This window comes from Halobaculum sp. MBLA0143, assembly GCF_041361465.1.
In the GTDB taxonomy this organism is placed as follows: Archaea; Halobacteriota; Halobacteria; order Halobacteriales; family Haloferacaceae; genus JAHENP01.
In genome coordinates this window covers 345,364-576,049 of record NZ_JBGKAC010000002.1, presented here as the reverse complement: position 1 = coordinate 576,049, position 230,686 = coordinate 345,364, and the positions used below count along the sequence as shown (strand labels likewise).

Below are 230,686 nucleotides of genomic sequence, written 5' to 3'. Positions count from 1 at the left end.
TTGTACACCCGATCGCCGGCGCTCCGGTTCACCTTCTTCGTCTTCGTGGTTTCCGTCGGGCTTGATGTTGTACTCCTGTTCAACATGCCGCTGAACGGAACAGTCTGGTACCGCGGCTGGGTGTACTTCGCCGGAGGACTTGCGGCGGGTGCCGCCATCACGCTGTACGAGTTCGTCCGGCGCCTGACCGCCACTGCGACCCCCGAGGGGATGGTTAGGCTGTTCGAGCAGGATCTCGACACGGAGACGTACCTCGGCCAGGTCCAGGAATTCGACGCGGGTGACCGCGAGACGCACCCACTCCGACCACTCCACACGATGGCGATGGCAGCCGTCTCGGAACACGACACCGCAGCAGCCGAGACGGCGCTCTCGAAGGAACGAGAGCTTGCGATTCAGCATCACCGGTCACTTAGTGAGGAAGGACGGCTCGGTAATCTCGACCGCTCGGTGAAACGGAAGCAAATGAAGCCTGTCGTTGCCGACCACTTCCACAATTTCCTCTTCCACGCCGACGAGCGAGACGAGTACAGTCTGATGCGGCAGACAATCGAGGCACAGAGAGAGATCGGCGCGTACGGAATCGAGGTGGGTGACGAAGCGGTAGCTAGAACGGTGATCCAGGCCCTCCGAGGACAGGCTCGAAAAGCAGATCCGAGTGAGCAGACAGCCGTACAGAGAGTTATCTGGAATGAAGCCGGAGAACTCCTGAAAGAGGCTGCTGCACACAGCCAGACCGAGGCGGTGCGAGAAGCTACACGTGGGTTCAGGAACGCTCTCGCCGGACAAGTCTCCGGAAACATGACCGACGAGAGGCTCGACGACGTTACGAGAGAGGCTTTCAACAGTTTACAGACCAGTTTGTCTCTTCACCTCAAAGCGAACGGGCCCGTGATCGGTGATGCCGAGCGTGACTGGGCACGGACAGCAGTGGAAGACGGTAACGAGAGTATCGAGATAGCCCAGCACCTCCTCAGTGCGTATCGTGAGATTACGGGCGCAGTCGTCCGTGGACACAAAAACCACGACGAGAGTTCCATCGACCCTGCTCACGTTCTGGGACACTGGCGCGAACTGTGTACGAAAGCAGCCGAAGAAGCCGGTGGGGAGTTCACCACTGCGACGTGCAGGCTTCTGATCGAACTCGTCCTGATCTACGGGGAGGGAGAACGCTTTCTCGTCCGTGTTGCGAGTGAGACTCCCGAACACGTCGAATCGGCCTTCGACCAGATTCTCCAGTACGAACCGAGAGATCCAGACTCTGAAAAGCCAGACCCGTGGTTGTACAAAGTCGACGGAGAGTACTATCGGAGCGGGATCAACACGCAGCGACCACCTCTGAACGTCCGCGACGACTACCCCGAGTGTGTCGAGACTCTTCGTGAGACCGTGATGGAACAGGCAGAATACCAAGACGAGTCAACGGCAGAGTGACACCGTCGGCACCGACCACTGCGACGGGAGAATCACCCCCTCCGTCGACAGACGAACTGGAGCGTCGTAAACCGATAGCAGGCGTGACGGTGACCTCTACGGCGACTCTCCTGCTACTCTGCCGCCCCTTCGTCGCCGCCGTCGCCGACCGCCTCCTCTTGTTCGCCGAAGTCGGTCTCGGGTGCGGGGCCGTCGTAGCCGGACATGCGGTCGGCGCGTTCCTCGTAGACGACGGCCAGCGCGCCACAGACCAACGAGACGCTGCCGAACAGTGCTCGCCGTCGCTCCTCGGCGACGACCGCCAGTGCCGCGAACGCGCCCGTCAGCGCACCCAGTGTGTACGCCCGGGTTCGATCCTCGGAGAGGCTCACGCCACCCCCTTCTCTCCAGGGGGGTTTGACTTCTCGGGATTCTGTCGAGCGAGGGGACGGCCGCGAGGGGGTGTGTCGGCGCGTCAGTCGTTAGCCACGCAGCACCAGACACGGTAGCGTCGGGGAGACACACCGGGCGAGAGCGTACCCGACACCGGCGTAGCCGTCTCGGAGGGTAGGATCGACGACTCCGCTGGCGTCCGTCGGGAGCGTGTACCGACCGTCGCGGACGACTCGGGTGAGGAGTCGATCCGCGGTCTCGGCAGCGGCAGTTTCACGCCCTGCGGCGATCTGGAGAGTGATCCGGCCGGCCGTCCCGCCCCGGTACTCGTCTCCACGGCGTTCGCTGGTGGGGGAATCGAACGTGACACCGGGGAGCCTGGCGTCAAGTCCGACCTGGGTTGGTGCGTCCGGGGGCTGTTCCCACGACGCGACGGTCTCGGCTGCCGCCTCGCGGAACCGCTCACAGCCAGTCTCGGCCCATGCGTGTGCGAGGGCGTACACGACGCCGCCAGAGCCTCGATCGTACGTCGGGGGAGCACACTGCCACTCCTCACTCCGATCAAGCAGTCGGTCGCCGAAAGCGACCACCTGCGACCGAACACGCTCGTCGTCCGTCGCCCGGGCGACACCGGTCGCGGCAGCAACAGTTCCGGCAAGGCCACCGTCCATCACAGAGGAGGGCCCGGGATCGGCCGCCCGAGCAAACACTGTCCCGGTCGACAGTATCCGGTCGTCGTTCAGGAGAGAGCCGGCGACGACCAGTCCGTACCCGATGGTCGCCGGGTCGTCGAGAGCGTCCGCCGTCGCTGTCAGGACTGGGTCAAGGAGCGACCGCGTCCGGCTGTAGTACGCTCCGGTCCCGTCGAGAGCGGACAGTGCAGCACCGAGGATGGCGACGCCAGTTCGTCCGCGTTCGAGACCCAACCCGACGCCCGCGACGGTCGGTAGTCGTGTCGCTGTCGGGTCGAACCGACTCCACACGTACGACCGGCCGGCCGGTGTCTCTCCGGCGGCGACGGCGCGCTCGAACGACGCCTGCGCGGCAGTCGACGGTGTCGTCCAGTCGGCATCGCCGGAAGACGGAGGTATCGTCTCGTTCGTCTGATCGTGTGGGTCGTGAGCGGTCGTGTGCTCGCCGAGCGGCTGTCTGCCGTCCTCGCCCAGCGCCGCACGGACGACGGCAACCTCCTCGGCGAGTCGACGGTCGTCGCCACGGGTGACCCGTGCACGCGCTCTGTCCAGTCCCGACACGTCGGCGAGATCACACAGCGGGACACCGTCGTGTTCGACCACCGTCGCGTCCGACCGACTCGTGAATCGTGGGTGGTCGAGCCGCTTCAGCGCCGTCCGCTCGGCGTTGAGCACTGAGAGCGGGTGTCGGTCGGCCGTGCCGTCGAACGCAGGCACGGTGAGCCGGTCGAGGACGACTCCGAACCGGGCACCGTCGGCCAGCGTGGCTGGCTCACGCAGCCGGTCGAGTATCCGGCGGTACGATCCAGTCGGTCGGTAAACGAACCGGACGGGCAGCCCGCCGAGGTGATCGGTCAGCGGAGTGTCGCCGGAGAGACACTGGGCACGCACCGCACGGTGAGTGCGTTCGAACCCCGCGACGACGGCGTCGACGTACTCGGACGGGAGTGCTGGCTCACCGTCGACCACGGGCGCATCGGCGGCGACGCCGTCGAGGTCGCGGGTAACCGTCTCCAGACACATCGCGTCCGTGGCGACCGCTCGGACGACCGTCTCCGTCCTCGACTCCTCGGTGTCTGGCGTCGGTGCCGCAGATGGTCCGACGGGGTTCCGGTTCAGCGATCCCTCCTCTGTCCGAATCTGGTACGGCAGCATCGCCGTCGACAGCGGCGTCTCGTCGACGGCCCGTCCGAACCCCCAGTCGTACGGCCGTCGGTTCGGGTCGAGGTACGGGTGACAGATCGTCTCGGCGTCGACGAGTGCTGGACCGTCGTCGGTGGCGACGACGTTGTCGGTGTGACAGTCCGTCGTCTCGGTGAGTCGAGCGAGGCAACACCGAGCGCCGAACTGACGGTAGTAGCGCCGTGCCGCCGTCTCACCCGTCGGCGGATCGGTATCGAGCAGAGATGTCCACCCGTAGCCGTCGCGGACGAGGCACTGCGGCTGTCGGAGTCGCGGCAGGTCACCGTCGGCCGCCAGATCCGTGGTGAGTGCTGCAAGTGCAGCCTCTGGTCGAACCGTGCGCGGCTTGTAGACGACGGTGACGCCACACTTGAACTCGACCCGACGGGTGACACGGCCGTCACCGTGTCTGTCGCGGGTGAGAGGTCGAACGGCAGTGACGCGCCCGAGAGCGGAACGGTCCGCGAACTGCTCGGCCAACGCCGCACGGTCGTCGTTCAGCCGCTCGGCGAACGTCACAACTGCACTGCGCCACTGTCGCACCTGCGTCGACAGCAGGCGTCCGAACACGGGGTACGTCAGACACAACTCGACGAGTCCGTCGTCGAGGAGATACGCGAGGAACTTCTCGTACACGGCCGTCTCCGGCTCACTGTCGCCGCCGACCGACGCCCGGGCGTCCGGCGCGTGACGCCGTCTGGCTCGGTCAAACTGCTCGTACAGGAGTTGCAGAGAGTTTCGTTCGACCCGCGACTGCAACGCAGCCGCGAACGAGTCGACAGCCGACTCCGACAGCGACAGCGTCGGGAGGCCGTCTCTCGCCTCTGCCGCAATCGCGGCCGTCAGCGATCCGAACGGGCGCGGCGGGCCGTCGACGTGTGGTCGGTCGTCGTTGTCGTCGACGGTGTACGTGTCGACGGTGTCAGCACCGTCGACACGGAGGTCACGGGCCGTGACACCGGTCACCACCGTCTCCAACCGAGTGATCCACTCAGGCACCTCCGCGGCCTGATCGACTGCGGCGGCACGGCGACACTCCGCCCGTGTCGTCTCCAGCAACTGGAGCCGCTCGTCGAAGGCACCGCCGTACATGGCCGCCCAGTCGTCGACAGCCGGCGCGTCGGACGCGGGCTCGTCGGCGAGCAGTCCTGCCTCGAGACGCTCGGGAATGGTCGCCGCCTTGGCCGCGAGCCGTCGTCGTTGGGTGGGGGTGAATCCGCTCACTGCGACGCCTCACTGCTGTTGTCCGTCACCAGTCCGCCGTGCCGAGAGGCTCGTGTCGCTGCCATATCTGTAACTATTTGACATCTCGTATCAACTTTTTTCCTCTGCTCTGAACAATCACCAACACTGAGACGAAACCGACCCTGCCGGGTGCGGGTGGTCTCGCCTCGTCGTGACACAGCACCGTCGGGGACTCCCACCGGTGGAACAGAAGATTATAAAAATGAACGTAGAGTAGATGTGTCACTGTGGCCAACGACAAAAACGACAGCCGGGCGTTCGACCACCGAGAGGTAGAGACAGAGTGGCAACGAGCCTGGGAGACGGCATCAGCGTTCACTGTCCCGGACGACATCGACGATCCGGCGTACGTGTTGGCGATGTTCCCGTACACCTCCGGGAACCTCCACATGGGTCACGTCAGGAACTACACGATCACCGACTCGTACGCTCGGTTCGAGCGGCTGCGAGGGGAAGCAGTGCTCCACCCGATGGGGTGGGATGCGTTCGGACTCCCGGCGGAGAACGCGGCCGAAGAACGCGACACGGATCCACGGAGCTTCACCGAGTCGTGTATCGACTCGATGCGCGAACAGCTCCAGCGGATGGGGTTCGGCTACGACTGGGACCGCGAGGTGAAGACGTGTAACCCGGAGTACTACCGGTGGAACCAGTGGCTTTTCCGGCGGTTCTGGGACGCTGGGCTGGTCGAGCGTCAGGAGACGGAGCTGAACTGGTGTGACTCCTGTGAGACCGTCCTGGCGGACGAACAGGTAGAGGGCGACGACGAGCGGTGTTGGCGGTGTGATACGCCGATCCGACAGCGAGAGCTCGGACAGTGGTTCTTCACCATCACCGACTACGCCGACGAACTACTCGCGGAGTTGGATCGGCTGGACAACTGGCCGGCGAACGTCCGGGAGATGCAACGCAACTGGATCGGTCGACAGACGGGCCACATCCTCGGTCTCGACACCGAACACCCGGACGGGGAGACGACAGTAGACGTGTTTACGACGCGGCTGGACACGCTGTATGGCGCGACGTTCGTCGTCCTCTCGCCGGGCCACCCGTTGGCCGAGCGGCTGGGCGAGGCGGACGAGGCCGTCGCCGACTACTGCGACCGTGCGGCTGCGAGCGACGACGGGCTCGCACAGACCAGCGGGGTCGAGACCGACGCGCGGGCGATCAACCCCGCGACCGGTGAGGAGCTGCCCGTGTACGTCGCGGACTACGTCTTGGACGATGTCGGGACGGGTGCGATCTTCGCCGTCCCGGCGCACGACGAACGCGATCACGCCTTCGCCGAGGCCCACGATGTTCCGATCAGACGGGTCGTCGTGCCCGACAACGGCGAGAGGGACGACGCCGACGACGAGGTGTTCACCGACGACGGTGTGCTCGTCGACTCGGGAGAGTACGACGGGACGGACAGCGAGACGGCCCGCGAGCGGTTCGCGGAGGCGTTCGACGCCCGGGAACGGACGGAGTACGATCTCCGGGACTGGGCGATCTCCAGACAGCGCTACTGGGGGACACCGATCCCGTTGGTGGAGTGTGACGACTGTGGGACAGTGCCGCTGCCAGACGATCGACTCCCGGTCGAACTGCCGGAGTTCGTCCACACCGCCGGCAACCCGTTGGACGCGGCGACAGACTGGCAGGAGACGGCCTGTCCGGAGTGTGGCGGGCCAGCCGTTCGGGAGACGGACACGATGAACACGTTCGTGGACTCTTCGTGGTACTTCCTGCGGTACGTCTCCCCGGGGCTGGAGACGGCGCCGTTCGACCGCGAGCGGGCGAGCGACTGGCTGCCGGTCGACCGCTACGTTGGGGGATCGGAACACGCCGTGATGCACCTCCTGTACGCGCGGTTCTTCACGAAGGTCCTCGCGGATCTGGACCTGTTGGACGGCGTCCGCGAGCCGTTCGACCACCTCACGACCCAAGGGATGGTGTTGGGCGAGGACGGCGAGAAGATGTCGAAGAGCAAGGGGAACGGCGTCTCACCGACCGAACTCGTCGAGGAGTACGGCGCCGACACCGCCCGGACGTTCGTCAGTGAGGTGGCTCAGCCGGAGACGGAGTTCGCCTGGGACCCGGAAGGGGTCGAGAGCGCCAGGCAGTTCCTCGACGGGGTGTACAGTCTGGTGTCGTCGTTCGCCGACGGGGAGTTCGAGACGACGGACGCCGACCGGACAGTCGACGAGTCCGTCCGGCTGTCCGTGGACGCGACCGTCGAGGAGGCGGCGTCGAAGTACGAGGCGTTCAGGTTCAACCACGCCGTCCGGGCGGTCAGACAGCTCCTGTCGCTTCTCCGGCGCTACCGGGACGCGACGACGCCCGACCACGAGACGTTCGAGCACGGGCTGACCGCGGTGCTGACGGTTCTGTCGCCGGTGGCACCGCACGTCTGCGAGGAGGCGTGGGCCACCCTAGGCAACGACGCGCTGCTGGCGACCGGGGACTGGCCGGACACGGACGTTCCCGAGGGTTACGAGACGGAGCAGGCGCTCGTCGACGCCACCCGTGACGACGTTCACAACATTCTGGACACGGTCGGGATCGACAACCCCGAGCGGATCAATCTCACTGTCGCGCCGACGTGGCGTCACCGCGTCTACCGCCTCGCGCGCGAGGCGGACGACGACATCGTCGGAACGGTGATGGCCGACGAAGACCTCCGAGCAGTCGGATCGGCGGCAGCCGACTACGCCAAACAGCTCGCGCCGGAGGCAAATGCGCTTGAGCCACAGCTGTCGTCGGAACGGGAGCACGAGGCGTTGGAGCGCGCCCGGTGGCTGTTGGAAGACGAGTTCGACGCGACAGTGGCCGTGTCGACTCCGGACGATCCGACCGCGACGGACGCCGAGCCCGGCCGACCGGCAATTGACATCACGCCCGCAGACTCGTGACGGCCGTGGACGACGAGACCGACGGGAGTCTGTGGCGAAACGTCGGGTTCCGGCGGTTGTTCACCGGACGACTGGCGACGAACGCCGGCGACAGCGCGTACCTGATTGCCGCTCTGTGGCTCGTGTTCGACCTCACGGGGTCGTCACTGTACACCGGTGTCGCTGGCTTCCTGATTCGGGGGCCGCGGGTCCTGCGGGTTCTCGCTGGACCAGTCGTCGACCGGCGCCCCCCGCACCAGATCCTGGTGTGGGCCCAACTGCTCCAAGGTGCGTTGGTCGCCGTTCTGGCGGGAACGGCGTTGCTGGGTGAGCTGTCCGTGTGGCTGTTGTTGGCCGTGCTCCCGTTCGTGTCCGGGATCGAACAGTTCGTCTCCCCCGCGGAGAAGGCGGTGCTCCCGCGTCTCGTCGACGACGAGCGACTAGTTCGTGCGAACTCGCTGCTGTCGCTGGCCAAGAGTGGGACAGATGTCGCGTTCCAGGCGGGAAGTGGCGTCGTGCTCGCGGTGGTCGGAGCGGCGAGTCTGTTCGTCTTCGACGCCGCGACGTTCGTGCTGGCGGCGGTGCTGTTCGCCGGAGTGACGGTCACGTCGGACACGGACGACGACACCGATCCAGCGGAGACCGGCGACTCGTTGGGCGACGACGGCTCGTCGTACGGCGACCGGCTTCGAGCAGGCGTCGGCTACATCCGGGGCTCACGGCTCGTTCCGTTCCTGCTCGGAGCGGCAGCAGTCAACTTCGGATCGGGGGCGATGACAGCAGTGTTGCCGGAACTGGGGGCAGCGCTGGGGTCTGCGAGCGCCTTCGGAACCCTGATGGCCGCCCTCGCGGCCTCGACACTAGTGGGGTCGGTGTCTGCGACGGTGTTCGAGGACGTTCCTTACGGGACAGTTGGCGTCGCGGCGTTTCTCATCAGCGGGCTGTCACTCGCTGGCGCCGTCGCAGTGTCCGGACTCGTCGGGACTGCCGGGCTGTTGTTCCTCGCTTTCGTTCCCGTCGGCGTGTTCAACATCCTGTTCTTCTCCGTGATCCAGTCTGCGGCCGACACCGAGTTCGTCGGGCGCGTGTCGGCGACGGTGTCCAGTCTGACAGCAGCGACGTTCCCGCTCGGGAGTCTCGTCGGCGGCGCTGCCGCCGCCGTCGTTGGCGTCGACACGCTGCTTTACGGCTACGCAGGACTGTTGCTCCTGTTCGGGGTGGGCTGTCTGGTCGACAAGGGGATCCGGACGCTCCCGCCGGTCACAGAGGCAGACGCCGAGACGCTGGGGTTCGGCGGGTGATGCTGGAGTCGACGCAGCAACTACCGTCGTGTCGCCTACGGCGGGAACGTCGTCTCCTCGAAGAACCGGTGTGTCGGTGTTGACAGCGCCGTCGACCACGGGTGCTCGCTCGTGAGTCCACTCCTGGCGACGACCTCGTGTGCGAGAACGTAGCCTGCGCCGGGGACGAACACGTCGTTGTCGTCGAAGCTGCCGTACAGAACTCGCCGGTGGACCGCTGGATCTCGGCTCTCGATACGGTCCACGACTGCCTGGAGCAGTCGCTCGGCGTCGGCGACAGTCGCCCACTCCGTCTGTGGCGGCTGCTGATCCGTGATGGCAGCCTCGAAGCACTGTGCGAGCCCCTCGTCGACGAGCCGGTCGGCCAGCCGACTGGTACTGACGTGCCGGCGGGCGTGAGCGTACTCGTGTGCGACGGCGTTCGCCAGCGCCTCGCGGTGGCCGTCGACCGCCGTGTCGACGTAGATCCACACGCCGTCGTCGGTCGTCGCTCCACCGACACCCGACAGCCGTTCTCGAAACAGCGTCTGAATGCGCTGGCGTCGTGTCTCGCTCCCGACGACGTGGTCGTGATTGGCGAGCGCCGACAACGGAAAGAGCCTGACGACGGGTCTCTCCGCCGGTGGCGCGGTCTCGATACACGCCATCAGCGTCTGCCTGACGGTGTCCGTCAGTGACGCGAGCTCCGCTTCGGTCGCCACTTCGAGTTCGAATTCGTCTCCAGCCACGACAACTGTACGTCGTGTGCCCAAAGATAAAAGAGTGCGTGAGGGATTTTACAGACAGTGACGTGCGACGACAGCGGCGACAGTACAGCGCTCGACGACCCGACGGCCCGGCGGGTTGCCGGGCGCGCTCGGACACTCCACGACCGACTGACGGACACAACGACATCGGCCGTCGACGGCACCTGGACGGTTGGAGCCGAAGTCGTCGCCGACTGGGAGGCACAGTTCCGCACGGGTCGGGAGTTCGAGCGACGGCTCGACGCGCTCGGCCTCGACCGGTCCACCTGTGTCGAACTCGTCGCTCACGACCGGCTGTCGGCAGACGCGACGCTCCCGCCGTGGGTCGACCGGCTGCGAGCGATGCTGTCCGGTCTGACGGAGCCATCGAGAGTCGAGAGACGGACAGGACCGTTCACGGAACTCGCGGCGGCCGTCGCGGCCTATGCCGCCGATCAGCTAGATGACGACGACACGGCGGGACTGGCGTCCGGCGCGGTCGATCGGCTCCAGCGGTGGCTCCGGGAGCGGATTGAACGCTGGCTGTGGCAGCCGCCGTTGGCGTCGTTCCGTGAGAACGTGTCGGACGACGACGATCCGTCGACAGTGCGGCCGGCGTTCCTCTCTTTTCTGTTCGACGGCGGGTTCGCCCGGCTCTGCGTCGAGTACCCCGTCTACGCCAGGCTGCTCGTCGCACACGTCGACGACTGGCTGGCAACGGTGCGGCGGGTCGCCAGACGGGTCCGTACGGATCGCAATCGCCTCGCAGACACGTTCGGGACGGGGCCTCTGGAGACCGTGACGGCAGTTGAGCCACTAGACGACGCCGAGACTGGCAACGGCGGTGCGACACTTCGGGTGACGTTCGACGACCGACTCTCGGTCGCGTACAAGCCGCGTCCCGTCGACGCAGACGCGACGTTCTACCACACCGTCGATCGAGTGTTCGGGGCAGTCGGGTGGTCGGCCAGAACACCGGCCGTGCTCGACTGCGGGACACACGGCTGGGTGGAGTGGATCGACGCAGAGCCGTGTGCCGACCGGGCGGCCGTACGGCGGTACTACAGGCGTGTCGGTGGGCTGGCGTGTATCGCCTACCTACTTGGATCGCGTGACCTCACCGTCACGAACGTGGTTGCAGCCGGCGAACACCCGGTCGTGATCGACGCCGAAACTGCCGTCGCGCCGGCGGTCGAGCCGCGGCGTCGGCCGACGCCGACGGGGGTAACGGGGCTGTGTCACCGATCAGTGTTGTCGACGCTCCTGATTCCGTACTGCACTGGACACCCGTACGAGTCGGCGGACGACACGGTCGTCCAGACGGCTGGCGTACTGAGCGTGGAGACGACGGGGCGACTCAACGACACTCGGCCGACGTTCGATCGACTCGGCACGGGCGAAGTGATCGTCGGACGGACTCGGCGGTCGGTGTCGACGGCTCACGCGGCGCCAGTCGTCGACGGAGAGCCGCAGTCGGTGGAGCCGTACGTGTCGGCCGTCGTCGAGGGATTCCGCCGCGTTCACCGCGCTGTCGTCACCGACGATACGCTCGTGTCGCCAGCGGAGTTCGACGAGACGACGGTCAGATACGTCTACCGAGGGAACCAAGACCGGCTCCGCGACAGGCTCGGTCGACTCGACACGCTCGCAGACGGGGCCACCTACGGTCGAGTGGTGGACGAGCTCGCTGTTTCGCTGTCGGGTGACAGAGTCGCCGCCCCGCCGTGGGGGATCGTAGACGCAGAGCGACGGGCGATCGAACGGTTCCGGACGCCGCGGTTCGTCGCCGCCGGTGACGAGCGGGAGGTGAAGACACCGGACGGCGATTCCGTTCTCACGGCGGCTGTGAGCGGGGTCACGGCCGCACGGAGGCGAACCGAGGAGACGGACGCCGCCGACAGCCGGCGGCAGATAGAGCTGATCCGTGGCGGCGTAGGCCAGACACCCGCACCAGTCGGCCAACCCGCGGCCGATGTGGACGGAGCGGCGTCCGAGGCGGAGATCCGCTCGGCTGTCGCTCGTCAGGCCACAGTGTTGCGGACGACAGCAGTCGCCGACGGTCACGGGGGGTGGACGTGGGGCTGTCTCTCGCCTGCGTCGTCGGACGGTCGTCTCACTGTCGGGACTGTCGACGACTCGGTGGCAGTCGGACGGGCGGGTGTGGCGGCCTTCTTCGCTGCTGCTGGCTCGGTGCTCGATCGGGACACGACGACTGCGGTGCGGAAGACACTCGCTTTGTCGGTCTCGGAAACGGACGGGGCGGACAATCCAGCCGACGACGAGGCCACAGCTCGTCGGGTCGACTGCCACGACACGCTCGCAGTCGCTCGGATCGCTCGTGCGCTTGCGGTGACGGCCGACCTGATCGGTGACGGCGAGATACGCGAGGCGGCGGTCGAGTTGGCGACCACAGTCGACGCGACCGAGGTGGACACTGTCGGGGAGTCGGCTGGGGTCGCGGACGCGCTCGCAACGGTCGCCGATCTGACAGACACCGGCGGCGTTCGGGAGACAGCAGTCGAGTGTGCCGCCGAGTTAGAGACGCCGAGAACAGCGACACGACGGCGGCTGCCGCCGGTACCTGGTAGTCACGGCGTCGGAGTCGTAGCCGAGAGGTTCGGCTACTCCGGGGAGGTACCGACACCGGTCGCTGGGCCGGTGATCGATCGGACGAACACGGACGATCGCTGGACTGGCAACGCCGCCCGAGTCGCCCGAGCGCTCGCGGCCGGCGATCCGGCACTCGCCCGCCACCGAGCCGAACAGTTGGTGTCACTCCGCCGTCGAGGTGAGTTTCGGTCTGCCGCCCGAACCGAAGCGGTGCCCGACCCGACGTTCGCGTACGGCGGCGCTGGCATCGGGTACACCCTGTGTCGCACGCTGTCGTCCGACCCGCCCCCGAGATTGTTAGTGCTATAGAATAATGTGAAATGCTCCATAAGACATATAAGGTCTATGTTCTATGTACTACACGCGATGGACTTCGAAATCGAATCCGCGGACGAGACCCGGAGCGTCGACGAGGAAGAGACAACTGACCTGCTGTGCTGCTCGGTGACGTTCAGCAACTGAGGTGACGGCCGAGTCGTCGTAGTAGCCAGCAATAAATCGCACACCCCACACCACATTACTTTGAAAGAAGCAACACAGACAGACTCGACTGTAGTCGTACCGGGGGGCAACGTCGAGCGACACGACGGCGTGCTGTTTTTGAACACTGTCAGTGGCTCGTACAGGCTCGGGAATCTCCCCGATGGGTTCGACCTCGACGCCGTCGTCGAGCGACTCGCAGACGGCTGTCGGCCGACGGCGGTCGCCGAACTCGACGAGCGAGCGGCAGACCTGTTAGAACAGCTGTTGGAGAACGGCGCCGCGGTCGCCGTCGACAGACCACCGGGCGCAGTCGACACGAACGCCGTCAGGGAGCTGGCACGCTACCACCGACAGCCGGCGAGGGTGTACGAGACAGCCGTCGACACGGTGGTCGCTGTCGTCGGTGACTGCTCGTTGGAGCCGTTACTTCGCTCGTTCGGAGTCGCCGACGTGACCGACGAGCCCGAGGCGGCCAACGTGACGGTCGGTGTCGTCCCCGAGTTCAGCGACCAGTTCGCCGCGTCGCCAGCCACCCCGTTCGTCCCCGTGTTCGACGACGAGGGGGAGGTGTGTGTCGGACCAGTGATTTCGACCCAGACCGTCTGTGACGACTGTTATCGTCGCCGTCGCGCATCGACACGAGAGAGTCCAGCCGAGTTCGAGCGGAGTCGCGGGACTCCATCCACCCTCGGTGGCCTCACCGGCGCAGCCGCCGGCCTCGCCTCCATCGCCGTGATCTGTAGTCGTCGCCCGGACGGAGGGCCGCTCGCAACACGGCAGGTCACGGTCGATCCAGTCACGCTCGAGAGTGAGACACACGGTGTCTTTCCGGTTCCGGGGTGTGAGACCTGTGATTGATCGTCTACAGTCGGAGTCCGACCCAACAGCGGCCCACGGGCTGGCGATCAGTGACCGCACGGGTATCGTCACCCGGACGGTCGAGACTGACCTCTCTCACCTGTTCGACGGCTACCTCGTCGTGCGATCAGTCGTCTCCGATCTGACGGCATTGTTCGACACGAGCAAACAGTTGACCACGGGCGGTGCAGCAGTTGAGCACAGCCGACAGCAGGCGCGTGACCGAGCGGTTGGTGAGGCACTCGAACGGTACTCTATCGAACGTCCTCCCACTGAAACCGTCGTCGGTACGGCCGAGACGGTCGACGGAGCACTCTGGTGGGAGCCACACACGGACGCCCAGTACGACGACAGTGCACTGTTCAGTTGCCGGCCCACACCGAACGACGAGCGGGAGTGGATCGGCGTCACTCACATCCGAGACGGGACCACACGTCGGGTCCCTGCGAGCACTGTCTACCTCGGAGCCTCCGGGTACGGCCCACTGAAGGAGGCGACGAGCACCGGAGCGGCCTGCCACACGACGCTCCCGCGAGCAGTTCTCGGTGGACTTCTGGAGGCGATCGAACGTGACGCCGCGGCCATCTCGTTGCTCAACGGGCTCCCAAGACAGCGACTCTCGACCCGGGTCGTCGCCGACGCTGCCCCCGCCCGGTTCGCGGCGTTGTCGGACGCCGGATTGAACGTCACCGTCGTCGATGTCACTTCCGACCTCCCTGTGCCGTCGTACTTCGCGTTCGCAACCGACGGCACCTGGCTCAGTGTCGGCGGCAGCTGTCACCCGTTGGCCGAAACCGCCGTCTCGGAGGCGCTCGAAGAGGTGATGCACACCTACTACAGCCTGCGGGAGGTGTACGACGTCGAGCCGGACGACGTGGCCGACCCGACAGCACTCGAAAGATTGAATCACCACCTGATGTACTACCAGGGCGACCGCCGACGGATTCTCCTCGACCGCGTGCCCGACGAGACGGTGTCGCTCCGTTCTGACCTCTGTCACCGGGACGCCACGACACCAGAGTTGCTCGCAAGTGTCGTCGACTGCCTCGACGACGCGGGCATCGACACGTACTTCCACGAGACGACATCTGGAGACCTCCGTGAGATCGGGGTGAGGACTGCTGCCGTCGTCGCGCCGGAGTTGGTCGACATCAACGCTCGGTACAACGCCAGACAGCTCGGCTGCGATCGGCTGTACACCGTTCCAGAGCGGCTCAGCTACGAGGCGGGGCTCGTCGACGAGCCCCATCCGATACCGTGATCCGTTGTGCAGCAGATCACTCACTTCGCCGTGTCGTCGCCGGCGTCGACCACCGCGACGGAGTCGTCCGTGAGGGCAGTGTCACCGGTGTCGGTGCCTCTGAGGGCACCGTCGGCGTCGAAGCTGTCGGCGGCGTCGGCACGGGGGAGCGTCACCTCGAACACGGTGCCGTCCGGACCGGTCTCGACCAGTTCCACGCTGCCGCCAGTCTGCTCGCACAACACGTCGACGAGGTAGAGCCCGTAGCCGTGGTCGCCGGTGCCGCTCGCGGGGCGCTCGAACAGTCCCTCGCGGTCGTGGTCGGCGATTCCCGGACCGTCGTCCGCGACGCGGAGCCGAGCGTAGTCGCCGTCGACACTCCCGGACAGCCGGACGTGTGGCGCCTCTCCCCCGTGTCTCACCGCGTTCTCCAGGAGGTTCCCCACAATCGGGCCGATCGTGTTGTCGCCGTAGACGGTCGTCTCCTCGGGAACGTCGACCGTCACCGTCGCGTCCGGCACCAGATCCGCCGCCTTCGTCGCCTCCGTCCGGACGGCGTCTGCGAGGTCCGTCGCCTCTGGGGTGCCGTCGGCGTCCAGCGACTCTACGACGGTCCGGACTTCCCGTACGACGGTCTGGAGCTCCTCGCTTCGCCGGAGGATCGGATCGACGTGTCGGTCGGGAGCGTCGTCGCTCTCGGCCAACAGTTGGGCGTTGCCCTGGACGACGTTGACACCGTTGAGCACCTCGTGCCGGAGGAGACTGTTGACGTAGTCGACGAGGTCACGCTGTCGGGCGGCGTGCTCCGCCCGGAGCCGTGCCTGCTCGGCCGCGACCGCCTGCGTCACCGCCCGCGCCTCCATCACCCCGACGACGAGTCCCGTCCCGAAGCCGAACGCGACCGCCCCTCGAATCCACGCGATCACCACCCAAGTGCTCGTGAACCCCAAGACGGCCATCGTGAGGAGGTTGGCGACCGTCCACAGCCCCGAGGCCGCGACGCACCACCCCAGAATGCGGCGATTCCGCGCGGGGGGAAACGGCTCGTCGGCGAGGTACCACGCGCCGTACGCGATCGTCACGACGAACGGGAGTGTGATCCCGAAGCTGACGAGGTACGCCGGCGTCAACAGCATGCCACCCGTCCCCGAGGCAATCCGATTGACTGCCTCTACGACTGCGACGAGTGTCACCGCGGCGGCGACGCCCCCCAGGTACGCCGGTACTCGTTTTCCGTCGGCTGCGTGTCGAGTCCCCATCCCAATAGCCCGGTGTTGGGTTCTAACATTTCACATTTTGGGTATTTATCGGCGTGCGGTGGATGAGGCCGGGTGACGCGGGTACACAGGTAGTCACGGTGAGTGACGCGGCGACCGTCGAACTGGTCAAGACGACGCTGCTGTACGATGTACCCTCACCGACAGAGGAGAACACCCACTACGAGACTACGCCGCCGTGTAGTCACCCGGACTACGTCGCAGACCGGGAGACACGGACGATTCGGCCCGCCCAGAAACCCGGCGAGATGCCCGTCGACAGTCTCCTCCGTGACAATCACGCGATTGTCAACTTCGAGGAGGCATCGCCGCTCCCGTGGACGGACCTCGGCGGTGGACGAGCGATGTTCGCCGTGGCAGAACTGGGCGCTGGCGTCGAGCCGGCTGCCGCGTACGTGCTCGACGAGCCTATTCCCGTCCCTGAACTGTCGGCACGACTGTCGGGTGGTGAGGCAGTCGTCCGCGTTGATGATCGAGAGGTCACCGTCGGCAGAGTCTCGACAGCGCCACGCTTCCGGCACAGACGCTCCGGCTCTGGGAGACGATTGTGCTCGACAGAACCGTCGACGCGTCGGACGTTCCGGAACACCTCCGTGCCCGCCGGACGCGAGAACGAACCCGAGACCGATCCGTCCGCCCCGAGCTACACGTTCACCACCGTGGCAGATTCACCGTCGAGGGAGTCTGAGACGGCACACCGACGAGTTCGGCGACGGAGATCGATCACGGCTGCTGCCCCGAGACGACGCCGGGAAGTCAGCGCGGCGGGACGCCACCCGTGTCACCGCCGACGACACGCTGCCGCAGGATTTTTGACCGAAATCGCCGTACGTGGGCTCGAAATGTCGGAGTACCCGGAGCCGAGCACGGCCGAGACGCTCGTGTACGTTCTCGTTGCCTACTACCTCGTCGCCGCCGTCGCAAACACGCTCGGGTGGTCGCTGTCGCCGCTCGTTACGCTCGGACTGTCGATGGCGACGGTGTTCGCCGCCATCGCCGGCCGACTCCCGAGCCGCTGGGCAGCCGTGGAGCGAGAGATTCTGGGCGCGATCCGGGAGTGAATCACCGAGCGCGAGCGAGACTCGTCGAGAGTCTTTTTATTACGGGCGTGAGATTGCACACTGTGTCGGACGTATCGACTCGGCTGACCGAACTGTTCGAGTCGTCACCGTCGAAGCTGTGCGACTGGGAGCCGCCAGACCACCCCACCGAGTCGACGCTCGTGCGTGGCCTCGCACAGCGGCTCCGCGACCGCGAGGTGTGGGCGCGTCAGGAGGTGAACCTCTGGGAGCTCGTCAGGGTGTCGTACGGGCGGGCGCGTCCGGACGAGATAGCCGAGCAGTTCGGCCACTTGTTGCAGCCGGACGTCGACCTGTTGTACTGTGAGACGGCCGACGGGAGCCGTGAGAGCCCGCTCGCGGCAGCCGAGGTGAAGTACTTCTCGGCACAGACCGGTGACGGCGGTGTGATGCCGAAGCTCGCCGACGGCGACGGATTCTACGCCGGGCTCGGACAGGCGATGTCGTTGCTGTCGATGGGCGTCAGCTACGTCACGCTCGTCCACTTCGTCCACTTCCACCCGGAACTGTGGAGCGACCGAGACGACTCTGAACACCTGGCTGCACACCACGAGGTGACACAGACGTACGCCGACAACGTCTGTCAGCTGATCGACGCCTTCGACCTCCCGATCGGCTACGTCGCCGCCGGCGTCCGTCCGGCGACCGACTCCGTCGCCGCCTACCCCGTCGTCTGCGGCGCGCCGGACCGGAGCCCGTTCGTCGACACGGAGCGATCCCGACTGATTCGCGGGCTGTTCGCGGAGTCGTTCAACGTCGTCTGATCGGGTCCGTGGTGGTGGGTCCGGCCACTCCGGCGGGGGGTTCGCTCGACGCCACGACGCTCGGCTCGTGGTCGTGACTGGCCGACGTGTCAGTCATCAGCACGACGGCCGTGGCGGAGAGAGTGGTGGATGTGCGGCCGGGGAGTCTTCGCACTCCAGTAGTCGGTGGGTGTTGCGTAGTCTCTCCGTCGAGGTCTACACGGGAGTGTTACCTACCGAAGGAATCCACAACGAGAACCGGGCCAGAGTACTTCCCGGGCGGCCCCCGGCCCGAGAGCGACGGCGTTCTCGACCGCCTGTCAGAGCCGTCCGGTCCAGCAGCCCGAAGTCGAGAGCCCGCTCGCCAACCCACACACTGGATCGGGGTCGACGGCTGGGCACCGAGAACTCTGTCCGGGGTACGACGGCACAGTCACTCGAACTGACAGAGCACCGCCGCGAGCGCCGGGAGACACTCGCCGATCTCGTGTCGGTTCGCCTCGCGTACGAGTTTGTCGTCGGAACAGTCGAGGATCCCGTCGATCCGTTGCTTCAGGTCGTCACGGTCGTCGACACCGTCGTAGAGGCTCCTCTGGGAGATGTCGCGCCGACGCTGGAGCAACGCGGCGATTCCGTCCTCGAAGCAGTCGAACCGGTCGCCTACGACCGCAGCGTACACCGTCACCCGAGTCGAGCCGACGGACAGAGAGAACTCGTACGCGCCGTCGCCGAGTGTCGTCGTCGTCTCCACGTTCCAGTTGAGATCCCGGAACTTCGTCGTCAGCTCCGTCTTGGGGTTCTCGCGGAAGTGCTCGGCGTCTACGACGAATACCACATCGTCGTAGTGCTTGAGCCGCCCGCGGAGACCGTCGATCACCTTCGTTCCGGTCGCCCCCCCAGGGTCCGTCCCCCGTTTCTTGCTGCCAACTATCCGTAACGCACCCTGCTCGATCTCGCCCCCGTTCGACGACGGACAGAACAACACCTGATCGTCGTCGTACTTCGGCGCGACGGCAGCCAATCGTCGGCTTTCCGCCTGCCCGTCACCGGTCACGACGAGCCTGGAGAGGTCATCGGCTTCAGTGGCGTCTCGAACGAATCTCATCCGTCGACGGGGAGGTACCGCGGGTCGTGGCCCGCGTTCTCGATCGTTCGCCGGAGTTGTTCGCGGTCGAATTCGCGGACGCGGAGCCGTCCGTCGTCGGTCGCCACGCTGAGGAACTGCATCTCGTCGGCATCCGCCTGGAGCGCGGCGGTGACGACATCCAGACTGTGTGTCGACACGACCGCCTGTGTCGGGCTGTCGACGAGCCACTGGATCAGATTCTCCGTCAGCGTCGGGTGGAGAGACGACTCTAGGTCGTCCCACAGCGTCAACGTTGGTTCTAACAGTTCGACGGCCGTGTACACCGGGATGGTCTTCACCACACCGCGCCCCAGATCGTCTAGGTCCAGCATGAACGGTGTGCCGTCCGCGGGCGCCTTCCGGATCTCCCCGCGGTCGAACAACACCTCGGTGAACCGCTCGTCGACGCTCTCGCCGACGAACTCCGCGACCGCCGCGTGAATCCCCGCCGTCTGGATCTCTTCGAATCGCTCGGCCAGCGCGTCCGTGTGTCTGGCCTGTGGCGTCTCCGTGTCGAACAGGAGTGAGAAGGGCTCGCCGACAATACCGAACTGGTCGTCCGTCTCTGGCGTTATCCTGCGGTCGCGGCCGTCGATAGTCGATTCAATGCCGCCAGACTTGACGATTGCTTCCATCTCACTCTCGTCGACTGTCGCGTTTATTCTAGACTCCCCGGTGTACTGGTGGGCAAGGTGCCGGCCGTGTGCGCCAGCGATGCGGGTGTACCTCATTTCCTGCAACACCGGATCCGTGTCCCCAGCGAGGAGATAAAGCGCCTCCAACAGCGAGGTCTTGCCGGCGTTGTTTCGCCCGATCAGGATTGTCGGATCCCCGAGCGGAACGGGCTCGGCACACTCCGCAATCCCCCTGAAGTTCTCGACCGAGAGTTCCGTGACCGTGGGCACAGTACGAGTCGTGCGGTATTGGATAAAGTAGTTCGTGTTACGACTGGCTTCAGGGATCGTCGAAGTGGAACGAGGTTAACGGACCGTCGAGCGACTCTCCGCACGCGCACTCGAACGAGACCACGCCGTCGTCGTCAGTCACACGCACTGCTCCGTCACCACAGGCGGGACAGGTCCGTTCGTAGCTCGCGGGCGGGTACGCTTCCCGGGCATCGACCGTCACCCGCGGGAGCGCGTCGAGTCCGTCTGGGACGAACGACGCCGACGGGTCGAACCGCTCGCGGACGAGTCGACGCAGACGGTGTTCCACCGTCGGCGAAAGCGTCTCGTCGGCGGCGAGTGTCACGTTCGCCCCCGTGACGACGCGGTACTGACGGCGCGCGAAGTCGGCGATCGCTTCGGTCCGGTTCCGGATCTCCGGGGGACCCCACGCACGGCCGTCCGTCGACGCCGGCGACGGGAGGGCTCGCACGAGCGGCGACTTGTCGACTCCCTGGTAGTACCGGGAGTGTTTCAGGTCGTACGGGAGCGAGTCGGTCGGTGTCTCCGTGGCCGGGAAGAGAACGAAGTTGCCCAACTGGCGGCGTGTGGCGCGGTAGCGTTGTGCCTCGTCGACCGGAAGCTCGGCGGCGGTGCGCTCCCACACCTGATCGAGTTCGCGGTCGTCCGGCGACTCTCGACCGACGCGGTCGTCGTCGAGTTCGTGTCGCTCGTACGATGCCAACAGGGCGGCGAGGGTGTCGTCGTCGACGCCGAGCCAGCCGTCGGCGGCGCGTGTTCCCTCGCGCACGTTCTCACGGCTCAGCGCTTGCTCGAACGCGGCGTCGGGAGCGACGCGCCCGACGGCACTCTGGAGTCGCCACCAAGCTCGCTCGTAGCCCGCCACCGGCGAGTTGGGAATCTCGAACGGCGGGTCGCGGTCGGCGCTCCGGTACTCCTCTGCGCGGCCGGCCCAGACGAGTTCGAACGCCCCCCGGCGACGACGCGACTCGACGGCCTCGGGGACGGTACCGTCGCCGCGGACCCACTTCGCCCGGAGGAGCGTCGTCTGTAAGAGATCGAGGAGGTCGAGCACTCGGTCGCTAGCGTCGAACCTCACTGCCGCCGCAAGCGCGAGGGGCGACGTGGCGACGCGACGGTCGGTGACAAGACGCTGGAGTCGGTCGGCCTGGACGACGGCTGAGTCCGACAAAAAATCCACGAGCCGCACTTGTGCCTCGTCGGGTCGGGTCACGAGTTTGCCGTGTGCTTTCGTCACTGCTCGGAGCCCGTCGAGATAGGCGGTGATCCAGTCAGCCGTCGGGTCGTCAGCTCGCTCGTTCGCGGCGTACTGCTCGCCCTGCAAGACTCGTTCGCTCACACTCCCGTCGCTGTCGGGGTCCCAGTTCGGCTCCCAGTACAGTCGCCAGTGTGCTCGGAGGAGATCATCTGACTCGACAGGACCGCCAGAGGTCGCCTGGCGTAGTTCACCGCGGACGCCTGCGACCTCCTGGACAGTCAACGAGGCGTCTGTCCGTCGGCACCGCGCCGCGAGGCCGTTTGTAACCCGTTCAGCCTCCGTCGTCGCCGTCCCGGGCCGCGTGGCGGCTGCCCGCACCGCTGTCGCTTCGGCTCGACTGTCCACGCGGTGGATCGTGACAGTTACCCCATGCAGAAGTGTGTCTTCGATACCGTAGTGGCCCTGGTCGGGGGCGATCCAGCTCCAGACTGCCTCGTACGTGTCGTCCAGACGAGTCACCATCTCTCCCGATACCGCGTGCGTGAACCAGGAACCGCCCGACGACGAATCGACGCCCCCGTGTCGAGTGATCGACGTGATGAGTGTCTCCACCGGCGGATCGCCCGTCACTATATCGAGGACCACGGCAACGACGAGGAGTCGTGCGTACCCGTCGACGACCGCGAGCCCGTCGTCCGTCTCCCGAAGCACGACCGTGCCGAGGTGGTGTTTCGGTCCATCGACACCAGGGTCACGAAGATCCCCGTCGGCGGCCTGTCGTCGCTCGTGGAGTCGGCGGAAATCGGCGAGCAGGTCTCGAACGGTCGCGGGCGTCCAGTCGTAGCCGGAGTGGCCGTCGGCTGGCCGAAGCTCGTTACGGAACAGCTCCCGCAGCCGGACCACCTCCGTGTCAGGCACGCTCGCACGTTCCCGTGTCGGACACTTGAGGCTGACCCTGGCTCTGCGTCCCGATTCGGAACAACCATGCTGCGCTACCGGGTCGAGAGTCCCGTCACGCCGAGTCCGGGTCGTGGGCGACCGTGGGCGGCTGGCAGACACGAATCGGTCCGTGCTCGGCGAGGTGCGTGAGAACACCGGCGACGACCACGACGACGGGAGGTCGGCACCGAGTGATCGTGTCGGTCCCTACGACTCGCCGGTCTCCCGGCCGCCGTCGGTCGTCAACTCCGTATCGTAGTCGTCGTCGCCCGTCAGGAGGCTGTCGAACACGCCGGCGGTGTTGGTGGCGATCAGGACGAACCCGAGCTTCGCGGCCACGTCCATGTACGTGATGAGGACGCCCGTGGTCTGTCGAGTGAGCACCTGGAGCGCCGGGGGCGACAGCACCCAGACGACCGGGTACGCGAACCAGAGGAAGCCGACGAGGTTCCGCAGCTTCGCGTAGACGGCCCACTTGTCCGCGCCGCCGCGGTCACGGACGAGCCGGTCGAGCGGACCGAACAGGTAGTAGACGAGACAGAAGTACGCGATCGTCGACAGCCCCCCGAGAACGTACACGGCGACCCCAGTCTGGAGGACGGCGACGAACCCCAGGAGGACCATCAGGAGGTCTGCGACGATCACGCCGACGACCGTCCGGCGGTCCGCCTGAGCCGCGTACGCCATGTAGCCGACCAACAACGGGGTGGTCACCGCCCAGTCGACGTACCGCAGTGTCTGGATCTGGATCCCGTTCGTGGTGATTGCGAACGTGTCGAAGCGCATACCGACGTACGCCAGTGCCGCCAGCGCCGGGATGGCGATCAGCATCGCGTACCCCGCGTCGTCGTACGGCACCGTCTCCTGGTCGTCCAACCGCCACGCCACCAGCGCGACGATGGTCCCGACCGCCAGCCCGAACGCTCCGATACTGTAGGTGATGCTCTCTGCGATGATCGACGTGTGTGCGCTCATGTCGTGTCTCCGTGTTTCGATTTCGGTGTGTCGTCTGTCGCTCGGTCAGTTCGTTCAGTGCAGTACGGTTCAGTCGTCGTCTACGGTCACCGGAGAGCCGGCGCGGCCCGTGCGGCTCGTCGTCCCGTCCCCGTCGGAGACAGTGAGATCTGCCAGCGACGCCGTCAGATCGTCGGCGTCGTCGGCGACACTGTCGGACAGCTCCGCGACCGTGCGGATGATCTCCGTCTGCTCGCTCGCGGCCGCGGCGGACTCGTCGGCGTCCGCCGCGGTGCGTTCGCTGATCTCGCGCACGTCGCGGGCGACGCTGGAGGCGGTCTGTGTCGACTCCGCCTGTTCCTCGATGGCCCGGGCGATCTCGGAGACGCTGTCGTCCGTCTGTTCGACGCTGTCGCGGATATCGTCCAACCGTCCGAGGGCGGTCTGAATCGTCTCGGACGCCTCACTCACCGTCGCGTCCGCCTCGTCGGCCGACTCGACGGCCGTCGCCGTCTGCTCGCGGATCGCCTCCAACTGTGACTCGATCTCTGCGGCCGACTCCTTCGTCTCTTCTGCGAGGCTCTTGACCTCCTCGGCGACGACGGCGAACCCGTCGCCGCCGTTCCCGCTGCCGGCGTGGGCCGCCTCGATAGTCGCGTTGACTGCCAGCATGTCCGTCTCGTCGGCGATACCGGCGATGGTCTCGACGACGGCCGTCACCTGATCGACTCGGTCGGCCAGCTCGTCGATCGCACCGACCGTGTCGTTGATGGTGGCGACCGTCTCGTCCAGTTCGGACAGCGCCCGTTCGGCCGACGACGCCCCTTCGCGGGCCGCCTCCGCAGCCGTCTGCGACACCGTCTCCACCTCGGAAGCCGTCGCCGCCACCTCCTCTGCCGTCGCCGACAGCTGGTCGATCTCCGACTCCAGGCCGGCGATCTCGTCGCGCTGCTGGCTGGCGTCCGTCTGGATGTCACTCAACTGCTCGGACATCTCACTGGAGATCGCCGTCGCCTCCTCGGTGGCGTCCGTCATGTCGCGGCTCGCCGTCGCCACGTCGTCGGCGAACGCCGACACCTCGCGCACCCGCGACTCGTACTCCGCGAGGAGTGTGTTGACCGCCTCCCCGATCCGTCGCATATCCTGGATGGCGTCTGCGTCCGTGTCGTCCGCCGACCCGGTCACGTCCACCCGAACGGTGAGGTCACCGTCCGCGGCCCGCTCTAGTTCGCTCGCGTAGTCTTCGGCGATCTCTCCGACTGCCGTCGACAGCGTCTCTGCACGCTGTCGCTCCCGTTCGGCGTCCGTCTGTGCCGACTCTGCCGCTTCGATCTTCTCTATCAGTCCCTTCCGCATCTGGTCCATGCTGTCCCGGACGACACCGAACTCGTCTGCCCGCCGGGTCGGGAACTCCACGTCGAGTTCCCCGTCCGCGACGCGGCCCGCCCGGTGCTCCAGGTCCGACGTCTGGATCACCGTCGTCGACCCGACGGTGCTCCCGAACAGGAGGAGACTCACGAGCGCGAGCAACGCCACGCCGCCGATGGCGGAGACGGCGAGACTCCCCGTGCCCGTCTGTGTCGCGCCGGCCACGACGAGCGTCCACGGCGCGTCGCCGACCGACGCTGCCGCGACGAACTGGTCGCCGCTCGCGCCGCTCGTGTCGCCCGCAGCGCTCGCGTCGCCCGCGCCGCCCGCCGTGTCGTCCACGAGGATGTCGCCGGTGACGCGCTGGACCGTCGCCCCGTCGTGGTCGGCTGCGCCGCCGTCCGCACCGTTCGTGCCGCTCGTATCGAGGTCGACCCCGGACGCGAGCGTCGCGCCGGCGGCGTCGGCGCCGACGGCCCCGACGACGGTCGTGTCGTCGACGAGGAGGGTCCGCTGTGCGTCGCCGCCGGCCGCCGGCACGGCCCGCGTCGGGTCGACGACGGTCACGATCGTTCCGTCGCCGGCGGCGTGGGCGTAGCCGACGAGCCTACGGTCACTCTGCTGGAACGACTCCGTGTACCCCTGGCCCCCGGCGGCGGCGTCCGCGACCGCGGTCGGGAGTGTCACACCGTCCGTCGACGCGACCACGTCACCGTCCGCGAGGTAGACGACCCCGACGACGCCCGGCGACGTGTCTGTCCCGTACCGCGACAACACCGCCTCGATCTCCGCCGTCGACCCCTCGGTCACCGCCGGCCGCGTCGCCAGCCTGGCTGTCTCCGCCTCGATCCCAGCGGCCCACTGCTCGACTGCCGTCGCACGGTCCGTCGCCGTCGCAGACAGCCCCGCTCGGGCGTCGGACGCTGCTGTGTCGGACACCGCCTGTGCTGCCCCCAACGAGAACCCCCCGACGAGAACCGCGATCAGTGCGAATACGACGAGCAACTTTGCCGCGTACTGTCCCCTGATACGAGCGATCAACCCCTGCATCCGTTCTGACAACGTTAGTGTACCTAGTCACTTATGACCTGTGAATACCACTTGTGATATAAACCTGTGTGAGAGGCCGTTGGCGTCCGAAACACCGTATCCGTTCGTGTGTCGTCCACACTCACTCCGGCGCCCGGTGGTGATAACTGGCTGGCGCCACAGTTCGACACACGATGTCAGAGACGACGCCAATCGAGAGTCTGATGACGACCCCGGTCGTGACCGTCTCGCCGGACGCGACCGCGAGCCACGCCGCCGCGACGCTGTTGGAAGAAGAGATCGGCTCGCTGCTGGTCACCGACGACGACGAGCTCGTCGGGGTCGTGACAGCGACCGACTTCCTGTCGGACGTTGTCGCCGGGGAGACGGACCCCGACGCGCCCGTGACGGACTACGCCACGACGGACGTCGAGACGGTCGGAGTCGACACCCCGATTGCGAGCGCCGCCGGCCGGATGGCTGCCGCCGACGTACAACACCTCCCGGTCGTCGACGGCGGTGTCGTCGGGCTCGTCTCCGCGACCGACCTCACGGCGTACCTCGCGCACGACAGCGTCGACGCCGTGGAGTGAGGCGGTCGGGAGAACTCGCCGCTGTGCTGTCGCCGCTCGACCGTCACGTCGGCGACGGCTCGGTGGCAGCGACGGGGGCTGCGGCGGGCCGACACCGACGAGCGTGTCGCCTCGACTGCGACGACATCTAGTATTCTCACCTCAGTTGCTAGATAAGCTACGAGCGCTTAATCCAGAAGCCGTCGCTCTAGCGGTCGTGACGGCAAGACGAATCTCGGAGCTGATCGAGCCGTCCGACGAGATACGCGACGAGTCGGGCGGCATCACCACGGCCGACCTCCTAGACGAGGTGAACCTGTACAACGTCTACGACGACACGGCGTCGCCGGAACGGGACGCACGGCGGATTCTCGGGATCACGTACCCGACGCGGACGTTGGAGAGGATCGTCGAGAAGACGGCCGAGAAGTTCGACCCGAGCTCCAACGTCACCGACGGCGCACACGTCGTCGGGGGCGAGTACGGCAGCGGGAAGAGCCACGTCGAACTCGCGGTGTACCACCTGCTCGACGCGCCGGCGGCCGCCCGCGACTGGCTCGACGAACACGGAATCGACGCGACGCTGCCGAGCGACACCCGGACGGCGGCGCTCCAGATGCTGAATCTCGATACCGACTACGAACGGCTCGACACCACGGTCGCCGACTACCTGGGGCTCGACGAGTTGGACGTCGACGGCGACCCCCCGGGCGCACGGGAGATCCGCGACGCCGTCGGCGACCGGCCGACTGCGATCTTCGTCGACGAGTTCGAGCGCTGGTTCGGGATGAGCAGTCGAGTCGACTACACGGCGGACAACCTGGCGTTCCTCCAGAATCTGCTCGAAGCGGCCGGGCGCGAGGACACGCCACTCACGGTCTACGTCTCGTTGTTGTTCGAAGAACCCGAGGTCACGGACGTTCTCCCACGGACGAACCCCTTCCGACACGACCTCTCACAGAGTCGTGACGAGAAGATCCGGTTCATCCTCCACCGACTCGTCGGCGAGGTAACTGACCCGGAGGGACTCACGGCGCTCGCCGAGGAGTACACGGACGTCTACAGGAACAACAAACAGGTCGAACTGTCGGACTACCAGGAGATGGAGTCGCGGGTCGAGCGGTACTACCCCTTCCACCCGACCACGCTCGACACGCTGATGGACAAGTTCGCCGAACAACAGGGGAACCAGGACGCACGCGGTCTGCTCGAACTCCTGACGAAACTCCTGGCGGACTGTTACCACGAGACGGATCTGATCCTCACCGGAGACGTCGACGTCGTCGGGTTCTCCGGGTGGTTCCGGTTCGTCGACGGCGAACTCGTCGGGAAGTACCTCAACGACTACCACAGACTGGGGGAGCCGGCGGGCGACGGCGAGGACCGGACGTTCGACGAGTACGTGGAAGAGCTGTTGAACACGGTGTTGCTCCACAGTCTCGCGCGCGGCGGCGAGGAGGGCGCGAACAGACACCGGATGTTGATGGGGACGCTCCGGAAGGGGGGAAATGCACACAAGATAGTTCAGACGTTCAAGAACCGGGTGTACGGGCACGCCTGGCACGTCTTCCGGATCAACGGCGAGTACGCGTTCGACACGGACGAGAACCCCGCGGCGCGAATCGAGAAGAAGGCGGAAGACGTCCACAGGGACGACGCGATCCACCGAGTCGAACGGCTCGTCTCCGAGGAACTGTTCGACGGCCAGAACGACGTGTTCGTTCTCGACCCGGTCAACACGGAACAGGACGTTCCGGACACCAAGCGTCTGAAGCTGGTCGTCTCGCTGTCGGCACACCGGAGCTACGACGAGCAGTTCGAGGCACTGACGACGGGCCAGGAGCGAGAGTACAGCAACACTATCGTCCTGGTGACGCCGGAGAGCGGGGGGAGCGTCGACACCAACACTGGGATCCGGGAGCTCGCACGGAAGGTGGTCGCCGGAGAGGAACTGCTGCGGCAGGAACGACGAGCGCTCCCAGAGGGGTTCGAAGACGTCCACGAACAGAACCACCAGAACCTACTCGACCGGGTGTCGGACAAGTACGGCGAGGTACACGTTCCGACGGAGCGAGGGCTGTTCCCGCAGGAACTGTCGAGCGACGGCGACTACTACGAGGCCGTCCGGGAGGTGGTCGCTCCCGGCCGTTCGGAGCTAGAGGGCGCGGTGATCGAGAACGTCGAACACGAGCAGGGGGGTGTCCAGTACCGGTTCCTCCGCAACGACTTCTACCGCTCGGAGACGCTCCCGACGCTCACAGACGAGTCCGACCTCGAAGATGCGATCGACCGGCTCTGTCGAGAGGAGCGTATCAAGGTCGGGAACTACTTCGGCGAGTCGGTCGGGAGTCTCGGGAGCGAGACCACGATCGTCCACGAGCAGTACGTCGACGACCCGGACGACGGAGGCGGAGAGACGATCACGATCGACACGACGACCCCGAGCGAGTCCGGCGGCGGGTCGACGTCGACGGGCGGGGGGTCCGGCGGCACCGTCGGCGTCTCGGGTGGGTCGCCGGAGCAGACTGCCTTCGAGTGTCCACAGTGTGGCGACCGGCTCGACGGGACGACCTGTGCGTGTGGCTTCGAGTTCGACGTCACCGACCTCGAGGACGGCACCGTCGAGGTGGAAGACGGAGACGTGGACGAACTCCTCGACGGACTCGGTGGGGCCGACGGCACGGACGACGAGCAGACTCTCGAACGGGTTCCGGCGTACGGACGGTTGGAGGCGACCGACCTGCCGACGCTGATCGACACGCTGGAACGAGAGGTGAGTGTGTCCGCCGAGGTACACCGTGCGGAGGTCGGGTACTCGGGGACGCTCTCGGCGGCGGCGGTAGAGACGCGCGGACTCGGGACCGACGGCGTCGTCGACACGGTCGAGACCGACGAGACGCTCGACATCGAGTTCGGGGAGCCCGTCGCCAGGGATCGCCTGTTCAACGAGGTGTTGCTCGGGCTGTCGACCCCCGAGGACGCGACGTTCGAAGTGACGCTGGAGGTCGAGCGGTGACCGACGACGCACTGTTCGACGCGGACGGGGTGGCGTCGTTGATCCACTCCGAATCCGTGCTCGACGGCGTGTTCGACTGTCTCGGGCGGATTTGGCGGCCGGCGTCTGCGACGAGGGAACGCGAGTTGGGCGACTCGGAGTACCGGACACGACAGTTGGAGCACCTGCTCGCCGACCAGGGTGTCGACCTGTACGACACGCTCGAGGCGGCGGCGGGCGACCACCCGATCGGGAGTCTCGACCACGGCTGCGGCGTGGTGATGGACGGACTGAGTCTCCGCGAGGGGTTCGCGCTCGAACGCGACCTCCGGGCGGACCACGACTGGACGGTGTCGCTCGACTGGGCAGGTGTCGAACGGCTGCCCTCCGAGACGAAGTTCGTCTGTCGGGCGTGGTTCGACGCACGGAGCCCGTCTGCCGTCTCCCGGGACGACTTCCGGTACGTCGGGGACACGGACGTGCCACAGCTCCCCGGGACGGACCCGGCGTTCGTCTGGACCCGCCACCCCGACCGGCGGCTCGAAGCGTCGACGAAGGGGAACTACTCCGTCGAGCGCTTCGCCGACATCTACGCGGACACGAAGGGGTTGTTGGAGCGAGTCGTCACCGAGAGCGTCCACGAGGAGTTTCTCGTCAGCTCCGACCACGGCTACGTCAACTTCGTCGGCAGGAACCCGTTCCGACTGTCTGACGACGACGAGACGGCGCTCGCGGACGCCGTCGGCGGGCGGTACACGGACGTCGAGGCGGGGTACGCCTACGATCGACTGCGAGAGGCGAACGTGATCAGACGCACCGGCGGGCGCTACGTGGTCACCGGTCACTACAGACCGACGACCCGTGGCGCGTCGAAACGAGTCGCTCACGGCGGGTTGAGCATTCCGGAGGCGCTGACGCCCGTGCTCCGGATCGACACGAGGTGATCACGCGTGAACACGACAGACTCCTGGGACAAACTCCCCTTGCGGCTGATGGACGAACTGGCAGAGAAGGAGACGTACCGACGCGACGTGTATCGACCCGTCTACTCACTGCACAAGTGGTGGGCGCGTCGCCCGGGGTCGACGTTCCGGATGCTCGGGCTCGCGGCACTCACCGACGATACGGTCGACAGGACGGACATCCTCACCGAGCGGTCGAGCGGGAGCCACGACGGGCTGTACATCACGCCCGACGCGGACCGGATGGAGACGGACGCGACGGTGTTGGACCCGTTCGCCGGCGGCGGGACGACGCTCGTCGAGCTGAACCGACTCGGCGCGGACGTGATCGGCTACGAACTCAACCCGGTCGCGTGGTGGGTCGAGAAGAAGTCCACCGACGAGGTGGACCTGGACGTGCTCGAACGGGAGTTCGACCGCATCCTCGCGGAGACCCGCGAGGAACTGGACGAACTCTACACGACCGTCGACCCCGAGACTGGCCAGGAGTGTGAGGTGCTGTACTACTTCCAGTCACAGCGAATCCCCTGTCTGGAGTGTGGCGAGGACGTCCAACTGTTCCCTCGGTACCAACTCGCCAAGACGAAGAAGACGATGTCCGGCTACCTCTACTGTCCGAATCAGGACTGTGACGACCGGATAGTCGAACTCGAAGATCGCGGGAAGGGGCTGGACGCCGGGACGACGGTGACGGTCGACGGCGAGACGGTGACCGTCGAGGAAGACGGCAACGAGGTGTGTCCCAACTGCGGCCACCAGTTCGATCCGAACGACGGGACGTACGGCTACGGGAAGTACACCTGTTCGAACGGGCACAAACACGACGTGAAAGAGACGCTGCAACGCCACGACGAGAAGCCGACGTTCGAGCGGTTCGCGCTCCAGTACGTCGACCCGCATGGCACCAAGCAAATGAAGGAGTTCGACGACCGCGACGCCGAGCGGGTCGCGGAGGCACGTGAGCGACTCACGGCGGTGCGCGAGGAGTTGCCGATTCCCGAGCAGGAGATTCCGTCGGGTGACAAGACACAGGCGTTGTTGAACTACAACTACGATCGGTTCTCGGAGCTGTTCACCGAACGGCACCTCCTCACGTTCGGGACGTTGTTGCAGAAGGCGATCGCGGTGGCCGACCGCACGTTCGAGGACGCGGACGCACAGAACGTGTCGGAGTTTCTGGTGACGGGGGTGTCAAACTGTCTGGAGTACAACTCGAAGCTGACGAAGTGGCACTACCGTGATCTGAAGGGTATGAATACGTTCAACAGGCACGCATTCGTCCCTCGGGTTCAGCCGGTTGAACCGAATCCACTGAACCACGAGAGCAACTCTGTTGCGATCAGGAACTTCTTCGACAAACTCCACGACGGCAAACAGTTCTGCCAGGAGCCCTTCGAGAAGGTGAAGAACTACGAGACCGGCGACGTGGAGCAGTTTCACGTCTCCGACGAGTCCGTCTCGGAAGACCGGGTGGCGGGACTCCACTGCCAGACCGCCGAGCGACTCGAACAGCCGGACGAGTCCGTCGACTACGTGATCACGGACCCGCCGTACTACGACAACGTCCAGTACTCGGAGCTGTCGGACTACTTCTACGTCTGGCTGCGGGAGGCGTTGGCCGACGACTACGAGGAGTTCCGACCGGAGTTGGTGCCGAAGGCGCGGGAGATCGTCGCCAACAACAGCGCGAACAAAGACGAGTCGTTCTTCGTGGAGTCGTTGTCGAACGTATTCTCGGAGTGTCACCGGGTACTGAAGGACGACGGGGAGATGGTGTTCACCTACCACCACAACGAGAACGAGGCGTGGTCGGTGATCCTGGCGGCACTCGTCGACAGTGGGTTCACGATCACCGGCGCGTATCCCGTCCAGTCGGAGATGCCGAACAACCCTCACATCTCCGAGCTCGACAACGCGGAGTACGATATTCTCGTGTACGCCAACAAGGAACGCGTCGACGAACGGACGACCCTCTCGGAGCTACAGCGCGACCTGTTCTTCGAGCTCCAGGAGATGGCAGACGAAGAACAGGCGCGCCACGACGACCTCTCGAAGGCAGATCTGGGGGTGATCCTCCGCGGAAAGTGTCTGTACTACTACTCCCGCCACTACCCCGAGGTGTACGACGACGGCGAGCGGGCTGGGATCGACGACGCGTTGGCGACTGTCGACGGCGTCATCGAGCAGGTGCTGTCGGGGGCTGTCGACCTCCCGAGCAGTATCGACACGACGAGCGAGGCGTTCGCGGCGTTCGTCGACCGTGGCCCGGAGCCGTACGACGCCCTGAACAAACAGCTCCTGGCGAAGAACCTCAGTCTGGCCGACTTCGAGGACGAACGGCTCGTGAGAGACGTCGACGGACAGAAGGTGCCCGTTCCGGCCGACGAGCGCGTCGACCACGTCGAACGGAAGCTACACGCCGACGGCGACGATCTCGGCGCGGACAATCTCCTCGACGTGGACAAGGTCCACTACCTCCACCACCGCTACGTGACGGACCAGAACACCGTGGAGTTCCTCCGAGAGTGGCGATCGGACGATCTGGTAGCTCTCGCGGAGTTCCTGGCGGACGCGACCGGAGACGAACGGTACGAGAACGTGATGGCGATGAGCCTGGAGCAGTTCTGAGATGTCGCTCCGACCGGGCTACAACCTCGTGACGGACCCCATCGAGTCGACCGACGCAGAACTGGGCGCCCTGAGCTTCTTCCGCCGGGTCGCCCACGACCGACCGGTGGAGACTCGAGTGACGGTCACCGGGCTCGAGACGCTGCTGTACGCGGTCGCGGACTCGGAGCGAGAGACGGTAGTCGACGACCTCCACGAGACACTCCGGGAGACGGACTCGCTGGACGGGCCGCAGGTCGTCCAGTTCGTGTTCGACGGTCGACTCGTCGACGCCGACGTGCTCAGTGTCGACGTGGACGGCGACCGCGGAACGGCGTACCTCCCGGTCGGGAACCTGTTCGTCGAGTCGCCGAACCGAGTCGGTGCGGCCCACGCGTTCGCCAGGAAGTGACGCCGGGGGCGAGGATCCCTCTCGTCCGGTCTCCATCAGACGAGTCACGAGAGGACAGCGCGCCCGACCGACGGGAGCGGTCGGGCGACAGGCACGGGGCCGAGCGACCGAGGGCTTCGGTGTGGGGTAACGGGGTGCGGCCCCACGACTAACTGAACAGTCAGTCAGTAAGAGGGTTTCGCACAGTCTCGGAGGGTGAACGTTGGTGGAGGGTCGCCGCTCTCTGCGTATTAATCACCTCGTTGGTTGCGGTGAGCCCTGGGCGCCGCGAGAGGTCCGTGACCACCATCTCGTAGATGTGCGCATCCCATCGCCGGCGTCACGGAGGTGAGTGCTGCCGGGCGCGATTGGACTGTTAGCGCAAGTAATATGCTTAGTCGAGATCAGCACAGGGAACAACCACATAGCCGCTTTCGATGCCTCAAACCGACCGAGTGCCTGGAAATTTTTCCCCTCTATTTCGTCGGCTAATCAGACTGCAATCGAGAAAATTGCAGACCACAGCTACCATCTCTCAGGACAAAAGTAATACCAGAAGCGGTGGACCAAGCTAGCATGTCCGTCATCGACATCGAGACCTTCCGCGTCAAGAACTACAAGCCTATCAAGGACTCCGGTGACATGGAACTCGGAGACATGACGACGTTCATCGGGAAGAACGACGCCGGGAAGTCGTCGTTTCTTGAAGCACTGGAACTGTTTCTCGACTGTGGCAAACCCGACGACGAGCATTTTCACATGCAAGAGGCCGAGGAGATTTGCTTCGAGGCCGAGGTTCGACTTCCGGAGGAACTCTGTGGTCTGCTCCGGGAGGAGTACGTTCCGGAAGACAACGACACAGTAACCGTTCTTCGGGAGTTCAGCCGTCGGAGCGGAAGAACTCCAGGCTCAGAGACCTACCTGAACGGCGAGACGTTCTCGAAGGGTGCCATCAATGAGGATGACACCCGCCTCACGAAGGCTAAATCTCGTGATCGCGTCTGGGACTTCTTCCCAGAGCCAGTCCCCATCTTCGCGGAGCGAGACGTGAGCGAGGAGACGAAACTCAAGGGCGGCACCCACATGGACAAGCTGCTCTCCCCGATTCTAGAGTCTGGTGGATTCGACAATGAGGTCGCCAACAAGAAGGCCGAGCTTCGAGAGTCTCTAACCGAGACGACTGAAAAAGTCGGGAGTCATCTGACAAACTATCTTGAGACACATCTGGAGAGTATCGAGCAGGTGGAGATGTCTCCTGGCAACATCCGCGTCGACAAAGCAATTACACCGAGTATCGAACTCCACGACGAACACCTCTCTGAGAGCGTCGACGTTCGAGAGCGCGGGTCTGGTGTCGGGAGTCTTCTACAGTTGTCGATGATGCAGGCGTACGTCGACTTCGAGGTGAGTGAAGGGTACATCCTCTTGTTCGAGGAGCCAGGGAACTTCCTCCACCCGTCAGCCGAGCGGAAGATGCTCGATGCCCTCAGAGAGATTGCTGGCGGGGGCGGTCAAGTGGTCCTCACGACCCACTCACAGGTGTTCATCGACAACCGCGCCAACGCGGACATTTATGTCACGCGGCGCGAAGACGGTGCAACAGAGTTCGAACGGGTGGCCGACGAAGGGTTTGAGGCAGTCCGCGAGATTGGTGCTCGTAATAGTGATATTCTACAGAGCGATTTCGTCATTTACGTCGAAGGGCAGTCCGACGTGGAAATTCTCAAACGAATTGCAGAGGAGGTGATCGACGACTGGCACAATCGTGGGGTCACGATTCTTCCCCTGGGTGGAACGGGCAATATGCAGCACTGTGATCCGGCGAAGTTAAAGAAAATCAACCAAAACTTTGCAATTCTCCTTGACAGTGATCGAAAGGAGGGGGCCGAGGATCCCAAGCAAGAGTCCGTGGAGCTGCGTAACCGAGCCGCAAATGCCGACGTGCCGTGTCACATTCTGAAAAGGCGTGAGATTGAGAACTACTTCGACAGCGACGTGGTTGCGGACGTGGTGGACCTCCCGGCAGCTGCGTTGGAAATTGACGACTACTGTGATGTAGAAGAGCGCGTTGAGCGACGCGCGGCGGATCACAGAACACCAGATGGGCCTGAGCGGCTCAACTGCTACGACAAGCGTGATCACGGGCGACGGATCGTTGAAGAGATGTACCATCGCGGACGCTCTATTGACGAAGTTGAGCAGTTCCTGCAACGTCACGTCTGACCGACCACTCCGGCCTCGCACGGAACACCTTATTAACTCGGAATAGTTTATTTTTAAGAATAATTAAATTAATGTATTATACAACAAATCTACCGTCGGGGTTCAACTCTGACTCAATACTTCATTTAGTATCTAAAAATTATGGTAAAATAAAATTTCTAAATTATTTACTGTCAGGGTCTAGGTCAGGCTGTACGAGCCAGATGTCAGGTCAGAGGAGTTCGCTCAGTTTCTCAATGTAGTCGTTCTGCCGTACGCGACCTGACGCTGTACCAACGAAGACAGCATCTACCGTTCCTCCGACGATTTGTCACTCATAATCTCCGTGACCTCGTGGGCTGTCTAACGGTTTAAGTATCCTGGGGACGAAACCCCACTAGATGACGACAATCGAACCAGTATCCGCAGCAGTGCTACTCCAACAGGCGACACAGTCGGACGTGTTCTCACAGATCAGAGACGACGTGTTACTGAGTTCCTCGTTGTGGGTGAACATCGCTTTAGCGGGGCTGTCGATCCTCTTGTTCGTGTACATGGGTCGCAACATCACGGACGGCCGGACGAAGCTGATCTGGGGAGCGACGCTGATGATCCCGTTGGTGTCGATCTCCAGCTATCTCGGGCTCGCCTCCGGGCTGACGGTCGGACTGATCGAGATGCCGGCCGGTCACGCGCTGGCGGGCGAGGAGGTGCTCAGCCAGTGGGGTCGGTACCTCACCTGGGCGCTGTCGACGCCGATGATCCTGCTCGCGCTCGGTCTCCTGGCCGACGTCGACCGTGGGAGTCTGTTCACCGTGATCGCGGCCGACATCGGGATGTGTGTCACCGGCCTCGCGGCCGCGCTCGTCACGTCGTCGTACGCCGTCCGGTGGCTGTTCTACGCCGTGAGCTGTGCGTTCTTCGTGGTGGTCCTGTACGCCCTGCTGACCGAGTGGGCCGACTCCGCCGCCGCAGCGGGCACCGGCGAGATCTTCGACACGCTCCGGATCCTCACGGTCGTCCTCTGGCTGGGCTACCCGATCGTCTGGGCGCTCGGGATCGAGGGGCTGGCCGTGATCCAGTCCGTCGGCCTCACCTCGTGGGCCTACTCCGCGCTGGACGTGCTGGCGAAGTACGTCTTCGCGTTCCTGCTCCTCCGGTGGGTCGCCGACAACGAGCGGACGATCACGACCTCACAGCGCGAGGCGGGGTCCGGCACGCCCGCCGACGACTGAGGGAAGGCTCCGAGTCGCACCCGCTTCACAGACTTGTTTCTGGACAGTCCGCAAGTACCTTCGCAGGGCCGTACGGCAGTTCGGTCACCCGTCCAGCTCCACCTCGCCAACGCAGGGGAGTGACCGGAGTTCGGAGGAGACGGCGACGTAGACGGCGAACGACGCGAGTCCGACCGGAACGCACAGCATCGCCGTCGAGGGGGTGGTGAACCGGCCGACAGTGCCACCGAGTAACGACCCGGCAGGAAGCGCCAGAACCGACAACGAACCCAACACCGAGGTGACGCGACCGACAATCTCCTCTGGCGGTGCCGACTGGACCAACGCGACGACCTGAATGTTGAACGCGCCAACAGGGACGAACGCCAGCGCCAACAACGGTGCGGTGAGGGTCAGCGACCCGGCGAGTACGCCAGCAGCCCACAGCACAGCCGACAGCAGACCGGTGCCGACGGCGACGGCTCCGAACGGGATGTCGTCGATCAGGCCCGCTGTCACGGCGCCAGCGACGTTGCCGAGCGTGAAGGCCGCAATCAGGACGCCGTACGCACCGGCGCCGCCGAGGTCGACCACGGGTACCTGTGGCACCTGCATCGTCTCCGCGAACGACGGCATTGTCGCCAGCGCGACTCCGACTGCGAGGTTCGCCACGGCCGCGCCGGCCAGCAGTGACAACAGGAACGACTCCCGGATGTAGTCGAACCCGACCCGGAGTCGCTCTAGGTACGGTGTCTCTTCAGTCTCTGTCACAGTCTCTCCGTCGGCCTCGGGGACGGCGACTGTGGCGAACAACGCCGTGGTGACGAGAAAGGAGACGGCGTCAAACACGAACAACGACACGGCGCCGAAGGCGGCGATCGCCAGCCCGGACAACCCGTTGCCGACGAAGTCCGTCCCGTCAGACGCCAACGAGAACGCCGAGTTGGCGGCGACGAGCCGGTCTTCGTCGAGTAGTCGCGGCAGCGCGGCCGACATCGCGGGGTTGGCGAACTCGTTCATACTCGCCAACACCGGCATGACGATCAGGATCACCTCCACCCGGAGAACGCCGAAGTGAGCGCTGAGTGGAATCACGGAGACGACGACTGCCTGGAGCAACTGCGTGGCTACGAGCACGCGCCGCACGTCCCAGTCGTCGACGAGCGGACCGGCGACGAACTGGAAGGCACCGGGCAACAGCGTGAGGAACCCCGCCAGGCCGGTGAGAAACGGGTCGTTCGACAGTTCGTGGACGAACCACGTCGCCGCGACGAAATAGAGACTGTCGCCGAGGTTGGTGACAAGCCGACCGGCAAACAGCCTGCGGAACTTCGCGTTGGCGAACACCTCACGCATGGTCCGCCCGTTCGAGGGAGTCCTCGAGGTGAGTTATCGCCTGCTGGCACTTCGAGGCGATTGGCTCGACGAGTTCCGACTGGAACGCCGCTGCGTCTCCGTGTTCGAGCTCGAACAGCCGTTGTTCGTCCGGCCAGTAACCGAACCGATCGCCGCGTTCCTGTGCGCGGAAGAACTTCAAAACACGCTCTGTGAGACTGTCGAACCTCTGGAACCACTGTTCGTCGATTGCCACCGCCTGCTCGGCTGCTGCGCCGAGGTCGTAGTCGTGGAGCGCGTTCAGGAGGCTACCGTACGACGCGAGCGCGGCAAACGACTCCGGGTCTGTGTCGACCGTCGTGGTATCGTACTCGCCGAGGTCGACGCGGTCCAGAAGGTACCGTGACATGCACCCTGTGACGATATTGACGTGGTAGTGACGGAGCCAGGTCAACTGATCACCGGTCCACGTCGACGCCTCCGTGTCGTCCATCGGGACGGCGAAGCCCTCCCGGTCGGACTCGGTCATGTCCATGTCCGGTTGGAGTACTCGGCCAGGGACGCTTCGCTCGTCGACGAGCCACCGAACAGCGTGCTCGAACACGGTTGGGTGAAGTTGCTCCTGGATGGCCCCGATCCACAACAGTTCGACGACGATGTCGGAGTGACCGGCGGCGATCCCTCTGATCACGCCAGCCGTGATCGTCGTCTCCAGCTCGTACGGCAGTGGCGGGGCGAGGAGTCGGTCCCCACCCCAGCCGAAGTTAGTCGGCGCGAACACAGAGTGCGTTAGTGCGTAGTAGTCGCTGAACGTCGCCTCTACGGGGTCCGGCGGGTACGCGACCGCTGAGTGAGACACGATCTCTTCGATGTCGTACCCGTGGTCGTGGTACCCCCACAGCTCCGCTTCGAGCAGGAGATCCAACAAAGAGTTGGGTTGTCGTTCGACTCCCCAGACTGTGTCACCACGGAGAACACGGTCCACGGCGTTCTCGGTCCGTTGCTCCAAGTCACCCGTCTGGCGGAGGGAGACGGCCGGCAGCCCGTAGCTCCTGAACAACGTCGGGTACCGATCGAACAGTTCCGCGTACCGAGGGTCGTTCGTTCGCTCTACCAGATGTGCTCGCACTTCTGGTACCGACTCGCCCGCGAGACGACCCACGTACTCGAAGAGTCCCAGTTCGATGAAAGCCTTCCGTAGTGTCTCCGACTGTTGTCTCTCTGTCCACGCCAGTGGCTCGAAGAGATCGAGCGTGTCGGACAGATACGTCTCGGCTCGGTCGCTAATCTTCTGCACTTGTTCTTTCATTTTGTTTAAAACTTGGATTGAGGGCTGTCAGCTCCCTGTCGACTACTGTAGCTACTCAGTCGAAGGAGATGAGAGCCCAGGAACCGTCCTGTTCCGTCTGCTTGTTCTCGTCGACCGATTCTGTCAGATTGGGCATCTTCAGCCCCACGTCGGTGTCACTCATTCGAGATTCAGGAGTTTCCTCCTGCCAGCACATGAGTAACTCTGCAATGAAAACGTTTTTGGCCAAATAATTCTCACTATCTGGCAACCCGAATGAGAAACAACGTAAAATATAACCTGAGACGACTTTTCAGTGTACGGAACCTCAGGTCGGTCCACATCGGTGACGGTGCCGACACACTGACATACCTCACCGACGTAACCGGCGACTACGAGTTGTGGTGCATCGACGAGCCGGGAGCGCCACCCCGCCAGCTCACCTTTCGCGGTGGTGTCGCCCCTGGCTCGTTGCACACGGCGACGAATTGGCTGTCGTTCTCGGCAGCCGGAGCCGACAGCGGTCGTCAGTTGTTCGCCGTCGACCCGTCGTCGGGGGCGTCTCGGCGGCTCACCGACGAGCCGGGCGTCGTCCACCGGTGGGGACTGTGGCTTTCGGACGGCAGTGGCGTCGTCTGTGCCGCCAACGGTCGAGACCGGGCGACGTTCGACGTGGTCCGAGTCGCTGGCGACGACCGTACCCGACTGTACGAACACGGTGGAGACTCGCAGATCACGCCGGTCGGGTGGGGCCCGGACACCGGTCGGCTCCTCGTGCTCGAGACACGAGCCAACGGGGACGAGACACTCGCGGTGGTCGAGACGGGGAGCGGGACGCTCACCCGCGTCGGTACGGACGAGACCGACTCTCGACGGCTCAGATCACTCGCGCCCGCGCCAGGGGAGGACGCAGTGTACGCTGTAACAGAACACGACTCCGACCGTAGGGGAATCTACCGAATCGACCTCCAGAACGCCCAGACCACACCGGTCGTCACCACCGACGCGAACCTCAAGTCGCTGTCTGTCGACCCAGACAGTGGTCGGGTCGTCTACGAACGAGAACATGACGGGACAGCGCGCCTCCAGACCGGGATGTTGAAAGACACGACGACTGTCGAGTCACTCCCGGAGCCGGCGCTCGACTCCGGGTACTTCGGGCCGATCGCTCTCGGACCGGACGGTGAACGTGCGGCTGTCGTCTACTACCGAGGAGTCGCTCCGCCACAGGTGTACACCGTCGAGTTGGCGACCGGCGAGACGACACAGTGGACGTACCTGACGAACCCGTCGATGACTGACGATCCACCGGTGCCGTCGTCCGTCCGGTACGACTCCGACGGTGTCGACGTACACGGCTTCCACACGACACCGTCGACCGACGGCCCACGCCCGGCGATCGTTTACTTTCACCCCGGCCCGACACAGCAGGCACACCGGACGTTCAATCCGCTCCGGCGATACTTCGTCGGCGAAGGGTACGCCTACTTCGAGCCGAACTACCGCGGGTCGTCCGGCTACGGTCGACGGTTCCGCCGACTTGACCACGGCGAGGGACGGTTCGACGCCGTCGCCGACGCCCGGCGGGCCGTCGACTGGGTCGCCGACCGTCCGTCCGTCGACGACGATCGGGTGGTGTTGTTGGGCCACTCATACGGCGGCTTCCTGGCGCTCGCAGCAGCAACAACTGGTGCCGCCGTCGGCGCAACGGCCGCGCTCGCGCCCATCACCGACTTCGAGACGTTCCTCCAAGAGACCGAGCCGTGGCGGCGGGCAAACCGCGAGGCAGAGTACGGCTCGTTGGACGACGACCGGGATCTCCTCCGTCGTCTTAGCCCGACCGACGATCTCGGGAACGCCGCGTGTCCGCTCCTGTTCATCCACGGGACGGGGGACTCGACAGTGCCACCGACGCAGTCGAAGCGGGCCGTCGAGACGGCCGCGGAACACGACGTAGATGTCAACTACGAGTTCCTGGAGGGTGCCGACCACGGACTCACCGCGAACGACGACCGCGTCGCCGCGTTCGGCCGCGTGGCCGAGTTCTTCGACCGACACGTCGGCGAGGACTCCTGACGGTCGACTACTCGGAGACGGGCCTGACGGCGGGCTTCCCTGAGAGTACCACCTGACGGTCAGCTACCCGAGGGTAACCACCGTACACCCGGCAGTGTCGGATCGCGGCCGCGAGGCCGACGAGTCCGGCAACGGCGAACGCCAGTGGGACGATTCCGTCCGCCGCCGCGGTGACACCCGCGAAGTCGAAGAGCGGGACATCGTTCAACGGTCCGACGTACAGCACACCGGGATACAGCGTCTCGAACAACCGCTGGGAACCGGTCCACAGCTCGGCGACCATCGTCAACAACGACAGGAGACTTTCCAGCCGCCAGTCACGAGTCGCTACTTCCCGAGGCCTACAGCGGCCGAGCGTCCCGCGTGTCGCCCGTGTCACTCGCGTCGCCACCGTCCTCGACGACCCGGTCGCGCAGCTCGCGGTACACCGCGACGGAGAACGGCCAGAACACGGCCGTGACGACGGCGAGGAAGACGGCGCCGACGGCCTGGAGCGCCACCGCCTCCGTCGTGGAGAGCAACGGGTACCAGTCTAGCTGGGCGGCGGCGGCGTCGGCTCCCCCCGGTGTCGACGTGAACGTGCCGGGCGTGCCGTCCAACGACCCGACGATTCCGACGAGAAACCCGACGGTGCCGAACGCCATCAGGACCACGGTGTAGCCGAGTGTCGTGAGTAGACTCCCGCGAACCACCGCGACGCTGCGGCCGAAGGCGTCGCCGACTCCCAGGCCGTCCAGCGTGATGGCGTGCGCGAAGAAGTGGACGGCCACGAGCGGGACGGTCAGCAGTGTGACGAACAGGAGCGCGAAGGCCAAGAGGGCGAGACCCGCCGTCAGGCCGTCCGCGACCGCGAGCACCCCGACGCCGACGACGAACGAGAGGATCACGAACACGACAACTCCGACGACACCGACGACGGCCCCGACGGCGCCGAGGCCGAGGAACCCGACGAACACCCGGAGGACGTGCTCGCGGACGCCCGCCAGGAACGTTCCGAAGCCGCCGTCACCGTCCAGCGCCGCCGCCGACAGCGGAACGATGCCGGCGAGCAACAACGGCGTCGTGACGAAGCTGACGAGCGAAGTCGCCGTGGAGTACAACGGGAGGGCACTCGCGGGGACGAGCCCCTGTGCGGCGACGACTCCGATCTGGACCACCGTGAAGACGGCCGCGACGGCGAGCAACGCGGGGGACTTCCTGACGGCGCCGACTGCGGCCACGAGCGAACGACTGAGTGTCACAGCGGCCGTGGCTCGTTCTGGTACTTGAACGTTGGCGGGGCGTCTCACTACCCGTGGCGCGAGACAGTGAGCGTGCGGGTGGTAGTCACACGGCGGGAGTGTCGCCCCCGTCACCGCTGTCGTTGTTGCTGTCGGTGTCGTTGTTGCTGTCGGTGTCGCCGATGTCGCCGGTGTTGTCGGCGTCGCTGATATCGCCGGTGTTGTCGGCGTCGCCGATGTCGCCGGTGTTGTCGGCGTCGCTGATATCGCTGGTGTTGTCGGTGCCGTTGGCGCCACTCGCGTCGTCATCGCTCTCGACGACACGGTCGCGCATATCCCGGTACACCGCGACGGAGAACGGCCAGAGAGCGGTGCTGGCGAGGACCACGAAGAGGTAGCCGACGGCCTGGATCACGTACGCCTGTGTCGGCGTGAACACCGCGACCGACTCCGCCCGTTCGGCCACATCGGCCGCCGGCGGGACGGTGCCGTCCAACGACCCGGCGACGACGGTGAACAGCCCGACGACCCCCAGACACAACAGGACGAAGGCGTACCCCGTCGCAGTGCCGAGATTTCCGCGAACGACCGCGACGCTGCGCCGGAAGGCGTCACCGAGGCTCGACCCGTCCAGAACGACGGCGTGTGCGAAGAAGTGGAGTGCGACCAACGGGAGCGCCAACAGGAAGTACCACACCACCCACGCCACCACGACGGTGACGAAGGCCGCCGACCCGCCGGCGACGCCCCCGACCGTCAGTGCGACCAGCGCTCCGACGACGACGAACCCGAAGCCACCGCCGACGCCCAGGAGGGCCGCCAGGACCCCGAGCCCGAGGCAGCCAACGAACACCCGGAGGACGTGCTCGCGGACGCCGCGCAGGAACGTCCCGAGGTTGCCGTCACCGTCCAGCGCCGCCGCGGACAACGCCACGCCGCCGGAGAACATCACCGGCAGGGACAGGAACACGACGACCGAGGTCGCCGTAGAGTACGGCGACACGGCCCCGGACGGGACGTACTGCTGTGCGACGACGAGCGCGAACTGCCCGGCGGCGACCAGGAACCCGACGGCGAACAACGACGGCGTGGCCCGGAGCGCACCCAGCGCGGCGACGAGCGAACGACGGACTGTCACGGCGACGGTGGCACGCTCCGGCACTTGAACGTTGGCGGGGCGTCTCTGTGGGTGGGCCACGACTGGGTGTCACCCCCCCTTCTCACTCCGACAGGAAACTCACTAGATTCACCGCGAAGTGGACCAGACAGACGACGATCACGCTGTCGCAGGCGACGAACAGCGCCGTGAGAACGGCCGCGGGAACTCCGATGTAGAACGTCTGCTCGGCGTCGAACGTGTCGCCGATCCCGTGGACGAGCGTGAACGCCAGCCAGGAGACGACGGCCGCGAACGTGACGCTCCCCGAGAGTCCGGCGACGCGTGGGACGACGTACCCCTGGTACGCGAGTGACTCTACCACGCCAGCAGACAGTGCCGTAACCGTGTAGCCCGCGACGCCACGACTGGCCTGCTCGGAGACGAACCCCTCCGGCGTGTTCAGGTCGAGTCGCTCGTAGACGTTGTAGACGGCAGTCGTCACGACGAACAGACCGACGAACCCCGTCGCAGACCACGCGAGGGCGGTGACGGCGTCGCCGGTGACACCCCCGAGTCCGAACGTCGGGACGAACTCGCTCACGACCGGGAAGGCGACGGGTGGGCGGACGCCGACGGAGGCGAGCGAACGCCCCTCGACTCCGAGCACGAACGCGACGAGCGCGAGCCCCGCGACCCACTTCCGAACGTCACTCCGGAGCCAGTCGTCCATCTCGCCGACCGGGCCGAGTCGAGCGTCGATCTCCGAGGTCGTCTGGTAGCCGAGCGCCGCGATCCCGACGCCGGCGACCGTGGTGAGTGTCGACACGGGCGGGACCGCGACTGTCGGCCATACGAACGTTTCGAGTCCCATCACAGAACGCAGTAACAGGTACACTCCGGAGAGAGGAGGAAGCTATAGACTGTCCCACTCGTCTCTCGGCTGGCGAGTGCGACCACAGCGACTTCCCTGTCTACTGGTCGAAGCGCGGCAACACATGAACACATCTGATAGCAAGAAAAATAAAATAGTTGTGTCGTTCACCGTGGGGTGCTCAGCTACAGCAGTTCGTTTCAGTAGAATATTACGTGCTCTACAGCCATAGAAATGCTTATACCTGTAGGGTCGGACAGTGCAGTTGAGAGAAGCGGACTCCCAGACATGAAATCGCCGTACTATATCGATCGAGAAGCTAACGCTGCGGTCGCATCCACGAAGAAGGCGTTAGAGCATGCGCTTTACAAGGCCGGTGTTTCTCTCGATATCCCCGAGGAGTACACCGGCGTCACTGGCTTCTATGCGGACAACATCCGCGTCAACAAGCTCGCGTACGCGGTGATCGACAAGTACGATTTATCTGCGGTACGAACCTGGTACAAATACGGGCAGTATGAGCCGTACGAAGAACTGAGAGCAGGCAAACTCGAGGTTGGCCCGATCAACAACCTCGGGGAGTACGTGCATAGCAGGCAGAAACAGGATCTACAGGTCGGTGACCTGGTCAATGCACTCTTGGAGTTCAATCTCGCGGAACTATTCCAGATGGACACGTACGAGTTCCTCCGGACGAACTACCGGGGGTTCGCCCCAGATGGGGTAGAGCAGGTGTACTTGGCCAGCACCGAGATCATCAGGGTCCTACAAGAGGCGGCTGAGGCGGCTGAAGAAGAGATCCGTTCCCGAGTTCTCGAGTGGCGAGAGCAGATACAAGAGGCGGCACTCGACATCGAGTACGCCACCGGAGCTATCGACTACCTCCCAGCGTACGCAGCCGAGCGGCTCAACTGGTTCGTCGACACGCTGGCGGATCTATTGATCTCTATTGAGTGTTCTGGCGGCCCGCTCACTTCGGCCACCGACCACCTCGAACGGGCGAGAGACTACTATCATCAAACCTTCTGGCCGATTACCGCGATGTCAATCTCTATCGAAGAGGTCGAAGGTCCCGACGCCGAGCGTTACCGAAACAAAGGGCGAGGGATCCGTAGCCAACTCAAGTCAGATTCGGAGACGGAGAAGACGAACTGGGAGACCGACCTCACTGACGACAGGCTCACACCGACAGTCAGCGAACGCCAGTCGGTGGTGATGGAAGATGGAATGGGGAGCCAGATGTTCGACGCAAGCGTACGACTCAGTGATGGAGACTGACGAACACGGTGTGTATATCGACTTTCCGGTAGCAGTAGACTACTGTCGAGTGTACTCCGAAGCGTACAATTCAGCCAAAGTTTCCATCGACACTCTCCACAACGAGTGGAGGGCACGGCTCGAGATCAGCGAAAACGTCGAAGACGAACTGGACGAGAGGATATTCGCTCTCCAGGGAATGCTCGAGTTTCTCCGCGACTGTGCAAAAGATCTCGTCTACGAGGAAAACCACGACGATCCCGAAACCGAATTCTGTCAGTCTGTCCTAACGAGAGAGTCAATCGGTGACGGGATCGGAATGAACATCCCTGAATCGTTCGAGACAGATATCGAGGAGGCACGTAACTACGTGAGAGAACGGGGATTGAAGAAATACATCGTCTACCTCAATACGACGCTCGGAAACGTATCGACTCTCCACAGCAGACTCGACGGGATAACAGGGTCGTGTGAGACACCGTCAGCGAACCGGTTCTGGGCGAAGAACAACTTCGAGAGGTTCGCAGCCTCCGACACCCACTGTACTAGCCTCGTCGATGGGCACTACTGGTCGAAGTCGTCAGGAGACCTGATACTGATTCGCACAGGTGAACGTGGGGGATACGACTTCGATGCAGTTGCGTCTGAGCTGACGAACGGTGGGTCACACGACGTAGAGGTCGAGACACCAGAAGGAGTCAGGCGACGCCACGCGGGTGCCTCGAACTGATCATTCAACGCTAAGCTTTCGACAGTCGCTGTAAGAGCGGTTCTGGGTACACTTCTTCAACTTTGTCGGTGGTCCTTTTCGCCTCTTCTGCAAGTTCATTTTTAAACTCTGAGGTTCTTTTCGGGGCATCCATCTTCGCCTCTCTCGGGTAAGGTCTAGTGAGTCTCTCCAGTGCTTGCTCTACCTCAGTGTCGTCCAGCGAGACGGGCGTTGAGTACCGCTTCTGGCGAAGCTCCTCGATATCTGACAGTATCCGACCGATGGCTTCACTCTCGGCTTCGTCGGGTGATTTTGACCGGATATCTTGGCTGACCGGCTCCGTTGCGTCGAGCGCTTTCGCTCTCGATTCGACACGCTTCGCAAGAGCCTGTACCTCCCGGCACCACTTTCGTCTTCTGTCTCGCCTCGATCGCCGTGCTCCGAGAACGTGGGCAAGCGACTGTGTCACGAGCCCTCCTACGACCCCCCCTACGAGTGCCGTCAACAGTCCAGTGTTCACGCTCCAGCGTGTTCACTGGAAAAGGTAAAAACCTCAGGAGATTTGTGGCGATTCATGCTTCTACAGCACTTTAGAAATTTTTTAATTTTAATCATCCTAATATGCCACAGGCGCACACCCGTCACCCCGCACGTCCAGAGGCTGACAGGCCCTCAGTCCTCTGCGACGGTCACGACCGGCACGGGCGCCGACCGGACGGTCTGCTCGGCGACGCTGCCGAGCAGGATGCGGTCAGTGCCGGTGCGGCCGGTCGTCCCCATCCCCACTGCGTCGACCGCCTCCGACTCGACGTGCTCGACGATCGTCTCGACGGGGTCACCGTGTGCGACGTGGCGGACGGTGTCGACACCGTGGTCGGCGGCGGCGTCGACGACGCTGTCGACGGCCGCCTCGGCGGCCCGTTCGTTCTCGGCGCCGGCGTCACCCTCGCGGAGGTCCGGCGCGAGACCGGCGTCGTCGACGACGGACAGGACGTGGACGGTCGCGTCCATCGCCGCGGCGAGCGCCAGGACGTGGTCGGCGGCTCGCTCGGCGTCGTCGCTGCCGTCCGTCGGGACGAGCACCCGATCGTACGGGAACTGGAGCGACTCGTCGTCGGCCATCCGGACGCTCACCACGGGGACGGAGGCGAGCCGGACCACCTTCTCCGTCACGCTGCCGGCGAGGTACCGCGACACCCCCTCGCGGCCGTGCGTCGGCATCACGACGAGATCCATCCCGTAGCGGTCGGCGTAGTCGACGATGGTGGGCGCGGGGTTGCCCTGGACCACGTCCGTCTCGTAGTCCACGCCGAGGCTGTCGAGCGTCGCCGCCGCCTCGTCGAGCACGTCTTCGCCCTGTCGGACGAGCGCGTCGACCGTCTGTCCCTCGACGACTGTGACGCTGTCACGGGTGGTGTCGGCGACGTAGAGGATCCGGAGCTGTGCGTCGGCCCACAGCCCTACCGACGCCGCGTAGTGGAGGACCTCCGCCGCACCGTCGCTGCCGTCGTACGGAACGAGGATCTCGTCGTACATCTCACCCGCCGGCTACGGCTGTCGGACGGATAATACTTCCACTCCTCGGGGGATGTCCACCGCCGTGCACCCCGTTCACACCGACGCGAGGGGTGGGTCCGGACCACCCCGGGCCTCCGCGCGGTCGGACGCCGGTGATCGACGCGACCGACGAGAGGGGAGCGAACGGCCTCGGCGGGCTCGACTGTACTCCCGCCGGCTCCACACTCGGCTGGGTGGTCGTGACGGAGTCGGTGAACTCGGTGGCGGCGGTGGTGTGTACTCTCGGGTGAACGGTGCGACTGTCGCCCCGAGGACAGTCGGCTGCTGGTGACTGAATCCGTCGCTGGCCGTCGACGTGCACGAGCAGCCGACCACAGACGACTCTAGGTGACTGCTGTAGTGCCCGGCGGAGGGCTAACTCGTGTACTCAGGCGTTGCTAGCCCACTCGATGCCGTTTCGATCGAGCTGAAGTTGTCGACTTCCGCGGGAGCGTCCAGCTTGGCAGTGACTGCCATCGCTTTGATCCCGTCCGAGAGGTACGCGAACCGAGCGATGTCGGTCGCGGAGATCAACTCTGCCCACGAGCTCTCGATGTACGACTGCGTCTCCGCCGACAGCGACACTCCACTGACGTCCGTGACGACTCCTCTGTAGTCGTTCGTCTGTGCCAGCGAGAGGAACTGTTCTTCGTCCGCGCTGAGGTTCGAACTGTCCTCGACTGTCCCGTCCCACTCGGTGAGATCGACGATCAGTACTCCGCTCTCTTCTCTGAACTCGGCGTTACCTTCGGACTGCACAACGACAGCAGGTAACTCGTAGAGATAATAACCGTGTTACCCCACAGACAGTGAAACGGATCGAAGATTTTACTACCGGAAAAGATTGCCAGTTCTCGATCCAGTGTTTGTATAGTGAGACTCATTATTACGAGTTGTTGTCGAGACGTATCTAATGTGAACTGCTACTCTACGCTGGGATCACGGTCAGTCCGATCACGGACAGAGTCCAACGGTTCCTACGTCTCGTCGACCTCACTCCTCGTCTTCGGCCGTCTCGAGGTCCGTGGTGTCCTCGTCTATCTCGGTCGTCACCGGGTCGTCGTCCCCGCGATCGACTGTCACGCGCGCCTTCTTGATCCGGGTGTCTTCCACCCGCTCGGCGCGCAAGGTGACGTTCTCGTACTCGAACGACTCCCCCTGCTCGACCAGACGCCCGGCGCGGTTGAACACGAACCCCGCGATCGTCTCGAACTCCTCGCCTTCCGGCAGGACGATGTCGAGCTCCTGGTTGACGGCGTCGACGGTGACGGAGCCGTCCACGACCACGGTGTCGTCGTCGATCCACTCGATCGGTCGTTCCTCGTCGTCGTCTAAGATCTCTCCCAGGATCTCCTCGGAGACGTCCTCCAGGGTGGCGATCCCCTCCGTCGCGCCGAACTCGTCGACGACGATCGCCATCTGGAGGCGACGCTCCCGCATCTCCGACAGCAGTTCCGCGACGTCTTTCGACTCCGGGACGTGCAGCGCCTCGCCGGCCACGTCGCCGACCGTCCGGTCGGAGTCACGGTCCGCGGCCGACAGGTCCCGAACGTCGAACACGCCGACGACGTTGTCCAGCGAGTCGTCGACGGCCGGGAGGCGGGCGTGGCCGGCGTCGAGACACTTGTCGATGGCCGCCTCCACGCTCGTGTCCGTCGACACCGCGACCACGTCCAGCCGGGGTGTCATCACCTCCTTGACCGTCCGGTCGTTGAACGCCAGCGTCCGGTCCAGCATCTCCCGTTCCTCCTCGTCGAGGATGTCCTCGCGCTCGCCCGTCTTGATCATGTTCCGGATCTCCTCGCGCGTGACGTACGACGACTCGATGGCGGAGCTGCCGCCCGTCACCTTGTTGACGATCTTCGTGAGGTAGTAGAACACCGTGACGAGCGGCCACAGCAGCTTGCCGACGAGCTTCAGTGCCGGCGCGACCGTGCGTGCCCACGAGTCCGTGTTCTCGACGGCGTACGACTTCGGCGCGCTCTCGCCGAACAGGAGCACGAGCGACGTGATCCCCAGCGAGGAGACCAACACCGCCGCGCCCGCGTCGAAGTAGAAGCCGACGACGGTCGTCGAGATGGACGACATCGTGATGTTGACCAGGTTGTTGCCGACGAGAATCGTCACGAGCAACCGGTGCGGGTCGTCCTTCAACGACTGCACGAGCGCCGCGCCCCGCTTCCCCTGCTCGACCATCGCGTCGACCTGGTGGGCCGGCAGTGAGAACAGGGCGATCTCCGACGACGAGAAGAACCCCGAGCACATGATCAGAAACAGAATCGCCGTCACTCCCAGTGCCGTGAACGCCGGTCTCCCGAGTTCGACCCCGACGAACGGAACGGTGTACAACGGCACCACCGCCTCGACGGCCGTAGCGGGCATCATATCGGTCGGGCTTGCGGAGGTGGCGTTTTGAATGCTGTGGAGTGGCGTGATTGGGGGGTGGCTCGGTGGTGACCGAGACGCCTCGACGACGAGGGAGAGTGAGCGAGTGCGACGGCGGAGCGGCACGGCAACACAAGACTGACAGGCTGCGGTGTCGACGCAGGGTGCGTGTCCCCGTCTCTCCCCGCCGCTCGTGTGGTGACGCTGTGAGTGCTGCTCGTCCTCGCGGCCGTCGCCGGCGGCACGGCCGCGTCGCCCGTCGCGCCAGAAGCCAGCGCCGCGGGCTGTCCGGTAGAGAGCGACGCCGCCACCGTCGCCGATCCATCCCCGACGACACTCACCCCCGCCGTGGTGAACGAGACCCGCGACACGACCGTCACGGTGGGTGATCTCGCGGTCGTTCCGCTGGCGCTCCCGGCCGGCGAGAACGCGACGGTCACTGTGGCGGCACAGGCGAACGGCTCCGGAACGGACGACGGCTACCTCGCCCGGCTGCGGGTCCGCGACGACGGCGACGGCGCGACGACACTCCTCGTGAACACGCTCGTCGCCGGCGGTCGAGCGCCGACGACCGGCGAACGGGCGGACGGCGAGCGGGCGACTGCCGCTCGGCCGGAGACGTTCGCCGTCGACGCGGCCGACAAACTCGTGAACCGGAGTGTGACCGCCGGCACGCCGCCGGCGAACACGTCCCCGACGCTCGCCCCCGGGGAGTACGTGGTGACCGTCGCGAACGACGACGACGTGGTGGCGACCCGGACGGTAACCGTACAGCCGGCGGAGCCGGCGACCGTCACCCTCCGGCGCGGCCGGCCGACGGTGTTCGACGACGCGACGGCGGCGTCGCTCGCGGCCGGCGACGGGCTCGTCCCGCTGGCGGACGACGGCTACGGCTCCGCGGTCGTCGAGAGGGAGACGCTCGTCGTCCGGATCGACGCGCCGGGGCTGCTCGGTGCCGTCGCGGCACAGCCGGGCGAGACGGCGACCGCGCGTGTTCGGCACCTGTTCGATCGCCCGTCGAAGCCCGCGAGCGTCGAGATCTACGGCCCCTGCGGCGGGATCGGTCTCGCCAGGACCGCCGACGCCGGCGGGATCCGGGCGGTGACGGAGTACGACCGTGGCCGGGTGACGCTCCTGATCGACACCGACCGACTCGGAGGCTTCGAGAACGGCGGACAGACGGTCGACGTGGACGCCGACAGCCCGCGACTGGCGGGCGCTCTCGACGGCGCGAACGCCTCGTTCCACGTCGCGTCGCCGACCGTCGAGATCGAGCACACGCCGACGGGTCCGACCGCGGACGCGACGCTCGCCGGGTCGACGCCGCTGGTGCCCGGGAGCCGAGTGAACGTCTCGCTGTCCTCGCGGATCGACAGTGGGCTGGACCGGACCGCGACGGCGACTGTCGGACCGGACGGCCGCTTCGTCGCCCGGGTGAACCTCACCGGCGCGTCGACGCCGAACGTCTTCGTCGGGCGCGTCGCCGGTGACCGCGTGCGGGTCGACCTCGGCGACCCGCCCCGAGTCGGCTGGGAGTTGGACGTGCCGACGGCACCGCTCCGGCCGGGGTCGGAGATCCGGGTGCGGGATTCGACCGCCGACCTGCTCGTTCTCTACGAGTTCGACCCCACCAACGAGACGTACCGCGTCGTCGACACCACCGCCACCGACGACGAGTTCCACGTCGGCGTCGACGAGTCGCCGCGGTGGTACCTCGTCGTCGCCCACGAAGACGGCGACGGTGACGGCGAGTTCGACGGCCCGGCGACGGACCCGCCCGTCCGGGTCGCCGGCAGCGCCGTCGCCGACTGGCTCGCCTCTACGACCTCGCGTCTCGACGTGCCAGAGCGAGCGCCGCCGGCGCCGACCGACGACCGCGTCGTCCTCCCCGAGCGACTGCGCGAGTCGACGCCGACGTCCCCGACGCCTTCACCGAGTCCGACGCCAGCCGTGGCGACCGGCGCGACGACGCCGACCGACACCGCGACGGCGTCCTCGGACGGTCGGGCGGCCGTGTCGCCCTCGACCGAGACGGCCGCGTCCGGGTTCGGCACGGCCGTCGCCGTCGGTGCGGTGCTCGCGGCAGTCGTGGGGTCGGTGCTCGTGGCCCGACGGCGGCAGCGGTGGTGACGCGCTACAGCCGTTCGACGGCTCGCCGGAACGCCTCGATCTCCTGGCTCCCGACGTACACCGGATCGTCGCCGTGTCGGTAGAATCGAATTCCGTCGGAGCCTGCGACGACGTACTCGATGCCTTCGTCGCCGCTGCGGACGCCCCGGCCCATCGTCGCCGTCGGCTCTGCGACCTCGAATCGCTCGATGTCGCTCGGGCGGATTCGGCGCTCCGAGAGTTCCAGCGGGAAGAAACGGTAGTAGACGCCGTCCGTCCGCACCGTCAGCTCCAGTCTGGTGATCCACAGCCCCGCGAACGGAACGACGACGGTCAGGAGGACCAGCCCGGCGATCCAGACGGCTGCCTCGCGCAGGCTGTCGCTGTCGGCCGCGACGACCGCACCGACCGTGACCGTCGTGACGAACCCCGAGATCACGAGGAATCCCCACAGCCACGGCTGTCGCATCGGCTGAGTCTCTTCGTGGAGGACGGCGGCGTCGGTCTGTGACACGGCTCTCGGTCGTCTGTGTGGCGGTGAGAAACTGAATCCTGTGGCCGTGTGCGGCGGGTGTGACGCGGGAAGGTTCACCTGTGGTCACGCTGTCGCGCCCGTCTCCCGCCGCGTCACAGTCAGTTCACGGCCGTGTTTCGGTCGCGTCCGCCGCGTCCGCAGCGTCGTCCGTCACGCCCGCGTCGTCGTCCGCCGCCCTACCGACGGTCGGCGTCTCGACCACGGTGAACAACAGCTCGACCAGCGTCTCCGTGAGCGCGTCGCGCTCCGCGGGTGTGAGTCGGTACGCCGCGTCGCCGTCCGCGCCGGGAACGGCGTCGGCCAGCGTCCGCCCGTCCTCGGCGTCGCGGTCGATCTCGGCGGCCGTCACGTCGCCGACCGCCTCCGCGAGGACGGCGAGGAGCCGTTGGAGCGCCGCTCCCGGCACCGCGCCGTCCGCGTCGAGCCGGTCCCGGACCGTGTGAATCCGCGCCGCGAGGGCGTCGGCGCGGTACGTCGGGAGCGGCGCGTCCGCGAGGCTGTCCGCGTAGGCCGTGTAGTCGTTCGTGAGTGTGGTTACGTCCGGCGTGCCGCCACGTTTTTGTGGCGAAGAGGTGGATGTACTCATTGTCGTGGGCCGCCACGACACTGCGGTGGTAGGGTGGTGTGACACCCTGCCGTTTTTCGGCTCGCACCGCAGCGTCGTATTTCGGACTGAAGAGAGGCAGCGTGTTAAGGCTTGTGGGGGTTCAATTTGTAGCTATATTTGCGGACCATGTGAGTCGGACAGGGGTGAAGGAGGTTCGGGTGGACGTGGCGGGTGGCGTTGGCTGTGAAGGGGGTGGGTGTTGGGTGGGGGCAGTGGAGGTGTGGTAATCGCAGTGCAGTGGGAGGCAGAAATCGTCCGCGACTGTCCGCCGTGGCAGGCAGTCCGCGGGTGTTAGTTCGGGTCGTCTCCTGTGTTGGCGTCGTGCTCGCCGTCGCCGCTGGTCGCGTCAGTTTGGGTGTCTGTCGCCATCGCGTTTGAATCGTCGCTCACCTCGGCTTCACCATCCCGAACTACATCTGCGGAAGCATCGGACTCTGCTTCCCTCTCTGAGCCACCCGATTCCGTCACGTCCGTGTCGCTGTCGTCGTCGGGCGTTGTGTCGTTTGCCGTCTCGTCTTGATCTGGCTCTGTCGCGTCGTCTGCTGCCTCCGGCGCGTCGGTGGTACTCTCTGCGTCGCTGTCGCCGTCCTCGGAAGTGGCGTTGTCGTCGTCCGTGTCGTCGCTCTCGTTGTCCGCCATGTCCGCGTCCTCGTCGGCTTCTGTTGCGTCCGCGCCGTCCGTCGGGTGCCCGTCGGTCGCCGTGTCGGAGTCGGTTGTGTCTGCCTCCGACGCCTCAGCCTTCTCGTCGCTCGCGGTCTCGGTGTCGTCACCCTCGCCGTCACTATCGTCCTCGCTGTCGTCGGATTCCGTTGCCTCGGAGCTATCCGCGTCCGAGTCGTCGGGGCCGTCCACATTCATCCGTTCTTTGATTTTCTTGATCAGCTTGTCACCGAGGTCGTCGTTGAGGTAACCGTCACCGAGGTCGTCGATTCGCTCTGAGTCCACGTTGTCGGTGAAGTTTATCTCACCTCCCTCCTCACCGGCAATCTTGAGACTCTCGAAGTCACCTCGAACAGCCTCAGTAGTGAGGACATCCGCCATTTTATCGGAGTCAACACCGAGTACGTGAGAGAGCGCACTTCTTGCCGTGAGCGATTCGATATCGCTCCTCCCACTCGAAATTTGGAGAGTTGCCCGATAGTCTCCTGGCGTTGCTTCAGCTAACGAGTCAGTGACATCCAACTCATCAGCTTCACAGTTTCCTGGGTTCCGGACAAAGCTCATGGTTGCTTCGTCAAGGGACGTGTCCAGGACTTCTGTCACTCTCTTTCTATCGAATTGCCGATCCTTGTATTCCTGCCGGACGTTGTACTCTCCAGGCTCTTCCAGTCGTTGGGCGAGGTACGACACCAACTTCTGAATCTGCGGGATTCCTGGCCGGTGCTCAATGAGAACGTGAAGACATTTGTCTCCGTAATAGATCCCTATTCTGGCAGCCCGTACGGCTGGCGGAGAAACAGACCCCCCACTTCGATCTTCTTCGACGGCATCTTCCAATGGGAAGAGTTCCCCGTCGTCTTCGCCCTCCTGTTTGCTGACGGGTTCCTTCCGTTGGATCTTCCCATAGAAGGCTTCTGAAGTAGTTTCGTCCTCTGTGAACAGGCTCTTGAAAGCAACGACATACCGGTCTTCACCGTTGTCATCGCCTTCATCATCATCATCCTCGCTGTAGGTGATCACTCGGCCAAAATCACCGAAGGCGATATCATCGTCGCTGCTCACGTCGTCACTATCCTCACCGTCGCTGCTTACATCGTCACTATCCTCACCGTCGCTGCTTACATCGTCACCATCCTCACCGTCGCTGTCTGGCAGGAACGGCCTGTTCAGTGCATCCCGTGGGTCTTCCAAGTTAGAACCCTCGTCGGAGTCCTCTCTAACCTCAACCTTGTAGTGTCGGTACTTAGCTGCCATAACCGCTAGCTAGCCGACTGTATTTAAATGACTTGTGTGGCAACAACCCCCACAACACTCCGTCACCCTCGACAGCGTGGTCACTACTGATATACCGTTCACACGCATAACGACGCAGTGAAAACAATAACCCACGATAGAAACATTTTTAGTATCTTTCAATTGGTTTGTCATCAACGTGTCTAAACATGAGATGGTGTTGGACGTGCTTCTGTCAGCAGTGGTCCACCGGTGTGTGGTCGCGGTCGCGAAGGTGGGGAACGGCCCCACGGTCCTGTTCCACCCTCAGTCCAGCATCGAGACCACCCTCTCGCGGTCACGATCGACGAACAACGCCTCGCGGAAATCTTTGGAGAATCCACGGTCGGTGTCGATCTTTTTCCCGTCAGCGGGGTACCGACTCGGTTCGGGGTTCTCAACGAGCATCATCTGGAGTTCGTGATCGCAGAACTCGATGTTGAAGAAGTGTGGGGCGACGTTCCCGATTCCATCGGGGAAGCTGCCGTCGCTAGACGAGCCGACAGGTCGGAACGCCAGTCGCCCGGCCTCGGGACCCGGGTCCTCGCCCGATTCGTCTTCCTCCGGGACTCTGTAGTAGAGGTGGAGGTAGTCCTTTGGCTTGTCCGGTCCCGATGAGATGGCTCCGAGTGTCGTCGCGTGTGTCACGTCGTACTGCTGGCCGATAGCCGCAGGTCCGTGTCGACCGCCAACGAACACGTTCTGCGCGAACGATGGCCGTTGGATACCTCGCGTCCCGTCCTCGATCGAGTCCATCAGCGTCGTGAACTCGTCCCACGAGAGTACACGATGTTCCTCGTCCGGCTTTTGATCATCTACCGACACGAACTCTACCTCCAGCCCGCTGTCGTCCCGCACCACGATCCGTTTCTCGTAGCGATCGTTACCGTCGTCCTAGACATACTCGGCTACGTTGTTCGGTGGCACAACTGCATTCACAGGAAATCAGTATATATTTTTTCCTTAACCCGATCCCTCTCGTCGTCCTCGCACTCCAGAGGATACTCCCGCTCGTCCATCCCCTCACTCGTCTCACATTTTTTCCTAATACAAGACCACTCACAGTCATAAGGGCTATTTCACTGCAACCGAGATACCCAGTATGCGAATCGCGTTTCAAAGGGCGACGGCCGACCGACGCAACGAGTCGTTCCTGTTGCGTGTCGACGTGCTCGGCGAGCCGACGCAGTGTCTGTTGTTCGACGCCGGGCCGGGCGTCGACGTGGACGATCTCCTCGAAGAGGACGACGAGTTCTGTGGCACCTGTCTCACGCACGCTCACTCGGATCACTACACGTCACTCCAGTCCGTCCAGGCGAGCGCGCGCCAGCGCCGCGACGCCGAGGCGACGGTGTACACCGGGCCGGACACGGCCGCGGTGTTGGGCGACGTGTTAGACGTCGCCGCACGCCAGACGGAGGACGGTGAGGGGCCGACGGACACCACGGACCCACCAGGTGAGGGGACGGGTTCGGCCGGGGAGACGGACGACGACGCGCTCGAGGGTGCCACGAGCGGCACGGTCAGGAGTATCGACGACTGGACTGTGGTCTCGGAGGGGATCGAGATCCGGCCGGTGCCGGCGGGCCACGCCCCCGGCGCGGCGGGGTTCCTCGTCCGCGTCGCCGACGGCGACGACGAACGGATGTGTCTCGTGACGGGCGACTGGACGCTCCGGGACGCCGGCGGGACCCCCGGGCTGCCCGTCGACACGCTCCCGCAGGTGGACGTGTTGTTCCTCACGACCGCGACGGCGACGGGCGTCGAAGACACCCTGACGGACGTGGTCGCCACGACGCTTGAACGCGCCGTCGCCGGCGCGCCGACGCTCGTCACCGCCAACGGGCTGGCCGGCGCGCACCTCGCGCGACTCCTCGACACGGCCGGCCGTGGGTTCGACCTGGGCGTGCCCGTCCGGGTCGTCGGCCACACGGCGCGGCTGTACGACCAACTGTACGACGGCACGGCGGACGACGGCGGGACTCGCCGGCCGGCGACGGACGGCGGCAGCGAGGCGACCGCCAGCGGCACGCCGGCGGCGCCGTCCGCGCCCGACTCGGCGGTCGAGTGTCGACCGGTGTTCGACAGCCCCGGCGCGTGTCTCGATCCGGGTGTCGTGACCGTCGCCGGCCCGGACGTGCCGACGGAACAGTCCAGCGGGAAACTGTTCGACGCGCTGTCGGGGAACCCCAACGCCTGCGTCTACCAGGTGATCGGCTCCGGGCGGTCGCCCGTCGGGGACGCCGACTGTACGCTCTACTCCGAGGAACTCGCGAACCACCCCGAAGCAGACGCACTGGAGACGGTCGTCGACGCCGTCGACCCGCGCCACACCGTGGTCCTCCACGAACGCGACGCCAGCGGACGGTACAACTACCTCGACAGTATGGTGTGGGCTGGCGACAGCGACGAGATCCACGAGCTGTACGACGGCCACACCTGGCAGATGCCGCCGTGGACCCGACAGAGCTTCCTGTTCACCGACGACGACGAGGGGTACCAGGGGACCGTGCCCGACGATCTCCCGCGGGCTCGCACCCGGTCGGTCGACCTCGCGGGCGAGGGTATCGACGTGGACGGCGTGAGCGAACGACTCCACGCGCGGTACGACGACGACCGCGCCGCGGGCGTGGCGGCGGAGACGACGGAGACCACCACTACGGGCACGACGACACAGACCGACCCCGTCACGGCAACGGCAGAATCCACAGAGTCGACACCGACGGAGGCGGACACCGAGACGGAGTCGGAGACGACAGAGACCACTGGAGGGACGACAGAAGTGACAGAGACCACTGGAGGGACGACAGAAGCGACAGAGACCACTGAGGAGACGGAGACGACGACTGCGGCGGAGACGACGGACTCTGACGACGAGAGTGTGCGTCACGTCGCCGTCGGCCCGGTCGCGGCCGGGCTGGCCGCGCGGGTCGCCGCCGGGCGCGACGCGTCGGTCCAGACGGTCGTCGACGAGGCGGCGGCGTCGTACCTCCGGGCGTTGCTCGCGGGCGACGCCGACGGGACGCCAGCGGAGGCGGTCGGGCTCGACGCAACCGTCAGCGACGGGCTCCAGCGGGCGCTCACGGCCGTCGACAGCGAGGAGACGGCGTCGACGGTCGACGACCAGATCGCGACGGCGCTCGGGACGGCACTCGCTCCCGGCGACGTGGACGAACGGCTGCCGCTGTCGAGAGACAGCTTCGCTGCCGGCGGTGTCGACGCCGTCGTCGACAATCCCGAGTTCGAGCTCGACAGTCCCGCTGGGGTCGTCGAGGCAGCGCTGTGTCGGTTCGTCGGCGACGGAGGGTAGACTGTCGGCGGGCGGAGTGGTCGCGCGCGAGTCTGTCGACCGAGCGCGGTCGGTTCAGGGGTTCCGTTGGCAGCGTCGTGACCGACGACGGGCTCACCGGCGAAGAACGCGAGGGGTGTCTCGCAGCGAAGTGGAACGCTGGTCCCGACGGATCCAGCAGTACGTCTTCCGGGCAGGTCACATCGGCGATCCACTCCACCCACCCACCAACCCACGGCGTGAGGCCCGAGACACTCCGGAACGACTATACGCAGCCGTGGTCGCACGCTATCGGGATGGTCCGATCTCACAACGTCCTGACGGTGGCGACCACGGTCGTGGTCGTCGGCGCCACGTTCCAGCTCGGGGTTCCACCGATCCAGGCGGTTCTAACCGGATCGATCGGCGGCGCGTTCGTCGCCGTCTGTGGTCGCCCGGAGATCCGGCGCCGAACCTTCGGCGGCGTCGACGCCGACACCGGAGTTCGGTCGGGGGGCGCGTTCGCCGTCGTGCTCGTATCTCTGGCCGGGCTCACGACCACCTCCTCCGTTCCGTTCCACGTCGCGGTCGCCGGGGTCCTCGCAGTGTTCACCGCGTTCGGAGTCGGTGTCCGTACCGAGCAGCCTGTCGATGGAGGCGACTGACGCCAACCGGCAGCCACGACCACGGCGGTCGTGGCCCGTTCGTCGATGCGGGATGAGTTGCCGTCGGGCACGGCGTTGGTCGCGTCGCCCGTGTTCGTGCTCGGTCACCGCCTCGCAGGACGAGCGAATCGGTGACCCCCGACGGGAGTGGTTTCGCCGAGCGTACTCACCCTCACGATCGCTACGGCTTCTGACGCGGGCCAGCTGTCGGTTCGGATCGGCGCCGTGAGACCGCGTCGAGTCTCGGCTAGCGGGACGGTGAGGAGGGGTTCCGGTGACGCTGGGAGGGGGGCAGCTCTCGCGGCGGTGGGTTCGAGGTGCGGCGGTCGTCTTCTGGGACGTGGGCCGTGTGGGCGGTCGCGTCGTGGTCCAAACACTTTAGCCAACACTACTCTAGCTGGAACGTGTGTCGAGCGAGGACGAGGGAGCGCCCGTCAGAGGCTCGGCTGGGGTTCGTAAAGGGGCGTCACCGAAGAGTCGGGTTCGCTACCGGCTCGGTCACAGCCGCGTGTCGACGGCTCTCACGCGGGGGTCGCCGGTGAGGCCGTCGAGGAGCGTCGCCGGGCGACAGCTCAGCTCGTACTCGTAGTGGCGACCGCCGCCGCGGCCCCGGTTCACCTCTTGAGAGTCGACGATTCCGGCGACCATCAGGTCGTTGAGCGTGTTGTGGACCGTACGAGAAGTGACAGGACTGACATCGACCTGTTCGGCCGCCTGTTTGTACCAGGCGTAGACGGTGTCGATCTTCGCCGGCGTCGCCTCCCGCTCGCACAGCCGGAACACGGCGTACGCGACGAGCTTCCCGTGGACGGACAGCCCGTGTACCTCCTCGACGATGGCGCCCTGCTGGATGGACTCCTCGGCGGCCTCGACGTGTGCTTCCGTCACGGTGCCGTCGTCTGCCGTCCGCGCTTGGTCGGCCGCCTCGTACAGGAGGTCGAGCGCAGTCCGTGCGTAGCCGGATCGCTGGGCGGCGAGAGCGGCGGTCAGCGGGATCACGTCCGCAGAGAGCACGCCGTCGTGGAACGCCACGTCCGCCCGGTCGCGGAGAATCGTCCCGAGTTCGGTCGCGTCGTACGGCGGAAAGTGGATCTCTTGGTCACACAGCGTCGACTTCGCCCGCGGATCGAGCGTGTCACGGAACGTCCCGTCGTTGGTGATCCCGACGACGCCGACCTTGGTGGTCTCCGGGTCGACGTACCGCGCGCTGTCGTCGTTGTTGCACCGCGGGAGCTTGTACAGGATGTTGTCGTCGCTACCGACGGTGTCGATCTCGTCGAGCGCGACGAGAACGTGGGACGCGGCCGTGGCCCGGAGTTCGTCGAACAGGAGTCGGTAGATCTCCCCCTCGGGGTACCCCGTCGTGCTGACTCGCTCACGATCCGTCTCGGCCCGGAGGAGGTTCAGGAGGTGAGCGGCGACCTGGTAGGACGTGTTCAGGTCTTTGCACTCCAGGTGGACCGTTCTGAGACTGGGCTCGGAGAACCGGGACGCCCCGTAGTCGAACTGCTCGATGCTCCGTTCGAGGTTCCGGAAGACCGCCTTCGTCCCGATGGTCTTGCCGACCCCCGTGGGACCGTACAGGAAGACGTTCCGGGGGCGCTTGTTCCTGACGACCTCCTGAAACGTGCGTTGGTACTCGGCGAGCTTCTCGTCGCGTTCGAGAATCCTGCTCGGGAAGTGATCCCGGAGGGCGTCCTCGTCACGGAAGATCCCGTCGTCGGGCGTCAGACAGTCCATGATAGTCACAATAGTCTAGAAACGGATGAATCTGCACCCCAGCGCTTCACACGTTTCAATTGAAGAGCACAGACACCCCACTGCTTCATGTGTTCTCGGTGGTATGGGGGGAGGGGGTGGGGGGGCGTGTGAGTGGAGAGTGTGGTCGAGGAGGGCCACCCACTCGGGACAGACCCGGCGATAGTGGTGGCCCCGTTCTCTTCTCCTACCACCGCTCCATCACCACTCACGCCCTCATCGCCACCCTCACCGCGACCCCCACCCCACCCCCACCCCACTGTTTCATCTGTTCTCTGGGGTGGGGACTAGCGACACGAACCGTTCGACAGATAAATACACTCACAACAACCCAGCAAACGCTGTTGCGGTTCGTCTTGCGGGAATGTTGTGTTGCCACTAATATAGTCTTTTCCACTACAATAGTCTCGTCTCTCTTCTCCCACCCCCTCGCCCCACGAGAACACTTGAAGCAGTGGGGTGTGGGGGGTGGCTGTGTCACCGAGCTGTCGTGTGCTACCGCACACCGTCGTTCGAACGCGGTCCCGACGGTTGCTCGGGGCGTGACGTGGTCGCGTCGCGCCGCAAGCGCTTTACCTAACGCTCCGTTGGTCGCAACGTATGGCCGACGAGGACGAGGGAGCGCCGTGGTCGGCCGACGACTCCGATCCGCCGGCGCATCGGTGTGGGTTCGAGTTTCTGCCAGGGGGCGTAGGCCATTCAGAGCGGACCTTAGAGAGGTGGCGTACGTTCGGGAACACTGCCAGTTGCTGCCGCGAGGTGTGGGAAGACGGCCGGTGTCGGTGGCACGCCGACGCAGAGCCTGAGGTGCTCCGGGAGGCAGTCGCAGAGCGCGACGAGCGCGTCCGGAATCTCGACGGGGTCGTGCTGCGTGACGTGGAACTGGCCGACGGTGTCTCGTTCGCCAACTGTCGGCTGCAGGGTGCGACGTTCGAGAACGTGACTGCACACGGGGCGGACTTTGCCGATTGCAACCTCCGGGACGCCCAGTTCCCCGACGCCGGCCTCTACAAGGCCCAGTTCCCCGACGCCGATCTCCGGTACGCCCAGTTCCCCGACGCCGACCTCACAGAGGCCCAGTTCCCCGACGCCGCCCTCTGGCGTTCCCAGTTCCCCGGCGCCGACCTCACAGAGGCCCAGTTCCCCGACGCCGACCTACGGGACGCTCAGTTCCCCGACGCCGACCTCACAGAGGCCCAGTTCCCCGACGCTGACCTCCGGTGCGCCCGGTTCCCCGACGCCGACCTCCAAAGCGCCCAGTTCCCTGACACCAACCTCTCCCGCGCCCAGTTCCCCAACGCCTCCCTCCAACTCGCCCAGTTCCCCGACGCCGACCTCCAAAGCGCCCAGTTCCCCGACGCCTACCTCCGGTACGCCCGGTTCCCCGACGCCGACCTCACAGAGGCCCAGTTTCCTGACGCCGACCTCAAAAACGCCCGGTTCCCCGACGCCTACTTATACAAGACCCATTTTCCCGACGTCAACCTCAGAGAGGCCCAGTTTCCCGACGCCGGCCTCTGGTACGCACAGTTCCCCGACGCCGACCTCTACAAGGCCCAGTTCCCCGACGCCCACCTCTGGCTTGCCCAGTTCCCCGACGCCTACCTCCGGGGCGCTCAGTTCCCCGACGTCGACCTCGAAGACGCCCAGTTTCCCGACACCGACCTACGGGACGCTCAGTTCCCCGACGCCGACCTCCAAAACGCCCAGTTTCCCGACGCCGACCTCCGAGACACCACCTTCCACCGGTCGGAGATGTACCAAGCCGACCTCACCAGAGCCGACGCCCGCGACGCCGACTTCACGCCTAGCGACGGCACAGAACCGACCAACCTTGAAGACACGGTCCTCCGGGAGACAGACCTCCGGGGAGCGGACCTCTCGGGCGCTCGCCTCTACCAAGCGGACTTCACCGACGCCCGGATCAACCGCAAGACGACCTTCGACGACACGACGGTGTACGAGCGCAATCCAGAGCTATCGGGGTGGTTCCGCGAAACGACGGACGCCTACGGCGCCGCGGCGTGGGTCCACCGCCGGCTGGAACGCCTCCACGAGAGCGCCGCCGCCTCCGAGGAGGCTCGTCGGTACCACATCCGCAAGCAGGAGGCGGAACGCGCCGGGCACAAGCGCCGCGCGCTCCAGCGACTCCGCGAGGTGCTGCCCGGCGGCGACTCGGACACCGACGGCGACGGAGACGCCGACGACGAGGTAGACACCGAGAACGGCGCAAACCCCCCGACGACTCCCCTCGTCTCCGCGTACCGCTACCTCTCGCTGTCGCTGATGTACCACCTCTCGAAACACGGCGAGAGCCTCCAACGGATCGGCTGGCGCGCCACGCAGATCATCCTCGTCGCCGGCGTGCTCTACCCCCTCGCGGGCGGGATCGCCTCGGACTCGACCCACACGACCCACGAGTTCCCCGGCGGCGACGTGTTGGCGGCCGACTCCCTCTCGGCGGCGCTGTCGCTCGCGGTCGGCAGCCTCGGTGAGTTCGCCTGGGGGCTGTACTTCTCGGTCATCACGTTCACGACCATCGGCTACGGCGACCTCTACCCCGTCGGGACGGCCGCGAAGGTGCTCGTCGGCGTCGAGTCACTCTCCGGCGCGGTCTTAGTCGCGCTGTTCGTGTTCGTGCTGGGGCGTCGTGTCGCGCGGTGACGACCGGCGCGACCGAGTGTTTAGAACGCACCTCGCTCGCACCGCTCCGCACCGTCTCTCTGTCGAACCTCGCTGTCACCGGTTCGTTCCACACTCACCGCCATCTCCCCACACCGCACTCACCGCCTTCACAGCTGACGCCCCGCGCCACGTCCACCCGAACCTCCGACACCCCCTGTTCGAACCGCAATCTACCCACGAGTAGCTACAAATTGAACACCCACAAGTCTTAACAGTCTCCCTCTCCTCACGCCGAAATACGACGCTGCGGTGCGAGCCGAAAAACGGCAGGGTGTGCCTACCACCCTACCACCGCAGTGTCGTGCCCGCCGCACGACAATGAGTACATCCACCGTTTCGCCACAAAAACGTGGCGACGCGCCAGACGTAACGACCCTGACCGACGACTACACGAGCCACGCCGAGGCGATCGAAGCGGCTCCGCTGCCGACGTACCGCGCCGACGGGCTCGCGGGCCAGATCCGGGCCGTCCGCGACCGCCTGGACGCCGACGCCGCGGTCCCGGCGCCGACGCTCCAACGGCTCCTGGCCGTCGTCAGCGAGGCCGTCGGCGACGTGACGGCCGCCGAGATCGACCGTGGCGCCGACCGCGCCGCCGGCGACGACGCTGACCGCGACGCCGCCGCCGACCGCGACGACGACATCGACCGCGAGGTCAGCGACGACCGCGACGCCGACGACTCACGGACCCCCGACGGCGTCGTCCCGGGCGCGAGCGACGCCAGCGACGACGCGCCGTACCGACTCACACCCGCAGAGCGTGACGCGCTGTTGGAGACCCTGGTCGAACTGCTGTTCACCGTCGTCGAGACGCCGACGGAGCCGGCAGAGACGGACGACGCAACAGGCACGGACACGACGACCGACGATAGCGACGCGACGACCGACGAGCCGCCGGCGGAGTAGCGCCCCCGCGGTCGGTCTCGGTCTTCTCTTCCCTGGTCACGGGAACAGTTCTTCGAGCACGAGCTTCAACGCCTGCGGGAGCAACACGCCGAGGCCGATTCGGAGCGACGCGGCCGCGCCGAACGGGTAGGTGCGGGTGTTCTTCACGCGGTCGATCCGGCGCTGGAGCGTCGCCGACTCCTCGGGGCTCAGCTCCGGCTCCGTGTACGTGTCCCCCGACGACTCGACGCGACGACGGGCCGCCGCTTCGAGTTCGTCGAGCCGGTGTTCCTTATCCGCCTTCATGAACGTGTGAATCCGGTAGACGGAGTAACCGACGACGGCAGCGCCGACACCCCAGAGGACCGAGAACAGAAGCGTGAGTAGCGGGCCGGGCGGTGGGTACGGTGTCGGGATAGATGTGAATAAGAAGCGACTGTACAACACACCGACGTACGCCAGTAGTCCAACCGTGTACAGTAGGTACGATCGCCGCAGGACCGTACCGACGCTGCCGAGGCCACCCAGGTTCCGTGGGTCGTGGTAGAACAGGCTCGGGTCCGCACGGACGATTCGGCGCGGGAGGAAGAGACTGATCCCGAGGCACAAGACCGCGACATCAACGATTAGGGGAGTGTAGACGAGCGGGAATAATAAGAAGGTCCCAGTCAAAGCGACGGCCGAACCTTCGACGGTAACGATCTCTCCAAAGCGGATATAAAAGATGAGATTGTAATAGAACACGGCGAGGCCGAATCCGTACGCAGCGATCTTGTACCACATTGGCACGAGTGGGACAAACGACGTCGCATCGCTGCAGGACTCTCTTGATGGAGATCCCAGCCGCCGGCGAAACGACCGGACGCTCGTCGGGAATAGCCCGGTCTCTGTCGGCGTCCCCCGCGCGTCCGCGGGCACCTCTCCACCGTCACCCCGAGCGTCTTCACCCGGCCAGAGCCAGCGCCGCACCGTCCGAATCGGTGTGAACAGTTCGTCGCCGGCGTCTGGAGCGGCGTCGTCACGGCCCAATTCGACGAGGTCGTCGACTACATTACCGTAGGCCTCGCTCAGCCGTCTGACCCCGACGACTGCCATAATTATTCCGACACCGATCAGGAGCGTGCTCGGGTTACTCAGTGGTGTGGAATTCCCCGTGACGAAGTGGTTGTACACGTCAAGGACACCGTACTCCACGAACAGCCCGACCGCGACGAGGAGGTACGGCGGGTACGGGTCGCCCGGCAGCGCCGCGGCGAGACGGTCGAACCGCAGGCGCTCGGCCACCCACTCGATCAACAACGGCTCTGCGCGCTCGTGTCGATTGTCGGTCACACGGAGATCGTCAGGTAGCAACACACCTCAAACTTACCCTAGATGAGTACTTATGCCTAAATATTTTGTTTCTAACACAACGACCTCGTTCGGCTACAGGCATCGACGGTGACACCCAGTCTGGAAGTGCAGAACGCCGTCTTCCGGGTGTGTCTGTCTGCGCCGCCGCCACGCTCGGGGACCCGGCTGTCGTCGCAGTCGTTCCGGGTGACCTTCTCACCGGCGAGACGTGAGCGGCCGATCAGTTCAGACCGGATCGTCACGAACCCGCGTCACGTCCAGGGCGACCGAGAGATCGACGAACGCGGGGTCGGGGCCGACGAGGAGCGTCGCGTCGCGGTCGAGCGCGAGCGCGGCGGCGTAGGCGTCGCCCGACGAGATCCCGCCCGCCCCCTCGATCTCGGCAGCGGTGTTCCAGTCCGGCGTCTCGACACTCAGGCCGTACCCTCGGAGAGTACGCAGGTCGCGGCGGTCGCCTCGCCGCGCCCGACAGCCTGGAGCCGCTCGGTAACGGCGTCGGCTCCCGGTTCGTCGTAGCGGTACGCCACCAGCGGCTCGGTGTCGAAGACGAGTTCCGTCATCGGGTGCCGGCCGCGTCGTCGCGGTGACTCTCTTCGAGCCGCTCGTCTTCGGCCGCCATCTCCCGGAGGTGGTCGGTGACCGCACCCCGCTCGTACTGCCCGACGTGTCTCCTCTGCATCTCCCCGTCGGAGTCACCACGCACTTCCCGCCACGGCCCGACGCACCACCGGATGGCCGACGAGGAGCGTCACAGACAGGCTCGTCTGTTCACGACCGACGACGGGGAGTTCGACCGCGAGCGGGCGGAGTCGGAGGCGCTCCCGGTCGAAGACGGCGAAGTGGTCCACACGGACGACCTGGCGGACCACCAGCGCTACGTCGAGGGACGCGGGGTCTACGACGAGCGCAACGATCTGAACGACCTCACCGGGCGCGAGTGGAAGTACGCCACCAAGTCCGTGCTCGAACGACAGCACCCCCCGGACCTCCAACACGACCTCCGGAGCCAACACGGCGGCCAGAAACCCCCCAGGCTGTGTCGGGAGCTGATCGAGCGGTTCAGCCAGTCCGGCGAACGCGTGCTCGACCCCTTCGCCGGCGTCGGCGGCACGCTCTTGGGTGCCAGTCTCGCCGAACACGAGGGGACTGGCCTCCGGGACGCCGTCGGATTCGAGATCGGCGCGGAGTGGATCGACGTGTACGAGACCGTACTCGAACGCGAGAACACCGACCGCGCCGGCCGCGGCGCCGCCCCGCTGGCCGAACAGGAGTTTCGACACGGCGACTGTCTGGATCTCGTCGACGACGTGGCGGACGACGCCGTCGACCTCCTGCTGACGGACGTGCCGTACTGGAACATGGACCGGGTGGAACAGACCCGCAACGAGGCCGAGACCCGCGAGAGCAAACTCGGGGCGTTCGACGGTGACAGCCCCGTCCGCGACCGCGAGACCTGGCTGGCGGAGATGCGCGAGCGCTTCCGGGCGTTCCAGCGCGTGCTCGCCGACGGCCGCTACGCCGTCGTGTTCATCGGCGACATGTACCGCGAGGAACGATACCACACGCTGTCTGCTGATCTCGGGAACGCGCTGGAGGAGGTGGGCTACACGCTGAAGGCGAATCTGGTGTGGTACGACTCCTCGAAGGAACTCCACGTCTACGGCTACCCGTTCTCGTTCGTGCCGTCGATGGTCCACCAGAACGTGCTCGTGTTGAAGAACTGAGAGAGAGGGCGTTCACCACGCGAACGTTCTCGACCGGCGAGACGGCTCACGCAGACAGTGACTAGACAGAGCCACCGAGTGTCCAGGTCCGGAGACGCACAGTCTGTCGTGTCGACGACGCGCTCGCGGAACTCCCGCGCCACGACGGCGACCGGGGTGGGTACTACCTCCGACACGGCGGGGCTACCGTCGGGGTGGTGATGCTGTTCGAGACCTGATGGGTGTGAGGTAGACGGGCGGCGTCCCGGGTGCCGTCCCGTTCAGTCGTCGCTCGGAGCCGCGAGCGCGTCGCCCGCGTCGTCACCCACGGTAGGATCGTACCGGTGCCAGAGCGTCAGCAGGCTGGGCAGGACGAACACGGCGACCACGAACGAGGTGGTGAGCGCGAGCACGACGAGCGCCCCGAAGTTCTGGAAGAACGCGAACGGCGCGATCAGGAGCGCCGAGAACGACGCGACGGTGGTGAGCGTCGAGCCCAGCAGCGCCCCGCCGGTGCCGGTCGTCGCCGTCTCCAGGGCCGCCTGTCGGCCACGGCCACGCTCCAACTCCTGGGCGAACCGGTCGGAGACGTGGACGTTGTAGTCGATCCCCAGCCCGATCACGATACTGAGCAGGAGTGCGGTGTTGGCCGTCAGCGGCACGTCCAACAGCCACATCCCGCCGATCACGAGCGCGGTCACCAGGAGGATCGGGACCGCGGTGACGAGCCCCAGCGTCGCGCTGCCGGTCTCGATTCGGTAGACGACGGCCAACAACAGGCTGATCCCCGCCAGCCCGACGAGCATCGTCCGCACGAGCGAGGCGGCGATCACGTCGACGACGGTCGCGTTGATCGCACCGACCCCCGTCGCAGTGACGACGGTGCCGGAGGTCTCGGCGGTGTCTGCGAGCGCCTGGGTCGTGGCCCCCTGGTCGGCGGTCTCGACGCCGGCGTCGATCGGGACGTACGCCACGACCGAGCGGTAGTCGCCGTCGGGCGTGCGGTCGATCACGCGGCTCGCACGGTCCGGCGCCGTCTCGTACAGGGCGTCGTAGACGCCGGCGACGTTCCGCTCCGGCACGCCGTCGTCGTCCGTGTCGGCGGCCGCGAGCTGCTTTGCGAACCCTTCGTCGGTGGCGGCGACACGCTGCATCAGCGCCACCGGCGAGACCACCGGCGTCTCGCCGTCACGGGAGAACGTCGCCGCGCGGTCGGGTGCCCGGTCGTGGATCGTCTGGACGCTCTCCAACACCGCCGGCGTCGCCGCGTCGCCGCCGTCGGCTTCGACCAGGATGGGCGCTCGCGTCCGCTCGTCGGCGTCGGCCGCCCGGTACCGCTCGTCGACGAACTCCCAGTTGCGGAGGTACGCCGGCTCGGTGTAGCCGACCGGCTCCGGCAGTTCGGTCTTCCAGTCGGCCACGTCGCCGTCGTTGGTCTCGAACGTCTTCCGGTCGAGGTCCGTCCAGGCGACGGCGCCGGCGGCGCCGACGACCAAGCCGACGACGAGCACGAACGGCGCCGCCCGGCGGGCCAGTCTCGCGCCGGCGGTCAGGACGGGCGCGAGCAGTCGACTGTCACCCAGCGGCGTCTGTCGCCGTTCGAAGCCGAAGCGACCGAGCCCGGAGTCGATCGTCACCTTCAGCGCCGGCACGAGGGTGATAGACACCACGAACGTCCCGATCACGCCGAGCGAGATCCCCAGTGCCAGCCGACGGATCGACGCCAGACTCGTCGTCGCGTTGGCAGAGAAACCGATCACGGCGGTGAGAGTGACCACCACGAGCGCGGACGCGAGCGCGGCGGTCGACCGCGCCATCGGCGCTCGCACCCCCTCGGAGGCGCCGCGTTCCTCGCGGTAGCGCATGAACACGTGGAGGCCGTAGTCGACGCCCAAGCCGACGATCAACACGGGGGCGATCAACACCGAGAGGTAGGCGGAGACGCCCAACCAGCCGAGGGCGCCGAACATCCAGATCAGTGCGACGACGATCCCAGCGAAGCCGACGAGCACGTCCACGAGGTCTCGGTAGACGAACACGAGGACGACCAGGATCGCCGTCAGCGAGAACGGCACGACGAGGAACAACAGCTGGACGATCCTGCTCGGCGCGTCGGCAGCCGCGTGGTCGCCGATAGTGAACAGCGTCGGCGCTGCCGTGCCGTCTTCCGTCGCCTCGTACAACGCCCGGGTCGCCTCGCTGGTGGTCGCGTCGTCGCCAGTGAACCGGAACACCGTCCGGTGGGTGTCGGCCTGGGTCGTCCCCGGCTCGTAGTCGGCCGACAGGAACGACAGCGCCGGCGACTCGGCGGTGAGGCTCCGCCGGAGTGCCCGGTCGATCTCCTCGGGGCTCGCGGCGCGAACCGCCGCGAGCTGCTCGGCGAGAGTCGTACCCTCGCCGGCGAGGCGTTGCCCGACGAGGTTGGCGACGCCTGCCGGCCGTCGACCGTCCAGCGCCGCCACGACCGACTCGTTGTCTAACACTCTCTGTTGGTAAGTGAGTGTGGCGACGAGCGATTCCTCGGACAGTGCCGCACCGTCGTCGCGGAGGTAGACGACGGCGGTCGTCGGTTCTTCACTGCCGGCAGCGTTCTCGCCGCCCGTCGCGTTCAGGTAGGCGGACTGGACGTACTCCGCCTTCTGAACCGTCTGTGTGTCTTTGCCGATCTCGTCCCCGCCAACGCCGCTCCCGAACTCCATCTGTGGAATCCCCGCCCCCAGTCCCGCAGTGACGAGGACGACGAGCGCAACGACGACGAGGTTGTGCTCCGTGACGAATTCGAACAGTTGCTTTCGCATGGTGTGTATCGCCGGCCACCTGTGGAGGTGCGCCGGCCACTTCGTGGATACACCCCGACCCCCGTCTGTGTCGGTGCCCGCAACGCAGACGCCGGTCGGGTCAGCACACCGACCCGATCGGAGAAGGGGTCGTCTCGAATCGCAGAGTAGTGTCGTCGAGAGGTGTCTTCGCTTCGAGAGACGTCGGAGACGGAACGAGGCGGGGCGTCTTCACACTGGGTGTCTCGTCGGTCAGACCAGACGGACAGCCAGTATCGGATGTCTCGCCGGTCGAGGCCAGACGGACAGCCAGTACCGGGTGTCTCGTCGGTCGAGGCCAGACAGACAGCCAGTACCGGGTGTCTCGTTACCCGGAGAGTCGAAATCGGTCGCCGACGGACGCCTCGGTCGCCCCGCAACTCAGCTGTTGTGGGACGCCTCGGCAGTCTCGTCGGTTCCGCCGTCGGCCGCCCCACGTTGTCGTTCGCCGGTAGTGCCGTCGTCGTTGGCAGTCTCGGCGGCGGTAGTGTCGTCGGCCGCCGTCTCGTCGGGTTCGGTGTCGTCACCGTCGAGTGAGTCGTCGTCGGCGACGGACTCGACACCTTCGACCGTCTCCTGCGACTCGGGGACGACGACCGTCACCTCCGTGCCGCCGATATCGCTGTCGGCGAACGACAACGAGCCGTTCATGGCGCCGACTGCCCACCGGATACCCCAGAGGCTGACGCTCGTCGCGTGCGAGAGCGGGGTCTCCTCCCCGGCCTCGATGACTGCTCGCTCGGCCTCGGGGATGCCCGGCCCGTCGTCGGAGACGACGATCCGGACGCCCTCGTCGGTGAGACGGCCGCGGACGGAGACCCGAGGGGTCTCGCCGCCGTGTTCGACCGCGTTCTGGACGAGATTCCGGAGGACGTACTCACAGAGGTCGATGTCGACAGTGACGGTCTCGTCGGGCGCGACGACCGTCGTGTCGGCGACGACTCCGTCGGTGACGGTGCCGACGGTCTCCCTGAGAAACGACGCCAGTGGCGTGCGGCGGGTGCCCGACCCTTCGCGGTCGAGGAGTCGCTCGACGCGCCGAATCTCTCCGGCCAGTCGGTCGAGTCGGTCGACGCCCTCCACGGCCGGTTCGGCACCAGCCTCCTCGGCGTGGGCTCGAATCACGTCGAGTTGGTTGCGGACGTTGTGTCGGAGGACACGGTTCAACACGGAGATACGCTGGCGTCTGATCTCACGGGCGGTCACGTCGACGAACGTGACCGCATGCCCGAGGGTGGCACCGCCGTCCGTCTGGAGCGGGGTGACACGAGGGTCGAACTGCCGCCGCCCGTTGTCCGTCCAACAGCCGACGGTGTCGCGGCGAACGAGATCCGTGACGCCACAGTTCGTCACGTCCGACAGCGTCTCGGGGGCGTCGAAGGTCACCTTGGCGGACTGGTTCGTCCGCACGACTTTGCCGTCCGTGTCGAGGACGAACACCGGGGCAGCGGTGTCGCCGAACACCGCGCGTTCGCCCACGGTGTTCACGCCCGCCGGGTAGTCGACGAGATTGAACCGGGTTACCCCGACCGCGAGCGCGGCGACGACCCCGACGAACAGACTGACCGACATGACGGCGTTCACGTTCGGCGCCGACGGCCGAGTCACCTGTCCGACCGCGAGCGTGTGCGCCAACGGCCAGACGGCGACGAGCGCGCTCGGGACCGACAGCCGGCCGTGCCGGTACGTCGCCACTGCAACGAGGGCACTGGCGCCGATCCCCAACGTGATCAACGCCAGGACGAAGACGGACTGAACCAGCCCGAGGACTCTGAGCGTCGACATGGGAATGGTGCCGAACGGCTGGGTGACGATGAGGAGACTCGCCGTGAAGACGGCCGCCGAGAACGACGCTGCAGCGACGACTCGCCGTCGTGTGACGTACGTCCCGTAGCCGGCGTACCGGAGCGCGAAGATCGTCCAGGGGACGATCACGAGGTACAGCGTGACGATACTTCCGCGGTAGTCCGTCACGTCCAGCTGTGCGCTGACCGCCGCTGCCAACGCCGCAATCCCGAAGCAAGCGGTTACGACCGTGTACGGACGGGCGAGTTCGGCGTACGCGTCCGCCCGGCCGCGACGCCACACCCACGCTGCGACTGCGAACAGGGCTGCCGCTGTGACCACCAACACCGTCGTGAACGCGAGGCGCCCGATACTCGACAGCGTCAACAATTCGGAAACGAGAAGTCGACATACAAAAAGGCTGTCGCGGCGTCTCGAATCGCTCGGTCCCGACGCCCCGACCTCACGGCCTTGGTGGGAGTCGAGGAGCGCTCACCACGGGGTTGTCGCACCACCCCCGTCGTCGATCTGTAGCTCGTGGCAGCCGGGAGAGTGATCCCTCGTACTTCCGACGCCTCGACAACACCGTAGCTCTACTCTCGTGCCCGATTGACCGGCCTCCCTACCTATCGGACGAGTCTTCTACTCTCGCTGTGCCGGACCTCTGTCGAAGCCACTGATTCGTTCTGTCCCCGCGACAGCCCTGCACTCCCCCTGCCGACCGAGTAACCGACCACCGAAGCTCCGACACTCTACGCTACGAACCCCGACGACGAAGCGTACCCTCTCCGAAGATCTGACACTCTCTGACTCGTCGGTACTCGAATCGTCCGGGCCAGCCACGAGGTGGTCGACTGCGACGGTCTGGACGAGTTTGTACACCGCCTGGTCGAGGGTGTCGATAGGCTGGCAGTTGATGTCGACGATACCGAACGGTTCACCTTGTGACTCACACAGGTCGACGATCTGCTCGGTGACGCCACCGACGATCAGTGACTTCCTCGTCCCGGCGAGCCCGTACAAGAGCATATTCGGCGGTCGGTTTCCCCCCAACGCCGCCCGGAGGTACGACACCACGGACTCCAACTGTTGGTCCCGTCAACGATCCGTTCCTCGTCGGCGATCGTGTCCGGCCCGACCAGGTCTCGGTCGACGAACACCGACGCGGAGCCGTCGCTGTGGGCATCTCTTGGATCGACTGTTTCCCGCCTGCGTCGCTATCGCTCCCGTCGGCTCCGTTGCCGGTGCCTCGCCTCCGTCGGCCGCTCCGGACGATTCGCACCTCTGTGTCGGATCGTAGAGACGAGCACACGCCCCCATCGAGCAGTGCTGTACCTCCGCCGAGGTGTAGATTCCCCCGATAACTCCCGTCGGAACTGATTCTGCGACGTTCTCACTACCACTCTCCCACCGACACCGACGTACTCCAGGCGTCGCGTCCCGGCCGCGGCGTTCACGTCGGTCCGTCCGCGCTCACCGTTCGGTAGAGAGTAAACCACAGAGCGCTATACGAAACGACGGGAGCCACGGAGTGACGCCGCCTCCGGCTACCCGAGTTCGTCGAACCCTTCGGCACGCATCTGCTCGGCGACGAGTTCCGGGTGCTCCATCGCCGCGACGAGTGCGAACTCCCGTGCGTCCGTCTTCGACACCTCGTCTGTGCCGAGCAGTTCGGCCAGACGGGAGCGGAACGCCGCTTCGCGGTCGGCGACGTGCTCGCGGACGTGGATCTCCAGCCGCTTTCCCCGTTCGTCGCCCACGTTACTCCGCCGAACGAGGTACGGGTACTTACTCCCGACACCTCCGGTCGAGCCCGTCCCGTGGTCGTCGCCTCCTGGCGTCTCGGAGCCACTGTCTCGCTCTGTCTCGACTCCGGGCTCGTTGCCGACTCGCTCGGCGCCACCGCTACCACCTCCGACTGCCTCGCTTTCGACACTCGAACTGCCGACACCCGTGTCACCGGTGCTCGTCTCTTCACCGCTACCGACGCTCGAACTGTCGACGCCGGGGTTCTCGACGGCTGTGCTCTCGTCGACGGTCCCTTCGTCTACCGCCCCGGACACAGTTTCGGCTTCCTCGCTACTGTGCCCTGCGTCGTCACTCTCCGTCTCGTCTCCCTCGTCCCCGTCGTCGCGGCCGAAGTCGAGATCGCCGGAGCCGTCTTTCATGACGACACCTCCGCGGGCTCGGAGCCGTCGAGGTCGATCTCCCGCGTGTCCCGTCCCTCGATGTCCAGTTCCAGTGTCGACTCGACGGCGGCGTCGTAGGTGTCCGTCGCCACGTAGTTTGCGAGCTCGAACAGTCGTTGGAGCGTGTCGACCTCCCGGTCGCGCACTCGGCGGCGACCGGCCTCGCTCACCATCTCCCCGTCCTGCTCGAACGTCTTCCAGCGTTCTTCGACCACTTTGAACGCGGAGCCTCGGGCCTCCCACATGGCGTCCATCAGGCTCTCGCGGTCCCTGATCGTCACCGGGGTGGCGAAGGCGTCCGTGTCGTCGAACTGCTGTCGGTACTGCCGGTGGGCGTTCGTCTGTCCGACCCCGGACGGCACCACACAGGAGAGCCCCACCGCGATGTCGAGTCGTTCCTCCATGTTGCCGACGAGCTCTTCGAGTCCCGAGAGACTGAGGTTCCCCTTTCCAGCGGGCTTGACCGGGGCGACGAGCGTCCGGAGCGCGTAGATCGCGTTGTACAACAGGTCCTCCGCCCGCGCGTTGGGGTCGATGAGGATCGCGTCGTACTCCGACTGGAGCTGTTCGCGCTCCCACAGCAGTCGGTACAGGAGTTCGAACCGGGGGTACTCCTCTCGCGTCGTGTTCTGCATCCCCGTCTCGTAGGAGATCTTCTGCTCGAGGTTGGAGGTGAAGTCGCCGAGCATGTCGTGGCTCGGGACGATGTCGACGCCCTCGTCGGTCGTCTCGATCAGGTCCGCGAACGGCCCGTCTGGCATCTCCAGAACGTGTTTCACGAGGTTGTCCGCCTCGGGATCGCTCCGGTCCGTGCCGGTGTCGAACAGACTCGTGAGGTTCCCCTCCTGTGGATCGAGGTCGACGACGAGCGTGTCGAGCCCCATCCGTTCCAACGCCACCGCGAGGTTGGCCGTCATCGTCGTCTTGTACGTCCCACCCGACTCGGAGTAGACGACTGCTCTGATCACACGCCCCGTTCGTCGTCACTCCAGATAAGTCTGTGTCAGACATCTGTCCTGCACTTTTGTCCCGAACGTCTGTTACAGACTTCTGTTACAGATACCTGTTACAGACACACGCCGTAGTCGGTCGTTGCTGGTGTACACAGACTTGTCTGTGATAGCTGTCTGTAACGACTGTCTGTAACAGACGAGCTGTCCGGCCGAACGTGGCTACCCCCGGATCGATCGTCGTGGACTGTGCGTCACTCGACCCAGACACACGACCGAGACGAGAGGCGTTCCAGACGAGGGTAGCAGACAAGGACAACAGACAGACGTAACAGATGACTGTAACAGATTGCTGTAACAGATGCTTGTAATAGATATTTGTAACAGGTACCTGTAACAGACAAACGAGCGAGAAGTGACTGTAGCAGACGTAACAGATGAGAGTAACAGATGACCGACGATCAGGCAGGCGTGACAGCTGTCCGCTGTGAACTGTGACGACCCGTAGTACTAGATCTTCGGCACGAACGTCTGTAGCAGACTTCTGTAACAGGCCAAATTGATAGCCGTCTGTTACAGAAGTTCGTAACAGATAACTGTTACAGACGTAACAGTGGTCGACAGCGACACCGACGTTTCGAGAGTCGACGGCTACGAACAGCCGTTACAGAAGTCCGTTACTGACAAGTATTACAGACAAACGTCACAGACGATCGTCACGCAGACTGCCTCGACCGGCACACGGGCGCCTCACAGACAGCTGTCACGGATTGCCGATACAGCACACCGTCGAGAGCGACTGTTCTAGACAGTGCATACAGACAGATGTAACAGATTACCATCACAGACGGCTAGTACAGACAAGGTGCACACGGACTGGCACGACAACCACACAGTCGGAAGTGTCCGAGCCTGCGGCAGACGACGGTGACAGACATCGATGACAGTCACCTGTAACAGACAATGGTAACAGAAATACCGTACAGATGTCTGTAACAGGTAGGAAGAACAGAAATGCACCGCAGCTACCGACGACAGACGAGCGGGTACCCTACCCCACGTCACCGCGACGACTACTCTGTCTGTCTCGGCTGTGAGGAGCGCCGAAAAGAGAGGCTCCGGTTCAGGCGGTGGGCAGATACTCGCGGGTGAGTGGCCACAGTTCCTCCGGGTCGGCAGCCGCTAAGTCGCTGTCTGGATCCAGCACGAGACGCAGTCGTGGCCGCCCGATGTCGATGGGTTGTTTCTCGGTGAGGACCACCCCGGTGTCCTCCAGTTGCGACTTCCGGCGCGAGACGGTCGCCTTGCTCGCCAGCCCGACGTCTTCGCTCCACTGGCTGAGGTCGTACAGGAGCCCTTCGTTGCGGGCCGTGACGACGACTAACAGCGTGACGACCGCGTCCAACCCGGTGACGCGTTCTGCACCCTCCAGTGCGCGCTCGAACTCCGCGCTGACCGGCTCGCCGAGCTGTTCTTCCAACGTCTGGATCGTGTGCGACAGCGCCGGTCGCCGGAAGTCGAAGCTGTCGGCGTCCGCGAACTTCTCGCGGTAGGCCTCTCGCACACCGCCGACGAGCGGCTCCGCCTCGGACGCCAGCGCACCGACCGCCTTGCTGCCGTCGACGACGGCGTACACGGCCGACGACGTCGCGAGCAACGTCGTGTCCGCCCGCTCGTCGAACACCCGGATCCGGAGCCGGTCGGCCGCGATCCCCTCCGCGAGCCCGGCGGCGACCTGGAACTCCTCTCTGGCCGTCTTCAGTGCCTCGGCTTCCGCCAACACGTCCACCGCCGGCAGTTCCGCCGGTGACCCGATCACGAGGTCGGCGACGGCCCCCAGCAGTGTCGCCGACGGACCGATCAGGAGACACGACTCGTCCGTGTCGAGGAGCGTCGCTGTCAGCTCGCGACGCCCCCCGGCGAATTCGTTCGATACCACGTTATTTGCAAGACAAGAGTGTTAGCCGTTTGAGTTTTGGGGCCGACGAGAGGGTTCTGACTAGCCCCGTGTCGAGAGACGGGCCGCCGTCCGGTGGTCGGGGAGCGCGTCGGCGTCCATCCGGTCGCCGTCGAACAGGTCCACCCTGGCGGTCGTCCCGTCGTCGACGGCGAACGTGACGGCACCGCCGGAGGCGTCGACGAGCCACTTCGTCAGCCACAGTCCGACCCCGCTCCCGTGTTCCAACGAGGTCTCGACGGCTCGGTTGAGCACCATCCGTTCGTCGTCCGGGAGCCCGGGGCCGTCGTCGGTCACCCGCAGGCGGAGGAACTGACCGACCCGTTCTACGGAGACGACGACCGTCGGCTCCACCCCGGCGTGCTCGCAGGCGTTCTCGACCAACTCCCACACCGCGCGGTCGAACCCTTCGATCACCTCCGTCGCCGTCGCGTCCGTCGCCGACTCGGCCCGAACCGTCGCGTCGGGGAACTCCTCGCGAGCCCGGTCTACTGTTTCCTCGGCGACCGTCTGGAGGTCGACACGCTGCCAGTTCGGATCCTCCAGCAACGACTGGACCCGTCGGGCGTCGCCCGCGGTCGCCAGGAGGTCGTCCGCCGCCTCCCGTGCGGCCGCCAGCGTCTCGGCCACGTCTCCGTCACCCGCCCGACGGGCGTAGTCGACACGCGACCGGATCACGTCCAGGTCGTTGCGGAGGTTGTGCCGGAGGACGCGGTTGAGCACGGACAGTTGCTGTTGGCGACGGCGCCGTTGTGTCACGTCTCGGGCGACGAGCGTACGGGCCGTGTCGTACCCGCCGCCCCCGGCGTCGAACACCCGAACCTCGAACTCGCGGTGTCCGAACGGACCGGTGACGAGGTACTCCTCGTCGACCTCGAACTCGGGCGAGGGTCCCAACAACGCCGTGACCGGCTCGCCGAGCACGTCCGTGCGCGCCCGGTCGAACGCCTCCAGCGCGGCGTCGTTCACCTCGATCACGGTGTCGTCGGGGGCGAGTACGACGACACAGTCCCCGACGCCGAGCGCGACGGCCGCCCCGGCGCGCCCCGGCTCCGGTGTGTCCATCGTCGGTGTCAACTCTCCCGCGAGACTCGTGATCCCGCCGTCGCCGACGGTCACCTCCGTCAGAGACGCCGACGCCGTCGAGTCGTCGTCTGCCGGCCGCCACCGGACGACCGCCGTGTCGCCGTCGCGGACGACCCGTTCGACCTGGAGCCGGCGCCTGTGACGGTCGGACAGCCGGCCGAAGTAGTCGCGGAGCGCGTCGAGACTGTCGAACGCACGCCCGTCGACCGCTCGAATCGACACCCGCTCGGGGTCGGCGAACAGCTCCTCGACTGCTCCCGTCGCCCCGTCGCCCAGGAGCTCTGTCACGAACCGGCGTGCAGCGACTGCCGGGTCCGACGGCTCGCCGGACTGTCGCGTGTGGTCAGACGGCTCGCCGCCACGAGGGTCGCCGTCGTCTGTGCGTTCGGTCACCGTCAGCCCTGTCGAGCCCCAGCGACGTGTATCCTGGGTCCGTGTTTCGCGTGGCCGGCAGACGGGCGTCGAACGAGTCGTCACCAGCCAGGGGACCCGAACCCACCGCCGTCGACGGCGCAGCCGCCACTCGTGCCGGCAGACCCAGTAGATTGAAAGTCGTCGCTTCGTAGATGAAGGCGTGCGTCTCAGAGACGGTTCGGTGAGCACGACTCGCGGCGTCTCGAGTGTCGTCGCGGTCGTCCTGTTGGTCGCAGTCACCGTCGTCCTCGCCGGGACGGTGTTCGTCTTCGTCGACGGCGCGGCCCAGGGGTTACGCCAGCCGGCGCCACAGGTCGCACAGTCGAGTGTCGAGTTCCCGACCCAGTCCGGGTTCGCCGACGGGGTCGTCCGGGTCACACACCGAGGCGGCGACCCCGTCCCGGTTGCGAACGTCCGAGTCCAGGTCGACACGAGCGACGTGGCCGGCTGTGACACCGACAGCGCCGAGATCCTGAACCTCCCATCCACCCGGAGTGGGCTCGGTAACCTGGGCTACGGCGAGGAGAACTTCGCGGCGGGCGACGACAGTCCGATCGACGAGGGCGGCCCCGACGCGGAGTGGTCCGCCGGCGCGCTCCACGCCGACACCGGCCCGAACTTCGTCGTCGGTGACAGCTTCGCGTTCCGACTCACCCCCTCGGAGTGTCCGGTCGCGCCCGGCGAGACCGTCCGCGTCACTGTCGTCCACGAGCCCAGCAGGCAGGTTATCTTCACCGTCACCGCCACAGCACGCGACGGTGGGTGACTCCCTGGGTAGTGCGCCAGGTTACCCGCCGCACAGGCCGACGAGGATCGTCTCGGTCGCCAGACAGTTCGGACGACGGCCGTGTTCTCTCCTCGCGTAGTCGTCTCGTGGGCTCGGCAGACACGCAGTCCGTCCCCAAACTGGCCGGACTTCGGATCGAAACGACGGTGTACGTGCCGTGTGGGGTCGTCGGCTCGACGGCGTACACCGGAGACGCCTCCGGCTTCTGGGCGCTCGTGACGACGCCCGCCCTGGCGGCGTTCGCGGCGGCACGGCCGCTGTAGTCCCGCAGCGTCCCAGAAGATCCGTCTTCGAGCCGACTACAGGAGGGCGTCGTCGTTCTCGGCCGCGAACAGCGTCCGTCCGGCGACGTTGACGGCGTGGTCGCCGGCCCGCTCCAGGTCTCGCAGCGTGAGCAGGAGCCGCGACACCTCCGACAACAGTGTGTCGACGTCCGGGCCGCCGACACCGTCACCGACGACGAGCGAGCGGACGACCGACTCGCTGGCCGTCTCACACATCGCGTCCACCTCGTCGTCGGCCGCGGCCACGTCGAAACACTGCTCCGGGTCCTCGGCGGCGTAGGCGTCCGTCGCGGCACTGAGGTTCTCCAACACGGTCTCGCCGATCCGTTGGACGTCCACGTCCGGCGCCACCGTGTACTCCACGCCGGTCGCGTACTCCGCGAGGTTGACCGCGAGATCTCCGATCCGTTCCAGATCCGTGAGGATCTTGAACGAGGCGACGATCAGTCGCAGGTCACCCGCGACGGGTTGTTGGAGCGCGAGCAGGTCGACACAGTCGCTCTCCAGCTCCAAGAACAGGTCGTCCACGTCGTCGTCGGTCTGGACCACCCGCTGGGCCAACCTCTCGTCCCGGTCGACGAGCGCGTCCAGCGCGTCCCGCAGTTGGCCTTCGACCAACTCACCGAGGTACAACACGTTCTCGCGCAGTTCGTCCAGCATCTCTCTATAGCTCTCCCGTGACATATTGTATCACGGTGGTGACGCCGGGGCGATTTATCCGTTTCGAAGGATTCTGACGGAGGAGAACCCCCGACACGACCCGTTCGCGCCGCCCGGAGCGTCCGTGCCGCCTGTGGCCGACGTGGCCGACTCGCCGGCCGTCGGCGAGTAGTCCGACGCGTTCCCGGCGTCGCTCAGTCGCCGCCGAACGGTCTGGCGTCCGCGAGGTCGAACAGGTACTCGACGTCCGCCCGGGCGTAGTGGTCCAGCATCGCCCGCAGTTCGTCGGCGTCGACGGCGGGGGTATCACTTCCGTCGGCCGTGTCGCCGTCGGTGTCACTGTCGCTGACGGTGTCATCGCCGCCATCGGCGTCACCGTCACCGCCGCTGCCGCCCGCGACAGTTCCACCCGCGTCGACGGCGTCGAGGTAGATCTCGCCGAGCCGCGCGACATCTCTCGACTCCACGGGCTCGTCCGGCGTCGTCGGCCACGCCGCCCGCGGGACACCGTGGTCGAACCCCGTCGGGTCCGTCGCCGTGGGGTCGATCCCGACCGCCCGCAGCGTCCCCTCCAGCGAGGTGTAGTCACCGAACGCCGTCCACGCCGGCGGCTGGAGGTCGACGTGGTCGATCCGGTCGACGAGCGCCTCCGCCCGCTCGAACGGCTCGCGTCGCCCGGCGGCCGCGCCGGCGATCCGCGCCCGGCCGACGAGGTGGAGCATGTCGAACTCCGTGCCGTTGTACGTCACCACCGTCTCCACGTCGGCGAGGCTGTCGACGATCCACTCCGCGACCGCCAACTCGGCCGTCGACCCCCAGCCGTCCCGCCAGTGGACCGCCGTCTCCCGGCTGCCGTCGGGGTACTCGTACGCGACGGCGGCCGCGAGCAGTTCGAAGTGTTGGGAGTCGCGGAAGTCCGGCTGCTCGTCGTCGTCCAGTTGGGGCGATACCGTCTCGATGTCGAACGCCGCACGCACGGGTCTCGTCACACTCGCGCCGTCGCCCCCGAGACGGTTCGAGTTGTCGACACGCGGCCGACTACCCCAGCCGGACGGGGTCGTCGCCGGTCGTCGGCTCTGCGGGCGCCCGCCGGAGGAAAACCGGCACGAACCCGAGCCAGGCGGCGAAGAACACGACCGCGAGCGTCGGCCGCGTGATCGACAGCAGCGCGTCGACGGCGCCGACGGCCGTCGCGGCCAGTCCCAGTGCCAGCGGCGCTCGGTTGCTCACCCAGCCGTAGTAGGCGCCCAGTAGCGACCCGACAGCGTAACAGACAGTGTACCGGACGACCGCGGCGACGACGGCGTCGCCGACCACGATCGCCGTCGCGACCCGGGCGTCGATTCCGGTCACCTGGACGAGCAGCTCCCCGCCGTGGTACGGCGACCCGGCACCGAACGCCGCGACCGACACCGTCGCCACTCCCGTCGCGACGCCGACCGAGCGCCCGACACGGACGCCCGTCTGTGCGGGGTCGGCGCGCTCCATCGCTCACTCCAGCCGAACTGCGGTGCCGTAGGCGATCACCTCGCTGCCGCCGTTGGCGATGGCCGAACTCTCCATTCGGACGTTGACGATCGCGTCCGCGTCCATCGACTCGGCGTCCTCGACCATCCGCTCCAGCGCCTCGTCTCTGGCGTCCGACAGCAGCTCCGAGTACGCCTTCAGCTCCCCGCCGGTGATGTTGCGGATGCTCTGAGTGATGTCCCGCCCGACGTTGCGTGCTCTGACCGTGTTCCCGCGAACGACTCCGAGTGACGCCGCAATCTCCTCGCCCGGCACCGTCTCCGTACTGACAACCTCCATGCACGGATTGGACGGCGGCGACGACTTGAATCCGAGTGTCGGTGTTCAGACTGTGCACCGCTACTCGTACGAGGGGAGACAACTTCTGAAGAGTATATGGCTCGATATCAGCAGAAGTACTACCGCAGAAACGACTACCAGAACCTCCGAAATCACCTCGTCGCTGTCGAACAGTCCGATTAGTGACCAGATGCTCCAGAGAAGCATCGCTGCCCACACGATAGCTGCTCCTACCAGTAATATGCCCTCGTAGAGTTCTGCCTGTGTCGTATCCGCCTCCTCCTCTGACTCTTGATCAACATCGAGGTTTTCAAGGAGATTAAATAGCACCGTTGCAAGAACGACTGTCGAGCCAATCTGCACCCAAATCACGACACTTGGAGACTGCGACGCGACGAGAATGTACACCCAGTTCACTACTGGGAGGAACGCGAGCGCAGTGGTCTCGTCACCCAAGAGTGACAGAGAGTCGCCTAGAAGTGACATCTACAGCGTCTCCAGCCGCACGCGTTCAACGAGCTGATTTCCGTCCTCAATGGTCTCTGAGGCGAACCCAGGGTTGCGATCTCCGAAGACCTCCATTGTATCGCGGAGAACCGGTCTTGCCCAGTTCCCCTTTGCGTGGATATCGACGAACCCAGGGTGGTATTTGTAATTGTCTTTTCGGATCCACTCGTGGATCACTTCGTCGTAAATCGGCCTCGGTTCAGCGTCTGGAGTAACAAAAACGGCGAACGGACACTCTGAGATCGCGGTATAGAAGAAATCCTGGTAGTCCTCCTCACTCCACCTTTCTTCTTCGACCTTGTCTCTGTACAGACGCTCGAACAGCGCTCCCTCTGAGAAGTACCCGTCCCCACAGAGGCTACACAGCGTCTGAGCGTCCGCTGGGTCACCACCAGCCCTGTCGCGGTACGCGTCTGCAATGTCTCCTCGGAACTCTCGCACTGCCTCCCTCTGTATCTCCGTTCGCTCTGTCAGACGATTGAGCACGAGCGCCTCCTTCAGAACAGTACGGTACTCCTCTGGAATCTTGTCTCGAAAGAAGTCGAAGCGATCCTTACTCCCCCCACGGAGATTAGCGACAGATGCAACATCCCCGAATTCCTCCAGCGGGAACCCATCTTCCTCTTCGTACGACTGCCGGAATTGCGGGGCGAATCGCTCTAATGTTCCATCGGGGAGCTGCTCGGGGTCGAGGTACAGGATGTCTCTTCCCTCTTCACGATTGAGACGCGCCTCGGCACCATCGAGTCCAGTGATGTGGACCTGAGTCGGCTCGGAATGTTCGAACAGGCACCCGAACGAACCTTCGACGGGGAAGTCCTCCTCTGGGCGATTATCCAGCGGCTGACCACCGTCAGTTACCCAGTCCCACAGCTCCATCCGACGACTTCGCGGGAGCGACTCGTAGTCGAAGACGTACTTTACGAGCCACTCACCGTCTCCTGGCAGACGGTCGGAAACGGATGAAAGCGAACCCCGAAACCGGTCGGCAAGACCACTGTCTTCGTCTGGGTGTATCGATTCTCTAAGTTTAGTGCTCAAGGAGGATTCGAGCAGATTTTTATCTTTGAGTGAGGCAATGATGCGGTCTCTGGCAAGGATTGGAATGATATCCCAGCCATCGGCCGAATCGTCTCCCATTCTGACCGATTAGTCGTCCCACAGATTTTCGTCGCTCACACGAGAGACGACAGCAGAGAAATCTGCTTCCACAGGCTCTATAGAACCATGACCGAGGTACCCGATCTCGTCGATAGTCAATTCTTCACCGTCTTCTGACCTGACTACCTCACCGGTCTCCGTATCGACGAGATAACCGTCGTCGTTGACCTCCGCCCCGAGCAGAGGTAGTACGGAATCCAGACGATCACGGTGGACGACGAGTTCTGGTGGCATGAGCGATGTGCCTCTTTGTCTCACGAATGAGTGATGTCTCCCCGGGAATAAACTTACCGCATAGCGTTCTCAGACGTGACACTAGAACAACACAGCCAGACGACAACTCTCGAAGTCGCCTACTGACTGATGACTCTGAGATCCGCCAGACGATTTATACAGACGACGAACGAGGGTTCGACAGTGCCCGAATTCGTGTTGTACGGCGGTAAGGGTGGTGTCGGGAAGACTACGCTCGCGGCGGCGACGGGGCTCCAGGCGGCCGAGGCCGGCCGGCGGACGCTGATCGTGAGCACGGACCCCGCACACAGCGTCGGGGACGTGCTCGACTGCGAGGTGGGCGAACGGCCGACGAGCGTCCCGCCGACGCGGGACCTGTACGCGCTGGAGGTGGACCCGCGCGAGCGGTTCCGTCGGCGCTACGGCGAGACGTTCGACGAGCTGCTGGGTGACGCACAGTCGCTCGGGTTCGACGTCGACGAGTCGGACGTGCAGGACGTGTCCCGCCGCGGACTGGTCCCCGGCGCCGACGAGGTGGCGGTCGTCGACCTGTTCGCCGAGTACGACGCAGACGACGACTGGGAGGTGGTCGTGTTCGACACTGCGCCGACGGGCCACACGCTGCGACTACTGGAACTGCCGGACGTGCTCGACACGACCGTCGGCAAACTCCTGTCGGCCCGCGAACGAGTGCGGTCGGTCACCGACACCGTCGGCCGTCTCTTCGGCGGCTCCGACGACGACGACGGAGGGCGTTCGTACACCGACCGGGCGACGACGCTCCAGTCGACGGTCGACCGCGTCGGCGACCGGCTCCGGGAGGCCCACCACACGGAGTTCCGTGTCGTCGCTCTCCCGGAACGAGTCGCGCTGGCGGAGACCCGCCGACTCGTCGCGGAACTGGACGAGGCCGGCGTCCCCGCCGACACCGTCTTACTCAACCGGACGCTCCGCGAGCCCCCGGGTGACTGCCCGAACTGCGCGCCGCGGTACGAGCGCCAGCGAGCGGCCGTGAGCGACGCCACCGACGACATCGACCGGACGGTCGTGGAGGTGCCGCTCGTGTCCGACGCCGAGGGCCGCGACCGGGTCGCCCGCGTCGCAGACCACGTCCCCGCCGTGGAGTAACGGAACCGGACGACGACGCGCCGCGAGCCGACGCGCAGCCGTCTCCTCGCCGCTCGGCGTCGCCGCTGTCTCCGTCTCGCGCACGGTCGGACAGAAAGGCCCATGCGGCCGCCCGCCGAACGGAGTCCGTGCTCGGTTACGCCGCGATGAACCGGACGCTCCGCGAAGAGTCGCCGCCCGTCCGTTGCAACCGGAGTATGCAGGAGGCGACGTTCGAAGAGCGTGGGCTGTCGTACGTCTCGGAGCTAGCGCTCCAGAACGTCCGTGATCTCCTGTCGATCCTCCGGTGGAACGTTCGGCACGGAATCTTCTTCTACCGGTGTACGTCGAAGCTGCTCCCCTGGAACCTCCGGTACGAGGTCGAGGAGCTCCCGCAGTACGACGAGCTCGCGGACCGACTCGCCGAGGTCGGCGCGTTCGTCCGCGAGAACGGGATCAGGCTGACGTTCCACCCGAACTACTACTGCAAGCTGGCGAGCACGTCCGAAGACACCGCTCGGCGGTCGGCGCGGGACCTGGCGAACCACGGACGGTGGCTCGACCTGATGGAGCTGCCGCGGACGCCGTACCACGCGATCAACGTCCACGTCGGAGCGACGTACGGCGACCGAGAGGCGACGCTCGCGCGCTTCTGCGAGCGCGTCGACGACCTCCCGACGCGGGCTGCCGACCGACTCGTCGTCGAGAACGACGACGACGAGGGACTGTACGCCGTCGGCGAGCTCGCGGACGGCGTCACGAACGAGTGTGGCGTGCCGGTGACCTTCGACTACCACCACCACAAGTTCACCCACCGCGGAGCGACCTACCGCGAGGGGTTCGCCCGCGCCCGGGAGACGTGGGACGAGCGCCCGGTCGTGCACCTCTCGGAGGCGGAACGACTCCACACCGGCGACACGTCCGTCCGTCCACAGAGCCACGCGACGTACGTCGAGACCGTCCCGGACTGGCTCCGGGCCGCGGCGGACGTGATGCTGGAGGCGGACGCGAAGGAACGAGCCGTCCTGTACCACACACTCACGCGGTGACGCGCCGTCTCGCCCGCGTGCATCCGAGTCGGCGGCGTCGCTACCGAACGTCTCCGTCACGACCGTCGTTCACGCCCCTCCGCCACGCACGTCTGCCGCGGTCGTCTGGCTCGTTCTTCTGCTACGGCCGTCTGCCGCTCTTCTATTACAGTTGTCTGTTGTAGTTGTCTGTTGTAGTTGTTTGTTACGTTCGTCTGTTACATTTGTCTATTACAGCCGTCTGCTACAGCCACCTGTTACGCTTGTCTGTTACAGATAGCCAGAAACAACGCCCCGGCCACTCACACCCGCGCACTGCCCGCAACCCTCTTGACCCGCCGCGGGCACCGCTCCGTCGGTGCGCGACCTCACACACGAGATCGAGACGGGGATGCAGACGTACCCGGGCGACCCGGCGGTGTCGGTGACGCCCGCGGCGACGGTGGAGACGGACGGGTACGCCGTCCGCCGGGTCGAACTCGGGAGTCACGCCGGTACCCACGTCGACGCCCCGGCACACGTCCTCGCCGACGGCCGGACGCTGGCGTCGTTCGACCCGGAGACGTTCGTCTTCGACGCCGTTCGGGTGGACTGCCGGGACCTGGGCGCCCGCGAGGCGGTGCCGGCCGACCGGGTGCCGACGGACACCGACGCCGACTGTGTCGTGTTCGACACGGGCTGGGCCGACCACTGGGGGGCGGCACGCTACCGTGACCACCCGTACCTCGCGCCCGCCGCCGGCCGAGCGTGTGCCGAAGCGGGGCTGGCAGTCGCCACGGACACACTGAGCCCCGACCCGACCCCGCCCGCCGATCACGGTAGTGGCGGGGGTAGTGAGGGCGGGAGCCACCACGCGAACGGTGACGAGAACCGAGCGGACGAACCCGACGGTGTCCCGGTCCACGAGGCGGTCCTGGGGGCCGAACGGCCGATCGTCGAGAACCTGACCGGGCTCGCGGGACTGGATCGGTTCGAACTCCGGGCGCTCCCGTTGGCGCTCGACGGGGACGGAGCGCCGGTCCGAGCCGTCGCCGTCGAGTCGTCGTCGCCGACCGAGGCGTCACCGGAGTGATCACCTCGACGGGAGTGACGCCGAGGTGATCACCGTGGCGGACACGGCGCCAGATTCAATACCCCGACGAACACAGCAGCCGGTGTGCCGCGACGGCGACCGCTCACCACGTTCTCGCGCCGTCTGCTGGCCCTCGCGCGGGCCGGATAGCTGCAGCACTCGTCTCGTCTCCGACCGCCGCAGCCGTCCGCGCCCATGCCACGCACACACACGGCCCGAACGGGCCACAGCCGTCGCACCGCCACGGTCGCCGTCCGCGACCGCAGAAGCACCGCTCACCACGCCGCTCACCGTACCGCTCGTCGCTGCCGCCACCACGCCACGACAGACTCACGACGAACTCCCTACTACACCCCAACTGACACCCCACCGACGCCACACTGCACCGTCACCAGTCTCACGTCGACGCCACACTCCACCACACGCCAGAGGTGGTCGCCGTGATCGACCCGACGACCGACCGGGGCCACCTCCTCCGGCGGAACGCTCCGTTCCGGCGGTTTCTCGCCGGGGAGTTCGTCACCAACCTGGGCGACAGCCTCTACGCCGTCGCGGTGCTCTGGTTCGCCCTCCAGACCAGCGGCTCGCCGCTGGTCGTCTCGGTGGTCAACGCCGCGCTGCTGACGCCGTGGCTGTTGCAGTTCGCCGCCGGCGCCGTCGTCGACCGCGTCGACGTGGTCCGACTGCTCGTCGTCGTCCAACTGCTCCAGGGTGTCGGTGTCGCCGGACTCGCGGTCGCCGGCGCGACCGGCCGGCTCGCCGTCCCGTTGCTGACCGCCGTCGTCGCGGCACTGGCGGGGCTCGCGGTGACGCTCACGCCGGTCCAGGCCCGTCTCGTTCCGCGGCTCGTCGCCGACGAACGACTGTCGACCGGTAACGGGCTGCTCGCGACGGTCACGCTCGGACTCGACACCGTGTTCGAGGCCGTCGGCGGACTGTTGATCCCCGTCTTCGGCGTCGAGGCGCTGCTGGCGGCCGACGCCGCGACGTTCCTCGTCGCCGCCGTGTTGTTCGCTCGCGTCCGCCCGGGACTGACGGGTGGTGACGACGGAGCCGACACCGACGTCGACACCGCCACCGACGGCGGTGACACGGACTCCGGCGGTGACACGGGCTCCGGCGGTGACACGGGCTCCGGCGGTGACAGTCGACCCTCCGTCTCGGACGCAGTCACGGCGTACGTCGCCGACACCCGCGAGGGGATTGCGGCGCTCCGCGGGACGGTGTTCGTCGAGCTCGTCGGGGTGTCGGCCGTGTTCCACCTCGCACTCGGAGCGACGTTGACACTGCTCCCGGTGTACGCCGCGACCCGCGGCGGTGCCGGGACGTACGGACTCCTCTTGGGTGCGTTCGGCGTCGGTCGCGTCGTCGGGACGAACGTCGCCGACCGACTCACCGGGCTGCCGTACGGGTGGTTCCGGGCCGGCACGTCGCTGGCGGCCGCCGGCGCCTGGGTCGCGTCCGTCGCAACCACCTCCCGGCTCGCCGCCGTCGTTCTGTTCGGGCTGGCGTGGGTGCCGGCCGGCGCCAACGGTGTCTTCGTGTCGACGCTCAACCAACGGCTGTTCCCGTCGGAACTGCTCGGTCGCGTCTCCTCGCTGAAAGGGACCGCCTCGACGGCGACGCTGCCGGTCGGGTCGCTCCTGGGTGGCGTCGCCGCGACACTCCTGGACGCTCGAACGGCGATGGCGCTCGGCGCCACGGGGTTCGCGTTCGTTGGCCTCTGGTTCTGCCTCCGACCACGACTCCGCCGGCTCCCGTCCGTTCGAGCGGCCACGCCGGCCGCGTTCGACGTGACCGTCGGCGACGACCCGGAGTGATCCGCCGGGAGAACGAACGCCGACCTCACTAGTCGAACGCGCCCGGGATCGGGACGCCGTCGCGGAGGAGCCAGCCGGCGCGGCGGCGTGACGCCAGGAACGCCCCCTGTGGCCCGCGGTCGGCGGCCATCTGCGCCGTCACGAGGAACACGACGCTGCCGCCGTCGACGAACGGCGCCCGGAGGTTGAAGGGGACGCTCGACGGTGGCCTGAGCCGGTAGTCTCCCGGCGCGCGCTCGTACACCGTCGTGTCCGCGACGAGCTCGTAGGCGTCGCCTCGGACGGGCGTGTCCGACACGAGGAGTGAACCGTCGCCGTGACCGACGCTCCAGAACACCTGTTCGTCGCCCGTCGCCGGCCCGTCGAAGAACACCGGCCGCACGCGGTCTGGCACCGGAACCCGACGGTCCGCCCCTACCGTCCGTGCCGCGACTGCTCGCCACGTCACATTAGACGTTCGTGTCTCCTTCGTTAAGTAGTCTTCGAGACTCGAACCCTGAACTGAACTCGAGTTCGAGTGGACAGCCTCTGTCGCTTCGAGTAGACGAGAACGACCCCTCCGGCCGAGTCGGGCGACGAGTCAGCCACTGCCCCCGGATTCTCTATAGCGGCATACAGTTTACTCACGGGGGAGGCGACGCTCGCTACCACACGAACGGGATCAGCCGGTACGGCACCTTCCGGGTGTACGCGGCGTAGTCTTCGAGTTCCCGACGCAGCGTTCGTTCCTCCAGTCGGACGCGGTGGCCGTAGCCGACGATCGCTCCGCCGGTGGCGGCCACGACACTCACCCAGTTGCCGCAGGCTACCCCGACCCCGAGGTAGGTGACGACCGCGCCCGTGTACGACGGGTGTCGCACCCAGGCGTACGGCCCGGTGTCGACTACCTCCCGGTCCGCAACCACGACCCGGTGGCTGAACTGCTCGCCCAACGTGACGACTGCCGTCATTCGGACGGCGAAGCCGACGAGCATCACGACGACACCCAGCCAGAACGAACCGTTCGGGGCCGGCAGCGTCCCGACGCCGGCCAGCGGCGCGACCACCGCGACGGTCGTCCCGGCGGCCGTCGCGGCCCACAACACCCAGAACGACCCCGCTCCGTCCGCGGCCGGGCGGTCGCCCAGCCCGAGGTACTGCCGGACGATCAGTTCGCGGCTCCCCAGTAAGAGCCCGACTCCGAACAACACCCACAGCTCCGGCGGCGTGAGGTACACCGGCGTCGCCATCGCTCGTGGGATTCGTGTTGGGGAAATATCACGATGACGGTGTCCCCCGACGTGGTCTGTCGTCGGAGCGGCCGGCGCAGTCGGCGGTCGGTCACTCTCCGACGTCGACTTCGTCGAACCCGGCGAGGTACTCTCGGCAGGTCTCGACGCCACAGACGGTGTGGAAGGCGACGACACCGCCGGTCAGCTCGACGGCGCGCCAGGAGTCGGCAGCGGCGTGCATCCGGCAGGCCGGTGCCGGCTCCGGACTGTCCCCGTCCGGGCGGTGGAGTGCGTCGCCGCCGGCCGTCACGACCACCGGACGGTCGTGGTCGGTCAGCCACGCCGGGGGGCCGTCCGACAGCGCCTCTCCGTCTAAGTCCAGATCCACGAGGTACGACGCGCAGTCGTCGCGGCTACACGGCCGGTGGTTCGTCGGCACCTCCTCGGCCGGCAGCGTCTCCCACCGCGAGGCGACCGTCTCGCAGGCGACACCCGTCCCGTCGCGCGCCGGGCGGTGGACCGTCCGCCCGCCCGGTGCCACGGCGACGCGGCGGTGGCTGTGGTCGATCCCCTCTCCGTCCGGCGTGTCGTCGAGTCCGCGCAAGGCAACGTTTCCACGTCGTTGTGACACTTCGGTCCTGTGATCTCCGCGTGTCACCGGTCGTTCCGGAGGCGTTCCAACAGCCCGGCGAGGCGGTCGACCGAGGAACCGGTCAACAACCGGACGGCCCGTTCGCTCCGGTCGTACATCTGTCGGAGCTCCCGAACTCGTCGGAGGTCGCGTTCGATCCGGTCGTCGTCGGTGTCCCGGTCGGCGTCGCCCGCCCCGTCGGAGCCGTCGTCGGAAGGCGACGCTTCGGCGGCGGCCTCCAGCGTCTCTTCGGCGTCCGCGAGCGCACGACCCACGATGTCGATCTCGCGTCGGACCTCCCGACGGAGGAACTCTCTGACGACCGTCCAGAAGTCGCGTTCTGCCTCGTAGAACGCTCGTTTCCCCTCGCCCGGAACGGAGCGACGGTAGACCAGGTGGAGCCGCTCCATGTCTTTCAGCGTGGTGCTCACCGTCGACTTTGCGTAGCCGCTGGCCTCGACCAACTGGTCCAACGACGCCGGCCCGTCCGCGAAGTACAACAACCCGTACAGCCGGCCGTAGCTCCGACTCAACCCGTAGATCTCCGCGCTCCGTTCGAACGCCTCGATCACGCGTTCGCGGGCCTCCCCTGCCTGTCCGCCCGGCTGGAGCTCCGTCGCCGTCTCGGTCTCGGTCATCGAAGACTGGTACCCTCCGAAAGGACTAATACATTTCGTTCGGAATATTCGCTCGATGTCGAATATACAGAACGGAGCGGACGGTCGGCGGGCGCCGTCGTCCGGCGACCAGCCGCCCGGAGACGACCGCGGGACGGACGACGGCGTGGCCGACGCGGCCGAACCGGTGTTCACCGCCAGCGGCGTCGAGAAGACGTACCGTTCGCGGCTCCCGTTCGTCGGCCGGGAGGTTCCGGTGTTGACCGGTGCCGAGCTCGAGCTGTCCCCCGGGGAGATCGTCGGGATCGTCGGCGAGAACGGCTCGGGGAAGTCGACGCTGCTGCAGATCCTCGTCGGCGCGCTCGCGCCGGACGCCGGGACGGTCGACGACGACGCCGCGGTCGGGTGGTGTCCACAGGAGACGCTGTTGTACGACCGGCTGACCGTGGAGGAGACGTTCTCGTTGTTCGGCGAGGCGTACGGACTGTCCGCGGAGCGGGTCCGCGAGCGGCGCGACGAGCTGGCCGCACGGCTCGGCTTCGAGCAGTTCCTGTCGTACCGCGTCGACCACCTCTCGGGCGGAAACCGACAGAAGGTGAACCTCGCCGTCGCCGTGCTCCACGAGCCGGACGTGTTGTTCCTCGACGAGCCGTACACGGGGTTCGACTGGGACACGTACCTCGCGTTCTGGGAGCTGGCGGAGGACCTGGTCGCGGACGGCACCGCGATCGCGGTCGTCTCACACCTCGTCAGCGAGCGCGAGCGGTTCGACCGCGTGGTCGAGCTCCGGGACGGCCGGCTCCACGAACGGGACGAGCCACCCCAGCAGGCCCGGAGCGCGGCACACGACGGCAGCGCCGAGGAGGCGCAGACGGACACGACAGACAGTACCGCCACGGACGCGACGGACGACGCCAGCACCGCTACGGGGGTCGAAGAGCCGTGAGCACGCTCGGTACCGTGACGCGGCTCCGTCTCGCCGAACTGCTCCGGCGGCCTCGGACCCTGGTGGGGGTAGTCGTCCTCCCGCCGGTGGTCGTGGAGCTGTACGGCACCGCACTGGCGTCGTTCCCGCAACTGCCGGCGCTCGCGGCCGCTCCGGCGGCGGCCGGGCGGACGGCCGGCGCGTTGTTCGCGGTCGCGTTCCTCGCGGGCCTGGTCGGACTGTTCCAGCTGTTGAGCGCCCGTCGCGGCGACGAGCGCGCCGCGGTCGCGGGCCTGCCCCGACACACGACACTCGCGTCGCGGCTGGTCACCGTCTTGGCGATCGCCGTCTGTGGCGCGACCGTCGCGTTCGCGGCGCTCGCGTTCCGTGTCACCGTCGCCGCGCCGGCGCTCGCGTTCGCGTCGTTGGTCGCGGCCGGACTACTGTACGGACTGCTCGGCGTGCTCGTCGGCACGGTCGTCCCCCGAGAGCTGGAGGGGTCCGTCGTGCTCGTGTTCCTCGCCGACATCGACAACGCGCTCTCTTCGGGGCTGTTCCCGGTGGACTTCGCCGTGTCGCTGCCGGTCGCCGGTGAGCTCCAGGTGACCGACCTCGCGCCGCTGGCACACCCGCAGGCGTTGTTCACGGCCGCCGTCTTCGACGGGACGTACGCGGGCGGACACCTCGTGCCGACGCTGGCCTGGATCGGGCTGTCGACGGCCGCTGCACTGCTCGCGTACGGCCGGTCCACCGGCGGGACGTTCGGTGTCGCCGGTGCCGTCGTCGACCGCGTCACCGGCGTGGTGGGGTGGTCGGCGTGACCCGCGTCGGCACCGCGTTCCGAGCGGGCGCGTCGGAACTCCGCCGGACGCCGTTGTTGCTCGCGTTGCTCGTCGTCGCGCCGGCGTACGTGGTCGGGTTGTTCACGCTCGTCGCCCCCTCCGGTCCGGCCCGCGTCCACGTCGCCGACCGGGTAGTGGCGACCACGCTCCCGGAGGCGTTCCCGGCGTTCACGACCCCGATGACCGCCGCGTTGCTGGCCGGCGTCGCCGGTCTGTTCCTGATGCAGACGGCCGTCGAGGCGGACGCCCGGACCGTCGTCGCCGGCTACCGGCCCTGGGAGGTGGTCGTCGCCCGACTCGGACTCGTCGCCGCCGTCTCCGTGATCGCCACGACCGTCTCCGTCGCGGTGATGCTGACCGCGTTCGAGCCCGCGAGCCTCGCGGTGTTCCTCGTCGGTGTGCTGGCGACGGCGTTCGTCTACGGACTCGTCGGCGTGCTCGCGGGCGTCCTCCTCGACCGGCTCTCCGGCGTGTACGTGATCCTGTTCGGCGCGATGCTCGACCTGTTCGTCTTCCAGAACCCGCTGGCGACCGACACACCGGCCCTCGCTCGATTCCTCCCCGGTCACTTCCCCCTCCGAGTGGCGATGGCGGGCGGCTTCGACGCGCCCGTCACCACGAGCACAGCCCTCGGGACTGCCGCGGTCGTCGGCCTGCTGACGACCGCCGTCGTCGTCGTGTTCACCGTCGAGACGCACGTCGGCTGACGGCCGCGTCACCCCCGTCTCAGTACGGCCACCCGTCGAACCGTTCGACGGCGAGCCGGCGACGCGGGGTGGAGACGACGACCGGCGGCCGCTCCCGGGGGCCGTTCCGGAGGTCCCACGCGGCCGTCGTCTCGCGGTCGCCGGCGGTCACGGTCAGTCGGTAGCGCCCCCGACGGCGGGTCACGCCGTCGAAGACGACCAGGCGCCCGGGGACGAGTCGGTAGGACTCGCGGCCGACCGTCGCTCCGGTGTCGGCACGCGACACCTCGACGACCATCTCCCGGGTCTCTGGCGCGAGGTTGACGACCGCGTAGCGGGCGTCGTCGCCGGAACACTTCGCGGCGAAGTTGTCGGCGGGGTCGTCGGCCGCGGGCACCGTCGTGCAGTCTCGGAGCCGGTCGTCCTCCTCGCCGACGCGGACGACGTACCGCGGGGAGACGAAGTACAGCCGTGGGGCGCTGCCGAGGTCGGCGTGGACGCCGTCCGCGTAGTTCGCGTAGCCGCTCCGCCGGCCGAGGACGTAGTGCCCGCCCGGCTCGACCGAGCGGACGTGTTCTGCCGCGGGCTGGACGGAGATCGACTCCGCGTCCGGCTCGTGGAGGACGTTGTACCCCTGTGCGTGCTCGAACTGTCGGACGAACGCGACGGCCGCGCCCGGTCCGTCGCCGTCCGGGCGGTCGGGGTACGACTCCGGCCCCTCGGGTGGGTCGGCGAGTGTTCGCTCCGGGAGCGACGGGGCCGGCGAGGCCGTCTCGGTCGTCTCCGAGCCGTCCGTCGTCGGCGTCGACGTGTCGCTCGCCCCGCGGTCCGTCGTCTCGGTCCCGCCGGCGTCGGCTCGGCGACCGGGGCGTGCCGCACAGCCGGCCGAGAGCGCGGCGGCGACCCCGAGGAACCGACGCCGAGTCGTGTCGGTGAGCACACCGGGACTGCCGAGCGGCACGGAAAGTGCCTTGTGGGGAGTACGGCGGCGTCAGACTACTCGAGGGCGGTCGAACGGGTGTCTCCTCGCGGGAGTCCGTAGTTGTCCTCGAACAGGCCCACTCGCTCCCGCTACCCGTCCTCGAACCGGTCCACCCGGCCTCGCCGCCCGTCCTCCGTCACTCCACAGACGGGTATCGTCGGGCCTCGTCCGCCTCGGACCGCCGAGCCCTCACACCGGCGAGTCGCCGGCCACGTCGGGGCTCGTCGCGGCGACGATCTCGCGGATCGTCGTGGCGTCGAGCCTGGTCTCGTAGAACCGGGCGTCGACGATCCGGCCGTCGAACTCGGGCGCGTGGACCCCGGTGTCGCGGTCGCGGTAGATGTACCCCAGACAGACGCCGCGGGGGGCGATCTCGATCCGGTCGTCGTGAGTCGTCGTGTCGACCTCGCGGCCGTCGAGGTACAGCGTCGCGGCGGTGTCGTCACAGACGTACGCGACGTGGTGCCAGCGGTCGGCCCGGAGGTCGGCCGTCGGGAGGTCCGTCCGGGCGCGCTCGCGGTCCGTCTCCGGGTCGTACACGTGGGCGAAGAGGAGCCCGTGCCGGAGCCCGACGGCGAGGTAGTCCCACTTGACGAGCGTCTGCCAGCCGTCGTCGGGCGCCGCGGCCCGGAACCACAGCGCGACCGTGAACGTCCTCTCCGTACCGAACTGCGGCGTCCGGACTGGTCGGCCGTCGTAGCTGTAGCCCCCTGCGAGCAGCGACGCCTCCGCCCGGTTGCCGTCGGCCACCCCGGTGTCGGGCGACGGCGGTCGCGGTCGCCGCCGCCGACGGGACCGCCGGGGGTGTCGACCGGCGTCTCCGACGGCAACGCCCGGACGCGGTCGACGCGGTCCGTCGCCGTCTCGACGTAGCCGTCGAGACAGTCGTCGGCCCACGCCACGGCGTCGGCAGTGTCGTTGTAGACGACCGAGTGCGGGCGTCCGCCGTCGTACACGACGAGCCACGCGGCCGTCTGCTCGTTCGTCTCGACGACCGCGAGCTCCAGCGCCGGGAGGTCGGCCTGCGCGACTCTCGCGTCGCCGTCACAGACGAGCCCCCGGAGCCACCCGGGGTGACGGTCCAGCAGCGCCTCGAACAGCGTCTGTCCACAGACGAGCGTCACCGAACAGTCGCCGACGGCGCGGCCGTGGAGCCCCCGGAGGTGGGCCGTCCCGGGGAGCGCCGCGGCGGCGATCCGTACGTCTCGCGCCCGTTCCAGGCGGGTGGTCAGAGCCGACAACAGCTCGTCGACGGTCTCGCCGACCCCGACGGTCGCCTCGCGGAGGAGGTCGACCGACACCGGGGTCTCCTTCCACAGCGGCCACAGCGCCGGACGAGCCCGAGCCAGCGCCTCGGCGTCCCGGTCGAACTCGCGAGCCCGTTCCAGCGCGACCACGCCGACGAGCGTCGTCTCGTACCCCTCTGCCGTCCGCTCGACGAGCCCGTGCTCGTGGAGCGTCGACAGCGCCCGGTCGACCGTCGACCGCGAGGCGTCGACCCGTTCCGCGACCGCCCGCCGCGTCTCCGGGCCGTCGCGGAGGTAGTCCACGATCGCGTGTCTGTCCCGGGCCAACTCGACGACGTTCGCATCCAGACTCTGTCCCCGTCCGTCGCCACCCGGCGATCCCACCCGCCGCCCCGTCGGTCCCTCGTCCCCGTCGATCATGCTCCCCGTCGGGAGTTCTCCACCCCTGTGTATTGAATCTGTCTCGAACCCGTCACGTCGACCCACGCGGTGAGGTGACTGCTCACGGCGTGGGCTGAAGTTCGACAGGCCGCTGTGAACTGACGATGTCTAGTCACGAGGGGCGGGGCGGAGCGTCTGGGGACCGACAGGCGTCCGAGGGCGACGGCCGGACACGACGGAGCGTGCTCGGGTCGCTGGCGACGGTCGGCGTCGCCGGCACCGGGCTGTCGAGAACCACCGACCGGGCGGCGGCCTCCTCACACCGCACGACAGAGGACGGCGAGGACCTGGACGACTGGCGCGTGTTCGAGGACGGCTTCGGGCCGACGACGGCGTACGCCTACGAGGGGGAGCGGAGCCTCGGAATCCGAGCCGAGGGGATCGACCGGCGGATCGCGGCCTACGAGCCGGACGTGCTCGCCGGCGGCCGACGGATCGACAGCTTCGTCGGCAACTGGCTGGAGCTGTCCGGCAGCTACGGTGGCGGGCTCCGGCTGCTCGACGCCGACGGGAACGTGGTCTGTGGGTTCGCCACGGACAACCCGGAGTGGTACGTCGAACACACGGCCCCGGAGACGCTGGATCGGGTCGGCCTGACGGAGGCCGGCTACGAGACCTGGGTGGGGACGACCGTCGACTTCGACTGGGACGCGGGGACGTTCACGATCGAGTTCGACGAGTCGGGGGCGCCGGACAACCGCGTCACCCGGACGTTCGAGCTGGTGAACGCGACGAGCGTGGCGGCCGTCGAGGTGCAGAACTTCGCCAACACGGTCGGCGAGAAGTCCGGCTGGACCGGCGCGGACAGCTCCGACTACGACGACTTCAGCGTGGAGATGTTCTTCGACTCGCTGACGGTCGTCGACGGCGAGGGGGACGCGGCCGAGACAACGGAGACGGACGACGAGGAGGACGACGCACGGACGATCGTCCGGGTGAACGACGCGGGCGAGACGTTCCAACGCGGCCGGCTGACGGACCCCCCCGAGTCGCTCACTCCGGGCTCGGAGATCGGCATCGAGATCCAGGTGACGGCGCTCACCGACGGTGCACAGTCGAACGTCGTGTTCGCCGCGATCGGCAACAGCAACGGCGAGGTGTACGGCCTGAACGAGATGCAGAACACGGGCACCGGGGCGGTGACCGTGACCGCAGAGATCCCCGAGGACGCCCCCGAGCGGGTGTACTGGACCTGGGTGCCGGCCAGCTCCGCCCGGGGTGCCCTGGAGAAGGCCGAGCGGAGCCTCCTGAACCGGGTCGACGTCGGGCTCCCGGAGTCCGACAGCTTCTCGAACGACGGCCGGCTGGCGCTCCCGCTGGGGCCCGTCACCGAGGCCGAGCAGACGGACGACGCGGGCAACGACCAGACGATCGTCCGAGTGAACGACGCGGGCGAGGCGTTCCAACGCGGCCGGCTGACGAGCGCGCCGGAGTCGGTCACGGCGGGCTCGGAGGCCGGCGTCGAGATCCAGGTGACGGCACTCACCGACGACGCACAGGCGAACATCGTGTTCGCCGCGATCGGCGGCGGCGACGGCACGGTGTACGGACTCGCCGAGATGGACGAGGCTGGCTCCGGGACGGTGACGGTGACGGCGGAGATCCCCGAGACCGCGACTGGCGACGTGTACTGGACTTGGGTGCCGGCGGTGTCACGGGAGAGCGCGAGAGAGAAGGCCGAACGGAGTCTGGCGAACCAGACCGGCGACACGCTCCCGCCGTCGGACAGTTTCTCGAACGACGGCCGGATCGCGTACCCGATCGGTGCCGTCGGCGACGGCGAGGAGACCGAGGAGACCGACGACGGGGACGGCCCGCGACTGTGCGTCGAGAGCGTCTCCGTCGGCGTCGACGCCGAGACGACGGCGGGGGTGCGACTGACGGGGTTCGACCCCGGCTTCTCCGGCGCTGACCTCCGGCTCCGGTTCCCGTCGACCGTGACACCGACGGCCGCGACGGCCGCGGAGTCGTTCGGTACGGCGACGGCGGAGACGGACGGCCAGGTCGCCCGGCTGAAGGTCGCCGACCTCTCGGACCGGTTGGGTCCGGACGACGACGAGATCCGACTGGGCACCGTCCGGCTGACCGGGGCCGCGGCCGGCAGCGGCCGAGTGGAGATCGCCGACCAGACCGTCGACACGGACGCCGGCGAGTCCGTGACGGTCCGGCTCGCGGCCGACTGTGGCCGCGTCGCCGCGACGGAGCGGTCCTGTCCGACCGTCGACGGCACGGCGACGACGGACCCGGACGACGACGGAGACTGCGAGGACCTCAACGGCAACGGCCGCGCGGACTTCGACGACGTGACGGAGTTCTTCGAGAACGTCGGCTCCGACGACGTGGAGGGAGCCGACGCGTTCGACTTCAACGACAACGGGCGGATCGACTTCGACGACGTGCGGGCACTGTTCGAGGAGGTGTCGTGACCGTGTCGACACGGACCCGACCCGCGCTCGCGGTGTCGACGGAGGTGGCCGCGTGAGAGTCGCGGTCCTGGCGGTCGCGGCCCTGGCGGTCGTCGGGGTGGTGCTGGCCGCCGGCGGCGCGGGCGCCCAGACGACGCCCACGGTGACCGTCACCGACGCGACGGTCGCCCCCGGGGAGACGACCGTGGTCCAGGTGCGGCTGACCGCTGCGCCTGCGGGCGTCGCGGGCTACGACGCCACCGTCACCGTCGACGGCGCCGCGACCGTGGTCGACGCGAACGTCTCCGACCAGTTCGGGCTGACGAACGCGACCGTCGTCGACGACGCGACCGTCCGGCTCCGCGGTGCCGACACCGACGGGGCAGTCCAGAACCGCACGGATGCCGTCACTGTCGCGCGGCTCGTCGTCCGCGGCGACGACGCCGGCACCGCGACGGTCTCCGTCGACGGGCGGTTCGACGCCGACGACGGCAGCCGGATCGACCCGGCGACGGAGTCCGGGACCGTCCGCGTCGCGGCCGAGACGGGGACGGCGACCGGCACACAGACGACCGAGACCGCGGCCGACGGCGGGGGCGACGCGACCGAGTCGCCCGGCGACGACGGCGAGACCGCGGCCGGTGGGCCCGGGCTCGATGTGGTCGCGGCCCTACTGGCGCTCGTGGTCGCGGTCGCCGGCGTGGTCGTCCGGTGCCGCCGTCCGTGACCCCCGCTCACTTCGAGCCGTCGTAGTAGTCGAAGCCGCCGGCGGCCGCCAGATCGTCGACGGTGGCCTCCAACTCGTCGACAGTCGCCTCCAACTCGTCCAGTTACGACCGGAGGTCGTCGGTCCGCGATCGGTCGTACTGTGGGTCGCGACCGAACCGCGTGAACCGCACGCCGCGACAGCCGGCGACGCCCTCCATCCGGTCGATCACCGGGGAGACGTACTCCCGGGCGAGCCGTCTGTCTGCCTCGTGGCCCGCTGTCGGGGAGGAGGTGCGTTCCACAGGTACCGTGCCGGACCGACGGCCGCCACCGGATCGAACACCCCGGTCTGGGCTCTCACTGCGCGACCGCCACCGACCGCGGGCCACTCTGCCGCCCCGAGCGTCGGCACACGGACGAGTTGGTCTCGACGACTGCCAGACGTGGGAAAGCTTCGAGTGAGTAGGCCGCGAGTCGCCCCCGTGGCAGACGTCGTGTCGACCAGAGAGCGGGTGGAACCGGGCTGTGAGGATCGACTCCGCGAGTGGATGGCGGAGGTGAAGCGGCGCGAGTCGGAGGCGATGGAGACGCTCGCCCACGAGGGGATGGTCGCCGAGGCTGCCTTCCTGGACGAGCAGCCCGAGGCGACGTACCTGATGTACTACATGGAAGCCGAGGACCTCGACGAGGTGTACGAGGCGTTCAGGTCGTCGCCCTACGAGATCGACCGGGAACACGCGGCCGTCGTGGACGAGGTGTTGGCGGACGACCAACCGGACGAACAGCCGGAGCTGCTGTGCCACGCCGTCAACGGCGGGGCTGTCGACGAGCGGGACGGTGGGTTCTCGCCGGGCGGCGTCGAGTCGGATGGCGCTGGATCGGACGGCGTCGAGTCGAGTGGTGCCGAGTCGCGCGAGAGTGAAGACGGAGCAGACGACGAGTGAACCGCCTCGGGGGCAGGCCCAGGGGCACTCGCCTCGTTCGTCTGTGATCTCGACCGACACCGACGGCCCGAGCCAGCACACGTCGGCGTAACGTGGAACGCTGCCCCTGGCCCGTACCGTCAGCCGTCGTCGCCCGTCGCCTTCGGGGTGAGTCCCGGGCTCCAGTTCGACCCGGTCGTGGAGGGTCTGGGCGCGGAACCGTCACCCCGCTGCGACCGGGCGCTCACACCCGTCCTCCCCAGTCGCGCTCGCCGGTCGGGACGACCATCCCCTTCGACGCCGGGCGGCTCTCCTCGAACCCCCAGCGCTCGTAGAAGCCGTCTAAGTCGGCCAGTAGGTTGACGTACGCCTCGTCCGGCGCGTTCGCGTTGAGGTACTCGACCACCGCGTCCACGAGCTGTGTGCCGACGCCGCGGCTCTGGTGGTCCGGGTGGACGACCACGTCACAGACGTGGAAGACGGTCGCGCCGTCGCCGACGACTCGGGCCATCCCGACGACCGTGTCGCTCGGCTCGTGGACGGCAGAGACGCCGTAGCGGCTCTCCGCCAACCCCCGTCCGGCGGCTTCGACCGACCGCGGGGGGACCTCGACGGCTGCGCGCAGTTCGACGAACCGTTCCGGCGTCGGGAGCTGTTCTCGCAGCTCGTAGTCGTCACCGGTCACGGCCACCCGTTGTGCCCGCGGGCCGATAAGCGTCTCTGGGACGGCCGGGACACCACCCCTCACCCGTCTCCTGGGAGCCGCAGTCGGTACGTGACGCCACACCGTTCCCCGCAGCCGTCTCCGGTCTGTTCGTAGCCACGCGACTCGTACAACGCCCGCGCCGCCTGCAGCCGCTCGTCCGTCTCCAACACGACCGTCTCGAAGCCACCCGCGACGGCACGTGCACGGAGTTCGTCGAGCAGTCGGCTCGCGTACCCCCGCCGTCGGTGGTCGGGGTCGACCCGCAGTCGCCGGAACTCGACGGTCGTCTCGTCGACCGGCTCCGACGCACCGAGCGCGACGAGTCTCTCCTCGTCGGCTCCCTCGTCGGGACCTCCGCGTTCTGTCTCGACCACCCCGACGAGGAGCGTCCCGTCGCCGTCGACGTAGTGTGTCGTCGGCGCCCCGAGGTCCCGATCCAACTCGGGGTCGTCCTCGAACGGGAGCCGCGACGCCCGGAAGGCACGCTCGTGGACACGCCAGACTGCCGCGGCGTCTGCGGGCCGGAACTCGCGGACACTGAACACACCCGGTGGTCGTCGTCGTCCGAATTAGTGTTTACTCTGATACACCGGTGTCAGAGACTGTTTCGACACCTGCGACACCGCGAAAGACCTAGCCCGTGTCGAGACGGATCTCTCGTCGGTGACACCGAGCCGACCCACACGCCGGAGTGACGACCGCGACGGAGACGAGACCGACCCGGCCGTGTGGGGTGACTGACAGTGACGACCTACTACCTGGGGACGAGAGACGGACTCTACCGGTACGCGGCCGACGGTCACTCCTCCGGAGACGAACGGACGGGACCGACCCGGGTCTCCGGTCCGACGGGTGTCGTGAGCGTCGTGGCGGACGGGGACACCGTCTACTGTCTGGACGGGGACGGCGTCTCCCGTCGTTCTCGCGACGCCGACTGGGAGCCGCTGGAGGTGCCGACCGACGACCCCACGCACCTCGCGGTCGACGAGACGGGGGTCGTCGTCGGCGGGAGCGACCCGTTGGCCGTCCACACCGCACCCGACGGCCAGGAGTGGACGACGACCGAACTCCCGGAACTCGCGCCGGCACGTCGGTGGATCGACGACGAGCGTGTCGTCGTCAGCGAGGCCGGTGGCCGGGTCTCCGACACCGTCAGGACCGCCGCGGGACTCGCGGTCGCGGTCGAACGGACGGGTGTACTCCACCTGCACGACGGCGCGTGGAGTTCCCACCACCGCGGACTCGCGGAGGACGTTCACGACCTCCGACGGACGCCGGACGAGTGGCTCGCGGCGACCGGGCAAGGACTCTACGCTACCGACGCGCTCGGAGAGCCGTGGCGACGCCGCGACACCGGTCAACTGTTCCAGGGGTACAGCTACTTCCACGGGTTCGCACGCCACGACGGCGTGTTGTACACCAGCGGTGGTCGTCACGTGCCCGGCGGTTGGCCCGGGGACGACGCCGAGGCGCTGGTGTTCTGGATCGGCGGAGAACGGAACGCCCTACACGCTGCCCAGACCCCCGACACGACGGAGTACGTCTGGGCGCTGACGAGCGCCGACGGGGCGTTGTACGCCGGGACGGCGACCGCAGACGTCGACGCGTCCGACCGGGCGACTGGTGTCGTGTACCGACGCGACGAGGGTGGCTGGGAGACGGTGTGTCGCGTCCCGTCGCCAGTGGTCTCGATTACCCTCGCCGACTGACGAGACGACCGGTGTCGGCGGGAGGTGAGGGTAGAGCGGTCGGTGACAGCCCGACTGCAGAACGGCCGGCGACGCACTGTTTCACTCCAGCGGACGGACGGGAGCGTACAAGTCCGGCCGGCGACGAGAGTGAGTCGTGATCGGTGTCGTCGGGAGGTACTACGCGTATCGCGCGACAGTGTCGGCTGGCTTCTACCTCCCCGTCTCCGTCGTCTACCTGCAGGCCAACGACGTGTCACTCGCCGGTATCGGGACGGTCCAGGCCGTGTTCCTGTTCGTGTTGGTGCTCTCGGAGGTGCCGACCGGCTACGTCGGCGACAGGCTCGGCCGGCGTGCGGGGCTGGCGCTCGGCAGCCTGCTGACGGCGACGGTGATGGCGGGGTTCGTCCTCGCAGAGTCCACCGCCGGGTTCGCCGTCGTGTTCGCGCTCTGGGGGTTCGCGTGGACGTTCCGGAGCGGGACGGCGAGCGCCTGGCTGTACGAACTCCTCGCGGCCGTCGACCGAGACGACGAGTACACGCGAGTCGACGGTCGCTCTCGGGGGTTGTTGGCCGGCACCTCCGCCGCCGCCGCGCTCGGCGGGGCGGCGCTGTACGGGGTCGACCCACGCCTCCCGTTCGTCGCCAACGGCGTGCTCGCGTTACTGGGGCTCCCCGTCCTCGCCACGCTGCCGCGGACGAGCGCGACGAACCCCGAGGCCGACGGAGCGGACGGCGCGGACGTCGCCGACGGCCTCGGCCTCGGGGGCGCCGTTCGGGTGTTGCGCGACGAACTCGGGCGGGCCGACCTCCGCTGGCTGGTCGTGTACGCAGCACTGTTCAACGTCGCCTTCTCGCTGAGCCGCGTGTTCGAACAGCCGGCGATGCGGGCCGTCGGTGTCCCCGTGACAGGGCTGGGGGTGTTCTACGCGGCGGTCAAACTCGTGTCCGCCGCGAGCTCGACACTCGCCGGCCAGGCGGAGGATCTGCTCGGCCGGCGTGGCGTGTTGTTCGGGCTGGCGCCGGTGTACGGTCTCGTGTACGGACTGGCCGCACTGGTGCCGGCTGCGATCGTCCCGGCTCTGTTCGTCAGTCGTGGAGCGACGAGTCTGACGCGCCCCGTCAGGAACGGCTACCTGAACGACCGGATCGAGGACGTCGGTCGAGCGACGGTGTTGTCCGGGGTGTCGATGGCGCTGTCGCTCGCCTCGGGCGCCGCCAACGTCGTCGGCGGACAGTTCGCGGAGCGGTTCGGGACGGTGTCGTTCCTGGTGGTCACGACCGTCGCCGTCGCGGCGCTCGGTGTCGTGCTGTGGCTCGTCACAGACCCAGTTCGCACGCCAGTCGACGCGACGGCGGCTACCGAGTCGGGTGACGACTGACTCGTTGACAGACTGCAGCAAAAGATATAATTGACAATACAATTCAATAGATGACCAGATGAGTAGTGCGTGGTACACCGAACCGAACAGTTTTGACGAACTGGTCGTGACATGGCGCGGGACGGGTGGTACGTCGACGCACCGGACAGCGACTCCGACGTAAAGTGTCTGCTGGAGGGAGACGTGGACCCGAACCCGGACGAGAGCCCGGTACGACTGGCGGGAACAGTGTCGAAGTACGCACACGGCACCGAGGATACGACGGACTTCCTATTCCTGCGGGTAGACGAAGTCGAGCCCGGTGACCCACCAGATTCGACGACGGCCGACTCTCCGACAACCACGTCTTCAGAGAGAGTGTCGTCGCCGAGCGACGAGGTGCCCGACGAGACTCTCGGACAGATCGCAGAAGACCAGATCGGGGACACGGATCTCACGGTGACACGAGCCGAAGAAGAGTCGACCGTCGAGCAAGCGAAGAAGCGCGCCAGAGACCAGCAACGTGACCCGGCGATCGACCCGCGGCTGCAGGGTGACGACGGCGACGACGAGTAACTCACTCTCGCTCGCCGTCAGTCGTGACAGTCGACAGATCGACCTGCCCGAGGTCGCGTGCCGCGGTCGAGTGAGACGGGAGACGACGCGGGTCCCTCCGATACCAGACCCCGTAGTTCGTCCGCCCGATTCCTCTCTGGAGACAGCCGACACCCAGGTGTGGACGGACGGTCGTCACTCTCCACGCGACAACGCCAACTCCGACAGCTCCGACGCCTCGCCGGTGTGGAGTCGCCAGAGGTCGGCGTACAGCCCTCCGGCCGCCAGCAGCGTCTCGTGGGCACCACGCTCGCGGATCTGTCCGTCTTCGAACACGAGGATCGTGTCGGCGTCGCGGATCGTCGACAGCCGGTGTGCGACGGCGACAGTGGTTCGCCCCTCGATCAACTCCGCCAACCCCTCCTGAATGTACAGTTCCGTCCGGTTGTCGACGTGACTCGTCGCCTCGTCCAACAGGAGAATCTCCGGGTCGCGGACGATTGCTCGGGCGATGGCGATCCGTTGGCGCTGGCCGCCGGACAGTTTCACGCCGCGTTCGCCCACCTCGGTGTCGTAGCCGTCGTCCAGGTCCGTGACGAACCCGTGAGCGTTCGCGCGTTCCGCTGCCGAGCGGATCTCCGCGTCCGTGGCGTCGTGGTCGCCGTACGCGATGTTCTCCCGCACGGTGCCGTCCAACAGCGTCGACTCCTGACCGACGTAGCCGACTGCCTCCCGGAGCCGATCCGTCGACAGCTCTGCGACGTCCGTTCCGTCGACCCGGATCGTCCCCTCGTCCGGTCGGTAGAATCGGAACAACAGCCGCAACACCGTCGACTTTCCCGCGCCCGTCGGGCCGACCAAGCCGACGTACTCGCCCGCCGACGCGGTGAAGTCGACCCCCTCCAGCGCCGGCTGTGACTCTCCGGGGTACGAGAACGTCACGTCCTCGAACGCGACCGTGCCGTCGACGGTCGTCGGGCGTTCGCCCGTCGCCCCGTCCTCGTCCGTTGTCGAACCTCCGTCTGCCGTCCACGGTTCGGCACGTTCGTACGCGCCCCCGGTACTCTCGGCGGTCGGGTACGCCAACAGTCCGAACACGCGCTTGGCGGACGCCTTCGCGTCCGTGTAGGTGTCGGCAACGTCGCTCAGCCGCGCGGACTGGCCGACGAACATCTGACCGAAGAAGTAGAACGTGACGAACTCGCCGGGCGACAGCGGCGTCGAGAAGACGAGCGGCGGGCCCGCAATCGCCCACCACCCGCCGACGACGACGATCGCCAGCATCACGCCCAGCGAGACGAACTGTCGGGCGGGGAAGAACACGCCCGACAGCTTCGCCGCCCGCCAGTCCGCTCGCCAGAACGCCAGCGACCGGTCGCGGAGACGCTCGCGCTCGAACGACTCGTTGGTGAACGCCTTCACCGTCTCGATGCTGCCCAGCACCGTCTCGACGTGGGTGTTGAGTCGGCCGACCGCCGTGCGGCGGTCGTCGTACCGCGGCTCGACGAGCCGTTGGTAGCCGTACACCGCCGCCAGCATCACCGGGACGAACCCGACGACCAACAGCGTCAGTTCTGCGTGGATCCCGAGCATCGCCGCCAAGAGGACGACGAAGAACGCCGACACTTGGAACAGTGTCTGGGCGCCGTCGTCGAGGAACGTCTGGAGTCGGTTCACGTCGTTGTTGACGACGCTCATCACGTCGCCGGTGGACTCCGCCCGCAGCGTCGCCACGTCCAGCCGTTGGACGGCGTCGTACACGTCCGTCCGGAGGTCGTGCAGCACGGACTGCTGGAGCCACCGCCACGAGAGGTGGCGAGCGACGTTGCACGCGACCTGAAAAGCGACGAGGCCGCCGAACGACGCGACGAGCGCGCCGAACTGCCCGGCGAGACTCTCCGGAATCCACGCCTGCGGGACGAACGCGACCGAGAGTTTCGACCGCTCGCCGGTGAAGAAGGCGTCGACCGCGCGACCCAGGAGATACGGCGGGACGATGTTCGCCAGTCGCCACAGCACCGTGGAGACGGCGGCGCCGCCGAACAGGAGTTTGCGCCCGCGGAGGTACCGCCGGAACCCCAACGTCGGCGTCGAGTGCGGTGCGTGTCGTTCGAACGCGTCTGTGACCGTCGGATCGTCCGTCTCGTCAGTCGTGCCTGTAGACGGCCGTGAGACGGACGAGTATGACCTATCTTCTCTCCAACTTGAATCTAGTGGCGTGCCGGCGGGAGACGCGGCGACGCCCGGAGAGGGTGGACCCGCCTCGCGGGACTGTCACAGTGTCTCTCGGCCGCGTCGAAACTCGACGGGTGGGTCTGGCCGCCCTGGGGGCGACGGCGACTGGCAGTCCCCCTCCCCCACCGAGCCGGACAGACGGTCGGCAGCGCCTCGAGTCAGTCCTCGTCCGCGGAGTCTGCCGTCAGCAGTGGCCCCGTCGCCTCTCCCGACTCTGCCGGGCGGACGGCCCTCCACGCGAGCCCACCGTCGTAGTGGAACGCACGGTACTCCCGTTCGGGGTCGACCACGGTCAACGACAGCCAGCCGTTGTCCAGCAGGTCCGTCAGGTGGTCGTGGGCGGCCAGAATCTCCGTCACGCGGTCGACGGGCGCCTCGACGACGACGGACAGCCTGAGCGGCTGGTGGTAGGGCTCGTCGTCGGCCGCAAGCACCGACTGCAGCGGCAGTCCGGTCATCAGGTCGCCGCCGTTCCCCTGGTAGACGCCGACGTTCCCGACCGGGTTCTGAGTGATCTTCGACCCGCTCCCGTAGGCTGCGTTGTCCACCGTCGCGAAGTAGTACTGACAGTTGATCCACTGGGTGACCACCATCGGACCGGTCAGGATCGCTTCGAGCGCGTCGCCGTCGGGGTCGGTGGCCGGGTCGTAAGAGTGGAGGAACGAGCGACCCCCGAGGTCCAGGTCGGCCGTGAGCGCCCGCCGTCCGATCACGAACGCGGCGTTGCCGGCCAGCCCCCACTCCGGACGGGTCTCCGCCCAGTCGGTCGCACGGCGCTCGGTCTCGCGGACGCCGGACGCCGGCGCCGCACCCACGTCCGCGGCGCGCTCGGCCGCCGCCCCGGCCCGGGCCTCCGCGAGGTCCTCACGGAGCCGTTCGAGGTCGGCCGCGTGGCTCTCGGGCACACCGCCGTCGTACAGGGTGATCTCGTCGGTCGTCGTGTTGTGCTCGCCGGCGACGAAGACGGTGTCGTGCGGGATCTCGTGGCCGCGCTGGCGCAACGCCTCCCGAACCGCGTCCTCGTTGCAGATCGCCGCGAGCAGCCGAGCGCTGGGGCCACCGGGGTTGCCGGCACAGGCACCACAGTCCAGACTCGACTCGAAGGGGTTGTTGGCCGTCTGGCCGGCGTGGCCGACGAAGGCGACGACACGGGCGAACGCCTCCCAGCCCATCAGCTCGAAGGCGGTGGCGGCGTACTCGACCTTCTCCTCGTGGGTGAGTCCCTGTGGGAGTTCACCGGGGGCGCCGGGTTCGTGGTCGACCGTCGGCGCACAGAACTCGTGGGCGTCGGGGACGTGGTCGTCGGTCGCCGCCAGCGCGTCGTAGACGCGGGCTGGCAGGAGCGTCCGGGCCGCCAGCGCCAACCCGTACCCGCCCCCGGTGTTCTCGACGAACCCGAACACGGTCCCCGGATTCGTCTTGAGCGTGTGGAGGAGTTCACTCCCGGACTGGCGGAGCCGCGACCAGAACTCGTAGTCGCTCCGTCGCGGGTCGCTCTCGTCCGTCGGCTGCTCGGCGATCCGGTGTTGGGCGTCGAGAATCGGCGGACAGGCGTCGACGGTGACCTCGGCGTCGTACCCCTCGTACCGCATCGGGACTCCGAAGAACCCGGCGTAGCCGTGGGTCTCGTACGGACCCGCCCGTTCGACGTGGCGGCGGACGATCTCCGAGCGCGTGTCGATACAGAACACCAGCTGGGCGGCGGGCCGGTCACTGTCGCCGTCGTCCGTCCCGTGACCGTCGTGATCCGACTGCTGCGACCGCCCGGCGTCGGCCACGGCACCGACGAGCTCCTCGCGGTAGGTGGTCTCCCACGCTGTGAGCCAGATCTCCGGGAGCGGAACGGCACCCTCGTCGGGTGTCTCGTCGGAGTCGGTGGTGTGTGTCCCCTCTGGCGGCGCGATCGGTGCGTCGAACAGATCGGCGAGGACGAGCCGGACGGCGAGGTAGCCGGTGAGCGTCGCCGGGTACGCCGACTGCCAGTCGTCACCCGCCTCGACGCGGTGTTTGACGAAGCCAGTCCAGCCGGGGAGCCCGGCGAGGTGGTACTCGAAGATCGACTCCCACTGCTCGCTCGGCCAGTCCGCGAGGACGTTCTCGACGGCGGCGACTGGGTCGTCGGGGAACTCCGCGACCTCGGACCGGTTCGGGACGTGGCGGTCGTGACGGACCACCGCTCGGACGGCGGCGTAGAGACCGTCCTCGCGGTTCGGCATCGGCCAGTCGGCCTGTCCCTGGTCGAAGAAGGCCGCCAGCCACTTCGTCAGGACACCCTCCATCCGCGCTTCTGGTGTCTCCGTCTCCGTCGTTCCCGATTGGTTCGTCTCTGTCGTCTCCGCTGTCTCTCCCGTCTCCACCCGATCCAGAAGCCGCTCCGGGGGGGTGTCGTCGTACCCGTGGTCGGCGAGTGTGGCCGACAGGACCTCCGGATCGATCCGGTCGGTCTCCCAGGCCCGGCGCAACACCTCGGCACTGGGGTAGCCGCGAGCGCCGAACAACCGCTCGCCCTCCCGAACGGCCTCCCAGAACGGGCGGTCTTCGAACCCGGCGAGCGGATTGGCGGTCACGAACGAGTGGAGCGGCCACGCCGCTCCGACGCTCTCTGCCGCGTGTTCGAGGCTCTCTCGGACCGTCGTCTCAGTACTCATTGTACTCCTCCGAGGCGGTCAGCAGGGTCTCGGTCGGTGGCTGGCTGGCGTCCACGAGCGCGACGTACAGGCGACGACTGCGCCGATAGACGCCGGTCTCGACGGCGACGTACGCCACGAGGAACGCCGCGACGACGACGCCGTGGACGACGGTCAGCTCGGCCGGTGCGGTGACGACCGGGAGGTCTGCCACGAGTGTCGTGACGACGGAGTACACCACCGCGTAGAGGGCGATCGCCGGGAGACCGACCAACGGGACTAGTAGGTACCGAACGGCCGTCGGCAGCGACTGCCGGCGGGCGAGATCCCAGGTCGCGTGTAGCGTCGGCACGACGACGAACAACGTCAACACGAGTCCGCTGTCGAGGCTCGTTCCCTTGCCCGTGAGCACCGCGAACACCGCACCGCCGCCGAGCCCAGTCAGCAGCGCGACGACGACACCGGGGAAGTTCGCACCGAGAGCGGGCGACTCCTCCGGTGTCGGGCTCGTGTGTTCGACCCCCTCGCCGGAGGAGAGGAAGTGGTACGCCTTGTAGAAGCCGTGTAAGACGAGGTGCGTGATCGCGGCACCGAAGAACCCCAGCCCGGCCTGCACGATCATGAACCCCATCTGGCCGACCGTCGAGCAGCCGAGCTGGCGTTTCACGTCCGTCTGGACGGACTTCAGGAGCTTCCCGAGGAGTGCGCTGGTGGCTCCGACGATCACGACGAGGAGCATGACCGACGGGTCGACCGTGACGAGAGGGGCGAAGCGTGTCAGCAGAATCCCACCGGCGTTGACGAAGCCAGCGTGCATCAGAGCGGACGCCGGCGTCGGCGCGGTCATCGAGCCGAGCAGCCAGCCGTGGAACGGGACGAGCGCCGACTGGATCGTCGCCGCCAGGAGCAGCGCACCGAGCGCGACCCACTGGACGGGCGTCCCGACGGCGTCACCGGCAGCTGCGAGACCAGAGATAGTCGTGTCGCCGGTGGCCCACCACAGCGTCCCGACGGCGACGCCGACGAAGAGCGTGCTGGCGAGGAAGTACCGACGAGCGACTCGGGCCGCCGTCTGCGCCTGTCTCCAGCCCCGGACGTACCCGATCAGGTCGGCCATCACCAGCCCCATCGCCAGCCAGGCCGCTCCGAACAGGACGGCGTGCTCGGCCGCGACGAGCGTCATCACGACCAGCGTGAACCCGAACACGCTGACGAAGAACCGGTCGATGTCGCGACTCCCGGCCAGGTAACGCCGCGAGTAGCTGTGGACGATGCCGCTGAAGAAGGTCACCACCGTCCACATCACGACGGTCAGACCGTCGACGACGACGAGTCCCGCCACGGCCCACGGGCCCTCGCCGAGGAGTCGAGCGGTGACGACACCGAGGCTCCCGACCCAGAGCAGCCACACGAGCCGAGTGAGCAGTAGGGGTATCCGGGCTGACGATGTGGTCTCCGCTTCGACAGGTGATCCGACCGCCGTCGACTGATCTCCTCCTGACATAGTTCGGTGGTGTCGGGTGGCTACGACGTCTGGGCCCGTCTCGGCGGGTGTCCCAGCCCGGAGTAGCCAACCGATCTACACGAGCAGAGAACGTCCCGATAGTTAAGCTACACTGTTCGGACAGAGTGTTCGCTAAGAAACGACCCGAGGTTCGGTTCACGGTCGGTCCGGCAGGCCGGTCACGACGAGCGATCACCGGTGGTGACCCTCGTCGGCGCGACGAGTCGGCGCTCTGTGGAAGAGGCTGGAACTGGCCCGTCTCCCACTCTGGCGAGTGGACGTCGAGTGGACTCGCCCACTCGCCGGGGCCACACGGGTCGAGACTCCTCGTGTGCCGTACTCACTCGGGCGCGAACCCTCCGAACGGGGTGGACTCGTGGCTCCGAACGAGTACCTCGTCGGCGACCGTCACGTCCATGTCGAGCAGTTCCTGCGCGACCGGTGTGATGTCACTGTCCGACTCCCCGACGGCCGTCACGAGGAGGTTCTGTTCGCCGGTGACCAGTTCCTGGACGGAGACGACGCCGTCGATCGCCAGGATGTCGGGAATGAGATCCCCCCGCTCGGGGATCGACGCGGTGCAGAACAACAGCATCCGGAGCGGGTACCCGGACTTCTGGTAGTCGACGTCGGCGCTGTACCCCTTGACGACGTCTTCGGACTCGAGTCGTTGGATCCGCTTTCGAACGGTACTCCCTGCAATCCCGGCCCTCTCGGCGATCTCGTCCGAGGAGAGATTGCGAGCGTCCTCCTGTAGAGCGTGGAGGATCGCCTGGTCGGTGTCGTCGGTCTCGTTGTCGGCCACGTCCCCCAATCGTCCTATCTCCGTCATAGGAACTTCGGCTACGGCCTCTACTCCCACAGAGCGACCGACGACGAGAGCCCAGGTGGAGGCAGTGTCGAGAACGCGATCCGGGCCGTGTGGCGACACAGGTCGTGCGGCGACGCGGGTCGTACCGTGACACGGGTTGCACAGTGAGACGGATGGGGTGCCCGAGTCCCGCCCGAGTGTCACGGCGTACACAGACGTCGTCTCACCGTCTCGACGGCACCGCGTCTCCGTTCCGGCCTCCACTGTCCTCCTGGCAATCGTCCGTTTCGTCGCCCTGTCGCCGCTTCACGGGCTACTTGGCTCGTTTCGTTCGACTCGTCGCTTCTCTCTCCAGCGTCCCCGTCGCAACTCTCCGGAAACCTTCGGTGTCGTCTCGTGGTGTGACCCGCGGGAACCGACTCGCCGCCGTGGCTCCGACGCGACACACACCACGTTTCCGGAGAGTCGGCCGACAGTTCGCTCTCGGCCACTGGACACTCCTCCAGCACTCTGTCGAACGGGTCGAACGGTCGCCCCCGACGACCGAGGGCGGGAGCGAGAGTGACTGTCGGCCGGCGACGGGCGTCGGTGAGGCGACACACGACCCCAACGGCTAAGAGACGAGCCGACGCGGTCCGGACGTGGGAACGACTGACGAGTCAGAGGGCTCGCTCGACACAGAGCTGTTCACTCGGGTGGTGAGACGCGCTCTCCCCGACGCGACGGTCGAAACAGTCGGGCCGGCTGGTCCGACGTGGAACTGGACGACCGAGGTGGCCCGGGTCACGTTCACCGACCGCGACCCGGTGTACTGCAAGGCGACGCCGGGAGACCCGGACGGAGCAGAGCTCCGTGCCGAGGCCGGGGTGCTCGAGTACGTCGGCTTGAACCTCCCGGTGACGGTGCCGTCGGTCGTCGGCACGACGGCGGAGCCGGCGGCGTTGCTCACCGAGCCGGCCGCCGGGACGGCAGTCGCCGACGAGTGGTTCGAGACGACACCCGACCGGCGTGTCACGCTCGCCGAACGGCTCGGACGCACGCTGGCGACCGTCCACACGGAGCGATTCGACCGTCCCGGCGAGATCACCGGCGGCGACGCCGACGAGCTGGCGGTCGACCACACGCCGTGGCCGGACGTACTGCGAGCGGCGGTGGTCGAGAACCGGCGACTCGCTCCGACCGACCGGTTCGACTCGGAGTACGCGCGCCTGCTCGAGGCCATCGACGCTGCTCGGGAGCGACTCACCGACCCGCCGGCGAGACTGCTCCACTGCGACCCGGCGACACCGAACTGCTTCGACACCGGCGACGACCGCCTCACCCTGCTCGACTGGGGCAACAGCGTCGTCGGCGACCCGGTACGTGACCTGACCCGGGCACGCGAACAAGCGCTCGCTCCGCTCCGCGAGCCCGCGCCCGAGCGACTGGTCGACGCACTCCGCCGCGGCTACCGAGCCGTCGCCGGTGAGCTCCCGGAGTCCGCCGAGCGTGGCGCGGTGTACGACGCGACGATCCAGCTCTCGACGGCCGACTACGTCGAACGGTTCGCCGAGTGGCGCGAGGAGTCCGAAGCAGAACTGACCGCGTGGTTCCGCGAAGAACTCGACCGACGGCTGTCACGGATCGAGTGACTCCCCGAGCTCTCTCGGCTCGTCTCTCCTGGCTCATCTCTCCCCTCGACCACGACCGAGTGGGTCGACGTGGTGAGACCTCTCTGCGCGGGCTCTTCGGCCTCGTCGGCACCGCCCCGTGACTCGCTACCCCCGCTCGCGCCGCCCGGCGAGCAACGCGGCCAGCACCGCGATCACCGCGACGAACCCCGACTGGGGGACCTCGTGTACGGACGTGTCGGGGTCACCTCCCGGGGTTCAACTGTCGTCTCGTCGGTCGCCTCTCGGAGGGGACGCCGCTCCACGTTCCACCTTGCGAGTCCGGTCGGCAGAGTTATATCGAATCCCCAACAGGTGAGCCCGTGTCACAGACAGACGCGCCGGAGGCCTACGAGACGTTACTCGACCACGTCGAGCAGACCACGTACATCTCCGACGCCGCGCAGTTGATCGGCTGGGACCAACAGGTGACGATGCCGGCAGACGGGACGCCTGCGCGGGCCAAACAGCTGTCTGCCCTCTCGTCGGTGCTCCACGAGCGCCAGACCGACGAGACACTGGGGGAGGCGTTGGACGCGTTGGCGGACGCCGACCTCACCGACGAACAGGCGGCGGTCGTCCGCGAGGTCGAGGAGTCTTACGAGGGGGCCACGCGAGTGCCGGAGTCGCTGGTGCGGGAACGGACGGAGCTGTCGGCGGAGGCACAGGACGCCTGGGAGTCGGCTCGGGCCGACGACGAGTTCGACCAGTTCGCGCCGGTGTTGGAACGCCGTCGGGAGCTGGAGCGGGAACGGGCTGACCACCTCGACCCGGATCGGGAGCCGTACCGGGTGTTGTACGAGGGGTTGGAGCCGGCGTTCCCGGAGCCGATGGTGGAGTCGATCTTCGACGACCTCCGTGAACGGCTGGTGCCGTTGATCGAGTCGATCCGAGCGTCGGCGGTGACGCTCGCGGATCCGTTCGAGGCGACGTACGACGAGGCCACACAGGAGGCGTTGAACCGCGAGGCGCTCGAACTGCTGGGGTACGACTTCGACCGCGGCCGGCTCGACACCTCCGCACACCCGTTCACCTCCGGGACACAGTTCGACGCGCGAGTCACCACCAGGTTCGACCCGGAGGCGCCGTTGGAGGCGTTGAACGCGACGATCCACGAGTTCGGTCACGCGACGTACATGCTGGGCGTCCCGCAGTCGGAGTACGGGACACCGTTGGGTTCGGAACGCTACGAGATCCACGAGAGTCAGTCGCGGTTCTGGGAGAACCACGTCGCCCGCACGGAGGCGTTCTGGGAGTACTTCACCCCGACGTTCAACGACCACCTCGGCACCGACTTCGACGCCCGCACGCTGTTCGAGGCCGCCAACCGGATCTACCCGAACAACCTGATCCGGGTCGAGGCGGACGAACTCACCTACCACATGCACATCGTCCTCCGGACGGAGGTGGAACGGGCGTTCGTCGCCGGCGAGATCGACGTCGAGGAGATCCCGCGGGTGTGGAACGACAAGATGGAGGAGTACCTCGGTGTCCGGCCGGAGACGGACGCGGAGGGGTGTCTCCAGGACGTCCACTGGACCGGCGGGTTCGGCGGGTTCCAGAGCTACACGATCGGCTCCGTCGCGGCCGCACAGCTCGACGCGACACTCCGCGAGGAACGAGACGACGTGGACGAACTGATCCGGAACGGGAACTTCGAGCCGTTGCTGACCTGGATGGAGGAGAACGTCCACGCACACGGTCAGCGCTATCCGGCGGACGAACTGATGGAGGTGGTGACCGGCGAGCCGCTGACCGCCGACTACTTCCTCGAGTACGTCGAGTCGAAGTTCGGCGAACTGTACGACCTGTAGACCACCCCACCCTACCCCGTCGGCGTCCGTTCTGTCACAGGTGTCTGTTCGGTCGGTTGCCTCTCGTCGTGTGTCGACGCGACCGGCAGTGTCTCGACCGCGTCCGTCTCCGGGAGCGACGTCAGGGAGTCGAGAGAGAGTTGGACGGTCTCGCCCCAGCGTAACCCTCGTGTACTGCAGCCTGTGATAGTCACCCGACGAGATTTTCCGAACTTCTCTGCTCCGACGTGCGACTTCCCCTCGAAGACGCGTGTCGCTCCCGCCAGGACGGACGACGTGAGAGGATTCTACCCGATACTCCCATTCGACCTCCCTGGTGACCAGCCCAAGAAGTGTCACCCGTGTTCGAGTCGGGCACACACTGCCGGAGAACGGGGTGGCTTCCGACACCGGTACCGGCCGCCACTGGGACGACCAGTACAGCAGAGAGACCGCTAGTCAGCCGGACAGCCGGCTACGCTCGTGGGTCGGTGCCGTTCGAGCGGGCCGCCAGTTCGTCGAGCGCCGTCGCCAGTTCTGCCCGTGCCGGTGGCTCGTCGCCGTCGGAGAGTCGCTTCAGCCCGCTGGCGTGAACCTTCGCTGGGTCGTCTCCATCCGCTCACAGAGTGCCTCGACCTCGAGCGACGACCTCGGGCGACGGCTCGGTCGTGTTTCACCGTCGTCGACGGACGGCGCTCCACGGGCCGGAGCGACGCACACGTCGTAGCGAACGCCGTTCCAGAAGAGTGTGTAATCACCGGGACGGCCGAATCGATGAGTGGCGTTCTGGGTGACGCTCTCGTTCGGGGCAACCCAGCCGACCCAAGTGGTGTCGACGTAATCGCCGCCCAATCTCTCGGTCGACAGTCGTGGCCTCACGGCTCCCAAGCCCCGGCTGTCACCGGTGTTCTCGACCCGTGCCGTGAGTCGGAACGTCTCGTTGAGGTCCACGGTGATCTGTCCGTCGGTACTGTTTACACTCCGAGTCCCGTCCTCGCCGACGACCGACGCGTGAACGACCTGTTCCCGTATCTGGGGGGACCTGTAGCCGTAGACGGTCTCGAGTCGTTCGGTGTCCGATCTGAATTCCGGCACCGCGCGGGTCGTGACGTACCGTTCGGCGGTCGCCGCTGCCTCTGGACCGCCTACTCTGCGGACAGCGCGAACGAAGCTGTCCACAGTCGGTGCCGTGTCCTCCCCGTTGATGCGTCGGAGAGCGTCTTCCAGCGTTCGTTCACCGTCTGTCGCCGTTCGAATCTCTCGATCGACGGCCGCGAGAACGAGCGCACCCTTGGCGTAGTCGCTCTCGGCCCTACAGGTGTCGGGGTCCGAGAGAACGCTGTCGTCGTTCGTCGCCTTGCGGAAGACCTCACGGAGCTCTCCCCAGTCGGCGTAGCCGGACTCGACAGCGAGCAGCCACTCGTAGTAGCGCGCGCTGCCCTCGGTCAGCCACCGGAGACGCTCCGCGGTCGAGAACGCCTGACGGGTGTGGACGTACTCGTGGACCCAAGCAGCGAGTTCGGCGTCGGCGTCGACGAGGAGCGTGTTCCCGTCGAGTGCGAAGCCGTCGAACTCGAGTATCGTCGCCTCCGTCCGGATCTTCGGCGTCGCAAATGCGTGAACGGTCTCGTCACGGGCGCCGACCTCTAGCGAGCGGGAGACGTTGGCGAGTGCGTCGACAGTCCGGGTGGGACCGTACCGGAGCGAACGGTCACCCGGAACGACTAGATGGACGATCTGGCCGTCGGCCTGTCGGGGGTGCACCTCGTGAGAACCCAGCAGTAACGTGTTGTTCCCGACGTACCCCGTGCCGGCCACCGCGATCGTCTCGTCCGTATCGGCCGCCGCTTCGGGCCGTATCGCCGGAGGGAGATGCTCCACCAGTGTCCACGACTCTCTGGCGTTACCGGTGTAACTCCAGTCGATCCGGAGTCGATAGGTGACCGTCGCGGAGGTCTCACCGGTCCACTCGTACACACCCCCGCTCCGCGTGACGTTCTCCGTCGTGACGACAGTCGACTCCTCTTGGAACTCGAATCGCACCTCCCCGATCCCCGGTGTCGCCGGAATCCGCATCGTCACCTCGACGACATCCTGCTCGTCGGGTAGTCGTCGATAGGTGTACGAGACGTTCAGTGTCTCGTCGTCGGCGGGTGGTGACTGCCCGTCGGCCACAGTAGTGGGACCTCCTACAGCGGACGGAGCGACGCCTCCGAGCGTGACACTGTGGGCTCCGGTTGGAACAGTCTGTGTGTCGAGGCCGGTCAACTGCCGAGGCAGTTCGTCGCCGGTCGGGCTCTGTGCCCCGGCCACGGGCACCCCGGGTGCCACGGCTCCGAGCGAGAGCAGGACCACAGCTGCTCCGACGGCCCACGTCTCCATACCGAAACACGACGGCTACCGCGATGAAAGTGTTTAGCCCTCACTCGACGGCACCCCTGCTCGGTCCCTCTCCAGCCAGCCTGTACGTCCCGACAGATGTGATCGTCAGCCGAGTTCCCCCACCTTCCACCTACTCCGAGACCGAGGGCAGCGAGTGCACGTTTCCCTCGCAGCCAGACGTAGTGATACGTCGACAGCCAGGGTATCCGGACACCGGTCCCCGAGGGCGTCGGAGACCTGCTCTCCGAGAGTGCCGCAGTGCTTTCCCGTCGCTGTACACCCGGTGTGCGGTCGCTCACGAGGTCGGGCGTGGTCCCAACTCGACTTGGACGACCAGTCCGTCCTCCGTAAACCGGACGACGGCCGGGTGCTCGTCCGTGCCGACCTGCGAACAGACGACGGTGAGGGGGCGTTCGGCGACGAGACCGGCGCGCTTCGTCGCGGCGACGCCGCCGAACTCGACCCGCCGCTCGACGTGACCGTCTGGTACGTCGAGGACTCCCTCGCAGGTCGACGACTCGGTCGCCTCGCTCGCCGAGCCGGAGACGCTGTTCGACGTGGGTGTCGACCCCACCGGCTCCGTCTGACTCGCCTCTCGTGTTAGACGCCAGATAGAACGTTTCTCCGTCGAACGGTCGAGTGGCAACGGTCGTTCCGGGTCTGTGTGACGACGCACACCGACCCTCCCGCCGCAAATCGAGCGGCAGAAACTCCGCGGAGAGGGATCGGGATTGCCCTCGATGTGTTACCACTCCGCATGAACGGTTTTGCGAGTCGAGGTACCCACTCTAATCGTGAAACGAGTTAGCTTCGACGAGGTCACGCCGAGGGGGCCGGCAGACGAGACCATTCCCGCGGGTGCGATGGCCGATTCCGTCGCTGCTGCACGCCAACTCGGGTACGCACTGGATGTCGAAGGGTTCTCACTGAACTACTTCGAACTCGCGCCGGGCCAGAGTTCCGCACACTCGATGCACAAACACCCGGTCCAGGAAGAGGTGTTCGTCGTTCTCGACGGCGAGGTCCAGGTCGAAACCCCGTCGGGAGAGTCTGATCTGCACGTGGAGGCGGACGAGGCAGTGCGTGTACCGCCGGATACCTTCCAGTTCGTCGTGAACCGTAGCGACACGACGGCGTCGATACTCGCGCTCGGCGCACCCCGCGAGTACCAAGACGAGAGCCGGTATCTGGTCGACTGTCCCGACTGTGGAGGCCTCACCGAGCAAACGTTCGACGTCGAGAGAGAAGACGGTGAGTCGCAGGCGATCCTGTGCGAGTGTTCCGAGTGCGGCGGGGAGTCACACCGTATCCAACTCTAATCGTGTGGAGTCTCACACCACCGCCGGTTGCGAGAGTCGGAAACCCGCACAGGCCACGGGCTGTAGACGTCGGCGAGATCAGTCGCGCACCGGTAGAGGATGAGAGCTCGGAGGTCGAAGGAGAATCCCTCTTCTCTATCCTAGAAAATTGCGAGCAACTGCTCGTTACTCGGGGGGATCCCAGTCGAGATCGGGGGTGAACAGCTGCCCGATGTGGCAGTCGAAGAACCGTGCGAGTTTGAACGCTAGTTCGATCGAAGGGTCGTATCGGTCCCGCTCGAGAGCGTTGATCGTCTGTCGAGAGACCTCCACTGCGGCGGCGAGGTCCCCCTGGCTGAGTCCGGCGGCTTCCCGACGTTCGCGGATGTCGTTCTTCATCTGTATCGCCGGACGACGTACGCGACTCCGAAGACGCCGAAGGTAGCGGCGATGCCCAACAACACTCCATCGGCAACTGGAGGGACGGTCAGCCAACCGTTCTCCTCTAGGACGGGGGACACTGGCGTGACGACGACGAGTACAGCTCCGACCACCCGGAGTGTATCGTAGCTGGCACGGTGTTCTAACGCTCGGTCACGCTCGTCGAACAGCGTCATCGGGGCCACCCGTCGGACTGCGAAGAAGCCGACACATCCCAGCCAGAAGACACCGACAGCTGCTAGCGGTGGCCCGACGGTACTGATAAAGAGGAAGCCGGCGGCGCCCCCCACCAGCGACCCGAGCGAGAGCCGCCGATAGCGGGTCCGTGTGGCTAGCCAGTCGTCACCGGAGGGCTCGGCGGCGTCAGCAGGCACTCGCACCATCCCGGTCGGCGATGCCGACTACCCGGTCGGCGACCAGCCAGAGTGCGATGGTACTCGTCAGTGTCACGACGGCCGCGACGGGGTCACCCAAACCGGGGACCACGACGGCCGACTCCACCAGCCACGGGCCACCCAGTGCGAGCGCGCCAGCGGCGATGCGGACCCACCTCGGGGCATCGACGAGCGGTTCGGCCGTGTCGACGCGCCGACCGAGGTAGAGCCCGACGGTGATGACCGCCGTGGAGGCCACGACGACGGCGATACCGAGTGTACTCATGTGAACTCACCTACCAGACCGGTCGCGGAGCAGACCCGAACCGGGCGTGACGTTCGATCGGTCATGATGTGGCACACGTGGTGTCAACCACGCTTTACAGTAAAGCGTACTTTACACCACGCAGTTGAGCCTGTCGGAGAGTCTCAGTCGATACACCACTCGACCAGAGTAGGCGGCGCGTCCGGTCTGGGAGGGTCGAATCGTCGTTCCTCGCGGCAGAACGAGCAGGTTCCGGTACCAGAGCAGCCACACGGTCCCGACCAGCGATGCGGCGACGAACACGTAGTGCAGTCGCTCGCGCCTGGGGAGCACTGGCGCCGTAGTCGGCTCCTGCGACCCGGTTCCGGACCCGTCAGAGGGTCGAGTCGTCGGAGTCGGGTTTCACAGGGTCGCTCTCGTCGGAGTCCCCCAGTTCCGTCACTCGACTCCGAACTCGGGCCAGTCCCCGAGCTGTCCGGTCTCGTTCGTCGGCCAACTCCTCGCGTAACTCCTCGTCCTCCTCGCGGAGTCGTTCGACCTCGCCGGCCAGCTGCTCGACGACAGTCACGAGGTCGTCGTGATCGGCGTCGAGCGGGACGGCGACGCTCGTAGGTTCCCGCCGTCCGAGAGACTCGTCGCCTCCTCGTCGCCCGGCACGACGCTCGTCACGTCCCCGTCGACGGCCTGACCCACTACGGACAGTACGACGGCTCGTCGTGAGGGACAGTGAAGGAGTACGTGTCGCTGTCGCCACCACGCTCGGAACGGACGACTCTGTACTCGTTGGGAACGCCGTTCTCCGGTGGACGCTCGATGTCGGGGGACGGCCAACGACGGCCGCAGCCGACACCGGCAGAGCCTGCTGGTGACGACAGTCCGACTCACTCGCGTCCGTTGGTACGACCGTGACCCGGGATCCTCGTGGTCAAGCGAGACTGGCGATGGTGCTCGTCGGCCTCGCCGCACTGATTACGCTCGGCTTCCTCGTGGCCGTCGTCGTCGGCCTGAACGTGGTACCGCCGGCGCTACGCTGAGACGCCACGGCGGCGACGGTGACGACCCCACAGACGGTTCGTGGTGGCCGCCGAGGGGGTCCGGAGCTTCGCCGAGGAGACCCGAGGTCTCGCGGAGGAGGTCCAGACCCCCGCCGAGGATCGGGAGACCGGATCGTGACCTGGCAGACGGACTCGTCGTCGACGCGACGTCGCCCGCCGGCAGGATAGAGAGGTCTGGAGGCCGCCGGCAGCGCTCGCGTGGCGACTAGAACTGGAACCGAACGTCGAAGTGGTTCACGTGCCACGGCCCGGGGTAGTTCCCCCAGGTGTGGTCGTCGTAGTGGAACGCACCGACGAAGTGGATCTCGTCTTCCGCCCGCACGTCTGGTGCGACGCGTGTTAGCTGGTCGTCACTCTGTTCGTAGTCGGCGGTCTCGCCGACGAACGGGTACCCCGGTTCGTCGAACCCGGGGATCCCGGTCAGTTCGGCGCCCTCGTTCACCGCGCGGAGTGTCCCGCTGCCGTCTGCGTCCAGGGTGAAGACGTTCTCGGCGTCGCCGGGACCGCCGAACTTTCGCCCCAAGTTCTGGAAGCCGACGAGTCCGTTCCCCTCCGGCGTGACGAACGGGTCGTTCGGGCCGAGGTCGCTCTCCTCCCGGAGTGACGCGAACTTCACCACCCAGACGGTGTAGCGCCCGTTCGGTAGCCCGTTCTCGACGGACACGTGGATGTCCGTCCCAGCGCCACCGTACGTCTCGCCGACCGCGATCTCGCCACTCACGGCACTGTACTCCCCCCAGGTGACTGGTACCCAGGACTGGTCGTAGCCGTCGCCTCGACTGTAGTCACTGGGCGGTCTGACGACCTGTTGTTTGCCGTCGTTGAGCGAGCGGAACAACGTCGAGTCGTACTCCTCGTCGCCGTCGAGAATTCGGTCGAGTGGGATCGACACCGGTACCGGATCGAACAACGGTGTGTCGTCGTCGAACGGCGGTGCTTCCCCCCGTGCGTTCGTGATGAAGCCCGGGTTCGGGATCACACTCACCGACCCCGTAGTCTCGGTCCCCTGTTCGCCGTGGTCCGCGGTGACGACCGACGAGACGGTCGACAGACCGGCGAAGCCGGCTACCCCGACGCCCGCGAGCGCCCGTCGGCGTGAGACGGCCGCCTCCCCGTTCGGGTGGTCGTCCGCTCGACCCCCCTGTTGGCCGCCGTCCGCGTGCTCTCTCTCGGTCTCTGTCGTCTGTGTATCGTCTACCATACGAGATGTCAGCAGAGTACACGGAATCTTTCTATTTGACTCTGTCTTGGTTGTGTGATCTGATTCAGAGCCGGCCAAGAATTATGATGGAGTGGTACTAGATGGTGTGAAGGCACGTTCGTCACGACACCGTCCCTCGCTCGTTCGTGTTACGAACGGGTTGTCTCCCCAGTGTCGTCGTCGGTGACCCTCCCCGACGAGTGCGTCGCTACTCGGGCGTCGGCTCTGTTCTCCTCCAACCCCCCTCGACCACCGTCCCGACGTCGTCGACGAGAGTCGACGTCTCACGTCCGTCGTGCCGTTCGGTGGTCGACCGTGCGACCGTGCCATCGCAGAGTCTGGAACAGTGTCGGTCGTCGCCCACCGGCACTCGGAACTGCCCTCCGCCGCCGCGACGACCGGTCGTTCGAGCTCGGCGTCGATACCGTCGGCGTCGTCGTACCCGTGACCCCCGTTGTCGAGAGGCCGGCTCTCTGTCCACGCACTCTCGAGGAGGGACCGAGCACCAGAGAATCGTGTCTGGCGCTCGGTCGCCCGCGATACGTGACAACGGCGAGATACTTATCCGGCCGCAGTCGACGACGAACGTCAGGAGATGTCGGACTCGACTACGGTCGACGAGAGCGTGAGCGTCGTACTCCCGACCCAGCGGTGGACGGTGGCCTGCGACGAACTGACCGAGCAGGTCGCACGTGACGACGAGTTCATCCTCGCGTGTGACGGCCCGGACGATCCAGTGGTCGAGAGCGCAGCGGGAACGCCGGCGGAGGTGGTCGTCGCCGGCGAGCCGCAGGGGTGTTCTGCGAAGTGTAACGCACTCGCTGCAGGCCTCGAGCGAGCGACGGGTGAGTACATCGTCTGCACGGACGCCGACTTCGAGCACGGTCCAGAGTGGCTCTCGCGGGTTCTGCGTCACCTCGCCGACGCTCCGCCCGACCACGTCGTCTCGACCGCCCCCGTCCCGGTCAGCGACGGTCCGTTACTGAAGCCCCTGGAGGGACCGGGCGCGATCGGTGCGGCACTGACGACGCTTCTGGACACGACTGCGTGGGGCGGGACGATGGCGTTCCACCGGGAGGCGATCGACCTGGACGAGTACGTCGCGGATCTCGGGCGGACGGTCAGCGACGACGCTCTGCTCACACGACGCGTCGAAGGCGTCGAGTCTGTCCCGAGTCTCGTCCGCCAGATGCCAGTCTCGGGCACGCTCGGGGAGACGCTCGATCGCCAGGTTCGTTGGACGCGAACGGCACTGTACCTCGACCCCGGTGGACTGGCTTTCGGCGTGTCGACACAGCTCGCCGTCCTGGTCGGGACGCTCCTGGTTCCGTTCGTGACGGTCCCGCTCGTGACGGCCGTCGCCGGCCTCGCGTACGCCTACTTCGGTCTCGAGCGGTGGACGTTCCTGCTCACTGTCCCGGCGTACATCCTGACGCTTCCCATGCTCGTCTACGGGCTCACGCGAGCGGAGTTCGGCTGGCAGGGTCGTCGCTACCGCTGGACCGGACTGTACGACGTGGAGGTCCTCGACCACGACGTCGAGTGACGACTCCCGACGACCCCTACTGCGGTGTGGGTTCCGAGTCGAGGAGACGGGGTCGCCTACCGGCTGGCAGTGGTCCTTCCCTCGGATTCGACATTCCACCGTCTACGGCTCGGTGCTAGTTCAACTCGTCGTAACGTTCAGGACCCGTTACCACAGCCCGAGGCACGACGCCGTGGAACGTCGTGGAAGACGGCAGGACGTGCCTACCGCCCCCCAGCTACCGCGCCGAGAGACGCCGCTCGCGGGTCGGGGTCGTCCGCGAGACGCTCGCGGACGTGCGCACCACGCGGGTCGTCCCCGTCGTGCCAGCCGACCGCGACCTGACGACTGCCACCCCCGGGTTCGAGGAGTTCTGAGACTCGTCCGAGGAACGCTCCGCGGACTCTTCGTCCGTCTCCCCACCTCCACCGGACACCACGCGATCACCTCGACTCTCGGTCCGCACCCGACACCGACTCCAACTGCATCGACCCCCGGTAAGAGGCCGAGTACAGCCGTGGGCGCGTGGTGTGTCCGTGTCGGTACCCCGTCGGTTGTGCACCGACTCCCGCGACCGCACAACCGTGGAGTAGTCCCCACCCGTCGAGAGACGCGTGACACGCACTGTCGTGATCGGCGGTGTCGGTCCGACGATCGGTGAGTCGGTCGCCAGACGGTTCGCACGCGAGGGTGATCGGGTCGTGCTGTGGGCCCGCAGTGAGTCGTTCGTCGAGGAACTGGCGGCGGAGTTGCGGGCAGAGACACCCGGTGACGCCGTCGCCGTCAGTGTCGACGTGACCGACCCCGAGGCAGTACGAGCGGGTGTCGAGACCGTCCACGAGGCGTTCGGGCCCGTCGACGTGTACGTCCACAACACGCCCGCTCCGAACTGGAGCGGGCCGTTGGACGACGACCCCGCCTCGGTGCGGACGACGCTCGACACGGTCGGCTACGGGTTCGTGGTCGTGGTCGACGAACTACTTCCAGACCTGTTGGACGACGGCGGGACGGTGATCCTCAACACCGGCGACTTCGTGAAGTGGATCGCACGGAAGATGGCGAGACAACTCGCGCCCGAAGGCGTCCACGTCGTTCACGTGTTCGTCGACGGCTGGGTCGACAGCGACACCGTCGACGAGAGCGTCCCCGACGAGAAACGCGCCGACCCCGACGAGGTCGCCGCGGAGTTCCTCCGACTCGTCGAACAGGACCGAGACGTCTGGACGTTCGACGTCGACTTCCGGCCGTGGGGCGACGACGCGTTCCGGACACGACGGTGAAGTCGGCCGGATCTCTCGGTAGGGACCGGGCGCGACGGCGGCGACACTGCGGTCGGCGAGGGGACCCTCACCGGCGACGACCTGGCGAACTGCACAGACGAGGAGTGCGCGATTCGGGTCGCCGTCACGGACGGTGGGGAGGGACCCGTCGTCTGTCGGGAGCACACTCACGAGGGTGCGTCGGTCGGCGACGGCCGGCAGTCGCCCGGCGGGGGTGCCGTCGTCGGTCCACGGCGACTCGAACGGCTCGGCACCGGGAACGATCTCTCTCACGCGGCGTTCGGTGGCCGGGGACAGCGCGGTGAACCCGACGGCGACGCCGCGGTCGGCGGCCGCTCACAGCGCCCCGAGAATCTCGTCGACCCGGCTCTAGCGCCCCGAGCGCCGTCGACAGTTCCACCGTCGGGTCGTTCGGCTCCCGTTGGGCCCGTCTGGTCGCCGTCTCGGCCGAGACGGGGTGGAACTCCGTCGGTGACGCCCGTTCTCGCTCGGCGAGCCCCCGCTCCCGTAGCGCGGCGGCGGCGTCGTACACCCGCGTTCGGGGCACCTCGGCGGCGTCGCTCACGTCCGTCGGCGACGCTTCGGCACTCTCCGCTCGGCGAGGTACTCGCTCCTCTGTCGACTCACTACCGTTCTCCGGCGGTGGGACCCCCCGGTTCGGTGCCGTCGCTCCGTGTCGAACCCCCGCCGGACGTGCCGTCTCGAACCGGCCACGGGGTGGCCGGCTGGTACGCGTCGGGTTGCGGTTGGGACACAATTCCTACTGCGTACCGAACCACCGTACAGTGTGACGGGTAAAAAGCATTTTGTGATTAACCGAGTGAACGAGTGACTACTGGTTACCGTCGGCCTACGGCCACGAGCAGCTCCCGGCGCGAACTGTCGTGCTCCGAGTGACAACGACCGAGCCGGGCCCGACTCGGCGGTTCCACGTCTAGACAGACGACGACTATTTTATTCTGTGGAGTGTAGCCGTACCGACCCGTCGCTTGCGGGTTGCAGGTTGGGACAATGAGCAGGAACGACGCGGAGACAGCAGGAGAAGTGCTCCAGCAGCTCGGACTGCGGGAGTACGAGGCAAAGTGTTTCGTCGGCCTCACGCGGTTGTCGAGCGGGACGGCGAAACAGCTGAGCGAGATAACGGACGTGCCTCGGACACGGGTGTACGACGCAATCCGCGTGCTGGAGGCACAGGGACTGGTCGAGGTGCAACACTCCAGTCCCAAGCGGTTCCGCGCGGTGCCGTTGTCGGAGGCGACCACCACTCTCCGGGACCAGTACGACCAACGGGTCGACCGGCTCGCAGACGCGCTGGCGAGTCTCGAACCCGTGGACGACGACGGCGACGACAGCACCCCACAGGAGGTGTGGGCACTGTCCAGCCCGGCCGCCGTCGAGAGTCGAACGGCAGAGCTCGTCGCCGACGCCGACGAGGAGGTCGTCCTCGTCGTCGGCCACGAGTCGGTCCCGACGGACGCGCTCGTCGAGACGCTCGCCGACTGCGACGACGAGGTGGACGTGGTGTTGGGCGGGGTCGACGAGTCGCTGACGGACCGGCTCCACGAGACCGTGCCGACGGCGACGACGTTCGTCTCCGAGCTCGACTGGCTGGACGCGACCACGGACGATCACGTCGCGGTCGGACGACTGCTGTTGGTCGACCGGGAGAACATCCTCGTCAGCACCGTCGACCGCGACGGCAGCGACGAACACGCCGTGTTCGGCCGCGGCTTCCGCAACGGGCTGGTCGTCGTCACCCGACGACTGCTCGCACAGGGACTCCTCTCGGATCGGGATCCGGAGGGAGAAGGAGAGTCGTCGCCGGAGACGGACGCGACGGGCGGCGAGAACGGGTCGGACGGGAGCGACCCCGGCTGACTGCCGGCGAGTCGTCGCCGGAGAGTCGTCGGTCGCGTCCTGGACCCGCCAGGCGACTGCCTCGGTCGACGGGCCACCGGCCGCCCGGACGACGACCGACAGGGACCGCCGGCGAACGCGTGCCAGTACCCGGAACACGCTCTCGGCGCTCGCCGCGCAGTCTCCGTCCGTGTGGTCGCCGAAGTGTCGATCCACAGTGGGTTTCCGCCGGGAACTCGCTCGGGTGGGCTTCGAGACTGTTGTGACGACGAGGAGTGTGAGAGCTCGGGGGCAAGACGACGGTGTCGTGGCTGCGACCGGGTCGACGAATCCGGTCGGTAGTGACACACGAACCCCCCAGCTCCCGACCGGTCGGAACGTCGTAGCCGGCGGATAACTAAGCCGGGGCGGAGACACACGTGACCGTCGGCGCCGACCACCCGGACCCCCCCATGCCTCCACGGGAGTCGGCTCCGACAGTCGTACTCACAGTCGGGCAGACGGTACGGACCCGGTTCGCGTCGTGAGAGTCGTAGTGCGACCGACCGAGGCGGTCGCGCCGCACTCCCACGAACCCGGACGGCGGACGCGATACTCACGATACTCACGGACACTCACGGACACTCACGGACACTCACGAGTTCGAAGCGACCGCGCCGCTCGCGTCCGTCGTCGACAGTCGCGTCGCCCCCGGGTCGCCTCACGCTCGCCCGGGCGGTGGCTCGTTCGTGGCCGAAGACGAGCCGGCGCCACGGGGTCGTCGAGAGCGGCCCGAGTCACGCGGACGATCAGTCGCCCCGACCCCCCGTCCCCGGGGCGACGGCCTCGTGGCGACGGACGAGCGCGACGAGCAGATCGTCCAGCGAGGCGACGCCGGCAAGCCCGTCGTCGTCGACGACCACGGCGTGGCGGGCGTCGACCGCACGGAGCTCTGTGCACAGCCGCGTGACGCTACAGTCCGTCGTCACTGTCGCGTGGGTCGTCGGCAGGAGTTCACCGACCGGGCGGCCGCTGGGCGACCGCGTTGCCGTCGCGCCGTCGAGCGCGAAGTCACGTCGGGCCAGCAGCCCGACTGGCTCCCCGTCGTCGACCACGACGAGACAGTCGCGGGTCGCCTCGTGGAGCCGACTGGCGGCCTCGGCGGCCGGCGTACTCGGTGTCACGGTCACGGGATCACTCCTGAGCAGATCTGTCACTCGCACTGATCTCACCGAGCGGAGCGTGACCACGAGACGACCTACGTTGATGCGGTTCTTCTCGGGGCGTGCAGACAGTCCGCCGGCGACGACGAGCCGTCGCGAGACGGCGACCGACAGTCCGTCCAGAGACGACTAGGAGTGACACACGGCAGCGCGGTCGTGACGATAGACGAGCGAGAACACAAGAATTAGAACCGTTTACTCCCAGTGTCGGTCTAAGAGAGAATACAGAGTTATGACAGAGTCGAGTGACACCCCAACCGACGACAGCCGGTCGTCCGGGTTCGTCCGGCGGAACGTCGACGGCCAGTCTGTGACGACACAGGTCGCTACCGCGGTCGCAGACGCTCTCGGCACGACGGCCGACGACCTCACTCCGTTGGAGACCGTGGTCGACACGGACACGCTAGATCGACTGTTCGAGACCCGTGACACGCCCGAACTGACCGTCGAGTTCGACTACGAGGACTGTCACGTCACCGTCGACGCCGACACCGTCGGCGTCGAGCCGCCCCACCACTCGCTGCCGTAGTCTGCGTCGGTGTCCCGACACCGTGGCCGCTCTCGGCGTCCGCGGCCACGTCACCGAGCGTTAGGAACCCGTTCTGCGAGTCGCGTCCGCCGGCCGTGTGGCCGACGCCGAGTACACCCCAGTTAACGAAACGAGTGGTCCACGTACGTCTCGTCGGTACGACATGGACGCCGAGCGAGCCGACACCGTGTTCGGGTTGGCCAGCAACGCCCGGCGCCGGCGACTACTCCGGGTGTTGTGCGAGAACGGCGAGGTGTCGATCGACACTGCGGCGCGCCGCGTCGCAGTGATGGAGCACTGCCGCGACGACACCTCGACGGACGACCCGGACTGCCCCACGGACGCACAAGTCGAGAGCGCTTACACCGCGCTCTACCAGACGCACGTCCCGCAGTTGGTCGAGTTCGGCGCCGTCGCCCACGAACGTGACCGACGAACCCTCAGGCTGCAGAACAGCCCCGAGACGCGACTCCTCCTCCGTGTCGTCGGGCTCGCCGGGCGACCACGTTGGGAGGTCGTGTACGGCGCCGTCGCGGTCGTCGTCTGGCTGACCGTCGGCACCGCGGCGGCGACGGGGGCCGGGTGGCCCGTGGCCGCCGGCGTCGCCGGCGCCGCACTGGCCGTCGCCGTCGCCGTCCGACTGTTCGTCAGTGTCCGTCGGGTGGCCGGACGCTGCCGGACCGGCTCGCTCTGGGGGCGGTGACCGCCAGCATTCGCCCGTCGTCGCGGCAGCGGCCGACACGCGCCCGCTCGGCGTGTCCCACCGACTGGAAGGATCATAAATACGAGTCCCGTTGGCTACGGCCGAGGCGTAGCTTTATCATGTCACAACTTAGCATGGACGACAACGTGGTTACGTTCCGTATACCGACGCGAGGGCGGTGGACGGATCGCCGAGTGTACAGGGGGCGACGGCAACGCCACACGGGGGAGCGTCACCACTGGGCGGTTGGGACACATGAACGGACCAGACACACTGCAGAACGGGCAGCCGGGAGTACAGCACGGAGGTGAGACGGAGAGCCTCGACAGGGGTGCGGCGTTCACGCTGCTGAAGAACCCTCGGCGTCGCGCGGTGCTCCGCCACCTCGAAGAGACGCCAGAGACGACGCTGTCGGACCTCGCAGACCGGATCGCTGCCGAAGAGAACGACACCACCCCGGAGCTGTTGTCCTCGTCGGACCGGAAACGCGTGTACATCAGCCTCTATCAGGGTCACCTCCCGAAACTCGCGGAGTTCGGCGTGATCGAGTACGACCAGAGCCGGGGTGACGTGGTCAGACATCCGGCGGCGATGCGGCTCCAGACGTGTATGCGGCGGGTGGACGGCGACGACGACGACCGACTGTCGACGGCCACCCACGCCGCCGCCGGGGTCGTCGGTGTCGCGGTGCTGGCGGGGACGCTCCTCGCCCCGACGACGGCGGCCGGCTGGGCAATCGGCGGCGGTGTGATGCTCCTGTGCATGACCCTGTCGGAGTCAGTCGACCGCCACACGCCGACACGGCTCCGCGACCGGCTGTCGAGGGTCTGGGACACCTCGCCGGGCGCGACTACCGACGAGACGACGGAGTCGGTGGAGGGAGACGACGGGAGTGTCGGCGAGTCGCCCGAGCTCGAACAGAACGGTCGGTAGGCCGGCGAAACCCAGCTTAGCCGAGGAATAACCAAGTCGAGGGGTGGCGTGGTACCCACATGAGCGACACGCCGAGTGGTGACGCAGGTGACGGCCGACGGTTCGAGCGGCGGCAGGAGAGTGACCCGGAGACGGTGTCGGAGATCCTGAGCGTGCTCGGCGACGAGGTGTCGCGGGCGGCACTCGCGGAGGCGGACGGCAGCCCGATCGGTGTCGGCCGCGTCGTCGACACGACGGACGTGTCGCGATCGACGGTGTACCGCCGGCTGGACCGGCTAGTCTCGCTCGGGCTCGTACGAGAGGTGTCGGCGCCGGCCGCCTCGCACAGCCGGACGCAGTACGTCTCCGACCTTCGGGCCGCCAGCGTGGAGTTCCGCGACGGGGGCGCGACAGTCGTCCTCTGGTACGGCGAGGCCGCCCCGCTGGACGCCCCCGTCGACGACGACGTGAACGTGCGTGTCGAGGACGACGGGGACGACACCGTCGAGTTCACGCTCCAAGTGCCGAGCGACCGGTTCTCGGGCGACACGCAGTGACCGCGTGCCTCGGCACTCACCTCGTCACGGACACTGTCGGGCGGGTGACGAACCTCGACGACCAGGCGTGCCCGCTGTTCGACGCGACGGCCCGAGAGGTGACCGGGGAGCCTGCGGGGGCACTCCTCGACGGCGACAGCCCCTCGACGGACTCCGTCGACCAGGTGCTCGACACCGAGGCGGGCGTGCAGCGAGTCGAGGAGACGATCACGACCGGGCGCGGGCGGGACGTGCCGAGTGAGTGGACCACCACTCCACCGTACGACGCCGCCGGAGAGTCGGTCGGTGTCCTGGAACTCGGCCGCGACGTCACCGAGCGGCGGCGGGAGGCGGGGAGGGCCGACCCTGGAGACGTACCAGACCCCACTGCTGGCGGACGTGAGCGACAGTCTCCACAGACTCGCCGACGGCGACCTCACGGTGGACCCCACCGTCCGCGAGCCGCCCGCGGAGTTCGAGGAGATGGGGACGGTCTACGAGGGGCCCGCGGAGACGAGCGACGACCTCGGCAGCACCACGGAGGAGGTGTCCGTCTCGGTCGACTCGACTCCCCTCTCGAGTGTCTCGCAGAGCGACACGGACTCGTGTTCGGCGACCCGTCCGAGCGGCAGTTCTACCGGGTCGCCGGCACACCCCGTTTCGAGGATTTTATGTGGTTCAGGCCCTTGATAATGGCAATGATAAGTCTCGTCGACAACATCGGTGTGTACGTCCTCGTGTACCTCCTCGCCACGGTCGGTTGCGCGGTCGGGACCGGCCGCGCACTTCGCGTGGAAGACGCCGAGACGCGAACTGGGTTGCTCGGACTGCTCGTGGGGAGCGGCGGGTGGGCGTTACTCCAGACGCTGTTTCTGGTCGCACCGACGTACCAGGTCGCGTATCTGAGCTACGTCGCCAGTCTCGTCGTCGGGCTCAGTTCGATCTACGCGTGGCTCTACTTCGCCTCTGCGTTCACCGGTCGGACGCTCCACCGCAGCCGCGTCTGGCGACAGGTCGCAGTCGTCTCGTTCCTCCTGATCGTCGGGCTGAAGCTGACCAACCCGTTGCACGGGTCGTACTTCGACATCACCTGGACGACGGAGCCGTTCGCACACTACGCGACCACACACGGTGTCTCCCACTGGGTGATCACGGGTGCCTCCTACGTCGCCGCCGGTATCGGCTTCTTCATGCTGTTCGAGGCGTTCACCGAGGCGGACTACGACACGCTACCGTTGGCTGGACTGTCCGTGTTGACCGCCGCGCCGGTCGGACTAGACCTGCTCGGCTACACGACGGACGTGTTCATCGAGATGAACTACGAGCCGATCGGTGTCGCGGTGTTCGCCGTCGGTGCGCTGTTCGTCTTCCGCGACCGCTTCTTCGTGGTGCAGGCGTCGGACACGACACAGAAGCCGTTGTTGTACTTCGACGCCAACGACCGACTCAGAGACTACAACGACCACGCAGAGGTGGTGTATCCGGAGATTCGACGGCGGTGTGGTGACAGTCTGACTGCAGCGTTTCCGGACATCGCAGCCGCACTCGACACGGAGACCGCGATCGTCGAACGAGACGCCGGCGAGGGAGCGGGGTACTATCTGGTGACGGAGACGCAGGCCTCACACGCCGGCCCCAGCGACAGCCGTGTGATCCACCTCACAGATGTCACCGGAGCGGAGCGCCGACGGCGCGAGCTCGACCGTCACAATCAGCAGTTGGAGAGCATCTCTGCGGGGCTACGACACGAGCTGTTGAATCAACTGAACATTCTCCAGGGGTGGATCCGTGAGACCGAACGGGCTGTCACGGACGGCGACACGGACAGTGCCGAGGACGCGCTGGAGACGGTCAACGACGCCGGCGACCGCGCTGTCGATATCATCGAAGACTTCGTCTCGCTGACACAGTACGGGACGACACTCGACGGGACCTCGCGACTGTCGTTGGAGTCCGTGGTGGTCGAGGCACGGACGGCGACAGATACCGACGTGTCGTTGCTCGTGGCGGCCGACGAGACAGTCGAAGGGAGTCGGTCGCGGCTCGTTCACATGGTGACGAGCGCCGCCGAGTTCGCGGCGGCGAACGGTGCGGACTCGCTCGCGGTCGGCGTGGACGGCGACGCCGTCACCTTCACCGACGACGGCGACCCCGTGGGCGACGAGACCAACCCCGACGACTACTTCGACCTCGACGCGGCCGTCCCGAACAGTCGTGCGGGACTCGCACTCCCGAAAGTCCGGGTGTTGGCACAGCTCCACGGGTGGACGGTCCGACTCGACGAGGGCTACGAGACTGGGGTCAGGGTCGTCGTCGCCACGTCCGGTGCCGGTAGAGGACCCGTCACGTCGACGCCCACAGAGACGACGGCGTCGACTAGCGAGCCGGCAGAGGAGCCACAGTCGTCCCAGGCGTCGACCAGCACGGAGTCTGGCCGGGAGAACCGGTTGCCGTCGGTCGTTCCCGACGGACTGCGGCAGCGCGCCCGCGGGTGGACCTCCGACGACTGATCCGCGGTGGCCACTGGGGCAGCAGCCGTTCAGCACTTACCGACGGATCCGGACCCGACAACCGGGTTCTTCGCACCGCCGACCTGTGTCCCGACGACGACAGCCCGGGTGGCCGCATCGAGATCGATCTCGAGGTCGTCCATCGACGCCTGCCCCTCTTCTGGCCGGGAGTCGTTCTCGTGCCGGGTGGTCCGATACAGAGCTCTCTTCGCTACCGACCTCTCGCCCGGAACCTACCGACGCCTCCGGCAGCGTCCACACCGTCTCGCTCGTGTTCACGGACGGCCGGGGTTCGTGTCAGACGGTGTTCGAGCCGGAGAGACCGGCGGCGTTCGGGCGACGGTCGTGGACGGAAGACCAGAACTCGTCGCTACCGCCTGCCCCACGCGACGGCGAGATGGCGCTGTTCGCTGCCGTCGACCCCACTCACGGTTGACGGGCCAGGCACCGAGCACAGTTTGCCGGCTGCGTTCCTCACAGACTGCAGCCAGTTCCCCGTGGGGGAGCACGGGAACGGGCGATCGACCGATCCAGAGTGTGCCTGGCTGGACGGGAGTGGTGACTACCAGAGCAAATTGTCGTCCGGGAACGACCCGCCGACCGGGAGTAGACCGGAGGGGAGAGACTGCAATCCTCACGACCGACGGTGTCGTGAGACCGGCTACGACACCGTCTGGGAGTGACAGGGTCACCCCCAGTTCGACCGATCTCGTCTCCGTCGACGCGCGGTCGTCGAGTCCGGATCGTCGCAAAGACCTCCGAGTGTGCTCTCGTGTGCTCGGCGACGGCGCTGTCCAACCTCCCCCGTGACTACTCCGTCCCGAACACCACTCTCGCCGACGACGAACGTGTACACCGGGCGCTCGTCGTCGTGCTGAGAGCACACCACGCGACGAGTGACGGGTCACTCCTCGCCGAGCAGCTCCACGAGACGGGTCTGTGCTGTCGGGGGCCAGGCTGCGTCTGCGGTCGTCGCGCGGTGGAGTCGGCGGCAGCGCTTCGGCGACACGGTACCGTCCAAGGTGACGACGGGCGTCGTCCGGCGCTCCCACGCTAGCCGCCAGCCAGCGGGCGGCTCGAAGCGGACGTACGTGGTGTCGGCCGGGTCGACGGCGGAGACCGGGAGCGGCTGCCGACCGGCGACGGACCGCGCGTCGACGGTCACCGTCGGGTCGGCAGCGCCCGCGGCGTCACCGACGGCCGTCAGGAACTGTTCGAGCCCGGCCGCCTCCCAGGCACAGCTCGCGCCGCTGGCGTGCCGTTCGACGTACACCGTCGGCTCGGCCGGGATGGAGACGCCCACGGTCGAACGTGGTGCCGCGGAGGTAGGAGAGTTACGTCGAGAGGGGCCGGTGCGGCGCACGGGCGACGGGCACGACCCGGAGCCGTGACACCACACGACGACTCGAATCCGGAGTGAGTCACCGGTTGAGGTAGCGTCCGATGTGTCGCATCAGCTTCCCCTCTGCACGCGAGAGGTGTTCCCACGCGGTCGTCTCCGCGACGCCGAGCTCGTCGGCGACGTCCGTGATCGCGCCGTCCCCGTCGTGTTCGTAGTAACCGACACCGATCGCGGCCACGAGCGCGTCGCGCTGACGGGTCGTCAGCTCGCCGAGTATCTGGTCTGCGTGCAGCTGGTCGGGCGCCGAGAGCTCGCTCATCTCGACGTTCGACATCAGCTCCACGTCGTTTCCTCCCGCCCGGAGGTGGTCCATCACCCGCGACAACTCCTCTGGGTCCTCCAGGTAGACCACCCAGCGCTCCCAGCCGGCGTTGATCGTCGTCCCGGCCTTGTAGTGGACCCCCAGCTCCGTGAGCGACTCCGTGATGCTGTCCCACGCTGTCACGTCGTAGACGAAGACCACGTACACGCTGTTGCGCGACAACGGAGACAACGGCTCGGCAGAGACAATCGGGTCGGCCCGGCGGAACTCCTCGAGGAACGACGCGACTCTGCTCGGGTCGCCACTGAGTTCGATGATCCGCTTCCGTCGACTCCCACTGCCGGTCATCGACGAGACCGATCGGAGCGTCACGCGCGGGAACGCCGCCGAGACGTCCGACTCCGGTTCCCCGTGGTGACGGACCCGGAGCGTCGCCTGCCGCATCTGTGTCGGCGTCTCGTCGAGCTCCTCCGAGCTCGTGTCGTCTCCAGTCACCGTGGTCGGGACGATGGGGCCCAACCCAAAATAATTTGGTGTAAGGTTCACCCCTGCGTGGTATGTTGTAACAGACGACATAACAGCGGACGACAACTTCGACAGTGAGGACCTGAGTGGACCCCGGGTGAGCAGACGGACCGCCGTCGGGCTCCTGGGAGCCGCCGGGATGGGCGGTCTGGCGGGCTGTGCCGGCGGCAGTGGCGGCAGTGGCTCTGGGGAGACCGGTACGTCGACCGACGACAGTGAAGCCGAGGGAGAGTCCACACCGAGCCCGGAGAGCAAGACCGGCGGTCGGCTCCAAGCGGCGTGGTTCACCGGCTCGATCGAGGAGCTCGACCCGCCGTACATCAGTGTCGGGCAGTACTTCCAGCTGGCGTCGAACGTGTTCAACGGGCTGACGACGCTGGACGACGACCTGAGCATCGTCGGCGACCTCGCGGAAGACTGGACGGTCTCCGACGACGGGACGCAGTACACGTTCCAGCTCCGCGACGACGTCACGTTCCACAACGGGGCCGAGTTCTCGGCCGAGGACGTGGAGTACACGATCCGCCGGACGATCGAGGAGGAAGCGCCGGCAGCCCCGAAGCTGAGCACACTCCAGCCGCTCGACGAGGGGGGTGTCGAGGTGTTGGGCGACTACGAGGTCCGGCTGAACCTGACGGAGCCGAACGCGGTGTTGCTCGTGTACCTCACTCGCGGTCCGGGTCGCGCCGCGACCGTCGTGAGCCGGGACGCCATCGAGGAGATGGGCGCCGACCAGTACTCCGTCACGCCCGTCGGAACCGGTCCGTTCCAGGTGACCGAACACCAGGTCGGGTCGAGTATCACGCTGGACGCCCACGACGACTACTTCGAGACGGACGAGGAAGGCGTGCAGCTCCCGTACCTCGACGGGATCGACGTCCAGCCGATCAGCGAGCCGGCGTCGCTCGTGAACGCGCTGCGGGCCGGCGACGTCCAGTTCACCAACCTGGTGCCGCTCCAGAACCTCGATCAGGTCGATCAGGACGGCTCCACGTCCGCCAGCAGAGCGCCCGGGATCAACTGGCTGGGTGTCGCCATGAACCAGAACCGGGAGCCGTTCGGCTCCAAGCAGGTCAGACGCGGGATCGCCAAGAGCATCGACAGCGAGCGGTTCGTCGAGACCGCGTTCTTCGGCAACGCACTGGCCGATGTCGGCGTGATCTCGAAGGGTACCAATTGGGCCTGGCGGGAAGACAAGCCACAGGACCAGGCGTACGCCCCGGAGGAGGGCAAGCAGCTCATCCAGGACGGGGGCGCCGACGGCGCCAGCTTCGCCATCCTGGCCAACTCCGGGAACCTCCGGCAGGCGAAGGCGATCAGACAACAGCTCACCGAGGCGGGGTTCGACGTGGAGATCGACCAGGTCACGTCCTCGACGTACTGGGACCGGTACGCGGATCTCGACTACGACGTGACCGTCTCCGGGAGCGTCGTCGACCCGGACCCAGAGCAGGGGCTGTGGAACTTCTACCGGCTCCCGGACGATGGGGGCGTGTGGAACTGGGTGAACTACCAGAGCGAGGAGGTCCACGAGATGCTCGCAGAGCAGCGCCGGACGACCGACCGCGAGCAGCGGATGCAGCTCCTCCACGACCTCGAGGACAAGCTCATCGAGGACGTGCCGCACGCGTACCTCTCTCACGAGGACGACGTCGCGGGGATCCGCAGCGAGGTCGGCGGGTTCACCCACACTCCCGGGCTCCGGAACTTCCACAGCGTCTTCCTCCAGGAGTAGCGCATGTGGCGGTACCTGACGAAGCGTGTCGGGCACGCCCTCTTCGTGATGTGGCTAGTGGCGACGACGGTCTTCTTCGGGCTGCGTGCCGTCCCGAGTGGCCCCGTCCGCGCGATGCTCGGCCAAGAGGCGACCCCCGAGGCCGTCGAGGCGCTCACGACGGAGCTCGGCCTCGACCAGCCGCTCCCGGTCCAGTACGCCGACTGGATGACTGACCTGTTGGTCGGCGACTTCGGCACGAGCATCACCTCGGGCGAGCAGGTGGGTACCCTCGTCGCGCAGGCGTTCCCGAAGACGCTGTCGATCGCCGCCTTCGGCGTCGCGCTGGGGCTGCTCGTCGCGATCCCGGCGGGCGTCGTCGGCGCGACACGCCGCAACGAGCCGGCCGACTACGCGGCGACGGTCGCCGCGTTCCTGGGGGTCTCGATGCCGGCGTTCTTCGTCGGGATCCTCCTGGCGATCGTCTTCGGCGTCTGGCTCGGGTGGTTCCCGACGGTTGGGTACACCCCGCTGTCCGACGGGATCCTCCCGTGGCTCGAGAGTATCGTGCTGCCCGGCGTCGCCGTCGGGCTCCCGTACGCCGCCGGCGTCACCCGGATGATGCGGTCGTCGCTGATCGAGACGCTGAACGCACAGTACATGCGGACGGCTCGGGCGAAGGGTGTCGGGAGCTCCGTCCGGCTGTACAAGCACGCGCTGCAGAACGCGCTCATGCCGGTCGTCACCATCGCCGGGATCCAGCTCGCGCTGGTGCTGGGCGGGACCGTCACCGTCGAGATCGTCTTCGGTGTGAAGGGGGTCGGTCGGCTGTTGGTCAACTCGATCCTCGAGCGCGACTACCCGGTGACGCAGGTGGCCATCCTGCTCGTCTCCGGGATCTTCGTGTTCATGAACCTGATCGTCGACATCACCTACACCGCGATCGACCCGCGGGTGGGGTACGGAGGTGACGAATCGTGACGAGAGACGACCCGGCTGCAGACGCGACCGACGACGCCCCTCGGACGTCGGAGGCCGCCGGAGGGTCCGAGACGACGGTCGGAACCGACGGGGGTGAGACGGGCGACCACCCGGAGTACGCACGGCACCGCGGGGAGTTCGGCGCCGGCGAGGTCCCGCCGGAGTACGAGACGGAGACGGCAGTCACCGAGCACGACTCGGTCGGCGAGCGGATCGCCTCGGCCCTACTCGGCAACAAGCTCGCGCTCGCGGGGGCGGTCGTGGTCACCTCGCTCGTCCTCGTCTCCGTGTTCGCGCCGTTCGTCGCGCCGTACGGACCCGAGCAGACGTTCGGGTTCATGAAAGAGCCGATGAGCGAGTCGACCGGCGACTTCGACGACGACGGACAGGTGGAGACGGCGACCCACTACTTGGGCACGGACTCGTTCGGACACGACATGCTGACGCGGATCGTCTACGGCGCCCGGGTGTCGTTGCTCGTCGCTCTCGCCACCGTCGCACTCGCGTTCGTCGTCGGGACGACACTCGGGATGCTCGCCGGGTTCTACGGCGGGTGGGTCGACAGCGTCATCATGCGGTACGTCGACTTCCAGTGGGCCTTCCCGGAGATCATCCTCGGCGTCGGGATCATCGCCGTCCTGGGCGGGCTCGGGCTGGTGAACGTCGTTCTCGCCATCGGGATCGCGTTCATCGACGACTTCGCGCGGATCATCCGCGGCGAGGTGCTTTCGATCCGGGAGGAGGAGTACATCGTCGCCGCGCGTGCGGTCGGGATGAGCGACGCCCGGATCATGTTCAGGGAGATGCTCCCGAACGCCGTGGCACCGCTGATCGTCCAGGCGACGCTGATGATCCCGCTGGCCATCCTCGCCGAGGCGGGTCTCTCGTTCCTGGGCCTCGGTGTGAAGCCGACGACCCCGACCTGGGGGCTGCTCATCTCCGACGGTCGGCAGTTCATCTCGCAGGCCTGGTGGATCTCCGTGATGCCCGGGCTGGCGATCATGCTCACCGTCCTCGCGTTCAACACCGTCGGTGACGGACTGCGCGACGCGTTCGACATCTCCGAACGTGAGGTGAACTGACGTGGGGACCACGGACGCTGCCGACGACGGACGGACGAGCGACACCGTCCTCGACGTCGAGAACCTCCGGACCGAGTTCCCGACCGAGCGGGGGACCGTGACCGCCGTCGACGGAGTCGACCTCACGATCGAAGCGGGCGAGATCGTCGGACTCGTCGGGGAGTCCGGCTCCGGGAAGTCGGTGCTCGCCGAGAGCGTGGCCGGGATCGTCGAGGAACCGGGAGAGGTAGTCGACGGCGAGATCCGGTTCCGAGGCGAGTCACTGTCGGAGATGTCCGCAGGCCGCCGCCAACAGCTCCGCGGTGGCCGGCTCTCGATGGTGTTCCAGGACCCGATGAGCAGCCTGAACCCGACGCTCACCGTCGGGGAGCAGATCGCCGAGTCCGTCCGACTCCACCAGGATGTCGGCGAGTCGGTCTCGCTGCCGGCAGAGCTGAAGCGCAAGCTGGTCGGCGCCGCGAAGAACGGCGAGGCGTGGCGTCGTGCCGTCGAGATGCTGGAGGCCGTCGAGATCCCCGAGCCCGACGCGCGGGCGGTGGACTACCCACACGAGTTCTCCGGCGGGATGCGACAGCGCGCGATGATCGCCATGGCGCTGTCGTGCGAACCGGACCTGCTCGTCGCCGACGAGCCGACGACCGCGCTCGACGTGACCACGCAGGCGCAGATACTGGAGGAGCTAGAGGGGCTGAAGGACGTCTTCGACACGTCGATCCTGCTGATCACCCACGACCTCGCCGTCGTCGCGGAGACGTGCGACCGGGTGAACGTGATGTACGCCGGCGAGATCGTAGAGCGTGCCGAGACGCGCGAGCTGTTCGACAACCCACAGCACCCGTACACGCAGGGACTCATCGCCAGCACGCCACAGATCGACGACCCGGACCGGGAGCTCCGACCGATCGAAGGGAACGTGCCGGACCTGATCGACGTGCCGTACGCGTGCCACTTCGCGCCGCGGTGTCCGGAGGCGGAGCGCGACTGTTTCGAGGTCGACCCGTCGTTCCGGTCGGTGGGAGAGACGGACGACCACGAGGCGGCGTGTCTGCGCCGGGGGGAGAGTGATCTCCCGTGAGCTCCGACACGCCCGAACGCGACCGGCGGCCGACGGGAGACGACGCGGGCCGGGAGACGGTGTCCGAGACTGCCGACTCGTCGGACGCCAGCGGCGACCCCGTGCTGGCCGCGGAGAGCCTGCGGAAGCACTTCGACCAGTCGGACGGGATCGTCGACAGGCTCCTCGGGGCCGGCGGGACGGTCCGGGCCGTCGACGGCGTGGACCTGACGGTCTGGGAGGGGGAGACGCTCGCCGTCGTCGGCGAGTCCGGCTGCGGGAAGTCGACGCTCGGCAAGACGCTGTTGAACCTCGAGACGCCGACAGACGGGACGATCCGGTACCGTGGCGAGGACGTCACCGGACTCGACGACAGGTCGATGCGACCGTACCGACGGAAGCTCCAGATGGTGTTCCAGGACCCGCTCGCGTCGCTGAACCCTCGCCAGACCGTCGGCGAGATCGTCACGGCCCCGATGGCCGTCCACGACATCGGCGACTCCGCGGCCGACCGCCGACGGCGGGCGGAGGAACTCCTCGATCGCGTCGGACTCGAGCCGGAACACACGTCGCGGTACCCCGGACAGTTCTCCGGCGGCCAACAACAGCGCGTCGGGATCGCCCGCGCGCTGTCGGTCGACCCGGAGCTGATCGTCGCCGACGAGCCCGTCTCGGCGCTGGACGTCTCCGTCCAGGCGCAGATCCTCAACCTCCTCCAGGAGCTACAGGCGGACCTCGGACTGTCGATCCTGTTCGTCACCCACGACCTGTCGGTCGTCCGCCAGGTCGCCGACCGGGTCGCGGTGATGTACCTCGGCGAGATCGTCGAGACGGCACCCGTCGAGGAGCTGTTCTCGACGCCGCGTCACCCGTACACGAAGTCGCTGTTGTCGGCGGTCCCGCGGATCGACCCGTCTGCCCGGACCGACCGGGTCGTCCTCCGTGGGACCGTGCCGTCGCCCATCGACCCACCTGACGGCTGTCGGTTCCACACGCGGTGTCCGGAGGTGATCCCGGGCGACGACTGGCCGGGCGACCAGGCGTCGTTCCGGCGGGCGTTCACCTTCCGAGTCCGCATCGAGGAGGGAGAGCTGGAGCCCGACGCGGTCCGCGAGCGGCTGGCGGCCGACGGCGACGCGGCCGACGACTCGGCCGTCGGGGACCGGCTCGCGGAGACGGCCGTCCCGGGGAGCCTCGACGACCTGCCGCGGGCGGCGCGCTCGACGATCCGGGACGCCGCGGTGGCCGTCGCAGCCGGCGACCGACGCAAGGCGCTCGAACTGGCCCGCGGCCTCTGTCCCTCGCCGTGTGTCGACGACGCCCCGACGACGGTCGACTACGGTGAAGACGAGACGGCCGCCTGTCACCGCGTCGACCCCAGTCGTCCGGCCGACCCCTCGGACTGACTCGCCCGCGAGGCCGTCAGTCGAAGATCCGGTGTTTCGACGCCTCGCTGAACCCGTCGCTGGCCTCGACGGCGGCCGCCCTGACTCGTCGGAGTTCCGCGACCGGTGTCTCGTGCTCGTCGACGCGGAGGTCGTGGTACGGTGTCGTCTGTGGCGCCCAGATCAGGAGCGCCGCGGACGTGTGGCCACGTTCGTCGCCACCGGCTTCGACACCGGCCGCGAGCGCGTCCAACAGTCGCTCGCCGATCCGTCCCTCCGACTCCAGAAACGTCTCGCCGGCCGCGGTCAGTGTCGCCTCCCCGGTGAGGATGTTGCCGGCGACCGTCACACCGGCGTCTTCGTACAGGCGGTGGTCCGAGTACGGGTCCGTGTTCGCTCCGGTGAACCCGAACACGCCGTCGTCGTCGACGCCGTGGAGCTGTCTGTTCTCGGCGTGGTCGTCCCGCGCGAGCAGTCCCGAGAGGGCGTCCTCGACCGCGAGGTCGTCGAGGAGTGCGATCCCTCGTCGACCGAGTCTCACGTTGACGAACGCCTGCGTCGCGACGACGCCTCGGCTGCTCACGAACGGACAGAACGCACCGACGGCCGGGGCGTCCGTCGTCACCGCCACGGCGTACGCCGCCCCGTCACCGACGTCGTGTGCCGACGAGGGGACACGGGCACAGATGGAGAAGGTCACGTTCGGCGTTGGACCCGACTCGGAAAGTAACCCCGACCGAATATTTCCGGCCGCGAGGCTGCGGCCTCGTCGCCGGCACCGCCTCCCACGTCGGCAGGAGCACCGTCGCCGCCGGGCTGTGTCGCCACCTCGCGGACTGCGGACGCTCTGTCGCGCCGTTCGAGCCCCGGAACGTGAGCGACGACGCCCGCGCAGTCTCGATCGCGGCGGGAGCGACAGACGAACCGACCTCCGGCGACGAGAGAGTCGGCTCTCGGTCCCGGTCGTTGCCGTCTTCTGACACGACTGGCCCCGGCGCGACGGCACGAGGTGACGAACCGCCCCGCCGACCCCCCACCTCGCGCGAAACCCGCCGAGATCGACCGGCTCGAACGATTAATCAGATATCTTATGTTTCTTGAAACCCGTCAGACGCACGCAGTCTGTTCGGTCGGCGGTCTCGGCGCACGGGTCGCTGTAAACCACATAACGATATACCAAATCTGCAAACGGCCGCTCCGGCTCCGGGGAACTCGAACGTAGTCTGCGTCGGTGTTGCCGGTTGGGTACGACAGTCAGACGGCGCGTGACGAACCGAACGTCACGACGGCACTGTCACACCGCTCACCGAGACGTGAGAAGACAGAATCTCTGCGAGTTGTCGCTCGTCGCCTCGCTACCGCGGCCTGCCGACGACGGGCCAAACGCCAGGCTCCCGGTGGAGGAACGACACGGCCGTCGTGGCGGGCACCACTGGCGTCGTCAGCGGGCTGTGCCGCTCCCGGAGGATCACGCCGACGATCGCCGCACCGAGTACAGCACCGACGCGGACGCGAAGTACCAGAACCGCAGCCGACGGCTCTCCGACGTTGTCGACACGAGGAAGCGTCTCAGCGCCCGGTATCCGCTCTCGACCCGTCACCGCTTCGGGTACAGTCGCGTGATCCGGTTCGGTGCCGCCTCGTCGTCGCCCGGTAGGTCGAGGTTCGTCTTCCAGATGTAGTACGTCGCGTCACTGCCAGCGTCGGCGTCGTCGGTGACGGGTAGTCGGATCCGACGCGACGCGACTCTCCGTCGAGGCGATCGCTCCGTCCAGAGTCGGTTACGCGCCACCAATCGGTGGCAGGTCGACCCTCAGAGTAGCCGAGTCGCCGCGGTGGGCTCGGCGGCGGCGTTCGTTCGGCACGGCTCGAACCACCGGACGCCGACAGGGACCCGCTCGGCAGTGGTTTCAGGCCTCCGTTGCCCGACAGACCGGTGGTTCAGGCTACCACTGACCGGCGTAACCCGGCACAATACAATACCAGCGTGGATCTACTGTGCGGGGCGCAATGTTCGACTACGAGCAAACAGGAACCGACTGGTCGGTAGTGAATTCGACCGGTGCGGAAGCGCCGTCGTTCTCGGGGTCGTTCGTCAGATGAATCGGAGACAGTTGCTGCTGTTGTTCGGTGGCGCCGCCGGCGCTGGTGTCGTCGGGACGAGTGCGTTCAGCAACGTCGCGGCGAGCCGGGACGTCAGTGTCAGTGTCGCCGACGATGCCAGTGCGTTCGTCGGGCTGACCCCATCCGGTGGGCCGAACGGGGAGTTCGCCACCGCGACGGGCGCCGGCCAGCTCGAACTTGGATTCGGCGAGACGGACGCGGGTGGGCGAGGGCTCGGAGCGCGCTCCGTCTACACGTTCGACAACGTGTTCGAGATTCGGAACCGAGGGACACAGACGATCTACGTCTGGGGGTCGTTCGACTTCGACGACTCACCGTTCGATCGGGGGGACGTGTACTTCTACCCGGAGAGTGACGACGACGAGAGACTACGCGACGACGAGGAGTCGGCTCTCGCGCTGGATGTTGGTGAGCGGGAGTCGATCGGTGTATACGTCGACACCGACGCAGTCGAGACCGACCAGACACTCTCGGTCACGATCCACGCGGACACTGACGAACCGGAGTCGTCGAACGCGGTCGACCGAGAGGAGATCGAGACACAGACCGTCTCGTCACCAGACGGTTCTGTCGACGTGACGGTCGACGTCTCGTCGGGCGTGCCGGAGTACAGTGTCGACTACGAGGGGACGACGTACCTCGAACGGTCCCCGATCGGGTTCGACTTCGACGGGCAGCCGGCGTTCGGAACGGCAGTCAGTGGGACCGGTCCGACGGTCGTCGCCACCGGCAGCGAGCGCGGGACAGCGACCGAGACGTGGACGCCGGAGTGGGGCAGCTTCGAATCCGTCTCGGAGACGTACGGCTATCTCAGTCTGAGCGTCGAAGAGTCGACAGAGCCCGGGAGGTCGGCGGTGCTCGAACTCCGGGTGTTCGACGACGGGTTCGGCTTCCGGACGGTGCTCCGGGACGGGTTCGGGACGTTCACCCTCAACTCCGAGAACACGGAGTTCAACTTCGCGGGTGACTACACGAGTTGGTGGATCGAGAACGAGTGGGTGAACCCACGGTTCGAACAGGAGTACACGGAGTCACCGCTCACCGAGATTCCGGCCGGCGGTGGGACGACTCGCCCGAACGGCAACTCCGTTCGGCGGGGGGTACACACACCACTGACCGTGGAGACAGACGACGACACGTACCTCAGTGTCCACGAGTCGAACCTCGACGACTACGCCACGCTGTCGTTGGCTCCGCAGTCGAACGACGGGACTCGGAAGCTCGCAGCCGAACTCGCACCACTACCGGACGGGTCCTCGGTGAAGGCAGCGAGCCCGCACGTAACACCCTGGCGGACCGTGCAGTTCGGGGACACACCAGGGGACCTCGTGGAGTCACAGCTCGTTCCCCTGCTCGCCGACCCACTCGACGAGTCGGCGTTCCCGACGGACGCCGACAGTGTCGACACGTCGTGGCTGGAGAACGGTCGGAAGTACATCGGGATCTGGTGGACGATGATCGCCGGCAGCGCCAACTGGGAGTACCAGTCCGACGACGCTCTCGAGCGCGCGGGGCGAGACCCGGCACGGTACACCCACGGTGCCCGCACCGAGCGGATGAAACGGTACGTGGCTTTCGCCAGTGAACACGGGTTCGACAGTGTTCTCGCAGAGGGGTGGAACCAGGGGTGGAGCGACTACGGCGCCAACGCCGACGGGACGGCTCTCGAGATGGGGGTCGACGACTCGTATCCGGACTTCGACGTGAACGCCGTCACCGAGTTCGGAGCGAATCGCTCGAACCCAGTCGAGATGACGATGCACAACGAGACGTCCGGGAACCTCGGCAACTACGAGGACGAGATCGAGAACCGGGACCTCTTCGCGGAGTACGAGACCGCCGGAATCCGGTCGATCAAGAACGGCTACGTCAACGACCCCGGGTTGTACGGGAACTCGGACGATCGGGACGAACTGACCCACACACACCACTCGCAGCGTGCAGTGAACCACCACCGAGAGGTCATGCAGGCCGCCGCCGCGAACCAACAGATGTTGGAGATCCACGAGGGGATCAGACCGACCGGTGAGATTCGGACGTACCCGAACGTCGCCGCTCGAGAGGTCGTGAAGGCACAGGAGTACGACGGCTTCGGTGAGTTGGGGTCGAGCGTCGGACGAGACCACCACGTCACCCTCCCGTTCACCCGGATGCTCGCCGGGCCGACGAGCTTCCAGCCGGGGATCTTCGACATCACGTTCAACGAGCCCGACGAGGCGGGGCAGATCCAGACGACACGGGCCAAACAGTTGGCGATGTACCCGACCTACCTCGCCGGGCTCCAGATGGCCGCCGACCGGATCGAAGCGTACGTCGACAACACGTTCGAGCTCGGCGAGTTCGTCCAAGCGCAGTCTGGCGATCTCGACGGGATGATCACCGCCGATCAGTGGCGTAACGCCTACGGCGCACACTACGTCCCGTTCGACCCCAACCGCGAACCAGACGGAGCGACAGTGACGTTCACGGTGGAGAACGTTCCGAGCACCGGGACGTACGACCTCCACCTTCGATACGCGAGTGACGAAGAGGAGAATCGGAGTGTCGTCACCGACAACGGGAATCCGGAACTCTCGGTCGTCGTCGACGGCTCCAGGCAACAGCTCGCGCCGTCGTTCACGGACTACTGGGACGACTGGCAGATCCACACCGCGTCGATCGACCTCGAGGCTGGCACCAACACGGTCGCACTCGAACTCGGGGCGGAGGACGTCGGCGGGTTGAATCTCGACACCGTCGGTGTCACCGAGACGGGGGAACCGGCTCCGTTCCCCGCGGCGTACACCGACTTCGGGGACGAACACATCGAGAGGGAGAACTACGAGACGGTCCCGGAGTTCGAGTTCATCGAGAACGTCCCGACGAGTTGGGACGAGACGACCGTCGTGGACGCCGCCATCGGGGAGTACGTCGTCGTCGCCAGACGCAGCGGCGACGAGTGGTATCTCGGTGCGATGACAGACGGGAGTGCTCGTAATCTGACAGTGCCGTTGGAGGAGTTCCTGACGACTCGGGAAGACGGATGGTCGGTGACGGAGTACGCCGACGCCAACGGAACAGGCGTGGACGACAATCCGACAGCGGTCGACATCAGCAGCTACCGACTCTCCGCAGACGACTCTCTGGCCATCTCGATGGGTGCCAGTGGTGGCACCGCAGCGCGGATTCGGCCTGCCGACTCGTCTGACCTCCCCGACCGTATTGCCGACCTCCTCGATCCGAGAGGGGACGACGACGGTCCCGGTCAGTACGAGTACCCGGAAGCCGACGCGTTCTACGAGGACGCGTTCGACCTGCGCCGGTTCGTGATCGAGGATCTCGGTGAGAGCTACGAGTTCACGTTCGGGGTCGGACAGCTACGGAGGGTGTTCGGCGCCCCCGACTTCGCGCCACAGTTCTTCACCGTGTGGCTCCACGACCCGTCGCGCTCGGACGGAAAGACGACGGAGATCGAGGGCGAAGACGGGCTGGAGGTGAACGTGGAGTTCGACGACGAGTGGCACTACCGAATCGCTGCCAACGGGTTCGGCCGGCCGGACTCGGCCGAGGTCGTCGACGCCGAAGGTAGTTCTCTCGGTACTCCCGAGCTGAACGCCGATCTCGAGGCCAACACGGTCACACTCGTCGTCGACAAGGGGAGTCTGGGAGACCTCGATCTGAGCGAGGCCGGGGCAAGAGTCCTCCCGGTGGTCGGCTCCGAGAACTTCGGGGAGTACCGGGGTGTCGAGGCCGGCGACCCGACTGGGTTCACGTTCGGCGGGGCGAAATCGGGTGCGCAGGAGAACGCACCGCGTGTCATCGACCTGATCACGCCCGAGGGGGAAGGTCAGGCGGGTGCGCTCGCGTACGACGGCGACTCGAAGGCATCGTTACCGTTCGTCAGCCTGCAACAATCGTAGGCTGGCCCCCTCTCGGTCCCCGTGGTCTGTCTCACACGGGCCCCGAATCGAGACGGCCCGGACGACCGTGTACTGCGACCGTCCATCGACGAGCGGTCGTCAGTCGCTGGTCGTCGTGGGTGTGCCATCGCGTTCGCTCCCGCGTGATCGCCAGACAGCTTGGAGGTACGCACCGAAGAACATCTCGGCGAGTGCCCACAGAATCGTGACGTTCCCGAAACCCGAGCCCGCGTGTGCCGCGCCGGGACAGATCCCCGAGACACCCCACCCGGCACCGAAGACGACGCCGCCGACCGCGACGTTGCAGTCCGTCGATTTCGGTCGCCGACCGTAGGTGTCGCCGGTCACCGGAGTGGTCGACGGTAGCCGCCGGCGACCGTCACCGGCGACTCACGGCTCCGGCTGCTCGAACCCGTCCTCGAACCGGAAGGTACCGTCGCGCTGGACGACCTCGCCGTCCACTTCGATCCGGGAGTCCTCGCTCATGTCGACGATCATGTCGAGGTGGATCGACGACTCGTTGCGTTCGACCGGGCTGTCTTCGGGGACGTTGGCCTCGTAGGCGCGGCCGAGCGCTAGGTGGACGGTGTCGCCCATCTTCTCGTCGAACAGCATATTGTAGGTGAACTGGTCGATCTCGCGGTTCATCCCGATCCCGAGCTCGCCCAGACGACTGGCGCCGTCGTCGGCCGCCAGCGTCGCCGCGAGCGCGTCCTCGTTGTGTTCGGCCTCGAACGCCGTCACCTCCCCGTCTGTGAACGTCAGCTTCGCGCCCGTCACCTCCCGTCCGCGGGTGATCACCGGCTCGTCGAACAAGACCGTCCCCTCGACGGAGTCCGGGACGGGCGCGGTGAACACCTCGCCGCCGGGGAGGTTCTTTCGGGCGTCGTCGTTGGCTGTGACGGTGCCGTCGACGGACATCCGGACGTCCGTCTCGTCGCCGGAGACGATCCGCACCTCCTCGGCCGGGTCCAGCAGGTCGACCATCTGCGCCTGGAACGCGCTCTGTTCTTCCCAGTCCATCGTCACGGCGTCGTAGACGAACTCCTCGTAGGCCGGGGTCGACATCTCCGCCTTCTGGGCGGTGCCGGGGTGGGGGAACTGGGTGCCGACCCACCGCGTGTCGAGCACTGCCTCCTGAATCGGCTTCCGGAGCTTCCGCAACGCGACCTGTCGTTCGGGCGGCACGTCCGACGACTCGTGTTGGTTCGCCGAGCCGCGGATTACGATCACCACGTCGGCCGCCTCCATCAGCGCCGCCGTGTGGTCCGGCGTCTCCAACGCCTCCGGGTCGGCGGCCAGCGAGAACGCCCGCTGGGCGCGTTGGGGACGACTCACCACGACCGGGTTGGCGTTCCGCTCGCCCAGCTTCTCGTGGAGCGCCGTCACCAGTGGCTCCGTCCCTCGATTCCCTCGGATCACCACGTCGTCGTTCGGCTGGACGTCCGTGGAGTGGTCGACGATCACCTCTGCGTGGTCACGAACACGTTGGTCCACACTGTCTCCCACGGTCCGCCTCCTATCAAACCCGGCGACACGTCCGCGGTCGCGTCACCGGCGGCCCCGCCCGGAGTCCGACGTGGTCGTCGTGGAACCGCGAGCGGTGAGTCGTCGTGGAACCGCGAGCGGTGGACCGTCGGACTCACTGCGCAGCGCGAGCCAACACCTGTGGCACGACGACGGCCTCGACCACGGCGATTGCGAACGCGACGTTGCGAGCGAGCCCGTCGAGGAAGACGACCGCGACGGCGGCGACGACGAGCGCGTTCGTGATAGGGACCCCGTACCGGACAGCCGGGTTCTGAAACAGGCTCGACACGAGTGGGTCGACACTCTCGGAGGCTAAATCCACGTCCGCGTGTCTCAGTGAGCGAAACACGACGCCCGCGGTACACGTATCACCGCGAGACACCCGAGCCGTCGTTTTATCAATCCGACACCTCACTCGGTGGTCGTGTCCCTGCCACGCCCAACCGTGACGCTCGTCGTCGTCCTCCTCCTGGGGTTGCCGCTCGTTCTCGCGCCGTTCGCCGTGCCAGCGCCGGATCTCGACCGGACGTACGAGGCGGTCGCGGTCGAGCCGGAGACGGACGCGACCGTCGTCGCCCACCGCGTCGACGAGGTGGCGAACCTCACCGCCGACGCGGACACGCCCGCCGACCGCGACGTGCTGGACCGGGCCGTCGACGCTGGGCCGGTGACCGTGCGTGACCGGGAGTCGCCGTTGGCGAGGCTCGACGACCACGAGTACGCCGTCTACGACGGTCGGTACTACCGTGTCGTGACGCGTCCGGGCGAGAACGCATCGGTGCCAACGGCGGCGACGACCACGGCGACGACCGAGACGCAGACGACCACGGCGACGACCGAGACGCAGACGACCCGGTCCCCGACCGCTACCCCGATCCAGAACGCCTCGGGGTTCGAGCCGTTCACGCTGCGACTGCGGTCCGTCGCCGGCGAGACGGTGGTGTCGTCGCTGGCGGAGCGGTACGAGGAGGTCCGGCCGGCCGTCCGACGGATCGTCGACCAGGGAGAGGCGACGATCTCGCCGCCGGACGGCGACGGCCTGGGGCGGCTGCTCGTGCCACCGAACGTGCCGAGCGTGGTCGTCCGCGACGGGACGTACTACGCCGTCAGCGAGGTGAACCCGCTGGCGACGGTCGGCAGCTACGCGGGGTTCTACCTCCGCGCCGCGCTCCTGCCGGCGCTCCAACGGCTCGGCGTGACGTACGTCGGGGTCGCCGTCGGGACGTACGCCCTCGCGGCGGTCCGGAGGCGACGCGACCCGCTGACGGAACGGCGCGGGCTCGGGCTCCTCGGCGGGGTGTTCGCGCTCCAGGTCGCCACCGCAGCCCTCCAGTCGCCGGTGGCGTCCGCCGGTGCGCCGTTCGACGCGCTACCGGCCGGCGTCGGAGCGGCCGTGGTCACGCTGTTGGTCGGCGGGCTGGCGGCCGTCTCCACGCTCCCGGTCGCGGCGACGCTGCTCGTCGGGGTCGCGTGGCACCGACACGGTCTCGGCCGTCGGGTCGCGCTGGCGGTGGCGGCCGTTGTCGTCGCCTTGGTCGGTCACGCCGCGCTGTCGGCCGCCCTCGCCGACTCCGTCTTCCCGGCCGTGTTCGCGGTGTTCGTCGGCGGGATCGGCCTGCTGGCTGCCGTCCCGGTCGTCGGGCTGGGGTACGTCCACGCCGGTGACGTTGGGGGTACGCCCGGAAGCGACGCCGACGGCTGACGGTGGCCCTCGCCGTGGGCGGGCGAAACCCCACACCTATCGACTTCCCGACGGCACCGACTACTCTCCTCAGTAAAATAGGCAGGCACCAACTATATGATGCAGCCCCCTCTCTGTTCGAGTGATGACGGACGACGAGCCCGAGTCGCCGCCGAGTCTGGCCGCGGAGTGGTCCGAGACGGTCGCCAGTGAGTCGACACGCGACAGGGTGTACGCAGTCGCGCTGGAGCTGTACGAGCCAACGCGGGTGAGCGCGGTCGCCGACGAGGCAGACGTGGCGACGGAGACGGCCAGGGAGTACCTCCGGTGGTTCGTCGAGGTCGGCGTGTTGGAGCGGGTCGACGACACGCCGGCGACGTTCCGCCGGAACGACGACTACTTCGCCTGGCGTCGGGTTCAGGAACTCCGGCGGGAGTCGCCGGCGGAACTCCGCGAGCGGGCCGAGCGTCTGGCGGAGCGGGAACGGGCGTTCGCCGAGCGGTTCGACGCCGACGACCCCGCGGCCGTCGATGCGGTCGAACACGGAGGTTACGCCGACGTCGACGAGACGCTGACCGCGCTGGACCGCTGGCGAACTGTCCGTCGGCGCATCCGCGAACTCGAACGGGCGCGTCGGGAGCGCGACGACGGCCAGCCGGCGTCGGTCTGACCGATGGCCGACGAGGGGGCGTACACGAGAACCACACGCCACTTGACGCTCGACCGCCAACGGCCGCCGTGGACCCGACAGACAGCCGGCTCGTCGTCGTCGCGTTCGGGCTCGTCGCGCTCGCGGGGGTGATCGCTGCGGCGTCGCTCGTCGCGCCCGTCGGGGCGGCGACGCCGTCGCCGGTCACGGACGACACCGTAGTCGAGCGGGGGTACACCGCGGCCGCGACACGGGCGGCCGAAGAACGGGGGACGCGACTCCCGCGTGCGCAGGTGTTCTACTCACAGTACGAGTACGTCTTGGAGTACACCGGCGTCTCGCAGGCGCTGGCGGGGCTGGACGCCCCCGGGCGGGAGCGTCGGTTCGGCTACCCCCTGGCGATCTACGTCTCGGACTACGCCGACACGGGGGTGACGTGCCGTGACGGCGGGCTCCAGACGGAGACGGAGCCAGAGTGGCTGCCGGCCGGCGACGCGACGTACGTCGTCGACAGCGACGCGACGCTGCCGACCGGCGGGTCCCTCGTCGTGCCGTTCGACGACCGGGCGAGCGCTCGGGCGTTCGCGGACGACTGCGGCGGGGACGCAATCGACTGGACGACACTTCGGGAACGAGAGTACACCGTCGCCCGCGCGGCCGGCGTCGAGGCGGCCGTCCCGGAGCGACGCGGGCGTGCCGACCGGCGGGTCGCGGCCGTCCGCGACAGCCTCGACCGCCCGGTGTCGGTCGTGGTCGGCCGTGACGCGCCGACGCTGTCGGCGGCCGTCGACGCCGCGCCGCCGAACACGACGGTCCTCCTGCCGCCTGGGCGCTACCGCGGCGGGGTGAACGTGACGAAGCCGCTGACGATTCGGGCGCGGGGAGCCGGCGGCGACGGACCGGCGACGCCGACAGCGGGGTCGGTCGTCGGGGACGCGCCGTCGGCTGCGGTGACGGTCGACGGCGGCGGCAACGGCTCCGTGATTCGGGTGACGGCGTCGAACGTCACCGTCGCGGGGCTGCGACTCGTCGGCGTCGGCGAGGCGACGGTGCCGTCGCGCCAGGCGGTCGGCAGCGCGAACGGGTCGTGGGACGCGCGGGTCGTCACCGCCTACGGGTCGGGCGACGCCGGCGTCTGGGCGGACGATGCGCCGGGGCTGTACGTCCGGAACGTCACGATCGAGACGGGTGCCGGCGGGGTGTTGGCCCGCGAGAGCGACGCGGTCGTCGACGCCGTCCGCGTCCAGGGTGACGACGGCTGGCAGGAGGGGTTCATGGGTGTCGCGGCGCTGCGGTCGACGGTGGTCGTCCAGCAGAGCGTGTTCCGTGACGGCCGCGACGGGATCTACCTCCACCGCGCGGACGGGAGCGTCCTACGGGACAACCGATTCGTCCGCGGCCGGTTCGGCGTCCACCTGATGTACACCTCCGACGCGCTCGTCGCCGACAACGTCGCCCGCAGCCAGGATCTCGCTGGGGTCGTCGTGATGACCTCGCCGTCCGGCAACGCGATCGTCGGCAACGACGTGCGCCGGTCGCGGGCGGGTGTCCTCACCGCCGGCTCGCAGTCGTACGTCGCTCGGAACGTCGTCGTCGGCACGGACGACGGGCTGTCGACGGCCGCGACACAGTCGGTGTACGAGCACAACGTCCTCGTCGACAACGAGGCGGGGCTGAGCGCGAGCAGCGTCGTCCCCTCCAGCACGGTCGCCGCCAACGACTTCCTCGGCAACGAGCGCCACGCGGAGGTGAGCGCGAGCCTGCTCCGGGTGTTCGGACGCGACGGCCGGGGGAACTACTGGGCGGGCGCGACCGGGCGAGAGCTGCCCGACGGGACGCTCTCGCGGCCGTACGCGCCCACCGCCGCTCTGGACCGACTGCTCGCCCGGACGGACGCGGCGACGACGCTGCGCGCGAGCCCGGTCGTCGACGCCGTCCGCGGGCTCCGCGGGAGTGCCCCGGGGCTCCGGAGCGCCGGTGCCGTCGACCGGTCGCCGTTGGCCGAGCCGGCCAACCCCGAACTGTTGGCGGCCGCACGCGACGGCACCGCCGTCGGCGGCCCGGACTGGCTGCCGGCGAATCGCACCGCGAGCGCGCGAGCGACGAACGCGACGGACACGACGGGAGCGACGAACGCGACGGACACGACGAACACCACCACGACACACCGCGAGACACCATGACAGATCCACGACTCCACGCCGACGGCGTCACTCGGACGTTCGGCGACGTGCGGGCGATCTCCGACGTCGACCTCGCCGTGCCGGCGGGAGAGCTGACGGCGCTCGTCGGCCCGAACGGCTCCGGCAAGACGACGTTGTTGCGGCTGCTCGCGGGCCTCCTCGACCCGAGCGCCGGATCGGTCGGCTACGACGGTCCGGCGGCGACCCGGCGGGTGGGCTACCTCCCGCAGCGGCCGGCGTTCCGCCCGGGGTTCACCGCACGAGAGACGCTGGCGTTCTACGCCGGGCTCGTCGGCGACGACCCGGACCGGCTCCTGGATCGCGTCGGGCTGTCGGCCGTCGCCGACCGGCGAGTCGAGGCGCTGTCGGGCGGGACGACACGACTGTTGGGGGTCGCGCAGGCGCTTTCGGGCGCGCCGCCGGCTGTCGTCTTCGACGAGCCCGCCAGCGGGCTCGACCCGACGATGGCGACACGGGTGTTCGAGACTGCGGCGGCGTTGGCGGCCGACGGCCACGCCGTCGTCGTCTCCTCTCACGACCTCGCGCGGGTCCAACGCCGGGCCGACCGGGTCGCCGTCTTAGACCGCGGCGAGCTCGTCACCACCGCCCCGCCCGACCAGCTTCGAGACGAGTGGGGTGGTCCGCTCGTGGAGACGTTCGCCGACGCCGTCGGTGGCGACGGTGTGCTCCAGGCGCACGCGGACGCGGACCGCGAGGTGGCGGCGCAGCCGGATCGGTCCCCCTGCCCCGAAGCCGACACCCCGGCGGAGGTGGAGGAGTGACCGACGAGCCACGGTCGGGAGCGACGGCGCGTCTCCGAGCGGGACTGGCGGCGACGCGGGTCGTCCTCGGGCGGGAGCTCGTGGCGAGCGCGCGGAGTCGGACGTACGGGCTGCTCACGCTCGGGGTCCTGGCGGTCGTGACGGGTGTCACGGTCGTCGGCAGCGGCGTCGAGACGGGCTACGTCCCGGCGGTCGTCGACCTCCTCCGACCGACGGAGGTGTTGGTGCCGGCCGTCGCGTTCGCGGTCGGCTACCGTGCGGTCGTCGACGACAGACGCCGAGGGACGCTCGCGGTGTTGGAGACGTACCCCGTCCCCGGGCCGGCGTACGTCGCCGGCGTCTACCTCGGCCGACTGCTCGCGCTCTTGGTCGTCGTGACCGTCCCGTTGGGGCTCGTGGGCGTGGCCGTCGCGGTCACCGGCGGCCCCGCCTCGACCGTGTTCGCCAGCCACGGCGGCGTCGACTCGCCGGCGCTGTACGGCCGATTCCTGGCCGTCACCTGGCTGTTGGCCGCGGCGTCGCTGGCGGTCGCGGTCGCCGTCTCCGCGCTCGCGGGCTCGCGCCGCCGGGCGGTCGTCGCCGGGCTCCTCGGCCTCACTGTGGTCGTCGCCGGCGGCGAGCTCGGCCTCTTGGCGGCCGTCGCGGGCGAAGCCGTCGGCGAGGGGTCACTCGCAACCGCGCTCGCGGCGTCGCCGACGAGCGCCTACCGCGGACTCGTGTTCGAGACGGTGGTCGCGGTCGCCGTCGAGCGCTCACCCGGCGGGGTCGCCGCCGGCGCTGCCGTCGTGGGCCTACTTGCCTGGACCGCACTCGGGCTCGTGACCGCGACCGTCGCCGTCGCACGACGGTGACGGTCGCTCCGGCGAGCCGGAGTCGACAGGAACGTCTGCGTTAGAGGTTCGACACGAGCGTCCGTGTCACGTCGCCGGTGTCGATCACCTCGCCGCCGTGACTGTTCACGAACGCCTCGGCGTCGTCGGTCGCGGAGAAGGGGACGAGCGCCGGTCCCATCGCGCCTTCCACCTCGGCGTCGACGACGAGCGAGAGGTCGTTCGCGTCCGCGAACGCCGCGGGGTCGAGGTGGGCCGACACCACCGGTGGCGACCCGGACACCTCGTAGTCGACGGTGCTGTAGTCAGTGAGGTACGTCACTCGCGGGTCGGTCTCCGCCTGGCGGAAGCGGTGGCGGTAGGTACAGACGGCCGAACAGAACTCCGTCGGCTCGTCGTCGCCGCCGTACACCGTCTGGCCGGCCGGGCCGGGCTGGTCCGCGGCGACCATCCCACACTGGGCACACTGGGTGTCGCCCGCGGCCGCGACCGGCCCTGGTGCCGTCTCGCGGCCGAGACAGCCCGTGACCGCGACCCCAGCGACGACGCTGCCGTACAGGAACTCCCTGCGCGTTCTGTCCATACGTGGGCGTTCGGAGGCGGGGCTGAAGGTAACTTCGATTACGCCGTCCGACGGCTCGTCACCGACTGCGAGACTCGAACAACAGTTCGATCCGGTCGATCTCCGTGTGTGTCAGGATCTGCTCGCCGTAGGCGTCGTCGGCGAACTCCGTCGGATTGTTCGTCGCCAGTTCCGTGACCCCGTCGCACTCGACGCCGACATCGTGTGCGTCGAGGACGACTCGGAAGTCGTCTGTCCGATCCTCGGCCTTCAGCCCAGAGAGTTCGTCGTGGAGGTCGTACTCGTCTCCTGAGTAGTCCCGGAACCGAATCCAGTCGATCAGTCGCTCGTACAGCTCCTCTCGCCGTTCTTCCGCCAGCTTCTCCAGTCCACGGGCGAGTCCGCGAAGCTCTCGGTCCACGTCCGTGACCGACTCGCCTACCTTTCCCTCGTAGTAGTCTTCGAGATATCGCCAAGCGTCGTTCTCGTACCGATCGACTCCCGAACGGAGCTCCGAAACGTCTTCTTCAGACAGGGTGCCGCTGTAGTCGGTTCGTAGCTCACGACAGTGCGAGAGTACCCCGTTGCGCTGCCGTTCCAGAATCTCGTCGCGCTTCCGCTGGAACACGCGCTCTACGTGCTCGGTCGCGTACAGTTGTTTTCCCTCAGCGGAGACGTACCGTCGGCACTCTTTGGCGGCCGGATCGACCAGGAAACAGTAGCCCAGGATCACTCCCTTATCCAGGAAGGCGTCGACCGTCATCAGTCGAGATTCTCGATCTCCTCGTGGATCGTCGCGTTGTAGCTTTCGGCCACAGTCGAGAGCCCGACCTCGGGTTCGTGCGTCGACAGGGCACGGGATCGCACGGTTTCGACCTGGGCACGGAACTGCTCGATCTCGCGGCGCGCCTCGACTGCCCACTCGTGAAGCTGCTCCGTCGGAACGTTGTTCCTGACCTCGAACCGGAGGTACACCCGAGAGACGGCTTCGACCATCCGTTCGTGAAAGGCTTCGAGTTCTTCGGCTGGGGCACCGTTGTCTGCGAGCAGTCGAAAGGTGTCGTCCCAGAGGAGGTACTCGTCGGCAAGCAGTTCGTAGCGATCCTCGGGAAACGCCTCCAACATCCGGTCGAGCCCTTGGACGACGGCGTCGGGCGTGCTGTGGTCGAACCGTCCGAGCGACGCCTGTCGGGCTCCACGCTTCCGTCTCTCGTACAAGACTCCTCGTAGCATCGCGTACCGCTCGACGAACTCCGACGGAGCGTACGCTCTGTACTGGTACCGTTCTAACTCGCGCCAGTCTTTGTCACCGTGTCTCTCGACGATCTGCTGAACGACTGACCGAACTGTCCGGCGTAACTCCGGATCGAGGTGTGCAAAATCCGTCTCGGAGACTCGGTCGGCCGGGTAGTACGCCTGCCCGCTGTGGTAGTTCGCGTTCGGCGTGAACGCGATCTGCTCGCGGAAGGCGTCCTCGACCACCGTGAGCCCGTAGAAGTACCAGTGTGACTGGAGCCCGATGTCGAGTCCGTGGTCCGACCGGAGCTTGAGGTCCGCAATCGTCGTCAGCTTGTGGTAGCCCGTCCGCGACAGCTCACCGTGACCCTCCTCCCTGTGCACGGAGAGGACAGAGTAAGCAAGAAACTCCGGCCCCCCGAGACTGTCGGGGTCGACCGCTTCTCCTAGGTCACTCATCGATCATCGTTCCCTCTTGCGTTCGGATCATAAAGTGTCTGGCTATTAGCTCTGTGGGTGAGCCTCCGCTTGACGACTCTCTGTACCCGACGACGCGATCAGACCACCGGCTCGACGACGACGTGCTCGTGTTTGAGCCGCGGCGCTTTCGCCCGGCCCTGCTCGACGTACTCCACAACGTCGATACGGGCGAGTCGCTGGAGATCGCGGCTGACGACCGCCTTGTCGAGATCCAGTTCGTCTGCGAGCGCACGGACGGAGCGCGGCTCGGCTTCGGCGAGGTGGTCGACGATTGCGAGCCTGCGGTCGTGAAACAGATCCTCGGCGCGCTCACGCGAGACGACGAGTGTGTCCGTCAGGCCGTGCTCGGCGAGCGCCTGTGAGACCACGGCGCGACGTTCTAGTCGGGCGTCTGTGTCGGCGTCGTCCGGGTCGAAAGTGGTCGGATCTGGCACCGACTCTGTTGGGGATTCGAAGTTCGACATTCTGGCCACTCTCAACCGTTGTTAATGCTGCAACAGTTAAGAGTGTTCTGGTAGCATCGGTGGGCAAGATTATTGTCAATTAATATGGAAATCTCATTGTGGAAAAGTTTTAATTTCGTGTATCACCTATTGTACAGTGAAGCGCTGCTCCTAGGACACCGTCAGACAAGAGTAGTCCGAGTGGTGGTTTTCCTGACGCACGAGTCGTAGAGCGACCGAGACGCCATCTCTGCGCGTGCGACGAGCAACTCCAGAGTGATTTACAATGATTTCACAAATCCAACTGAGTTTCGAAGGAGGCGACAACAAATGAACCGATACACAACTATCGACCTTGGGGAGTATCGAGGAGACAACTACTTTCTGACATCGTTCGTTGAACCAGACCCAGACGACTATGACGACTACACGCCTGCCGAGAATGCCGAAAACTACGGCTGGGTGGTCGTCCAGAAGGCAGAGTCACCTATCGACGACAACAATCAGGTCGTACGGATGGATACTCGGCACGAGGGACCACACCTCGACAAGGAGTATCTGTCGTCTGACAGCGACGAAGATGATAAGATCCGGCTTGACGACGGGTACTCGTTCTTGCGGATGCGAGATTATCTGTTAGCCAACTGGGAGCAGTTCGTAGACCTGTACATCACGAACAACGAATAGCCCGGTTGCGGGACCGAGCTCATCTGTGACGTAACGGTCCCGACTCGGGTCTTCGACTGTCGGCGAGCCAGTACCTGTGACGAAACACCACCAACTATGATCTGCTGTACCTCATCTTTACTGTCACCCATCGTCGGCTAGAAACACCCCTGAGGGGTCCCGCAGTCAGACCCAGTGTCACCCCAGTGAGACGTTCCAGATCACGCTCAGTGACGACCGGCACGTCGACGACGGCGAACAGTCCCCGCGTGTCTGTCTGTCGGTCCACCGCGACACTCGGCAGCGCCACGCGGTGTGACAACGACCCACACTGCAGCGGAGCGTTCAACACCGTCGTCGGTGTGGTGCCGCCGTGGCACGATACGTCGTCTCCGACCACCACCTGGGACACGCGAACATCATCGGCTACTGTGATCGGCCGTTCGACACGGTCGGCGCGATGGACACCGCCCTCGTGCGACGGCACTTCGAGGTCGTCGACCCGGGTGATCGGGTGATCCACCTCGGTGACGTTGCGATGGACATGCAGGACGGCACGGAGACGGTCGAGCGACTGGAGACGCTGGGTGTCGACCTGCTCGTCCGCGGGAACCACGACGTGGGGCTCTCGGACGGCCAGGCACCGGTGCCGGTCGTCGAGAGCTGTCGGCTCTCACACGACGGCTACGACTTCCGGTGTGCCCACCGACCGAGCGACATCGTCGACAGTTGGGACGGGTGGGTGATCCACGGCCACCACCACAACAACGACCTGGAGACGTACCCGTTCGTCGACGCCGCCGCCCAGCGCGTCAACGTCGGCGTGGAGCTCCTGGCGTTTCGACCGCTCGCGCTGTCGACACTGACGGACGTTCTCGACGACTGTGACGCGACGACGCGACTGGAGACGGTCGCCGATGCCCGGGCGCGACTGGAGTGACCGGGGGGGTGGTGACAGTCGCCGGCGGCCGAGAACTGTCGCCGTCACACCGACGGGGCTGTCCGGAGAGACGACCCAGGAGACCACGGCCGACACGGAGCAGTTAGTGACCGCGACGCCGGTGTTAATAGCCTGTAGCAGTCTCGGCCACCTGCTTTTTAACAACACTTTTTATGCTATCGTTCGTCAGTTAGCAATGCAATGTCGTACGCCTGCTCCAGTTGCGATGCACAGTTCCAGAGTGCCGCCGGCGTGACTCAGCACGTCGCGCTCCACCACGACACGTGCGCGGAGTGTGACGAGTCGTTCGAGGACACGGACGCGCTGCGCGAGCACGTCCACGAGAGTCACTGACGGCCGCAGTCGGCCGGCTGCCAGAACAACGGCCGGACGGGACACCTCTCGTCGTCACACCGTGAGGAGCGAGACAGTTCTCAACCCCAGCCGACGGTCGAGTCGTCTCAGCCCCGCCGTTCTGGACCGTAAGCTGTGCGCTCGCTCGTCTCTCGATCCTTGTCACTCGCGGTGTCGGCCGTCTGGTCGTCACCGACCGGGAGCGTCGTGTACGCGACGGAGACGGACTCGTCGACGCCGCGGACGGTCCCGACGAACGTCGACAGTCGCTCGGGGGTCGTCTCCAGTACGAACGTCTCCACACAGCCGCTGGTCTCGTCGAGACAGTCGTGGGTGCACGACCGGACGGCGGCGTCGAACTCGTGTCTGAGGTCCATCATCCGACGCTCGATCGCGGGTGTGTCGTACGCGAACGTCGCCGTCACGGTGGCGACCGTCCGTCCGTCCCCCTCGTCGAACGTCTCGTACTCCGACAACAACGACCGGCACGCCTCCCGGATCATCTCGCTGCGACCGCTGTAGCCGTGGGCGGCGACGAACTCGTCGAGCGCGTCCCGGAGCGCTTCCGACATCGCGGTGCTGACGATGGGCATATGCTAAATCTGTAGCCAGGATTAATAGTCTTAGTGGTAAGGTAACATCACTGTTGGCAACTCTGAGTAACGGCCCAGACAGTCGTTTTTCGGGACCGACGCCTCGGAAGGCGCAAAAGCGTCCCGAGACGACTTCTCCGCTCGAACTGCGCTCGGTCTGTGTTCACCCCGTATTCGGCCCGTGTTCGACCACCTGCCAACTATTGTCATCTGCTTTCCCCGCTTACCGTCAAGCTTATTAGAAACAGCAACTGAGTTAGCAACAGAGATGGCACACATCCACCTCGGAGAAGGGTCGTTCCCGTTGTGGGCGCTGGCGCTGTGGACGGCGTTGGGCGTCGCGCTCGTCGCCGGGATCGTCTACCGGACCAGGAAGGGCGGTATCGAGACGCGCCAGATCGCGCTCGCGGGCATCGGCGCGGCAGCGAGTTTCGCGGTGTTCCAACTGAACATCCCGGTGTGGGGTGGGATTCACATGAATCTCACTGGACTCGTCGGGATTCTCGCCGGGCCGTTGCTGGGGGCGTTGATCGCGCTCGTCGTGAACGTGTTCTCGGCAGCGCTGGGACACGGCGCAGTCGGGCTGTTGGGTGCGAACACGCTGGTCAACGCCAGCGAGGCGATCGTCGCGTACTACGCCTTCCGGGGACTCGTCCGGCTGGACTGGGACACGTTCCCCGCGAGCACGGCGGCGGCGACAGTTGGGCTGGCGACGGGTGCGCTGGCGATGGGCGGGATCATCGTCGTCAGTGGTGTCAACGGTAGCGCGCTCCCGCGGGCCGATCTCGCGGTCGCAGTCGCGGGGCTCGTCGGGCTCAACCTCGGCGTCGCCGTGATCGAGGGGCTGCTCACGGGGTTCGTCGTCCAGTTCCTGGCGTCCGTTCGACCAGACCTGATCGGACGCGAGAGTAGCGCCGCAGACGACAACACGGGGGTGACGGCTTGATGGACCGCTGGAAGCAGTACGGCGGACTCGCGGCGTTGTTCGGCGCGTTCCTCGCGGCCGGGCTGTGGGGGTTCACTGCCACCGGCGGGGCGCTCCCGTGGGCGAAACGCTCCGCGAAAGCCCTCCAGCGGGGAGTGAAGGACAGCAGCGGCGCGCTCGTCGACTTCGGCCGCGGCGTCGTGATCGCCGGGCCAATCCGGAAGGGTGGTGTCGTGATGGAGTTCTTCGCGCTCGTCGCCCTCCTCGCCGTCGTCGGCGTCGGGCTGTATCTGTACGCCGACCGTTACAGTCGGTCGTCGGGCGCGGCTGCCACGGACGACCGCGACCCCTCCACACGCCGATGACGACACTGTCGAACCACGTCCCGGACCCGCGGCTCGTCACCGCGTTCGCACAGCACCGCGACAGCCCGTTCCACCGGGTCAATCCGTGGACGAAAGTCGCACTCACGGGTGCGTTCGTGGTGACAGTCACTGTCGCCGACAGTCTCGCCGTGCTCGCGGGCAGCTACGCCGCGACGCTCGCCGTCTACGGCGTCGCCGGGCTGGCGTACCGCCGGCTCGCGGGGTGGTACACGCTGCCGGCGTTGTTCGTCGTCTCCGTCGCCGGGCCGCTGGCGTTCCTCGAACCCGGGACGGCCGTCGGTGGCAGCCTCTCGACACCCGTCGGCGACCTCTCAGTGACCTGGACCGGACTGACGCTGTTCGCGGAGTTGGCGTTCCGGTCGCTGACGGTCGTTACGTTCACGCTCGCGGCGGTGGCGACGACGCGGTACGCCCACGTCGCGGCCGTGCTCGGGCGACTGCTCCCCCGGCCCGTGGACCAGATCGCGTTGTTGACCTACCGGTTCACGTTCGTGATGATCGAGACGCTGGAGGATCTGCTGAAGGCGGCGCTGTCGCGTGGTGCCAGCCTCTCGGAGTTCTGGTCGAACCGTCGGCTGTACGCCCGGCTGCTCGGGACGACGATGCTCACGGCCGTCGAACGCTCGGAGCGACTCGTCGTGTCGATGGAGGCCAGAGGCTACGACGGGACGGTCACGCCCTCGGGTGACGCCGGGCGACCGCCCGCCCGCGAACTCGTGGCGGTCGCCGTCGTCTACGCGACCGTCGTCGCGTACGCCCTCGCCGTGTACGGGGTGGTGCCGTGAGCGACGCAGTCGGGGAGTTCGACGACATCGGCGACGGCACCCGAGACGGCGACGGTCGCGTAGACGCCGGCGGTACCCCACTGATCGACCTCCGGTGTCACGAGCACACGTACCCGGACGGCACGGTCGGTATCCACGACGTGACCTTCACGCTCGGGCAGTCGGAGGTGGTGGCGCTGGTGGGCGGCAACGGTGCCGGGAAGTCGACGCTGTTGGAGCATCTGAACGCCACGCTCGTCCCCGACGACGGTCGGCTCGTCGTCGGCGGGGTAGAGATTGACGACAGCAACCGCGAGGTGGCCCGCCGCGAGGTGGGGTTCGTGTTCCAAGACGGTGACACACAGCTCGTCGCGCCGACGGTGATCGACGACGTGGCGTTCGGGCCGCAGAACTACGGGGCGAGCCCGGAGACGGCCCGAGAGCGTGGTCGGGAGGCGCTCGCGGCCGTCGACGGCGCGGATCTGGTCGAGCGTGTCCCCCACTACCTCAGCGGCGGCGAAAAACGACTCGTCGGACTCGCGGGCGTGCTCGCCCTGGACCCGAGTGTGGTCGTCTTGGACGAACCCCTGGCCGGACTCGACCCTGAGCGATCGCGGCTCGTCGCCGACCGGATCGAACGGGTCCACCGCGAGGGCCGGAGCGTCGTCGTCTCGACACACGACCTGGCGTTCGCCGCGGAAATCGCCGACCGGGTCGTCGTGATGCACGACGGCGACGTGATCGGCACCGGGACGCCACGCGAGGTGTTCTACGACGACGACCTCCTCGCGCGGGCGAACCTCCACCCGCCCGCCGCCGTCCGGGTCGCCCGCGAGGTCGGTCTTGACGCACGACCCGTGACCGAGACGGCGTTGGTCGACGCACTGGCGGATCGTGGAGTCACTGCCGGCGCGCGCTTGGATGGGAGTGAGCACTGAACACCGACGAGAGTGACGGCACGGTCGCAGGCCGTGACGACACAGCCGCAAGCCATAACGGCACGGTCGCAGGCCGCGACGGCACCGGACGACACGTCCCCGAAGTGGTCACTCGACGGTGATCTTCGTGTAGGAGGCGGCCAGCCAACTCCCCCAGTCGAAGTGGTGTGTCGTGTCGTCCCAGGTGTCGTGGAGGATCAGCTCGTCGCCGCCTTCGTCGTAGCCGACGACGGTGACGGTGTGGTTGCCGTAGTTCTGGTTCCGGTCGTCCGCCTGGTCACCGCTGGTCATGTTGAGCAGGAACGGGCGACCGGCACCGATCTCCTGTTTCGTGAAGTTCGGGTGACTCCAGAGGTAGATGTTTCGGCCGTTGTAGGAGTCGTCTCCGGTGTCGAACTCGTTGATCCCGTTGTCGATGTCCGTCGGGAACGTCGACCCGGCGTCGTTGGTGTTCATGTCCTCGTGGAGGTCGTCGATGTACACCTCCTTCACGCTCTCGCCGACGTCCTCGTGGTACGCGAGAGCCATCGACGCCGCGATCGGGACACAGCCGTCCCAGTCGTCCCAGGGGTCGTCGGTGTCGCTCTCCGTCCAGGCCGGGACCTCCCAGAGCCAGTCGTAGTAGTGGCTGTCGGCTGTGACGTCGGTGGTAGTGTCGGCAGTGGTCACCCCCGTCGGCTGGGCGGCCACCCGCGAGGGATCGATCTCGGTCAGTGGTGCTGCGCGGCCGTTTCTGACGTTGACCCCGCGCCCGTCTGCGAGCTCGACGCCGTACTTCACGCCGCCGTGGTAGAGCAGTCGGTCGGTCGGGCGTGCGCCGTGACGCCGGGCGTGGGCACGAGTCGCCGCGACGCGCCGCTGTGGCGGCGTCGCGGTGCTGTACTCGATCACGTCCGCCCACTCCGGTCGCGCGCCGGCCGTGACGTACCCGAGATCACGGCCACCCTCCTGCACGGGGAACACGTACACCGCCGGGACTGCCGCCGGCCCCCGGGCCGCGTTCCGGGCGTGGAACGTCGTCGGCTGCCCGAGACCCGCACCTTCCCAGGCCGCGAACTGCTCGCGCTCTGCGGCCCGGCGTACCGTCGCCGCCGCCGCCGCCCGCGCGTCGCCGACCGACACCGTGTCCGGCGACGCCGTCGCCGTCCCGACTGTCCCCAGCCCGAACGCCATCGCCCCGATCGTTCCGAGAACTGTTCGCCTGCCTGTCGTGTTATTCTCTCTCATTTCTGACCCCAATTCGGTTTCAGTATGTAGAAAGAAAATACTGGCGGCTCTGAATTCGTAGTGGAGGCCGTCTCCGAGGGCAGCTACCTCTCGACGCCGTTCGCTCGGAGGCGAGACGAGGGTGCCAAACTCCCACGGCGACGCCGTCGAGTCGCTCGCCCCCGGAGGCGTCCCGTCTGCTGTGGTCGACCGACCCGACGACGTACCGCCGAGAGGTCGTGTCGGTCGCTTCGGTCGCTCTGTCGCGTCGGTCGCGTCTGTTGCGTCTGTCGCGTCGGTCGCTTCGGTCGCGTCTGTTGCGTCTGTCGCGTCTGTTGCGTCGGCTACGTCGGTCGCGTCTGTCGCACCGTCGTGGGCGGCGAGCAGGTTCGTCGACACAGAGCGCTCCGAGAGGCGGCCGACTCCTACTCCGGGAAGTCCTCGCGGTCGTCGTCTTCGAGGTCGATCGGCTCCGGATGGTCGGCGGGGTCTTCGAAGAACGGGCGTACGAGCCAGTAGGCGACGTGGTAGCCGACATCTCTCGTGTCGACTCCGTCGGCGATCACGATCCGTTGAGAGCCGAGCCGTTCCAACGACTCGTCGGCGTCGACGTCGTCGCCGAACCAGTCGCTCGTCGACGCGGAGTCGCCGAGGTCGTCGTCCGACTGCTCGATCACGATATCCGCGTCCGAACGGTCGTCGACGATCTCGAAGTCGAGGTCGGCCCGGATCGCGCCGCCGGCTCCGTCGGCGACCCACTCGAGCGCAGCGAGCACTTCCCGCTGGAAGTCGTCACGCTCCAGACTGGTGAGGTTCGACCTGGCGACGTACACGTCCAGGTTCGAGAACGCCCACGCGTTCCGTCGCTCCGTCGCGTTCGGCTGCGGGAGACGCACCTGTTCGCTCGTCGCGTCCATCGTCGGCATCGGCGCCCGACCGTGGAGCCGACCGTGGAGGTGGCCGAACTCGTGACGCAGGGTCTCGCGTGTCGAGGCGTCCGTGTAGCCGGCGACGATCCGAATCGTCGCGTCGTCTGCCGCCAGCCGGTGGCGATTCAACACTGGCGCACACCCGACCGTGTAGGCGCTGGGCTCCGTCCCACACTCGAGGATGTCTTCCACCACTTCGACGGTGACGTCCGGGTCGGCGGCGTCCGGGCGGACGGCGAACTCCACCGTGTAGTTGCGGTGTGGCGCACCCGAGCCGGACTCCCAGTAGTCGACGGCGTCTCGGACGAGCCCCGTGACGTTCCGCGCGGGCCGCACGTCGTTGTCGACGCCGACGACCACGCGGTCGGTCGCCGGCCACGGGTCACGGTACACCGACTGCTCGAACGTCCGAACGCCGGCGAGACGGTCGGTCGCTCCGAAGTCGACGCCCGCGAGGTGTGCGATCACCTCGCGGTAGTTGTTCCGAACCTGTGGCGTCGCGTACCGGGAGGCGACCTGGACCGTCTCCGTCGCCGGTTCAGTCGTGTCGGCGTCGTACGCGGGAGTGCAGTAGCCGAACGAGGCGTCGGTCGTCTCGTCGCCGCACTCTCGTATCGTCGGCCGAACCTCGAACACCACGTCGGCACGGTACTGTTCGTCGACGACGACGAACTCGACCGGGAACTCGGCCCACGCCGAGCTGTTGGCGTCGGTCCACCGGAGCGTCTCGCTGAGGAGTCGCCGGTGCCGGGCAGGCGCCTCGACGGAGTCACTCGTCTCGACGGCTACCGCCACCGTCGCGGCGTCCCAGGGGTTCTGTGCGGCTGGATTCGGTGTCGCCGTCGGAGTGGGCGTCGCCGTCGGAGTGGGCGTCGCCGTCGGTGTGTCTGTCGGGGTCGCTCGCTCGGTCGCCGTCGCGGTCGCCGTGTCCGTCGGTGTCGCCCGGGTGTCGCTCCCGGCGTCGGTCGCCGTCGGCGAGACGGCCGTCGAGGGAGTGGGGCCGCCGCCCGCCCCGCCACAGCCGGCGAGGAGCACGACGACACCGACGAGGACGATTGCTGCTGGTCTCGGGGACATAGCTGTAGCCTAGCAGCCACGCTGAAATCACTGGCGACTACTGTGAACCGCTGCGACGGGTCGCGGTCGCTGTCCCGAGAGTCCGCCGAGGGGTGACCCCGGCGAGGCGACACCACGGGCTCGGTCGGCTCAGTTCGACCCCACTGGTCGTGTCGTCGTCTTCGACGGCGGGGTCCAGTCCGGTGGCGACAGTTCCGAGTCCGGTGACTGTGCGACCGACCGCCGCGGGCGCCTCGAGGGGGAACTGGGCCGGCGGTGACTGACTGACGGCGGCGCGAGCGTGTAGCTCCACTCTGCTGTGGTCCACTCCACGAGCGTCGTCTTCGGGAGGAGGCCGGCAGAGTGGCCGGCGACGACCGAGGCGTCGGGTCTCTGTCGGCGGACACGGCCGGGCAATTGAACAGGGACCGGCAGACAACGTCGGTGTGCGCGAGTATCTCTACTTGGGCGTCGCTATCGTCAGCGAGATCGCCGGCACGGCGTCGTTGAAGCTCGCAGACGGGTTCTCGAACCCGGTTCCGACCGCGGTCGTCGTCGTCGGCTACCTCTGTTCGTTCTACTTCCTGAGCCTGACGCTCCAGGAGCTTCCCGTCGGGCTCGTGTACGCGACGTGGTCGGCGGTCGGGATCGTCGGTGCCGCCGCCGTCGGGGTCGTCGTGTTCGAGGAGTCCGTCGACCCGGCCGCACTCGTCGGGTTCGGGCTGATCCTCGCCGGCGTCGCCGTCCTCAATCTCCTCTCGGAGACGTACAGCCCGGCAGCCTGAAGCCGGGACGCCGGGGGCGACCTGGCGACGGTCGCGGCTCGCCGACCTCCCGTGCCCGGAGTCGGATCCCACTCTCGGACCCGTCGTCACGGTGGCGGCAGACGTAGACGCGGTGTTCGAGACCTCCGTCGGGGTGGTCGGCCGAATCGACGACCGCACTCGGTTCACCGTCTACGCCGACTCCGACCGGCCGCAGGTCGCGCGGGGAGGTGTCACCGACTCGGTGGCTGGAGACAGTCACTCGACGGTCGAGGTCGACGAGACGGAGTTCGGGGACCCCCGACGGGTCCGAAACCACGATGCAGGAACCGAATACGGCACTCGTGGACTGTGTGACTCTTCCCGAGCCGGTCGCCGAGCGTGGGCTGACAGCCAACGTCGAGCGAGCCAGAGACGTGGCAGCCGACGTGATCGACTACGGACGCTCGGTGTCGGCAGGCTACACGGTCGCGTTGAGCGAACTCCGAACGGTTCTGACGGCACTGAACGACGGCGAGGGACGAGCCTACACGGAGACGGTCGGCAGGGTGATCGAGTACCTCGACGAACTGGGCGGCGAGGACGTACAGGTGAAGGAGACGGTGAACGGTGAACGGACGGTGGTCTTCTCCGGCGGGTTCGTCCGTCGGACAGTGGCGTGGCGAGACCAGTCGAAGCAGTCGGATCACGGCGTTGTTGTCGAGGGAGGGGCGACAAGGTGACACGAACCACCTGACAGCCACACACGGCGAGAGCCACCATCTAAGGCCAAGGGTGACCGACCGAATCCGACGCGGTCGGTTCGAGGCCAGAGACCAGAGAGACCCCTGTCGTGTGGAGAGTGTTTCCTCGGGAGGGGGCAATACGACGCCGTCTAGCCGCCGACGGCTCGACGGTCACCCGCAGCGTGACCGTCTGACCGGGGACGAGTTCCGACGGCTGACTCCCGACCGGCTGCACCGACAGGGGGCGCGTCCGCGCCGGTGTCCGTCACGTCGACCGAGAATCAACCGTCGTTCCGGGGTGTGACGGTCGTCTTCGTCTGTTCACCCACCGGCGCGTCGCCTGCTCGGGGCGTCCCCCGACTGGGTCCGTGCAGTGCTGCTGTGAGACTAGCGAAACCGTTCTGCGGACACCCCGGAGCCTCCGTCTGGTGTGACGACCGGCGGGGCCTATCCCAGGACTGATACACGCCGGCGACGGACATCGAGCCGATGACACGGCAGGGAGCCAGGTGTCTCGTGAACCGCCACGGGACGGTACTGGCGTCGGCCCTCCCGCCAGGGACCGTCCCCGTTCTCGGGCCCTCTACTGTCAACAAGAACTACCCAGAAGTCGCCTCCGAGGACAGCCAGGGATCTGCTCTCCCCGACTGCACTCGGCACTGTGGTGGTACCTCCGACCGTGGGAGAGTCTCTCGTTCGATTTACACGGACTCCCCGTGGTGTACAGACGCTACTGCACGGCGAAACACCCTCGCCACCGAGCGTCCGGACCCGACAGCACGAGGTGTGCAGTGAGACCCACCGACCTGATCGAGGACTACCTGTCGATCTGGGTTCTCCTCTCGGCCGGGCTGGGACTGGCTGTCCCGCGGCTGTCGGTCGTGACGCGCGTCTCGACGCTCCTACTCGCGGTGATGATCGGCAGCGTCTCGCTGACGCTCTCCGTCGAGCAGTTCCGCGAGATCGACGCCCGGAGCCTCGGGCTCGTTCTCGCCGGTCACGTCACGATGCCGTTTCTCGCCGTCGGCGTCGCGCGGGGGTTCGGGCTGTCGCCGGAGCTGACGGTCGGGTTCGTCGTCCTCGGCGCGGTGACACCGGAGCTCGTGACGCCGGTGATGACGGAACTCGGGGGCGGCGACACGGCGCTGTCGACGAGCGCGCTGGTCGTCGTCGGCGTCGGCAGCGTCGGGTTCGTCCCGGGCGCCGTCACCCTTCTCGCCGGCGGGGTCGACGTTCCCACGCTGCCGATCGTCGAGCAATTGACCCTGGCCGTCGTCGTGCCGATGACCGTCGCCGTCGGCGCACGGGCCTGGCAGCCCGAGCGAGTCGGTCGGTACGACACGTACTACCCCGCGGTCTCGGCGCTGACGGTGATCCTCGTGATCGGCGGCGTAACCGCCGCGAACGCCGAGTTGGTCCGTTCGAACGTCTCGTCGCTCGTTCCCGTGGGTGCCGCCGCCGTCACTCTGAACGGACTCGGCTACGCCGTCGGATCCCTACTCGGGCGGGCGGGCTCTCGGTCGACACGGATCGCCACGGTGTTGTCGGTCGGGATGCGCGACTTCGCCGTCGCGGCGGCGCTCGTGATCGCGGCCGGGCTCCCGACGACCGCGTCGCTCCCGGCGGTCGCCTTCGGTGTCGTCGAGATGACCACGAGCGCCGGGCTCGCAGAGTGGTTCGGGCGACACTCGAAGTGAGCACACCCACCGTCACCGTCGGCGGCGGTGAACGTCGTGACGTGCCGGACGTGTAGTTCGGGCGCGTGTTCGTCTGTCTGGCGGTCAGTGTCTCGACGCCGCAGTCGCGGTACCGAACGTACTCGTGGTCGGTCGGTCTCTCGCCTCGTATCGTGGGGCTATCCTGACGCCGTCGACGGCAGTGAGGTGTGACCGACCCGTCACCCGAGGTCGTCGTCGAGGGTCGCTGTCTGTTGCGCGTACCAGTATACAAAGAACGCCTGTTCTTTGGTGACGTCACCGTGCCGTTGAGCGGTGTCGGAGAACAGCACCGACCCACGACAGTAGCTCCCTACCACCCCGTTTCTTTAGGTACTATTCTGCCCCTACGTTCGTTCGTCTGGGGGTTGTACGGGCAACTGAACGTATAGAGAACGCGGGTGTCCACACTATCCATGGTCGAAGACGATCCGATCGAACTCGTCGAGAGACCCAGTGCAGAGTGGCGACGGCTGTACGAACGAGAACGCGCCCGTGTCGAGGACACACTCGACACGTTCGACCTCCGAGAGCGCGTCTGCCGGATCGAACACGTCGGCTCGACTGCGGTTGCGGGCCTCGCCGCGAAGGACATCGTCGACCTCGATGTCGTCGTGGACGATGCGGCCGTCGAACCTGTCGGGACGGCAGTCGAGTCACACCTCGGCGGGACGCGACACGACAACACGGAGACGTGGCAGCCGGTGTTTCGGCGTGTCGAGGGGGAACGGTTCAACGATCACGTATTCGGACAGTCCGACCCGGGGTGGCGGACCAGTGTCGCCACCGTCGCGGCACTCCGTGACGACCCACAGCTCCGTGACCGGTACGAACGTGTCAAACGACGCGAGGCAGCCGAGACGGAGGATCTCGGGGAGTACAGTGCTGGGAAGACGTCGGTGATCGGCGATCTGCTCGACCACGCCGCGGAGATGGATCTGGAGATCGACGTTCCGACCGACGGGTGAGACCGTCCCGGCCGGGGTCGTGCCCCGACATGGATCAGCCGGCGATACCCAACGCGACCCCGACGGCGATGAGGGTGGCGCCCGCCGCCCGGCGACGAAGATACCCCTCACCGAGACCGACACTGGCCACGATCACGACCAAGACGGTGCTCGCTCGGAACAGAACCGAGGCCTGTGTCGCACTCGGAGCCGCACCGAACGTGAACAGTGTGGCGGCGAGCCCGCCGAACTGGAGGATGCCCAGAAGCCCCCTATCAGCCCGATAGAGAGCTCGCAGCCGATCACGCTGCGCCGGCCACCGGGACTGTGCACGCTGGAGCCGAGCCACACTCCCGGTACCGACGAACAGGACGATTACCGTCGAGACATACACCGGGCTGACCGTCGTGGTGGCGATGCCGTCGAGTGTCGAAGTCACTCCGAAGACGAGATTCACGGACAACGCCAACACGACCGCCGTCGTGTCCGAGGAGTGGACGACACTCTGCAGTGTGTTGGTCCGGGAGTTCACCACGGCGGCGCCACAGCCACTCAACACCGCCCCGACGACGACCGTCGGCGGGACAGTCGTCCCCCGCACCAACGGTTCGATCAACGACGTGACGACTGGTGACACCGAGGTCAACGGGAGAACGACCGACGCGTCTTCTCGGGACAGTGCCGCGAACATCATGAACGCCCCGATGACGTTCAACAGTCCCGTGAGCACCGTCGCGGCGACCCCGCGGGTCGTCCCGGTAAATCCCTGGCTGACCGCAGTCAACGCGACGACCGGCAGGAACAGTCCCAACGCGACGGTGTCTCTGACAACCAACACCTCCGACTCCGAAGCGTCCTCGAGGAGCCGTTTCTGGTACGTGTTCATCACTGCCCGAGCGACGACAGCCAGCGACCCGGTCAGAACCCAGAACGGAACTGAAGCGACTACCACGGGGAGACACCGGTCGGTTGGTGCCGAGATATCGAGTAATCGGTGGTACTGTATGTTGGAGCCGAGATACTGTACGTTCGAGCGAGAGCGGTTTATGACTGTACTCGGGAGCGTGTAGCCGTCGGGAACTGAGTTGGGGGCGCCAGTATCAGTGCTCTGTCGGCGTCTGACCGCGACGGGGTCACCGATCAGCCAACCGGTCGGCTAGCTAGCGGCCCTTCTTGCTGCTAACTCCGCTCGGGCCGGTGACCGCCACGGCCGGGCGTATCTACCAGACAAATGTGTCCGGTGTCGGAGAACGGCCGGTTCTCCCTCACCGACCGCACACCACGTTGTGTGTAGTGCGTAGTTTTACAAGCCTACACTACACACTGTGTAGTGTGGTCGAAGCATTCCCCGAACGCGACTCAGACGCACCGGAAACAATCAGCGACCTCGCGGCGGAGACACCAGCCGACGCGCTCTACCCCGAACACGTCGACGACCTCACCGCCGCGCGACTCGTCTTGTGGGTAAACAACTCACTCTCAGACACCGACGGCAACGGGCACGAGGGGATTCGGCACAACTACGAGAAACTGGAGGGCACGGTGTTCTCGGACCGCGAGCGTGAGGTCGTCGCGCTCCGCATGTCGGGGCTCACCCACACCGAAATCGCCTGGTTCTACGCCGCGCTCGACGACGCGACGACGAACGGGAACTACCCGACGAGCAAGAGCACCGTCGACGAGTACAGCAGTCGCGCCGCCAAAAAACGCCGCGTGGCCCACCGGACGGCGAACGTCGCCGACGACGTGTACCCCGAACAGTACGAGAGTATGTTGTGTCCCGGCTGTGGCGTGCGTGGTGTGAAGAACGGTGAGTACCAGTGTCTCGTCGAGACGTGTGAAGTGGATGTCTACTACTTGAACGCCGACACCCTCACAAACGCCGCGAGTATCGGCGAAGTTGAAACCACCTGTCCAGCGTGTGCCACCGACGGGGTCATTGGCTACGACCGAAACGGGGCGGTGATCTGTCCGAACGACGACTGTCGAGTCTCTGACCTTGTGAGCGACGCCTGACGGCCGGGCACGCCGACGCCTCCCCGCTCGTCGACGCCGGCGTGAGACGAACTGGCCGCCCACTCGAACGGGACCGACCCACGACGGTAGCCGGCCGGTCGGCTGGCAAGCGGAGCTTCTTGCTGCTAACTCCGCTCGCCCCGTTGCTGGCTCCGGCTGGCAAGCGGAGCTTCTTGCTGCTAACTCCGCTCGGGCCGGTGGCCGGCACGGCCGGGTCGTACCTACTGGACAAAATGTGTCCGGTGTCGGAGAACATCCCGTTCTCCCGTACCGGGTCACACTCTGTTGAGGATGCCTCCCCGTGTCGGACAGCGTCACTCCTCTGTGTCGGTTGGGTCCTCAATCACTTGAACGGTTATCTCGACCCGCTTTCCGCCTAATTCTCGGCCAATGTACACCTGCCCACTATCAGGAACATCTGTGCGTGTTACCATACGCGGCTCCGGGATGGTCATTCTCGACACAGGCTGGTCTTCGTCCATACCGGTGATGTAGAGCGTGTGTGTTATTTCTTTTTCTGCTTACAGCACACAACTATTCGAAAAAACGCCTTGCTTAGACAGAACAGCAGACATACCGCGCCGAGTCGTGTCGGAGAACGGCCGGTTCTCCCTCACTGGTTGCCTGATAGGTGTCGAACCGGCTGCCGAGCCCGGCTGCCACGGGTTGCTGTCGCCGACGTGTGCGTAAGACGGGTAGGTATCTGGATAATGACCGGCCGAAGCCAGCCGGACCGGTCGGTTGGGTGTCTCTCACACTCGTTCGCGGGTGCCGAGGACGTAGCCTAACAACACAATCAGTGCAGTTCCGATATATGTCTCAATTAGTATAGCGGCCCGTATGACAGCCCCGACCTGTGTTGGCGGGCGTGGCGGTGCCGTCACAAATGTGACGACTGAATAATACAGAGGTCCGCCTACCCACCCCTCCTCTGGGGCTGGACCGACCGCAAGCAGAATAGTCGTCCCGAGAAGTATTCCTGCTGACCACAAGAGAACGAAGAGTGGTCGAGTCCCATACCCCGTAAGAAACCGGGAGAGAGTGCCTCCGACTGTTGTAAGGAATTGCGTGCGGACATCAGGGTCAGGCCATGGTGGCAGGAACCACTGACGCCATCCTTCTTGAGTTCGCAACTTGGAGACCCGCTTGAGAGATTGGCGTTTGAATCTCCCCCGTGCCTCAGTCGTTCGCGCCTGTTGCTCAACTGTTCGTGCTTGCCGTGCTCGTTGGCTGAGACCTTCCTCACTGAGTGCCTCTTTGAGTTTGTGATACGCCTGAGCCAACTCGTCATATTCGTCTGGACCTGACAACTCAGTACACATTTTTCCCACTGTCGTCCCCTGATTCGCATTCATACCCTCCATCTCGACATCCCGTAGGTCCGCCCGTGAGAAACTGGCCCCAGACACATCCTCCCCTGACAGTTTAGTTCCTTTTAATTTGCAGCCAGAGAGATTAGCCCCTCTGAGCTCAACATCAGAGAGGTGGGCGTCGGTGAGGTCGGCCTCGGGGAGGTCGGCCCTTCTAAGGTAGGCGCGGGTGAGGTCGGCGCCGGTGAGGTCGGCGCCGGTGAGGTCGGCGTCGGTGAGGTTGGCGTCGGTGAGCTCGGCCCCTCCGAGGTCGGCCCCTCCGAGGTTGGCCCCTCCGAGGTCGGCGTTGGTGAGGTTGGCGTCGGAGAGGTCGGCGTCGGTGAGGTCGGCCAGGTCGAGGTCGGCGTCGGTGAGGTTGGCGTCGGTGAAATCGGCCCCTCCGAGGTCGGCACCGATGAGGTGGGCCCTTCCGAGGTCGGCACCGGTGAGGTCGGCGCCGGTGAGGTAGGCGCCGGTGAGGTAGGCGCCGGTGAGCTCGGCGCCGGTGAGGTAGGCGTCGGTGAAGTAGGCGCCGGTGAGGTAGGCGTCGGTGAGCTCGGCGTCGGTGAAGTAGGCGCCAGTGAGCTCGGCGTCGGTGAGCTCGGCCCTTCGGAGGTCGGCGTCGATGAGCTCGGCGTCGGTGAGCTCGGCGTCGGTGAGCTCGGCCCTTCGGAGGTCGGCCCTTCGGAGGTCGGCGTCGGTGAGCTCGGCCTCTCCGAGGTCGGCCCTTCGGAGGTCGGCGTCGGTGAGCTCGGCCTCTCCGAGGTCGCCCCTTCCGAGGGAGGCGTTGAGGAGGTTGGCGTCGGAGAGGTAGGCGTCGGTGAGGTCGGCCCCTCCGAGGTAGGCGTGGGTGAGCTCGGCCCTTCCGAGGTCGGCTTCGGGGAGCTCGGCCCCTCCGAGGTAGGCGCGGGTGAGCTCGGCCCCTCCGAGGTCGGCTTCAGGGAGCTCGGCCCCTCCGAGGTAGGCGTCGGTGAGGTCGGCCTCTCGGAGGTTGGCGTCGGTGAGGTTGGCGTCGGTGAGCTCGGCCCCTCGGAGTGCTGTTTTATTGAACCCAATTGTATTTGCTGACTCCATGTTGTGTAGGATTGCTCCATCAAGCAGTTCTACACGAGGTGCGGTTTGGGCGGCGACTTCAGCACTTAGACGGCTCTCGTTCAGTGCAGTGGCTGTTTTCTCGTCTGTGTCCTCTGGGTCGACATGCCACACGCACCGGTCTGCATCTGCGACCGAGTCTCGAAAACAACACGACTGACTTACCGCTGCATCTTTTGAGGGCACCGCTCTGTCACAGTCTGCCGGCCACTCGAACCCGCACACGTCAGTTCCAAGCGTACTCACACTGTGGCTCATTCGTTTTTCAAACATAAATCTATAACCCGCCAACTCACGCATCGATGTGTCTGAAACGAGTCGGTCTCTGGACAGATGGTTACGATGAGTCCCGTCGAACCCGGTTCTCGTTGTACTGCACGGGGTTGCGCGGCGCCGTCGACGGCGATCGCCTGGTTGCACACAGAGAGCGACAGCCGGGTGTGCAACGACCCGGGTCGTGGCCGGCCGACCGGCCCCGATTGAGCTGGCCGACCCACCCGAACCGACCCCGATCGGGCCGAATCGGCGGCTCCAGTGACCCGCTCGAACACCCGTTCGGGGGGACGTGTGCAACGAGCCGCCGGCCTTTTCGACCGTGAGGTATGCGAATCCGGGCGACCGACGAACGACAACGACTCTGGGATGATCTCGAAGACGCCACCGGCCACGCCCGTACCTCCCAGGCGCTCGACGACGCCGCTCGGCTGTACGTGGAGCTCCGTGGCGACACGACTGCGGTGCCGACCGGCCGGGTCGAACAACTCATACGCGCCGCCGCCTCCGCCGCCGGTGTCACGGGAGGCCGACACGGCCGCAGCTGGCCGCCGACCGCGAACGACGACGGGCGGCGACCGGTCACGACGGTGGCGGGTCGGCGTCGACAGCGGTGAGCCTCGAGGCGTTCCGCGAGGAGTACGCCGGGGTCTCTACACCGGACGGTAGTCGAAGACGAGTACCTCGTCGGCGGTGCCGTCACGGCAGCACTCGCCGGCGTGGTCGCCCTCCTGTTCGTGCTCGGCGTCGTCCGATCGGCGATCCGACCACGGCTCGCGACCGGCGTCGCCCGGTGTGACTGTCGTGTCCCCGTGGCTCGCTCCGCTCGGGGGGTCACGGTTCACGCCCGTGTTTCACGCGACGGAACGGGACGCCCGGTTACAGGCCCGAGCGACGCGACGACCGACCGTGCAGTCGCACCAGACACACGATCGACTCGTTCACCCAGAGGTGGTCCGATGAGCGGTGGGCGGCTCCGGACGGAGGCGTTGGGCAAGCAGTACGGCGACACCTGGGCGGTCGAGGACGTGACACTCGACTTAGACGAGGGGATTCACGGGCTGCTCGGGCCGAACGGGGCAGGGAAGTCGACGCTGTTGCGGACGCTGACGACGCTCACACGGCCGACGACCGGGACGGCCTACTGGGACGGGACGGATCTGACGGAGCGTCCGGACGCCGTTCGGTCGGTGCTGGGCTACCTCCCGCAGTCGTTCGGCGCGTACCCGGAGCTCACCGTCGCCGAGTTCCTGGAGTACGTCGCCACGCTGCGCGGGCTCGACGACGAGACGGCGTCGGCACGCATCGAGGCGCAGTTGGAGCTGACGAACCTCGGTGACGTCCGCCACGAGCGGATCGGGACGTTCTCCGGCGGGATGCGCCGTCGCGTCGGCATCGCGCAGGCGCTCGTCAACGACCCGGAGCTGTTGATCGTCGACGAGCCGACGGTCGGGCTGGACCCGGAAGAACGGGTGCGCTTCCGGAACGTCCTGTCGTCGACGGCCGACGACCGGGTGGTGATCCTGTCGACACACATCGTCCCGGACGTGGAGGCGACGGCGAACACGGTCGCACTGATGAACGACGGGCGGCTCGTGACCCACACGGACCCGGAGACGCTCGCCGAACGGGTCGCGGACGACGTGTACGAGGCGGTCGTCCCGCGAGGCGAACTCGACACGCTGCGGGAGCGACACCAGGTGTGTCGGACGGTCCAGCGCGCGGACGGCGTCGAGGTGCGACTGCTCGCGGACGACCGACCGACGGAGACGGCCGAGCGGGTGACGCCGACGCTGGAGGACGGCTACCTCGCGTCTATCGACGGCCGGGAGGGGCTGTAGTGCGCCGTGTGTTCGCCGTCGCGTGGGCGGACCTCCGGCGACGACTCCGGTCGCGTTCGACGGGCGCCGTGCTCGCCGCGACCGTCCTGCTCGGGCTGCTCGCGGGTGTCGACAGCTTCGAGCTCGCGTTCCGGACGAGCGGCGCGGCCCACTACGTCGGGCGGCCGACGGCGGCGGTCGTCGGGCTAGAGACGGGCGTCGCCGGCGCGTACCTCGTCGTTCTCGGGGGGTACTTCCTCCTCCGTGGCAGACTCGCCGCCGATCACCGGCTGGGCGTCACCCGGGTGACGGCGACGACGCCGGTCTCGGAGGCGGCGACCGTGTTCGGGAAGTGGCTGAGTCACGTCGCGGTCGTCGGGCTGGCGTTGGTCGCGCTCGCGGCGACCGCGACGGTCACACACGCGCGGTCGGGTGTCGGCAGTGCCGACCCGCTTGCGGTCTTCGGGCCTGTCCTGTTGTTCGGCCTGCCCGTCGCCGGCTTCGTCGCGGGCGTGACACTCCTGTTCGAGTCGACCGAGACGCTCTCGGGGACGCTCGGGAGCGTGGTGTACCTCGCAGGCGTCCTCGGGACGTTCGTCCTCGGGGTGTCGACGCACGCGGGTGCGCCGGCGACGCCCGCGACGCTCGTCGCCGCGACGGACCTGTACGGCACCGTCGCGGCCGGGCAGGCGACTGCCGACGCGCTCGCGGCGGTCGCGCCGGCGTACACCGACGGCTCGCCCGGTCTGTTCAGTCGGTTTCTCGGGCTCCCGACCGGGGCGTCACAGTCGTTCGACTACCGTGGCGGCGGGGTGCCGGCGTGGGCGCTCGCACAGCGCGCCGGGGTGTTCGCGGTCGGCGTCGGGCTGGCGCTCGTGGCGACGATCCCGTACGACCGCTGGCGGCCAGTCGCGTCGGACGACGACGGAGCCGGCCGTCTGGGCGGCGTGGTCCGTCGACTCCGCGGCGGGGTCGCGGCCGTCGGCAGTGTGGTCGGTGGTGTGGTCGGCGAGGCGGTCGGTGGTGTGGTCGGCGACGGTGGGGCCGGTGGCTCCACCGGCGACACCGCCGTCGAGTCGGTGCCGCGGGTGACGCGGCGGGGGTCGGCGTCCGTCTGGCGGCTGTTCCGGCAGGAGCTCCGGGGGAAGCTCCGTGGTCGGTCGTGGTGGTGGTACCTGGGTGTGGTCGTGGTTCTCGTCGGCACCGTCGTGTCGCTCCCGCGTCGGCAGTTCGTCGCGGTCGCGGTCGCGTGGCCGGTGTTCGTCTGGTCGTCGCTGGGGATTCGGGCGACACACCGGTCGCGGGCCGCGCTCGTCCACTCCTCGCCGGCCGCCTTCCGGCAGTTGCTCGCGGAGTGGGCCGTCGGGGTCTGCGTCGCGGCGGTCGTCTGTCTGCCGGCGGTGCTCCTGGGTGGTGGCGTCGGTGGCTCGGGCGGCGCGGGGCTCGCGGGTGTCGTGGCCGACGGCAGACTGCTGGCTGCGGTCGCGGTGCTCGTCTTCCCCGCGTCGGTCGCGCTCGCGTCGGGCGTCCTCACCGGCACGCCACGGGTGTTCGAGGGCGGGTACCTCCTGGTCTGTTACGTCGGGCCGCTGAACGTCGCGGGCCTGGACTTCGCCGGGGCGTCGACAGCGGCGCTGTCGAGTGGCGCGCCGGGCTCGTTCGTCGCCGTCGGCGCGGTCGCGCTCGCTGTCGCCGTCGCGGGGAAACGATCCGCACTCGGGTGAGCGCTCGGCGGTGTCGTCGGAGTCGCTACGTCGACGCCGGTCGTCCGTCCGGCCGTTCGATCGCGGCGGTTACGTCCGGTCCGACTCTGACTCTGACTTCGTCTCCGACTCCGCCTCCACCTCCGTCTCCGATTCTGACTCCGATTCCGACTCCGACTCCGGCTCCGCCTCTGGCTCCCACGCTGGCGGGTCGTCGAGTAGGTCGACGACGAGGTCGCGGTCGCGTCGGAGGGGTGGCAGCGTCTCGGCGTCGAACAGGCCGGTCCCGCGCGAGAGGCCGGGGTGAGAGCGTGACACCGCCGGGTGTGTGTCGCCTTCGCGCTCGACTCGCAGTATCCCGTCGGTTCGCGTGGCGGCGAACTGCGCGAGCGGGACTTGGGCCGTGTGGCCGCTGTCCCAGACGTACTCGACTCGTCTCGTGTACAGCAGGTCGTCCAGTCGGATCTCGATCCCGGCCTCCTCGCTGGCCTCCGCTCGGGCGGTCTCCTCGGGGCGTTGCCCGGGCTCGATCCGGCCGCCGATCGGCTCCCACCCGCCGCGGGAGTTGTACACGAGCACGGTCTCGCGGCGCTCGTCCGTGTAGAAGACGACGACCGACACGATGCCGCCCATCGTCTCCAGTTGGGCCGCCAGCGACGCCGGCGGCCCGTCCGGATCGATCTCTGCGGGGCCGTAGCGAATCTGCTCGCGGCGTTCGTGGTCACCCCACCGATCCGTCAGCTCCGCGAGCACGCGGTCGGTTCGTCGTTCTGCTGCGGCCTCGATTTCGGCCCAGTCGTCCATCTCTCGGCACGTCCGAGAGCGAGGAGTTAACGACTTCGGAGGGGAGTCGCTACTCCAACACCGACCCGTCCCGTGGGCGCTCGTCCGCGTCCGTGGCGGCTCGGCCCCCGACGCGAACGTGTGGCGTGAACGCGGTGTCGGCGGCGACGCGCCGGTAGGCGAACGTCACGCCGAAGTAGGCGACGAGGACCGCGGCGAAGAACAGCAGCGAGTCGGTGCCGGTCCAGGCGAAGCCGTTGACGAGCAACACCCAGGTGTTGCCGAGCGCGTGGACCAGGCCGACGAAGTAGACGTTGCCGCTCAGTTCGAACAGGAGGCCGAAGCCGACACCGCTCAGTGTGAGCACGGCGAGCGTCCCGGCGACACCGCCGCCGATGTACCCTCCCTCGACGAGCACGCGGGGCACGTGGAGCAGGGCGAACGACGCCGACGCGACGACGACGGCCAACAGACGCCGGAGCGGCCCGTTCGCGCCCAAGAGGCTGCGGAGCTTCGTCTGGAGGTAGCCGCGGACGACGGCCTCCTCGACGAACGCGGCGAACACTGTGAGGGCCAACGGCGCCGTCAGCAGGCCGAGACGGTCGGTCAACACGTCGAGACCCCACGGGAGGCCGAGGGTGGCCGCGACGGCGACGCCGAGGGCGTTCAAGACGGCGTACGTCGCCAGGAACGCCGCGACGCTGGGGAGGAGGAACTCTCGGGAGAGTCCGATGTCCGCGAGCTCACCGTCGTCGAACCACAGCGCCCCGAGGCCGACCGCGAGTATCGCCCCGAACTGGACGATGTCCGCGACACGGTGGAGTGGCCCGGAACTCCCCGGTAACAGCCCTCCGACCCAGTTTTCCGCGACGAGTACACAGCCGATCGCGACGAGCACGGCCACCACCGAGACGATCCGCCGGTCGAGCGTGACGTGTCTGGTCTGCACGCCGCAGACGACACGCGAGGAGTGATTGAAGCCTCCACCCGCGTTTCAGAACTCCGGACGGGCCGGTGCGTTCCCGACCGACGCGGCCGTCGTCACCTCCGGTGTTCGGACTCGACGGCGGTTCTCGTCTCCCCGGGCTCTCCCGTTCTTTCGTCAGAAGTTGGCGATAGCTCTATATCCGTGAGTCCCCAATTCGGTGGCGACCGTGGCAGTTCTAGACGATCTCTCCGGGTTCGAGTTCGAGGATCTGATGGAAGACGTGCTCCGGAACCTCGGCTACGAGAACGTCAGACAGGCGTCGAAGACGGCCGACGAGGGGAGAGACGTGCTGATGGAGGAGGTGGTCGACGGCACTCGTCGCGGGGTCGTCGTCGAGTGCAAGCACACGGGCACCGTCGGGCGCCCGGTGGTCCAGAAGCTCCACTCGGCCGTCGCAACCGCCGAGTTCGCCGACCCGAAGCGTGGCATCGTCGTCACGACCGGTCGATTCACCGATCCGGCAGTCGAGTACGCCGAGCAGCTCCGGGCGAACGACGACCCGTACCCGATCGAGCTGATCGACGGGACGGACCTCCGGCAGATCGCCGACGAGGTCGGGCTCGACCTGTACAACGGTCGTATCGAGATCCTGTGTGACGAGACGCTCCGGCCGTCCGATCCGACGGCGTCGGTCGATGCGCCCGTCGTCGAGCAGTTTCGGGACGTCGACGGCATCGACGCCGGGGATCTCCCGCGGCCGGAGTCGGAACTCACCCTCCGGCCCGTCGTGACGGTGACGGCAGACGTGGACGCGGTGTTCGAGACCTCCGTCGGGGTCGTTCACCGGGTCGACGACCGGACTCGACTCACAGTCCACGCCGACCGCGACCGCCCGCGGGCCGCGCAGGAGGACGTCACCGAGTTGGTCGTCAGAAACGGTCACTCGACGGTCGAAGTCGACGAGTCGGAGTTCGCGGAGACGTTCGACAGCGTCGAGCAGTTACGCTTCGGTCAGACGCAGACGGAGTACAAAGACTGGGCAGTCGACCGCGTTCGGCGGGCGTACACGGAGACGGTCCACTACACCGGCGACAACAACGTCGACTACGAGAAGGAGTGCGAGCCGAAGCAGTCGGACGTGTCGGTCCAGTCGGTCGCACCCGTCTACCTCCCCGAGATCACCCAGACGACGCGCCTCGGCGAGTACGACTACGACTACGAGTACTACGCCGCCGGGCCGTCGCGGACGACGAGCGTCGACGAGATTCACGAGTGTGTTCACTGTTCTACCGACGGCGACGACGGGGCGTACACGTACTGTCGGAACTGTGGCGCGATCGCCTGCCGCACCCACACCGAGACGGAACGGTACGTCGGCGAGCCGGTGTGTACGGGGTGTGCCGTCGTCGAGCGGTTTGCGCTCCGGACGAAGTACTTCTACGACGAGGAGAACCTCGAAGCGTTCCGCGAGGAGTACGCCGACCTCCCGCCACACCAGAAGGCAGCCGAAAACGAGTTCCTCGTCGGCGGTGCCGCGGCGGCGGCGCTCGTCGGCGTAGTCGCACTCCTGCTCTTCTCGGGTGTCGTCTGACCCGACCGACGCCGCCACGACGAGCGCGTCGCCTCACAGACACTCCCGAACGACACCGTCGACGACAGCCCGCGTCGCCTCGGGGACGAATCGCTCGAAGCGGACGGCGTCGTCGCCGAACACGAGCGTCACGGGCACGGGCTCGTCCAGCGGGGTATCGACGGCCAGGCGCGCGTCGGCGGCGTGGAGTTCGACCGCATCGTCCTCCAGCAGCGTCCGGGTGACGCGGTCGGCGAACACGTCGGGGGTGTCGTGGGGCGGGTCGGTCGCGTCCGCTTCGGCGCGGACGGTCACCCGATCCGCCTCGCCGTCGGGGCGGTCGAACACGGCGCGGGTGTAGCCTGCGGCGGCGTGGTCGGCGAGCCGGTCGCGGAGGTCGGCGTCGAACCCCGGCCGAGCCCAGTCGTCGAGCGGGAGCGCGTCGCCGAGCGTGCGAACGGTCTCCGTCGCGGTGTCGCGGTCGGGCGCGCGGACGGCAACGAGCGAGTCGTCCGGGCGCGCGGTCACGACGGTGGTGACGCGGTCCGTCGCGGCGGTGCCGAGCCGGGCCTGTGCGCCCGTCTCCGGGACGGAACAGACGGCGGCGACGCCGTCGTCGGTCGGCAGCGTCGTCTGGACGGAGCCGCCGAAGCCGGACGCGCTCGTCGCGTCGGCGAGGTCGACCCCGTCGAGCCCGGGGATGCGACGGTAGAACACGCTCGGGTGGCCGGTGAAGCGGATCTGTTCGGCCACGCGGCGGCGCGCCGGCGGGTCCAACTCGGCGACGCGGGCGTCGCGGTTGTCGGCGTCGGGCGCGATCCCCACGTCGGCGGCGGCGACGACGCGGCGGCGGGCCACCTCCGAGGGCAGCGCGTCCAGGAGTGCCGTCGCGTCAGGGTCCGTCGCGGTGGGGTCGATCGGGGGTTGCACAGTCGCCCCTCTCGCGCCACCGGCTTGTTTCTTGCCAACTGCGCAGGGCGAGGCGAAGCGTCGGTGTCGTCGTCGCCGCCGTGGTCGCTGTCGCGGTCGTCGCGGTCGTCGCGGTCGTCGTCGTCGCTGTCGCTGTCGCGGTCGTCGTCGTCGCTGTCGCGGTCGTCGTCGTCGCTGTCGCGGTCGCTGTCGCGGTCGCTGTCGCGGTCGCCGTCGCCCCCGCCCCTGCGCCCGTCCGGATTCCCCAACGGGCCAGACACGGGAACTTATCAGCGAGCGGCGAGTCGGCGGAGACGTGACAGACGACAGCGAGCGGACGGAGCGGCCCATCGAGCGGGGGTTCCCGATCGAGCGAGTGAACGAGATCGCGGCCAAGGAGAGCCGGGCGAAGCAGTGGTATCGTCCGATCTACACGATGCACAAGTGGTGGGCGCGGCGGCCGGGCTGTCTGTTCCGTGCGATCACGCTGTACTCCCTGTTGGACGAGGACACGGACCCGGCGGAGCTGTCGGTGTACGAGCCCGGCGAGAACCAGACGCTGGGGGAGAACGGCCACTCTGCGTCGGAGTTGGTCGACGCGGCCGCGAACGTCGACATGGACAACCCCGAGTCGCTGTGGGAGTACTACCCCAAGGACGTGCGACTCCCGGAGGACACCAAAGTCCTGGACCCGTTCGCGGGCGGGGGCACCTCCCTCGTGGAGGCGTCCCGGTTCGGCGTCGAGTCGGAGGGGCACGACCTCAACCCCGTGGCGTGGTTCGTGACGAAGAAGGAGTTGGAGGCGGGCGAGACGGACGTCGAGGAGTTGGAGGCGGCGTTCGAGCGCGTCCGCGAGGACGTGGCCGACGAGATCACGCAGTACTACCGGACGCCCTGCCCGAACGGCGAGGGGGACCACGCCCACGACGCGGACGTGATGTACAACTTCTGGGTGAAGGAACTCGACTGCACCTCCTGCGGGCACACGGTGCCGTTGTTCAAGGATTACCGTGTGGCGGCGGGTCGGTACGAGAACGACGACAAGTACAATGTTCTCTGTCTGGACTGTGGCGCGGTGACGCTCGTGGACGACTGGCAGGCCGAGGAATCCACGTGTAAGAACTGTTTCGTCACGTTCGACGCGTCACAAGGGTATGTCACTCGTGGCGGCTACTACAACTGCCCAGAATGTGGATTAAAAGAGGACATTACTGACGCCATCACTGAACAGGGAAGGCTTGACCGACGACTGTACGCGGTTGAGTACTACTGCGAACGTTGTGAGGGTGCCGGCGAACCGAAATCCATATATAAGGGGTACAAGCAGGCCGATCCATCGGATCATCAATTGTATCACGACGCGGCACGTGAATGGGCTGAACGAACGGATCTCCACGAGTATGTGCCCGACGAGAAGATTCCGGATGGGTGGAAGACAGCCTCTTCGAGTATATCCGGAAGCGCGCCGGGTGCAGGTGATCTTAGGCAGCACGGCATCACGGAGTGGAGAGAACTGTTCAACGATCGTCAGTTACTGTCTCTGGCGAAGCTGCTGTCGTCAATAGACAAGGTCGAGTCCGACAACCTCCGTGAGTTTTTGCTGATGGTGTTCGGGGACTCGTTGATGTTCCAGTGTGAGTTCACAATATACAATCAACAACGGAACAACATGGAGGGGATATTCCGAATGAATGCGTACGTCCCCCAGACCGATTTTGTCGAGAACAATGTTTGGGGAACGAAGAACGGCCGCGGAACGTTTGAAAATACCTGGGAAAAACTCCGTCGGGGTGTTGAATACGCTCAATCACCAACCGAACGGTACGTTGACGACGGAGAAATGGTTGAATCTGAAGAGTTTTCTCAACCGATCGGGCGAAAGGCCGTGGCGGATCTCGGGGACATGCGGACAATTGACAAGGAAGATACGTACGACGCCGTCATCACCGATCCCCCGTACTACGATAACGTTATGTATAGTGAATTATCTGACTACTTTTATGTCTGGCAGAAGATTCTTTTACAAGATGAGTACCCTGGGTTCGATCACGAAGCGACACCTCGTGCAGAGTCGATAGTCGCTAATCCGGCAGTCAACAAAGCCGCTGAGGACTTTGAGCGAGAGATGAGCGAAGCCCTCTCTATCGTCCGGCGTGCGCTAAAAGACGACGGCGTCCTCGCGTTCACATACCACCACAGCGACTCCGAGAGTTGGGGGGAACTCCTCACCTCACTCTGCCGAAACGACTTCGAGATCACCGCGACGTACCCGATCAGCTCCGACCTGAACAAGTTCATCGGCGGGGACGCGGTCTCATTCGACATCGTGATCGTCGCCCGCCCGATGGACGACCGAGAGCCAACGTCTTGGCGGACGCTCCGCCGCGAGATCGTCCGGACGGCACGCGATACCCGTGAATCACTCGAACAGAACCGTGAACTCGCCTCTGGCGACATCGGCGTGATCGAGATGGGCAAATGCTTCCAAGAGTACTCGAAGCACCACGGCAAAGTCCACCGTGCCGGCGAAATCATGGACGCGAAGGAGGTCGTCGATCAGATCTACGGGATCATTCAAGACGCCAATCTCGGCGAGGCAGACGTTTACCTCGGCCTGCTCGACGAGTGGAACCCCACCACGGACGATCTCAACAAGCTCTTGCGACGCGCAGACGCCACACAGGAACAGATGGAGGAGATGGAGCTCCTCGACACCGATGCCTCCGGTCTCGAACTCCTCGGCTGGGACGACGAGGAACGCCAGGCGTACGTCCGCGAGATGGTCGAGAGTCCCGACCGCAGCGAGACGACGCTCGACCGAGCGCACTTCCTCCGAGAAGTGTACGAACGGGGTCGGGCACGGACAGAGTACCTGGAAGAGTGGGACCACGACGAGCTCCAGGAACTCTGTGAGGACCTCGCCCGAGTGACGGGCGACGAGACGTACCTCCGAATGCTCGGCGCGGACGTGACGTTGGAGGAGCTCGGCGGCGACTGATCGCTCTTCGTCTCTGACACCTCTCTACCCGAATTTAGCTACTAGTTCAACCCGCCGTAACCTTTACTACCCGCAGCCACCTGATCCGAAATACGACGCTGCGGGGGCGCCGCGAAAACGGCAGGGCGTCACAGCGCCCTACCTCCGCAGTGTCGTGGCAGGCCACGACATGTGTTCGAATACTTCGCCGTCACAAAAACATGACGGCACGATGGACGTAGCGACGCTCGCCGCGGACTACGAGGAGACACTCGAAGCGCTCGCCGAGCGGCCGCTCCCGAGCTACCGCGTCGAGGAACTGCGCGAGCGGACCGAGACCGTTCTCCGACTGCTGTCGGAACAACGGGTCGTTCCGGCGGCACCGCTCCAACGGCTGCTGTGCGCCGTGACGGAGGCGGTGGCGGACGTACAGGACGCGACACTCGTCGCGGACGACGACGGCACGGGTCGCTCCGCCGACGACCGCGGGGTGGGGACGGCCGTCCCCGGCGCGGACGACGGCAGCGTGGGCTACCGACTCACGCCGACGGAACGACGGGCCACGCTCGACACGCTCGTGCGACTGCTGTTCACGGTCGTCGAGACCCCGACCCCCGGGGACGAGCGCGGGGTCGACGGCCTCCGACGCCGGGCGAGCGACCCGCGGGCGACGCCCACCGACGCAGGTACTACCGACGCAGGCACCACTACCGACGCGAACGACGCCGAAGACGCCGAAGACGCCGAAGACGCCGAAGACGCCGAAGACGCCGAAGACGTCGACACGACCGAGATCAGCGCACCGATCGAGACGACGTACGCCGGCCCGGAGTAGAGCGACGCGACACCCCCCCGAGCACGCTCCGCCGGCGGCGACCCCCCGTTTTCGTTCCCTCTCGTCCATACAGTCTTAAGCCCGCGCCGCGACGACGGGGTGACATGAGCGCGGACGCGGTTCTGGAGACCACCATCGACGACGTCGTCGAGCTGTCGCCGGAACTCACGGAGGGCGACGGCCTGGTCGACGGCCAGATCAGGCTCTACGACGTCGAGAGCGACGAGTCGCTGGAGTCGAACGCCGAGCGGTTCTTCGACCGCACGCTGCTGACCGACGGGCTGGAAGACTCGCTGAAGCGACTCCGCGACACGCTGAACGGGGAAGACCGAACCCGGATTCAGGAGCTGTACGGCCCCTACGGCACGGGGAAGACCCACCAGATGGTGGCGCTGTACCACTGTTTCGCCTCGCCCGACGCCGTCGCCGACTGGGCCGACGGCCGGGTCGAGGGGCTGGGCGCGGCGCTGCCGGACGACGCCGAGCCGATCGTCCTCTCGCTCCAGAAAGAACAGTTCGACTACCTCTGGGAGCCGTTGTTCGACGCCTTGGGCTACGAGCCCGACCGGACGAACTACGACGAGGAGGGGGGGTACCCCACCATCGACGTGATAAGCGAGGCCGTCGGGGACCGGACGGTGGCCTTCTTCGTGGACGAACTGGAGGACTTCTTCGACTCGCTGACGGGTCGCCGCGAGGCGGCGAATCGTGGCTTCCTCCAGGCGCTGTGTGAGGCGTCCACGCGCCCGGACACGCGGCTGTTCCCCGTCGTCTCCGTCCTGCGGGAGGAGTCGACGGTTCAAGACATCCTCTCGCGCCAGGAACGCGTCGAGGTGAACATGTCGAATCAGGTGTCCATCGGCGAGGTGCTGCGCCACCGCCTGATCGGCGAGGTGCGCGACGAGGACCGACTCCGGTCGCTCGCGGACGAGTACGTCGAGGCGTACGCGGAGACGGACCACGTCGACCTCCAGCCGGGGTTCCGCGATCGCCTGATCGAGACGTACCCGTTCCACCCGGAGCTGATCTCGGCGCTCCAGACCCGCTACGCCGCCGGCGCCGACTCCGGCACCCGCGAGACGGCCGACGGCGAGGAGATCCAGTCCGGCCCCACCCGCGGGATGCTGTACCTGTTCGCTCGCGTGCTCGTCGACCGCTACGAGGAGACGGATCTGCTCACCCACGGCCAGGTGGACGCCGTCGACTACAACGACGAACTCGGTCGGATCAACATCCAGCACGACCGCCCGGACCGGTGTTTCGAGGACATCGAGCGCCGCCTCGCCGACGCCGAGGTGGACTTCGGCCGCGAGATTCTCTCGACCGTGTTGATCTACTCGCTCACCCCCGGGTTGGACGAGGGGGCGACGAGAGAGGACGTCGTCGTCGGCACGTTCCACGCCGGCGACCGGATCAACGACATCGTGGTCGGCCTCCAGCGACTCCAGGGGGAGGTGTACCACCTCTGGACGGACGACGACGAGCGGTACGTCGTCCGCGAGGACGAGAACCCCCGGTCGCTCGTCCGCAACGCCGCTCGCGACGTCTCCGACGAGCGTGCGCTCCAGTTGCTCGCCCAGACCGTCGAGTCCGTGTTCGGGACCGGCGCGTACCCCGTCGGGTTCACCGACGACGGTCGCCTGGGCGAGGTGCCCGACGACAAACGGGCGAAGACGGTCGTCAAGAACGCCCCTTGGACGGAAGCGGAGGTGGCCGAGATCGTCAAGAATCGACCCACTGGCCGCCAGTGGCGCAACACGCTGGTGTTCGTCCAACCCAGCGGCGACACGGACATCACCGCCGGCGCCCGCACGGAGACGTTCCTCGGCAAGGCCAAGGAGATTCTGGGAGCCAGACTCCGGAAAGACGACCAGAACTTCGCCGAAGACATCCGGGAGGAGATCGACGACCTCGAAGACGAGTACGAGGCCGACCTGGAACGTCGCGTCCGCAGCGCATACGGCGACGTGCTCGACACGGACGACCCGCTGAACGGGTTCGATACGGCGACCACACTCGATCTGGAGACGTACACGGGCCTGGAGCGACTCCCGACGGCCAGCGAGATCGCCGCCGCCTCGGAGGCGGCCCCGTTCGACCTGAAGCGTCACGCAGAAGACATCGTCGCCGACCGACTCGACGCCCGCGACGAGATCACCGTCGCCGACGTGTACGACCGCTTCCTCCGTGACCCCTCGCGGCCCATCCCCGCAGACGAGTCGGCCGTCGCCAGCGCGGTCGCCGAGGCGCTCGACGGCGACGACGTGTTGGCACATCGGACGGACGGGTTCACGGAGACGTTCGACACGCTCGACCCCGACACGACACTCGTCGCACGGGAGGACGTGGCCGACTGGACGGACGACGATGTCGCCTCGGAGCTCCGGACGGCGTTCGGCCGGGGTGAGGAGGCGGTGGATCTGGGCTCGTTCGAGTTGGACCTCCGCGACCGGACGGACGTGTGGTTCCCGGAGCAGTCCGTCGAGGAGGCGGTGAAACACGCCGCCGGCCGACTCGCCCGCGAGGACCGCTACGTCCTGTTCAACGGCGACGAGATCTTGGACCGGCCACGCTCGGACGCGACGCTGCGAGACACGGCCGACGCCGACTCGGTGGACGCGGACGACGTCCGCGACCGGATCACCGCGACCCTCTCGGAGAGCCCCGCCGTCGACACGGCGGACGTGCTCGGCTCGATCCGGAACGACCGGGCGGTCCACCTCCCGGCCGACGAGACGGAACGCGTCTTCAGACGCGCCGTCGACGACCTGCTGGACGGTCCCCACCGCCTCCGCGAGGACGGTCGTTACCCCGATCAGCTGGGTGACCGCGATCCCGTCGGCGTGACGATCGTCCCGTTCCTCGGCGACGACGGCCGGACGAAGGTCTTGGAGTACGCTGACGGGCTCGACCCGGAGACGACGTTCAGAGCCGAGGGCGTCCGCGACGAGACCGTCCCGGACGAACCGGCCGCCGCAGTCGCCAACGTCCTGTTCTGGGCACTCGACGGCGACCGCGAGACGGACTACCGAGTCGCGCCGGGCAGCCGCGACGATCCGGCCGACTGGCACCGCGGCATCCAGTTCCAAGTCCGGCCGGAGGGCGACGAATTCCAGTACGAGGGCACCGATGCGGAAGAACTCCGGCAACAGTGGAAAGACGAGGGAGCCACCGGCGAGGTCGCCATCGGCACTGTAGAGTACACAGTCCCGGACGACAGCGCCGTCCCGTCGTCGATGACCGGCGTCGCCTCCTTCGGCCGCAGCCGGACGATCCTCGAACTCTCCGAGGGGGTCTCCCACGAGGAGATCGCCGAGATCGTCACCCGCATCCCGACGAACGTGATCGAGATCGAAATCGACGTAGAGTTCGACTGACGCTCCGCCGACCACAACGTAGCCTTTTCAACGATGCCGACTCACCACACCTGGTGACAGTGTACGAGTGTGTCGTCCCCGTGGTCGTGAGCCGTCGCCGGGGTACAGACGAGCGACGAGACCGCCAGCCCGCGGCCGTGAGACAGCCGACCACGAGGAGCCACCCGTGACGGACGACCGCGACCGCGCCCCCATCGAGCGGGGGTTCCCGATCGAACGGGTGAGCGACCTGGCCAACCGCGAGACCCGCGCGAAGCTCCACTACCGCCCGCTGTCCGTCCTCCACAAGTGGTGGGCCAGACAGCTCGGCACCCTCTTTCGCGCCGTCTCGCTGTACACCCTCGTCGACGACCCCGACGCCGTGACCGTCCGCCAGCCGGGCGAGAAGAACGGCACCGAGACGCCGCTGGAAGAGTTCGCCGGCAACGACGTAGACGACGGGAACACGACCGACACGGACGACACGGACCTCTCGGGAGCGTGGGACCGCGACCGCCTGGCGGCGGCAATCGACGCCGTCGACTTGGAGTCGCCGGCCGCGCTGTGGGACCTGTACGCCGCCGACGTCCGGGTCGACGACACGAGCGTGTTGGACCCGTTCGTCGGGGCCGGGACGACGCTCGCGGAGGCCGTCAGGTTCGACGCGGCCGTCACCGGCGTCGACCTCAACCCCGTGGCGACGTTCCTGACCGAGCGGAGCCTGGAGGCACACCGCGTCGACACCGAGACGCTGGAGACCGCCTTCGAGACCGTCCGGGACTCTGTCGCGGACGAACTCCGATCACACTACCGGACGGCCTGTCCGGAAGACGACGACCACACCGCCGACGTGGTGTACGGGCTGTGGGTTCGCTGTCTCGACTGCTCGTCGTGTGGCGAACGGGTGCGACTGTTCAGAGACTACCGCGTCGCCGCCGGTCGCTACGACGACAGCGACCGCGACGTGGTACTCTGTCCGGACTGCGAGACCGTGTTCACGACGGACGACTACGACGAGACGGCCGTCTGCCCCTCGTGTAGCCACTCCTTCCGGCCCGCGGTCGGCCCGGTTGCGAACGGCAACTACGGCTGTCCGTCCTGTGGGCTCCAGTACCCCATCGTCGACGCCATCGCCGACGGCGGGTCGTACGAGGACTATCTCTACGCCGTCGAGTACTACTGCCCCGACTGCGAGGACGACGGTGCGGACCGGCCGACGTACAAGGGGTACCGCGGCGCGACCCCGGCCGACCGCGAACGGTTCGACGCGGCCGCCGACGCGCTCGCGTCCGACTCGGACCTGTCCGCGTACCTCCCGCAGACGGACATCCCCGAGGGCGCGGTCACGACCAGTTCCCGCATCAGCGGCAACGACCTGTTCGCCCACGGGTTCGAGCAGTGGCAGGATCTGTTCAACCCACGACAGCGCTACTGTCTGGCGACACTCCTGTCTGCCATCGACGAGATCGACGACCCAGACGCCAGAGCCTACCTCCTGACGGCGTTCACCGACTCGCTGGCGTTCCAGAGCCGACTGTCGCTGTACAACCCGAACGGCGGCAAGGTGGAGAGCGTGTTCCGACGCAACTCCTTCACCCCGCGCGTCGAGTACGCCGAGAACAACGTCTGGGGCACCCGCGCCGGCCGCGGGACGTTCACCAACACGTTCCAGAAGGTGCGTGACGCCGTCGCCTACGCCAGCGCCCCGACGGAACGACACCTCGTCGACGACGAGATGGTCGAGAGCCCGCCGTTCGACCACCCCGTCGGCGGCGACAGCGAGGTGCGACAGGGTGACGCCCGCACCGCAGCCACAGACGACGCGCCGTACGACGTGGTTCTCACGGACCCGCCGTACTACGGCAACGCGATCTACTCGGAGCTGTCGGAGTTCTACTACGTCTGGCTCCGGCTCGTCCTCGCGGACGACGATCCGGCGTTCGAGCCGCCACACACTCCGCGCGACGGCGAGATCGTCTCGAACCCGGCAACGGGAGTCGACGACGAAGGGTTCGAGACGGCGCTCGCGGCGGCGTTCGACCGTGTCCGAGACGTGCTCGCGGACGACGGTCTCCTCGTGTTCACCTACCGCCACGGCGGCCCCGCAGAGTGGGCGGCGCTCGTCGACGGGCTGGCCGATGCCGGCTTCGCCCCGACCGCGACGTACCCCGTCTCCGCCGACGCCGGCGCGTTCGGCGATGGCGACGCCGAGTTCACCGTCGTCGTCGTCGCCCGGCCGAGATCCGAACCGGAGTCGGAGCCGGAGGCGGTGAGCTGGCCGACGATCCGGCGACGACTCCACGCGACCGCGGGCGAGGCACACGAGGCGGCGACCACCGGCCAGACGATCTCGGAGGGTGACGCCGCGGTGGTCGCGCTCGGCCGGTGTCTCCGTGCGTACGCCCCGCACCACGGCGCAGTCCACCGCGACGGCGACACTCTCGACACGGAAACGATCCTGTCGGAGCTGTTCGACACGCTCGGCGGTGATGTCACCGTGACGGACGTCTACCTCGATCTCCTGGCGACGGACGACCCGACTGCGGCGGACGTACGGCGACTCTGCCGCGGGATCGACGTCGACCCGGCAGATCTGGAGGCGTGTCGACTCGTCGATCTGTCGGACGAACTGACACTGGCAGCCTGGGACACGCCGGCACGACGGTCGTACGTCGAGTCGCTCCCCCCCGACGACCGGACGCCTCTCGACACCGTCCACCTGGCCCGCGCGCGCCACGAGGACCCCGACGGGACGGCTCTGGACGCGACGAACCCGGACACGGTAGGCGAACTGCTCGATGTCGCCGCCGAAATCGCGGCGGTCACCGACGACGACGACTACCAGACACTGTTCCAGCGGTGACGACGACTCAGTACACCTCGATGGAGGCGACGTCGACACGACCGTCCGGGTCCGCCGGCCCGTCGAACCCGGTGAGTAGGTACAGGTCGAGCACTCCGACCAAGCCGTTCTCGCCCAGCGACTGCTTGCCGGCGTCGTCGACGTCGCTCCGGAACACCGGCACACAGGTGGTGTCGTCCTGTGGGTAGCGTCCCCCGCCCGTCTCGCCTACCTCGTTCATCACCTCGCCGATCCTGCGATCCAGCCGGTCGCCGTCGTCGACCAGCGTCTCGGGATCGGGCGTCGACACGCCGAAGGTGAACCGCTTCTCGATCCGCCGCCACAGCCGGCCGGGGGCCTCGCCGAAGTCGCTGTCGAGGTCCAGGATCGCCGACAGATCCGGGCTGTCGAGCGCGACGACGCCGTCTCTCGCCGCGAACAACGGCCGCAAAACCGGGAACACGTCGCGCAGGACCCGCCGGAGGTACTCCCGGACCGCCGTCTCGTAGGCCACACACGAGAACGACTCGTCGCCGCCGGGCGAGACGATCTCGACGCCCCCGGGAGCGTCGCGGAACTCGTAGTCGGCCGCGTGGTACCCCGGGGTGAGCAACGCCGTGTGTTCGACCCCCGTCAGGTGGGCGTAGGCGAACAGCCGCGAGCGAGCGTCGCCGTCGGCAAGTGGATTCTTGCCCGTCGCGTAGTACTTCGAGTCTAACACCGCGACGGCGTCGTCGCCGTCGGTCAGGAGGTGGTCCGGCTCGTGTCGAAACCCCGTCTCGCCCGCGAACGGGTAGAGCGTGGGTTCGGACTCACAGGCGAGGCCGTCCAACACCCCGACCGCGTCGGCCGCCCGGAGCGCGTCCAGTTCCGTCTCGATCACTCGGTGTGTGTACTTCTGGAACAGCCGCTCCGTCCCGAAGGCGTAGTCGACGAGCAGGTCGTCCGTGCCGCCGCCGAAGAGACTTCCAGTGAGGACAGACCGACTCACCCGGAGCGCCCGTCGGTAGTAGCGTCGCTGTCTGGGGAGGCCCTCGACCGACAGCCGACTGTAGGTGTCGACGTCGCGCAGGGAACTCCGGACGCCGTCGTCTTCGAGTCGCCGGACCTCGCGGTCGACGAGCGACTGGAGCGTCGCCAGCTCCGGGTGGGCGTCTGCGTTGCCGCGCCGGAGCAGCTCCAACAACACCCGACCGGCTCTGTGGATCGCGGCGTTGACCGACACGTCGTACCGGACGTTCGTGTCGATCCAGACGGGGCGCCGGTCGCCGACGCCGACGCCGTCCGTCGCGTTCGTGGAGCTAACTCGGTTCCGGAGTGTCGCCGCCACGTCCACACTCCCGCCGCTCTCGAAGCCCGCTCGCCGCTCGAACTCCGTGTCGCGCACGAGCCCCTGGCGTCTGACCGTCCGGACGCCGTCGACGTAGTTGATCGCCAGCAACGCCACGATCTGGTCCGTCTCGACGGTCGCGTCCAGTACCGACGACAACGGCAGCCCGAAGTACGACTCCGTCCGGTCGAGCCCGTACACCCGCAACAACATCTCGACGACCGGTCGCCACCCCACCTTCGGCTCCACCTCAAGCGTCGTCCCCGGCAGGAGACTCACCGCTCCGACCACGTCCTCGGCTTCGACCCGGAGCCGTCCGTCCCGCACCCACGCCCGGGCGACGACGAGCCCGTCGTCGTCCGGGCGCTGGCGACGCTTGACCCACACGCCGTCGTTCTCGACGAAGTCCGTCTGTTCTAGTCCACGCTCGACGGCCGCTCGCCCCGGGATTCCGTCGAGGTACATCCGCCCCCGCTCGCGAACCGAACACTCCTGCGTGTCGTAGTCGTAGTGTGGTGACTCTGTCATTCGTGTCGTGTCGCTCGCGCTGTCACGGTTCCGTCGAGGAGTGTTTCGACCGTCCCGGTCGCCGCGGGCTCGGTGTCACTCGTAGGCACCACTGCCGATCCCGCGCTGTTCCGTCTCCGCCTGCCGCTCCACGAGTTCGATCGCCGGCGAGAGATCGAACGCCGGGTGCTCCTCGTCGAGCGTGGTGTAGTGTTCCGCGAGCCGTCTGATCTGCGGGAGCGCGGCGGTGTTGAGCAGCCGTGGCGCGACGTAGGTGGCGAACGCCTCGCCGACGGCGCGAGCGTAGTTGCCCGCGTACGCCCCGCCGTCGGCGCAGGCGACGGAGATAAATTGGATCACGTCGCGGTAGTGCATCGGGCCGAACTCCGTGATCGGCTCGTCGCGGTCGGTCGTCGTCCCCTCGTTGATGCCGACGTGGTGGGCCTCGAAGAGGTCGAGCAGGTCGTCGTCGTCGAAGTCGAAATCGCTCGGAGCGTTGGTGATGACGATGTTACTGTCCGTCTCGCTGACACCGAATCCCGACTCCGACACCATCCACGACCTGTACAGGTCCTTCCGACTCTCCGCGTCGTACTCCCGCAGTTCGATCATGGCGAACCGGCGCGTGATCGCGTCGTCCAGTTCGTTCACGGTCCGGTCGGACATGTTCATCGTGCAGACGATCTTCACGTCGTCCGTCAGACTGAGCTCTCGGCCCTCGTCGTCGACGAAGATCGTCTGGCTGTCGTCCTCGACGGCCGTGTACAACGGGCCGAACACCTGCGAGATGTCCGCGCGGGTGATCTCGTCCAACAGGACACCCCACTTCCCGTACCGCTCGGCCTGTTGAATCCCCCGAGAGACACACCCCGGCTCGCGGCGGTACTCCACGTCGCCGTCGTCTAACTCCGGCTGGATGCTCCCCGTGATGTCGCCGGGCGTCCACGTCGGCGTCGCCGTGGCGATCTCGTAGTCCAGACACTCCTCCGCGAGCAGTTGCTTCGCAAAGTGGGTCTTTCCGGTGCCGGTCGGACCGTAGAGGACCACCGGCTTGCCGACCGCGAGCGCCGTGCGAGCGTTCTGCTCGACACGATCCGGGACGAGAGTCTCGCCGAGGTCGTCGGCGTCGCGTCGGAAGATCTTCTGTTTGGTCTCGAACGGCGTGACGTCGGCGGTGAGTATCCGCTCCCGGACGGAGTCTGGCCCACGGCCGTACCGTTTGTCTGCCTCCTCCTCGACGAGAAGTTCGACGGCGCTCGGGTCGCTCGTCTCGTTCACGAACCGCTTGACGGTCTCTGCTGCACCGAGCACGAAGTCCAGTTCCGACTCTAACTCCTCCCGCGAGTAGTCCTCGAATCGGCGCCGGAAGTTACTCATCTACTCACTCTATCGACCCGGCGCACAAAACGATACCTGTCTCGTGGGGGAAAATACAGAGGCGGATCTATCACTCCCGCAGCGGGCGGTTGACGGTACCGCCTTCTGGCCCAGCGTCGTCGAACCAACACAGCTGGATCTCGTCGGGCTCTGCTTCGACTTGGTGGCCAGAGCTGACGAACAGTCCGAGTTCGAGACGCTCGTCGCCGAGGAACTCCGTGTCCGTCGCAACGTGATCAGCGTTCGGATCTCCGGCTAACACTGCGTCGTCACCCACCTCGGTGAAGGCTCCGTACTCCGCGAGTTGTGCGATCGCCTCGTCGATGGTGTGGAGACTATCGGTTCGTTTTACCTCACCAACGAACACTCCCTCAATCGTCGGCGTATCGGCAGTCGCGTCTAATTCCAAGAGAACGATGTCCGGCTCCCGGTCGTCGCTATTAAACGATTTATCCAGCCCTTGCTCCCGGACACGTTGCCACGCTTGGTGGACGTGACCACCGCGAGACGCGCCGGGCTCGGGTCCGTCTTCTACCCGTGCATCCGGTGGAGCAAACCGGAGATACTGTTTCTCTTCAGATCCGTCGACTGCTGCCGCCCCGTTCCAATCGTTGAATTGGAGGAAACGACTGCCTTTCGCCTCGTTCTCCCAAGCGGCGACGAGACTGTCACCACCGGCAATGTCGAGCGGCCTGAACTCGCTGGCTTCGAACTGAGCGGCAATCTCGAAGTGCCAGTAGAGTTCGTAGATTGTCGACTCGCCGTCGCTGCTTACGTCGGGCTTGAAGACGTCCATTCCGAACAGGTCTCCGGCGTCCTCATCCGTCACTCCTCCTCGCTGAATCTCTCGGTACCGCTCTAACAGCACCGCAGCTTCACGATACAGTGGTTCCCTGTCGCGCCGGACAGTTCTTACCTCTCTGTCGTTGGCCGTCACCTCACTTGTGTCGACGCTCCTGAAATGCGCGTTCGACAGTCCCGACTCAACTGTAGTGCGATAGCGGCCTTCTGGCCCCCAGCCATCGAGCCAGTTGGGAAACGACCCGTCACTGCCGACGTGGTTCCGTTCGAACCGCTCGCAGATCTCGATGAGTTCGCCGAGTAAGTCGAACAGCACGCGATTCCGTGCAGAAAGCGTGTCACGGCGCTGTACACGACAGGCGTACGTCTGTTCAGTCGGCTCACCCGTGGTGTGTCGGTGTTTGATCGTCTCCTGCCAGTCGACGCGACCGTGGATTTCTCCGTCGAACCGTCGAACCTCTTCTGTCACGTCCGTGTCGACAGTCCGGAGTCGTTCGTCGAGTAGACCCACGAAGTCCTGCACGCCAACGTGTGTGTCGAGATGCGTCGTAGCCGCTGCGACGACTTCGTCTATCTCGTTGACTTCTGATCGAGTGGCGTCGTCGACAGCCACGCCGGTATTCAGGAAGTGGTACTGTAGCAGCTCGTCGAGATCAGCGATATCGTGGCCGGGGTCAACATTCTCGACAATCGGATCTGGATCTGCCACGCTGCCAACGTTTGCGACGAAGTGCTCGCTGGCCGCCTCAACAACGTTCTCGGGGTCCGGTCGCAGGTCTTCGTCATCCTGGATCTTCTTCACAACTTGTTTAAATGCTGTTACCGCGTCAGTGCCGTCGTCTCTCTCACCCGCCTCGAAGTTGAACTCGTGGTCTTCTAGAAAGTCTGCGACCGACGTGTTTTCTTCAAACATTCGTCATCAGTCGTCCCGTGCCCCGAGGTCGGCGCCGAGGTAGTTCTCGGCGAACTGCCGGGAGACGGCCGTGTCTTCGGGCTGTTCGATCTCACTCAACGTGGTTCTCGGTACATCTGCCCCGTTTTCTTCTAGCTTTTCGAACAGTTTTCTGATGGCTTCGTCTTTCTGCCCCTCAAACTGCGGGAGGAGGTGCGACGCCAAGGCCTGATCGTACCCGAGCGAGTTGCTCGTCTGAAGTTCGGCCAGTGCGTGTTCCACAATGTCCCGGATCACACCTGGCCCGAACTCTGGACCCCATTTGAGCCCGACCGTCCAGATCAGAGCTAGATCCTCACGGAGTTTCTCTCCGAACGTCTTGCCGTCGTCCAGAGAGACCTCACTCGTGTCGTACTCCTCGGGATTAATATTCCAACACTCCAGGTACTCACCGACTGTATCCGGATCAATGTCTTCTGCTGACGGAACTGGGACACTGACGAACGCTAATCGCCGCATGAAAGCGTAGCTCATGCGGAACAGCGATGCCTTGTCGACGGAGTTCATCGTTGCGATCATTCGCCAGTCGTCTGGGACGTAATAGCGGTGTGGAGAAGTTGGTGCCCCTTCGCTGGGGTCCCCGTGGACCTCGACGCGGCGTTCTTCCAGTTCGCTGTCCACGCTCATCTCCACGGAGAACGGGAGTGTTACCGTCTCACCGGTGAGGACTGAGAACAACGAGCCGAACGCCTTGTCCACATCCGCCCGATTCAGCTCGTCGACGACGAGCCACTCGTTCACTGCAACACCGTCGCCGTCTGTCCGGAACCGTTCGAGGAACAGTCCGGGTGTAAACTGGAGATCATCACCGTCTCGCTGCTGCCTGTACCCCCCAATGGTGTCGAACGTTGACCAGTCGGAAGTCGCCGTTGCCACTCTGTAGGCGTCGTCGCGGTAGTGCTCACAGATCTCCTTCGACAACTGCGTCTTCCCCGACCCTGGTGGACCTGTGAGGACGAGGTGGTTCCCACTGCGTAATGCAGCGTCAATCCGTGCCACAATCGGTGTGTCGGGCTGAATTTGGTCCGGAAAGAACAGATCCGTCTCTAGATGGTCTGCTTCGACGTGCGGGCCTGGGAGGTGATCCGGGTCGGTCCAGTCAGGGTGGTCTACTCTCGTTTCAGACGTGGGACGGGAGGCGTCACCAGAGCCCGCTACAGCACCAGGTGAAGTGCTGAGCTCTATCTCTGCCTCAATCTCCTCTAAGGCCTCGTCGAATAGTTCTCTCTGATACGAGTCAGATTCCCTGTGCCAGAGTTTTGATCCACACTTCTGCCGAACCGTATCGTATTCGATGCCCTGTTGATTTGCGATAATCTCCTGAGCCTCCCGCCTTCGCGCAGCGGTCTCCTCCGTGCTCTCTTGAGTGAGAAACACCTCCACGACCCGCTCGATCTGTTGTGCCTTGGCCGGGCTCTCTCGCCAGTCAGGTGGTAGCTTGCGGTGGAGATACTCGCGGACCAGAGGTAGATTTGCGTGAATTTGGAGTCCTCTGAGTAGATGGTCCACAGGTGTGACTATTGTAGTCTCGCCGTCACGTCCAACTTTCTTTCCCGAGCGGCTCCGAACGCCAATATTGTGACTAATTGCGCGTTCGATAGTTCTCTGGTAGAAGTTTGGGGTGTACGGCTTCCCCGACACCTTTCCGTATTGGTCAATCATTCTATCGTCCACGAGAAGAAAAACGTCCTCGGATACGCCAGCGTCGTCCCCCTCGAGATATCCGCAGACAACGATCATATCACAGTCACCGGGCTTTGTACGCTGATTGCTCATTCTGACGTCGAAGCTGTACTCTTCACCTCTCTTTTCGCTTGTTCTGTCTTCGTTGTTAGTGTTGTATCCTTCGTACACGTAGAATCTCGTCTTACTCACGGGAAGCCTGCTGGAGACCACGTCAACGTATTTGTCTCCCGTCTCCACGGATTCGGGAATACCGCCGATAGCTTCGAGAAGAGCGATTTCTGGGTCCATACCATTCACTCTACTGTAACATACAAATCTCTTTCTGTACAACCTCGGGCTAAACTGCTGTCTGCTCCCATCACCAAATTGCTTATAAACTAGACTGGCCGCACATACTATGAGTGAACATGCGGGATGTGGATCGGAACGACGACAGAGTCGAACTCCCCATAGAACGCGGGTTTCCGATCGAACGGATCAACGAGATCGTCTCGCGCGAGAGCCGGGCGAAGCAGTGGTACCGCCCGATTTACACGATGCACAAGTGGTGGGCACGCCGCCCCGGGAGCCTGTTTCGGGCGATCACGCTGTACAGTCTGGTGAACGAGGAGACGACGGCCGGGGAGGTGTCGGTGTACGAACCCGGTGCGAATCAGACACTGACCGCTGGGGGGCCACACTCCCGTGAGGGCCTGGAGGAGCTGGCAGGGAACGTCGACATGTCCGATCCGGAGTCGTTGTGGCAGTTGTACCCGAAAGATATCCGGATCGACGACGAGACCAGCGTGCTCGATCCGTTCGCTGGCGGGGGAACCTCGCTCGTGGAGGCCTCTCGGTTCGGTGTCGAAACGGTCGGTCACGACCTCAACCCCGTTGCGTGGTTCGTGACGAAGAAAGAGCTAGAGGCGGGTGAGACGAGTGTCGACCGTCTCGAACGAGCCTACGAGCGTGTCCGCGAGGAGGTGGCCGACGAAATCAAGCGGTACTACCGCACACCCTGTCCGAACGGGGACAGTGCCGACAGTTCGGCCGACGGTGAGACTGCGCGAGCGGTTCAGGACGGTGGGGCCGTTGCAACTCACGACGGACGACACGACACCCAAGACGACCACACTCACGACGCGGACGTGATGTACAACTTCTGGGTGAAGGAGATCGACTGTACGTCGTGCGACCACACGGTGCCGTTGTTCAAAGACTACCGTGTCGCAGCCGGGCGCTACGAGAACGACGACCGATACAACGTCCTGTGTCCGGACTGCGGCGAGATCAGTCTGGTCGACGACTACGACAGTGAGTGTACGTGTGACTGCGGAAATCAGTGGGTTCCGGCGGAGGGGAACGTCTCGCGCGGCGGCTACTACAACTGCCCCGAGTGCGGGCTGAAGGAGTCGATCACGGACGCCATCGCCGAGCAGGGGAAGCCGGACGAGCGGCTGTACGCCGTCGAGTACTACTGTGAGACGTGTGAGGAGGCGGGCCACGACCGCCCCGTCTACAAAGGGTTCAAGTCTGCCGGGCCGGCCGATCAGCGGCTCGTGGAGTCGGCGGCACAGACGTGGCAGACCCGGACGGACCTCCACGAGTACGTCCCAGACGAGGAGATTCCCGAGGGGGCGATCACCGAGGCGTCGTCGATCAGCGGCAACGACGTGTTCCAACACGGCTACGAGAAGTGGACGGACATGTTCAACGAACGGCAGTTGCTGTCACACGCGCTGTTGCTGGACAGCATCGACCGCCTCTCCGACGAGAACCTCCGGGACTACCTCCTGCTCGTGTTCTGTGACGCGCTGATGTTCAACAGTACGTTCACGATCTACAATAAGACGGCGACGAAGATCGAGGGGACGTTCCGTCTCAACTCCTTCGTCCCGCAGGCGGAGTTCGTCGAGAACAACGTCTGGGGGGCGGCCGCCGGGCGGGGGACGTTCTCGAACACCTTCGAGAAGGTGAAAAACGCCGTCGAGTACGCCAGTGCCCCGACGGACCGATACGTCGAGGACGGCGAGACGAACGAGACCGACCCGTTCGCCCAGCCAATCGGCGAGGACAGCGAGGTGTTCCAGGGCGACATGCGGGAGATCACCGCCGAAGACGAGTACGACGCGGTGATCACAGACCCGCCGTACTACGACAACATCATCTACAGCGAGGTGTCGGACTACTTCTACGTCTGGCAGAAGATCCTCCTCGAAGACGATTACCCGGGATTCGACCGCGAGCAGACGCCGCGTGCGGAGTCCATCGTCACGAACCCGCACCTCGACAAGACGGCCGAAGACTTCGAACACGAGATCGGACAGGCGCTGTCGGTGATTCGCCGTGCGCTGAAAGACGACGGCGTGTTGGCGTTCACCTACCACCACAGCGACTCGGAGTCGTGGGGAGAACTGCTCACCTCGCTGTGTGAGACGGGGTTCGAGGTGACGGCGACGTACCCGATCAACTCCGACCTGAACAAGTTCATCGGGGGCGACGCGGTGTCGTTCGACATCGTGATCGTCGCCCGCCCGACAGAAGATCGCCGGGCAACGTCGTGGAACACCCTCCGGCGGGAGATAGTCAAGACCGCCAGAGAGACCCGCGAGACGCTCGAATCTAACCGCGATCTGTCGCGCGGTGACGTTGGCGTGATCGAGATGGGGGAGTGTTTCCAGGCGTACTCGAAACACCACGGCAAAGTCCACCGCGCCGGCGAGATCATGGACGCGAAGGCAGTCGTCGACCGGATCTACGGGATCGTCCAGGACGCGGACCTCGGCGAGGTGGACATCTACCTCGATCTTCTGGAGCAACGGAATCCGACGACGGACGACCTGAACAAGCTCCTGCGGCGCGCGGACGCGACCCGAGACCAGATGGAGGAGATGCACCTTCTCGACACGGACGCGAACGGGCTGCGTCTGTACGACTGGTCCGACGAGAAACGTCAGGCGTACGTCCGCGAGGCCGTCGAGAGCCCCGACCGCGACGCGACCACACTCGACCGCGCGCACTTCCTTCGTGAACGCTACGAGGCCGGGAAGAACCGCGAGGAGTATCTGAACGCCTGGGACACGACGGACCTCGAAGAGCTGTGCGAGGGGCTCGCGGAGGCGACTGACGACGAGACGTACCTCCGGATGGTCGGTGCCGACACGCGACTGGAGACGTTCGGTGGGACGTGACCGACACACTGGACGAGTGTGTCCCGGCTACGTGAACTGCCAGCCGTCGGCGACCGATACGCCACGGAGACACGCCTCGATGGTCTGTCGATTGTCGACGATATCGTTCTGATCGAACGTGACGAACGCGACTCGCTGTCTGGCTGTGACCACGACCGCGTGGTGTGTGTCGAGGAGGAGATCGCGGTCCATCTCGTCAAGTAGCCCGTCGAGCCTCTGGTGCTTTCGGCTGTACGTCGCTTCGTAGCTGTCGAGCACCTCGCCGAAGTGCCGGAGCGCCAAACTCCCGTTCTCTCGTTTCAGCCGCTGAACGGTCTTTAGTGGCCCGCCGAAGTCCTCGTCGATCTCTTCGAACGTCGACCGAAGCGCACGCTGTGCGTCTGTCTGCGCGAGCCCGACAAACGCGTCTCCGTGGTGGTCGATGTACTCCAGAACGGGGCCGACCTTCCCCCAGTCGTCCGCGAACTCCCCGTAGACGAACTGTTTCACGTCCGCGACCGTGTCGTGCCGCCCGCTGTCGAACTGTTCGAAGACACGGTCGGCCGCCTGACGCGCACGCCGTCGTTGTTTCTCGACGACGCTTTTCGCCTCCTCGAACGCTCGTGTGCTCGCGGCCATCTCGCGGTTCGAGCCACGCTCTTGGCGGCACGTGTCGACCGGCTGACCGAAGTCGTCCCAGTCGACCGTGTAGCCGAGTAACAGATTCGTGTCCCAGAAGTCGGTCGGGCTATCGGCCGTCGCGTCACTCATCTGACTCCCCCTCCAGCAGTGAGCGGTTCACTCGCCCCCACGCACTGTCCTCGGCGACTCGGATCGAGTTTTCGTTTGTCTCGTCGTCGGTGTCGTACGGGCCGAACTGTTCGTCCAGTGTCGCCTCGAACCGTTGGAGACTGTCGTCGACCGACTGTTGTGAGTTCTCGTACTCCAACTCCCACGCCGCTTCCTTGTCGGCGTACGCCTCGTCGTGTTCCTCGATCCGGAGCCGCTTGGCGAACAGCTCCCACACGTCGGTTGCCAATCGCCCGAAAGTCTCGCTCATCCGCTTTTCGGACTCGTCCACCGCCGCGAGGTACGTCTCGGCGAGCGTGACGAACCACGAGAACCGTTTCCGCCACTCGTCGAACGCGGCGTCCGTCGGCGTCTTCCCCTCCGCCCGGGCGAGACGGAACTGGATCTCCTCGGGTGGCTCTGCGAGATAGTACGGGTCCCTGGCGAACGCTTCGACTGCCGGGAGAACCTCGAATTTGTAGTACAGCTGGAAGTCGTACGGCGCGTCGACGTAGATGTCCTCTCGAAGCCGTTCGTCCAGATTTCCGAAGACATCGTACTGTTCGAGCACCTCCCGAATAGCCGCCTCGGCGGCGGCCAGATCTTCGTCCTCCGCGATCCCCGGCGGATCTTCGCCCCCCGGCGTGAACACCTGTCCGCCGGTCTCCGTCGTTCGGCCGTCGACGACCCCGCCGGCTTTCGCGGATTGAAGGGTGTGACTGACTGCCGTGCTCATTGGGCCGTGTTGGTACCAGTAGAACGGCAGCGACTCTGCGACTCGATTGTCCGGGTCGAGCCGTCTCTGCGTCAGATAGAAGATCTTCTGCGCGTCGATGTACTTCAGTTCGGCCCCCTCCGGAAGCTCCCGAAAGACACAGTCGATCAGGTACTCGAGCGGATCTGTGTCGAGGCCCGGCAACATGGTGACAGTACAGATCTACCGCCCAATCGGGTAATAAATCTTCGTCGTGTGAACTCGGCCGGCAGCGACGACGCGCACCCGAACCACTAACACCGACGCTGCACCCACTCGGACCGTGACGGATCAGGAGACGCTCGACGTGCCAGTCGAGATCAGCCACGAGCCGCCGGCGTTCGACCTCGACAGCGACCCCGACGGTCTCGACAGCCACCGCGCGAGCACGCTCGCCGCCCGGCTCCGGGCGGGCGAGCCGGACGACGAGCTTCGGTCGTTGGAGACGGTCGACGAGAGTCAGGTGAAGCTGTTGGAACACCAGGTCGACGCCGCCCACCGGGCGTTGTTCCAGATGGACGGCACGGCGTTGTTGGCCGACGAGGTGGGCCTCGGCAAGACGATCGAGGTGGGGATGATCCTCAAAGAGATGCACTACCGGGCGACGAGCGACAGTGTGCTCGTGCTCACCCCGGCGCAGTTGGCGCCACAGTGGCAGGGTGAACTCCGCGAGAAGTTCGGGCTGGAGTTCGTCTGCAACTACGACGACGAGTTCGAGGGGTTCGACGCCCACGACTACGTTCTCGCCAGCATCGACACCGCAAAGAGCGACCGCCACCGCGAAACCGTGCTCGCCCGCGACTGGGACGTACTCGTCGTCGACGAGGCGCACTATCTGAAAAACGAGACGACGGACCGCTACGACCTGGTCGATCGCCTCCAGTACGACTACGCCTTCTTTCTCACCGCGACGCCGATTCAGAACGACCCGACGGACCTGTACAACCTCGTCACCCTGCTCCGGCCGGGGTTGTTCGGGAGCCGGGAGTCGTTCGACCGGTACTTCCAGACGAGCGACGACGGTGACCAGACGACGCTCGTCGACCGCGAGGAACTCCACGACCGGCTCTCGGAGGTGATGATCCGGAACCGCCGCGCGGAGACGGGTGTAGACTTCACCGATCGAGTCGTCGAGACGCGGACGTTCGAGCCCACCGACGCCGAGCGCCGGTTGTACGAGGCGACCACCGACTACGTCCAGACCGCCTACGCCGAAGCAGAGGCCCAGAAGCTCGTTGCGATGCTCCTCCAGAAGGAAGTCGTCTCCAGCCCCGAGGCGCTGGCGGCGACGGTCCGGCGCAAGCTAGCCGGCGGCGACGACGAGACGGACGGCGCCGGCAGCGACAACGACACTGGCAGCGACGACTCCGACACCGCTGCTGACGACACGGAGAGTGTCGGCGTCGACGACGACTCCGACACGGGCGACACCTGGGCAGGAGCCGTCGACGGGGCGTCGGCGGACACAGCGCCGCGACACCCGGACCGACTCCGGTCGTTGTTGGAGACGGCCGAGTCCGTCGACCGCGTGACGAAACGCGAGCGACTGTTCGAGGTCGTCGACGAGGTCCGCGAACGGGTCTCCGGTGGGCACGTCGTCGTGTTCACCGCCTTCCGCGCGACACAGCGGGCACTCGTCGACGCGCTCACGACCCGGGGGTACGAGACACACACGTTCCACGGGGGACACGACAGCGCACAGAAGGAGGCCACCGTGGCGGCGTTCGAAGCCGACGGGGGCGTCCTCGTGTCGACGGACGCGATGAACGAGGGGCGGAACCTCCAGTTCTGTAACGTCCTCGTGAACTACGATCTTCCGTGGAACCCGATGCGAGTGGAACAACGGATCGGCCGCGTTCACCGGATCGGCCAGCGACGACAGGTGTACGTCTTCAACCTCGCGTTAGAAGACACCGTCGAGGAGTACGTGCTCGACAAGCTGTTCCACAAGATCGACCTGTTCCAACAGACAGTCGGCGAGACGAGCCAGATTCTGAGCGGGCTCGCTGCCGACGGCCGGAGCTTCGAGGACGCAGTGTTCGAGCGGTTGGTCGACGCCGACTCGGAGGTGGCGCTGGAGAACGACTTCGACGAGCTGGCCGTCGACCTCCAGGAACAGACCGCGCTCTCACAGAAGGTCGAACAGTTCAACGACGACGTGTTCGAGCGTTTCGATCTGGGGGTGGACGGTGACTGAGACGACGCTCACGCCGACGACAGAGCAGATTGGTGAACTCGCACGGCTGTACTTCGAGAATCTGGGCGCGACGGTTCGGCAACCGGGCGACGATTTCGTCGTCGAGTTCGACGGGGTCACGCCGCCGTCGTGGGCCGAGCCGCACGTCGACGGCGGGCGACTCGTCGCCGCGGCGACAGCCGAGCCGGCCGAGCGGGCGGGCGACGGCCCGAACGACGCGGGGGGCGCCACCGATACGGGTGAACGAGAGCGACCAGAGATCCGCCCGGAGACAGCGTTCGCGCGGCGACTGATCGACGCCGCCGCCGCCCGTTGTCCGGTCGGGACGGCGTCGGTGCCCGGCGTTCCCGGCGGCGTCGACTCGTTGGTCCCGGCGTGGCTGCAAGACTCGCCGGTCGACGTGGCGTCGGTCGCGTTCCACCCCTACTACGACAGCCAGGTGGCGTGTGTGTGGGTGCGTGTCGAGATCGAGACGCCGAGCCAGTACCAACGGGAGTCGCTCCACACGGTCGTCGTCGACCCCGAGACTGGCGCACGGGTGGACTGCGATCCGACGGCGTTGTTCGACGCCGCAGCCGCCTCGGAGTCGGGGGCCGACGACGTCACACCCGACCCGGAGAGCCTCCGGCGAGCGATAGACGAGGCCCGGGACCACGTTGTCGCCGAGGTCGACGACACGCTCGCCGATGTGGAGGCAGGGGCGGGTCGTGCTGCAACCGACGCCTTCGAGCAGTACGCGGCCCGCCAGCGCGACAGACTGTCGGAACTACGGGCGGAACGTGACCGTGTCGAGACGGAGTTGGCGTCGATCGGCGACCGACTCGGCGACGCGGCCGGCGACGACCGGGTCGAACTGCTGGAGCGACGGGAGCGGCTCACGGAGCGCCGAGCGGCGCTCGACAGCGACCTGTCGACGCTGCGAGCGGCCGAGTCGGACGGGTTCCCCGATCAACGGGCGCGACTCCGGCAGCGACACGCCGTCGAACTCCGGACGCGCCCGGTCGCCGTCACCGGCGTCTCCGTCGAACGCGGGGATCTGTCGGTCACGGTGCGGGCCGACGGCCGCCGAGAGACGTTGGATCTCTCCGTCGGTGCGGTGACCGGCCTCCGACGGACGGCGACGTGTCCCCGCTGTGAGCGAGCGTTCGGTCGAGCGAACGGACTCCGCGTGACCGACGACGGAATCGCGTGTGAGGACTGTGTCGAGTGACGCGGTTCGGGGTGGGTCTTCTCCCCCAGCCGAGGCGTTCGCTCACCTACGGCGGATTCTGTCCCGCGTTCAGCGCCGACAGCGATCCTCCGTGGTGGGCGACGCGCCAGAGCTTCAGGACGGCGCGGGTGACCAACACCTCGGGTGTCTTCGTGATACAGGATGCTTCGACCACGTTGGCGTCGGAACTCGCGTTCGGCGGCGGGTGATAGTGCTCGTCTCCCGCGGCCTGGACGTAGTCGCCGTCGTGTGGGTGGCTGCCCCAGCGGAGATTCACCCCTTCGGAGTCCGTGTAGTGGAATTTGTAGTCGTCCCGGGTCGTCCACTGAACGTCGATCCGGGCGGTGTCGGCGCCGGCCAGTCCGTCGTCGAGTTCGACTTCAAGCACGGTGGGGTCGAGGAAGTCGTCGAGCGCTGGCGTCGCCAACGGCTCCATCTTCTCGATCACGTCGCGGATCGTGAGCAGGGCCGGACGGTCGACCGCACCGCGAAGGGTGTGCGTCTCCGCCTGTGCCGGTGATCCCGACATCGGTCAGGCGAAGGTGTCGTCGCGTCGCGGCTCGCGGTCGCGGCGGTCGCCGTCGACGAACCGCTCGGCGTTACCGATGGAGAGCGCGGCGTTGGCGAACGCGAGGTTCCGACGGAGCCGCTTCCACTCGCGGATCGTCTCCCGGTCGGGCGCTGCCGGCGTCGACTCGGCCGCGAGCGACCGGTTCGTCCGGTCGACCGCCAACTCCTCTGGCGACTCGACGCCGAACTCCGCCTGATAGTCGGACAGCCGCTCGCGCATCTCCCGAACCCGCGCGGCCAGGTCCTCTGTCGAGACACCGTCGAGGATGTCCGCCGCCTGCTCGACCACCAACGACTCCGGTGAACGGCGGTAGACGGTGGCGCCGTGGTCGCCGGGCTCGGCCGTGACGAACCCCTCGCGGGCGAGCGCCTTCAGGTGTTTCCGAGCCGTCTTCGGCGACGTGTGCGCCGCCTCGGCGACGTCGCCGGCCGACACCGGGCTGTACGCACGGGCGACGACCCGACGGACACGTTCAGACGGCGTCGTCTCCGCCTCCCACTCCTCCTCGACTGCCTCGTTCACGTCCGTGAACGTCCCCGGCGGGTCCCGGTGGTTCATGCACATACTGCACAACTGGGGGAATATAGTCCTTTGTCTCGAAGGCATTCTACGCCAGACGGACGCCACCTCGGCAGTGGGGTCGTCGACGGGGAGAGGTGACCCCGGACTCGACTCGGGACCCGACTACGCCGTCTCGCCGCTCGTCGCGTTCTGTGCCGTCTCGTACCACGCCGGACGCTCGACGCGGGTCTCGCCGACGGCACGGAACCGGATCGTCCGGGTGACGACGCTGCCGGTCGCGTCTCTGACGAATCGGTGGCGGATATCCGTCACGCGCCCCTCGGGGGTGACGAGCAGCTCGACCGTCCGGTTGCTCCGGATTCGGTTCTCCGGGAGTCGCGCCGCGATTCGGTACCGCTGTGTGCCGTCGCGGGTCACCGACTGGACACTGACCTCCTCGGCGTCCCCGAGAGCGGCGACCGGAGCACGGTGGAGCGCGGGCGTGAGCCGGAGCACGGTGTCGGTGAGGGGTGGGCGGTCGAAGGTGACGTTCTCGTCGCCCGCGTCGCCCGCGTCGGTGACGATCCGACGGGACACCGTCTCGTCGGCGCGGTAGGTGCTCACGGCCTCCGGGGGCCGACGGTCGCCGACGAGCGACTGCGGCACCGTCACCCACCGGGATTCGTACGTCCCGCGGAACCCGTCTCGGGCGTCGATCCGCCAGGTCGCCGTCAGTTCGCGGGTGGTCTCGTTCGTCGCGGTGTCGACGCCACGCACCCGCCGGGTGACGGTGAACGACCGCTCGGTGAGCGCTCGGACGTGTGCCTGCACCAACGCCGTCGCGTCGACGACGCCGTCGGCCGTCACCCCCGGCACGACCCGTTCTGCGGTCTGTGCCCCTGTCGGCGAGGCCGCCGCCGACGCGGTCGTCGCGTTCGCGGGCTCCGACATCGGCGTCGGTACCGCCCCACAGCCGGCGACGGTCACGGTCGCGGCGACGACGAAGAACGCGACCGCGAGCGACCGCGTCGCGGTCACGCCGACACCTCCGGCGGGCTCGACCACTCCAACCGAACGACAAGCCGTCTCACGGTCACGCCTCCTCGATCAGCGGCGCGACGGCGCTCTCGAACCCCCCGAACGTCCGAGCGTCGACATCACCCGCGGGAGCGCCGTCGCGGTCGAACAGGAGGTTCGTCGGGTACGAAGTCGCGTCCCAGCGCTGTGAGGCCCGCAGCGACGAGTCCGTCACCGCCGGCCACGTCGCGTCGTGTTTCGCCCAGAACGACGCGACCACCTCCGTCTCGACCTGTGGCGTGACCGACACCATGTGGAGCTCCGACTCGTCGTACGCCTCCCGGAGCTTCCGGAGCGCCGGCATCTCCTTCTTGCAGGGGGCACACCACGTTGCGAAGAAGTTGAGCAGCGTCACGCTCCCCGTCGGCCGGAGCGTCACGTCCCCGTCCGGGAGGCCCCCGGTCGTGACGGCCGACGGGAGCGCGAGCGACGACTGTGCCGCGGTGGCGGCCGTCGGCGACCCGTCGGTGTCGTCCACCGCGCGGTCCGTCGCCGCCGCCTCGCCGCCCGTCGACACACCGGAACATCCCGCGACGGCGGTCGTCACACCCGCGCCGACCGTCGCCAACAGTCGGCGACGGTCGGTCACGACCGTGTCCGTCACCGTCTCCGGCCGCTCCGAGCCTGGTCGTGTCATGTATTCGAGCCTCAGCTCGTGTCACAAAGTCTCTTCGGACGGTCTCACGAACTGCGTGTCTCCGGTTCGGGAGTGGTCGTCGTGTGGGCACGGCGGTCGGAGACACCGTCACGCCGCCGGTCACCCGCTCAGCGCCGTCACGCCGCCGCGGAAGTCGACGACGAACACCCGGTCGTCGACGACGGCGACGCGCTGTGGTCCGGCAGGGAGTGACTGTCGCCACTGCACGGTCCCGTCGGCGGCGTCGAGCCCCAAGAGGACCCCTTCGCCGACGCTGCGCTCTGAGCTGCTCTCGTAGCCGGGGCCACGCTCTGGGTCGCTCCCGTAGCCGACGAGGAGGGTATCGCCGGCGACGACTGGGGGTGCGAGCCGGAACATCGGACGGCCACCCAGCGACGGGATGCGGTCGTCCGGCGTGTAGCTCCGCTGCCAGTCCAGCCCGCCCGTGTCGGCACGGAGCGCCGTGACGGCGACCCGCCCGGGGGTCTCGTGCGCCTCACAGACGTACACCCGGTCACCGTCGGTCGCGGGACTGGCGTGGGCGCTGGCGCCGTCGCCGGCGACGCCCGCGAACTGCCAGGGGTGGCGACTCCCGAACCCACCGACCACGGTCGGACGGACGGAGCCCGTCGACCAGGCTGCCGCCGGCCCGACCACGGTCTGCCCGTCGTCGTCGACGACGGGGGAGCCCGGAAGCCGCAGCGGCAGTTCCGTCCGCGACGTGTGTGTCTCGAACCGGCCGTCGGTCGTCTCGTACCCGTCGACCTCGACGAGCCCCCGCCAGCGGTCCGTCACCCGCGCCCCCGTCGGTGTCGGCGCGACGCCTGTCGGCCGTCCCAGCGTCGGGTACGAGTCGTCTCGCTCGGGTGGCTGTCCCAGGAACACACGCCACGTCTCGGTGCCGTCGTCGAGCGCGACGCCGTGGAGCCCGTAGGCGCTGGCGACGTACAGTCCGTCGGGCGTCGCGGCCGCGACCGCTTCGAACCGATTGGTCTCCCCACTCTGGGGGAGAAACGCACTCGGCACCGCGTCGGCGACCTGGTCGGAGAGGCTGCGACGCCAGACGACCGTGCCGTCGGCGACGGAGACGGCCGACAGCTCTCCGTGGTAGTCCGTCGTGAACACGGTTCCGTCGACGACACCCGCGATCTGCCGGGCGTGGCTCTCGTCGGCCCGCGGGAGTCGGCGCTGCCAGAGGCGGTCGCCGCCGTCCGTCCCGAACGCCCGGAACCGACTGGCTCGGTCGCCGTCGGTGACGGTGACGATCCGGTCGTCCACGACGGCGACGAGGTCGCCACGGAGTCGGTCGCCGTCGGCCGTCGCCGTCCGGCGCCAGTCGATCTCCGGCGACGACGGCGGCGAGGCGGCGACGTGTGCGGTGTGGCCGGCGTCGCCCGCGGGAGACGGCCACTCGTCGGTCGACTGCCGTGGCGTGGCACCGAGCGACGACGGCGGTCGTTCGTTCGGATCCGGCGGCGTGTCGATCGCGCCACAGCCGGCCAGGCCGGCGACGGCGGCCGTTCCGAGGAGGCGGAGCGCACGGCGGCGTGTGGAGGGCATCGACGGCTACTCTCGGGGGCGCGGGGAAAGTAGCTGACGGAGACGCACCGCTCGAGGCCGAGACGTCGAGCGCTGCCGTCACACTCCCTCGTCTGCGCCCGCTCGCTCGGCTGCCGGCGCCTCGACCACGAAGACGGCGACGGCCACGACGAGGAACAGCCCGCCGAGCGCAGCGAAACCCCACAGCGGGGAGCGTCGGTCGGCGACCACGCCGCCGACGGGCTGGAGGACGATCCGGACGAGCGCGTACACGAGCGACGCGGCAGACAGGAGCGACGCTCGGCCGACCGACTCCGCGTGGTCGTTGAGGTACCCGGAGACGATCGGCCGGACGAGGGTGTTGGCCGACTTCATCGCGAAGAACGCCGGGAGTGCGACGACCGGGAGGAACGCGGGGACCACCAGGAGCGCAGCCGTGATCCCCGTGATCCCGACCACTGCCCACCGTGTCGTCAGCGCGTCCTCGACGTCGCCCGCGAAGTAGCTGGCGACCGCCGAGACGGCCGTGAACCCGGCGTACAGCGTCCCGATCGCCGAGACGGGGACACCGGCGTCGACCGCGACGGGCTGGACGAACTCGTCTGCCGCGCGGACGACGCCGAAGAACACCGCCGCGTACACCAGAACCGAGCGCAACGGCGGCCGGGAGAGCTGTTCGCGGAAGAGTGGGACGGCGTCGACGAGCGAGAACGTCTCCTCGCTGGGTCGGTCCCCGTCGAACACGCTCGTCTTCGGCATCGTCAGGAGGACGGCCACGCCGCCGGCGTTGAGCAGGCCCGCCGCGAGAAACGGGAGTCGGTGGTCGACCCCGTACAGCGGCCCGGCGGCGAGCATCGTCCCGGCGCCGACCCACCGGTTCACCGACCCGCCGCGGCCCCGGACGTGCGTGTACGCCGACTCGTCGAGTCGGTCTTCCAACGTCTCGTACAGCCACGCCGCGCCGGCTCCCGACCGGAACGTCTGGGCGAACGCCCAGACCGTCCACAACACGACGAACTCCGGGAAGCTCTCTGCGACTGCGAACCCCAGGATCGAGGCCGCGTACAACACGGAGCTGACGACCATACTGTTTCGCCGACCGATCCGGTCGGCGACGTACCCCGTCGGGAGCTCGCCGACGACCACGACCCCCGCAGAGAGGCTGTTCAGCAACGCGATCTGTGTGTACGAGAGATCACGCGCCAACAGGAACAGGGTGAACACCGGCCAGAAGAACCCGAACGTCCGCGTCGCTTGGTAGAGGTAGTACTTCGACACGACCGACGGAGGACGTTCGACTCCCATCCGACACACTCCTGGCTGTCGTTCACCCTAATGAAACTGGGGACAGCGAACGGGTCGGGCCGCTCACTCCGACCGCAGGCACTCCCGTGTGGTAGCGGTGAACGCACGCAGTCCGGCGACACGGGCGTGTGCTGTCGGCTCGGTGCCGACGGCCGCAGAGACGCACGCCGGTAGTCCAGCCGCCTCGGGCCACCTCGTGCCCGAGGTACCCCACGGGAGCGGCTACTGTGGCGACGACGACCGGTCTGTCGTGATTCGTCTCCGGTGGGCGTTGGTTTCTTGTCCCGGCCCCCCGAGAAGTGGTCGTGAGACGACGGAGACTCCTCGCGGGCGCCGGCGTGGGGCTCGCAGCGACGCTCGCCGGGTGTGGATCGCTGTCGGGTGTCGGTGGTCGCGGCGCCCGCGGGGGGTCGCTCCCGCCGTACGCTCGGTCCCTCCCGGCCGACGGAACCACCGGACTGTTGTACCTCGACGTGGGCAAACTGGTCGACCGGGGCGTCTTCGACGGCTCCGACACGGAGACGGCGACACCGGCACAGACACCGACGCCGGACGAGGCGTCGTCGGATCCGGCGAGTGCGCTCGTCGCGGCGCCGGTGTCTGCCGGGCTGCTCGCGGCGTTGCTCGGGCTCGGCTTCGGACTGCAGGGGTACGGCGACGCCGGGAGTCGACTCGTCGCGCCACTGTACCCGGACCGGACGGACGTCGAAGACGAGGTGGGGCTGCGGGGGCTGACGTTCGTGGCCGGAGTCGTCGTCGCGACGGGGGCGTTCGACACGGCGGCGTTCGACGACGCGCTCCCGGACGGGTTCGAGACTGCGGCCGAACGGGAGGCGTACACCGTCTCGACGGACGGCGACGAGGCGGCAATCGCCGTCTCCGAGGAGGCGATCGTCGTCGCGACGGGCACGTTCGACGACACCGACGGTCCGGCGACGGCCAGAGAGGCGGTGACGCGCGTCCTCGACGCCCGTCTCGGCACGGCCGACCGGCTCGCGGACCGGAGCCCGGACGCCGAGTGGGTGCTCCGGCAGGCCGGGACACACGACTTCGTCGGCGGCGGCGAGAACACGAGCGTCGACGGGGCAGACGACGGTGACCGGACGTACGACCCGTTGGCCGGGACGCCGTTGGCGGGCGCCCAGACCTCGCTGATCGTCTCCGGCGCCAGTGTCGAACTCACCGGCGGCGAGGCGACGAACGCGAGGGCCGACACCGCGCTCGTCAACACCGGGGACGCCGTCTCACAGTCGGCTCTGGAGTCGGTGTACGCCGACAGCGACGCCACCGTGTCCGTGACCGTGAGCGAGGCCGCCGACGGCGACGACCCCGGGCAACGGGTCCACGTCACCGGGGAGTTCGGATCTGCCCCCTCGCGGCTGTGAGCGACTGTCGGCACGACCCGTCGCGGATCTCCGCGCCGTCCTGTACGGCTCGGCCGTCGGTCCGGCCGTCGACCTGCTCGTCGGGGTCTCACCGGGAGTGACGGACCCCCCGATCCAGACGGTCGACCCTCGCCGACGACCCGGAGCGTTCACTTCGCTGGCGCCCCTGGAACGGGTGTGAGTCTCCCGCCGTCCGTGTTCGTCGCGTTCGACGCGAGCGTGTTGTACGCCGACGACAACGCGACGCCGGTGTCGGGTGCGATCGGGTTCGTGATTCGGGAGGGTCACGACCCGACGGTGGAGTGTTCCCGACCGGTCGATCAGTTCGTCTCCAACGTGGCCTTGGAGTACCGTGCGCTGGCCGAGGCGGCGGCGGCCGTCGACGCCGCCTACGACCGTGTCGGGTCGGTCCACGTCCGAGGGGACGCGGACGTGGTCGTCCGGACGGTCGACCCGGGGCGGCCGGCGGAGCCGTCGAACCCGGTGGTCGGCCGGCGGGTGGCGGCGACGCGGGCCAGCCTCGCGGACGCCGCCCGTGTCGACTACCGCGCCGTCGACGGCGACCGCAACCGTCGGGCGCACACCCTGGCCCGGCGGGGACACCGGCGGTGGGGGCGAGGAGAGTGAGAGACGCGTCCCCGACCGGGACGAGTCCCAGGGAGGCCCGGTGGCTGCCCACAGTGCGGCGAGGTGAGACGTCCGAAACCGTTCTCTCCGCGTACCGAATCGCTCCGCCGGGGCTGCACGGTCCACCTCGGGAGTGAACCGACGGTACGGCCGGAGCCTCTCGTCGACGGCGGCCGCGGGCTGGATACTCACTTCGACGGCCGACAGTCGACGTGCGAAGCGGTCGACGCCCGTCGTGTCCGCGCCGACGGCGCCGGACCGTCCCCGACTGGTACACCGGACGGCAGTCCAACGCGCTCGGTCGGGCCGACGAGCCGGTAACGCCTCGCCAGGCTACCCTCGGAGGAGTCGGACGACTTCGTCTGTCACGTCCGTCTGGACCGCCAGAATGTACTGGACGCCCGGCTCGAGCACCGTGTCCGACCCCGGGAACGCGCCCGTGTCTTGTTCGGCTACCACGGCCGCTCCCCGGGGGAACGAGACGGCTTCGAGTGACTTGCCGGCGGCTGGTGCCCGCTCGGCGACTTCGATCTCGACGAGTTCCAACCGGTCGGTGACCTCTTCGATCGTCCGGACCCCACCGCCGCCGACGTCGATGATGTCGTTGGCGGCCGCGTTGGCGGCCAACTCCTCGGGGTACACGACGGCGTCGACGACCTCCTCGAACTCCTCGTGTTCGCCGTGGTCGATTCGAGCGACAGTGTCGATGTTCGGGGCGATTCGCTGGGCGGTCATGCAGATCCCGACGTTCGTCATCGCACCGTAACTGGTGAGCCCTGCGATGATGTCGCTCCGTTCCAGTTGTGCCTGCCGGAGGACGCTCGGGCGTCCGCCGTCCCCGTGGATCACGGAGGCGACGTACTGGTCGCTGAGGAACTGGACCCGGTCACTGTCCTTCTCGATGATGACGATGTCGTGACCACGGTTGTCCAGTCGCTGTGCCGTGTGGTACCCGACGCGGCCGCCGCCGACGACGATGATTCGGAGGTCTCTGCTCATGAGTGGGTCTGGGGTCCGTGCATTGCCGTTGTGCGTATCTCTACTATTGTTACTTCAGTCTTCTTCCACTGGCTCGGTTACGCTCGGCTCTTCGGCGGGTTCGGTGTCCGATTCGGCCGGCTGTCTGCTCGACAGGAACGCCCGTACTTGCTGGCGATTGAGTCCGGCGTAGACGACGCCACCGAACAACAGCCACCCGACCGCGACAGCCCACGTCAGCGGCGAGATGAACGCGGCGAGCAGCAGGTTGAGCACGCAGCCGAGCACCGGCGGGAGAGGGTACAACGGGATCTCGAACGGCCGGTTGAGGTTCGGCTGATCCCGTCGGAGCTTGATCACCGCGAGGTTCACGACGACGAACCCGAGCAGCGAGAATAGACTCGCGAGGTTGCCGACGAGACTGATCGGGGCGACGACCGTCGCCACGAGCATGATCGCCGCACTCGCCATCAGGGCCGTGTACGGGGTCCCGTACTTGTGGTGGATGTTACCGAGCTGCTCGGGCAACTGGCCCTCTCGTCCCATCGCGTACGCCACACGGCTGGAGCCGATCACGACGGCGTTGAGCGCGCTGATCGTCGAGAAGACGGCGCCGAACGCGATGAGGGCCGCACCGATCGAGGCCCCGAACAACCCGATGTCGGGCATGAAGCTGATCGCCGCCTCGACGACGGCCTTCTCGCCGGCTGCGCCGAGCCGTGGCGCGCCCAGAGTCCCGAGCGCGACACCGACGACCAGCAGGTAGATCAGCACCGTCACACCGAGACTGATGAAGATGGCCCGGGGAATGTTCTTCCGAGGGTTCTCGACCTCTTCGGTGACCGTCGCGATGAGGTCGTACCCTTGGAAGGCGATGAAGGTGAGTCCCATCGCCGGAAGCACCTCTACCGCCCCGTTGGCGAAGAAATCAGAGACGGCCGGGGTGGTGCTCGGGTCGACACCGAAGAACGTCGCGGACGACACGGCACTGATCCCGAAGAGGATGAACACGCCGAGAATCAGGATCTTCACGAGCGTCACGACCGTCTCCGCGCCGCCGCTGGCCTCCGTCGAGAGGGCGTTCAGCGCGACGAACGAGACGACCGCGAGCAACGCGTAGCCGACGTGCCAGATCGGCCCCGCCGGGAGTCCTCCCCAGTAGAGGTGCACGAACTCGACGAAGTTCGAGGAGAACCCGAGTGCGTACAGTGCGCCGGCGGCCGTGTACGTGAACCACCGCGTCCAGCCCATCACGAACGCGACCGGCGCGGAGAACGTCTCGCGGATGTACGCGTACCCGCCCCCGTTCTTCGGAATCGCGCTCGCCAGTTCGGCGTAGGACAACGCGGTGAAGGTGGTGACACCGCCGTTCAGCGCGAACACGAGGAGTGCGGCCGGACCCGCGATGTCGGCGGCGAGCCCGGTCAAGACGAAGATCCCCGCGCCGATCATCGCGCCGATACCGACCATCGTCGCGTCCAGCAGCCCCAGGCTCGCAGCCGGTGACCGATTGCCCTGCTCCGCTCCCATTACGGACACCACAGCCGAGACGTGCTGGTGTGGATACTACTCGCGGTGTCCCCGTCCACCCGAAGGAGAGAGTCACCGGAGTCGGGGGAGACGGACGTGACGGTCTCGGTCCGAGTCATGGCTGACTGGGACTCCGGACCGTGGAGGTCGGGTCTTCCGTGTCGAGAGTGACGCGAGTCGAACCGGTCTCGGAGAGCCGGTCGAGCTTCGAGGGGTCCGTCTCGCCAGACACGAGGGAGTCTCTCTCCTCGTGGTCGAGGACACACTGTCGAACGTCACCGTTCGACGATACTCGTCGATCGATCCGACGCGACTCGACTTCTGTCGTACTACCGTGGATAACCGATGAGCAAGGCCTCAGAAATAAAAATGCTGGGTGTACCGGTGCCGCCGGTAGTTTTCGAACCTTACTGCTGTTTGCGCTCTGGAGAGTAGTTTAGAGACACATCGTCGGCGGACGGTCGTATTGGGTTTCGATAGTACGCTCGGGTACTACCGATCCGACGACTGTCGAGGCTCTGTCGACGCGACTGGCGGAGTGCCGTGAAACTGCACACCGTCGACTTTCGACCGTACTTCGGATTTCGGACGGTCGTCGAGAACCACACACGGGCTGGGCTGGAGTCGGGCGACGATCTCGGCACAGGAGGAGTACGGCGTGAGGGTCGTACAGGTTGACCCTCGGAACACGTCCGAGCGGTGTTCGACGTGTGGATTCACCCACAGCGACGGTCGGTCTGGTGGAGCGTTCTGTTGTCAGAAGTGCGGGTACGAGGACCACGCCGACTACAACGCTTCCAAGGACGTCGGTTCGCAGTATCTCCGTCGCAGGCAAAATGAAGGCGACGGAGGCGCACCCGTGGATGTGGGGTCGAATCGCGGGACACCGAACGCGAACGGCGAACGTTCGCCTACCGTTGTCGACGGTTACAACGGGAGTCCACGCGAAAGCCTCGGGGCTCGACCCCGAGACAATTTACACGTACTGCCACGGGGAAACCAGTGAACTACTGTGAGCAGAGAGAACGGGAGAACGAACCGCCGTCAGTCGTCAGCAGTCGGCGCCGCGACACGGCGCGCCGTCGCGAGGCGAGCGGCGAGGGTCGTCCGCCTCGCGGCTGGCGCGCCGTCGCAGCGTCCCGAGGTCGACACGGTCGCGGAGCCCGGCCGCGACGAAGCCGACGGTGGCGACGGTGAGGACGGCGGCGCCGGCCGTCACCGCCGTGACGACGGGAGCGACGAGTGCCGCCAACAGGAGGTGCCCGGCGACGGCCGCCAGGAGTGTCCCGAACAGCGACGAGGACTTTCCAGCGGGGCTGACTGTCGTTCGGCCGTGCGATGCGGTCGTGGAGTCGCGCGTTCGACTGTTCACACACGGACAGACGGGCCACACCCCCCTGGAGCCAGTGGGCGACTGTCCAGAGTGACCGTCCCCGCGTGTGTCCCAGAGTCCACACTCCCGGACCACGCCGAGTCTAACAGCTTAGAGACAGTGGGGGAGCGACGGCGTTCGGAGCGGGTCGAGAACGCGCCGCGTGGCGAGACGCACCGACGGTAGCTGCCGAGTTAACAACTCAGGAGCAATATATTGTGAAGGAGAGCCACCAAAGCCGGGCTCTGTAGCAGTAGATTTGATAAGACCGGCCCACCGAGAGGTGTGTATGAGCGATAGCAGCGACGAGCCGCCCGACGGCGAGGCGTCCGTCTCCGACGGGTCGGGTGACCCCGACGACCCGTCACTCGGAGCGGCAGAGCTGTCGGTTCCGGGGATGGACTGCCCGTCGTGCGCCGGGAAGGTGGAGACTGCGCTCGGTGACGTGGCGGGGGTAGAGGCCGTCGACACCCGGCCGACGACCGGGACGGTCCGGGTCGATCACGACGCGACAGTGGCGCGTCCGGCGCTCGTCGACGCGGTCGCGGCGGCGGGCTACGAAGTGACGGACGCGGCGGCCAGTGACGGTCACGACCACGACGGTCACGACCACGGCGAGCACGAGGGGCACGATCACGCCGAGGGAGGCAGTCACGACGGCCACGCCGTCGCCGAGTCCGGCAGCGGGGTGTGGCGGAGTCGTCGAGCGGTCGCCACGGCCGTGGCGGCCGTCGTCGTCGGCGGCGGGCTGCTCGCCGAGTTCCTCGGGGCGGTGCCCGACCCCGTCGTCGGAGAGGTGGGCGGGGGCGTGGTCCGGGTCGCGGACCTGGCGTTCCTGCTCGCGGTCGCGGTCGCCGGGCGGCCGATCGTCCGGAACGGCTACTACTCCGCCCGACAGCGGAGTCTCGACATCGACCTCCTGATGTCCGTGGCGATCTTCGGCGCACTGGCGGCCAGCCTGGCGTTCGGCGAGTCGCTGTACTTCGAGGCCGCGACGCTCGCCACGCTGTTCGGGCTCGCGGAGCTGTTGGAGCGACACTCCGTCGACCGCGCCCGCGGGTCGCTCCGCGAGCTGATGGAGCTGTCACCCGACACCGCGACGGTGAAGCGGGACGACGACGACGGGGAGGAGACGGTGCCGGTCGCGGAGGTCGCAGTCGGCGACCGGGTGGTCGTCAGGCCGGGCGAGCGCGTCCCCGTCGACGGCCGGGTCGTCGCGGGCGACAGCGCCGTCGATCAGTCGCCGATCACGGGCGAGAGCGTCCCGGTGGACGTGACCGTCGACGACGACGTGTACGCCGGCAGCGTGAACGAAGAGGGGTACCTGGAGGTGGCGGCGACGACGGCAGCCGAGGACAACACCCTCGCGCGGGTGATCGATCTCGTGGAGGACGCCCAGGCCGAACAGACGGACCGCGAGCAGTTCGTCGAGCGGTTCGCCGGCTACTACACCCCCGCTGTCGTCGGGTTCGCGGCACTGACGACGCTCGTGACCCCGTTCGCTCTCGGGGCCGCGTGGTCGGAGGCGGTCGTCTACGGGCTGACGCTGCTCGTGTTGGCGTGTCCGTGCGCGTTCGTCATCTCGACGCCGGTGTCCGTCGTCTCCGGGCTGACGAGCGCCGCGAAGAACGGCGTACTCGTGAAGGGTGGCCGCCACTTGGAGGCCGTCGGCGAGGTGGAGACGGTCGCGTTCGACAAGACCGGTACACTCACCGAGGGCGAGCTGACCGTGACGGACGTGGTCCCGTTACACGGCAACACGGAGACGGACGTGCTCCGGTGTGCCCGCGGGCTGGAGACCCGCAGCGAACACCCGGTCGGCGAGGCCATCGTCGCCGCCGCGGGGGACGCGGACGCCGCCGACGGCCGCGAGGTGGACGACTTCCAGAGCCTGACCGGCGAGGGTGTCCGGGCGGATCTGGGCGGGCAGACCCACTACGCCGGCAAGCCCGGACTGTTCGAGGATCTGGGGTTCGACCTCTCGCACGTCCACGCGACGACGGACGGCGGCGAGACCACGACGACCGCCAGACGGCTGTGTGACCAGAACGAGTGTCTCGACCTCTTGGACGACACCGTCCCGGAGCTCCAGTCCGAGGGGAAGACGGTCGTGCTCGTCGGCACGGACGAGGAGCTGGAGGGTGTGATCGCCGTCGCGGACGACGTGCGGCCGGCCGCGGCACGGACGATCGAACGGCTCCGCGAGCTCGGCGTCTCGCGGACGGTGATGCTCACCGGCGACAACGAGCGGACGGCACGGGCCGTCGCGGAGCGGGTCGGCGTCGACGAGGTACGGGCGGAGCTGTTGCCCGAAGAGAAGGTGGCGGCCGTCGACGAACTGGCGGCCGACGGCGGCGTGGCGATGGTCGGCGACGGGATCAACGACGCCCCGGCGCTCGCGGCCGCCACCGTCGGGGTGGCGATGGGTGCCGCCGGGACGGACACCGCCTTGGAGACTGCCGACGTGGCGCTGATGGGCGACGACCTCGCCCGGCTGCCGTACCTGCACGAGCTCGCGGACGCGACCGTGAGCGTGATCCGGCAGAACGTCTGGGCGAGTCTCGCGGTGAAGGCCGGACTCGCGCTCGCGGTGCCGTTCGGCTACGTCCCGATCTGGCTGGCGGTGTTGGCCGGCGACGCCGGGATGACGACCGCCGTCACCGGGAACGCGCTGCGGCTGTCTCGGGTCGCCGCGGACGACGACCGAGAGCCCGGCGTCAATCACGACGCGGCCGCCTGACCGGCCATCCGGTCTCGGTTGCCGCTCCCCCGACGTGTCTCGGGGAGTGGAGTGAGCCCCGGACATTCATACGCACGTCACCACTCGTGACAGCCGTGTTCGAACGTCGTCTTCCGACGGTGATCGTCGGACTCCTGTCCGTCGCCATCGTCGTCGCCGTCCCGGCAGTGACGGGTGGCGGCCACTACTTCGCGCTAGCGACACTCCCACCTGCCGTCGGGGTCGTCGTCGCTATCCACCAGCTTCGCCGTCAGTTCGGTGTCCCGGCGTTTGCGGTGTCGATCCGGTCGTCGCCGAACCGGTGGAACGGCGTCGCGGGTGGCACCATCGCGTTCGTCAACTCGCTGATCCTCCAGCGGTGGCTGCAGCCGATGGAGGCCGCGAGGGTCCCCTCTGCGTGCCTCCTCGCGGCGACGCTCCTCGTGTTCGTCTGGCTCACGATCTACGGCGCCGCGCTCAAAGACGTCGCCGACGAAGCAGTCGAGGTGGACACCGAGACGGCGTGAGAGAACGGCCCCGACGGCTGCCCGGTGGACGACTCACACTCGCTCCCAGACGCGCCGCACCGCGTCTCTCGGGCTGTCACGGAGCGCACGGGCCGCCGGGAGCAGGTCGTACTTCACCGAATGGAGGCCGACGATCACGAGCCCACCGGCCAACAGCCCCGCGCCGACGATCCCGACGACGGAGCCGGGCCCGTTCGTGAACTCCGGCACGACGACCGCCACGAGGCTCACGACGACCAGAAGCGCCGTCCCCAGCTTCAGGAGTGCGTCCGACAGCCGCCGCCACCGGGTCGGCCGGTGCTCGGCCGCGATCTCCGACTCGAACTCGCGGCGCCAGTCTGCACGCGTTCGCAACGCGAGATCGTCGGTGTCGGCGCCTGCCGAGCCGTCGGCCGACCGTTCACGCTCGCGTGCGGTCTCAACGACGCTGTCGTGGCTCAGTTCGGTCGTGGCTCGAACTCGTTCCAGCGTCCGGTGTGCGTCCGCGAGCTCGCGCCGGAGTTGCTCGGGGTCGTGATCGGCGAACGCGAGTTCGAACTGACGCTCCTGTGGTTCCTGTAGGCTGCGTCCGACCACAACCCTCTTTGCTGAACGGACGTTCAGTTACGGCAGTGAGCGAGACGCGAGGAAAGCGGGCCTGGCTCGCGGCAGTGTTGGCGGCGACAGTGACGGGGCTGGGGCACGTCTACCTCTGGCGACTCCGGCGCGCGCTCGGCTGGCTGACCGTCGCGGTCGCGGTGGGGTTCCTCACGCTGCCGCAGGGGCTGGACCCGGGGGCAGCCGGGACGGAGGTGCTCCCGTTGCTGGGCGTGTCCGCCGTGAGTACGGTGGACGCCTACCGACTCGCGCGGGCGACCGGCGGCACCGACACCGCGGGCGACACGACGCCGGACTGTCCGGACTGTGGGCGAGAACTGGACCCGGACGTGGAGTTCTGTCCGTGGTGTTCGACGCGACTCGACGACACCGCGTAGCTCACTCCTCGCGCCGTCCGGCAGTGCCCTGGAGCGGCTGGTCTTGTTTGCGGATCACCCACCCCGCGACGGCGCTGACGGCCACGACCCCGACGATCAGCGCGGCGTGGAACAACAGCAACGGGTCGCCACCCTCCCCGCCCAGCGGCGACCACACCCAGAACAACGACACGAACACGGCCAAGATCAGAATCGGGATCACGTTCACCGACAGGTCCGAGACGAGCCCGACGGCGTCTGTGCCGTCACCGTCGTCTGCCCCGGAGTCGCCGTCGTCGCCGTCGCCTCGTCCCATCACCGTTCGGGTGGGGGCGGGCGGACTTGAGCCCTGCCCTCTCCGGCGGTCGCGCCCCGCGGTCGGCGGCCGAGTTGGCGTGTGCCAACCGGGTGGACAAGCATTCTCACGCGGTGAGGATACCCATGGAGACACAGGTGCTGTTCGGACTCCTCTCGGCCGGGCTCCTGGCGGCGGTAGTCGCCTATCTCGCCCGGATCGAGAACTGGCGGACGGTCACCACGAGCGGGACGGCCGTCGGCGGCAGCGAAGAGACGGACACGACCACGGCAGACAAGCCGTCGGGACTGCTCCGGTGGCTCACCACCGTCGACCACCGGGACATCGGGATCCTCTACGGCGTCTACTCCGTCGTGATCTTCGGGTGGGCCGGGGGCGCGGCGATGGTGATGCGCGCCGAGCTGATCGACCCGGAGATGACGCTGATCTCGGCGACGTTCTACAACTCCTTGTTGACGAGCCACGGAATTGCCATGCTGATTCTGTTTGGGACACCCATTCTGGCGGCGTTCTCCAACTACCTCGTGCCGTTGTTGATCGGGGCCGACGACATGGCGTTCCCGCGGATCAACGCCATCGCGTTCTGGCTGTTGCCGCCGTCGGCGTTGCTCGTGATCGCCGGGTTCCTCCCGTTGGAGGGTGTCGTCCCGGCCCAGACCGCCTGGACGATGTACACGCCGTTGTCGGCCGGCGGCGGCGTCGGTACCCAGGGGAACGTCGGTGTGGATCTGATGCTGTTGGGGCTCCACCTCTCGGGCATCTCCGTGACGATGGGCGCGATCAACTTCATCGCCACCATCGTCACAGAACGGGGCCGTGAGGTGACGTGGGCGAACTTAGACATCTTCTCGTGGACGATCCTCACCCAGTCCGGGCTGATCCTGTTCGCGTTCCCGCTGCTGGGAAGTGCGATCCTGATGCTCCTCTTGGACCGGAACTTCGGCACACAGTTCTTCCTGGGCGGCGGCGACCCGATCATCTGGCAACACCTGTTCTGGTTCTGGGGCCACCCGGAGGTGTACATCCTGATTCTGCCGGCGATGGGGATCGTCAGCTACGTCCTGCCGCGCTTCGCCGGTCGGAAGCTGTTCGGCTTCAAGTTCGTCGTCTACTCCACGCTCGCAATCGGCGTCCTGTCGTTCGGCGTGTGGGCACACCACATGTTCTCGACGGGGATCGACCCGCGACTGCGGGCGAGTTTCATGGCCGTCTCTCTGGCGATCGCGGTGCCGACGGCGGTGAAGACGTTCAACTGGATCACGACGCTGTGGAACGGGCGACTCAGGTTGACGACACCGATGCTGTTCTGTATCGGCTTCGTCTCGAACGTCGTCATCGGCGGCGTGACGGGCGTGTTCCTCGCCTCAATCCCGGTGGACCTCGTGCTCCACGACACCTACTACGTCGTCGGCCACTTCCACTACTTCCTGATGGGCGGCACTGTCTTCGCCGTCTTCGCGGGGATCTACTACTGGTTCCCGTTGTACGCCGGCCGGTGGTACCAGGAGACGCTGGGGAAGCTCCACTTCTGGCTGACGATGGTCGGGGTGAACGTGACGTTCTTCGCAATGGTGCTGCTGGGCTACGGCGGCATGCCGCGACGGTACGCCACCTACCTCCCGCAGTTCACGACGCTCCACCAAGCCGCCACCTTCGGCGCACTGGTCCTGACGGTCGGCCAGCTCGTCTGGCTGTACAACGTCGTCGTCTCGTGGCGCGAGGGAGCTCGCGTCGAGAGCGACGACCCGTGGAACCTGGCGGCCGACGACTTGAACACCGCCGAGTGGGCCTGGTTCGCGTCGCGGCAGCAGACGATCGTCGCGGACGGCGGCGAGACGGAGGGTGACGATCGGGCAGAAGACGCGGACTGACGGCCGTCAGTCTCGGTCGCGGACGTTCGGGCCACGGAGGCCGAGCCCCGCGAACACGACGGTCGGGGGAAGAAACAACAGCCCGCCCAGCGCCGTCACCACGTCCTGGTTCGAGAGCCCGTACGCGACCGCGCCTGCCGCGACGGCCAGCGACAGGAGGGCTCCGAGGCAGTATCGACAGTCACGCCCGTCCAGCGAGCGTCGAGTGAGAGCGTTCACGGTCGGCGTACCGTCCGCGGTCGTCCTAACGGACCGGTTGGCGACCGACGAACACGCTTCGTCGTCGGGCAGTGTGGTATCTTACTAACAATATTAGAGTACCACTAGGCCACCGTACAGTCGCCAACACATCCCGACTGTCACGTCTGTCACGCGCCGGGTAGAGAAGACGGAGCGAACGGCGCGCACGAACCGACTCTCGACCCCGTCACGTCACCGGCTCTGCGGAGTCGAATCCGACTCGTAACCTACACACAACTATTCGTGGCCTACGCGAATATAGTATTGTATGATTATTTCAACACTGTTAAGACCCGTCGCCGGCGACTGACAGTCGTGCAGCAAACGAACAAGTCTGTTGCGGCGCGCACGGAGGTGTCGGATGGTCGGAACTGAGCTCGCGTCGACGGCCGACGCGGCGGCCGTGATCGGGGTCGTGCTCGTCGAGGCGTTGGTGCTGTACGTGGGGTACGGCGCTCTAGAGCAGCGGTTCGGCCCGCGGCTCGTGCAGGCACTGGGTGGTTCCTGATGGAGTTGTTCGGCGTCGCGTTGGGTCTGCTGGGGACGTTCGCGGGGTTCGGCGTCCTCGTCGGGCTGTTATTCGGCTTCTTCGGGATGGGTGGGTCGTTCCTCGTCACGCCCGCACTGCTCGTGATGGGGTACGAGACGGACGTGGCGGTCGCCTCCGGGCTGGCGTTCGTGTTCGGAACGTCGGTGATTGCGACGCTGAAACACCGCGATCTGGGACAGGTCGACTACAAGCTGGGCGTCTCGATGATCGTCGGCACGACCGCAGGAATCGAGGTGGGAAAGATCGGGCTCCACTGGCTCCAACGGATCGGGCTGGCGAACGTCGTCGTCAACGTGTCGTACGTGCTCTTACTGGGTACCATCGGCGCGTTCGTCACCTACCGCGCGCTCGGCGACGGGAACGCCGGCTTCGGCCCGGACGAGGAGACGGCCGCAGACGGGGACACGGACGGTCACGAGCCACCGCCGATCGCCCAGAAGATCGGCTCCTACCGTCTCCCGCCGATGCTGGAGCTACGCGGCGGCATCACCGTGTCGCTGTGGCTCGTCCTCGCAGTCGCGTTCGCCACCGGACTGCTCTCCGGGTTCCTCGGCGTCGGCGGCGGGTTCATTCGGATGCCGGCGTTGTTCTACCTCGTCGGCGTTCCCGTCCCGGTCGCGGTCGGGACAGACCTGTTCGAGATCGTGTTCTCCGGCGGGCTCGGCAGCTTCCTGTACGCGCTGGACGGCGCGGTCGACCTCACCATCGTCGTCCCGTTGCTGTCCGGCTCCGCACTCGGGGCGCGGCTCGGCGCGGCGGCGACCGACCTCGTCGACGAAGAAGAGATTCAGGTGTACTTCGGTGTGATGCTCCTCTTGGGCGCCGTCGCGGTGGCGATCCGACAGGTCGGCGGCGTGATCGACGCACCCGTGCTGGACGGCGCCGCACTCGTCGTCATCGTCGGTGCTGCAGTGCTCGTCAGTGGTGCCGTCGCCGTCGAGTCGATCCGCGAACTCCGGGCGGAGGCGGACGCGAGCGGGAGCAGCCAACCCGCCGACTGACGCCGTTCCGGTAGTCACAGGCGACGCTTCTGCGAGAACAGTACGGCTCGGCTCCTACCACGCCGTCTGGAGCGCCTCGGCGAGCCGCTCCACCTCGCCGACGGTGTTGACGGCGTGGATCGACGCCCGGACGGCGTCACGCCCGGGCAGCGACCGCACGACGATCTCGTCGTCGGCGAGTCGGTCGACCGTCTGCTCCGGGTCGGGCACGCGCACGGAGACGAGTCCGGACTCCGGAGGAGTCGGGCTCAGTAGTCGGTCGTCCGGAGTCTCGGCGACGAACTGCCGAGTGAGTTCGTCGATCTGGTCGCGGATCCGGTTGACCCCCACCTCGCTCACGGCGTCGACGGCCTCCCGGAGCGCGCGGTGTGGCGCGGGGTTGGCCGACCCCACCTCGAACCGCCGGGCACCGGGTTCGAGCGTCGGGTTCTCGGCCGACGGGGTCGTGACGCCACGGTAGCCGACGCGCCGCGGGGACAGCTCCGCCGCGGCCTCCGGATCGACGTAGAGGAGGCCGCCGCCCCAGACGCCCAACAGCCACTTGTGGCCGGCGGCGGCGACGGCGTCGGCACCCCACGCCGCCGGGCAGAGGGGTCGCTGACCCGGCACCTGGACGGCGTCGACCAGGACGAACGCGCCGGCGTCGTGTGCAATCTCGGTCAGGTCGGCGACCGGGAGCCGCGTCCCGTGTGTCCAGGTGACCGCACTGAGACAGACGAGCCGCGCGTCGGCGACGGCCTCGGCGAACGCCTCGCGGTCGACCCGGCCGTCCGTCGTCTCGACGACCCGCACCTCGACACCCTCGCGTTCGAGTCGCGCCCACGGGAGCGTCCCGGCGGGGTGTTCGAGATCCGTCCGGACGACCACGTCGCCGGGCGCCCAGTCGACCGCGTCCGCGACGGCCGCGATCCCGGTGCTCGTCGACTCCGTCAGCGCTACCGCGCCGTCGACACGTCGAGAAACGACGCCAGCCGCTCGCGCGTCCGTTCGAACTCCGCGAACGCCCACTCGTACGGACCGTCCGTCGCCGGCGAGGAGAGCTCGTGGCCACGCAGCCCGGCCGTGGCCGCCTCGACGACGTACCGCGGGCTCGGGCCGTGAGCACCGTGGTTGAAGCACGTCGTCTCGGCCAACGCCGGCACGTCCGCCCGCCACTCCAACGGCGTCACGCCGTCACCTCCCGTGTCGTCGGCTCACTCGTTCGTCGCATGCCAGAACCTCCGTCTTCGATTCTGATAAAATTGTCCAACATTCACACTTGCGTGGGTCACTGGAGTCGACTCCAGACGACGTAAACGACGGCGACCACCGGGGCCAGCGGCGCCAACAGCAACAGGAGCGGTGCGGCCAGGAGGGCGCCGGCGACGGTCGCCCGAGCGTCGTGGCTCGCCCCCCGCGAGCGGCCGACAGTCGAGGTCGTCGCGTCGGGGTCGGTGTCGGACACGGTCAGACGAGTCGAGCGACGGCCTCCCGGAGGGTGACTCCGTCGTGGACTGCCGCGCGGCGGAAACGCACGGAGATGGCGCCCAGCGGCGGCTGGAGGAGGTAGCTCAGCGCGACCGGCAACACGGCCGTCGCCGGGAGCCCGTCGGCAGCGACGATCACCGCTAGCGCGACCGAGAGGTTCCGCATGCTCGTCGCGTAGACGAGCGCCGTCCCACGGGCGGGACCTAGCAGTCGACCGAGTCCGCTGCCGACGGCGAACACGACGGCGTAGAAGGCGACGAGCGGGACGACCACACTCGCGGACGCGATTGGGTCGGCCAGGATTGCCGTCGAACGCATCGCCGTGGCGACGAGCACGATGGCCGCGACGCCGAGCGTGCTCACCCCGCCGAACAGGGGTTTCACCCGCTCGAACCCCTCTTGGCCGAGCCGCCGCAGCAACACCCACCGG

The 230,686-nt window shown here is 67.0% G+C and carries 199 protein-coding genes and 7 pseudogenes (2 of these 206 running past the window's edge); 100 read left to right on the top strand and 106 right to left on the bottom strand.

The window, feature by feature from the left end; genetic code table 11:
* Positions 1 to 1,434, top strand: partial view of a DUF2254 family protein gene (locus RYH79_RS17990; protein WP_370901786.1) — the 3' portion only. The gene continues 312 nt to the left of window position 1, outside the view; only the last 1,434 of its 1,746 coding nucleotides appear in the window; its start codon lies beyond the left edge, outside the window; its stop codon occupies positions 1,432 to 1,434.
* A gap of 113 nt (positions 1,435 to 1,547) precedes the next feature.
* On the opposite strand, the gene RYH79_RS17985 is transcribed toward RYH79_RS17990, so the two are convergent.
* Together RYH79_RS17985 and lanM are read right to left on the bottom strand one after the other, a co-directional pair.
* Entirely contained in the window at positions 1,548 to 1,805 is a 258-nt protein-coding gene (locus RYH79_RS17985; protein WP_370901785.1) for a hypothetical protein, read from the bottom strand.
* 90 nt (positions 1,806 to 1,895) lie between these two features.
* A complete protein-coding gene (lanM, locus tag RYH79_RS17980) occupies positions 1,896 to 4,904 on the bottom strand; it encodes a type 2 lanthipeptide synthetase LanM (RefSeq protein WP_370901784.1) in 3,009 nt (1,002 codons plus the stop codon).
* 248 nt (positions 4,905 to 5,152) lie between these two features.
* On the opposite strand from lanM, the gene leuS reads away from it, so the two are divergent.
* A complete protein-coding gene (leuS, locus tag RYH79_RS17975) occupies positions 5,153 to 7,819 on the top strand; it encodes a leucine--tRNA ligase (protein WP_370901783.1) in 2,667 nt (888 codons plus the stop codon).
* Positions 7,820 to 7,824: 5 nt separating this feature from the next.
* Positions 7,825 to 9,099 carry an MFS transporter gene (locus RYH79_RS17970; RefSeq protein WP_370901782.1) on the top strand — a complete coding sequence of 425 codons (1,275 nt, stop codon included), beginning with the start codon at positions 7,825 to 7,827 and terminating at the stop codon, positions 9,097 to 9,099.
* A gap of 35 nt (positions 9,100 to 9,134) precedes the next feature.
* On the opposite strand, the gene RYH79_RS17965 is transcribed toward RYH79_RS17970, so the two are convergent.
* Positions 9,135 to 9,827, bottom strand: coding sequence for a DUF2268 domain-containing putative Zn-dependent protease (locus tag RYH79_RS17965; protein WP_370901781.1), 693 nt, complete (start codon positions 9,825 to 9,827; stop codon positions 9,135 to 9,137).
* 57 nt (positions 9,828 to 9,884) lie between these two features.
* Here RYH79_RS17965 and RYH79_RS17960 point away from each other — a divergent pair, with 57 nt between their 5' ends.
* The 3 genes from RYH79_RS17960 (at position 9,885) to RYH79_RS17950 (ending at position 15,036) form a co-directional block, all read left to right on the top strand.
* Positions 9,885 to 12,743 carry a DUF4135 domain-containing protein gene (locus tag RYH79_RS17960; protein ID WP_370901780.1) on the top strand — a complete coding sequence of 953 codons (2,859 nt, stop codon included), beginning with the start codon at positions 9,885 to 9,887 and terminating at the stop codon, positions 12,741 to 12,743.
* A gap of 291 nt (positions 12,744 to 13,034) precedes the next feature.
* On the top strand, positions 13,035 to 13,775 hold the full coding sequence (locus RYH79_RS17955) for a TOMM precursor leader peptide-binding protein (protein ID WP_370901779.1): 741 nt from the start codon (positions 13,035 to 13,037) through the stop codon (positions 13,773 to 13,775).
* Positions 13,768 to 15,036: a YcaO-like family protein gene (locus tag RYH79_RS17950; RefSeq protein ID WP_370901778.1), complete on the top strand. Its 1,269-nt coding sequence runs from the start codon at positions 13,768 to 13,770 to the stop codon at positions 15,034 to 15,036. Before RYH79_RS17955 ends, RYH79_RS17950 begins: the two co-directional genes overlap by 8 nt.
* A gap of 20 nt (positions 15,037 to 15,056) precedes the next feature.
* Here RYH79_RS17950 and RYH79_RS17945 read toward each other — a convergent pair whose 3' ends face one another.
* Positions 15,057 to 16,274 carry a sensor histidine kinase gene (locus RYH79_RS17945; protein ID WP_370901777.1) on the bottom strand — a complete coding sequence of 406 codons (1,218 nt, stop codon included), beginning with the start codon at positions 16,272 to 16,274 and terminating at the stop codon, positions 15,057 to 15,059.
* Positions 16,275 to 17,134: 860 nt separating this feature from the next.
* Between RYH79_RS17945 and RYH79_RS17940 the strand changes: the two genes are divergently transcribed.
* Both RYH79_RS17940 and RYH79_RS17935 read left to right on the top strand, forming a co-directional pair.
* Positions 17,135 to 17,353: a hypothetical protein gene (locus RYH79_RS17940; protein ID WP_370901776.1), complete on the top strand. Its 219-nt coding sequence runs from the start codon at positions 17,135 to 17,137 to the stop codon at positions 17,351 to 17,353.
* A gap of 62 nt (positions 17,354 to 17,415) precedes the next feature.
* The gene (locus RYH79_RS17935) at positions 17,416 to 18,135 is read left to right on the top strand and encodes a hypothetical protein (protein WP_370901775.1); all 720 of its coding nucleotides are present in this window, start codon (positions 17,416 to 17,418) and stop codon (positions 18,133 to 18,135) included.
* 412 nt (positions 18,136 to 18,547) lie between these two features.
* Here RYH79_RS17935 and RYH79_RS17930 read toward each other — a convergent pair whose 3' ends face one another.
* The 5 genes from RYH79_RS17930 to RYH79_RS17910 all read right to left on the bottom strand — a co-directional run bounded on the left by RYH79_RS17930 (position 18,548) and on the right by RYH79_RS17910 (position 25,675).
* A complete protein-coding gene (locus RYH79_RS17930) occupies positions 18,548 to 19,168 on the bottom strand; it encodes a hypothetical protein (protein WP_370901774.1) in 621 nt (206 codons plus the stop codon).
* 47 nt (positions 19,169 to 19,215) lie between these two features.
* Positions 19,216 to 20,145, bottom strand: coding sequence for an AAA family ATPase (locus RYH79_RS17925; RefSeq protein ID WP_370901773.1), 930 nt, complete (start codon positions 20,143 to 20,145; stop codon positions 19,216 to 19,218).
* Positions 20,146 to 20,194: 49 nt separating this feature from the next.
* Positions 20,195 to 22,282: a hypothetical protein gene (locus RYH79_RS17920; RefSeq protein ID WP_370901772.1), complete on the bottom strand. Its 2,088-nt coding sequence runs from the start codon at positions 22,280 to 22,282 to the stop codon at positions 20,195 to 20,197.
* 228 nt (positions 22,283 to 22,510) lie between these two features.
* On the bottom strand, positions 22,511 to 23,278 hold the full coding sequence (locus RYH79_RS17915; protein ID WP_370901771.1) for a bacteriorhodopsin: 768 nt from the start codon (positions 23,276 to 23,278) through the stop codon (positions 22,511 to 22,513).
* 69 nt (positions 23,279 to 23,347) lie between these two features.
* Complete coding sequence (locus tag RYH79_RS17910; protein ID WP_370901770.1) at positions 23,348 to 25,675, bottom strand: methyl-accepting chemotaxis protein; 2,328 nt, start codon at positions 25,673 to 25,675, stop codon at positions 23,348 to 23,350.
* 173 nt (positions 25,676 to 25,848) lie between these two features.
* Between RYH79_RS17910 and RYH79_RS17905 the strand changes: the two genes are divergently transcribed.
* The 7 genes from RYH79_RS17905 (at position 25,849) to RYH79_RS17875 (ending at position 36,618) form a co-directional block, all read left to right on the top strand.
* Entirely contained in the window at positions 25,849 to 26,247 is a 399-nt protein-coding gene (locus RYH79_RS17905; RefSeq protein ID WP_370901769.1) for a CBS domain-containing protein, read from the top strand.
* Positions 26,248 to 26,443: 196 nt separating this feature from the next.
* Positions 26,444 to 29,242, top strand: coding sequence for a hypothetical protein (locus tag RYH79_RS17900; protein WP_370901768.1), 2,799 nt, complete (start codon positions 26,444 to 26,446; stop codon positions 29,240 to 29,242).
* Positions 29,239 to 30,165 carry a hypothetical protein gene (locus RYH79_RS17895; protein ID WP_370901767.1) on the top strand — a complete coding sequence of 309 codons (927 nt, stop codon included), beginning with the start codon at positions 29,239 to 29,241 and terminating at the stop codon, positions 30,163 to 30,165. Before RYH79_RS17900 ends, RYH79_RS17895 begins: the two co-directional genes overlap by 4 nt.
* Before the next feature lie 6 nt (positions 30,166 to 30,171).
* Positions 30,172 to 32,811, top strand: a complete 2,640-nt coding sequence (locus RYH79_RS17890; protein ID WP_370901766.1) for a DUF1156 domain-containing protein — start codon at positions 30,172 to 30,174, stop codon at positions 32,809 to 32,811.
* 1 nt (position 32,812) lies between these two features.
* Positions 32,813 to 33,202: a DUF8076 family protein gene (locus tag RYH79_RS17885; RefSeq protein ID WP_370901765.1), complete on the top strand. Its 390-nt coding sequence runs from the start codon at positions 32,813 to 32,815 to the stop codon at positions 33,200 to 33,202.
* A gap of 555 nt (positions 33,203 to 33,757) precedes the next feature.
* Positions 33,758 to 35,404 carry an ATP-dependent nuclease gene (locus RYH79_RS17880; protein WP_370901764.1) on the top strand — a complete coding sequence of 549 codons (1,647 nt, stop codon included), beginning with the start codon at positions 33,758 to 33,760 and terminating at the stop codon, positions 35,402 to 35,404.
* Between the two features lie 380 nt (positions 35,405 to 35,784).
* Positions 35,785 to 36,618, top strand: coding sequence for a bacteriorhodopsin (locus RYH79_RS17875; RefSeq protein WP_370901763.1), 834 nt, complete (start codon positions 35,785 to 35,787; stop codon positions 36,616 to 36,618).
* An 84-nt stretch (positions 36,619 to 36,702) separates the two neighbouring features.
* Here the strand turns inward: RYH79_RS17875 and RYH79_RS17870 are convergent, their stop codons facing one another.
* Together RYH79_RS17870 and RYH79_RS17865 are read right to left on the bottom strand one after the other, a co-directional pair.
* Positions 36,703 to 37,953: an MFS transporter gene (locus tag RYH79_RS17870; protein ID WP_370901762.1), complete on the bottom strand. Its 1,251-nt coding sequence runs from the start codon at positions 37,951 to 37,953 to the stop codon at positions 36,703 to 36,705.
* Positions 37,946 to 39,241: a DUF6895 family protein gene (locus RYH79_RS17865; protein ID WP_370901761.1), complete on the bottom strand. Its 1,296-nt coding sequence runs from the start codon at positions 39,239 to 39,241 to the stop codon at positions 37,946 to 37,948. The genes RYH79_RS17870 and RYH79_RS17865 overlap by 8 nt, the downstream gene beginning before the upstream one ends.
* 510 nt (positions 39,242 to 39,751) lie before the next feature.
* On the opposite strand from RYH79_RS17865, the gene RYH79_RS17860 reads away from it, so the two are divergent.
* The gene (locus RYH79_RS17860; protein ID WP_370901760.1) at positions 39,752 to 41,296 is read left to right on the top strand and encodes a S9 family peptidase; all 1,545 of its coding nucleotides are present in this window, start codon (positions 39,752 to 39,754) and stop codon (positions 41,294 to 41,296) included.
* A gap of 7 nt (positions 41,297 to 41,303) precedes the next feature.
* Here the strand turns inward: RYH79_RS17860 and RYH79_RS17855 are convergent, their stop codons facing one another.
* The 4 genes from RYH79_RS17855 to RYH79_RS17840 all read right to left on the bottom strand — a co-directional run bounded on the left by RYH79_RS17855 (position 41,304) and on the right by RYH79_RS17840 (position 44,441).
* On the bottom strand, positions 41,304 to 41,579 hold the full coding sequence (locus RYH79_RS17855; protein ID WP_370901759.1) for a hypothetical protein: 276 nt from the start codon (positions 41,577 to 41,579) through the stop codon (positions 41,304 to 41,306).
* Between the two features lie 58 nt (positions 41,580 to 41,637).
* Entirely contained in the window at positions 41,638 to 42,537 is a 900-nt protein-coding gene (locus tag RYH79_RS17850; RefSeq protein WP_370901758.1) for a DUF7847 domain-containing protein, read from the bottom strand.
* 85 nt (positions 42,538 to 42,622) lie between these two features.
* Positions 42,623 to 43,654 (bottom strand): DUF7847 domain-containing protein, encoded by a 1,032-nt coding sequence (locus RYH79_RS17845; protein WP_370901757.1) that lies wholly within the window; start codon positions 43,652 to 43,654, stop codon positions 42,623 to 42,625.
* 82 nt (positions 43,655 to 43,736) lie between these two features.
* Positions 43,737 to 44,441 carry a CPBP family glutamic-type intramembrane protease gene (locus tag RYH79_RS17840; protein ID WP_370901756.1) on the bottom strand — a complete coding sequence of 235 codons (705 nt, stop codon included), beginning with the start codon at positions 44,439 to 44,441 and terminating at the stop codon, positions 43,737 to 43,739.
* A gap of 333 nt (positions 44,442 to 44,774) precedes the next feature.
* Here RYH79_RS17840 and RYH79_RS17835 point away from each other — a divergent pair, with 333 nt between their 5' ends.
* Together RYH79_RS17835 and RYH79_RS17830 are read left to right on the top strand one after the other, a co-directional pair.
* A complete protein-coding gene (locus RYH79_RS17835; RefSeq protein WP_370901755.1) occupies positions 44,775 to 45,764 on the top strand; it encodes a DUF8098 family protein in 990 nt (329 codons plus the stop codon).
* On the top strand, positions 45,754 to 46,473 hold the full coding sequence (locus RYH79_RS17830) for a hypothetical protein (protein WP_370901754.1): 720 nt from the start codon (positions 45,754 to 45,756) through the stop codon (positions 46,471 to 46,473). The genes RYH79_RS17835 and RYH79_RS17830 overlap by 11 nt, the downstream gene beginning before the upstream one ends.
* Positions 46,474 to 46,483: 10 nt before the next feature.
* Here RYH79_RS17830 and RYH79_RS17825 read toward each other — a convergent pair whose 3' ends face one another.
* Together RYH79_RS17825 and RYH79_RS17820 are read right to left on the bottom strand one after the other, a co-directional pair.
* The gene (locus tag RYH79_RS17825; protein ID WP_370901753.1) at positions 46,484 to 46,972 is read right to left on the bottom strand and encodes a hypothetical protein; all 489 of its coding nucleotides are present in this window, start codon (positions 46,970 to 46,972) and stop codon (positions 46,484 to 46,486) included.
* A gap of 152 nt (positions 46,973 to 47,124) precedes the next feature.
* On the bottom strand, positions 47,125 to 47,988 hold the full coding sequence (locus RYH79_RS17820; protein ID WP_370901752.1) for a universal stress protein: 864 nt from the start codon (positions 47,986 to 47,988) through the stop codon (positions 47,125 to 47,127).
* A 134-nt stretch (positions 47,989 to 48,122) separates the two neighbouring features.
* On the opposite strand from RYH79_RS17820, the gene RYH79_RS17815 reads away from it, so the two are divergent.
* Positions 48,123 to 48,260, top strand: a complete 138-nt coding sequence (locus RYH79_RS17815) for a hypothetical protein (RefSeq protein ID WP_370901751.1) — start codon at positions 48,123 to 48,125, stop codon at positions 48,258 to 48,260.
* A 124-nt stretch (positions 48,261 to 48,384) separates the two neighbouring features.
* Here the strand turns inward: RYH79_RS17815 and RYH79_RS17810 are convergent, their stop codons facing one another.
* Together RYH79_RS17810 and RYH79_RS17805 are read right to left on the bottom strand one after the other, a co-directional pair.
* Positions 48,385 to 48,768: a hypothetical protein gene (locus RYH79_RS17810; RefSeq protein ID WP_370901750.1), complete on the bottom strand. Its 384-nt coding sequence runs from the start codon at positions 48,766 to 48,768 to the stop codon at positions 48,385 to 48,387.
* A 234-nt stretch (positions 48,769 to 49,002) separates the two neighbouring features.
* Positions 49,003 to 50,394, bottom strand: a complete 1,392-nt coding sequence (locus tag RYH79_RS17805) for a hemolysin family protein (protein ID WP_370901749.1) — start codon at positions 50,392 to 50,394, stop codon at positions 49,003 to 49,005.
* Positions 50,395 to 50,604: 210 nt separating this feature from the next.
* On the opposite strand from RYH79_RS17805, the gene RYH79_RS17800 reads away from it, so the two are divergent.
* Positions 50,605 to 52,524 (top strand): hypothetical protein, encoded by a 1,920-nt coding sequence (locus RYH79_RS17800; protein ID WP_370901748.1) that lies wholly within the window; start codon positions 50,605 to 50,607, stop codon positions 52,522 to 52,524.
* A 4-nt stretch (positions 52,525 to 52,528) separates the two neighbouring features.
* Here RYH79_RS17800 and RYH79_RS17795 read toward each other — a convergent pair whose 3' ends face one another.
* The 4 genes from RYH79_RS17795 to RYH79_RS17780 form a co-directional block, all read right to left on the bottom strand.
* Positions 52,529 to 53,017 carry a hypothetical protein gene (locus tag RYH79_RS17795; protein ID WP_370901747.1) on the bottom strand — a complete coding sequence of 163 codons (489 nt, stop codon included), beginning with the start codon at positions 53,015 to 53,017 and terminating at the stop codon, positions 52,529 to 52,531.
* A gap of 124 nt (positions 53,018 to 53,141) precedes the next feature.
* Positions 53,142 to 53,624: a hypothetical protein gene (locus RYH79_RS17790; protein WP_370901746.1), complete on the bottom strand. Its 483-nt coding sequence runs from the start codon at positions 53,622 to 53,624 to the stop codon at positions 53,142 to 53,144.
* A gap of 312 nt (positions 53,625 to 53,936) precedes the next feature.
* Positions 53,937 to 55,559, bottom strand: a complete 1,623-nt coding sequence (locus RYH79_RS17785) for a hypothetical protein (RefSeq protein ID WP_370901745.1) — start codon at positions 55,557 to 55,559, stop codon at positions 53,937 to 53,939.
* A 285-nt stretch (positions 55,560 to 55,844) separates the two neighbouring features.
* Positions 55,845 to 56,438 carry a hypothetical protein gene (locus RYH79_RS17780; RefSeq protein WP_370901744.1) on the bottom strand — a complete coding sequence of 198 codons (594 nt, stop codon included), beginning with the start codon at positions 56,436 to 56,438 and terminating at the stop codon, positions 55,845 to 55,847.
* 241 nt (positions 56,439 to 56,679) lie between these two features.
* Between RYH79_RS17780 and RYH79_RS17775 the strand changes: the two genes are divergently transcribed.
* Positions 56,680 to 58,887 (top strand): hypothetical protein, encoded by a 2,208-nt coding sequence (locus RYH79_RS17775; protein WP_370901743.1) that lies wholly within the window; start codon positions 56,680 to 56,682, stop codon positions 58,885 to 58,887.
* 275 nt (positions 58,888 to 59,162) lie between these two features.
* Positions 59,163 to 59,510 carry a hypothetical protein gene (locus RYH79_RS17770; RefSeq protein WP_370901742.1) on the top strand — a complete coding sequence of 116 codons (348 nt, stop codon included), beginning with the start codon at positions 59,163 to 59,165 and terminating at the stop codon, positions 59,508 to 59,510.
* Between the two features lie 498 nt (positions 59,511 to 60,008).
* On the opposite strand, the gene RYH79_RS17765 is transcribed toward RYH79_RS17770, so the two are convergent.
* Complete coding sequence (locus RYH79_RS17765; protein WP_370901741.1) at positions 60,009 to 61,250, bottom strand: orc1/cdc6 family replication initiation protein; 1,242 nt, start codon at positions 61,248 to 61,250, stop codon at positions 60,009 to 60,011.
* Positions 61,251 to 61,868: 618 nt separating this feature from the next.
* Here RYH79_RS17765 and RYH79_RS17760 point away from each other — a divergent pair.
* Both RYH79_RS17760 and RYH79_RS17755 read left to right on the top strand, forming a co-directional pair.
* Positions 61,869 to 63,932, top strand: a complete 2,064-nt coding sequence (locus tag RYH79_RS17760; RefSeq protein WP_370901740.1) for a pentapeptide repeat-containing protein — start codon at positions 61,869 to 61,871, stop codon at positions 63,930 to 63,932.
* A gap of 339 nt (positions 63,933 to 64,271) precedes the next feature.
* Positions 64,272 to 64,859 carry a hypothetical protein gene (locus tag RYH79_RS17755; RefSeq protein WP_370901739.1) on the top strand — a complete coding sequence of 196 codons (588 nt, stop codon included), beginning with the start codon at positions 64,272 to 64,274 and terminating at the stop codon, positions 64,857 to 64,859.
* A gap of 36 nt (positions 64,860 to 64,895) precedes the next feature.
* Here RYH79_RS17755 and RYH79_RS17750 read toward each other — a convergent pair whose 3' ends face one another.
* The 3 genes from RYH79_RS17750 to RYH79_RS17740 form a co-directional block, all read right to left on the bottom strand.
* Positions 64,896 to 66,032, bottom strand: a complete 1,137-nt coding sequence (locus RYH79_RS17750) for a hypothetical protein (protein WP_370901738.1) — start codon at positions 66,030 to 66,032, stop codon at positions 64,896 to 64,898.
* A gap of 572 nt (positions 66,033 to 66,604) precedes the next feature.
* Positions 66,605 to 66,751 (bottom strand): hypothetical protein, encoded by a 147-nt coding sequence (locus tag RYH79_RS17745; RefSeq protein ID WP_370901737.1) that lies wholly within the window; start codon positions 66,749 to 66,751, stop codon positions 66,605 to 66,607.
* Positions 66,748 to 66,894, bottom strand: coding sequence for a hypothetical protein (locus RYH79_RS17740; RefSeq protein WP_370901736.1), 147 nt, complete (start codon positions 66,892 to 66,894; stop codon positions 66,748 to 66,750). The genes RYH79_RS17745 and RYH79_RS17740 overlap by 4 nt, the downstream gene beginning before the upstream one ends.
* A gap of 28 nt (positions 66,895 to 66,922) precedes the next feature.
* On the opposite strand from RYH79_RS17740, the gene RYH79_RS17735 reads away from it, so the two are divergent.
* Complete coding sequence (locus RYH79_RS17735) at positions 66,923 to 67,915, top strand: DNA methyltransferase (protein ID WP_370901735.1); 993 nt, start codon at positions 66,923 to 66,925, stop codon at positions 67,913 to 67,915.
* A 260-nt stretch (positions 67,916 to 68,175) separates the two neighbouring features.
* Here the strand turns inward: RYH79_RS17735 and RYH79_RS17730 are convergent, their stop codons facing one another.
* The 7 genes and pseudogenes from RYH79_RS17730 to RYH79_RS17700 all read right to left on the bottom strand — a co-directional run bounded on the left by RYH79_RS17730 (position 68,176) and on the right by RYH79_RS17700 (position 79,070).
* The gene (locus RYH79_RS17730) at positions 68,176 to 70,692 is read right to left on the bottom strand and encodes an efflux RND transporter permease subunit (protein ID WP_370901734.1); all 2,517 of its coding nucleotides are present in this window, start codon (positions 70,690 to 70,692) and stop codon (positions 68,176 to 68,178) included.
* A gap of 399 nt (positions 70,693 to 71,091) precedes the next feature.
* On the bottom strand, positions 71,092 to 72,882 hold the full coding sequence (locus RYH79_RS17725; protein WP_370901733.1) for a sensor histidine kinase: 1,791 nt from the start codon (positions 72,880 to 72,882) through the stop codon (positions 71,092 to 71,094).
* A gap of 462 nt (positions 72,883 to 73,344) precedes the next feature.
* Positions 73,345 to 73,655, bottom strand: a pseudogene (locus RYH79_RS17720) (cell division control protein Cdc6); the annotation flags it as partial.
* A 387-nt stretch (positions 73,656 to 74,042) separates the two neighbouring features.
* Positions 74,043 to 74,663 carry a DUF7970 domain-containing protein gene (locus RYH79_RS17715; protein WP_370901732.1) on the bottom strand — a complete coding sequence of 207 codons (621 nt, stop codon included), beginning with the start codon at positions 74,661 to 74,663 and terminating at the stop codon, positions 74,043 to 74,045.
* Positions 74,660 to 75,652, bottom strand: a complete 993-nt coding sequence (locus RYH79_RS17710) for a ParA family protein (protein ID WP_370901731.1) — start codon at positions 75,650 to 75,652, stop codon at positions 74,660 to 74,662. The genes RYH79_RS17715 and RYH79_RS17710 overlap by 4 nt, the downstream gene beginning before the upstream one ends.
* Positions 75,653 to 76,757: 1,105 nt before the next feature.
* On the bottom strand, positions 76,758 to 77,573 hold the full coding sequence (locus RYH79_RS17705; RefSeq protein ID WP_370901730.1) for a transcriptional regulator TbsP domain-containing protein: 816 nt from the start codon (positions 77,571 to 77,573) through the stop codon (positions 76,758 to 76,760).
* 60 nt (positions 77,574 to 77,633) lie between these two features.
* Entirely contained in the window at positions 77,634 to 79,070 is a 1,437-nt protein-coding gene (locus tag RYH79_RS17700; RefSeq protein ID WP_370901729.1) for a sensor histidine kinase, read from the bottom strand.
* 202 nt (positions 79,071 to 79,272) lie between these two features.
* Between RYH79_RS17700 and RYH79_RS17695 the strand changes: the two genes are divergently transcribed.
* Both RYH79_RS17695 and RYH79_RS17690 read left to right on the top strand, forming a co-directional pair.
* Positions 79,273 to 79,857: an archaellin/type IV pilin N-terminal domain-containing protein gene (locus tag RYH79_RS17695; protein ID WP_370901728.1), complete on the top strand. Its 585-nt coding sequence runs from the start codon at positions 79,273 to 79,275 to the stop codon at positions 79,855 to 79,857.
* A 107-nt stretch (positions 79,858 to 79,964) separates the two neighbouring features.
* A complete protein-coding gene (locus tag RYH79_RS17690; protein ID WP_370901727.1) occupies positions 79,965 to 80,141 on the top strand; it encodes a hypothetical protein in 177 nt (58 codons plus the stop codon).
* 36 nt (positions 80,142 to 80,177) lie between these two features.
* On the opposite strand, the gene phoU is transcribed toward RYH79_RS17690, so the two are convergent.
* The 7 genes from phoU to RYH79_RS17655 form a co-directional block, all read right to left on the bottom strand.
* The gene (gene phoU, locus RYH79_RS17685; protein WP_370901726.1) at positions 80,178 to 80,846 is read right to left on the bottom strand and encodes a phosphate signaling complex protein PhoU; all 669 of its coding nucleotides are present in this window, start codon (positions 80,844 to 80,846) and stop codon (positions 80,178 to 80,180) included.
* Positions 80,847 to 81,016: 170 nt separating this feature from the next.
* The gene (locus RYH79_RS17680; RefSeq protein WP_370901725.1) at positions 81,017 to 81,811 is read right to left on the bottom strand and encodes a hypothetical protein; all 795 of its coding nucleotides are present in this window, start codon (positions 81,809 to 81,811) and stop codon (positions 81,017 to 81,019) included.
* Positions 81,812 to 81,860: 49 nt separating this feature from the next.
* Positions 81,861 to 82,310, bottom strand: coding sequence for a hypothetical protein (locus RYH79_RS17675; RefSeq protein WP_370901724.1), 450 nt, complete (start codon positions 82,308 to 82,310; stop codon positions 81,861 to 81,863).
* Between the two features lie 3 nt (positions 82,311 to 82,313).
* Positions 82,314 to 82,628, bottom strand: coding sequence for a YbjQ family protein (locus RYH79_RS17670; protein ID WP_370901723.1), 315 nt, complete (start codon positions 82,626 to 82,628; stop codon positions 82,314 to 82,316).
* Positions 82,629 to 82,688: 60 nt separating this feature from the next.
* Entirely contained in the window at positions 82,689 to 83,114 is a 426-nt protein-coding gene (locus tag RYH79_RS17665; RefSeq protein WP_370901722.1) for a hypothetical protein, read from the bottom strand.
* Complete coding sequence (locus tag RYH79_RS17660) at positions 83,115 to 84,275, bottom strand: hypothetical protein (protein WP_370901721.1); 1,161 nt, start codon at positions 84,273 to 84,275, stop codon at positions 83,115 to 83,117.
* Positions 84,276 to 84,284: 9 nt separating this feature from the next.
* Positions 84,285 to 84,530, bottom strand: coding sequence for a hypothetical protein (locus tag RYH79_RS17655; protein ID WP_370901720.1), 246 nt, complete (start codon positions 84,528 to 84,530; stop codon positions 84,285 to 84,287).
* Between the two features lie 183 nt (positions 84,531 to 84,713).
* Here RYH79_RS17655 and RYH79_RS17650 point away from each other — a divergent pair, with 183 nt between their 5' ends.
* The 4 genes from RYH79_RS17650 to RYH79_RS17635 all read left to right on the top strand — a co-directional run bounded on the left by RYH79_RS17650 (position 84,714) and on the right by RYH79_RS17635 (position 89,557).
* Positions 84,714 to 85,658 carry an ArsA family ATPase gene (locus tag RYH79_RS17650; RefSeq protein WP_370901719.1) on the top strand — a complete coding sequence of 315 codons (945 nt, stop codon included), beginning with the start codon at positions 84,714 to 84,716 and terminating at the stop codon, positions 85,656 to 85,658.
* A gap of 128 nt (positions 85,659 to 85,786) precedes the next feature.
* Positions 85,787 to 86,686, top strand: a complete 900-nt coding sequence (uvsE, locus tag RYH79_RS17645; RefSeq protein ID WP_370901718.1) for a UV DNA damage repair endonuclease UvsE — start codon at positions 85,787 to 85,789, stop codon at positions 86,684 to 86,686.
* 337 nt (positions 86,687 to 87,023) lie between these two features.
* On the top strand, positions 87,024 to 87,737 hold the full coding sequence (locus RYH79_RS17640; protein WP_370901717.1) for a cyclase family protein: 714 nt from the start codon (positions 87,024 to 87,026) through the stop codon (positions 87,735 to 87,737).
* Positions 87,738 to 88,177: 440 nt separating this feature from the next.
* A complete protein-coding gene (locus tag RYH79_RS17635; protein WP_370901716.1) occupies positions 88,178 to 89,557 on the top strand; it encodes an MFS transporter in 1,380 nt (459 codons plus the stop codon).
* A 28-nt stretch (positions 89,558 to 89,585) separates the two neighbouring features.
* On the opposite strand, the gene RYH79_RS17630 is transcribed toward RYH79_RS17635, so the two are convergent.
* The 4 genes from RYH79_RS17630 to RYH79_RS17615 all read right to left on the bottom strand — a co-directional run bounded on the left by RYH79_RS17630 (position 89,586) and on the right by RYH79_RS17615 (position 92,037).
* Positions 89,586 to 90,005: a hypothetical protein gene (locus tag RYH79_RS17630; protein ID WP_370901715.1), complete on the bottom strand. Its 420-nt coding sequence runs from the start codon at positions 90,003 to 90,005 to the stop codon at positions 89,586 to 89,588.
* A gap of 196 nt (positions 90,006 to 90,201) precedes the next feature.
* Positions 90,202 to 90,786, bottom strand: a complete 585-nt coding sequence (locus tag RYH79_RS17625; RefSeq protein WP_370901714.1) for a methyltransferase family protein — start codon at positions 90,784 to 90,786, stop codon at positions 90,202 to 90,204.
* A gap of 91 nt (positions 90,787 to 90,877) precedes the next feature.
* Positions 90,878 to 91,372 (bottom strand): hypothetical protein, encoded by a 495-nt coding sequence (locus RYH79_RS17620; protein ID WP_370901713.1) that lies wholly within the window; start codon positions 91,370 to 91,372, stop codon positions 90,878 to 90,880.
* 50 nt (positions 91,373 to 91,422) lie between these two features.
* Positions 91,423 to 92,037: a GbsR/MarR family transcriptional regulator gene (locus RYH79_RS17615; RefSeq protein ID WP_370901712.1), complete on the bottom strand. Its 615-nt coding sequence runs from the start codon at positions 92,035 to 92,037 to the stop codon at positions 91,423 to 91,425.
* 55 nt (positions 92,038 to 92,092) lie between these two features.
* On the opposite strand from RYH79_RS17615, the gene RYH79_RS17610 reads away from it, so the two are divergent.
* The 3 genes from RYH79_RS17610 to RYH79_RS17600 are packed head-to-tail and all read left to right on the top strand — an operon-like array spanning position 92,093 to position 94,490.
* A complete protein-coding gene (locus tag RYH79_RS17610; protein ID WP_370901711.1) occupies positions 92,093 to 92,962 on the top strand; it encodes an ABC transporter ATP-binding protein in 870 nt (289 codons plus the stop codon).
* Positions 92,959 to 93,762, top strand: coding sequence for a hypothetical protein (locus tag RYH79_RS17605; RefSeq protein WP_370901710.1), 804 nt, complete (start codon positions 92,959 to 92,961; stop codon positions 93,760 to 93,762). Before RYH79_RS17610 ends, RYH79_RS17605 begins: the two co-directional genes overlap by 4 nt.
* Positions 93,759 to 94,490, top strand: coding sequence for an ABC transporter permease (locus RYH79_RS17600; protein ID WP_370901709.1), 732 nt, complete (start codon positions 93,759 to 93,761; stop codon positions 94,488 to 94,490). The genes RYH79_RS17605 and RYH79_RS17600 overlap by 4 nt, the downstream gene beginning before the upstream one ends.
* Before the next feature lie 19 nt (positions 94,491 to 94,509).
* Here RYH79_RS17600 and RYH79_RS17595 read toward each other — a convergent pair whose 3' ends face one another.
* The 3 genes and pseudogenes from RYH79_RS17595 to RYH79_RS18090 all read right to left on the bottom strand — a co-directional run.
* Positions 94,510 to 95,409 carry a hypothetical protein gene (locus RYH79_RS17595; protein WP_370901708.1) on the bottom strand — a complete coding sequence of 300 codons (900 nt, stop codon included), beginning with the start codon at positions 95,407 to 95,409 and terminating at the stop codon, positions 94,510 to 94,512.
* Positions 95,410 to 95,640: 231 nt separating this feature from the next.
* A complete protein-coding gene (locus RYH79_RS17590; protein WP_370901707.1) occupies positions 95,641 to 96,201 on the bottom strand; it encodes a LamG-like jellyroll fold domain-containing protein in 561 nt (186 codons plus the stop codon).
* 173 nt (positions 96,202 to 96,374) lie between these two features.
* Positions 96,375 to 97,118: pseudogene (locus RYH79_RS18090) on the bottom strand (helix-turn-helix domain-containing protein); the annotation flags it as partial.
* A 125-nt stretch (positions 97,119 to 97,243) separates the two neighbouring features.
* Between RYH79_RS18090 and RYH79_RS17580 the strand changes: the two are divergent.
* Together RYH79_RS17580 and RYH79_RS17575 are read left to right on the top strand one after the other, a co-directional pair.
* Positions 97,244 to 99,565 carry a hypothetical protein gene (locus tag RYH79_RS17580; protein ID WP_370901706.1) on the top strand — a complete coding sequence of 774 codons (2,322 nt, stop codon included), beginning with the start codon at positions 97,244 to 97,246 and terminating at the stop codon, positions 99,563 to 99,565.
* A 52-nt stretch (positions 99,566 to 99,617) separates the two neighbouring features.
* On the top strand, positions 99,618 to 100,271 hold the full coding sequence (locus RYH79_RS17575) for a hypothetical protein (RefSeq protein WP_370901705.1): 654 nt from the start codon (positions 99,618 to 99,620) through the stop codon (positions 100,269 to 100,271).
* A 103-nt stretch (positions 100,272 to 100,374) separates the two neighbouring features.
* On the opposite strand, the gene RYH79_RS17570 is transcribed toward RYH79_RS17575, so the two are convergent.
* Positions 100,375 to 100,554: a hypothetical protein gene (locus tag RYH79_RS17570; protein ID WP_370901704.1), complete on the bottom strand. Its 180-nt coding sequence runs from the start codon at positions 100,552 to 100,554 to the stop codon at positions 100,375 to 100,377.
* A 180-nt stretch (positions 100,555 to 100,734) separates the two neighbouring features.
* Between RYH79_RS17570 and RYH79_RS17565 the strand changes: the two genes are divergently transcribed.
* Entirely contained in the window at positions 100,735 to 101,196 is a 462-nt protein-coding gene (locus RYH79_RS17565) for a DUF6176 family protein (protein ID WP_370901703.1), read from the top strand.
* Positions 101,197 to 101,419: 223 nt separating this feature from the next.
* On the opposite strand, the gene RYH79_RS17560 is transcribed toward RYH79_RS17565, so the two are convergent.
* Together RYH79_RS17560 and RYH79_RS17555 are read right to left on the bottom strand one after the other, a co-directional pair.
* On the bottom strand, positions 101,420 to 101,860 hold the full coding sequence (locus tag RYH79_RS17560) for a GNAT family N-acetyltransferase (RefSeq protein WP_370901702.1): 441 nt from the start codon (positions 101,858 to 101,860) through the stop codon (positions 101,420 to 101,422).
* Between the two features lie 59 nt (positions 101,861 to 101,919).
* Complete coding sequence (locus RYH79_RS17555; protein WP_370901701.1) at positions 101,920 to 102,426, bottom strand: GNAT family N-acetyltransferase; 507 nt, start codon at positions 102,424 to 102,426, stop codon at positions 101,920 to 101,922.
* A 198-nt stretch (positions 102,427 to 102,624) separates the two neighbouring features.
* On the opposite strand from RYH79_RS17555, the gene RYH79_RS17550 reads away from it, so the two are divergent.
* The 3 genes from RYH79_RS17550 (at position 102,625) to RYH79_RS17540 (ending at position 105,505) form a co-directional block, all read left to right on the top strand.
* A complete protein-coding gene (locus tag RYH79_RS17550; RefSeq protein WP_370901700.1) occupies positions 102,625 to 103,590 on the top strand; it encodes a beta propeller repeat protein in 966 nt (321 codons plus the stop codon).
* Positions 103,591 to 103,726: 136 nt separating this feature from the next.
* Positions 103,727 to 104,950: an MFS transporter gene (locus tag RYH79_RS17545; RefSeq protein WP_370901699.1), complete on the top strand. Its 1,224-nt coding sequence runs from the start codon at positions 103,727 to 103,729 to the stop codon at positions 104,948 to 104,950.
* A 111-nt stretch (positions 104,951 to 105,061) separates the two neighbouring features.
* The gene (locus tag RYH79_RS17540) at positions 105,062 to 105,505 is read left to right on the top strand and encodes a hypothetical protein (RefSeq protein ID WP_370901698.1); all 444 of its coding nucleotides are present in this window, start codon (positions 105,062 to 105,064) and stop codon (positions 105,503 to 105,505) included.
* A gap of 174 nt (positions 105,506 to 105,679) precedes the next feature.
* Here the strand turns inward: RYH79_RS17540 and RYH79_RS17535 are convergent, their stop codons facing one another.
* From RYH79_RS17535 to RYH79_RS17520, 4 genes are all read right to left on the bottom strand, one after another.
* Positions 105,680 to 107,566 carry an ABC transporter ATP-binding protein gene (locus tag RYH79_RS17535; RefSeq protein ID WP_370901697.1) on the bottom strand — a complete coding sequence of 629 codons (1,887 nt, stop codon included), beginning with the start codon at positions 107,564 to 107,566 and terminating at the stop codon, positions 105,680 to 105,682.
* Between the two features lie 311 nt (positions 107,567 to 107,877).
* On the bottom strand, positions 107,878 to 110,367 hold the full coding sequence (locus tag RYH79_RS17530) for a DUF2309 domain-containing protein (protein ID WP_370901696.1): 2,490 nt from the start codon (positions 110,365 to 110,367) through the stop codon (positions 107,878 to 107,880).
* Positions 110,357 to 111,850 (bottom strand): proton-conducting transporter transmembrane domain-containing protein, encoded by a 1,494-nt coding sequence (locus RYH79_RS17525; RefSeq protein WP_370901695.1) that lies wholly within the window; start codon positions 111,848 to 111,850, stop codon positions 110,357 to 110,359. The genes RYH79_RS17530 and RYH79_RS17525 overlap by 11 nt, the downstream gene beginning before the upstream one ends.
* Before the next feature lie 340 nt (positions 111,851 to 112,190).
* Positions 112,191 to 112,655 (bottom strand): Lrp/AsnC family transcriptional regulator, encoded by a 465-nt coding sequence (locus tag RYH79_RS17520; protein ID WP_370901694.1) that lies wholly within the window; start codon positions 112,653 to 112,655, stop codon positions 112,191 to 112,193.
* Between the two features lie 647 nt (positions 112,656 to 113,302).
* Here RYH79_RS17520 and RYH79_RS17515 point away from each other — a divergent pair.
* Together RYH79_RS17515 and RYH79_RS17510 are read left to right on the top strand one after the other, a co-directional pair.
* Positions 113,303 to 114,292 (top strand): phosphotransferase family protein, encoded by a 990-nt coding sequence (locus RYH79_RS17515; RefSeq protein ID WP_370901693.1) that lies wholly within the window; start codon positions 113,303 to 113,305, stop codon positions 114,290 to 114,292.
* A 341-nt stretch (positions 114,293 to 114,633) separates the two neighbouring features.
* Complete coding sequence (locus RYH79_RS17510) at positions 114,634 to 116,124, top strand: carboxypeptidase M32 (RefSeq protein ID WP_370901692.1); 1,491 nt, start codon at positions 114,634 to 114,636, stop codon at positions 116,122 to 116,124.
* Between the two features lie 555 nt (positions 116,125 to 116,679).
* Here RYH79_RS17510 and RYH79_RS17505 read toward each other — a convergent pair.
* Together RYH79_RS17505 and RYH79_RS17500 are read right to left on the bottom strand one after the other, a co-directional pair.
* Positions 116,680 to 118,278, bottom strand: coding sequence for a hypothetical protein (locus RYH79_RS17505; RefSeq protein WP_370901691.1), 1,599 nt, complete (start codon positions 118,276 to 118,278; stop codon positions 116,680 to 116,682).
* Between the two features lie 502 nt (positions 118,279 to 118,780).
* Positions 118,781 to 119,059, bottom strand: a complete 279-nt coding sequence (locus RYH79_RS17500; protein WP_370901690.1) for a hypothetical protein — start codon at positions 119,057 to 119,059, stop codon at positions 118,781 to 118,783.
* A 220-nt stretch (positions 119,060 to 119,279) separates the two neighbouring features.
* On the opposite strand from RYH79_RS17500, the gene RYH79_RS17495 reads away from it, so the two are divergent.
* Positions 119,280 to 119,804 (top strand): cupin domain-containing protein, encoded by a 525-nt coding sequence (locus RYH79_RS17495; RefSeq protein ID WP_370901689.1) that lies wholly within the window; start codon positions 119,280 to 119,282, stop codon positions 119,802 to 119,804.
* Between the two features lie 165 nt (positions 119,805 to 119,969).
* On the opposite strand, the gene RYH79_RS17490 is transcribed toward RYH79_RS17495, so the two are convergent.
* From RYH79_RS17490 to RYH79_RS17465, 6 genes are all read right to left on the bottom strand, one after another.
* Entirely contained in the window at positions 119,970 to 120,182 is a 213-nt protein-coding gene (locus RYH79_RS17490) for a helix-turn-helix transcriptional regulator (protein WP_370901688.1), read from the bottom strand.
* Entirely contained in the window at positions 120,179 to 120,598 is a 420-nt protein-coding gene (locus RYH79_RS17485; protein ID WP_370901687.1) for a DUF2178 domain-containing protein, read from the bottom strand. The genes RYH79_RS17490 and RYH79_RS17485 overlap by 4 nt, the downstream gene beginning before the upstream one ends.
* The gene (locus tag RYH79_RS17480; protein ID WP_370901686.1) at positions 120,588 to 120,884 is read right to left on the bottom strand and encodes a hypothetical protein; all 297 of its coding nucleotides are present in this window, start codon (positions 120,882 to 120,884) and stop codon (positions 120,588 to 120,590) included. The genes RYH79_RS17485 and RYH79_RS17480 overlap by 11 nt, the downstream gene beginning before the upstream one ends.
* 352 nt (positions 120,885 to 121,236) lie before the next feature.
* Positions 121,237 to 121,431 (bottom strand): hypothetical protein, encoded by a 195-nt coding sequence (locus RYH79_RS17475; protein WP_370901685.1) that lies wholly within the window; start codon positions 121,429 to 121,431, stop codon positions 121,237 to 121,239.
* On the bottom strand, positions 121,428 to 121,556 hold the full coding sequence (locus RYH79_RS17470) for a hypothetical protein (RefSeq protein WP_370901684.1): 129 nt from the start codon (positions 121,554 to 121,556) through the stop codon (positions 121,428 to 121,430). The genes RYH79_RS17475 and RYH79_RS17470 overlap by 4 nt, the downstream gene beginning before the upstream one ends.
* 567 nt (positions 121,557 to 122,123) lie before the next feature.
* Positions 122,124 to 123,119 carry a hypothetical protein gene (locus RYH79_RS17465; RefSeq protein WP_370901683.1) on the bottom strand — a complete coding sequence of 332 codons (996 nt, stop codon included), beginning with the start codon at positions 123,117 to 123,119 and terminating at the stop codon, positions 122,124 to 122,126.
* A gap of 595 nt (positions 123,120 to 123,714) precedes the next feature.
* Between RYH79_RS17465 and RYH79_RS17460 the strand changes: the two genes are divergently transcribed.
* From RYH79_RS17460 to RYH79_RS17450, 3 genes are all read left to right on the top strand, one after another.
* Positions 123,715 to 124,665: a glycosyltransferase family 2 protein gene (locus RYH79_RS17460; RefSeq protein ID WP_370901682.1), complete on the top strand. Its 951-nt coding sequence runs from the start codon at positions 123,715 to 123,717 to the stop codon at positions 124,663 to 124,665.
* A gap of 182 nt (positions 124,666 to 124,847) precedes the next feature.
* A complete protein-coding gene (locus RYH79_RS17455) occupies positions 124,848 to 125,021 on the top strand; it encodes a hypothetical protein (RefSeq protein WP_370901681.1) in 174 nt (57 codons plus the stop codon).
* A gap of 237 nt (positions 125,022 to 125,258) precedes the next feature.
* On the top strand, positions 125,259 to 125,924 hold the full coding sequence (locus RYH79_RS17450) for an SDR family NAD(P)-dependent oxidoreductase (protein WP_370901680.1): 666 nt from the start codon (positions 125,259 to 125,261) through the stop codon (positions 125,922 to 125,924).
* Between the two features lie 124 nt (positions 125,925 to 126,048).
* Here RYH79_RS17450 and RYH79_RS17445 read toward each other — a convergent pair whose 3' ends face one another.
* Positions 126,049 to 126,681: a helix-turn-helix domain-containing protein gene (locus RYH79_RS17445; protein WP_370901679.1), complete on the bottom strand. Its 633-nt coding sequence runs from the start codon at positions 126,679 to 126,681 to the stop codon at positions 126,049 to 126,051.
* A 254-nt stretch (positions 126,682 to 126,935) separates the two neighbouring features.
* On the opposite strand from RYH79_RS17445, the gene RYH79_RS17440 reads away from it, so the two are divergent.
* Positions 126,936 to 127,802, top strand: a complete 867-nt coding sequence (locus tag RYH79_RS17440; RefSeq protein ID WP_370901678.1) for a TrmB family transcriptional regulator — start codon at positions 126,936 to 126,938, stop codon at positions 127,800 to 127,802.
* A 767-nt stretch (positions 127,803 to 128,569) separates the two neighbouring features.
* Here the strand turns inward: RYH79_RS17440 and RYH79_RS17435 are convergent.
* Positions 128,570 to 128,977 carry a CBS domain-containing protein gene (locus RYH79_RS17435; protein WP_370901677.1) on the bottom strand — a complete coding sequence of 136 codons (408 nt, stop codon included), beginning with the start codon at positions 128,975 to 128,977 and terminating at the stop codon, positions 128,570 to 128,572.
* A 238-nt stretch (positions 128,978 to 129,215) separates the two neighbouring features.
* On the opposite strand from RYH79_RS17435, the gene RYH79_RS17430 reads away from it, so the two are divergent.
* The 7 genes and pseudogenes from RYH79_RS17430 to RYH79_RS17400 all read left to right on the top strand — a co-directional run bounded on the left by RYH79_RS17430 (position 129,216) and on the right by RYH79_RS17400 (position 134,173).
* A complete protein-coding gene (locus RYH79_RS17430; RefSeq protein ID WP_370901676.1) occupies positions 129,216 to 129,512 on the top strand; it encodes a HalOD1 output domain-containing protein in 297 nt (98 codons plus the stop codon).
* 163 nt (positions 129,513 to 129,675) lie between these two features.
* Complete coding sequence (locus RYH79_RS17425) at positions 129,676 to 130,215, top strand: DUF7344 domain-containing protein (protein WP_370901675.1); 540 nt, start codon at positions 129,676 to 129,678, stop codon at positions 130,213 to 130,215.
* A 255-nt stretch (positions 130,216 to 130,470) separates the two neighbouring features.
* Positions 130,471 to 131,148 (top strand): DUF7344 domain-containing protein, encoded by a 678-nt coding sequence (locus tag RYH79_RS17420; RefSeq protein ID WP_370901674.1) that lies wholly within the window; start codon positions 130,471 to 130,473, stop codon positions 131,146 to 131,148.
* A 59-nt stretch (positions 131,149 to 131,207) separates the two neighbouring features.
* A complete protein-coding gene (locus RYH79_RS17415) occupies positions 131,208 to 131,684 on the top strand; it encodes a helix-turn-helix domain-containing protein (protein WP_370901673.1) in 477 nt (158 codons plus the stop codon).
* Positions 131,681 to 131,950, top strand: a pseudogene (locus RYH79_RS17410) (hypothetical protein); the annotation flags it as partial. The gene RYH79_RS17415 and the pseudogene RYH79_RS17410, both read left to right, overlap by 4 nt.
* Positions 131,922 to 132,353, top strand: a complete 432-nt coding sequence (locus tag RYH79_RS17405) for a hypothetical protein (RefSeq protein WP_370901808.1) — start codon at positions 131,922 to 131,924, stop codon at positions 132,351 to 132,353. The pseudogene RYH79_RS17410 and the gene RYH79_RS17405, both read left to right, overlap by 29 nt.
* Positions 132,354 to 132,361: 8 nt before the next feature.
* Entirely contained in the window at positions 132,362 to 134,173 is a 1,812-nt protein-coding gene (locus RYH79_RS17400) for a sensor histidine kinase (RefSeq protein WP_370901805.1), read from the top strand.
* A gap of 904 nt (positions 134,174 to 135,077) precedes the next feature.
* On the opposite strand, the gene RYH79_RS17395 is transcribed toward RYH79_RS17400, so the two are convergent.
* Positions 135,078 to 135,476 carry a hypothetical protein gene (locus RYH79_RS17395; protein WP_370901672.1) on the bottom strand — a complete coding sequence of 133 codons (399 nt, stop codon included), beginning with the start codon at positions 135,474 to 135,476 and terminating at the stop codon, positions 135,078 to 135,080.
* A gap of 118 nt (positions 135,477 to 135,594) precedes the next feature.
* On the bottom strand, positions 135,595 to 136,332 hold the full coding sequence (locus RYH79_RS17390) for a helix-turn-helix domain-containing protein (protein WP_370901671.1): 738 nt from the start codon (positions 136,330 to 136,332) through the stop codon (positions 135,595 to 135,597).
* Between the two features lie 127 nt (positions 136,333 to 136,459).
* Between RYH79_RS17390 and RYH79_RS17385 the strand changes: the two genes are divergently transcribed.
* From RYH79_RS17385 to RYH79_RS17365, 5 genes are read left to right on the top strand one after another with little or no spacing between them, the layout of a single operon-like run.
* Positions 136,460 to 138,097, top strand: coding sequence for an ABC transporter substrate-binding protein (locus tag RYH79_RS17385; RefSeq protein WP_370901670.1), 1,638 nt, complete (start codon positions 136,460 to 136,462; stop codon positions 138,095 to 138,097).
* A 3-nt stretch (positions 138,098 to 138,100) separates the two neighbouring features.
* On the top strand, positions 138,101 to 139,057 hold the full coding sequence (locus RYH79_RS17380) for an ABC transporter permease (protein WP_370901669.1): 957 nt from the start codon (positions 138,101 to 138,103) through the stop codon (positions 139,055 to 139,057).
* The gene (locus tag RYH79_RS17375; RefSeq protein ID WP_370901668.1) at positions 139,054 to 140,139 is read left to right on the top strand and encodes an ABC transporter permease; all 1,086 of its coding nucleotides are present in this window, start codon (positions 139,054 to 139,056) and stop codon (positions 140,137 to 140,139) included. Before RYH79_RS17380 ends, RYH79_RS17375 begins: the two co-directional genes overlap by 4 nt.
* 1 nt (position 140,140) lies before the next feature.
* A complete protein-coding gene (locus RYH79_RS17370) occupies positions 140,141 to 141,214 on the top strand; it encodes an ABC transporter ATP-binding protein (protein WP_370901667.1) in 1,074 nt (357 codons plus the stop codon).
* Positions 141,211 to 142,599 (top strand): ABC transporter ATP-binding protein, encoded by a 1,389-nt coding sequence (locus tag RYH79_RS17365; protein WP_370901666.1) that lies wholly within the window; start codon positions 141,211 to 141,213, stop codon positions 142,597 to 142,599. The genes RYH79_RS17370 and RYH79_RS17365 overlap by 4 nt, the downstream gene beginning before the upstream one ends.
* A gap of 16 nt (positions 142,600 to 142,615) precedes the next feature.
* On the opposite strand, the gene RYH79_RS17360 is transcribed toward RYH79_RS17365, so the two are convergent.
* Positions 142,616 to 143,278, bottom strand: coding sequence for a DUF1028 domain-containing protein (locus RYH79_RS17360; protein WP_370901665.1), 663 nt, complete (start codon positions 143,276 to 143,278; stop codon positions 142,616 to 142,618).
* An 8-nt stretch (positions 143,279 to 143,286) separates the two neighbouring features.
* Here RYH79_RS17360 and RYH79_RS17355 point away from each other — a divergent pair.
* From RYH79_RS17355 to RYH79_RS17345, 3 genes and pseudogenes are all read left to right on the top strand, one after another.
* Positions 143,287 to 143,493 (top strand): annotated as a pseudogene (locus RYH79_RS17355) (nucleotide-binding protein); the annotation flags it as partial.
* A gap of 536 nt (positions 143,494 to 144,029) precedes the next feature.
* Positions 144,030 to 144,260 (top strand): hypothetical protein, encoded by a 231-nt coding sequence (locus tag RYH79_RS17350; RefSeq protein ID WP_370901664.1) that lies wholly within the window; start codon positions 144,030 to 144,032, stop codon positions 144,258 to 144,260.
* Positions 144,261 to 144,677: 417 nt separating this feature from the next.
* The gene (locus RYH79_RS17345; protein ID WP_370901663.1) at positions 144,678 to 148,601 is read left to right on the top strand and encodes a glycoside hydrolase family 97 N-terminal domain-containing protein; all 3,924 of its coding nucleotides are present in this window, start codon (positions 144,678 to 144,680) and stop codon (positions 148,599 to 148,601) included.
* 99 nt (positions 148,602 to 148,700) lie between these two features.
* Here the strand turns inward: RYH79_RS17345 and RYH79_RS17340 are convergent.
* The 3 genes and pseudogenes from RYH79_RS17340 to RYH79_RS17330 all read right to left on the bottom strand — a co-directional run.
* Positions 148,701 to 148,970 (bottom strand): annotated as a pseudogene (locus tag RYH79_RS17340) (DUF6691 family protein); the annotation flags it as partial.
* A 21-nt stretch (positions 148,971 to 148,991) separates the two neighbouring features.
* Positions 148,992 to 150,098 (bottom strand): aminopeptidase, encoded by a 1,107-nt coding sequence (locus RYH79_RS17335; RefSeq protein ID WP_370901662.1) that lies wholly within the window; start codon positions 150,096 to 150,098, stop codon positions 148,992 to 148,994.
* Between the two features lie 145 nt (positions 150,099 to 150,243).
* Positions 150,244 to 150,420, bottom strand: a complete 177-nt coding sequence (locus tag RYH79_RS17330; protein ID WP_370901661.1) for a hypothetical protein — start codon at positions 150,418 to 150,420, stop codon at positions 150,244 to 150,246.
* Positions 150,421 to 150,555: 135 nt separating this feature from the next.
* Here RYH79_RS17330 and RYH79_RS17325 point away from each other — a divergent pair, with 135 nt between their 5' ends.
* The 5 genes from RYH79_RS17325 (at position 150,556) to RYH79_RS17305 (ending at position 156,277) form a co-directional block, all read left to right on the top strand.
* Entirely contained in the window at positions 150,556 to 151,833 is a 1,278-nt protein-coding gene (locus RYH79_RS17325) for a DUF8127 domain-containing protein (protein ID WP_370901660.1), read from the top strand.
* Positions 151,834 to 151,957: 124 nt separating this feature from the next.
* On the top strand, positions 151,958 to 152,482 hold the full coding sequence (locus tag RYH79_RS17320) for a DUF7342 family protein (RefSeq protein ID WP_370901659.1): 525 nt from the start codon (positions 151,958 to 151,960) through the stop codon (positions 152,480 to 152,482).
* A 68-nt stretch (positions 152,483 to 152,550) separates the two neighbouring features.
* The gene (locus RYH79_RS17315) at positions 152,551 to 154,644 is read left to right on the top strand and encodes a NosD domain-containing protein (protein ID WP_370901658.1); all 2,094 of its coding nucleotides are present in this window, start codon (positions 152,551 to 152,553) and stop codon (positions 154,642 to 154,644) included.
* Complete coding sequence (locus RYH79_RS17310; RefSeq protein ID WP_370901657.1) at positions 154,641 to 155,426, top strand: ABC transporter ATP-binding protein; 786 nt, start codon at positions 154,641 to 154,643, stop codon at positions 155,424 to 155,426. Before RYH79_RS17315 ends, RYH79_RS17310 begins: the two co-directional genes overlap by 4 nt.
* Complete coding sequence (locus RYH79_RS17305; RefSeq protein ID WP_370901656.1) at positions 155,423 to 156,277, top strand: ABC transporter permease subunit; 855 nt, start codon at positions 155,423 to 155,425, stop codon at positions 156,275 to 156,277. Before RYH79_RS17310 ends, RYH79_RS17305 begins: the two co-directional genes overlap by 4 nt.
* A gap of 40 nt (positions 156,278 to 156,317) precedes the next feature.
* Here the strand turns inward: RYH79_RS17305 and RYH79_RS17300 are convergent, their stop codons facing one another.
* From RYH79_RS17300 to RYH79_RS17285, 4 genes are all read right to left on the bottom strand, one after another.
* Positions 156,318 to 156,839 (bottom strand): nitrous oxide reductase accessory protein NosL, encoded by a 522-nt coding sequence (locus tag RYH79_RS17300; RefSeq protein WP_370901655.1) that lies wholly within the window; start codon positions 156,837 to 156,839, stop codon positions 156,318 to 156,320.
* A 58-nt stretch (positions 156,840 to 156,897) separates the two neighbouring features.
* Positions 156,898 to 157,581, bottom strand: coding sequence for a hypothetical protein (locus tag RYH79_RS17295; RefSeq protein WP_370901654.1), 684 nt, complete (start codon positions 157,579 to 157,581; stop codon positions 156,898 to 156,900).
* Positions 157,581 to 158,513 (bottom strand): hypothetical protein, encoded by a 933-nt coding sequence (locus RYH79_RS17290; protein WP_370901653.1) that lies wholly within the window; start codon positions 158,511 to 158,513, stop codon positions 157,581 to 157,583. The genes RYH79_RS17295 and RYH79_RS17290 overlap by 1 nt, the downstream gene beginning before the upstream one ends.
* A 98-nt stretch (positions 158,514 to 158,611) precedes the next feature.
* On the bottom strand, positions 158,612 to 158,968 hold the full coding sequence (locus tag RYH79_RS17285) for an HVO_A0114 family putative DNA-binding protein (RefSeq protein WP_370901652.1): 357 nt from the start codon (positions 158,966 to 158,968) through the stop codon (positions 158,612 to 158,614).
* Between the two features lie 339 nt (positions 158,969 to 159,307).
* Here RYH79_RS17285 and RYH79_RS17280 point away from each other — a divergent pair, with 339 nt between their 5' ends.
* The 3 genes from RYH79_RS17280 (at position 159,308) to RYH79_RS17270 (ending at position 160,937) form a co-directional block, all read left to right on the top strand.
* Positions 159,308 to 159,664: a DUF7718 family protein gene (locus RYH79_RS17280; RefSeq protein WP_370901650.1), complete on the top strand. Its 357-nt coding sequence runs from the start codon at positions 159,308 to 159,310 to the stop codon at positions 159,662 to 159,664.
* 352 nt (positions 159,665 to 160,016) lie between these two features.
* Positions 160,017 to 160,583: a metallophosphoesterase family protein gene (locus tag RYH79_RS17275; protein WP_370901648.1), complete on the top strand. Its 567-nt coding sequence runs from the start codon at positions 160,017 to 160,019 to the stop codon at positions 160,581 to 160,583.
* Between the two features lie 201 nt (positions 160,584 to 160,784).
* Positions 160,785 to 160,937: a C2H2-type zinc finger protein gene (locus tag RYH79_RS17270; RefSeq protein ID WP_370901646.1), complete on the top strand. Its 153-nt coding sequence runs from the start codon at positions 160,785 to 160,787 to the stop codon at positions 160,935 to 160,937.
* 107 nt (positions 160,938 to 161,044) lie between these two features.
* On the opposite strand, the gene RYH79_RS17265 is transcribed toward RYH79_RS17270, so the two are convergent.
* Positions 161,045 to 161,530, bottom strand: coding sequence for a CopG family ribbon-helix-helix protein (locus RYH79_RS17265; RefSeq protein WP_370901644.1), 486 nt, complete (start codon positions 161,528 to 161,530; stop codon positions 161,045 to 161,047).
* Positions 161,531 to 161,798: 268 nt separating this feature from the next.
* Between RYH79_RS17265 and RYH79_RS17260 the strand changes: the two genes are divergently transcribed.
* From RYH79_RS17260 to RYH79_RS17245, 4 genes are all read left to right on the top strand, one after another.
* On the top strand, positions 161,799 to 162,476 hold the full coding sequence (locus RYH79_RS17260) for an energy-coupling factor ABC transporter permease (RefSeq protein ID WP_370901642.1): 678 nt from the start codon (positions 161,799 to 161,801) through the stop codon (positions 162,474 to 162,476).
* Positions 162,476 to 162,820: a cobalamin transport operon protein gene (locus tag RYH79_RS17255; RefSeq protein ID WP_370901640.1), complete on the top strand. Its 345-nt coding sequence runs from the start codon at positions 162,476 to 162,478 to the stop codon at positions 162,818 to 162,820. The genes RYH79_RS17260 and RYH79_RS17255 overlap by 1 nt, the downstream gene beginning before the upstream one ends.
* Positions 162,817 to 163,626 (top strand): energy-coupling factor transporter transmembrane component T family protein, encoded by an 810-nt coding sequence (locus RYH79_RS17250; RefSeq protein ID WP_370901638.1) that lies wholly within the window; start codon positions 162,817 to 162,819, stop codon positions 163,624 to 163,626. Before RYH79_RS17255 ends, RYH79_RS17250 begins: the two co-directional genes overlap by 4 nt.
* 131 nt (positions 163,627 to 163,757) lie before the next feature.
* Positions 163,758 to 164,543, top strand: coding sequence for an energy-coupling factor ABC transporter ATP-binding protein (locus RYH79_RS17245; RefSeq protein WP_370901804.1), 786 nt, complete (start codon positions 163,758 to 163,760; stop codon positions 164,541 to 164,543).
* Between the two features lie 108 nt (positions 164,544 to 164,651).
* Here the strand turns inward: RYH79_RS17245 and RYH79_RS17240 are convergent, their stop codons facing one another.
* Together RYH79_RS17240 and RYH79_RS17235 are read right to left on the bottom strand one after the other, a co-directional pair.
* A complete protein-coding gene (locus RYH79_RS17240; RefSeq protein WP_370901636.1) occupies positions 164,652 to 165,716 on the bottom strand; it encodes a C39 family peptidase in 1,065 nt (354 codons plus the stop codon).
* 458 nt (positions 165,717 to 166,174) lie between these two features.
* On the bottom strand, positions 166,175 to 167,755 hold the full coding sequence (locus RYH79_RS17235) for a hypothetical protein (protein ID WP_370901634.1): 1,581 nt from the start codon (positions 167,753 to 167,755) through the stop codon (positions 166,175 to 166,177).
* Between the two features lie 425 nt (positions 167,756 to 168,180).
* Here RYH79_RS17235 and RYH79_RS17230 point away from each other — a divergent pair, with 425 nt between their 5' ends.
* From RYH79_RS17230 to RYH79_RS17215, 4 genes are all read left to right on the top strand, one after another.
* Positions 168,181 to 168,519 carry a DMT family transporter gene (locus tag RYH79_RS17230; RefSeq protein WP_370901632.1) on the top strand — a complete coding sequence of 113 codons (339 nt, stop codon included), beginning with the start codon at positions 168,181 to 168,183 and terminating at the stop codon, positions 168,517 to 168,519.
* A gap of 332 nt (positions 168,520 to 168,851) precedes the next feature.
* Positions 168,852 to 169,220, top strand: coding sequence for a hypothetical protein (locus RYH79_RS17225; RefSeq protein ID WP_370901630.1), 369 nt, complete (start codon positions 168,852 to 168,854; stop codon positions 169,218 to 169,220).
* 794 nt (positions 169,221 to 170,014) lie between these two features.
* Positions 170,015 to 170,920 carry a bile acid:sodium symporter family protein gene (locus RYH79_RS17220; RefSeq protein ID WP_370901628.1) on the top strand — a complete coding sequence of 302 codons (906 nt, stop codon included), beginning with the start codon at positions 170,015 to 170,017 and terminating at the stop codon, positions 170,918 to 170,920.
* Between the two features lie 434 nt (positions 170,921 to 171,354).
* A complete protein-coding gene (locus RYH79_RS17215; protein WP_370901626.1) occupies positions 171,355 to 171,906 on the top strand; it encodes a GrpB family protein in 552 nt (183 codons plus the stop codon).
* A 34-nt stretch (positions 171,907 to 171,940) separates the two neighbouring features.
* Here the strand turns inward: RYH79_RS17215 and RYH79_RS17210 are convergent, their stop codons facing one another.
* Positions 171,941 to 172,837, bottom strand: coding sequence for an EamA family transporter (locus RYH79_RS17210; RefSeq protein ID WP_370901624.1), 897 nt, complete (start codon positions 172,835 to 172,837; stop codon positions 171,941 to 171,943).
* Between the two features lie 245 nt (positions 172,838 to 173,082).
* Between RYH79_RS17210 and RYH79_RS17205 the strand changes: the two genes are divergently transcribed.
* Positions 173,083 to 173,901, top strand: a complete 819-nt coding sequence (locus RYH79_RS17205) for a hypothetical protein (RefSeq protein WP_370901622.1) — start codon at positions 173,083 to 173,085, stop codon at positions 173,899 to 173,901.
* Between the two features lie 314 nt (positions 173,902 to 174,215).
* On the opposite strand, the gene RYH79_RS17200 is transcribed toward RYH79_RS17205, so the two are convergent.
* Both RYH79_RS17200 and RYH79_RS17195 read right to left on the bottom strand, forming a co-directional pair.
* Positions 174,216 to 174,383 (bottom strand): hypothetical protein, encoded by a 168-nt coding sequence (locus RYH79_RS17200; protein WP_370901620.1) that lies wholly within the window; start codon positions 174,381 to 174,383, stop codon positions 174,216 to 174,218.
* 270 nt (positions 174,384 to 174,653) lie between these two features.
* Entirely contained in the window at positions 174,654 to 176,324 is a 1,671-nt protein-coding gene (locus RYH79_RS17195) for a pentapeptide repeat-containing protein (RefSeq protein WP_370901618.1), read from the bottom strand.
* A 620-nt stretch (positions 176,325 to 176,944) separates the two neighbouring features.
* Here RYH79_RS17195 and RYH79_RS17190 point away from each other — a divergent pair.
* Positions 176,945 to 177,232 (top strand): hypothetical protein, encoded by a 288-nt coding sequence (locus RYH79_RS17190; RefSeq protein WP_370901616.1) that lies wholly within the window; start codon positions 176,945 to 176,947, stop codon positions 177,230 to 177,232.
* A 36-nt stretch (positions 177,233 to 177,268) separates the two neighbouring features.
* Here the strand turns inward: RYH79_RS17190 and RYH79_RS17185 are convergent, their stop codons facing one another.
* The gene (locus RYH79_RS17185; protein ID WP_370901615.1) at positions 177,269 to 177,460 is read right to left on the bottom strand and encodes a hypothetical protein; all 192 of its coding nucleotides are present in this window, start codon (positions 177,458 to 177,460) and stop codon (positions 177,269 to 177,271) included.
* 114 nt (positions 177,461 to 177,574) lie between these two features.
* Between RYH79_RS17185 and RYH79_RS17180 the strand changes: the two genes are divergently transcribed.
* Positions 177,575 to 178,456, top strand: a complete 882-nt coding sequence (locus RYH79_RS17180; protein WP_370901613.1) for an ATP-binding cassette domain-containing protein — start codon at positions 177,575 to 177,577, stop codon at positions 178,454 to 178,456.
* A complete protein-coding gene (locus tag RYH79_RS17175; RefSeq protein WP_370901611.1) occupies positions 178,456 to 180,159 on the top strand; it encodes a hypothetical protein in 1,704 nt (567 codons plus the stop codon). Before RYH79_RS17180 ends, RYH79_RS17175 begins: the two co-directional genes overlap by 1 nt.
* 69 nt (positions 180,160 to 180,228) lie before the next feature.
* Here the strand turns inward: RYH79_RS17175 and RYH79_RS17170 are convergent, their stop codons facing one another.
* Together RYH79_RS17170 and RYH79_RS17165 are read right to left on the bottom strand one after the other, a co-directional pair.
* Positions 180,229 to 180,942: an NUDIX hydrolase gene (locus RYH79_RS17170; protein WP_370901609.1), complete on the bottom strand. Its 714-nt coding sequence runs from the start codon at positions 180,940 to 180,942 to the stop codon at positions 180,229 to 180,231.
* Positions 180,943 to 180,991: 49 nt separating this feature from the next.
* The gene (locus RYH79_RS17165; protein WP_370901607.1) at positions 180,992 to 181,870 is read right to left on the bottom strand and encodes a CPBP family intramembrane glutamic endopeptidase; all 879 of its coding nucleotides are present in this window, start codon (positions 181,868 to 181,870) and stop codon (positions 180,992 to 180,994) included.
* 205 nt (positions 181,871 to 182,075) lie between these two features.
* Here RYH79_RS17165 and RYH79_RS17160 point away from each other — a divergent pair, with 205 nt between their 5' ends.
* Positions 182,076 to 183,440 (top strand): restriction endonuclease, encoded by a 1,365-nt coding sequence (locus RYH79_RS17160; RefSeq protein ID WP_370901605.1) that lies wholly within the window; start codon positions 182,076 to 182,078, stop codon positions 183,438 to 183,440.
* A 33-nt stretch (positions 183,441 to 183,473) separates the two neighbouring features.
* Here RYH79_RS17160 and RYH79_RS17155 read toward each other — a convergent pair whose 3' ends face one another.
* Positions 183,474 to 184,349, bottom strand: a complete 876-nt coding sequence (locus tag RYH79_RS17155; protein WP_370901603.1) for a hypothetical protein — start codon at positions 184,347 to 184,349, stop codon at positions 183,474 to 183,476.
* 80 nt (positions 184,350 to 184,429) lie between these two features.
* Here RYH79_RS17155 and RYH79_RS17150 point away from each other — a divergent pair, with 80 nt between their 5' ends.
* The 5 genes from RYH79_RS17150 to RYH79_RS17130 all read left to right on the top strand — a co-directional run bounded on the left by RYH79_RS17150 (position 184,430) and on the right by RYH79_RS17130 (position 194,359).
* On the top strand, positions 184,430 to 184,648 hold the full coding sequence (locus tag RYH79_RS17150) for a hypothetical protein (protein WP_370901601.1): 219 nt from the start codon (positions 184,430 to 184,432) through the stop codon (positions 184,646 to 184,648).
* Positions 184,645 to 187,326: a DUF1156 domain-containing protein gene (locus RYH79_RS17145; protein WP_370901599.1), complete on the top strand. Its 2,682-nt coding sequence runs from the start codon at positions 184,645 to 184,647 to the stop codon at positions 187,324 to 187,326. The genes RYH79_RS17150 and RYH79_RS17145 overlap by 4 nt, the downstream gene beginning before the upstream one ends.
* 211 nt (positions 187,327 to 187,537) lie before the next feature.
* Positions 187,538 to 188,140 carry a hypothetical protein gene (locus RYH79_RS17140; RefSeq protein WP_370901597.1) on the top strand — a complete coding sequence of 201 codons (603 nt, stop codon included), beginning with the start codon at positions 187,538 to 187,540 and terminating at the stop codon, positions 188,138 to 188,140.
* 104 nt (positions 188,141 to 188,244) lie between these two features.
* On the top strand, positions 188,245 to 191,517 hold the full coding sequence (locus RYH79_RS17135) for a DUF499 family protein (RefSeq protein ID WP_370901595.1): 3,273 nt from the start codon (positions 188,245 to 188,247) through the stop codon (positions 191,515 to 191,517).
* A gap of 166 nt (positions 191,518 to 191,683) precedes the next feature.
* Positions 191,684 to 194,359 (top strand): DUF1156 domain-containing protein, encoded by a 2,676-nt coding sequence (locus RYH79_RS17130; RefSeq protein WP_370901593.1) that lies wholly within the window; start codon positions 191,684 to 191,686, stop codon positions 194,357 to 194,359.
* A gap of 7 nt (positions 194,360 to 194,366) precedes the next feature.
* On the opposite strand, the gene RYH79_RS17125 is transcribed toward RYH79_RS17130, so the two are convergent.
* The 4 genes from RYH79_RS17125 to RYH79_RS17110 all read right to left on the bottom strand — a co-directional run bounded on the left by RYH79_RS17125 (position 194,367) and on the right by RYH79_RS17110 (position 201,279).
* A complete protein-coding gene (locus RYH79_RS17125) occupies positions 194,367 to 196,196 on the bottom strand; it encodes a hypothetical protein (protein ID WP_370901591.1) in 1,830 nt (609 codons plus the stop codon).
* A 75-nt stretch (positions 196,197 to 196,271) separates the two neighbouring features.
* Entirely contained in the window at positions 196,272 to 197,552 is a 1,281-nt protein-coding gene (locus RYH79_RS17120) for an AAA family ATPase (protein WP_370901589.1), read from the bottom strand.
* Positions 197,553 to 197,622: 70 nt separating this feature from the next.
* Entirely contained in the window at positions 197,623 to 199,266 is a 1,644-nt protein-coding gene (locus tag RYH79_RS17115; RefSeq protein ID WP_370901587.1) for a hypothetical protein, read from the bottom strand.
* Positions 199,267 to 199,272: 6 nt separating this feature from the next.
* A complete protein-coding gene (locus RYH79_RS17110) occupies positions 199,273 to 201,279 on the bottom strand; it encodes an AAA family ATPase (protein WP_370901585.1) in 2,007 nt (668 codons plus the stop codon).
* Between the two features lie 119 nt (positions 201,280 to 201,398).
* Between RYH79_RS17110 and RYH79_RS17105 the strand changes: the two genes are divergently transcribed.
* A complete protein-coding gene (locus RYH79_RS17105; RefSeq protein ID WP_370901803.1) occupies positions 201,399 to 204,161 on the top strand; it encodes a DUF1156 domain-containing protein in 2,763 nt (920 codons plus the stop codon).
* Between the two features lie 27 nt (positions 204,162 to 204,188).
* On the opposite strand, the gene RYH79_RS17100 is transcribed toward RYH79_RS17105, so the two are convergent.
* The gene (locus RYH79_RS17100; protein WP_370901583.1) at positions 204,189 to 204,911 is read right to left on the bottom strand and encodes a hypothetical protein; all 723 of its coding nucleotides are present in this window, start codon (positions 204,909 to 204,911) and stop codon (positions 204,189 to 204,191) included.
* Positions 204,904 to 205,851, bottom strand: coding sequence for a hypothetical protein (locus RYH79_RS17095; protein WP_370901581.1), 948 nt, complete (start codon positions 205,849 to 205,851; stop codon positions 204,904 to 204,906). The genes RYH79_RS17100 and RYH79_RS17095 overlap by 8 nt, the downstream gene beginning before the upstream one ends.
* Positions 205,852 to 205,966: 115 nt before the next feature.
* On the opposite strand from RYH79_RS17095, the gene RYH79_RS17090 reads away from it, so the two are divergent.
* Together RYH79_RS17090 and RYH79_RS17085 are read left to right on the top strand one after the other, a co-directional pair.
* Complete coding sequence (locus RYH79_RS17090) at positions 205,967 to 207,880, top strand: DEAD/DEAH box helicase (protein ID WP_370901579.1); 1,914 nt, start codon at positions 205,967 to 205,969, stop codon at positions 207,878 to 207,880.
* On the top strand, positions 207,873 to 209,090 hold the full coding sequence (locus tag RYH79_RS17085) for a hypothetical protein (RefSeq protein ID WP_370901577.1): 1,218 nt from the start codon (positions 207,873 to 207,875) through the stop codon (positions 209,088 to 209,090). The genes RYH79_RS17090 and RYH79_RS17085 overlap by 8 nt, the downstream gene beginning before the upstream one ends.
* A 46-nt stretch (positions 209,091 to 209,136) precedes the next feature.
* Here RYH79_RS17085 and RYH79_RS17080 read toward each other — a convergent pair whose 3' ends face one another.
* From RYH79_RS17080 to RYH79_RS17055, 6 genes are all read right to left on the bottom strand, one after another.
* Positions 209,137 to 209,619, bottom strand: coding sequence for a toxin-antitoxin system TumE family protein (locus tag RYH79_RS17080; protein WP_370901575.1), 483 nt, complete (start codon positions 209,617 to 209,619; stop codon positions 209,137 to 209,139).
* A 3-nt stretch (positions 209,620 to 209,622) separates the two neighbouring features.
* Positions 209,623 to 210,219, bottom strand: coding sequence for a DUF7342 family protein (locus tag RYH79_RS17075; RefSeq protein WP_370901573.1), 597 nt, complete (start codon positions 210,217 to 210,219; stop codon positions 209,623 to 209,625).
* A gap of 126 nt (positions 210,220 to 210,345) precedes the next feature.
* Positions 210,346 to 211,200, bottom strand: coding sequence for a hypothetical protein (locus RYH79_RS17070; RefSeq protein WP_370901571.1), 855 nt, complete (start codon positions 211,198 to 211,200; stop codon positions 210,346 to 210,348).
* 55 nt (positions 211,201 to 211,255) lie between these two features.
* Entirely contained in the window at positions 211,256 to 211,876 is a 621-nt protein-coding gene (locus RYH79_RS17065; RefSeq protein WP_370901569.1) for a TlpA family protein disulfide reductase, read from the bottom strand.
* 120 nt (positions 211,877 to 211,996) lie between these two features.
* Positions 211,997 to 213,436, bottom strand: coding sequence for an outer membrane protein assembly factor BamB family protein (locus RYH79_RS17060; RefSeq protein WP_370901567.1), 1,440 nt, complete (start codon positions 213,434 to 213,436; stop codon positions 211,997 to 211,999).
* A 78-nt stretch (positions 213,437 to 213,514) separates the two neighbouring features.
* Positions 213,515 to 214,720: an MFS transporter gene (locus RYH79_RS17055; protein WP_370901565.1), complete on the bottom strand. Its 1,206-nt coding sequence runs from the start codon at positions 214,718 to 214,720 to the stop codon at positions 213,515 to 213,517.
* Between the two features lie 305 nt (positions 214,721 to 215,025).
* Between RYH79_RS17055 and RYH79_RS17050 the strand changes: the two genes are divergently transcribed.
* Together RYH79_RS17050 and RYH79_RS17045 are read left to right on the top strand one after the other, a co-directional pair.
* The gene (locus RYH79_RS17050; protein ID WP_370901563.1) at positions 215,026 to 216,105 is read left to right on the top strand and encodes a hypothetical protein; all 1,080 of its coding nucleotides are present in this window, start codon (positions 215,026 to 215,028) and stop codon (positions 216,103 to 216,105) included.
* 177 nt (positions 216,106 to 216,282) lie between these two features.
* Positions 216,283 to 216,732, top strand: coding sequence for a hypothetical protein (locus RYH79_RS17045; protein ID WP_370901561.1), 450 nt, complete (start codon positions 216,283 to 216,285; stop codon positions 216,730 to 216,732).
* 333 nt (positions 216,733 to 217,065) lie between these two features.
* On the opposite strand, the gene RYH79_RS17040 is transcribed toward RYH79_RS17045, so the two are convergent.
* Positions 217,066 to 217,731: a potassium channel family protein gene (locus RYH79_RS17040; protein ID WP_370901559.1), complete on the bottom strand. Its 666-nt coding sequence runs from the start codon at positions 217,729 to 217,731 to the stop codon at positions 217,066 to 217,068.
* A gap of 54 nt (positions 217,732 to 217,785) precedes the next feature.
* Positions 217,786 to 219,240 carry an APC family permease gene (locus tag RYH79_RS17035; RefSeq protein ID WP_370901557.1) on the bottom strand — a complete coding sequence of 485 codons (1,455 nt, stop codon included), beginning with the start codon at positions 219,238 to 219,240 and terminating at the stop codon, positions 217,786 to 217,788.
* Positions 219,241 to 219,889: 649 nt separating this feature from the next.
* On the opposite strand from RYH79_RS17035, the pseudogene RYH79_RS17030 reads away from it, so the two are divergent.
* Positions 219,890 to 220,246 (top strand): annotated as a pseudogene (locus tag RYH79_RS17030) (zinc ribbon domain-containing protein); the annotation flags it as partial.
* Positions 220,247 to 220,291: 45 nt separating this feature from the next.
* On the opposite strand, the gene RYH79_RS17025 reads toward RYH79_RS17030, so the two are convergent.
* Positions 220,292 to 220,612, bottom strand: a complete 321-nt coding sequence (locus RYH79_RS17025; protein ID WP_370901555.1) for a hypothetical protein — start codon at positions 220,610 to 220,612, stop codon at positions 220,292 to 220,294.
* Positions 220,613 to 220,901: 289 nt separating this feature from the next.
* Here RYH79_RS17025 and RYH79_RS17020 point away from each other — a divergent pair, with 289 nt between their 5' ends.
* Positions 220,902 to 223,352 carry a heavy metal translocating P-type ATPase gene (locus RYH79_RS17020; RefSeq protein WP_370901553.1) on the top strand — a complete coding sequence of 817 codons (2,451 nt, stop codon included), beginning with the start codon at positions 220,902 to 220,904 and terminating at the stop codon, positions 223,350 to 223,352.
* Positions 223,353 to 223,447: 95 nt separating this feature from the next.
* The gene (locus RYH79_RS17015) at positions 223,448 to 223,858 is read left to right on the top strand and encodes a hypothetical protein (RefSeq protein WP_370901551.1); all 411 of its coding nucleotides are present in this window, start codon (positions 223,448 to 223,450) and stop codon (positions 223,856 to 223,858) included.
* Between the two features lie 33 nt (positions 223,859 to 223,891).
* Here the strand turns inward: RYH79_RS17015 and RYH79_RS17010 are convergent, their stop codons facing one another.
* Positions 223,892 to 224,434, bottom strand: a complete 543-nt coding sequence (locus RYH79_RS17010) for an ABC transporter permease (protein ID WP_370901549.1) — start codon at positions 224,432 to 224,434, stop codon at positions 223,892 to 223,894.
* A gap of 35 nt (positions 224,435 to 224,469) precedes the next feature.
* On the opposite strand from RYH79_RS17010, the gene RYH79_RS17005 reads away from it, so the two are divergent.
* The gene (locus RYH79_RS17005; protein ID WP_370901547.1) at positions 224,470 to 224,832 is read left to right on the top strand and encodes a DUF7575 domain-containing protein; all 363 of its coding nucleotides are present in this window, start codon (positions 224,470 to 224,472) and stop codon (positions 224,830 to 224,832) included.
* A 1-nt stretch (position 224,833) separates the two neighbouring features.
* On the opposite strand, the gene RYH79_RS17000 is transcribed toward RYH79_RS17005, so the two are convergent.
* Positions 224,834 to 225,127, bottom strand: coding sequence for a DUF6684 family protein (locus RYH79_RS17000; protein WP_370901545.1), 294 nt, complete (start codon positions 225,125 to 225,127; stop codon positions 224,834 to 224,836).
* Between the two features lie 125 nt (positions 225,128 to 225,252).
* On the opposite strand from RYH79_RS17000, the gene RYH79_RS16995 reads away from it, so the two are divergent.
* Entirely contained in the window at positions 225,253 to 226,998 is a 1,746-nt protein-coding gene (locus RYH79_RS16995) for a cbb3-type cytochrome c oxidase subunit I (protein WP_370901543.1), read from the top strand.
* Between the two features lie 6 nt (positions 226,999 to 227,004).
* Here RYH79_RS16995 and RYH79_RS16990 read toward each other — a convergent pair whose 3' ends face one another.
* A complete protein-coding gene (locus tag RYH79_RS16990; RefSeq protein WP_370901541.1) occupies positions 227,005 to 227,217 on the bottom strand; it encodes a hypothetical protein in 213 nt (70 codons plus the stop codon).
* A 382-nt stretch (positions 227,218 to 227,599) separates the two neighbouring features.
* Here RYH79_RS16990 and RYH79_RS16985 point away from each other — a divergent pair, with 382 nt between their 5' ends.
* Together RYH79_RS16985 and RYH79_RS16980 are read left to right on the top strand one after the other, a co-directional pair.
* Positions 227,600 to 227,746, top strand: coding sequence for a DUF7512 family protein (locus RYH79_RS16985; protein WP_370901539.1), 147 nt, complete (start codon positions 227,600 to 227,602; stop codon positions 227,744 to 227,746).
* Complete coding sequence (locus RYH79_RS16980; RefSeq protein WP_370901537.1) at positions 227,746 to 228,789, top strand: sulfite exporter TauE/SafE family protein; 1,044 nt, start codon at positions 227,746 to 227,748, stop codon at positions 228,787 to 228,789. Before RYH79_RS16985 ends, RYH79_RS16980 begins: the two co-directional genes overlap by 1 nt.
* A 54-nt stretch (positions 228,790 to 228,843) precedes the next feature.
* Here RYH79_RS16980 and RYH79_RS16975 read toward each other — a convergent pair.
* The 3 genes and pseudogenes from RYH79_RS16975 to RYH79_RS16965 form a co-directional block, all read right to left on the bottom strand.
* Positions 228,844 to 229,958 (bottom strand): annotated as a pseudogene (locus RYH79_RS16975) (aminotransferase class V-fold PLP-dependent enzyme).
* A 98-nt stretch (positions 229,959 to 230,056) separates the two neighbouring features.
* The gene (locus RYH79_RS16970) at positions 230,057 to 230,233 is read right to left on the bottom strand and encodes a DUF7535 family protein (RefSeq protein WP_370901535.1); all 177 of its coding nucleotides are present in this window, start codon (positions 230,231 to 230,233) and stop codon (positions 230,057 to 230,059) included.
* Between the two features lie 2 nt (positions 230,234 to 230,235).
* Positions 230,236 to 230,686, bottom strand: the final stretch of a protein-coding gene (locus RYH79_RS16965; protein ID WP_370901802.1) for an arsenic resistance protein. It continues 545 nt past the right edge of the window; the window shows 451 of its 996 coding nt (coding positions 546–996); its start codon lies off the right edge, out of view; the stop codon is at positions 230,236 to 230,238.

Excerpts from the sequence above, each read along its gene's own strand:
- RYH79_RS17945 (WP_370901777.1), bottom strand. The coding sequence starts at position 16,274 with ATGGGGACTCGACACGCAGCCGACGGAAAACGAGTACCGGCGTACCTG.
- RYH79_RS17940 (WP_370901776.1), top strand. The coding sequence starts at position 17,135 with ATGTCGGAGTACCCGGAGCCGAGCACGGCCGAGACGCTCGTGTACGTT.
- RYH79_RS17915 (WP_370901771.1), bottom strand. The coding sequence starts at position 23,278 with ATGAGCGCACACACGTCGATCATCGCAGAGAGCATCACCTACAGTATC.
- RYH79_RS17910 (WP_370901770.1), bottom strand. The coding sequence starts at position 25,675 with ATGCAGGGGTTGATCGCTCGTATCAGGGGACAGTACGCGGCAAAGTTG.
- RYH79_RS17905 (WP_370901769.1), top strand. The coding sequence starts at position 25,849 with ATGTCAGAGACGACGCCAATCGAGAGTCTGATGACGACCCCGGTCGTG.
- RYH79_RS17885 (WP_370901765.1), top strand. The coding sequence starts at position 32,813 with ATGTCGCTCCGACCGGGCTACAACCTCGTGACGGACCCCATCGAGTCG.
- RYH79_RS17880 (WP_370901764.1), top strand. The coding sequence starts at position 33,758 with ATGTCCGTCATCGACATCGAGACCTTCCGCGTCAAGAACTACAAGCCT.
- RYH79_RS17875 (WP_370901763.1), top strand. The coding sequence starts at position 35,785 with ATGACGACAATCGAACCAGTATCCGCAGCAGTGCTACTCCAACAGGCG.
- RYH79_RS17870 (WP_370901762.1), bottom strand. The coding sequence starts at position 37,953 with ATGCGTGAGGTGTTCGCCAACGCGAAGTTCCGCAGGCTGTTTGCCGGT.
- RYH79_RS17865 (WP_370901761.1), bottom strand. The coding sequence starts at position 39,241 with ATGAAAGAACAAGTGCAGAAGATTAGCGACCGAGCCGAGACGTATCTG.
- RYH79_RS17855 (WP_370901759.1), bottom strand. The coding sequence starts at position 41,579 with ATGGTCGCCGAGCTGTGGACCGGTTCCCAGCGGTTGTTCGAGACGCTG.
- RYH79_RS17835 (WP_370901755.1), top strand. The coding sequence starts at position 44,775 with ATGAAATCGCCGTACTATATCGATCGAGAAGCTAACGCTGCGGTCGCA.
- RYH79_RS17830 (WP_370901754.1), top strand. The coding sequence starts at position 45,754 with ATGGAGACTGACGAACACGGTGTGTATATCGACTTTCCGGTAGCAGTA.
- RYH79_RS17820 (WP_370901752.1), bottom strand. The coding sequence starts at position 47,988 with ATGTACGACGAGATCCTCGTTCCGTACGACGGCAGCGACGGTGCGGCG.
- RYH79_RS17805 (WP_370901749.1), bottom strand. The coding sequence starts at position 50,394 with ATGATGCCCGCTACGGCCGTCGAGGCGGTGGTGCCGTTGTACACCGTT.
- RYH79_RS17790 (WP_370901746.1), bottom strand. The coding sequence starts at position 53,624 with ATGAGTACATCCACCTCTTCGCCACAAAAACGTGGCGGCACGCCGGAC.
- RYH79_RS17785 (WP_370901745.1), bottom strand. The coding sequence starts at position 55,559 with ATGGCAGCTAAGTACCGACACTACAAGGTTGAGGTTAGAGAGGACTCC.
- RYH79_RS17775 (WP_370901743.1), top strand. The coding sequence starts at position 56,680 with ATGCGAATCGCGTTTCAAAGGGCGACGGCCGACCGACGCAACGAGTCG.
- RYH79_RS17770 (WP_370901742.1), top strand. The coding sequence starts at position 59,163 with ATGGTCCGATCTCACAACGTCCTGACGGTGGCGACCACGGTCGTGGTC.
- RYH79_RS17765 (WP_370901741.1), bottom strand. The coding sequence starts at position 61,250 with ATGGACTGTCTGACGCCCGACGACGGGATCTTCCGTGACGAGGACGCC.
- RYH79_RS17760 (WP_370901740.1), top strand. The coding sequence starts at position 61,869 with ATGGCCGACGAGGACGAGGGAGCGCCGTGGTCGGCCGACGACTCCGAT.
- RYH79_RS17755 (WP_370901739.1), top strand. The coding sequence starts at position 64,272 with ATGAGTACATCCACCGTTTCGCCACAAAAACGTGGCGACGCGCCAGAC.
- RYH79_RS17745 (WP_370901737.1), bottom strand. The coding sequence starts at position 66,751 with ATGACGGAACTCGTCTTCGACACCGAGCCGCTGGTGGCGTACCGCTAC.
- RYH79_RS17735 (WP_370901735.1), top strand. The coding sequence starts at position 66,923 with ATGGCCGACGAGGAGCGTCACAGACAGGCTCGTCTGTTCACGACCGAC.
- RYH79_RS17730 (WP_370901734.1), bottom strand. The coding sequence starts at position 70,692 with ATGCGAAAGCAACTGTTCGAATTCGTCACGGAGCACAACCTCGTCGTC.
- RYH79_RS17715 (WP_370901732.1), bottom strand. The coding sequence starts at position 74,663 with ATGAAAGACGGCTCCGGCGATCTCGACTTCGGCCGCGACGACGGGGAC.
- phoU (WP_370901726.1), bottom strand. The coding sequence starts at position 80,846 with ATGTCACGGGAGAGCTATAGAGAGATGCTGGACGAACTGCGCGAGAAC.
- RYH79_RS17675 (WP_370901724.1), bottom strand. The coding sequence starts at position 82,310 with ATGGAGCGCGCCGACCCCGCACAGACGGGCGTCCGTGTCGGGCGCTCG.
- RYH79_RS17670 (WP_370901723.1), bottom strand. The coding sequence starts at position 82,628 with ATGGAGGTTGTCAGTACGGAGACGGTGCCGGGCGAGGAGATTGCGGCG.
- RYH79_RS17665 (WP_370901722.1), bottom strand. The coding sequence starts at position 83,114 with ATGTCACTTCTAGGCGACTCTCTGTCACTCTTGGGTGACGAGACCACT.
- RYH79_RS17660 (WP_370901721.1), bottom strand. The coding sequence starts at position 84,275 with ATGGGAGACGATTCGGCCGATGGCTGGGATATCATTCCAATCCTTGCC.
- RYH79_RS17655 (WP_370901720.1), bottom strand. The coding sequence starts at position 84,530 with ATGCCACCAGAACTCGTCGTCCACCGTGATCGTCTGGATTCCGTACTA.
- RYH79_RS17625 (WP_370901714.1), bottom strand. The coding sequence starts at position 90,786 with ATGGCGACGCCGGTGTACCTCACGCCGCCGGAGCTGTGGGTGTTGTTC.
- RYH79_RS17615 (WP_370901712.1), bottom strand. The coding sequence starts at position 92,037 with ATGACCGAGACCGAGACGGCGACGGAGCTCCAGCCGGGCGGACAGGCA.
- RYH79_RS17610 (WP_370901711.1), top strand. The coding sequence starts at position 92,093 with ATGTCGAATATACAGAACGGAGCGGACGGTCGGCGGGCGCCGTCGTCC.
- RYH79_RS17580 (WP_370901706.1), top strand. The coding sequence starts at position 97,244 with ATGTCTAGTCACGAGGGGCGGGGCGGAGCGTCTGGGGACCGACAGGCG.
- RYH79_RS17540 (WP_370901698.1), top strand. The coding sequence starts at position 105,062 with ATGGCGCGGGACGGGTGGTACGTCGACGCACCGGACAGCGACTCCGAC.
- RYH79_RS17530 (WP_370901696.1), bottom strand. The coding sequence starts at position 110,367 with ATGAGTACTGAGACGACGGTCCGAGAGAGCCTCGAACACGCGGCAGAG.
- RYH79_RS17525 (WP_370901695.1), bottom strand. The coding sequence starts at position 111,850 with ATGTCAGGAGGAGATCAGTCGACGGCGGTCGGATCACCTGTCGAAGCG.
- RYH79_RS17490 (WP_370901688.1), bottom strand. The coding sequence starts at position 120,182 with ATGAAGAACGACATCCGCGAACGTCGGGAAGCCGCCGGACTCAGCCAG.
- RYH79_RS17480 (WP_370901686.1), bottom strand. The coding sequence starts at position 120,884 with ATGAGTACACTCGGTATCGCCGTCGTCGTGGCCTCCACGGCGGTCATC.
- RYH79_RS17465 (WP_370901683.1), bottom strand. The coding sequence starts at position 123,119 with ATGGTAGACGATACACAGACGACAGAGACCGAGAGAGAGCACGCGGAC.
- RYH79_RS17460 (WP_370901682.1), top strand. The coding sequence starts at position 123,715 with ATGTCGGACTCGACTACGGTCGACGAGAGCGTGAGCGTCGTACTCCCG.
- RYH79_RS17440 (WP_370901678.1), top strand. The coding sequence starts at position 126,936 with ATGAGCAGGAACGACGCGGAGACAGCAGGAGAAGTGCTCCAGCAGCTC.
- RYH79_RS17430 (WP_370901676.1), top strand. The coding sequence starts at position 129,216 with ATGACAGAGTCGAGTGACACCCCAACCGACGACAGCCGGTCGTCCGGG.
- RYH79_RS17425 (WP_370901675.1), top strand. The coding sequence starts at position 129,676 with ATGGACGCCGAGCGAGCCGACACCGTGTTCGGGTTGGCCAGCAACGCC.
- RYH79_RS17420 (WP_370901674.1), top strand. The coding sequence starts at position 130,471 with ATGAACGGACCAGACACACTGCAGAACGGGCAGCCGGGAGTACAGCAC.
- RYH79_RS17415 (WP_370901673.1), top strand. The coding sequence starts at position 131,208 with ATGAGCGACACGCCGAGTGGTGACGCAGGTGACGGCCGACGGTTCGAG.
- RYH79_RS17400 (WP_370901805.1), top strand. The coding sequence starts at position 132,362 with ATGATAAGTCTCGTCGACAACATCGGTGTGTACGTCCTCGTGTACCTC.
- RYH79_RS17380 (WP_370901669.1), top strand. The coding sequence starts at position 138,101 with ATGTGGCGGTACCTGACGAAGCGTGTCGGGCACGCCCTCTTCGTGATG.
- RYH79_RS17345 (WP_370901663.1), top strand. The coding sequence starts at position 144,678 with ATGAATCGGAGACAGTTGCTGCTGTTGTTCGGTGGCGCCGCCGGCGCT.
- RYH79_RS17320 (WP_370901659.1), top strand. The coding sequence starts at position 151,958 with ATGACGGACGACGAGCCCGAGTCGCCGCCGAGTCTGGCCGCGGAGTGG.
- RYH79_RS17310 (WP_370901657.1), top strand. The coding sequence starts at position 154,641 with ATGACAGATCCACGACTCCACGCCGACGGCGTCACTCGGACGTTCGGC.
- RYH79_RS17300 (WP_370901655.1), bottom strand. The coding sequence starts at position 156,839 with ATGGACAGAACGCGCAGGGAGTTCCTGTACGGCAGCGTCGTCGCTGGG.
- RYH79_RS17295 (WP_370901654.1), bottom strand. The coding sequence starts at position 157,581 with ATGACGGTCGACGCCTTCCTGGATAAGGGAGTGATCCTGGGCTACTGT.
- RYH79_RS17290 (WP_370901653.1), bottom strand. The coding sequence starts at position 158,513 with ATGAGTGACCTAGGAGAAGCGGTCGACCCCGACAGTCTCGGGGGGCCG.
- RYH79_RS17280 (WP_370901650.1), top strand. The coding sequence starts at position 159,308 with ATGAACCGATACACAACTATCGACCTTGGGGAGTATCGAGGAGACAAC.
- RYH79_RS17270 (WP_370901646.1), top strand. The coding sequence starts at position 160,785 with ATGTCGTACGCCTGCTCCAGTTGCGATGCACAGTTCCAGAGTGCCGCC.
- RYH79_RS17265 (WP_370901644.1), bottom strand. The coding sequence starts at position 161,530 with ATGCCCATCGTCAGCACCGCGATGTCGGAAGCGCTCCGGGACGCGCTC.
- RYH79_RS17260 (WP_370901642.1), top strand. The coding sequence starts at position 161,799 with ATGGCACACATCCACCTCGGAGAAGGGTCGTTCCCGTTGTGGGCGCTG.
- RYH79_RS17255 (WP_370901640.1), top strand. The coding sequence starts at position 162,476 with ATGGACCGCTGGAAGCAGTACGGCGGACTCGCGGCGTTGTTCGGCGCG.
- RYH79_RS17250 (WP_370901638.1), top strand. The coding sequence starts at position 162,817 with ATGACGACACTGTCGAACCACGTCCCGGACCCGCGGCTCGTCACCGCG.
- RYH79_RS17240 (WP_370901636.1), bottom strand. The coding sequence starts at position 165,716 with ATGGCGTTCGGGCTGGGGACAGTCGGGACGGCGACGGCGTCGCCGGAC.
- RYH79_RS17235 (WP_370901634.1), bottom strand. The coding sequence starts at position 167,755 with ATGTCCCCGAGACCAGCAGCAATCGTCCTCGTCGGTGTCGTCGTGCTC.
- RYH79_RS17215 (WP_370901626.1), top strand. The coding sequence starts at position 171,355 with ATGGTCGAAGACGATCCGATCGAACTCGTCGAGAGACCCAGTGCAGAG.
- RYH79_RS17200 (WP_370901620.1), bottom strand. The coding sequence starts at position 174,383 with ATGGACGAAGACCAGCCTGTGTCGAGAATGACCATCCCGGAGCCGCGT.
- RYH79_RS17195 (WP_370901618.1), bottom strand. The coding sequence starts at position 176,324 with ATGGAGTCAGCAAATACAATTGGGTTCAATAAAACAGCACTCCGAGGG.
- RYH79_RS17190 (WP_370901616.1), top strand. The coding sequence starts at position 176,945 with ATGCGAATCCGGGCGACCGACGAACGACAACGACTCTGGGATGATCTC.
- RYH79_RS17180 (WP_370901613.1), top strand. The coding sequence starts at position 177,575 with ATGAGCGGTGGGCGGCTCCGGACGGAGGCGTTGGGCAAGCAGTACGGC.
- RYH79_RS17170 (WP_370901609.1), bottom strand. The coding sequence starts at position 180,942 with ATGGACGACTGGGCCGAAATCGAGGCCGCAGCAGAACGACGAACCGAC.
- RYH79_RS17140 (WP_370901597.1), top strand. The coding sequence starts at position 187,538 with ATGGACGTAGCGACGCTCGCCGCGGACTACGAGGAGACACTCGAAGCG.
- RYH79_RS17135 (WP_370901595.1), top strand. The coding sequence starts at position 188,245 with ATGAGCGCGGACGCGGTTCTGGAGACCACCATCGACGACGTCGTCGAG.
- RYH79_RS17125 (WP_370901591.1), bottom strand. The coding sequence starts at position 196,196 with ATGACAGAGTCACCACACTACGACTACGACACGCAGGAGTGTTCGGTT.
- RYH79_RS17120 (WP_370901589.1), bottom strand. The coding sequence starts at position 197,552 with ATGAGTAACTTCCGGCGCCGATTCGAGGACTACTCGCGGGAGGAGTTA.
- RYH79_RS17115 (WP_370901587.1), bottom strand. The coding sequence starts at position 199,266 with ATGTTTGAAGAAAACACGTCGGTCGCAGACTTTCTAGAAGACCACGAG.
- RYH79_RS17110 (WP_370901585.1), bottom strand. The coding sequence starts at position 201,279 with ATGGACCCAGAAATCGCTCTTCTCGAAGCTATCGGCGGTATTCCCGAA.
- RYH79_RS17105 (WP_370901803.1), top strand. The coding sequence starts at position 201,399 with ATGCGGGATGTGGATCGGAACGACGACAGAGTCGAACTCCCCATAGAA.
- RYH79_RS17100 (WP_370901583.1), bottom strand. The coding sequence starts at position 204,911 with ATGAGTGACGCGACGGCCGATAGCCCGACCGACTTCTGGGACACGAAT.
- RYH79_RS17095 (WP_370901581.1), bottom strand. The coding sequence starts at position 205,851 with ATGTTGCCGGGCCTCGACACAGATCCGCTCGAGTACCTGATCGACTGT.
- RYH79_RS17080 (WP_370901575.1), bottom strand. The coding sequence starts at position 209,619 with ATGTCGGGATCACCGGCACAGGCGGAGACGCACACCCTTCGCGGTGCG.
- RYH79_RS17075 (WP_370901573.1), bottom strand. The coding sequence starts at position 210,219 with ATGAACCACCGGGACCCGCCGGGGACGTTCACGGACGTGAACGAGGCA.
- RYH79_RS17065 (WP_370901569.1), bottom strand. The coding sequence starts at position 211,876 with ATGACACGACCAGGCTCGGAGCGGCCGGAGACGGTGACGGACACGGTC.
- RYH79_RS17060 (WP_370901567.1), bottom strand. The coding sequence starts at position 213,436 with ATGCCCTCCACACGCCGCCGTGCGCTCCGCCTCCTCGGAACGGCCGCC.
- RYH79_RS17055 (WP_370901565.1), bottom strand. The coding sequence starts at position 214,720 with ATGGGAGTCGAACGTCCTCCGTCGGTCGTGTCGAAGTACTACCTCTAC.
- RYH79_RS17040 (WP_370901559.1), bottom strand. The coding sequence starts at position 217,731 with ATGAGCAGAGACCTCCGAATCATCGTCGTCGGCGGCGGCCGCGTCGGG.
- RYH79_RS17035 (WP_370901557.1), bottom strand. The coding sequence starts at position 219,240 with ATGGGAGCGGAGCAGGGCAATCGGTCACCGGCTGCGAGCCTGGGGCTG.
- RYH79_RS17020 (WP_370901553.1), top strand. The coding sequence starts at position 220,902 with ATGAGCGATAGCAGCGACGAGCCGCCCGACGGCGAGGCGTCCGTCTCC.
- RYH79_RS17000 (WP_370901545.1), bottom strand. The coding sequence starts at position 225,127 with ATGGGACGAGGCGACGGCGACGACGGCGACTCCGGGGCAGACGACGGT.
- RYH79_RS16995 (WP_370901543.1), top strand. The coding sequence starts at position 225,253 with ATGGAGACACAGGTGCTGTTCGGACTCCTCTCGGCCGGGCTCCTGGCG.
- RYH79_RS16985 (WP_370901539.1), top strand. The coding sequence starts at position 227,600 with ATGGTCGGAACTGAGCTCGCGTCGACGGCCGACGCGGCGGCCGTGATC.
- RYH79_RS16980 (WP_370901537.1), top strand. The coding sequence starts at position 227,746 with ATGGAGTTGTTCGGCGTCGCGTTGGGTCTGCTGGGGACGTTCGCGGGG.